Origin of the sequence: Bradyrhizobium sp. HKCCYLRH3059 (genome assembly GCF_051168035.1) — a bacterium.
Lineage (GTDB): Bacteria > Pseudomonadota > Alphaproteobacteria > Rhizobiales > Xanthobacteraceae > Bradyrhizobium.
On sequence record NZ_JBNPUF010000005.1, the window covers coordinates 395,832 to 575,681 of the forward strand.

Sequence of the window (179,850 nt, forward strand, 5' to 3'; positions counted from 1 at the left end):
CCTGTGGTTATGGGTCCCTGCGTTCGCAGGGACGACACCGATGGTGGGGCAGTCGCGGGTGAATTGACCCGAGGACAGGAGGTGCCCGTCCTACTCCTCCTCGTCGTCCTGCTTCTTGCCGCCGATGGTCTTGAGCTTGGCGAACACGGCGTCGACGTTGAGATCGTCCTCATCGCGGCCCGCCGGCTCGTACTCGTCCTTGCGCGTGGTCTCGGAGGCCGGGAGCAGGGTGGCGCCGCTGAAATTGGCGTCGAGCGGCTTTTCCTTGGCGGCACGCTGGACCTCGAAGTCGAGCTCGATCTGCGAGCACAGGCCGAGCGTCACCGGATCCATCGGCGTCAGTGTCTGCGCGTTCCAATGGGTGCGGTCGCGCACGCTCGCGATCGTGGTCTTGGTGGTGCCGACCAGGCGCATGATCTGGGCGTCCTTGAGCTCGGGATGGTTCCGCACCAGCCAGAGAATGGCGCTCGGGCGCTCGTGGCGGCGCGAGACCGGGGTGTAGCGGGGGCCCTTGCGCTTGGGCTGCGGCGGCAGCACCACCTTGCTCTCCTGCAGCCGGAGCCGGTAATTCGGGTCGCGCTCGGCCTTCTCGATCTCCTCGCGGGTGAGCTGCCCGGTCGAGATCGGATCCATGCCCTTGATGCCCTGGGCGGCGTCCCCGTCGGCAATGGCGCGCACCTCCAGCGGGTGCATCTTGGTGAAATCGGCGACCTGGTCGAAGGTCAAGGCGGTATTGTCGACCAGCCACACGGCAGTTGCCTTCGGCATCAGCGGGGCGTTGCTCATGGCAAATCTCCTTTGTGCTCCGCCCCGGCCCTGGAGGCGAAACCTGCGGTCATCGGCGATGACGGGAATTGGCCCTATATAAGCCGTCCCGGGGGCAGGGCGCAATGGCCTGGAGAAAACGGCCTTGACAGCGCTCGAAAGCAGTCCCAAGTCCTACCCAAACGAGTGTCAGACCCAAGTTCTTCGCGTATCGACCGCCCCCGCTTGCCGGCCCGGGGGTCCGTGGTCGCCGAAACCAGCCCGCATAGATCAGCTCAGACCAGCCCCATGGCAGCCAAACCAGACCTCAAAATCGTGCTTTGCTCGCCGCGCGGCTTCTGCGCCGGCGTGGTGCGCGCCATCGACACCGTGGAACGGGCGCTCGCCATCTATGGCGCCCCGGTCTATGTCCGACACGAGATCGTGCACAACAAATACGTCGTCGACAGCCTGAAGACCAAGGGCGCCATCTTCGTCGAGGAACTGGCGGAGATTCCCGACAGTACCAATGCACCGGTGGTGTTCTCGGCCCATGGCGTGCCGAAATCGGTTCCGGCCGAGGCCCAGGCGCGCAACTTCTTCTCCCTGGACGCGACCTGCCCGCTGGTGACCAAGGTCCACCGCGAGGCGGCGATCCACTTCAAGCGCGGCCGCGAGATCCTGCTGATCGGCCATTCGCACCATCCGGAGGTGGTCGGCACCGTCGGCCAGCTTCCGGCCGGCGCCGTGACGCTGATCGAGACCGCCGAGGACGCGGCGACCTTCACCCCGAAAGACCCCAACAACCTCGCTTTCGTCACCCAGACCACGCTGTCGATCGACGACACCAAGGATATCGTCGCGATCCTCAAGGGCCGTTTCCCGAACATCTCGGGCCCGCACAAGGAAGACATCTGTTACGCCACCACCAACCGCCAGCTGGCGGTCAAGAAGGTGGCCCCGGTGGTCGATGCGCTGATCGTGGTCGGTGCGCCGAACTCGTCGAACTCGCAGCGCCTGCGCGAGGTCGCCGAGCGCGAGGGCTGCCCGATTGCCGTGCTGGCGCAGCGCGCCTCGGACATCGACTGGGCGCGCTTCGAGGGCATCAAGAGCCTCGGCATCACAGCCGGCGCCTCGGCGCCGGAGGTGATCGTCGAGGAGATCATGGGCGCCTTTGCCGAGCGCTACGTGCTCCATGTCGAGACGGTCTCTGCGGCGGAAGAGAACGAATTCTTCCCGCTGCCGCGCTCGCTCCGGCCGGAAGCGGCAGCCGAGTAAGTCGGCCGGTTCTTTTCCGCCCTCGGCGGCCTCTCGGCCTTGAACCCGGCGCCCGCATGCGCGATGAAGGGCGCTACGGGCCTGTTCGGTGACGAAGTTCGCATCGGAGAGGCGGGGGCAGGCGAACTTCGATAACTGGGATAGCGCATGGCGGTCTATACCGACGTCGCCGCCGACGAGCTTGCGGATTTCATCAAGACCTACGACATCGGCGAGCTGCTCTCTTACAAGGGCATCGCCGAAGGGGTCGAAAACTCCAACTTCCTGCTCCACACCACCAAGGGCTCCTTCATCCTCACGCTGTACGAGAAGCGCGTGGCGGTGGATGACCTGCCGTATTTTCTGGGCCTGATGGCCCACCTCGCCGAGCGCGGCGTGAGCTGTCCGCAGCCCGCCCGCAACCGCGACGGGGCGGTGTATTCGAGCCTGTCCGGCCGGCCCGCGGCGATCATCAACTTCCTGGAAGGCATGTGGCCGCGCAAGCCGAACGTCACCCACTGCGCCGGCGTCGGCGCGGCGCTGGCGCAGATGCATCTGGCCGGACGCGACTTCCCGCTGGTGCGCAAGAATCCGCTCTCGGTCGCCGGCTGGCGGTCGTTGTTCGCGCAGGCCGCCGACCGCGCCGACACGGTGCAGGCCGGCCTCTCCGCGCTGCTCTCCGCCGAGCTCGATCATCTCGGGCGCTCCTGGCCGACGCATCTGCCGGAAGGCGTCATCCACGCCGACCTGTTCCCGGACAACGTGTTCTTCCTCGGCGACAAGCTCTCGGGGCTGATCGACTTCCCGTTCTCCTGCAACGACATTCTGGCGTATGACGTCGCGATCTGCCTCAACGCCTGGTGCTTCGAGGCCGATCATTCGCTGAACGTCACCAAGGCGCGCGCCTTCTTCAACGCCTATGGCCGCGTCCGGCCGCTGTCGGACGCCGAGCTGGAGGCGCTGCCGCTGCTGGCGCGCGGCGCCGCGATCCGCTTCCTGCTGACGCGGCTGGTGGACTGGCTCAACGTGCCGGCGGGGGCGCTGGTCAGGCCCAAGGACCCGCTCGAATATGTCCGCAAGCTGCGCTTCCACCAGGCGGTGACCAGCGTGCGCGACTACGGCATCGGCGGAGCATTGGCGTGAGCGAGCATCCGGTCGTCAGCATCTACACCGACGGCGCCTGCTCGGGGAATCCGGGGCCGGGCGGCTGGGGCGCGATCCTGCGCTTCGGCGACAACGAAAAAGAGCTCAAGGGCGGCGAGCCACACACGACCAACAACCGCATGGAGCTGATGGCCGCGATCTCGGCGCTGGAGGCGCTGAAGAAGTCGTGTCAGGTCGAGCTCTACACTGACAGCCAATATGTCCGGCAGGGCATCACCGGATGGATCCACGGCTGGAAGCGCAACGGCTGGAAGACCGCCGACAAGAAGCCGGTCAAGAACGCCGAGCTGTGGCAGCGGCTCGACGCGGCGCTGAAGCCGCACAAGGTCAACTGGCACTGGGTCAAGGGCCACGCCGGGCACGCCGAAAACGAGCGCGCCGATCAGCTCGCTCGCGACGGCGTGGCTATGGCCAGGATGCAGAAGAACGTGCGGGGCTGACGGGTTGGTTAACCGAATCATCGCCCCACACTCGACTTTCGTCGCCCGGCTCGAGACCGGGCGATCCAGTACTCACCACCGGTCGTGTTCAATCGGCGTACTGGATATGAATCAGGGCGGGCCCCTAATTTGCACCGCGCCGATGCCAGGTCTCAACTGCCGCTGCGAAGAGCCGCTTATGTTCCTCCGAGTCGAATGCTCGGCGCGGAATCAAGAGGGCATTTCCGTTCTTCCCGGTGATTGTGACTAGCTCAGGCGTCTCTTCGATCGTGGATATCTCTCTCCAGCTCCATGCACGGCTCTTGTTGCCGATCTTGGTGTAAAGGCCATCTTCGCTGGCTGTGAGCTCTCGGTGCTGCGGCTTGAACATCAGCTGTGGGAAAGCGACGAGAAACACCACGAAAACGCCAGCGGCAAGCAGGCCATAAAGCAGTTTTGCGTAATCATGCGGTGGCCAATGGCCATCCCAAATGAGTGCGAGCGCAATGAAGAAAAGAGCGGAATATGCGTGCAGCACCCAGAGTTTCTTGCGCCAGGCGCGCCAATACCAATCCCAGACCTCAGCCCGAGTACTGGCGTATTTCAGCGTGACGGCCATCTGAACTTTCGACGCTGGCGAGAGGCGGGGCGGGCTGGCGCAGATGTTCGTCGGTGATATCGTCGATGAGCTGCACCGGCGCTCAATCCCACCCGTTAGTCTTATTATTCAACCGTCATCGCCCGGCTTGACCGGGCGATCCAGCACTCACCGGCCGTCGTGTTCTGGCGATAGGCCGAGGCTTACTGGATTCCCCGCTTTCGCGGGGAATGACACTGGTGAGTCGGGAGGCGGTGTGCCTCGTATCGGAGGCCGGCGCGGCTTTACAGCTGCCCGAGCAGCGTGTCGCCGCCGGAGACCTCGACCTTGCCCGGCGCGGCTTCGAGGTTCAGCTTCTTGACCACGCCGTCCTCGACCAGCATCGAATAGCGCTTGGAGCGGATGCCGAGGCCGGCGCCGGAGGCGTCGAGCTCCATGCCGATCGCCTTGGTGAACTCGGCATTGCCGTCGGCCAGGAACACGGCCTCGTCGCGCTGGTCGGTGTCGCGCTTCCAGGCGTTCATGACGAAGGCGTCGTTGACCGAGACGATCGCGATGGTGTCGACGCCCTTGTCCTTCAACGCATAGGCATTGAGGAAGATGCTGGGCAGATGCATCTTGTGGCACGTGCCGGTGTAGGCGCCGGGCACCGCGAACAGCGCGACCTTCTTGCCCTTGAAGATGTCGTCGGTGGTTTTGACCTGCGGGCCTTCGCCGGTCATGACGCGGAATTGGGCCTGCGGCAGCTTGTCGCCAACCTGGATGGTCATTCGAGTTACTCCTTCCCCTGGATGTGTCTTGCGCGGTGCGCGCTACACTATTCGGCGGGCCGGAAACGGCAACGGCCCGCCGTGATCACGTATCCGTCATCGCACGTCCCTCATCGCGCGCCGGGGCTTGCGGCGCCAATGGACTCAGGCCGCTGCTGCCGGCTTCTTCTTCTCGTCGCGCAGCTCGCGGCGCAGGATCTTGCCGACATTGGTCTTCGGCAGCTCGGTCCTGAACTCGATCTGCTTCGGCACCTTGTAGTTCGTGAGCTGCTCGTGGCAGTGCTTGATGATGTCCTCGGACGTGAGGTTGGGGTCCTTCTTCACCACGAACGCCTTGACGACCTCGCCGGTCTTCTCGTCCGGCAGCCCGATCACGGCGGTCTCCAGCACGCCCGGATGGGTCGCGATGACCTCTTCGACCTCGTTCGGATAGACGTTGAAGCCGGAAACCAGGATCATGTCCTTCTTGCGGTCCACGATCTTGACCGATCCGTCCGCGGCCATGACGCCGACGTCTCCGGTGCGGAAGAAGCCGTCCGCCGTCATCACCTTGGCGGTCTCGTCGGGACGATTCCAGTAGCCTGCCATCACCTGCGGGCCCTTGGCGCAGATCTCGCCGGGTTGTCCCAGCGGCACTTCGTTGCCGTCGTCGTCGCGGATCGAGAGCCAGGTCGATGGCAGCGGCAGGCCGATGGTGCCGGTGAATTCCGTCGAGGTCGGCACGTTGCATGTCAGCACCGGTGCGGTCTCCGACAGGCCGTAGCCTTCGGCGATGCTGCAGCCCGTCACCTGCTTCCACTGCTCGGCCACCGGGCGCTGCACGGCCATGCCGCCACCGTTGGAGACCTTCAGCTTGGAGAAATCGATCTTGCGGAAGTCAGGATGATGCAGCAGGCCGTTGTAGAGCGTGTTGACGGCCGGGAAGGTGGTGACCTGATACTTCATGAGCTCCTTGATGAAGCCGGGGATGTCGCGCGGATTGGGGATCAAGAGATTGGCGCCGCCCGCGCGCACCGCGAGCAGGAAGCAGCAGGTCAGCGCGAAGATGTGGTAGAGCGGCAGCGCGCAGACGATCAGCAGCTGATCGACATGCGGCGGCTTGTCCATCACCGGCTGCAGCCACGCATCGTTCTGCAGCACGTTGGCGACGACGTTGCGGTGGAGCAGCGTGGCGCCCTTGGAGACGCCGGTGGTGCCGCCGGTATATTGCAGGAAGGCGACGTCGTCCGGACCGATGGTGGGCTTCTGGAAGCGCTTGCCGCGTCCGGCGGCGAGCGCATCGTTGAAGGGGACCGCGCCCGGCAGCGAGAACGCCGGCACCATCTTCTTCAGGCGGCGGACGACGAGGTTGACGATCACGCCCTTGAAGCCGAGCAGGTCGCCCATGCTGGCGACGACGATGTGCTTGACCTGGGTGTGGCCGACCACCTGCTGCACCGTGTGGGCAAAGTTCTCCAGCACGATGATCGCCTCGGCGCCAGAATCCTTGAGCTGGTGCTCGAGCTCGCGCGGCGTGTAGAGCGGGTTGACGTTGACGACCGCGTAGCCCGCGCGCAGCACCGCGGAGATCGCGATCGGATATTGCAGCACGTTCGGCATCATCAGCGCGACGCGCGCGCCCTTTGCCAGCCCCAGGCCCTGCAGATAAGCGCCCATCGCGACCGACATATCGTCGAGCTCGCGATAGCTGATCGCCTTGTCCATGCAGATGAAGGCCCGGCGATCGGCGAATTTCCTGAAGCTCTCTTCCAACAGGTCGACGAGCGACGGGTATTTGCCCGGATCGATATCGGCGGGAACGCCGGCCGGATAGTGCTTGAGCCAGATGCGCTCCATGACCCTTCCTCTCTGATCGTCTCTTGTTCGTCTATCGGCAGCCGCCGGCCTCGCTCGGGCCGGCGGCGCCAATATCGAATTTCCGGCCGTTCAAGGCAAGCGGCCGGCGCGGCGACGAAAGGGGAGGGGACGGGCGATTCGGCCGGGGGTCCGTGCCAATTGCTGGCTGCGGCCGTATGCGCCGCGCGGGATCAGCCGTCCTTCGGCGCGGGCTTGCCGTCCGTCTTCGGCTTTGCGGCAGCCTTGGGTTTGGCGGGCTTGGGCGCGTCGGAGCCGGTTTTTTCCGCCGTTTTTCCGCCGGCTTCGTGCTTGGCGGCGACGTGGCGGGCCGCGCCCGGCTTGGCCTCAGCCGGCTTGGCCTGCGGCTTCGCAGCGGCCTTCGCATCCGCATCGGTCTTGGCGGCGGTCCGGGTCGCGGGCTTGGCATCCTTGTTGGCATCCTTGCGGGCGGCGGCATGCGCCTTCTTGCCGCGGTGCCTGGCCGGCGTCTGTGCGTCGGCATCGGCGGCGACGGCGGCGATCAGCGCCGCGCCGGTGCGCGTCGGGCCGGTGTAGACCAGCACCGGCTCGGACGGGGCGGGCGCCGCCGCCAGCAGCTCGGACGGCTTCATGGTCGGCGTCTGCAGGCCGGCGAGCAGGGTGCCGCCGGTCGCTTCGCCGTCCGCACCGGCAATGGTGTCCTCGTCGTCGTCGCTGGCTGGTCGGTGGCGGCGGCCGTTGCACATGTCGTCGCGCAGGTTGGGCGGCGTCGCGTCGACGGGGGCCAGCTGATCGACCGTGCCCAGCGGCGACTTCAGCCAGCTCAACTGGTTGCCGTTGAAGCCGCGGTCCAGCATCTGGATCGCGCGCACGGCGCGCATCTGTCCCGAGGAGGCGCCGAGCACCACCGCGATCAGGCGCTTGCCGTTGCGGGTCGCCGACGCCACGAGATTGTAGCCGGAGGCGCAGATGAAGCCGGTCTTGAAACCGTCGGCGCCGGGATAGCGCCCGATCAGCTTGTTGAAGTTCTGCACCACGCGGCGGCCGTAGCGGATCGACGGGATGTGGACGAAATATTCGTACTCCGGAAGATCGCGGATGATGGCGCGCGCCAGGATCGCGAGATCACGCGCCGAGGTGATCTGGCCGTCGGCAGGCAGTCCGTTCGGATTCACGTAGCTGGTCTGCGTCATGCCGAGCTTGCGGGCGGTGTCGTTCATCATCGCCGAGAAGCCGTCGATGGAGCCGCCGACGCCCTCGGCCAAGACCACCGCTATGTCATTGGCGGACTTCACCAGCATCATCTTCAGTGCGTTGTCGACGGTGACCTGCGTGCCGGGCCGATAGCCCATCTTCGACGGCGACTGTGATGCCGCGGTCGGTGAGACCGTGAACAGCGTGTCGAGCGTGATCCTGCCGTCCTTGACCGCCTTCAAGGTGACATAGGCCGTCATCAGCTTGGTGACCGATGCAGGATACCACGGATAGGTCGCGTTCTGCGCCTCCAGCACCTTGCCGGTGTCGGCTTCGACGAGCAGCAGCGCCTCGGCATGGGCCCAGCGCGGCGCGAGCACGAGAGCGGCAGCGAGAGCGATGATCTTGATCGGGGCGTAGCGGAACAACAGGCGAAGCGTCTGCACTGGTCTGGTCCGGTCCTTTGAGACCCGCCTCGCGCGGCGAGGTGGGCAAGCGGGCTTTCGGGTTTCAAGCGTGTCCGGCGCCGCTTTGGTTGCGGCAGGCCGCGAACCTATACCGGCTCGACGCTGGCGAACAGAGGCCAGCCATTCAATTCCACGATGAAAGCGTCCCGCGATCAGGTCTTGACGATGGTGCCGTCGCTGTCGGGCGCTGCGAGAGTCGCGCGCGCGCTCTCCTGCACCATGAACTGGGCCTTCGCGAGTTCCGCGAAGTGGCCGCCCTTGGCGACGAGTTCATCGAACGTTCCGCTTTCGATCACGCGTCCGTTCTCGAACACCAGGATTCGCGTCGCGTTGCGGATGGTCGAGAGCCGGTGTGCGATCACGAAGGTCGTGCGTCCCCTCATCACCTCGTCGAGCGCCGCGTTGAGCTTGGCCTCGGTGACGGCATCGAGCGCGGAGGTCGCCTCGTCGAGAATCAGGATCGGTGGATCCTTCAAGAGGGCACGCGCGATCGAGAGCCGCTGGCGCTCGCCACCGGACAGCATGCGGCCGCGCTCGCCCGCGTTGGTATCGAAACCCTGGTCGGCACGATCGATGAAGTCGAGCGCCTGGGCGCGCGCGGCGGCGGTGCGCAACTCCTCGTCGGTCGCGTCGGGCTTGCCGACCAAAAGGTTCTCGCGGATCGAGCGGTTGAACAGGAGCGCCTCCTGGAACACGACGCCGATGTTCCGGCGCAGCGCCGCGAGCTTCAATCCGCGCACATCCATGCCGTCGATCTTGATGAAGCCCGACTGCGGGTCGAAGGCGCGATGCAGGAGCGCGATCGCCGTCGACTTGCCGGCGCCGGTCGGGCCGACCAGCGCGATGGTTTGGCCGGGCAGCGCGGTGAAAGTGAGGTCCTCCACCGCCGGCCGCTTGCCGTCGTAGGAGAACGACACATCGTTGAATTCGACCAGGCCCGAGAGTCGGCCGACCTCGATCGCGTCGGGGCGGTCGCGCACGGCCGGCACGGCATCGAGCACGGTGAAGAACTCGGCCAGCCGGGGCGCCTCCATGAACACGTTGTTGATGAAGGACACGACCTGCTCCAGCTTCTGGATCAGCATGGTCGCGAACGACACGAACATCACGATCTCGCCCACCGACGTCAGCCCGGCCTGATGCAGGGCGATGCCGAGTGTGAAGATCGCGAGCACGGTGATGGTGGTCGAGGCACGCGTGATGACCGTCACCAGCGCCCACCAGCCGAGCACCGGCATCTGCACCGACAGCAATTGTCCGGCGACGGTGCGCAGGCCCTGCACCTCGGCATCGATGCGCACGAAGCTCTGCACCAGCGCGACGTTGCCGAGCGCGTCGGAGGCACGCGCCGACAGGTCGCTGTAATGCTCCTCGACCTCGCTCTGCATGCCGTAGGTCTTGCGCACGACCAGGGTCGTCAACACGGTGAACACGACGCACAGCACGAACAAGAGGATCGCGAGCCGCCAGTTCAGATAGAGCGACAGCGGCAGCAGCACCAGCACCGACATGATCGCGGCGAAGTGCTCGCGGAAGAACGACAGCCACAGCTTCCACAGCGCGTCGGTGCCGTTGATCATCACCTTCATCAGCCGGCCGGAATGGGTGCCGGAATGGAACGTCAGCGGCAGCTGCAAAATGTGCTCGAAATAGCTCGTCAGCACCGCATGGCGCTGCCGGTGCGCCAGCCGGTCGGCCTGCAGCGCGACCCAGGCGCTGGCCAGAATCGTGAACAGGCCGAATCCGGCCCAGGCCGCGAGCAGCGGCCAGGCGGTGCTGGCCGAGGCCTTGCCGGAGAGCGAGTCGACAATGCGTCCGAACAGCACCGGGTCGGCGAACTGCGCCACCGCCAGCGCCAGGTTGGCGATCGCGAGAAACCAGCCGAGCCGCGCCTCCTTTCCGAGCAGATGGAGCACGCGGGCATAGATGCGGAGCAGGGACATGGCGGGGCGCTTCGTGTCGGCAGTTGGAATCAGCGCTGGGCGCGCGGCACCATGTTAGCAAGGGAACGGCCGCCGCGGCGAGCGCTCAGTTGACGAGCCGGCTGTCGGCGGGCGGCAGGAAGCTGTCGTCGAAGATGTCGGCGGGTTGCGGACGCTTGTGGTGGAATTTGCCGTCCTCCGCGAGCTGGTCGAGGGCCCGCTCGAACCGGGCGGGCTCGATGCTGCCGATGCCATCGCGGCGGACGTCCGGCGTCAGCACGTTGTCGACGAGCACGCTCTGCAGTCGCTGCAGCTCGAGCTCGCGGGAGCCGTCATCCATCCGGCTCACCACGTCGGCGATCGCGCCGGCAGGGTCCTTGATGGCAAGCTGGAGCCCCGATGTCAGCGCGCGCAGGAAGCCCTTCACCGCCGCCGGCTGCTTGGCCGCAAAGCCGGGATTGACGATCACCGCATGGCCATAGGCCTCGCAGCCATAATCAGCGAAGCGCAGCACCGCGAGATCGGCGGCGGGCACGCCGCGGTCGCGCAGATTGATCGCCGAGAGATACGAGAAGCCGCTGACGGCATCGACCTGGCCGGCGGACAGGATCGGCTCGCGCACGGCCGCGCCAACGCGCGACAGCTTGATGGTCTCGGGCCTGAGATGGTTGTGCCTCACGACCGCCGGCCACAGCCGGATCGAGAGATCGCCCTCGGCGACGCCGAGCGTCTTGCCTTCGATGTCGCCGAGCCCGTTGATGCCGCGACTCCTGCGCGCGATGATCGCATAAGGCGCCCTGTTGAACAGCACGAACACGGCCTTGACCGGCTGGCTGTTCGACGCGTCGCGATAGCGGATCAGCTCGTTGATGTCGGCGAGCGCCATGTCGGTCTCGCCGGAGGCCACCCGCGCGATCGCATCGGGAGAGCCCTTGGCCGTGGTGATGGTGACGGTCACGCCCTCGGTGGCGAACAGCCCGCGGCTGGCGGCGAGGACCAGTGGCGCCATGCTGCCATCGAGCGGCCGATCCAGCGCGAACATGACGGCGACCGGACGTTTCGGCTCCTCCGCTGCGGCTTCCTCTCTCGACAGGCATGAGGGCACGACGAAGGCGGCGAGGAGCGCCAAGGCAAGCAGGGTGACGGGTCGTCGCATGCGCATCATGTCACGCCGGTATTCGCAGGCCGTACCGGTCTTGTCACGCCGGTATTCTAATCAGTTCGCCGGCCATCGCGGGATCGAGATGTCAATTTCGTGACAACGTCGCGGTGCCGCTGCCGCTCGGGGCCGGCGGTGCCTGATCATGTCGGATCGAATGTGAACGGTCCATGAGCAAGGCCTGCGGCGATTTGCGGCTTCGACTCCGGGTTTCGCGGGGGGAACTGTGGGCGCAGTTCGCGAGTTGGTACCCGAGATTAGATCGTACGGAGGATCCACATGATCGCACAGCGCGGAAGTTTTTCACGCTTTGGCCGTGCTACCGTCCTGGCGACGGTGGCCGCGGTGACTTTGACGGCCGTGCAGCCGACACTCGCCTTTGCCGGCTCCGCGCCGGCCGAGAAGGGCGTCGTCGCCAAGACGGCCAATGATGGCGGCCTGACCGATGTCAGCGCGCGCCGGCGCCACTATCGCGGCAACGGTGGCGCGGCGGCTGCGGCGGCGTTCGCCGGGATCGTCGGCACCGGACTTGCCATCGCGGCGACGCAGAACCGCCGCTCCTACTACGAGGACAACTATTACTATGGCCGGCCGGCCTATTATGGCTACGGACCGCGCTATCAGTATTACGGCGGCGGCCCCTATTACGGTGGCGGCTATTACCATCACCCGCATTGGTGATGTGAGATCGGACGAAACGATCCGCCGGCCGCCGTGCCGGCGGATTTTTTCTTGCCTGCCGCGAACGTTAATATGCGTACCATCGAATTTAACTATTGTGGCGAGATGACTGATTCGATCGATCGGCTCTATCGCGCTGTCCTGGCGGCCAGGGATCTCGACCCCGCGCGATCGCGCACGGCCAAGCTGATGCAGCAGGGCACGGCCAAGATGGCCAAGAAGCTCGCCGAGGAGGCGATCGAGGTTGCGATCGATGCCGTCGGCGGCGACGCCCAGGCCGTGGTGCGCGAAAGCGCCGACCTGATCTACAATCTGGCCGTGCTGTGGGCCGAGCTCGATGTCCAGCCCGAGGACGTCTGGCGCGAGATGGAACGGCGCGAGCTGATGCTCGGCATCGCCGAGAAGCTGCCGAAATCGCCGGTCAAGGTCGCCAAGGCCGCGCCCGGACGGGTGGCGGGGCGACCGATCGTCGCGGCCGAAAGCCGGACCATCCGCAAGCGGCACTAGTGTGGCGGTCCGATTCGGGCCGACATATGGGCCATGGACAAATCCTGCCCGGTTTGCTTCATCGCCAGCATGCTCAGACGGATCTACGACTGGTGTATCGACGCCGCCCACAAGCCGCATGCCATGTGGATCATGGCCGCGGTTGCCTTCGCCGAAAGCTCGTTCTTTCCGGTGCCACCGGATGTGATGCTGATCCCGATGTCGCTGGCGAAGCCGCAGCGGGCGTGGCTGTTCGCCGGCGTCTGCACCGCGGCCTCGGTGGCGGGCGGCCTGGTCGGTTATGCCATCGGCGCGCTGCTCTACGACTCCCTCGGCCATTGGCTGATCCAGCTCTACGGCCTCGGCGACAAGGTCGAGGCGTTCCGTGCCTCCTACGCCGAGTGGGGCGCCGTCATCATCCTGGTGAAGGGATTGACGCCGATCCCCTACAAGCTGGTCACGATCACGTCGGGCTTCGCCGGCTACAATCTCTTTCTGTTCGTCGTCTGCTCGATCATCGCGCGCGGCGGCCGCTTTTTCATCGCCGCGATATTGCTCAACCGCTATGGCGAATGGATCAGGGTGCGCATCGAGAAGCATCTCGGCCTGTGGGTGGCGATCGGCGCGGCCGTGCTGGTGGCCGGATTCGTCATCGCCGTGAAGCTGATCTGATGCGGCCGCTGCGCCCGGGGCTGGGGGCAGGCGCGGCGCTGCTCGCCGTCGTCTCGGTTCTCTCCGCCGCCGCGGCATGGGCGCAAACGACGCCTTCCTTGGGGCTGCGAGAAGCGCCGCAACAGCCACCGCAGCAGGCGCGTGCCGTCCAGCCTGCGCCGCCTTCCAGTCCGGGTCTGGTGGAGGAGCTCGGCAAGCTGTTCGAGAAGATGTCGATCATTCCGCTGAAGCCTTCGGGCGATGCCCGCGCCGAGCCGCCGGCGGCCGGCAGCGATCCCACCGGCGCTGCCGCGGATCAGCCCGCTGCGACACCGGTGCAGCCCGGTGGCCCGGTCGCGCCGAAGGGCGGCGCCGACGTGCTGAAGGAGACCGGCGAGACCTTGTCGCGCCTCGCCCAGCCCTCGAGCATGATCTCCGGCCGCTCGGTCTGCCCGATCGCCGCCAACGGCACGCCGGATTGCAAGCTCGGCGCCGACCGGTTGTGCCAGGGCAAGGGTTACAAGGAAGGCAAGAGCCTCAACACCGATTCTGCGGAGACCTGCTCGGCGCGGGTGCTGATCCCCGGTCGCGAGCGCAAGCCGGGCGATTGCCGGACGGACACCTACGTGACCTCGGCGCTCTGCCAATGACGCCGGCACGCCAGCGTCTCAACGCAAGACCCTGGTCCGGCTTTTCCGGTCCCTCTGCGAGCGAATTGCCATCACGGCATGATGTCGGGCATGCTCGCGATCACGAGTGTTTCCGCATTTCAACGCAAGAGGAATTCCCATCCATGTCCATGCCCGCCTTGTTCAAGGGCCGCCTGACGATCCCGGTGATCGGCTCGCCGCTGTTCATCATCTCCGTGCCCGACCTGGTGATCGCGCAGTGCAAGGCCGGCGTGGTCGGTTCGTTTCCGGCGCTCAACGCGCGGCCGGCCGCGCTGCTCGACGAATGGCTGGCGCGCATCACGGAGGAGCTCGCCGCCTATGACCGGGCGCATCCGGAACGCCCGTCGGCCCCGTTCGCCGTCAACCAGATCGTGCACCGTTCCAACAACCGGCTCGAGCAGGATCTCGCGCTGTGCGAGAAGTACAAGGTGCCGATGATGATCACCTCGCTCGGCGCGCGCGAGGAGCTGAACCGGGCGGCGCATGGCTGGGGCGGCATCGTCTTCCACGACGTCATCAACCAGACCTTCGCGCACAAGGCGATCGAGAAGGGCGCCGACGGCTTGATCCTGGTCGCGGCGGGCGCCGGTGGACATGCCGGCACGATCTCGCCGTTTGCCTTCGTGGCGGAGACGCGGAGCTGGTTCGATGGCCCGATCGCGCTGTCGGGCGCGATCGGGAACGGCCGCGCCATCCGTGCCGCGCGCGTGCTCGGCGCCGACTTCGCCTATATCGGCTCGGCCTTCATCGCCACCAAGGAGGCGAATGCGGTCGAAGGCTACAAGCAGATGATCACCAGCTCGGGCGCCGACGACATCGTCTATTCGAACCTGTTCACCGGCGTGCACGGCAACTATTTGAAGCCGTCGATCGTCGCCGCCGGCCTCGATCCGGACAATCTCCCGACCTCCGATCCGTCGAAGATGAGCTTCGGCACCGATGCCTCGGGCGAGCGCGCCAAGCCGAAGGCATGGAAGGAGATCTGGGGCTCAGGGCAGGGCATCGGCGCCATCAAGGACGTGCTGCCCGCCGCCGAGCTGATCGCGCGCTTCAAGAAGGAATATGACGAGGCAATCGATCCGCCGCTCTAAGCGGCTCCGCGACGGACAAAAGAAAAGCGCGGCAGCCAGGGCTGTCGCGCTTTTTTGTTGAGGTCGCAACAAGCGGGCGGGCTATTCCAGCTCGATCGCCTGGAACTTGCCGCGCTCGTCGAGCGCCGTGCCCCAGATCTTGTGCGAGGCCTGGTGTTCGGCGCGGCCGAAGCCGAGCTTGGCGCCGAGACCGAGATCGATGTCACGCATGTTCTCCAGCGTGTCGATCAGCGCCTCGGTGTCGAGCTGCGGGCCGACCCGGCGCAGCGCCTGGACCAGCACGTTGGCCGAGACGTAGCCTTCGAACGACACGTAGGACGGTGCCTCGCCCGGGAAGTACTTCTCGAGCGCGCTCTTGTATTCGAGCACGGCGCTCGAATAGCCGCCGACGGCCGGCACCACCTGGGTGACGATGACGCCGCTGGCATAGCGCGGGCCGAGCAGCATCAGCTCGTCCGAGAGCTCGGTCGAGCCCACGAAGGAGACGTTGGTGTAGATCATGTGCGGGAACAGATCGCGCGTCTTCTCGATGAACTTCGCGGCGGCGCGATAGGTTGCGACCATGACGATCGCCTTGGGCGGGTTCTTCAACGCCCGCAGCTGGTTGACCGCGTCGTCCACATCGACCGTGTTGCGCTTGTAGTTGAGGCGCAAGATGGACGTGTCGGCAAGGCCGAGCGAGCGGAAGGCCTTGGCCACACCGGAGAAGCCGGCATCACCATAGGCGTCCTGCTGCGCGAACACGGCGATGTCCTTGGCCGGCAGGCGGCGCAGCTTGACCAGATAGCGAACGACGGTGTCGGTCTCTTCGGCGTAGCTGGCGCGATAGTTGAACACGTACCGATCCGGCGGATCGTTGCGCAGGAGGTTGGCGCCGGTGAACGCGCCGTAGAACAGCACGCGGCGCTGCAGGGCGTAGGGCATCGCCACGGCAGACGTCGGGGTACCGACATTGCCGACGAAGCCGAACACCTTGTCCTTCTCGTAGAGCTGCTTCATCGCGTCCAGCGTCCGCGACGGCTCGTAGCCGTCGTCGGCCGAATAGAGCCGCAGCGAGCGCCCGGCGATGCCGCCGGCGTCGTTGGCGCGGTTGAAGGCGGCCTCGATGCCCATCTTCATCTGCCGGCCGAGCTCCTTGGCAGCGCCCGAGAACGGAGCGGCGATGCCGAAGCGGATCTCGTTGGCGGTGACGCCCTGGACGTTGGAGGTGGACGCCGGCGGCAGCGTCGCGGTTGGTGCCGTCGCAGCCACGGCCGCGGACGGGGCGATCACCCCGGCGAGGCTGGTGGCGGTCTGGCTCGGCGCGCTTTGCCCGAGCGAGCGCTCGAGCTCGGCGAGCTGGCGGCCCGCGGAGTTGCAGTCGGTCTGAGCCGCCCCGACACGGTTGCGTCCATCGGCGACGTAGCCGTTGAAGACGCGGGTGAGCTCGTCACGATCCGAGCCGCCGGTGGAGGCCTCCCGGATCACCTCGCGAAACTTGTCGACAATGGCCTGAACGCGGCCCTGGTCGATCGCCTGACAGGCGGATGCTGCTCCCACGATCGGCCCGACCCGGCTCGCAAGATTACGCACCACATCCGCATTGGTGCCCGCCGCGCTGGCGGGCGTTGCGAGCAATGCCGCAACCAAGAACACGCTACAACGAAAGTTCATTGCCACTATCCCACTTTGGACCCCATCCAGGTCTTCCGCCTGGTGAATTGACGCCGTGTCTGCGACGGAGAAGACATAAGACCGTCACCATGCACAGACCAGCCTTTCCTAAGAGCATGACCATTTCGGTAACCCGACACGCCTTTTTCCGATCATACTTTAGGACCTGCTAACGAAACGTCTTCACCAGTTCTTCCCCTTAGAAGCTAATTCTACTCAAGTTCGATTGCCTGATACGTGCCGGTTTCGTCGAGTGCGGTGCCCCAGATCTTGTGTGAGGCCTGGTGCTCCGCGCGTCCAAATGCGAGCGTCGTGCCGAGGCCGAGATCGAGGCTGCGCATCGATTCGAGCGTGTCGACCAGCCGCTCGGTGTCGAGCGGATTGGTCTGCTTCAGCGCCTGGATCAAAATCGTCGCCGCGATATAGCCTTCGAGAGACGTATAGTCCGGCGCCTCGCCGGGCGCGTATTTGGCCAGGGCGTTCTTGTAGTCGAGCACGAGGCTCGAATAGCCCGAAACCGCCGGCACGCCCTGCGTCACGATGACGCCGTTGGTGAAGCGCGGGCCGAGCAGCTTGAGCTCGGTCGCGAGCGAGGTCGAGCCGACGGCGGACACGTTGGCGTAGATCAGGCCCGGTACCGCGTCGCGCGTCTTCTCGATGAACTTCGCGGCGGCGCGATCGGTCGCTACCATGATGACCGCCTTGAGTCCCGGCTTGTGCGCCTTGACCTGATTGACCGCCTCTTCCACGTCCATCGTCGCGCGCGGATAGTTGATGCGCGTTACGGCATCGCCGATGTTCAACTGCCGGTAGGCCTTCGCGACACCGGCGAAACCGTCGTCGCCGAATGGGTCCTGCTGGGTGAACACGGCGATCTGCCTGGGCGAGACGCGCTTCATGTTGATCAGGTAGCGCACCAGCGCGGCCGTCTCCTCGGCGTAACTCGCCCGGTAGTTGAAGACGTAGCGATCCGGCGGATCGCGTCGCACCACTGCTGCGCCGGTGTTCGGTGCAAAGAACAGCGTGCGCCGCTCCAGCGCATAGGGGATCGCCACCTGCGAGTTGGCGGTGCCGACGTTGCCGATGAAGCCGAACACCTGCTCCCTGTCGTAGAGCTGCGTCATCGCCGCCAGCGTGCGGCCCGGATCGTAGCCGTCGTCCGCCGCCACGAGACGGAGCATGCGCCCGTTGACGCCGCCGGCGTCGTTGGTGCGGGCGAACGCGGCCTCGATGCCCTGGCGCATCTGACGCCCGGTCTCCTTGCGGATGCCGGAGAACGGCAGGACCATGCCGAAGCGGATCTCGCGGTCGGTGATGCCGCGCACGGGGCTCGCGGTGACGGCGCCAGTCGTCGTTTCGGCCTTGACCGGTGTGATCGGGGCCGTCGCCGCAGCCGGCTGGTCGAGCGAGCGTTCGAGCTCCGTCAGTTGCCGCTCCGCGGCGGCGCAGGTCGCCTGCGAGGCGCCCGTACGACTACGGCCCTCGGCGATGTAGCCATTGAAGCTGCGGGTCAGCTGATCGCGCTCGCCGTCATTGCTCGTCGCCTGGCGGATGGCTTCGCGGAATTTGTCGACGATGCTCTGGACGCGGCCCTGCGCGATGTCCGGGCAGGCGGACGCCTGTCCCACGATCGGTCCGACACGGCCGCCAAGCTCCCTGACGACGTCGGGAGCCGCCGCCAAAGCGGGGCTGAAGGGAGCTACGAAAACACTCCCGATGATCAACGCGGACCAACGCACGGCCATCGAACCTTCCACCTGCTCAGCTTGTTTCAAACCCTCTTCGTTCTACTATTCGTGGCATTTCGAATTAATGTCGGGTTTCTCTGTCGCTCTTTTGTCCTGGTAGTTGAGGCCGTCGCGCCTCTAACGGTATCCTATTCAAGTTCGACGGGTTGGTAGGTGCCGCTGTCGTCCAGTGCCGTGCCCCAGATCTTGTGCGAAGCCTGGTGTTCGGCGCGACCGAAGCCGAGCTGCGTGCCGAGGCCGAGATCGATGTTGCGCATGTTCTCGAGCGTTTCGACCAGTTGCTCGGTATCGAAGTTCGGACCGGCGCGCTTCAGTCCCTCGATCAGGATGCTCGCGGCGATGTAGCCCTCGAGCGAGGTGTAGTCGGCCGGCTCGCCCGGGGCATATCTCGCAAGTGCGGTCTTGTATTCGAGCACCAGGCTCGAATAGCCGGAGACGCCGGGCACGGTCTGGCTGACGATCACGCCCTCGGCGTAGCGCGGTCCGAGCAGCATCAGCTCGCTGGCGAGCGCCGAGCCGGCAACCGCCGAGATGTTGGCGAAGATGACGCCCGGAAATACGCCCTGGGCCTTCTCGATGAACTTGGCTGCGGCGCGCGTCGTCGCCAGCATCACCACCGCCTTGACCGGGGTCTTCAGCAGCTTCAGCTGATTGATGGCGTCGTCGACCTCGACCGTGTTGCGCGGATAGTTGACCCGCACGATCGAATTGTCGCTGACGCCGAGCGTGCGGAACGCCCTGGCCACCCCGGCGAAGCCGGCGTCGCCGAAGGCATCGTTCTGCGCGAACACGACGATCTGGCGCGGATGCAGCCTTCGCATCTTCACGAGATAATGGACCAGCGCGTCGGTCTCCTCGGCATAGCTCGGCCGGTAGTTGAAGACGTAGCGGTCGGGCGGATCGTGGCGCACGACGTTGGCGCCGGTATAGGGCGCGAAGAACAGCGTGCGGCGCTCGAGCGCGTAGGGGATGGCGACCGCGGCGGTGGCCGAGCCGAAATTGCTGATATAGCCGAACACCTGCTCCTTCTCGTAGAGCAGCTTCATCGCATCCAGCGTGCGCGCGGGATCGTAGCCGTCATCGGCGGTGACGAGCTTCAGCATGCGGCCGTTGACGCCGCCGGCCTCGTTGGCGCGATTGAACGCCGTCTCGACGCCGATCTTGAGCAGTCGCCCGCTCTCCTTCACCGGTCCGCTGTAGGGAATGACCATGCCGAGCTTGATCTCGCTCTGCGTCACCCCGCGCACGTTGCCGGCCGGCGGCAGCAGTTGCGCCGGTACAGTCGCGGCCTGCGCCGTCGCAGGTCCGATGCTCACGGCAGACAGGTTCGCGCGCGCCGGAGGCGGCGCTGCGATGGATTGTTCGAGATCGGCAAGCTGCCGATTGGCGCCGCCGCAATCCAGCCGGCCTGACGTGACGAGGCTGCGACCTTCGGCGACATAGCGGTCCAGCAGGCGCGTCAGCTCGTCACGGTCGGCCTCGCTGGCGGCGGCCTCGCGGATGACGAGCTGGAATTTCTCGATGATGGCCTGGATGCGCGGCCGGGCGATGTCGCGGCACGCGAGCGCGGCGCCAATGATCGGGCCGACGCGGCTGCCGAGCTGGCGCGCCACGCTCACACTCTCGCCGGGCGCAGCAGCGGCCTCGCCGGCCACGAGGGACGCGAGCAGGATGGCTGCCATGCGGGCGTGAGCCAGCGGACGGCGTGCTGCCGCTTTCTGCGGTAGGACGTCGATCATCGTCGCCTGTGATGTGTTGGAAGTCGGATCAGTCGTGCAGAGGGTTAGCGAACCCGCTCCATCTGACCCGTCTTCTGGTTCCACTGCATGAACTGCTGCAGCATGGGCTTTTCTGGAGTGTCGGTCTCTGCCGTCGGCGCCGGAGCGTCCGCGAGCAGCGATTTGAACTGCGACAGCGCCGGAGCCTGCGGCTCGACCCGCTCGGGCAGCGCGCTGGTCTGGTCCGCCTTGGCGTCCTGGACGTCGGCGGCGACCGGCGGCAGCGTCTTCATCGACTGCACGGCGGCGACGAAGGACGAGCTGGCGTCGGGCTGGCGCCACACCGGCACGATGTTGACGAAGAACAGCGCGACGACGGCGGCGACGCCGGTTGCGGCGGCGAAGCGGCCGGCCACCTTGAACACGACCGACCGGCGGTCGCGCTCGCGCTCCAGATCCGGCGGCTCGCGCATGACTTGCGGATTCAGCGACTGGCGAAGGGATTCGAACACGGCGGTCTCCAGGCGAGCATCGAGCGGTCCTTGCTGTCCCGAAGCGGGACGCTCGGCCGCCTCCGCTGCCTTGGCATTGTCACCGACGAGAGATAGACGCGCGGCTTCCGGACGTTCGCGCAGCCACCGCGGCGCATAGTGCAGCGGGTCCTGCGGGTTCATCGGATTCTGTTCACTCAACGAACTCATACGCTACTCCTCTGACGCTCGATTCCGGTAAACTGATACGCTTCTGCCACGGTCGTATGAGAGCTAGTTTCAAACGAAGAGCGGGAGCTGGTCTGCCACTTCAGAGTATACGGAATCACTTGCAGAATCAGACGTTTCGCGTCGATCAGCGATCGCACGCCAGCGGTCCCTTCCTGCAAGGCGCCGTGGCACGTTTGCCGTGCCTTGGGCGCCTCTATCGATCCCATGCCCCGCCCCCTGACGAGTGTCAATCGATCGGAACCTCTTAAAGTCGTCGGTTCCGAATTATATGTACGTTAAAGTTATCATCATGATGTGATTAAAATGAGGCGTGACAGGTCTTGACGCAGATGCTCATGAATTGCGTCTCATTGATGCCAAGATTGCGCCTTGATTCGATCATCATCGAACTATGTCGGGCAGGCCGCTGTCGATTTTTGAGCGGCTTAGCGTCGATTTAACCATCCGTTAACCATCTGGCGCCGACAGTTAACCAATCACTAAGAAGGGTTGGGTCGGATGGTCATGAGTGCCAGCGCTGAAACGGTGCGTCCTGTTATTCGTCTGCGCGGGCGCTCCTACGTCGCCTTCGTGTTTTCGCCGGTTGTGCCGATTGCCGATTGGCTGGCTGAGCTCGACGCAACGCTCGCGGGCTCGCCCGGCTTCTTCGTCGGCAAGCCGATCGTGCTCGATCTCTCAGCGCTGGATCTGAGCCCGCTCGCCATCACCCATCTCATCAAGAGCATCGAGTCGCGCAACATCCGCGTGCTCGGACTCGAAGGCGTCGAGCAGGGGCGGCTGTCGCTCGGCATGCCTCCCTTGTTGTCGGGCGGCCGTCACTGCGCCGTGCAGGAGATCGAGCCGGAGAAGCCGTCGCTGCAGCAGCCGACCTCGCTGCTGCTCGACCAGCCCGTACGCTCGGGCCAGTCGATCGTGTTTCCCGACGGCGACGTCACCGTGCTCGGCGCGGTGTCGTCGGGCGCCGAGATCGTCGCCGGCGGCTCGATCCACGTCTACGGCGCGCTGCGCGGCCGCGCGATGGCCGGCATCAACGGCAACGCGGCGGCGCGCATCTATTGCCAGAAGATCGAGGCCGAGCTGGTCGCGATCGACGGCTACTACCAGACCGCCGAGCAGATCGACGCCGCGTTGCGCGGCCGGGCCGTGCAGGCGCGGCTCGAAGGTCATTCCATGAAGATCGTTGCATTGAACTGAGTAGCAGGAGGATCCGTGACATGTCGAAAGTACTCGTAGTGACGTCGGGCAAGGGTGGCGTCGGCAAGACCACCACGACGGCGGCGATGGGCGCGGCGCTGGCGCAGGCCGGCGAGAAGGTCGTCGTCGTCGATTTCGACGTCGGCCTGCGCAACCTCGATCTGGTGATGGGCGCGGAACGCCGCGTGGTGTTCGATCTCATCAACGTGGTCCATGGCGTCGCCAAGCTGCCGCAGGCTCTGATCCGCGACAAGCGGCTGGAGAATCTCTGGCTGCTGCCGGCGTCGCAGACCAAGGACAAGGACGCGCTGACCGAGGACGGCGTCGGCCGCGTCATCGCTGAGCTGCGCAAGACCTTCGACTGGGTGATCTGCGACAGCCCGGCCGGCATCGAGCGCGGCGCCATGCTGGCGATGCGCTATGCCGACGAGGCTCTCATCGTCACCAATCCGGAAGTGTCGTCGGTGCGCGATTCCGACCGCATCATCGGCATGCTCGACTCCAAGACCGTGCGCGCCGAGAACGGCGAGCGCGTCGAGAAGCACATTCTCATCACCCGGTACGATGCCGGCCGCGCCGCGCGCGGCGAGATGCTGTCGATCGATGACGTGCTGGAAATCCTGGCGACGCCGTTGCTCGGCATCGTGCCGGAGAGCCAGGACGTGTTGCGCGCCTCCAATGTCGGCTGCCCGGTGACGCTCAACAGCCCGGCGAGCGCCCCCGCACGCGCCTATCACGATGCGATGCGCCGGCTGCTCGGCGAGGAGGTCGAGATGCAGATCCCGACCGAGCGCAAGGGCCTGATGAACCTGCTCTTGGGACGGAGGGCTGCATGAGTGTGCTGCGGCTCTTTACGGGGCGTGCAGCCTCCGCGCCCGTCGCGCGGGAACGGCTGCAGATCCTGCTCGCGCACGAGCGCAGTCTGCGTGGACAGCCCGATCTCCTGATGCAGCTGCGCGAGGAAATCCTCGCCGTGGTTTCGCGCCATGTGGTACTTGATCCGGACAAGGTCATCGTTCGCATGGACCGGGGAAAGCATGTCTCGACGCTCGAGGTCGACATCGAACTGCCCAATGGCGCCGACCGCGCCTTTGCCAGCGCCGGCTGAGACGTGGCGAGGCGCGCGCTGATGCGGCCGATCTTCCGCATCGCGGACAATCGGGTCGCCGTCGGCTCCGATGCTGCGGGACCCTGGGATCCGACCATGCAACATGGGTCTGCGCCATCGGCGCTGGCCGTCTGGGCGGCCGAGCGCATTCCGACGAAGTCGCCGATGCGCATCGCCCGCGTCACCATCGACCTGATGCGCCCGGTGCCGCTCGCAGAGCTCCTCATCGAGACCGAGGTGCTGCGCGAGGGGCGCAAGATCCAGCTCTGCGCCGTGCGCTTGCGCGCCGGCGACACGGTGGTCGTCACGGCGACGGTGCTCAAGATCAGGCAGGACGCGGTGCCGCTGCCGGACGATGTCCGCGAGCTGCCGGTCGATCTGGTCGGCCCTGACGATGCGCTGCCGGAGCCGGCTGATTTCTCGACCAGCCCGTTCGTGCGTGGCATGACGCTGCGCGCCGCGCGCGGCCGGTTCGGCGTCAAGGGTCCCGGCGCGATCTGGTACCGCGTCGACTGGCCGCTGGTCGAAGGCCACGCCGTGTCGCAGGCGATGCGCGCCGTGGTCGCGAGCGACTTCTGCAACGGCACCTCCGCCGCGCTCGACTTCCACAGCTATACGTTCCTCAATGCCGACCTCACCGTGAACATGGCCCGCGAGCCGGTCGGCGACTGGATCCTGCTCGACGCCGAAAGCTGGATCGGCCCGGACGGCGCGGGTCTGGCGATGGCGCGGCTGGGCGATGTCAGGGGCTATTTCGGCCGGGTGGTGCAGAGCCTGGTGATCGAAAAGCGGTGAGGGGGCGGTCAGCCGTCCGGATTGCGTTCACGGCGAGTTGGCGAACTGATCACCGCACCGGCGCTGCCTCGTTTCCAACGGCGTGCTGCGGCGAGGTGTTATTAAGTTGGGCCGGTGATCGGCAGTTGCCTGCTTCGTTTCCGGTGAACCGATCAACCCCGCGCCAAGCTCCGCTGTGCCCTCTCCCCCGCTTGCGGGGGAGAGTGGAGAGGGGGCGCCACGCACACCGCCGCTGGAGCGGCCCCCTCCCTAGCCCTCCCCCGCAAGCGGGAGAGGGAACAAACTGCCGTTGTCGCGAGTGAACGAGTTCAACGACGAACGATTTCGCTCTTGAGCCGCCCGCACCGTGTTCAAGAATCGTCCCACCTCCAGCTTCAGCCGGTTGCTGTCCTGTGACAGCGACTGCGCCGCCGACAGCACCTGGGACGAGGCCGAGCCGGTTTCGCTGGCGTCGTGCTGCACCTCGGTGATGTTGGACGACACCTCGTTGGTGCACTGTGCCGCTTGGCCGTGGAGTTATCAATATTGCTATAAACTTGAGCAGGCCAAGATGGTCGTATAACTACGACGCGGACTACACGCAGGTGAAACGACAAGCAGGTGGATGGGAATAAGCGTCATGGCGAAACCAACGAAGGCTACGAGCGTCGGCGAGGGGAACCAGTCTCCGTCGGAGCTGATCGACGCCCGGATCAAGGAGCTCGGGGATTGGCGCGGCGTCATGCTCAGCTACGTCCGCGATCTCATCAAACGGGCCGATCCCGATATCGTCGAAGAGTGGAAGTGGCGTGGCGTTCCCGTATGGTCGCATGCCGGCATCGTCTGCACCGGCGAGACCTACAAGGCCGCGGTGAAGCTGACCTTCGCCAAGGGTGCATCGCTGCCGGACCCTTCCGGCCTGTTCAACGCCAGCCTCGACGGCAATACCCGCCGGGCGATCGACCTTCATGAAGGCGACGTGATCGATGAGACTGCGTTCATGGCGCTGATCCGCGCCGCGGTGGCGCTGAACATGACGAAGGGGAAGCGGTAGGGCTGGTGCATCGCTCCGCGCAGTCAGTATCAACGATCCAGGTCGCTGCTCACTCACCACGTCGTCGCGAGCGCAGCGAAGCAATCCAGGGCCAAGTCGAATCATCTGTCTGGAAGGCCTGGATCGCCTCGTCGTTTCGGGGGCTCGCGCCGGCGGTGTGCCGGTCGCCGACAACCTTTCGCAAGGATGACCCGTGTGCATCGAGGTGGGAGGAGGCGGCGGCCATGGTTGCGCTCTGCCGAGAAACACGCTAGTTCAGCGCATCCCAACTTCAACGCAGGAGGCGACGATGTTCAGACTCACGCGCTTCCCGGGCTCGCTGCGCGATCATTGACGCGGCCGACCGGGATGATTGTCCCGGCCATGATTTGACCCTTTCGCATCTCATCGAAAAGCCCGCGGCCCTCGTGGCCTGCGCTTGAACCGTCGTGTCATGACATCAAATCTCTTGCTGACTCCCAGCCGGGAGCCGGAGCGTTCCGACCTGCGCGAACGCCGGCTGCGGCGCTATTCGTCTCGTCTGCAATCCCGCGTGCGCGCATGCGCGATGCGACATCCTAATCTCGCCGACCTCGCGTTGAGCTTTCCGGCGCTGCTGTTCGCGCTGGCAGTGCCGCGCCCGGATGTCGATCCGGAGCGGGCGATCGCGTGCGTGATCGCGGGGCGTCCGCTGGCCGAGGCGGCGGCCGCGGCCGGTCTGCCGCTCTGGCTGCGCAAGCTGCCACCGGAGGCATTCGTCCGTCCGATCCCACCATTGCCGGACGGCGAGCTGTTCCGGCGGCAGATCGGCAACCATTTGCCGCGCTCGCCGAAGCTGATGCCGACCTGGCTGCAGCTCGTGGCGGAGATGGCGGCGCTGGCGCATGAGCCGGCCGCGGTGTGGATCGCCCGTGAGTATCTGCGGGCGCGGCTGGTGCTGAAGCGCGACCGCATGCATCTGCTCGGTCTGTGGATCTGGTTCTCGGGGCAGCCCGCCGGCTTCGGCCGCGAGCTCGTCGAAAGGCCGTGGACGCCAGCCATGAAGCTCGATGCCGCAATGACGGCTGCCCTCGCTTGGCGAGGGAAAGTCTCGCTGCATCTCAATCTCGGTCAACGGCCAATCCGCGACATGTGGCTCCATCCCGGTCGCGTCGGGGACTATGAGTTTCGGCCGCTGGATGACATCCCGGATCTGGTCGACGAAGCGATGACTATGCGCAATTGTGTCCGCACCTATGGCTCCGACATCGCCCACAATCGCTCTCGGCTGTGGAGCGTCCGGCACCTGGGCGAACGCGTCGCGACGCTGGAGGTCGCCGTCCGTTTTCCTGATCCGTTGTTGGGCATCGTCCAGCTCAAGGGACGGGGGAATGCTGACGTCGCCCGCGAGCTCTGGTGGATCGCGCGGCGCTGGCTGCACCTGCACGATCTGTCGCAGATCGAGACCGGTCGAATGAAATGGCGCCAGGCCCCTGTGGATCTCACCACATGGCGAATGCTGTGGCGGCCGTATTGGCTCGCCAAGCGCCGCATCCCGGACTGGTTGCCGCTCGAACCGTCGCGCGCTGCGTTCGCGGCGTTGTGAGATGGTTGTCGTGTCTGGACGCTCGTCCGACAAAATCAATGTCGTCCCGGCGAACGCCGGGACCCCATAACCCAGGGCCATATTCGAGGCACGCGCATTGATGCATCCGGGCTCGCCACGTCCTGGGGTCTCGGTCCTGGGTCGCGCGAACGCGACGATGCCTGCACATCGTCCGGCTTCGCTTGTTCGGCACGACAGCGGGTCGGAGTGCAGACCGGCTTTTCGTTGGGCCCTCTGTCGCGCGTCGCCTGGGATTTGTTGTGCCGCAGCGAGGTTGATTTGGCCGACGAGCAGGCTTGCTTCCCCATCGATACTTTCCGGCGCAGGTCGGGCGTCCGCAGCGGCGCGCGCAAAGACGAAATTCGCTCGCGCGATCAAGCTGATTTGGGCTGTCCAGATGCGGAGCGAAAAATATTCGACTTTGCATTTTCAGAAATCCATGGTCTCTTCTCCGCATCCCGCTTCACTGACGAGGGGCGCTTCGCGAACGTCACGATGCGTTGGGGTGGGATGCGGTGGCCGCGATGGGGCGCAGCATGCTTTGGGCATGCCGACGTACGCCACGTCGCGGACGGTGAAGTCGCAGGGTCCTGGCCTCCCGAAGCTGAGGTCCGCGCAACGCGTGAAACGCGTTGTCGCCACGGTGGCAAACAAGCCGGTCACCGAGGAGACTGCGTATAAATCGTAAAGCCATCGCGCAGGGAAGGCCGGGTCTATCCGGCCGAACCTGTGGTTCTGCCGCGTGCTTTTTTGCTGCACGCGGACCGCAGGCCTCGGTCGAGGCCTGGCCTTCCCTGCACCCTCCGTGAGTTGGAGGGGAACGACACCAGCAAGACTCGGACGCAGATGCGCCGCGAGGCAGCAATGTCATGTCTGCAATGGGGGCAGCGCATTCAGTGTTGTTTGGATACAGCGGATCGCGTGGCGAGTATCGCGCCACACAAAGGCTGTCGTCCCGGCGAACGCCGGGACCCATGATCATAAGACGATGGTCGAGGCACGCGGGTCGCTACGTCAGCGCTTACGACGCTGCCCTGTGGTTATGGATCCCGGGTCGCGCTTCGCTTGCCCGGGACGACAGCGGAGCGCGGCGGCTACGGGCGAGAGCTTCCATCGGCATTGCAAAGCCGCGAGTCTGGATTGCCGTCGTTGCGAGCGGAGCGAAGCAATCCAGGGCCTCATCCGCGGCCCTGGATTGCTTCGGCGCAAGAGCAATGACGGTGGCGATCGAGGGAGCTGATGATGCCGCTACCCCACCATCCGCCCGCGGCCCTCCCAGAACCGTGCGCGCAGCACCTTCTTGTCGACCTTGCCGACGCCGGTCATCGGCAGCTCCTTGACGAACGAGATGCTCTTGGGCGCATGGGCCGAGCCCTTGCGCGCCTTCACGAGCTCGATCAGCTCGGCAGCGTCGATCTGCGCGCCGGCGCGCGGCACCACGATCGCGGTGACCGCCTCGCCCCATTTGTCGTCGGGCACGCCCACCACCGCGCACATCGCCACGTCGGCGTGCTGCGTCAGCACGTCCTCGATCTCGCGCGGGAAGATGTTGAAGCCGCCGGAGACGATCATGTCCTTCTTGCGGTCGAGGATGTACATGTAGCCGCGCTCGTCGCGGCGGGCGATGTCGCCGGTGTGCAGCCAGCCGTTCTTCAAGGTCTCGGCGGTGATGTCCGGCCGCTGCCAATACTCCGCCATCACATGCGGTGCGCGCACGCAGATCTCGCCGGCCTCGCCCAGCGCGACCTCCTGATCATGGTCATCGAGAATCTTGACCTCGCAGGCCGCGATCGGGAAGCCGCAGGACAGGAAAAGCTCCGGCTGCTTCGGATCATGATCGGCCTTCCGCAGCACCGAGACGGGATAGCATTCGGTCTGGCCATAGAGCTGCGAGAACACCGGGCCGATGCGCTCGATGCCTTCGACCAGCCGCGTCGGCGACATCGCCGAGGCGCCGTACAGCACGAGCTCGAGCGAGGAGAGATCTGTCTTAGCTAACGCGGGATGATCGAGCAGCACGTAGATCATCGTCGGCACGAACAGCGTGAAGTTGATGCGCTCGCGCGCGATGGTCGCGAGCACGGCCTCAGGATCAAATCCCTTCAGCATGTGCACGGTGCCGCCCCGCATCAGGGTCGGCAGCACCTTGGTGCCGGCGACATGGCTGATCGGGGCGACCGTCAGATAGCGGGCGCGCTCCGGGATCTCGAAATCGGCGAGGATCGCGGTGGCGAAGCCGCCATATTCCCGGTGATGGCGCAGCGCGCCCTTCGACTTTCCGGTGGTGCCGCCGGTGTAGTTCAAGGTCGCGATGTCCTCGGGCGTGGCGAAGTTGCGCGCGCTGGCGTGGCCTGACTGCTCGATCGCGGCGAGGAGGTCGACGCCATAGCCGGCTGCGCCCAGCGTCAACACGTGGCGCAGGCCGCCCGAGCGCGCGGCCAGTTCGCCGCCGCGGTCGTGGAACGCGGCGGCATCGATCACCAGCACCTGCGATTCGGAATCGGCGAGCTGGAACAGCTGATCGTCGAGCGAGCCCAGCGGATGCAGCCAGGTGATGGCGAGCCGCGACAGCTGCGCCGCCGTGCCGGCGCACCAGGCATCGGCGCGGTTCGCGCTGAGGAACGCGACGCGTGTTCCCGGCGGCAGGCCGAGCCGCATGAACACGGACTGCATGCGGCCGATCAGGTCGATCGCGCCCTGATAGGTCAGCGATCCGTCCGGCCAGCTGAAGGCGGTGCGCGACGGATGACGCGACAGCGTGAGCAGGGTCTGCTCGCAGACGACCGGAAACGAATGAAGCTGTGGGCTCATGGACGATCCTCCCGAGATGCCGCGATCGTTATGGCGTCGCGGGGCTTGTTGCCGACGCTATCAGAAAGCCCATCGCGCTCAAGGCGCGCTTGTCGTCCTCGGAACATCGCTGCGCGCGCCGCGTTGCCCGGCCGAACAATAGCGGAGCAAGGCCATGCGCACCTCGACAGCTTTTTTTGCGGGAGCCGGAACGGTCGCCATCGCCGTCGCGGCCGGTCTCGGCGGCGGGCTCATGATCGCGGAGGGCATGCATCCGAGTTCGCAGGTGTTCGAGCAGGCCAAGCTCGCGCGTTCCGTGCCGGAGACGCCGTCGCCAAGTCCGACGACCACCTCGTATCTTGCGGCAACGCAGGCGGCCGCGACCACGCCGATCAAGGTGGCGCCCGCAGCAGCGGAGACGGGGCCGGCGACGCCGGTATCGCCCAATCCCTCGCCCTCGCCGCAGGCTGCCGTGCCGGACGCGACGGCTGTGCCCGCCGCCTCTTCGGCGCCGGCCAGCACGCAGGCCGGTACCGCCGAGGACGTTCAGGAGAAGGGACAGGACAAGGCCGCAGCGAAGGCCGAGGACGCGGATCTCAAGGCGCGCGGGGCGGAGCGCAAGCGCGTCGCGGAGCAGCGCCGCACCGAGCGGCACCGGCAATATGTCGAGCGCCGGCGCCAGCGCCGCGAGCAGGATCTGCGCGCGGTCGAGCAGGCCGTGCGTGAGGATACGACGCCGCGTGCCTATGCGGCGCAGCCGGTCGGCATGGAGGGGCCGCGCTTCAGCTTCTTCGGCGACGATTGATCGCACGCGGCGGCGCCGTTATCCCTGAGCCCAACAAGGATCGGGGAGGGACGCGCCGTGCAGGACACTCGATGGGACGGGCTGCGGGCGCGGCTGCGCCTGCCGCTGATCGCAGCGCCGATGTTCCTGGTGTCGGGAATCGAGCTGGTGAGCACGGCCTGCACCAACGGCGTGATCGGCGCGTTCCCGACGGTCAATTGTCGAACCCCCGACGAGCTCGACGCCTGGCTGCTCCAGATTGCCGATCGGCTTGCGCGCAGCAGCGATGCGAGCGGGGCGGCGGCCGCGCCGGTCTGCCCGAATCTGATCGTGCATCACTCCAACGCGCGGCTGCAGGACGATCTCGCGGTGCTGTTGCGGCGCCGCCCGGAGATCGTGATTACCTCGGTCGGCTCGCCGGCAAAGGTTGTTGCGCCCTTGCATGATGCGGGCGCGCTGGTGTTCGCTGACGTCGCCTCGATCCGTCATGCAGAGCGCGCGGTCGAGGCCGGCGCAGATGGCCTGGTGCTGCTCACGGCCGGGGCGGGCGGCCAGACCGGCTGGCTCAATCCATTCGCCTTCGTGCGCGCGATCAGGGCGTTCTTCGCCGGGCCGATCGTGCTCGCCGGCGGCATCAGCGACGGCGTGGCGTTGCGGGCGGCCGAGGTGCTCGGCTGCGATCTCGCCTACATGGGCACGAAGTTCATCGCCACGCGCGAAAGCCTTGCCGATGACCGGTACAAGTCGATGCTGGTCGCGAGCTCGGCCGACGACGTGCTGCTCACCTCGGCCTTCACCGGCCTGCCGACCAGCATGCTCCGGCCGTCGATCGTCGCGGCCGGGCTCGATCCCGAAGCCTTGCCGGCGCGCGGCGCGATCGAGATCGGCAGTGACATCGACATCGCTGCGCGCGAGGCGCGGCCGAAACGCTGGCGCGACATCTGGAGCGCCGGGCACGCGACCTCGGGGGTCACCGACATCCCGTCGGTCGCCGTGCTGGTGGCGCGCACGGCTGATGAGTACGGCGGCGCGGGTGGCCTCCGGCCATGAGAAAACGTGATGTGTGTCCTTAAGGCACCATTAACCATCGGGTCCCACAATCCGCGGAGCTTGAACTTGGCGGAATCGTGCGATGGGCATCGGGCTACGGCAGGACAAAGAGCGGGTGACGCTCGAGGAGATCCGGATCCGCGTCGGGCATGCTCTGCAGCGGCATCCGCTATGCCGCAACGTCCAGTTCGACATCATGAGCGTTCCCCGCACCGCCCGCGGCGGGAACTGGACCATCAGCTTGCATTCGGTGGAACCGGCCGCGCTTTGGGAAGCCTCCGACATCGTTGCCGACATCCAGGCCGCGTACGATCTGCTGATGCCGGCCGAGCTGTCTTCGGCGGCGTGAAAAAAAATGTCCGTCATGTTCACAGGGCAGAATGGTGGCCTCTGTGTTTCTGTGGCATCGTAAAGCCTTAATTAACTCCCACTTTTCGGCAAAGTGCGGCTTTCCGCCGGGATACGGAGAATTGCGTGACGAAGTCGATCGCTTTTGTCGCTTTGCTGGGCGTGCTGATTGCAGGCGCGGCCGTGACGAGCGTCCTGATGCAGGACAGCGTGCCTTCGGCCGGTGCGATGATGCCGCCGGTGGTGGCGAAGAGCCCGCTCTCCAATCGTGAAGCCAAGGGCGACCGCCTGGCGATGGTCACACTTGCGACCCCCGAGGTGCAGCAGCCGAGTGCCCCGTCGAAGGCGACGCTGCGTCAGGCCTATGCCTATGCGCCGTCCGAGCCGGAGATGGCAAAGGCGTCGGCTGCCGCGGTCGTCGCTGCCGAGCCGATGGTGCCGAAGTCCAAGATTCTCGCCAGGAGCGAGCCGGCCCCGGCGCCGCTGAAGCCGGAGGTGCAGAAGGCCTATTCGTTGCTGTCGGACGGCCAGATCGCAGGCATCAAGGAGCGGCTGCGGCTCTCGTCGAGCCAGGAATATTATTGGCCGGCGGTCGAGACGGCGCTGCGCGCCGTCGCCCGCAAGATCCACGCCGGACGCCAGGGCGCGGCGAAGCCGGGCGCGGTGGCGCTCGATCCGGATTCGGATGAGGTGCAACAGCTGAAGTCAGCCGCGATGCCGCTGCTATGGCAGTTGCGCGAGGATCAGAAGGACGAAGTGCGGCGGCTTGCGCGCACCATCGGCCTCGACAAGGTCGCAGCCGCGATCTGATCGGGGGGGGGGGATCCTCCCGGCGTGAACATCAAACTTGGAGTGAACATCAAGAAGGCCGCGCATTGCGCGGCCTTCTTGCTTTCGAGAGGCGCTTTTTCACCTCGCCGGGGGATTGGCCTCCGGATGCCCGCCGCTCTCGGGGCCGGCTCCCGTCGGCGACGATGCGGGCGCGGTACGCAGGTCCGGGCCGGGCCGTGCCGGCTGGGTCATGGTCGGGGCTTCCGGCGGGGTGATCGCGGCGCCGGCGCCGACCGTGGTGCCGCGGTCGGTGTTGGTCGGCGCTGACGGCACTGGCGTCGGCTTGTCGCCGCCGGCGAAGCGCGTCGCGCCGCCGCTCTGATAGCCGGCAACCAGCAGGCCGGCGACCACCAGCGCGAGCACGAACAGGCCGCCGAGCTCGGGCAGGGCGCCTGACGGGGCCACGCCGCGGCCCCGGCCGTCTCCCTCGAGCGCCACCGCCGCGATCTCTCGGTTGTGCCGCGACCGCAGGAAGGCCAGGAACGCGCCGGCGGCGATGATGATCGCGGCCGCGAGCGTGAAGAACATCAGCCAGCTGATGGGTTGATCGCCTTGCATGTCGAACATCCTTTGATCCGTGAGGGCTGCGCGACGTGCAGCCGCGTCAAACCCGCATGACAATCTCTGTTCGCTGCAATCGTCAGTGGCGTGAAAGGTTTCCCGCCCGGCGGCGGAAATCTCGCGTCAGCGCCCTTCGCCGGCGGCCCATAGCGCCTCGAGCCCGGCGCGATAGGTCGGGTAGGCGAAGCCGACGCCGAGCTCCTGCCTGGCGCGGATATTCCGGATGCGCCGGTTGCTGGCATAGAAGCTGCGCGCCATCGGCGACAGCTCGGCGCGGTCGAACGGAAGTTCCGGCGGCGGGGCGATGCCCATCAACGCAGCGGCATAGGCGATGACGTCCTGCGGCGGCGCAGGCTCGTCGTCGACGATGTTCCAGGCGCCGCCTGACCCGCGCTGGATCGCGCCCATGATCGCGCTGGCCGCGTCATCGACATGGATACGGTTGAACACCTGTCCCGGCTTGACGATGCGCCGCGCCCGCCCGGCCCGCAGCTCGACCAGCGCGTTGCGGCCCGGCCCGTAGATGCCGCCGAGCCGGAGCACCGCGAGCCGGTCACCGATCCGCGCGCGCCAGTCCTGCTCGACGCGGACCCGGGCCTGCACCCGGTCGTGCTCGGGCGCCAGCGGCGTGTCCTCATCGATCCAGCCGCCCTGATGGTCGCCATAGACGCCGACGGTCGAGAGGTAGACCACGTGCCGCGCGCGCCCCGCCGTGATGGCGTCGCCGAATGCGGCCAGCGCCGGGTCGCCGCCTCCTCCAGGCGGCACCGAGATCAGCACGACGTCGGCCTGCGCCGCCTTCGCCAGCGTCGCGGCCGCGGGGGCCGTGCCGTCGAACAGGTCGATGTCATCATGCGCCAGTCGCGCGCGCTTGTCGGCGCTGCGGACCGTGCCGCCGATGCGGGCGAACGCGCCACGGTGCAGCTCGACGAAGCGCTGGGCGGTGTAGCCGAAGCCGATGATGAAGAGGTTCATGGATGCCGTTCACCTGGACTTGCGCGAAGGAGCGAGCCTTCGAGTTACCCGGCACCGGGTGGCCCGCGCAATTCAAATGACGCGCGCGGAGTCACCCTGCGGACGGGGCGGTGCTGACCTGCCGCGCTTGTTATGGCTCCCGTCATGGTCCATGTCGTATGATCAGGCGACAGGAGATGGACTGCCACGATGAATTTCCATTCGATCTACCGCCACGGCTTTGCCCGCGTCGCTGCCTGCGTCACCGCCTCGAGCGTCGCCAACCCGACCGCCAATGCGGCGGCGATCCTGGCCGCGGCGCGCGCCTGCCATGACCAGGGCGCGGCGGTCGCGGTGTTTCCGGAGCTCTGTCTGTCCGGCTACGCGATCGAGGACCTCGTCAAGCAGGACCCGCTGCTCGACGCCGTCCAGCGCGGGCTGCTCACCCTCGTCGAAGCCTCGCACGACCTGATGCCCGTCCTGATCGTCGGTGCGCCGCTGCGCTTTGCGCATCGTGTCTATAATTGCGCCGTCGTGATCCACCGCGGCGAGGTGCTCGGCGTTATTCCCAAGAGCTACCTGCCGACCTATCGCGAATTCTACGAAGGCCGCCACTTCGCCTCCGGCGCCGGCATCCGCGGCGAGATGATCGAGGTCGCCGAGACCATGGCGCCGTTCGGCACCGACCTTCTGTTCGCCGCCGCGGATGTCGCCGGCCTCGTCATCGGCGTCGAGATCTGCGAGGACATGTGGATCCCGGTGACGCCGGCGTCCGAGCTCGCGCTCGCCGGCGCCACCGTGCTCGCCAATCTCTCGGGCAGCCCGATCACGGTCGGCCGTGCCGAGTCCCGCTCACTGTTGTGCCGCTCGACCTCGGCGCGCTGCCTCGCGGCCTATGTCTATGCGGCGGCGGGCGTCGGCGAATCCACCACGGATCTTGCCTGGGACGGCCAGACCTCGATCTTCGAGAATGGCGTGCTGCTCGCCGAGAGCGAGCGCTTCCGCCAGACCGGACAGACCATCTTCGCCGACGTCGATCTCGATCTGCTGCGCCAGGAGCGGGCGCTGATGGGCACGTTCGACGACAATGCGCGCGCGCAAGGCGCCGGCATGCACTGGCGCCGCATCGGCTTCGAGCTGCAGCCGGCCGAGGGCGACATCGGCTTCATGCGCAGCATCGAGCGCTTTCCGTTCGTGCCGAGCGATGCCGCGCGGCTCGATCAGGACTGCTACGAGGCCTACAACATCCAGGTCGCCGGCCTGACGCAGCGGCTGCGCGCCACCGGCACCAAGCGCATCGTGATGGGCGTCTCCGGCGGGCTCGATTCCACGCATGCGCTGATCGTCGCGGCGAAGGCGATCGACCTGCTCGGCCTTCCCCGCACCAACATCCTGGCCTATACGATGCCCGGCTTCGCCACGGGCGCGCAGAGCAAGTCCTACGCGCATGCGCTGATGTCGTCGCTTCAAGTCAGCGCCGCCGAACTCGACATCCGCCCCGCGGCGACGCAGATGCTGAAGGACATCGGCCATCCCTTCGGCCGCGGCGAACAGGTCTACGACGTCACCTTCGAGAACGTGCAGGCCGGGCTGCGCACCGACTATCTGTTCCGCCTCGCCAACGACCGCGGCGGCCTCGTGCTCGGCACCGGCGATCTCTCCGAGCTGGCGCTGGGCTGGTGCACCTATGGCGTCGGCGATCAGATGGCGCACTACAACGTCAATGCCGGCGTGCCGAAGACCCTGATCCAGCATCTCATCCGCTGGGTCATCGCCTCGCATCAGTTCTCGGCCGATGTCGACCGCACGCTCGAGGCAGTGCTGTCGGCCGAGATTTCGCCGGAGCTGGTCCCGGTGAAGGAGGGCGAGACGCCGCAGAGCACCCAGGCCACGATCGGCCCCTATGAGCTGCAGGACTTCAATTTGTTCTACACGCTGCGCTACGGCATGCGCCCGTCGAAGATCGCCTTCATGGCGCATCACGCCTGGAAGAATGTCGGCGACGGCGCCTGGCCGCCGCATTTCCCTGCCGACAAGCGCCACGCCTATACACTTCCCGAGATCAGGAAGTGGCTGGAGGTGTTCCTCAAGCGCTTCTTCGCTTTCAGCCAGTTCAAGCGTTCGGCGATGCCGAACGGCCCGAAGGTGGTGGCCGGCGGCGCCCTGTCGCCGCGCGGCGACTGGCGCGCCCCGTCCGACGGCAACGCCACCGCGTGGCTGGAGGACCTGGAGCGCAACGTGCCGAAGTGACGACCATCTTGCTCCGCCGCCGCGCTTGCCATATCCGAGACGTGCGCGTCCGCCTTTGCGGCGTCGTCATCGACATCGTTGAACGGAGCAGATCATGAGCGTGACCGCCGCCGGCATTTCCTCGATGGCGACGAGGCAGATCCTCGCTGAGCTCGCCGCCGCCTATGAGGAGGCGACCGGCGAGGTGATCACGATCGAATCCGTCGGCGGCGTCGATGCCGCCAAGCGCATCCGCGCCGGCGAAGCGTTCGACTTCGCCGTGCTCGCCTCCGATGCGCTGCAGAAGCTTGAAAGCGACGGCCATCTCGTTCCCGGCAGCATCATCGAAATCGCGGAATCGCCGATGGCGATGGCGGTGCGCGCCGGCAGCCCCAAGCCCGATCCGCTCGACGAGGCCGCCGTGCGCAGGGTGATAGAGAACGCCAGGGCGATCGGCATCTCCACCGGCCCGAGCGGCACGTATGTGCAGAAGCTCGCCCGCGACTGGGGCCTGGAGAGCGAGGGCACTTCGCGCCTGGTCCAGGCCAAGCCCGGCATTCCCGTCGCCAGGCTGCTCGCCGATGGCGAGGTCGACGTCGGCTTCCAGCAGCTCAGCGAGATGCTCGGCGCGCCCGGCATCGATATCGTCGGCCTGCTGCCCGCGTCGCTGCAGCCCGGCACCGTGTTCGCGGCGGCGTTGTGCAAGGCCGGCGCGCATACCGAGGCGGCGCGGGCCTTCATCGAATATCTGGTCTCGGAGGAGACCGCCGAGACCAAGCGCCAGCACGGCATGACGCCGGTGTGAGGCGCCGGCTCCACAGCCCGCGAAAAATCCGATCGCCGCGTGTCGTCTCGGCCTTGTCCCGATCGTCTTCCAACCGAACAATCGGGAAGGAGACGGCGGATGAGCACATCGTACTATCGCTGGGTGATCGTGGCGGCCGGGGGCGTGCTCGGCTGCGTCGCCGTCGGCGGCCTGTTCTCGCTGCCGGTGTTCCTCAAGCCGATGGCCGCCGAGACCGGATGGTCGGTCGCGGGGATCTCCACCGCGATGACGATCGGCTTCCTGGCGATGGCCGTCACCAGCATGGGCTGGGGCACGCTGTCCGACCGCATCGGCCCGCGTCCCGTGCTGCTGATCGGATCGATCCTGCTCGCCGTCAGCCTGCTGCTGGCAAGCCTGACATCCTCGCTGTTGGCGTTCCAACTGCTGTTCGGCCTGATCGCAGGCATCGCGACGGCGGCGATCTTCCCGCCGGTCATGGCGACCGTCACCGGCTGGTTCGACACCCATCGCAGCCTCGCGGTGTCGCTGGTCTCGGCCGGCATGGGCGTGGCGCCGATGACGATGTCGCCGCTCGCGGCCTGGCTCGTCTCCAGCTACGACTGGCGGACCGCGATGCAGTGCATCGCCGCGATCGTGGCCGCCATCATGATTCCCACGTCGCTGCTCGTGGGCCGTCCGCCATCGTCCGCGCCCGGCGACGCCGTCGCGTCGGGTCCCGCCGCCGGGCCGGCCGAGATGACGCGATCGGCAGCGCTGCGCTCGCCGCAGTTCCTGATCCTGCTCGCCACCAACTTCTTCTGCTGCGCCACGCATTCCGGCCCCATCATCCACACCGTGAGCTACGCCGTCACCTGCGGCATCCCGCTGATGGCGGCGGTGACGATCTACAGCATCGAGGGGCTCGCCGGGCTCGGCGGCCGCATCGCCTTCGGCCTGCTCGGCGACCGCTTCGGCGCCAAGCGCGTGCTCGTTCTCGGCCTGCTCGCGCAGGCGTTCGGCGCGCTCTCCTACGTGGTCGTGCGCGACCTCGCCGCGTTCTATGCGGTTGCGGCCACCTTCGGCTTCCTCTATGCCGGCACCATGCCGCTCTACGCCGCGATCGCGCGTGACAATTTTCCGCAAGGCATCATGGGCACGGTGATCGGCGGCACGGCGATGGCCGGCAGCCTCGGCATGGCGACCGGCCCGCTGGCCGGCGGCCTGATCTACGACAGCTTTGCGAGCTACACTTGGCTCTATGTCGGCTCGTGGGTGATGGGCCTCGGCGCTGTCATGATGATGATGACCTTCCGGCCGTTTCCCAAGCCTGTGTCGCAGCCTGGCGCCGTGCCCATGCAAGCGCCGGCCTGACGCTGCTGCATCGCACCTTCACGCGCGCCGTCGGAATCGAACAACAACGCTTGATCCCCCGGCAGGAACTGTGATGTCGCAGCCGGGTTGGGCGGCGTGGAGTTCAACCGGATGGAGATCGGATCCATGAAGAAGACCCAGCTTGCCATTGCCACCCTCGTCGCCGCCACCCTCGCCGCCGTCCCGCTCGCCGCGCAAGCGAAGCACCACAAGAAGCACAACGCCGCGACGTCGACCACCTCGTCGCAGACCACCGGCAGCAACATGAAGTCCGGCCGCGATTCCACCTCGTCGAGCCAGGGCAATGTCGGCCCGGGCACGAACCAGGCGGGAAGCATGGGGAAGTAACAAGCCGGGCACTTTCGTTCAGCGACGGGAAAGCAGCGCTGGCCTTCCCGTCGCCGCTGGACAGCATTCTTTTCCAGACGGCGTGTTGCAGACCTTGCTGCCATCGTTGGCGCTTGATGCTAAACGAACGTTCAGTGACGTCAGCGATCGCCGTGTTGCGAATTCGTGCGGTGGAGGTGCATCGTCGATGTTGGCGAGGGGGCGAGATTATTATCTCGGGCTGAGACGCCGCTATGAGCCGGACGTCGCCAAGCTTGTCATCGTCGCGGAATCGCCGCCGGCCTCAGGAAAATACTTCTATGACTCGGCCGGCTCGATCAGCGAGCCGTTGTTCACGGCCCTCATGCGCCAGATGGGAGCCACCCCTGCGACGAAAGAAGAGGGGCTGCGACAATTTCAGCGCAAGGGATGGGTGCTGGTCGATGCGACCTACCAGCAAGTGGACAAGCTGCCGAAAGACGCGAGTCAGGATAGGAATGCGTTGATCGAAGACGATTACCCGCTGCTCGTCGCGGACCTATCCAGCCTTGTGTCGGATCGCGGCGTTCCCCTGATCTTGATCAAGGCAAACGTCTGCCGGATTCTGGAGCCTCGACTGACAAAGGACGGCTTCAACGTGATCAACGCCGGCCGCCCGGTCTATTTTCCGAGCACGGGACAGCAGAAAAGGTTCGAGCAGCAGTTCGCCGACGTCCTGAGGTCGGCTGACTGAGGTTTGACGGTCAAGGGCGAGGCACTGGTCGGCGATGTGCCGTCAGTCTCGGTCAGCATCCCCCATCTTGCGTGGGTCCAGCAGGTGACGGCAACGTGCGATGCACGCTGCCGATCATTTCGACGCCTCCTTGATCTTGTGCTCCAGATGCCCGGTGCCGTGATCCCTACGCAGCTGGCTCAGCGAGGTCTCGTTGAGCTGCAGCAGCACGTCGCTGAGTTTGGTCGAATCCGGATAACCGGCCGCGAACGACTTTCCGTAGATCTTGCGCAACGTGCCGACCAGCGTGTTGCCATGCTTCCTGCTGATCTCGCCATCCTTGTCGCGGTGGCGGCCGTCGAGGCCCGGTTCCTTCATGCGTCTCTCCCCTGATGCGGCTGGTGCCGTAATGCGACTTGCGCGCTTAGGAAGGGGAGCCTGCGCTCAATCGATGAGATTGGCAATGCTGCGGCGTGATACACGGGGTTCACGCGCGGTGCACCAAGAGAATCTGCGAATGAGTTGCTTGTCATACCGGGCTCCGTCCTTCCTGCGCGGCCGCAACCGCCTCGACTCGGCGAAGGCTCGGGCATGCACGTCGTTCAATCATGTTGGTCGAAGTGAATGGCCGGGACGGAGCCAGGCTATGACGGTGGAAAGATATCTGGGCGGAAACCCGGGTTCTTGGATGCGATCGCCGGGCCGCTCGACGCTGGCCAAAAATCCCTCGTTCTTTTTATCGGAAATCATGCTTTACTCCGTTCATCCCGCCTCATGCAGAGGGCGTACGCGTCGTCACGATACGTGGAGGTGGGCTGCGATGGACGTGGATGCTGCGCCAGACGAGCGCTTGCGTCGCGGACGGCGAAGTCGTGTGGTCCCGGCCTCCCGATGCTGAGGTCAAGCCTGCTGTTGATGCGCAAGCGTCACGCGGGCGATGGGGGCAAGAAAGCCCGGTCCCCAAGGAGAGCACGAAGGACACCGTTAAAACTGATCGCGCAGGGAGGGCCGGGTCGTCCGGCTGGACCTGTGGTACCTGCCGCCTGCATTTTTTTTCGCAGGCGGGCCACGGGCCTCAGTCGAGGTCCGGTTCTCCCTGCGCCTCTCGTGTTTCGAGACGCGCGCGACCAACGCATTCCTCGGACTCATCGAGCCGCGAGACCGCGCGCGCACGCCTGAACCGACCGCAAGTGGCTGTTTGACATCTGAGTGACGTGACGATGCCTGTCGGCGCCCGTGACAACGCCGAGCAGCGTCGGGCCGAACCCATGGATAGGAGACGCGGTCAGTCGCAGTGCGTCTCAAGAGGCGTGACGCGGTCAGAAACCGGGTCACGCATCGGTCTCGTACCCCCGCGGGGACAGCGACGAACCCAGCGCCTTCCAATCGCTTCTCATCGGAAACCACGGAGCGTTCGTGTTCATCTGTGAACGATGACAACGAGATGCTCTACGCCGCCGGCATATGCAGCAGGATTGGCCCCAGTGATGGAGAGCTCCACTCGGCAAACGACGATTGCAGAAGGATATCGAAACAGTATCACGTTGAGGTTGTATTGAGAAGGCTTGGGTGTACAATCTTCGTGATGCCAGATTTCCGATGGGAACGACGGGCTTCCCAATAGTTCTGCTGGCTGAGAGAGGGTTGTGCCGGCATGCCTCTCATCGTCTATCCGCATTGCGACATGCACGTCGCGCTGAAGAAGCCCGCGACCAAGGTGCTGCCGTTCCGCGTGTTCGACCAGGATCTGCCGAACGGCTCGACGACCTACACGCTGACCGACGTCACCGCGGACTGCAATTTTCGAATCCTGGCGCCGTACAACCCGGTCGGGTCCCGGCTGACCAGCTTCGTGACGATCGATCCTGCGGCGCGCACCATCACCGGCGACGACGTCGGCACCAACCTCGTGGTGATCGAATACGGCCCCGGCTACATCGTCGCGCGTATCCAGGTGCACGACGATGTGCTCGGCTGGTGGTTCGGCAACTCCTCGATCACCACGGCGCTGCATCCGACGGTCGCCCACAGCCAGCCGACGCTGTGCGCGCTGTTCAGCGACGATCCGACCGGGACCGATCTCGTCGGCGACATCACCGGGCACGGCTTCGTCACGCTCAACTCGGCAAGTCCCGGCACCTTCGTGGTGGCAAATACGAACAATGAGGGACGGTTGAGGGGCGTGAGCGAGGGGGCAGCCCAGCTCGACGGCAGCTTCCTCGGTGTCAACCAGAGCCTGCCGGTGAAGGTGGTCGACTACGCCAAGATCCGCGACAACATCTCAACGGTGCGCGCCGGCGACCTCGCCAATGCCGCCGAGATGCACAACATCCTGTTCCTCGCCGAAGGCTTTCGCGCGTCCGAGAAGGACAAGTTCGACAAGATCGTGCAGGAAGCGGCGGACGGTCTGTTCTCGCAGAAGCGCCACGAGCCCTACGGCACGCTCGCGGGCAGTTTCAACGTATTCAAGGCGTTCCAGGCGTCGGAAGAGCAGGCGGTGACCTGCGGCTGGCGCGTCAACGACGAGGAGACCTCGGAGCTTAGCAGGGGCGGACCGATTCCGTGGAATTACAGCGTTTCGGACGACAAGAGCATCTACGAGGTCGACGAGCTCGTGGCCCGCGTCGGCCTGCCGCTCCGCAACGAGACTGCGACGCCGGCGCAATTGAAGGCGCGCTGGGCGGGTCAGTCGCTGCCCAACTACGATGCGGCGAAGGTCAACGACACCCTGATCGAAGCGTGGAGGAAGCAGAAATCGCTCGGCATCCTGGAGGCACGTGACACTTTCTACGGCCTGATGCTCGGCTCCCGCTGGGGCGACCGGTCGGCGAAGTCCGGGGCCGCTTTGACGATGCCGGCGGCGGATGCGGCGGGCGATGCCAACCTCGCGCCACTGATCGCCCGCGCCTATCAGTTCTTCAAGCCGGCCAGCGTCACCCGGCACCTTGCCCCGGATCCGCGCCGGCATCCGCCGGAGCTCGCTCGGAACGGCCGCGCGAACGTTGCGGCGCCGATCATGGCCTACCTGTCCGGACTGCGGCTCGGGTCGTCGCCGCATACCGCGCTCGGCGCCGAGTGGATACCGGACGGCACCTTCAAGCGCAGCCGCGGCCTGATCGCCATGATCACCAACGAGGACATGATCGGCGGCACCAATTTCAACCAGTCGACCGTGACCGCCAATTCGTTGCAGAGCCTGAAGACGCTCGACTTCGAATATCCGGCGACCAACACGGCGACGAAGAAGGTGATGCGGCGCAAGCCTGCCAGCGACATCGACGCCGACCTCACCGATATCATCGACACGGTCGCGCACGAATTCGGCCATTCCTTCAATCTCGGCGACGAATACGAGACGAGCGCCGAAGACAATGCGACCGCTTCGAGCGAGCAGGACAACATCGTCGCGCTCGCCGACATCTTTCAGGATCCGAGCTACGCCGCCAATCACTCCCGTCTGGTCGATCCGTCCAAGGTGAAATGGTTCGAACTTCTCAGGGTCCAGCTTTCGGCCAGGCTGACCCAGGCTTCGACCCAGCAGGGTGGCTCGATCGAGGTCAGGATCGACCCGCGCCAGATCCCGCGCTGGGTGCAGGCGAAGGCGGCCGGCCGCCAGGCGTTTCTCCGCCGCATCCAGATCACGGCGATCGGCCGGCAACTGCCGCTCACGTTCACCGATTCCGATTATCTCGTCAGACTCGACATCGGCGACATCGACCAGAACCTCGGCTCGATCCGGCTCGGCGGGCTGGAATTGCCGCCGGCGCCGTTTCCCGTGTTTCCGAAAGGCTCGCTGCTGTTCGTGCCGCGCCGCGACGATGCGGACGCGCTGGTCTATGTGGTGGAAAAGAAGGTGCGCGACTTCATCGCAGGCAACCATCTGCCGCTCAACAAGGATCCCGACTTCGCTCATGTGAACGACGAGGGCGACGACCCGAAGGACATCCCGAATTTCAAGCCGCCATGCAAGGCGCAGCGGCTGGTCGGCCTGTACGAAGGCGCATACAACTTCACCGGGCTGGTCTATCGTCCGGCTGGCGACTGCAAGATGCGGAACAACAGCGGCACCTTTTGCCATGTCTGCAAATGGCTGATCACCAACCGCGTCGATCCCGCGCTGCACGACGTCGTCGACCGCGAATTCTATCCGGAGGCCAAGAAAAATGGCTGAACCGGGTGCCCTCGAAACGATCGTCGCCGAGATCGGCAAGCTGCTGCTGCCGCTGCGGGCGGCGGTGGAGTCGCCGGCCGCGTTCCAGGGCCTGCTGCTCAAGCTGGGCTGGGATTCCGACGTGATTCCGAAGCCGATCGCCGATCTCGCGGTCGACTTGCAGCTGCTGTTCGATCGGCTCCAGGCGCTGGTCGGCGGCGGGCTGTCGCTCGACGGCGAAGTGGCGTCCGACGGCGAGGCGACGGTCGTGTCCGGCTCGCTCGAAGACGCCTTCAAGACCATCGAGGCGATCGCCGGCGTCGTGCAGGCGATCGACGACCTCGTCTCGGCGCCCGGCGGTGCATTTTCGGCGACGCTGAACGCCGATAATTTCAAGGGCGAGTTTCCGGGGCAGCTCGTCGGCTATCTCTTCATCACCTATCTGCGCAACCATCATCCGGGCATCGGTTTCGCGCTGCAGGCGCTCGGCGTCATCCGCACCCGCTATACCGCGCCCGCCGGTAACCGCCCGGACTACATCGACTACAGGTTCAGCTTCCCGGACCTGCCGAAGATCGTCTCCGACCCGGTGACACTGTTCGAGAACGCCTTCGGCTGGGGCACCGACAGCTTCGACTTCTCCAGCTTCGCGCGGCAGATCGACAGCCTCGCGGCCGGGCTCGGGCTCGACGTCCGGATGGTGGAGGTGCCGGATCGGGTCGCGCGCGCGCTCGAAGGCGGCCCTCCGATCGGGCGTGCCGCCGTGCGCAAGCGGCTCCGCTTGGTGTTCTTCGAGCGGGCGCGCGACGCGGGACGGCTATCGGCCGAGCTCGGACTGTTCCCGCTGCCAAAGTCCGGGAGCAAGAAGCCGGGCTTCGCGCTGCTGCCGTCGTTCAGCGGGCTGCTGTCGGTGCGGATGCAGCTCGGTCCGACGATCGCGGTGACGATCTCGAGCGACCTCGATCTCACCGGCGGTGTCGGCCTGATGGTGCGGCCGGGCAGCGGCATCGACATGGTGATCGGCTTCGCAGGCAGCGGCGCGCCGACGTCGGCCAAGGGCACCGCGCGCGTCGAAGTGGAATACTCCGCCATCTCCGGCAGCCCGACCATCGTTCTTGGCACCGGCGAGGGCACGCGGCTCGAATACCAATCGGTGAGCGGTGCCGGCGGTTTCACACTGGTGGCGGGCAAGGACGTCGAGGTGTTCGCCGAGGCGGACCTCAAGGGCCTCGCTTTCGTCCTCGACGCGTCCGGCTCGGACGGCTTCATCTCGACCATCCTGTCGGGCATCTCGACGCGGTTCGAGTTCGATCTCGGCCTCGGCGTCGCCTATCCGCGCGGCGTGTATTTCCGCGGCACCTCGCATCTCGAGATCCAGATCCCAGCGCATATCGACCTCGGTCCGATCCAGGTGCAGGGACTGACGCTCGCGGTGACACCGTCGGCTGACGGCCTCCCGATCGATATCGGCGCGACGCTGAAGGCGGCGCTCGGTCCGCTGGTCGCGGTGGTGGAAAACATCGGGCTGCGGACCGATCTCGCTTTTCCGGGGAGCGGCGGCAACCTCGGCCCGATCGATCTATCCTTCGGCTTCAAGCCACCGAACGGCGTCGGGCTGTCGATCGATGCCGGGGCGGTGAAGGGCGGCGGCTATCTCTTCATCGATCCGGACCGCGGCGAATATGCCGGCGCGCTGGAACTGAAGATCCTCGACTTCCTCTCGGTGACGGCAATCGGCGTCATCACCACCAAGATGCCGGACGGGTCAAAGGGCTTTTCCTTCATCGCCATCATCACGGTCGAGTTCAATCCCGGATTGCAGCTCGGTTTCGGCTTCACCCTGCTGGGAGTCGGCGGACTGGTCGGGCTCAACCGCTCGATGGACCTCGACGCGCTAGTCAACGGCGTGCGCGCCGGCTCGCTGGACTCGGTGCTGTTCCCGCACGACGTCGTCGCCAACGCGCACCGGATCATCTCCGACCTCCGCACCTTCTTCCCGCCAGAGCAGGGGACATTCCTCATCGGCCCGATGGCAAAGTTCGGCTGGGGCACGCCGACGCTGATCAGTCTGTCGCTCGGGATCATCATCGAGATTCCCGGCAACATAGCCATCATCGGCAAGCTGACGGTGGCGATCCCGGACGAGCGGCTGCCGCTCATCATCATCCAGGTCGCCTTCATGGGCGCCATCGAATTCGACAAGAAGCGCGGCTGGTTCTTCGCCATCCTGTACGAATCCCGCGTGATCTTCATGCCGCTCGACGGCGGAATGGGCGTGCTCGCGTCGTTCGGCGGCGACGCCACTTTCATCGTCTCCGTCGGCGGCTTCCACCCGGCCTACAATCCACCGGCGCTGCCGTTCCCGCCGATCCCCCGGATCGCGATCAACATTCTCAACACGCCGGTGGCCCGCATCCGGGTCGACGCCTATTTCGCGGTGACGTCGAACACCGTGCAGTTCGGCGCACATGCGGAGCTGTATTTCGGCGTCTCGATCGCCAACATCGAGGGCCATCTCGCCTTCGACGCGCTGTTCCAGTTCTCGCCGTTCTATTTCATCATCACGATCTCTGCCTCGCTGTCGGTGAAGCTGTTCGGCGCGGGGCTGTTCAGTATCCGCTTCCGCGGCTCGCTCGAAGGCACATCGCCCTGGCACGTCGAGGGCACCGGGAGCATCTCGCTGCTGTTCTGGGACGTCGACGTCGACTTCTCCCACACCTGGGGCGACAAGGAGGACACCAGCCTGCCGCCGGTCTCCGTGCTGCCCCTGCTGGTGGCGGAATACTCGAAGGCGGAGAATTGGACTGCCGCGCTGCAGAACAGCAGCAGGCTGTTGGTGACGCTCAAGACCGTGGACGCGGGCTCCGATCTTGTCCTGCATCCGGTCGGTTCGCTCAAGATCACCCAGCGTGCGATCCCGCTCGGCATCACCCTCGACAAGATCGGCGCGCAGCGCCCGGACGACGCCAATTACTTCTCGGTCGCGACCGCGACGTCGGGCATCGAGAAGCGCGCCACCATCCGGGAGTCGTTCGCGATCGCCCAGTTCAAGGACCTCAAGGACGGCGAGAAGCTCAGCGCTTCCGACTACGAGGCCGAGGAGGCGGGGCTGGAGCTGTCGGTCACTGGCAACCAGGCAAAGACCAGCTATGTCACCAAGCGCATTGCCCGCTACGAAGAGATCATCGTCGACAACAATTTCAAGCGGGCACGCCGGCGCTTCGTCACGCTCATCTCCGGGCTGTTCACGCACTTCCTGGCCAACAACGCCGTGGCGCGGTCCGAGATCTCGGCGAAGTCGCGCGATCTGAAGCACGTATTCGACGACAAGATCGCGGTCGATCAGGCGTCCTATGTGGTGGTGAGCCTGGCCGACAATTCGCCGATCGCCGGCGCGCCTGCGTCGTTCCAATCGCGCGCCAGCGCCGGCGAATTCATGGCGGCGGAGACGCGGCGCAATCCGAACTTCGCAAGCGAGGTCCATATCGTGCGCCCGCACGAGATGAAGCGCGCAGCGTAGCGGAGGCACGATGATGGCGGGCGATCCGGCGAGGCGGCGGGGAGGAGCGGGATGAGCGACACGATCGGCACCTATTCCTTCCTGCCCTGGCTGCGGCTCGGCGTGGCGAACAGCATCACGGCGTCCGACAACGACCACTCGGTGGCGCTGCGCGCGACGATCAAGGTCGACTTGTCGCTGGCCGGGCGACCGGTCCAGGGCGACACGGATCTGACGGCGACGATTTCGCGCGATGTCGCGCTCTATGGTCCCGGGGACATCGTCGGCATCGATCCGATGGCGGTGGTGAAGGTGGAGCCGCGCGACTGGATCACCAATTTCGAGCCGAACTACCTGCCCTTCGTTGAGTTCTACGACGAGGATTTTCCGTGGCGCTACACGCCAGCGGCGCCGGACGAGTCGCGCCACCGGCTGCGCCCGTGGCTCGCACTCCTGGTGCTCGAGGTGGAGGAGTTCAAGGAAGTCGCGGTGTCGTCGGCGCGGCCGCTGCCGGCGATCGAGGTGACGGGCGATCCGGTCTCGGTATTTCCGCCCGCCGACCAGCTTTGGGCCTGGGCGCACGTCCACGTCAACCGCGACCTGATCCAGCAGGACGGCGTGGTGGAATCGACCAATGCGGACCAGGCGAGGGCGCGACTGGAGAGCCTGCTGGCCAGCAATCCGGACTACGCCTATTCGCGCGTCCTGTCGCCACGTCAGTTGAAGCCGAATACGTCCTACCATGCGTTCGTGGTGCCGACCTTCGAGAGCGGCCGTCTCGCCGGCCTCGGAATCGCGCCGGCGGCGAATCCCGCACTCTTCGCCACCCTGTCGGCCTGGGTGGACTATACCGACCGGCCGTTCCCGACGCTGCATCCGGTGTACAAGCGGTGGTACTTCAAGACTGGGACGGTGGGCGATTTCGAGTACCTCGTCCGCCTGTTGAAGCCGCGTCCGCCGGACTCGCGGCTCGGCCGCCGCGACATGGACACGCAGACGCCCGGCTCCGGGATGCCCCCCATCGCGGTCGCCGGGCTCCACGGGGTGCTGCGGCTCGGCGGCGCGCTCAAGGTACCGGACGAGGCGCTGATCGGCGCGCAGGAGGCGGAAGCTTCGGCCTACGAGGGCTGGGACGAACCCTACGCGCACGAATTCGAGAAGGCGCTGGCGGGCTTCGTCAACCTGACCGACGACTATGCCCGCGAAGGCGCGCCCGACCCGGTGATCACGCCGCCGCTGTACGGCCGCTGGCACGCGCTCACCGAACGGCTGCTTGAGGAGGCGGACGGCAGCGACGCGCCGCAGCCGCGCAACTGGGTGCACGAGCTCAATCTGGACCCGCGGTTTCGCGTTCCCGCCGCGTTCGGCACGGCGGTCGTGCAGAAGAATCAGGAGGCCTATATGGACGCCGCCTGGGACCAGGTCGGCGACATCCTTGCGGCGAACCGGCGGATCAGGCTGGCGCAATTCGCCAAGGCCGCGGCCGCGATCTGGCATGCGCGCCATCTCGGGCCGCTGAAGGATCTCAGTGCGGAACGCGGGCTGACAATGATGGCGCCGGTGCAGCGCCGGGTGATCGCCGACGGCTTCACGCTGCGCCATCGGCTCAAGGAAAGCACGGTGCCCCGCGTGGCGCTGTCCGCGCCGTTCCGGCGCGCGGTCCGGCCGCGCGACCAGCTCGCGGCGACGCTCGGCTTCGACTCGCCGAAAGGCGCCGAAGAGCTGCTGGAGAAGATCAATCGCGGCGAGGTCAGCGCGGCGCCGCCGCGGGTCACCCCGGAAGCCTTGCCGGTGGTGGAGGATGTCGCCGCGCAGCTTCAGCCGAAGTCGCTGCCCGCGGAGCTGACCAACTGGCTCACCAAGCACCGCTGGGCGAAGTGGGTCCTACTGGTCGTTCTGCTGCTGCTCGCCGTGCTGCTGCTGGCCGTCGCCGTCCCGCTCGCGATCGTGGTCGCGGCAGCGGCGCTGGCGCTGTTCCGATGGCTGGTGCGGCTGGAGAAGCAGGCCGGCATCGCGACCGGCGTGTTGCCGCAAGGGGCTTCGCCCGAGATCATCGACGCGCTGCCGGGCTTTCCGTCGTTCACCATCCGCGATCCCGATCCCGCCGCGCCTGAGCCTGTCGGCGGCGCTTCGTCCGCCGACAGCCCGGAGGCGGCGCGCTTCAAACTGGCCCTCAAGGATCTCAACCGGCTGCTCACGGTCAGCGCCGATCTCGGCAAGCCGCCGTTGCGCAAGCCGATCGACATCGCCGCGCTCGGAGCGTCGACCTTCGCTGCGATTGATCCCGACAAGACGGTGCCCGCCTTCACCTTCTCCTCGATCACCATTCCGCCGCGAGTGCTGGCCATCAACGGGATCGCGACGCTGCTGCAGCCGGAAGTGTTCAAGCCTGTGATGGCATATCCGGAAATCGACCTGCCGATGTACAAGCCGCTTCTCGGTCTGTCCGACGAGCACTTCCTGCCGAACATCGACAAGATTCCGCAGAACACGATCACGCTGCTCGAGACCAATCAGCGTTTCATCGAGGCCTACATGGTCGGCCTCAACCATGAATTCGCCCGCGAGCTGCTGTGGCGCGAATATCCCACCGACCAGCGCGGCAGCTGCTTCCGCCAGTTCTGGGACCCGAGCGGCGTGATCGACCGGGAGGGCCTGTCGAAGGACGAACTGCGCGAAAAGCTCCGCGATATTCCGCCGCTCCACACCTGGTCGCTGTTCTCCAAGCTCGGCGATCACGACCATCGCGAGAAGCCGGGCGAGAACGAGGAGGAAGTCGTCCTCGTCATCCGCGGCGAGCTGCTGAAGAAATATCCCACCGCGGTGATCTACGCCCAGAAGGCGCGCTGGCAGCGCGACGACGGCGGCGCGATCAATCCCCGCGTCGAGCGGGTGCTGGAGACCGACGGTCCGGTGGAAGACCGCCTGCGCACACCGCTCTACGAAGCCAAGGTCGATCCCGACATCACCTTCATTGGCTTCGACCTGACCTCGAAGGAGGCAAAGGGAGGCACCGGCCGCGGCAATTCGACGGCGCCGGGCTGGTTCTTCGTCATCAAGGAGCGGCCCGGCGAGCCGCGCTTCGGCCTCGATATTTCTCGCGACGGGCCGCTCAACGTCTGGAACGACCTCGCCTGGCCTGACGTGCTGTCCGACGCCGACAAGGGCTTTCTGCAGATCAGGCCGGGCGGGCCGACCCTCACCCTGGACGATCCGGTGGCGCCGGAGCTGCAGGAGAAGAAACAACAGTACGACGAGGACAAGGCGCTACGCTGGCATCCGGACAGCAACTCCGCGGAGCTCGCCTACATCCTCTACCAGGTTCCCGTGCTGGTCGCGGTGCACGGCAGCGAGATGCTGCCGAACTGATCGCGCAGCGGACACGACAGGGGGCGGCGGAGGCGAAATGTCCGAGTTCGATGATATCCGCAAGGAGCTGGAAGCGTCGCGCGCCGCGGCCGATGCGACGTCGCGCGAGATCGGCCGACTTCGCCACACCCGCGCGCGGCTGATCCGCGACCGCGCACGGGCCGCGCGCGTCAGCAAGGGCGCCGATGATCCGGCGCTGGCGGCGATCGACAAGGAGACCAAGGCGGCGGCCTCCGAGATCGAGCGGCTGGGCGGCGCGCTGAAGGCGGCGAAGGACGAAGTGGTCCGCAATATCGGGCTGTTTGCGAACTTCACCGACCCACGCCGCAACATCGGCCTGCTGTCCGATCAGACGCCGATCCTGCTGATGCCGCTGCGGATCGAAACGCGCTTCAAGCAGGTGGCGGAATTCGGCGGCGACCGCGACGAGCTGTGGGTCCGGGTTTATCCGGACGACATCGCCGTCGACAGCTTCGAGGAAGCGTTGTCGGAAGACGAGGTGAAGCGCGTCCAGGCCTATTGGGCCGACGTCTGGCGGGCGAACCACGACACCGCCGGGGAGCGGGCCGCCTGGCGAACGCTCGTGAGCGGACAGGGCTCGGGGCGGTCCTACTACGTGACCCAGACTCATCGTCCGCTCAACGAGGCGGCGCGACCGGCCAGGGTGGAAGGCGTGCCGACCGTGATCCTGACGGTGGTGACCAGCGCGCCGCTGGCCGATCCCGAGCGAGGTACGGTCAGCGCATTCTGGATCGCGCTGTGGCGCGCCGGCACGGACGTGGCCGCGCAGACGGACGCGATCGCCGCGCTCGACAACGCGCTCGGGGCCGAGCGCGCCGCGGCGGTCCGTGAGGCGTACCGGCCGCGGAATCTCGCCGACGCGCCGCCCGAGGGCGCGGACCGCGCGACCACCACGGTCATCGCCGCGTATCTGGAGTTTCCCGCCGCGGACGCCACGCCGATGCGCGAGACCGGCTGGTCGCAGCCGGCGACCGCGCGGACCTTGCCTGATCGTCTCGTCCTGCTCGGCTACAACGGCGGAACGCTCGAACTCGAGCAACTCGGAAAACCGATTCCGTCGCCGCTGCCGGTCACGCCGTCGCCGACCGGAACGGACGACGCGTCGGTCGCGCACGACGGCGACGACATCACGTTCGGTCCGGAGCTCGAATGGGTGCGCAACTTCGACCGCGCCGTCGAGATCGGCATGGGATTCCGGGTGCCGCTAACGCCGCTCGCCTTCCGCCGCGGCTTCGATCAGTTGATGGTGCTCGGTGTACGGCTCGGGGCCGATGCAGACGCCGGCCGGGTCGCGCTGGAGCAGTTGTTCGCCCATCATCATCAGTCGAAGGCCGGGTTCTCGATCCTGCCGCAGGGCCAGCCGACCAACAACGTCGAGGGCGAGGGCGCCGCCTACAGCTGGCGCGAGGAGTCCGACGTCAGCTTCGATCACTACTTCGGCACTCCGCCCCTGGACCCCGACGGATGGTTCGAGCGGACAGACGGACGCTGCCTCGCCGCCACGCTCGGTCTCGATCCGGCCGCGCTGGCGGTGATCCCCTTCTACCATCGCCACGACGTCAACGACGCCCGCGCCATGAACACGGCGCTGTGGCCGGCCACGCTCGGTTATTTCATGGAGAGCATGCTCCATCCGGTCTTCGACGATTCGACGGTGGAGCGGACCCGCGACTTCTTCGTCCGGCACGTGTCGGCACGCGGGCCGATGCCCACGATCCGCGTCGGTCGTCAGCCCTACGGCATCCTGCCGGCGACGCCGCGCTCGCGCATCCAGTGGATCTTCGCGGGGTCGAACGTCGCAGTCGGGGCCGCGCACGCGCCGGACGATCCGGAATTGCGGTTCCTGACGCGGTTGTATCAGTTGCTGCGCAAGGTCGAGGCCGACCTCGAGCCGCTGATGTCGCGGGTGTCCTACATCGGCAAGCCGGGCGGCGACCGTCATCAGATATTGCTCGATGTCCTCGGTCTGCACGCCGGATCGGTGGAATTCCAGCAGCGCTTCGCCGAAAGCTTCAAGGAACTGTACAACCGCCTCGCGATGCAGGGGGCGGGCGGCGCCTTGGTCGCGCTCCTGCTCGCCGCGGGCTATGTCGGAAGCGGGCTCGATCTGCTGAAGCAGCTCGGCTACACGCCGCCCGAGGGGATCGAGGTGCCGGACATCCTCGAGAAACTCTTTCTCAAGGCGCCCAACCAGCTCAAGGGCCCGCTGATCGACGACCGTCCGTTGTCGGAGACCGAGCAGATCCGCGCCTACACCGCCGGCGGCGACAACTACATCGGCTGGCTGATCAAGGCTGCGGCGACCTCACACGATGCGCTGCGGCTGCAGCAGGGCTTCACCCAGCGCCCGAACGCGCTGCTGTATCTCATGCTGCATCACGCGCTCGACCTGAGCTTCGTCGAGACCAGCATCCGCCTGTTCTTCAATGCCGGGCTGATCGGCGAGACCGAGTTGAAGGCGGCGCGGCGCGAGCCGAAGTTCTTTCAGGTCGAGGAGGCGAGCCTCGCCGTGCCGGCTGCGGCCGGCGGCAGCCGCTGGCGCTACCTCCACCGCAGCGACGCCGCGGTCACCGGAACGGGACTGAGGACGGTCGGCGAGTTCATCCCGACGGTGCTGACCTCGATGGTCGCCACCGCGTATCTCAAGCGCCAGCTCGATGCGCTCGAATGGCTGAAGAGGTCCCCGACGGCGGTTCTTGAACGGGTGTTCGTCGAGCATCTCGACCTCTGCACCTACCGGTTCGACGCCTGGTACGGCGGCATCATGAGCCGCCAACTGGAACGGATGCGCTATCCGCACGGTGCCGGCCGGGGGACCGCTCAGCCGGGCGCACCGGCCGGCGAGGCGAAGACCGGGATCTATCTCGGCGCCTATGGCTGGCTCGAGAACGTCAAGCCGGAGTTCAAGAAGCTGACGGCGGTCGAACTGCCGGCAAACCTCGCGGCGATCTTCGCCGATCCGGATGCGCCGCCGCTGATGCGCGACCGCAGCAACCAGGGCTACATCCACGCGCCGTCGCTGAACCAAGCGGTGACCGCCGCGGTGCTGCGCAACGGCTATCTGTCCAACGCCACGCCCGACAATCCCGGCAGCCTCGCCGTCAATCTCAGCTCGGAACGAGTCCGCATCGCGCTGTCGATCATCGAGGGAATGAAGGGCGAGCAGAGCCTCGGCGCGCTGCTCGGCTACCAGTTCGAGCGCGGCCTGCACGACCGCCACGACGTCGAAGTGGACGGGTTCATCTACGACCTCCGCAAGGCGTTCCCGCTGGTCGGCGACCGGCTGACTCCGACGCGTACCGGCCGGCTCGACGCGTTCGGTCGGCGACTGCGGATCAACCGGGTGGAGGCGCGCAACGTCATCGACGGCCTTGCTTTGGTCGAGCACATCAAGACCAGCGGCGTGAGCAGCTACCCGTTCGGCCACGATGCCGACCTGCCGGCGGCGAGCCCGCAGCAGGCCGCGGCGATCACCGCCGAGGCCGCGCGGATTGCCGACATCGCCGACGCGGTCGCCGACCTCGCGATGGCAGAGAGCGTGCATCAGGTGGTGCAGGGCAATTACGACCGCGCCGGCGCCGTGCTCGACACCTACTCCAAGGGAAAATTCCCGGCGACCCCCGACGTGGTGCGCACGCCGCGGTCGGGGGTGACGCTGACCCATCGGGTGACGCTGCATCTCAAGGCCGGGCTCGACCCGAACGACGGCGCGCTGACATCGCCGCGGGCGAAGGCGGAGCCCGCGCTCAACGCCTGGCTCGCGGGCATTCTGCCGCCGCCGGCAGCGGTCGCCTGCTCGGTGACGGTCACCGACCCGCTCGATCTCTCCTCCGTCACCTACAACGTGACGCAGGCCGATCTCGGCCTGCTGCCGATCGACCTGCTGTATCTGCTCGATCCGGACAACGATCCAGCCGCCAAGGCGCTCGACGATCTGATCGAAGCGCATGTGATCGCCGTCCATGCACCGCGCCCGGACGCAATGCTGACGATCGCCTACCGCGAGAGGATTGCGGCGATCGCCGGGCATGTGCCGCTGTTCGAACTGTCGGCGTTGGTGCGGCATCTCAGAAGCCTGCTACTGCGTTCACGTCCGCTCAAGGCGAGCGACATGGCGATGGCCGGCGAGGCGAACGAGGCGGTCGATCTCGACGCGGCGCTCGCGCGCGAGCGGGCAACGCTGCCGCGCGATCTGCTCGCCGCGCGGCTTGCGGATCTCGACGCCTTCCGTACGGCGCTGCAGGCCCGCCTCGACGCCAAGCAGGAGGCCCAGATCGCCACGGAGATCGAGCAGACGATCACCGGCTTCGTATCGGTGATGCAGGGTCTCGGTCCATTCGCGGCGTTGCAGACCGGTACCGGTGCCGTCTACGCCGATCGGCGGCGGATCTTCTCCCAGTTGCACGCCGTACTCGCCGGCTACATCGCTCGATGGACCAGGCAACTCGCCGAGTTCGACGCACGCATACTCGCCTACGACGCTGATTCCGGCGCGCCGGACGCGGCGAAGTTCCTGGCGCTGCGGGTGGCCGAAAAGCTGATCGCGACCACGGCGACCGACCCTCTACCGGCGCAGCCGGACGATTTCCGCGACGATCTCATGAGCGGCAAGCGCGCCGCCTTCGTTGGACAGCGCGCCGTTCTTATCATGCTCTACGACAATGCGTCCGATCTCGCCGCCTTGCATGACGGCATCGAGGCGTCGAAGGCTGCGAACGCCGCGTTCGACGCGGCGGCGATCGACATCGCGGCACAGCGCACGGCGATCGTCGCCCTCGCAGAGGACATGGCGAAGCGCACCGCCGCGCTCGCGCTCGAACTGACGACGCGGCTGCCGGCGATCCAGGCCCGGCTCGATCAATACGATGCCGCGGCGGAGGCGAAGAACAAGATCGAGGCGTTGACCGCGGCGGCGAAGCTGCTGTTCGGCGACGATTTCAAGATCGTTCCGGATTTCGGTCTGCCAGCGGCGCAGGCCGGTGAATGGAGCAACGCCTGGGGCGCGGGGGCGCAGGCGGACGAGGCCATTCTCGGGTTCCTCAAGACGACGATCGGACGCCGCTTTCCGCTCGACGACTGGTTCACGGGCGTCGCGCGGGTGCGGTCGAAGCTGCACGATCTGGAAGCTTCGCAGCACCTCGCCGACGCGTTCACGGGGGCGGGCGTCGCGCTGCAGGCGCTGCAATTTCCGCATCGCCCCGAGTTGCCGTGGCTCGGACTCGAATTCCCGGAGACCGATGCCGACGGAAAGCCGTTCGTGATCGACGAGGACAAGCTGCTCTATACCGCGCATTTCGCCGAAAGCTTCGATCCGGCGCGGCGGCAACTCGGGCTGTTGCTCGACGAGTGGACCGAAGTGATCCCGCGCCCGACCGAGGATACCGGTCTGGCGTTCCACTTCGACCGGCCAAACGCCGAACCGCCGCAGACTCTGCTGCTGGCGCTGCCGCCGAAATTTGTCGGCTCGTGGCAGTGGCAGGATCTCGTCGACACGGTACGCGAGACGATGGACCTCGCCAAGAAGCGCGCGATCGAGCCCGACCACGTCGACACGACCGCCTATGCCCGCTTCCTGCCGGCGCTGGTGTCCGCCGTGGCCTTCCATCCGATCACGGCCTCGCTCAACTTCGCTTTCAACAACAACCTCGCCGCGGTGCTGGCCGAGACGGAGACGGGCAATGGCTGACTATGTCGCGGTTCAGAACCTCTCCGCCGTGTTCTCCGGCAAGGTGAAGCTGCCCACCATCACGTTGTGGAACAGGCTCGAGGGCCGTCCACGCACGCACGATTTCGACCGCGCGCTCAAGGCCGAGGTCCGTGATCCGCTGTGGCTGCTGACGAAGCAGTGGCAGATGGGCGAGTTTCAGGGCGACGACGCCGGCTCGCCCGTCGTCGCCAAGGTGCACATCGAGACCACCGAACTGACGAAATACCGCGCGGCCGGCAATCCGCCGGAAGCGTTTGCGGACGACGTACCGCTCGAAGCCAAGGTCGAGCGGCGGCCGATCCCGTTCCGTCTCGCCGGCCAGAAGATCGCGTTCGATCTCCGCATCGCCCTGGGCCGGCGCTGGCTGAAGCTCGTCGCCGGCATCGAGCCGGGGCTTGCCCAGCAATTCATCGCGGCGCTGCCGGTCGCCATGCCAGATCCGGCGCTCAAGGCCGATGCGCCGGTCGCCGCCCATCGCGAAGCCTGGCAGACGATGGCGGCGCTGGCCGGCCGGTCGATGGACGGCTACGACCTCGTCGAGCATCTGACGGCCGCGCCCGGCAATCACGCGCACGACCTCGTCGTGCTCGGCAATCCGGCCAGCGCCGCTGCGATCGAGACGGCGGAGGCGGAATTCCTTGGGTGGTACCGGGAGGCGTTCTACCAGCCCGCCGCGGGTGCCGCCGATGCCTGGCTGCCCGATCGCCTCGAATACGCCTTTGCAGCGTCGGCGCCCAAGGCGGGCGGCGAGAAGCTCGTGGTCGCCGACGAATACTTCCAGGGGCATCTCGACTGGTACAACTTCGACGTCGACGCCTCCGGCGCAGGACTCGGTGACCTCGCGGACGCGCCGCCGCCGGCCGCCGTCGAGACGACCTTTACGGCGTCGTTCATCCCGGCGCCGATCCAGTTCGACGGGATGCCGAACACACGCTGGTGGACCTTTGAGGAGGGACGAACGAATTTCGGCGACATCGATCCGGAGACGACGGACGTCAACAAGCTGCTGCTGATCGAATTCGGCCTCGTCTACGCCAACGATTGGTTCCTGATGCCGTTCACCGTGCCGGCCGGGGCGATCACCCGGGTCGCCGGCATGAGCGTGACCAACGTCTTCGGCGAGCGGATCTGGGTCGAAGCCGCGGGCAAGGGCACGGACGCCGATTGGCAACGCTGGTCGATGTTTACGCTGGCGACGAAGGGGAGCGACGACATTCCCGCCGATCTCAGCCTGTTCATCGTGCCCAGCGTGCCGAAGATCCAGGAGAGCGAGCCGCTGGAGTCGGTGGAACTGTTCCGCGACGAGATGGCCAACATGGTGTGGGGTGTCGAGTCGCGGGTGATGTTGGCTTCGGGCGACAGCAAGAGCGGGCGCAGCGCCGCGCTCGACACCCGCCGCTATTTCCGTCGCCTGGTGGAGGAGAGCCTGCCGCCGGACCCACCACCTGCGCCGCCGATCGAGAACGACGCCGCGATCCGCTATCGGCTGATGAGCGAGATGCCGGAGAACTGGATCCCATTCATCCCGGTGCACATCGACAACGACAGCCGCGAGATCCAACTGCGTCGCGCTGCAATGTTGCGGGTCATCGACCGTGACCCGGATCCGCCGGTGCGCGTCGAACCTCGCACCGATCTGCTGCGCCACGGTCTCGACCTCCCGCAGCAGCAGGGCTACAATCTTCATGAGGAGGAGGTGCCGCGCGCGGGCATTCGTGTCACCCAGAGCTTCCAGCGCACGCGCTGGTACAACGGCCGCACTTTCGTCTGGCTCGGCATCCGCAAGGAGACCGATCGCGGCGAGCGGTCGAGCAAGCTCGCTTTCGACGCGATCCTTCCGAAGCGGAAGGCATGAACGCATGAAACGTCACCGTCGAAATATAGCGGTGGCGCGGCCGCCGGAGATTGAGGGTTGAACGGGCGCGCGTCATTGCCAAGTCGGGAATTTCTCGCGCGACGGCAGACGCCCGGCGCCCCAAGATTACGTAGCGGCCAGCAAGTGTGAATATCCGAAGATCCGTTCTCAACCTCAGCGCTTCCTTCACGACATAGGAGCAACGGAGAGCGAGCACGAGGAACGCCGTTCAAGATTGAGCGCGAAGAAGTTCGCCTTGATTGTGCCGAATCGAGGGTCACTGCGTTATCGTACGTTGCGGCTTGAGCATCTTCGGCAGAGGCCCATATCCATAAGGGCAGAGATCACGCGGGATCGCTCATAGCACGGCAACCGCCGGCTCTGCTCAAACCTGGTGATGGGTAGTCCCACCGCAGCCCGTCTCAGCCGGGCTCATGAATTCTGTGCAGCCCAGTCACCAAGGCGGTAATCACGCTTATCACGGCGCTCGTACCATGGTCATTCAAGAACGAATCTCTGCGTCATGGTTGTCATGCACCTCAGTCTGCCACGTGGAGCGCGACGATGGTGCTGGTTGGTGACACCGTCGCACTTAAGGGGAGAACGGTGATCGACACTCCGAAGTTTGGATCCCTTGAAGCCGTCGAATCCGCTAAAGCTCGACAAAGATTCGCAGGCTTGCCTCGCATTCGTCAATTCAGCACGAGAATTCAGTGACCACTGCTCTTCGTACGCCCCGTGGCTCAACGCCGCGCAAGAACACATCAGCAAAGCGCTCCGCGTCACCAAAGGCCGCCCCGCGGAAGAAGACATCTGTTGCGGCAACGACGAAGGCTCCGATTCGGACTGGCATTTCCTCCTCGTCGCCGCTGGGCATGTTGGCGCTGTATCTTACCGCGCGATGGCGTGCTTCGGGCCGGGGCGGACTTGTGTTTCTCGCCGAAAATGAGAGCCGAGCCGAGCTGTTGGGTTCGATCATCCCAGTTATCGAGCCGGCCTGTGATGTGCTCGTCTATCCCCGTTTGAACACGCTTCCGTTCGATCAGCTTGAGCCTTCACGTGATATCGCGGGCCGGCGGAGCTCCGTCTTGAGACGCCTTGCCAGGGCAAAAAAGCCGATCCTGCTGATCGCGACGGCGGAGGCCATAATGGAGCTCCTGCCGTTGCCTGCGAACTGGTCTCGTATCGGATTTCCCCTTCGGACCGGGGCCGTCTTTTCCGAGGAAGACCTTGAGGCCCGTCTGAAGGCTCTCGGGTACGACCTGGACGACAGTCCGGATTATCCCGGTGGAGTTTTGTTTCACGGCAACACCTTCGAGATCTTCCCGGCCGGCGCGTTCGGACCTTTTAGGATAGAGCATTCCGGAGGGAGAATCCGGCGTATTGCAGCGATCAATCCGATAGACCAGGAGGTGATTTCCGAAACGAAGGAACTCCTGATTGACCCGATGTCCGAGCGGCTGGCGTTCACGGGCCGGGCTCGAAGAAGGTCCAGCCTATTGGACTATTGTGCACGCGCCAAATGGATCGCCGACAGCACCGTGCCCAGGCACGCCGACACCTGGTTGAGCACGATCGAGGATGCGGCCGCCCGCAGTGAGCGTGACCGTGCCTATCTCAGCCGACGCGAATGGGAGCTGGCGGCCAGGAAGATCACTGTGTTGCCGCCAACCACTCCGTATCGTGCGACGCCAGAGTTCTACAAGGCAGCCTCTCCGCGGAAGGCGCTCCGTGCATTTATCGAGGAAGCCCAGCGCGGAAGCGCACGTGTGCTTTTCGTCGCTGCCGTCGAAGCGGATTTGCGTGTGATGGCCCGGATGAGCGCTATCAAGGCCGAATGCGTGCCCGATTGGACGCAGGCGACCGCAAGGGGCAGGCAGCAGGCCGCATTGTTGGCAGGCTTCGATGCGGGCTTTGTCGTTCCTGGAAAGAAGCCCCTCGTGGTCATCACTGCTGCCGACGTGCTCGGCAGCAGGGCACACCAACCGCAACCGATGAACTGGGCATGGACGCCCGGCTTCGATTCGGGAGATCTCCCCGAACTCGGATCCGTGGTCGTTCATCTGCAACGTGGACTCGCACGCCTTGGCGGCCTGAGATCCATGGGCACGGGAGATCTTTCGGCGCGCGAGATGGTCAGGTTGGTATTTGCCGGAAACGACGCCGTTCTCGTCCCTCTCGCAGAATTGGCGCTGATCTGGCCCTACGCCGCTGAGCTCGGAGACACCTCGCTGGACAAGGCCGACGGCAGCTCGTGGCGGCCGCGGCGAGCTGCTGCCGAGACGGAGATTCACGTGGTCGCAAAGGAGCTGGCCAAGCAGATGAGTCAGCGCCGGCGGCGCCCGGCTCCGAAGCTCGTGCCGCGCCCTGCTGTCTATGAGAAGTTCGTCGCGCGGTTTCCCTATTTCACCACCTCCGATCAGGCGAAGGCCATCCGCGACGTTCTGGATGATCTTGCATCGGGGCACCCGATGGACCGGATCGTCTGTGGAGACGTCGGCTTTGGCAAAACCGAGGTGGCGCTGCGCGCAGCGGCAGCCGCCGTGCTGGCCGGAAAGCAGGTCGCTATCGTCGTGCCGACGACAGTGCTGGCACGACAGCATGTCGAAACCTTCCGCAAGCGCTTTGCGCCTCTTGGCATCGATGTTGGAAACCTGTCGCGGGTTGCCTCGACCGCCGAAGCGCGAGAGGTAAGGGAGCGCCTCAAGAGCGGAGAACTCAGGGTCGTCGTCGGGACCCTCGCGCTCGCATCCAAGGAAGTGAGATTTGCCGAACTTGGCCTGATCATCATTGACGAGGAGCAGCATTTCGGCGCTGCCGAGAAAGCCATGCTGTCGGGCCTCAATAAGAACGGCCACCGGCTCTGGATGAGTGCGACACCGATCCCCCGCACACTTGCGGCCGGCTTGACGGGCTTGAGGGATCTCAGCGTGATCGCAACCCCGCCGGTCCATCGTGTTCCGGTTGCCACCAAGGTCGCACCGCTTTCGGACATAGCTATCGCCGCTGCGCTGGTTCGTGAGCACAGACGTAACGGTCAGAGTTTTGTCGTTTGTCCGCGGATCCAGGATCTCGATCCCATGCTCGCCAGGATCCATGCGCTGGCGCCGGAACTACGTATCATTGCCATTCACGGCAAGATGCCGACGGACGAGATTGACGAGAGGTTGATGGGGTTCGTCGAAGGCCGTGCCGATGTACTACTTGCGACCAACATCGTGGAAAGTGGCCTCGATATCCCACGTGCGAACACCATCGTTGTGTGCTGGCCCGAAAAATTCGGCCTGGCACAATTGCATCAGCTCAGGGGGCGAGTAGGACGGGGCGGCATCCGGGCGTTTGCACATTTCCTGACGGAAGGCGGCTCCGAACGCTCGGAAAAGCGGCTTTCCGTTCTCGAGGAATTGAGCCGTCCGGGCGCTGGCTTCGCGATCAGCGCTCGCGACCTCGATCTCCGCGGCGGCGGCGACCTGCGCTCCGATCGACAATCCGGCCACATGCAGGTGTTCGGACCGACGCTCTACGGCCACCTTCTTACGCTTGCCCTGGAGGGAGACCGCGATGGAATGTCCGCCCTCTGGATCCCCGAGTTGAATCTTCCCATTCCTGAGCTGCTTCCTTCGAGCTATGTGCAATCGGAGGCGGTCAGGCTGGAGATCTACGCTCGAGCCGCCCGGTGCCGGAGTGATGACGAACTGGAGGAGCTCGAGGATGAAACGCACCGCCGATTCGGCAAGCTGCCATCCGAGGCCAGCAATTTCTTTGCTGTCGCCAAGCTCAGGATAAGTTGCAGGCAACGGGGGATCATGCGTCTCGATGTCGGCCCGGATGCGATTGCTGCAACGATGCTCGCAGGGAGGATCGGTAAATTACGCTCGCGGTCACTGCAGCGCGAGGGCGATCGCGTCGTCTATCCCGGGCGCAGCGATGAACCTGCTTTACGACGGGTCGAACAGTTCTTGGATCTGCTGGACGAATGACGAGGGATGCGCCACTCAACTTGAAGCGGTCTTGTGTGATCTCCTCAGGCCCCGAAATGAAAGCGATGGCGCTTGACCCTTGGCAAGGACGATTGAGAGAACCCGTGTTGCGCTGACGCAGAGACGATCGTTCGAGGCTGTTCTGAAGCAGCTCGTCGGATGCCGTGGATCGTTCGAGTTCAGAGCTGCGCTGGCGGCCGACCCAGCCCGGACCCAACAAACGAATGCGCCAGTGATAGAACCAGCTTCACCTTCTGCGGCTTTGATGGTCACCAACTCATACTATGCAAAAGAACGCTATTTTGGTTTTGATCCAATCAGCCCCATCTGAGCGGATGTCGCCGGCTCATCTGTTCGAGTCCCTGTTGCTGAACGGGTGCACGCGTCGACTCGCGCCTTAGCGCGTCCGCGGCGAAACCGGAGACGTGCGCCGGGCGGATAGGCTCGCGCCAACTGATTGTGCTCGATCCGGTGTTGCATCATGTCCCGTCGGGTCTGGCGCTCGTCGAGCATCAGGACCAGATCCGAGCAGGGCTTGGTCGAACACAGCAGCAGAAAGCCGGCTTCAGCGTCCTGAGGGTAGACCGTCAGCGCATCGGAGCGGTCCACGTTGCCCGATACCAAGCGCGCGGCGCATGCGAGGCACCAGCCCTGCTCGCAGATGTAGGGCGTCTCGATGCCGGCGTCGATCATGCTGTACAGCAGATATTCGTCGGATATGGCGTCGAATGTGAACGTCCCCTCCGGACGTTCCAGCCGTATGCGAAACCGCCTGGTGCCGCCTTCATTGGTCATGGCCGAGAGCTCCCTCATCGCTCACCACCGGCTGTCGGGCAATGCGACGTCGCCGATGCGGCCGCTCGCGTAGCAGTGCGCGGCCGCGATGATCCGCGCCGCAACCGCCAGCTCGCTTTGATCGCGCGGCGCGTAGACCACGAGGCTCTGCGGCGGCACGGCGCCCGCCATGTAGCGTGCGAACGGATGCACCGTGCCCCAGCCCTTGGCCGCCACCTTCTGCGCCCATTCCGGCCGCAAGGTCAGGTGCAGCGACCCGTCGGGGCGAACGATGAGCCACACCGGCGCGAACACGAAGGCCTCCGGCTGGCCCATGGCATGGATGTCATCGAGCGCGAAGGCGCGGCCTGCGGCGTTCATCGGCGCCGGTACCTCTTCGACGCCAGCCAGCGCGCAGGCGCAGGACACGAGCTGTGCGGCGTATCCGGCGGGCGAGGTGTCGCCGAGCTGGTGGCAGGGCCATGTTGGTGCGAGCCGCGGCGCGCTGCCGGGACGTGTGGCGAGACGGCGCAGTCCAGGCGCCATCGCCCAGATGGGTGCAGCACCGCGCACGCCTGCTCTAGCCGAAGCTGTCATAATGAACCTGCGTGATCGGAACATCGGCGGCGCGCAGCAGCGACCTGACCGCGTTCACCATGACCGGCGGGCCGGCGACGTAGAACTCGGCCGCCGCGGGATCCAGGACTGCGCCCTGGATGACATCGGTGACCAAGCCGGCCGCATGCGGCCAGCCGGACGGCGCGTGCTCGACCACGGGCAGGTAGCGCGCCCGGGGAGTTTGCGTGATCGCCGCCGCCAGCATGTCATCAGCGGCGAGATCCGCCGGCGTGCGGGCGCCGTAGATGACGTCCGCGGGCGATCCGAAATCGAGGTGCGCAGCCGCGGCCTCGCGCAGCATCGCCAGGATCGGCGCGATGCCGGTGCCCCCCGCCACGAACACCTTGCGGCCCGGCTGTCGACGCAGCGTGCAGACGCCGAACGGCGCCTCGATGGTGATGCGCGTCCCCGGAGCCAACGCCGCGAGCGCGTTGCTGCCTGTGCCGCCATCGTAGCGCTTCGCAATGAACTGCAGGATGGTGCTGCCCGGCAGGTTGCACATCGAGTAGCAGCGCCGCAGCCCGTTGCCGAGATGCAGGATCGCATACTGCCCCGGCCGGAAGTCGATCGGCTCGGCCGTCTCGAAGCTGAATTGGCGGATCTCCGGCGCGAGATCGTCGATGCCGCGCAGGGTCGCCTGTTGCTCGACGCATCGCGGCGTCGGCGCGGACCAGTCGCCGGGACCGCGGGCGATCGTGACGTCCGAGATCGCGCGGGACTGACAGGCCAGGATGCGGTTGCGTCGTGCGTCGCGCGGATTGACCGCCGGCGCGCCGGGAAAGATCAGATCGACCTGCCCATCGATGAGCGTCACCTTGCAGGCACCGCAACTGCCCCAGCCGCATTCGTAAGGCAGCGCGACGCCCCCGCGTCGCGCTGCCTGAAGGATGGTGTCATGGCCGGCCGCGTCGATCGCGACACCGTCGGGCTCGATGCGGAGTTGCCGGGTCATCCACGCCATCCTTTCGGCTTGGGCGGTCGGCGCAGCACGCCGACCGCGTCTGCCAGACTACAAGCCGCAATCCGCGATCAGCCTCGCCTGGGCCGTCATGGTCCGCTCCAGGATCGCCCGTGCATCGTCGGCACCGGGCGCGGCCGAAAGTGCCTCGCTGAGGCCGCGCGCGGCGCGCTCGCCGAGCGGCATCCACTTCGCGACCCACTCCCGCAGCAGAACCGCATGCTCCGGGACCTTGCCGGTGGCGTAGCGCACCAGGGCCTTGGTGGTCTCGACGGCATAGGCTTCGTCGTAGTTGCGGAAGTCGTCGTGCAGCAGCGCCAGCAGGTCATCGTCGTTCGTGCGCGCCAGATCGGCGATCTCGCGGTTGAAGGCGTGATCGAAGATCGGCCGCAGCACCAGATTGCGGGAGACGAACGCTTCGCCCCAATCGTAGGCGATCAGCTGCTTCTCGATCAGCTCGCGCAGGCCCTGCCATTGCGGCGCCTGCGTCCAGACGGTACGGGCAATGTTGCTGTCGGCGAGCTCCGGGCGGCCGGTGTCGAGCGCGAGCGCCTTGGCCAGATAGGCCTGGCGCTGCACCCGCCGCATCTCGTTGCCCATCTGGAAGTAGAAGGTGTTGGTCACGAACGCCGACGGCGCCATCTGCGCGACATAGGCCGCGCTCATCTGCATCGCGTGTCCCGGGAAACGCACCGGCAGATAGGCCTGGCCGAGGAAGTCGAGCCACGGCGCAGACAGCTTGCGATAGCTGTCCTGGCGCTCGAACTCGTCGATCAGGTTGTCGCAATAGACCTCGCGATCCTTCTGGTCAGTGACATAGCGGCGATAGGTGTAGGTGAGGGGATCGCGATAGCCCTCCCAATCGTCCAGCGTGAGCCTCGAGCCTTCGCGATTCCTGAGATAGAACTGGTTGATCGACCAGTTCTCGGACAGCTCGAACGGTGCCGGCGCGCGGCGGAAGTGGCTGTGGAACTTGTAGGTGACGGCCTCGTATTCCGACGGCAGCCGGCGCTCGGTCCACAGGCTCCAAGTCTTCTTCTGCTTGCGCGCAGCCGACTTCGCGGTCATCGCGGTCATGACGTATCCTCCCGGAATTTGTTATGTGTGGATGGTCCAGACCCATTCGTCGTCCATCGACTCGAGCCGTCCGCCGAACGACACCAGGCTCGGCTCGATCTCGGCAAGCCGGAATGGCCGCCCCAGCGCCGCCTGCATGCTCTTCTGCGTCAGGCGGAAATTCCGGTCGGCCTGGACGCGGACATAGCCGCCGCGGTCCTCGATGACGATCTCGACGTCCGGATTGTCCTGCTCGCTCGCCGCGATCACGGCGTCGATGATGTCCTCGTCGACGCCCCTGATGACGGGGCCGACCAGTTTCGGTGCTGCTGTCGTGGTCATGGGCTTGTCCTATGCGTCCTGCTCGGTCTTGTGGCGGAGGCGGCGCAGCCGTCCGTCGTTGGGCACGCCGACCAGAATCGCTTCGCCGTCCTTCTTCACCGCGTAGCGGAAGAGGCGGCAGTCGCGCGGGTTGAGGCCGCGGCCGTCATCCATGCTGAACTCCCACTCATGGGCCGAGCAGGTGATGGTGCCGGCTTCGAAATCGACCTTGCCGTCCGCCAGCAGGATCTCCTGGTGCGGGCACATGCCCTGGAAGCAACGCAACTCGCCGCCAGGAAGGTGCATCACGATCACTTCCTCGCCGTCGACCTCGACGCCGATGAAATCACCTTCCCAAAGGTCGTCCAAGGTCGCGACCTGCCTCCACGTCACGTCGGCGTCGTCAGACATAGGCCACCTCGATCCAATCCATCGGCTGGATTCCGGACTGCGCCACCGTCATCGCGGACGGCAGCTCGCGACCGTTGTGGTAGACGCATTTCGACGCGTTCTTCTCGGCGACGCGCAGTCCGACCGCGTGCTGGGCGACCTTGTCGGCCACGATGCTCATGCTATCGCCGTCGTCGACGGGGATCAGCAGGACGACGAAGTCGCCGCGGAAGTTGGCTTGGAGCGGGAACAGGGCCACGCTTACCTCCCAGATTTGTTGTTATATCTGTGGTCGTGTCGGGTGGTGCGTCGCTCGTAAGCGGCGCCTGTCAATTCATGCTGGGCGGATCATTCGGCCGCGAGGCGAGACGCGCCATTCCAGGCGTAGCTCTGCGCGTCATTGCCGGCGACATCGGGCGTGATGCCCATATATTGCAGCGCGCCTTCCAGGGTCGGCGGCTGGATGTGTCCGGCCAGGAAACGGTCCACGATCGAGAGATGGGTGTCGTAGCGCTCGGGCTGGCTCTTCCACACCCATTCGCAGACTTCGCAGCAGAAGTTCAGCTTGCGACCGTTGTGCGTGGTGATCCGCGGCGCCTGGCCGATGCTCGGGCTGCAGATCGGAATGTGGCAGCAGTTGCAGACGACCGGCAGCGTCGCCGGATAGGTCTTTTCGATCTGGCCCGTGCGGACATTGTCGCCGATCACGTCCCACAGCTTGCCGAACCGGTCGTTCCAGCCGGGATATTTCTGCTCGAGCCAGTCGCGCTCGGCCGCGGACACGCCCGCATCGGGATTCCACCACACGGTCGGCCGCCAGAACCAGACGCCCATGTGATAGGCGTGATGGACCCAGTCGAGCTCGGGCAGGAAGTGCTTTTCCCAGTACCATGGCACGTTCATGCCGAGGTCCTTGAACTGGTCCATGAACTGCCGGCAGATCCAGTCCTGCATGAACTCCTTGAACGACATCGTCCGGCTTTCCAGCGGCGTGTAGTAGTCCATGGAGATGCCGGTCAGCAGCGCGAACAGCTTCCACGACCGCCAGAACATCTGGTCGACCATCTTCTGCGCCTCGGCCTTCTTGCCGTTGTTGATCATGATCTTCAAGGTCGGCTCGCCCTGCTGCGAATGCCGCGCCTCGTCGGTCTGGATCGAGGAAATCAGCGCACCGAACTCGATGTCGCCGACATGCAGCGCATCCGAGGCCATGCCGAGGAACTGCAGGTTGGTGAAGCCGGTCTCGAAGGTGAAGGTCAGCTGGATCGCCGTCGACACCGCATCATTGGCGGTGAACATGTCGTCGAACAGGCTGCGCGCCGCGATCACGCCCCACTCGTTGGTGTGCATCGCCTTGTGGGCCCAGTCGAATTGCGGGTCCTTTCCGAGCAGGCAATAGGGGAAGTAGATCTGCGCCTGGCCGTGGCGGCATTCGTCGAGGGTGCCGAAGGTGGCCATGTTGCGCCAGGCAGCAGCGCGGCCGAACCGGGCCATGCGCGCCTCGCCGATCGAGGCGAAATATTCCGGAACCGGAATGGCGCCGTAATGCGCCTTGATCGCCGACTTCCAGCCGGCATCGAGATTGTCATACAAATTGGAGCGCGCAATCGTCGAGCGGATCGAGTAGATGCCGTCGTCCTTGCCGGCCTGGTTATGGACGTACTCGCGATAGGTCAGCTTGTACGGCTCGTCCCAGCCCCACCACTGCTCGCCATGGATGCCGAAGCTCTTGGACAGCTCCTCGGGAAAGACCTCCTCCTCGCTGACATAGGAGAAGGCCCAGTTCATGTCGCGGGCCGTGTCGTAATAGTCCCGCCGCTGCAGCTTCGGCATGCGTTGCTCCTCCCGAGCTCTGTGATCGCGTTCGTTGCTCTTCGTTGCGGTCCGCTGCCGCCCTTGAACGGGCGAACGTTGTGCGGCGCGTGGCGATGGCGTACGAGTCAGGCGGTTAGACCTGATAGATCGTCGCGCGATGTTGTAGGATCCAGTGTAGGCCGCATTCTTTGGTTTTTCTTTAGGCCGCGGGTGCGCATGAACATCGGGCGTATTCGGGCGCGATTGTGAGCGTAGTCGACCGCATTCCTGCTGCTGCGCAAGCGACGAGATGATGCGATGCGAAGGGAAAGCGGCGGCGAGGATCGGCGCGGCCGTATCGACCAAGCGGGTCGATCTGTTCAAGCGAGCAGCTCGATGCCCGTCATCGTCCCACCGCCGATGATGCGTGCGGCGTGATCAAAGACCGGTGCAACCCTCCGGCCGTTCAGCGGCTGAGGCCGACGACCTGCAGCACCAGACCGTCGAGCGCGTCGGTGATCGAGATCTGGCACGCGAGGCGGCTCTCCGGGCGCACGTCGGCGGCCTCGAATTCGAGCAGGTCGACCTCGATGTCGCCGGCGGGGCCGACGCGCTCCAGCCATGCCTTGTCGACGTGGCAATGGCACGTGGCGCAGATGCAGGACCCGCCGCATTCGCCGATGATGCCATCGACACCATTGCGCTTCGCCGCCTGCATGGCGCTCTCGCCGGGCTCGGCCTCGACAAGGCGCACGGTGCCGTCCGTCTCGATGAAGGTGATTCTGGGCATGGGTCGTTGCGTGTCCCTAGATGAACTGCCGGCCGCCGTCGATGATCAGGGTCTGACCGGTGATGAAGGCCGCGGCCGCCGACGCGAAGAACAGCGCGCCGCCGACCATGTCGTCGACGTCGGCCGCGCGCTTCAGGGCTCCGCGGGACACGCCATATTCGGCGGCGTTCTCCATCAGGCCGAGGCTGGCCTCGGTGAGCGTGAAGCCGGGCGCGATGACGTTGACCGTGATCTTGTCGTCGCCGAGCTCGCGCGCCAGCGCACGCGTCATCGCAATGACGGCGCCTTTCGACGAGACGTAGTGCAGCCACATCGGCGAGCCGCTCATGACGGTGGCCGACGAGACGTTGACGATCGCGCCACCGCCGGCGCGTCGCAGCAGTGGCGCGGCCGCCTTGCTCATCATCCACACGCCCTTGATGTTGACGCGCATCACCCGGTCCCACTCGGCCTCCGGGATTGCCTCGAAGCCGCGGCGTTCGAGCCCGGCATAGATCGCGGCATTGTTGACCAGCACGTCGAGGCCGCTCATGCGCGCCAGCGCGAATTGCGCCAGCGCCGCGGTGGACGTCTCGTTCGCGACGTCGACCTCCGCCGCGTGCGCCTTGCCGCCGCGGTCGCGGATCAGCCGCGCGGTGTCGTCGGCGCCGCCGAGACGGATGTCGGCGGCGACGACCTCGGCACCGGCCGCAGCAAAGGCGAGCGCGAATCCGCGGCCCAGCCCGCCGGCCGCGCCGGTGACGATGACGCGCTTGCCTTGCAGTTGGATCGGACTCATGTGGCAACCTCGATGTGCAGCAGATCCGCCATGAACGCAGACGCCGTGCCCTCGGCGATCAGCGCCCGGGCCATGGTGGTGCCGGCCTCGGTCAGCATCGACGGCAGCACGAAGCTTTCCAGCATCGCGAGCGTCTCCTTCGGCGGCGTATCGAACCAGCCGCCGATCGTCGCGACCCCATGGCCGGTGAAGCGCCATAGCTTGTCGGCGTCCTTCATCAGCGCATCCTCATGCGAGATCGCCGTCTTTCGGGTGTCGTGGCCGTCGATGATCGCCAGGATGGTCTCGACTCTTAGCCCGGGGATCGCCAGCCGTGCGAACGCCTCGGCTGCGATCTTCACGCCTTCGATCTCGTGGGCACGTTGCAGCTCGGGATATCTGGGATTGGGGCCGACGGCGGCGGCGAGCTGCTCGGGCGGGAACTTCTTCCAGCCGACGTCGTGCATGAGGATCGCCGGCAGCACCACGGCGGCGTCCGCGTCGGGATGGATCCGCAGCAGCGCCTGGCCGAGACGATAGGAGATCAGCGTATGCTCGTCGTTGGAGCGGACGTCCAGCCACGGCCGCGCCGCGAGCCAGATCGGCAGATCCTGTTCGCGCAGAAAATGCATCAGCGCAGCTCCGCGTCGTAGCTCAGATAGATGGTCTTGTATTCGAGATAGTCCTCGATGCCGTAGCGGCCCTTCTCGCGGCCGATTCCGCTCTGCTTCATGCCGCCGAACGGCGCGCGCTGGTTCGAGCGCTGGATGTCGTTGACCCACACGGAGCCCGCTTCGAGGCGCTCGGCCAGGGTCAGTCCTGTCGCCAGGTTGCGCGAGAACACGAAGGCGGCCAGTCCATAGACCGTCGCATTCGCGAGCCGCAGCGCCTCGGTGCGATCGTCGAACGGGGCGACACCAAGCACGGGGCCGAACGTTTCCTCGGTCATGACGAGCGCGGAGGGGGGCGCATCGGCGATCACGGTCGGCGGCAGGAACCAGCCCTTGTCGTAGAGCCCGCCCGTCAACCGGACGCCGCCGGTCAGCACGGTTGCGCCATTGGCACGGGCATCGGCGATCTGCCGCTCGCTGTTGCGGTAGATCTTCTCGTTGATGAGCGGTCCCAGCGCGCAATTCGAGGTCAGGCCGTTGCCGACGTCGAGCTGCGCGACCTTGTCGGCGAGCGCAGCGAGAAAGGCCGCGTAGATGGGGCGCTCGACATAGACGCGATTGACGCGGTAGCAGAACTGGCCGGAATTGGCGAAGGCGTGACGGGCGATCGCAGCCGCGGCGGCGCCGATATCGGCGTCGGCGCAGACGATGGCCGGGCACTGGCCGCCGAGCTCGAGGGTGATCCGCTTCATCGTTCCCGCGGCTGCGGCGGCAATCGCCTTTCCGGCCCGGGTGCCGCCGGTAAACGCAATCTTGCGTGGTGTCGGATGCGCGATCATCTGCATGCCGAGGTCGGGGCCGCGGCCGGTGACGACATTGAAGCAGCCCTGGGCAAAGCCGGCGGCATGGAAGATCTCGGCGAGCCGCAGTGTCGACAGCGGCGTGTCCTCGGCGGGCTTGGCGACGACGGTGCAACCGGCCATCAGCGCGGCGCCGAGCTTGAAGCAGAGCAGCGTCACCGGATAGTTGAAGGGCGTGATCGCGACGACGACGCCGACCGGCTCGCGGGTGATGACGATCTTTTCGCCGGCCACACCCGTCAGCGGCATCTCGGCGTGCAGGCGCAGGCCTTCCTCGGCATAGACGTCGAGCAGTTCGGCCGAGCGCTGAATTTCGCTGACGGATCCCGCCAGCGGACGGCCGAGCTCCCTGGTCAGCAGGCGACCGAGCTCACCGGCACTCTCGCGCATCAGCCGCGCCGCGTTCCTCTGCAGGCGGGCGCGCTCTGCCACGGGCGTCGTTTTCCACGATTGGAATGCGATGTCGGCTGCGTTGATGGCGGCATCGACATCCGCGCGCCCAGCCTCCGGGACGCTGTCGACCGTCTCGCCCGTTGCCGGATCGACAACGTCGAAGGTCGCTCCGCTTTGGGCTGCAACCCAGCGGCCATCGATGAACATGTCCATGTCCGCGACCTCTCGTTCAGATCAGGTCGAGCATCAGCGCGGCTCGGGTCTCGCCCAGCGCCTCCTCAGCCATGAGTCGTCCGGCTTCAGTCTCGAGCACGGCGAGCTGCGCCGTCAGGCGCGACGCATAGTGGCGCGGCGTCATCTTGAACCAGTCGCAGGCCACCGCAACGCCGGTGGTCGTGTAGCGCCACAGCTTGTCGGCGTCGCGCACGATCCGGTCGTTCAGCGAGCGCGGGTAGGGGCGAGTGTCGTGGCCGTCGATGATCTCGCCGACCGCGACGATGATGTCCTCCGGCCAATCGGCCTGTTCGAGGACTTCGCGTGACATGCGGACGCCTTCGCTTTCGTGGAGAAAGCGCACATCGGACTGCATCATGTTGGGACCGAATCCCTTCTCGATGATGTCCTTCATGTCGATCGTGTACCAGCCGATGTCGTGCAGGATGATTGCGAGCGAAACGATGTCCTCGTCTGCGTCCGGATATTGAGCGAGCAGCTTGCGCGCATAGGCATAGGACAGGGGAATGTGGACGTCGTTCTTGCGCGCGCGCATGTACGGCTCGCTGATGCGCCAGACTTCGTCATAGCGGTTGCCGACATCGGACCTATCGAGCATTGCAATGTTCCATATGCGGAGAGAGGCCGGCGCCGCCGGCCTCTCTCGATTGGGTCAGGACAGGATGGTCACTTCGCCGGTCGAGCCGTTGACGCGCAGCATCTGTCCGTTCTTGATCGAGGAGCTGGCGCGTCCCGTGCCGGTGACGGCGGGCAGCCCGTATTCGCGGCACACGATCGCGGCGTGGGACATCATGCCGCCGATGTCCGTGACGATCGCGTTGATCTTGCCGAAGATCGGTGCCCAGCTCGGCGCTGTGACCGGCGCAACCAGAATCTCGCCCTGCTGGATCTGGCCGAGCTCATCGGCGGAGCGCACCACGCGAGCGCGGCCCTCGACGATGCCGGGGGAAGCGGCCATGCCGGACAGCTTGGTGGTGTTGGCGGCGCCATCGAGCCAGCGGCCGATGCTCTCCGTGGTGATGCCCCACAGCATGATCGTGAACGGCTCGGTGATGACATCGGGCGGATTGTTGAGCGCGGGCTGCGGCGGCGTCGTCGCGAGCGCAGCCAGGATCTTTTTCCGCCGCTCGATCTCGGGCGGCCAATAGGTCGGACCGATCGCCGGTGCGCCAACGGCCCAGCCGTTGCCGTAGTCGAACAGCGCGTCGCGGACTTCCTGACGGTTCAGATAGAACAGGTCGTCGGCGTCCTTCCAGAAGCCGGCATCGCGGAAGATGGCGCCGAGCTCACGCATCTTGCGCCAGAATACGCTCATCGACCAATGCTCGATGTAGAAATTGTGGTTCTCGACATAGGGGAACACGGTCCGGGCGAGCCCGAGCTTGCCCTCGAAGGCTGCGCGGGCGTCGGCATCGAGCATCTCGGCATATTCGGACGTGATGCGGTCGCGCTCTTTGGCAATGGCCTCCGTCGGCCGTTCGATCTCCTCTCCCCGCTGCACGCGGACGACGTAGTCCCTGACATAGCCGAGCGGGATGTCGAGATGCTCGATCCAGTACTTGTCGGTCGAGTAGAAGCCGTTGCCGGAGGTGAAGTTGAACCAGGGATCCTGCGCCTCGTTCCAGGCCGTCAGCCATTCGGCGCCGTTCGGCGCACGGCCGACCGCAGCCAGCGCCTCGTCGACCGATCCGCTCTTCAGGGCATCGGCGACACCGAGCTTCACGGCGAGCTTGGCGAGCTTCTTCAACTCGTCGTCCGGACGGAACAGGTCGACTTCCACGCCCTGCACCATCTTGGCGATCGCCTGATCGGGAATGGTGGGGAATTGCCCCTTCATGAAGCTGAAGAAGTCGAGATAGGCCGCGTAGCCGAGATTCAGGAACTCGAAATGGTACTGCCAGGTCTTGTAGAGCAGCTGGATCGCCCGGTCGTAGGTCTCCATCAGCGCGTAGGTGTTGTCGAGGCCGACACCGGCCGTGATCCACTCCAGCGGCACGGCTTCGGGCAGCGGCTCGAAATTGAGCGCCTCGAGATCGGCGATGTTGGCGCGGACCTTCTTGTCCCAGTTCGCCAGCAGGCGGTCCCAGTTCTGGAAGTAGTAGCCGGCGCGCTCCATGAAATGCGGTACGCGACCAGCGATCAGCTCGGGCGCCACCGCCACCGGGCTCATGTAGCAATAGCCATTGTGGATGCGGTACTCGACGCCGTTCGCCGGCGGGATCAGATAGTGCCGCGTGTTGTACTGGCCGAGACACTTGACCGCGAACTCCACGGTGACGGCGTCGAACGGCTTGAACGGGCTCGGCCAGTGCTGCGAGTCGCAGAACCAGAACTTGCCGTCCTCCTTGTCGCGCAGGCTGTTCTGGAACTGGAGATAATAGGGATAGAGCTTCTCCCAGCCCTCGGCGCCGACCGGCGTCTTCAGGTCATAGGGACTTGGGAATTTCGCATGCGCCGTCATTGTCGTTTCCCCTCGGTTTCTCTGTTGCTTGTTGTCGTGATGCTCACCGCTTGGCCTGGACCGGGGCCAGCAGCGTTCCAAGTACACCCGCAATCCCGGTCTCGTAGATCGCGGTCGACTGCTTCTTCTTCTGGCTCCAGACGGTCTCCGGCCGGCTCTGCAGCGCCACGAGGTTCTCGTCTTCAGGGAGATCGGCGTCGATCGCCCATTCGACGTCCTGCGGACAGCCCATGCTGCGCTCGAGCGACTTGGCGAGCCTGGCGACGGCGAGCACCTGGGCATTGGTCAGGGAGGGCAGGGTGCGGCGCTCCGGCGCGATTACGCGCTCGACGGTCCGGCGCTCGGCGCGATCGGCGACGAGTTCGAAATCCTTCTCGGCGATGCGGTGCTTGATGACATGCAGAAGCACCTTCTCGACGACGAAATTGTCGGGCGTGATTTCGCCGGAGACCACCGGCTCACCGAGCCCGAAGGCGGAATCGATCACGATCTTGGTGCGGTCGCCGTTGATCGGATCCAGCGTCATCGCCACGCCCGCGGCGGCGGCGTTGACCATCTTCTGGACGCCGACCGACATCAGCACGTCGATCTGGCCGAGCCCGTTCTCGGCACGGTAGGAGATCGCGCGCGCGTTGAAGAGGCTGGCCCAGCACGCCTTGACCTTCTCGACCACGGCGTCCTCGCCGACCACCCAGAGATAGGTATCCTGCTGGCCGGCGAAGCTGGCGTCGGGCAGATCCTCGGCGGTTGCCGACGAGCGCACCGCCACCGGCAACTGACCGTCGGGCGACATCCGGCGATACGCCTCGCGGATCGCCTGCTCGACCGCGCCCGGCATCGGCTGCGCCATGATTGCGTCGCGGATCTCGTGCGACAACTTCTCTTCGTCATCGACATCGTCAAGCACGATCCGCGACAGGCGCTCGCTGATCGTCGCCTCGAGTCCGTTGCTTCGAAGATGAAGGGCGTAGGCGTCGGTCGCGACCGCAAATCCCGCAGGAACGCGCACGCCCTGTGCGATCATGCGCGCCAGGCTCGCGCATTTGCCGCCGATGCGCGGGAAGTCGTCCTCGCGTGCGTCTTCGAACGGCACGATGAAGGATGCGGCTGCGTTGGCGCCCATGCGTCTGTTCCCCACCTTATGGCCCGGATCGGCTCCGGACTTGTTGTTGCTTGTGAAACGCGGTCCAATGACGATCGTCGTGTCAGGCCACGTCCCATTCGATCCGAAGCGCCGTCGGCACGCGGAACGAGATGTTGTGAACGAAGTCGATGGTCTGGTCGGCAGCGAGCCGGAGGCCAGGAAGCCTGCGGGTCAGCTCGCCGAGCGCGATCGCGAACTCGATGCGGGCCAGCTGCTGGCCGACGCAGGTGTGAATGCCGTAGCCGAAGGCCAGATGGCTTCTCGCGTCGGTGCGCCGGACGTCGAAACGGGTCGGCGCGGAGAACACCGCCTCGTCGCGATTGGCGGAGCCGATGAGCAGCAGGATATTGGAATCCTTCGGCACCGGCACGCCGCCGATCTGGGTGTCCTTCAGGGCGCGCCGGCGCCAGGCCACGATCGACGGGCTGAAGCGCAAGCACTCCTCGACCGCATTCGGAATGAGCTGCGGCTCGGCGATGATGGCTTCCCAGTTGTCGCGCCGCTGCAGCAGCTCGCGCATGCCGTTGGCCATCAAGGTCGTCGTGGTCTCGTGGCCGGCGAACAGTGCGCTGTAGAGCACGCCGGCGATCTCCTCGTCGCTGATCTCGGCGCCGTCCTTCTGCAGTCGGACCAGATCGCCGGGCAGATCGTCGGTCGGATCATCGTGGCGCTGACGCACCAGCGCGCGGCAGTAGGTCCAGTATTCGACCATGTTGCGCGCATGCACGATCTGCTCGTCGTCGCTGAGGTCGCCCCAGGTCAGCAGCGCGCGGCTCACCGCCCAGGACTTCACGCGCGGCACGTCCATATTGGGAATGCCGACCAGCTTGAACAGCACCAGCGCCGGCACATCATAGGCGAACTCGCGGAAGAAGTCGGCATGTCCGCGATCGGCGAAGGCATCGATCGCCTGGTTGACGATCGCCTTGATCTCCGGCTCGATCGCCCTGAACCGACGCGGCCCGAAGCAGCCCTGGACCAGCTTGCGGATGCGGGTGTGATCGGGCGGTACCCGCGCCGACAGGCCGGAATAGGCGGTGAAGCCGCCCTCGCGCATGATGCGCTTGCCTTCCTCGCACATCGGGCGAAGCGGGGCCTGGGCGTTCTCCGAGGAGAATGTGCGCCAGTCGTCGAACACGGCCTTGATGTCGGCGTGGCGCGCGACGACGTAGTATTTCAGCTCGTCGGAGAAGAAGACCGGCGCCTCGGCGCGGGCCCATTCATAGAACGGGAACGGATCGCGCATCTCGAAGGGATCGAAGTCTTTGGCGGCGTCGCTATAGGGGCACCGCGCCAGCTGAGCTGCCGAACCTGGCATGTCGTCCTCCCATTCGCCGCCTTTGCCGGCGACGTTGTCATGGGCTCACTCTAAGCGGCGGCCTTTGGGTTTTCTTTAGCCCCTAACTCTATGGCAAATTGAGATAAATCGTCAATTCTGCTGGCGGCGGCAACCCCCATGGCGCATGGCTTGGCCGGCAAAGGTCGCGTGACCGAGCCGGTCGCGAACGAGCGGCCTCACGCCGTGAGCTTGCGGTGCAGCTCCTGAAGCGAGGCGCTCTTCGGCCGGTTGTCGAAATGCTTGAGCGAGTCGAGGTACAGCTTGAACTGGCGGTCGATCGCCTCGCGTCGGCCTTGCGCCTTGAACACCTGCATTGCCTCGGCATGCGCCATCTCGCACAAGGGGTCGATCGCCAGCGCCTTCTGGCAATGCGCGAGCGCGGCCGAGTGGTCGTTGCGTTCGAGATAGATCCGTGCCGCGTCGCGTTGCACCTTGAAGAACATGTCGCGCAGCCAATAGCGCTTGCTCCAGCACCAGTCGCGCTCGCCATCGTCGGCGTACTCGACCGGAATGTCCTCGAACAGGTCTCCGGTGTACAGACGGTCCGCCGCCTGCAGACAGATCAGCGCCTCGTCGCTCGCGCCGGCCTTGATGTGACCCTGGGACTGGCGGCAGAGCTGTTCGAAGGTCGAGATGTCGAGCCAGCTGCGCTCCGGGGGCACCAGCACGTAGCGCGATCCCTCGCGCCGGACATAGTTGCGCGTCTCGTCGCGTCCGTTGGGCTGGCCGAGCGCCAGCCGCAGATAGCGCACGGTGTGATAGAGGCGGTTGCGCGCAGCCTCAATGTCCTCGGCGTTGGGCCAGAGCAGATCCGCAAGCTCGTCGGTGGCTGCGCCATGGCCGCCTTTCTGCAGCAGATAGGCGAACAGGGTCTTAGTCTTGCGGGTCGCTCCGCCGGGCGGGTCCCAGTTCACCTGGCTGCCGTCGTTGCGATAGATCCGCAAGCGTCCGAAGCAGCGGATCTTCCAGCGGTCGCGGCTGTCGAGATGAACTGTACTGGGCTCTTCCGCCGATCGCCGCAACAGCCACATGGGGTCGGCGCCTTCGGCTGCGTGCAGCGCGGCCACCGATGTCCCGATCCGCAACTCCGGCGCGATCGCGCCGAGCCAGAAATCGACCTGCTCGCGCAATGCGCCGCGCGTCTGCAGCCGCGACGGCAGCCAATGCGGATTGTCCACGAGTCCGGCGCTGGTGAGGATCTGCGGATGGCCGCGCAGCGCGACGAGCAACTGCTCGTCGATCAGCACCCGGCGGTTATAGAGAGAGGCGATCGAGACCTCGGACTGCTGGGTGAGCGTTTCCGCAAGTGCGGGCCAACCCTCGAAATTGGCCGTCGCCGAGTTGGTCTCGAGGCCCCAGCTCATGTCGACGACGAGCAGGGCAGGACCTTGTTTGCGGGTTGGTGCCACCCACCTCTCGATTCGGCCTGCGACATCTCGAAACGAGATCGGCACCCGCAGCAGCGCCATCTCGACAAAGCTCTTGCCCTCGACGAATCCGGTCTTGTTGATGCGCTTTGCGAGCTTCTCGACCCGCGCGACCGCGTTGACGTCCGCCGCGATCACGAAGATCCGGCAGGGCTGTGCGACAGTCTGGTAAAGCTTGAAGAAGTCCGCAAAAAGAAGCTTTTGCTGCGTCGCGAATAGCGCGAGGTTGGCACAACTATTCTTGGTCATGGGTACTCACCCGCGGCAACCCCATTGCAGTCAGCCAGACTGGAGGTAGTCTAAGAGCGGCCGCCGGAGGGTTTCAAGGCCCTGTTTCGCAAGCATTCCTGCAAGCTGGCGAGATCCAAAAGCCGTGAAATGCGGCAGCGAAATGAATCGCTTTCAGCGACGATGCATGTTCGGGTTTGCGGGAACGGGATGCGGATTGAGCACGCCAGCGGAGCTGATTGCCTCAACGCGAGGCTCCTCTAGACCGTCAGGCGCTCGTGGATTGCCGCTCCCTGACCTCTCGGATGAAGTGTGACGCCGCTAGAACTGTCGGGCTGGCAACGAGTTGATGATTGATGTTCGATGGAGGCCAGCCGCGGGGTAGGCTTTATCCCTCAGCTTGTCGTATGAGAAGTCCGGCTCCGTTGTCTGCAGCTTGCGAACCATCTCGAAAGAAAGCTCCCGGTGCCCATTATGGGCATAGAGAGCGGACAAATATCGCAAGGGTGGAGCAAAGGTCGGAGCAAGAGCATGGCTGGCTTCTGCAAGATGGACGGCCTTGTCGAGTTCTCCCGCCATGGTCCCCGCAATGCAGCTCAGGGCATCGAGCTGAAAACGGAAAGGCGCCGCACCAGCGATCGTACGGGCAAGCAATGTGTGCTGGAAGCCGTCCTCTGGTTTGCCGAGATAGCTCTTTGCGATTCCCAGGCAGGCCCAGGCGATCGGGTTGGCGTGGTTCAGTTGAATGGCTCGCTCGGCCAGCTCATAGGCGGCAACGTACGAGCGTCGCATCATGGAATGGACATGCGCGCTCAGGCCAGCAACATAGGAGTTGTAGGGTTCGAGCTCCAGCGCCCGGTACATCAGATCGAAAGCCTCCGCCTCAAGCGTCTGGCGGCAGTTGAATTGACGCTCGGCGAGCATGAAGGTGCGCAAATAGGCGCGCCACGCGAGATAGATGCCGCGGGGCTCGGCCGCGAAAGCAGCCGCGAACAGCTTGTCGGCGGACTCGAAGTTGGCTCTGCCAAGTCGAAACAGGCGCAGGATACCAGCATAGCATAGATGGGAGGCAGACCTCGGAGCGCCATCCTTGATATGAGCGAGTTGATCGACGGCGAAGTTGACCACCAGGTTGATGGTTCTCATCACATTGGTGTCGTTCAGGTCGAGCGTACCCTCGCCGTTGATCTGCAATGTCGACGACCATGCCAGCGTGTTGGCAGGGCGCTGCAACAGCGCGAGCCGAACGATCTTGCTCGTGTCAGATCCGAACACATCAGAACGCAGGGAGAGCGTGCCGGCCGAGGAGCCATCGTCACCAATCGAGCCATCGCCAGGCAAAGTGTCCGCCGGCCAGGCCGCCGACGCGCTCATGTCGCGCCGGTCTTGGATCGTGGCTACGCCCAGTTCCTTGATCGTCTTGGCGATGGAATCGACGAGGCTGTCCGTCACGACCGCAGTATCCGACGGGCCTGTCCGGCAGCCGGGGATCAGGACGATTCGGTTTCGCGAGGGCCGCTCATCGGCGGGCTGCAGGTGCGCCGCGAGGTCGGTCGCGAGATTGGCAGCGTGGCGGAGATCAGGCGACGGCGCGACGTGCATCTGGAATCGCGCACGCTCCTCGCGCAGCCAATCCTCGAACTCCTCCTCTGCAATGTCAAAGCCTTCAAGAAGCTCACCTTGGGGAGGCGCCATCTCCTGCTGCGGTGACGCGGTAGCGTAACGGGCGATGTCGGTCTCAAATAGCTTTGGATCGAGCGAAATGACGAAGCTGTCGGCGCACAGCAGGGAGCGGCAGTCGGCCAGCGCCTTGCGGATTTCGGTCAGGCTTTGGCGAAGGCTAGCCGCGCCCTGCTCCTTGCCGCGGCTCCCCCAGAGCCTGTCCTGGATCCAGACCCGCGATCGCTTGTGCTCCCGCGCCAGCGCCAACATCGCAATGAGGGCGCAAGCCTTGCGTCCTCTAGGCGTGCAATCCTCGCCAGAAGCCTTGACCACGCGAAACGGACCAAGAAGCTTGATCAGCAATTTTGGATCTGAGCTCACATTCGTCGCCCACAACCATGATGTAATCAGTCGTGAAAATACGGAAACCAATGATTGAGTAGTGAAGTCTCCAACACCCTTGCTGTCAACGTGAAAAATCCGTGAAACGCCGTCATTTCGAAGGCGGGCGGCTTGACCGCGCGTGCCGTCAAAACGACCATTCAGTGGTAACGGGCGGAGCAAGTCCGCCGGGCCAGGCAGGGAGGCGGCAGATGGCATGGCTAAGCGGTGAGAGCGGAGAAAGCGGCGAAAGTGGTGAGAGCGGCGAAAGCGGCGAAAGCGGTGAGAGCGGCGAGGGCCGCCGTGTCCGCGCCTCATCGCGCGCACGCGCGCTGATTACCAGCCGGGAGGGCGTCGTCGGCTACTGGAACCAGCCGTCACACACGCCTGATCACTATACTGCCGGGCCAGAGGCGCTCGATCGCTGGTCGCGCGACGTGCGACTGCGCATCTTCGCTGGCGAGCTGTTGTCGGGCCTTGTCTATGACGAAGGCGAGACCTCGATCTCGCTTCAGTACCGTGGCCGCAGCGATGAGACGTTCACGCCGATCGTGCACATGATCCGTCCCAATGCCTCGGACTTCGCCGAACAAGCGGCTTGGGTGTTCAACTATGCCGCGCTGCGGATGGAACGCAGCAGCGAGATCCTGGCCGAGCTGCACGATTTCACCAGCTTCTTGGGCCTGGTCGGATACTGGAATCCGAGCCGCAGCCCGCACACCGCCGAGCTGCTGGCGCTGATCCTGCAGGTGACGACCACGATCGAAATGCGGGTCAAGCATGCGCTCACCTGCCGGCGCCCAATCGAATACTCACCGCAGATACAGCCGATGATCCAGACGCCGGGGCATGGGTCGCTGCCGAGCGGCCATGCCACGGAATCCTTTGCTGCGGCCTTCGTGATCAATGCCCTCATGCGCAAGGCGAGGACGGGGCGGGACGATGTCGATGCGACCGATCCAGTGTTCGTGCAGCTGATGCGCCACGCCGAGCGCATTGCCATCAACCGGACGGTCGCCGGCGTGCATTTTCCGGTCGACAGCGTGGCCGGTATGGTGCTGGGCTGGACCTTGGCGGAGCTGTTCATTGCGCGCTGCTCTGGCTGCGGCCAGGTCACGATGCGCAAGTTCGACGGGCGGGGGTTCAACGACGATTTCCGCTACGACGATGTGCTGGCGATGTCCTACAGGCGATCGGCTGCTGCGAACGTCGCCAGCGAGCAGGGTGGCGGCGGCGCGATCATCGAGGCCGGCACGCCATCGACCGTTCCAGCCTCGCCGATCTTGCAGCATCTCTGGACGCAGGCGCTCGCCGAGTGCCGCCTGATCGTCGGCTGACACGAAAGGACAGGCGCATGAGAGACTGGCGAGGAGATCGGGCCGAACGAGCCAATCCCTATCTGGACTGGGAGTTGCGCAACAGGCCACTCGGCAAGAGGCTGGACTGGTGCAGCGTGCAGATCCAACTGCTGCCGGAGGCCAACGGCAGCTATGTGGCCCATCTCGGCCAGTTGGCCGCCATCGTGGCCGCCGGCCACGAGCCGGACGAGCCTGCTGACGCGCTGACCATCCGCATGTCGGCCGACGAATTCGATCTGCTGACGAAGCTGATCGACGACATCCGCATCGGTCGCGTCCCGCCGCCGGACGATCCGCGCGATGTGCAGTTCTTCATCTACCGGCCCGAAGACATCGCCAATCGCACTGCCGCCAACGGTCTCTTCACCGCGATCCATGTCGGCCCGCCGATTCCAGGCCTGCGCTTCGACTCTGTCATCGCCGCGCCGACCGATCTCGGCAAGCCGTTGACGGATTTGACGCGGCAGGTCGCTATCGGCGTCATCGATGACGGCATCGCCTTTGCCAACCGCCGTTTTCGCAGCAGGGGCGGCAGATCGCGCATCCGGGCGATCTGGCTACAGGATGTCGAGCGCCGGACCAAGGATTTCGGCGTCGCCGCCGGGCAGCGGCTCACCGGCGAGGAGCTCGACGTGCTGTTTGCGGCGAATGCGAGCGAGGCCGACATCTATCGCGCGTTCGGCATGACCGATTTCGGCAATGAGCAACGCAAGCCGCTGGCGCAACGCGTCTCGCACGGCACACACATTCTCGATCTCTCCGGCGGCTACGATCCGACCGCGGAAGATATCGCCAGCAAGCGGCCTCTGTTGGCGGTGCAGCTGCCGTCGCCGGTGTCCGGCGATACGACCGGCGTTACCATGGCGAGCTACGTGCTGCAGGGGGCGCGCCAGATCATGCTGTGGGCCGACCGGATCAACCCGAAGCTGCCGCTCGTCATCAATTTCAGCTATGGCATCGCGGCCGGCCCCAAGAACGGCAGCCACGAGATCGAGCAGGCTCTGTCGCGGATGATCGAGCGTCGCAACCAACGCGGCGGCCCGACCTATCTGGTGCTGCCGGCCGGCAACAGCTATCGCGAGCGGACGACGGGCCGGATGGTTGTGCAGCCCGGCGCCTCCGATCAGATCGATTGGATCATGCTGCCGGATGACGGTACGTCCAATCATCTCGAGATCTGGCTCGACGGCGAAGCGATCGCGCAGCAATGGCCGCGCGTCGGCGTCAGCCTGACGCCGCCCGGCGATGTGCCGCGCATGATCGATGGATTCGGTGATGGCGATGTGCAGGTGCTGGAGGATGACGGCAAGCCGATCGCCGCCATCAATGGCCACCTGGCCAAGGTGGCCGGCCAGCCCGACCGCGTCCGCTTTCATCTGTCGGTCAATCCGACCACCGCGCGCTGGAGCGTGAGGCATCCAGCGCCGGCCGGACGCTGGCGGCTTTCCGTCACCAACGGATCGGAGGCGCCGCTGACCGCACATCTCTACATCCAGCGCGACGATACCCCGCTGGGCTACGTGCAGCATGGACGTCAGTCCTATTTCGATCATGCAGGGGGCTATCAGCGTGCGGCGCTGGATGGCAGCTACAGCGATCCGGACAGCAGCGGCTGCCCCATGACTCGCGAGGACACACTGTCGGCGCTCGCGACCGGTGCGGGCGCGCTCGTGGTCGGAGCCGTCGATGCCGCGGGCCAGCCGACGGATTATACGGCGAGCGGTCCGACGCCGGGGCGCGCCGAGCCCGATTGTGCTGCCATCGCCGACCAGGGGCCCGCGCATTGGGGCGTGCTCGCGGCCGGTACCCGGAGCGGTTCGGTGGTGGCGATGCGCGGCACCAGCGTGGCAGCGCCGCAACTCGTGCGTCGGCTCGCAGATTATCTCGCATCGCTGCAACCGGGCCCGGTGCTTGCGTCGCTTGCGGTGACCGACGGTCCCGTGGCCAGCTCCGACGTCCCGCCGCCGGGCGCCGCCGTGCTCGAGCCGATCAAGCAGGACGCGGTGGCCGCTTCGCCGTGTGACCATGCCCGTATCGGCAGTTTCATCCTGCGTGCGAGCGGCCACCCCGGCCTGCCGCCGCGGACCTATCCGCGCAGCCCAAACTTGCGCTGAGCCCGACTCCCTGGTTCGCCGCCGCGCAATTGCAGCATGCTGGCAGACAGTGAGCCAGCACAGGCGCGCGCCTCGACTCCCAGCCCGGATCCGATGCCTCTTGCGCTGCGCCCTTGCCGACGCGGCGATAGCGCAAGTGCGTGAGTGCAGATGGCGTCGTTCCGATGCATTTTTGACGATGCTCTTGCGATGTCCTGACGATCGTCTCACACCGCCTCGGCATAGTTCCTCCCGTGCAAACGAGACACAGGAGGATTCAATGCGCAGATCCAATATCCGTATCGTGATGGGCTTGATCATCTCGCCCTTGCTGATGTCCCAGGCCTCCGGTCAGAACCTCAAGGACCTGGTGCCGACCTATCAGCCGCATCAACAGACCGACAGCGAGCGGTTGCAGAACTTCCACGCTCCAGCCCCGCCTCCGACCAACTATCCGAACATCAGCCGTGATCCTTCCACCAACGAGCCGCGGCTCAACGTTAACCGCGATGTCTCGCTCGGCGGCAACGTGACCCGGAACAGCGCCGAGGGAAACGTCCGCTTCCCGATTCCGGGATCTCGCTAGGCGCTGTTCGGCGACATGGATGACTGCTCGCCGTCCAGGCGCGACGTCTCGAAAGCGGGCCGCTGGTTCAAACAATCCATGATGACGTGAGGAGATTGCAGATGAAGAGTCTTCGACTGATGGCCTGCTCCGCCATGCTGTTGCCCAGCGTCGCTCTGGCGCAACAGCAGATTCCGACAGGCTCACTGCCGCCCGACATCGCGGCCGCGATCAAGGCGGCTCCGCTGACGCAGACGCTGATTCCGATCAGCGGCGAGGAGAAATTCGCGCAGCAGATCATCAAGGCGGATGAGATTTCCTTCGCGGCGGGGGCAAAGCTGACGCTGACCGGATTGAACTATCCCTACATCGTGGTGGCCGCGCAACGCATCAAGTTCGCCAACCCGGACACCTACAGCATCATCCAGCGCGATCCGCAGGCCGTGGCCGCCGTCGGCAGTGACGGCCCCGCAGGTCCCAATGGCGCCGACAATCCCGGCGAGACCAACCGGACTGGCAATCCCGGTTACCCCGGCGGCCCTGGCGGGCCTGCCGTGGCCGGACAGACCCGGCAACTGCCCGACGTCTATCTGGTCGCCGGAGAACTCTCCGATCCGAAAGGGCCGATCCCGGCTGGTCTTCTCAACCTCGTCCTTCTCTTCCGCGGCATTGACGGCGGCGATGGTGGGACCGGGGGGAAAGGCGGCAACGGCGGCCGGGCCGGAAACGGCAAGGAGGGCGCTACGAGCCTGTTCGACTGCAAGGAGGGTGGCGGCCCCGGCGGGACGGGAGGCGCCGCCGGTCCCGGAGGACGCGGCGGTGACGCCGGCGCTGGGGGACAAGGCGCCGATCTCATCTTCGTCACGACCAGACCTGCCTACGAAGTCCTGAGCTATTCGCGGATCAACAATGTCGGCGGGAGGGCCGGACTCCCAGGTCGGGGCGGCAGCCCGGGCAATCCGGGCCCCGGAGGCCAGGGCGCGCCGGCCAATGGCTGGTGCAAGGGCACAGGCGGAGGGTCGCCAGGCAATTTCCCGTCGCCTGCAAACCTCGGCTTCGGCAATACGTCTGCGGACGGCGCGAAGGGAACGGTCACGGCGGTCATCCTTCCGTCCGTCGGTCCTCTGTTCGGCAAGTGATGCGGCGAGCGGCAGATGAAACCTGCAGGCCGCGTCCTGCAGGTTTCGTCCGCCGGCGCGCGGTCCCAATTCCTCAATCCCGGAGCAATCCATGACGACGACGCGCGACAGAGTGGAGCAATACGTCCTCGACTATTTCCATCGCCAGTGGCCCTCGGCGACCGAGGCGACCTCGCTCGCCGGCGATCTCGGCCTGGATGCCTACGACATCTACGACATCGGCCGGCATCTGCGGGGTTGGCGCCGCGCCAGCTACACGCCGAGTGAGTTCGCCGGCTGCGAACTGGTGAAGGATATCGTGACGCTGATCTACCAGAAGGTCCGCGCCGCCGGAAACTGAGGCGGGCACCGGCGGGATCCAGTCCACCACATGAAGGAAGGTACCGATGAAGCGCATGAGCCTCGCCAGTCTCACCGTCGCCGTCGCGGGCGGCATCCTTGCGGCGCAGGCCGCAGCCGAGACGGCAGCTGCTGACGACATCTTCGCGTGCTACAAGAGCGCCCCCGCGGCCGAGCCGGACTGGACGGCGATCGCGCGCGACTATGCGCACAAGCGCCTGAAACAAGGCTGCGGGCAGCAGTGGCCCGTCGCCGCCACGCCGCGCCCGCAGCGGGCGTCGGCCGCAGCCGCAGCGCTGGCGGTGAAGACGGCGCCCGGGCCCGCGCCGGTCAGCGACTTCATCTGGTTCGTGCGCAAGGACTTCGCCGATGTCGACATGTTCGGCAAGCCGCAGTCCAATGAGAAGGCGACGGGTGCGGAATTGTCCTGGGCGCGCAACAACACGGCCGCCGACACGATCTGGCAGGTCAATGGACTGGTCGGTCTCGCCTACAGCTATCTCAACGAAGACTACTCGCGCTTCATAGGTGCCAGCCTGGCGTCCCATGTGAAGGTCGATAAGGAAGCGCATTCCGCCGCGGCAAGCGACGACAGCCGGGATGCGATCACCGTCGGCGGCAGCGCCGAGGTCGGATTGATCAACCCGATCGGTGGCGCCGACTATGTCCGCGGCAGCTGGCTCGAAACCCGCGATGGTATCCTGAACCGAACCACTGGGCAGGCCATGCTCGAATGGATGCCGATGTATCTGCGCGTGAACCGGCAGATTCCGGGCACCTTCGTGACCACCAATTTCCGTCCCGACCTCAAGGTTCAATATGACGAGCGCCAGGGCGGTGTCGTACCGATCGGCTTCTCCGGTCTCGGCCGCTCGCTACGCATCGGCCCCGAAGCGACGTTTCTGTTCCGCGTTGCCGATTTCGGCACAACGCTGCCGGCCTGGGCTGAGCCGCTCGCCGGCCTGAGCGGCGCCGTCACCTATCACTGGTGGCGCGAGGTCTATTCCGGGCAGAGCGGCAGCTGGCTCGACAGCACGATCAAATACGACATCAACCCGAACGTCGCGCTCGCCCTCTCCTATCAGAAGGGGCGCAACGAGGAGACGGCCAAGCGAACGGACCTGTACAAGCTCTCGCTCAATTTCAAGACCTGTGCCGCCTTCGCTGGCTTCTCGGGCGGACGCTGCACCGCCGACAAGGACTGAGCTGGCAGTCATGACCGGGTTCTGGAAGCTCTACGGCTTCACGACGGAGGGAGATGATATGGACAAGGCCATCGATGGTTTCGTTCAGGTGCTGAGCTTCGTGCTCGCCTCATCCTCGACTGCAGCGCTGCTGGCGGTCGGACTGATCCTGCTGCTCATCACCACGGTGTTCGCCTGCATCGCGCTCAGGTCAAAACCGGAAGAGGTCACCTCTTTCTTCAAGGCGGCGTTCTTCCTTTGCCTGGTTGGTGGCATCCTGTTCTCCGCGGCCGGTCCGTCGCTGGCGCTGTTCTACGTGTCGCAGGATCCGATTCGCAGGAAGTCGGTCAATGAAGCGATCGACGATCTCGCCAGCAACAGACGTGTGCGCTATGTCATCCGCATGATCTCGCGCAGCCCCTCCGATGCCGCCCTCGGCATCGACGCGCTGACCCAGCTCGGTCCGCCCCGGCAGAAGTATTCCTTCGTCGCCGACTACGAGGAGTTGAAGGGTCATACGGTCAAGGAAGCGCTCGACCTGTTCGGCATCGGCTACGTCGCCGGCTACCGTGTATCAGTCGTGATCTTTCCCTTGCAGATCGATCTCTATCCGGCCAATGCGCGGGGTCTGTTGCAGGTCGTCAGCAATGTCGAGGCCGGCGTTGCGCCGGAGGATCGCTTTCTCAAGCCCGGCAAGCTTCACGACGCGGAGCTCAAGGAGTTCGGCGACACCGGCATTCAGACCTACCGTATCGACAACTTCAAGCCGTTCTACCCGCATTATTGCGAGCTGGCGCAGACCTTCTTCTGCGGGCACTACGCCGCCAAGGAGCTCGTCGGCGGCCTCTACCGCGATTGGCATCCCCTCGGCTTCTCGCAGAAGAATCCACCGACCCAACCCTGCACGATTCCCAAGGAGAAGTTCTGCGCCTTCTCGGACTGGGACAAGGTGCGGCAGGACTTCAAGGGCCACTTCGGTGTTCGCGCGTTCCTCATCGAAAATCTCGAGATTGGCAAGATCCCTGGCCGCATGCTGTTCGACTTCCAGGATCCGCAGCGCGACAGGATTCCCGAGTTGGGGCTTCCACCAGCGTCTGACTGACCCACGCTTGCCAGCGAAGGAAGCCTATGGAGGTTAGTTTCCGAGCGGTTTCTGCTTGTCGTCGTAGCAATAGGCGAAGCGCCAAAGTTACGATCCGGTCGCGGTGACGAGCATGAAGAGCCCGCCTTCATTTGAGCGCTTGTAGTCTTTCCTTGCCGGCTTCAGGTGCCGGAAATAGGGGGGCGGATTTGGTCGGCATAGGTTCGATTCCACCCAAAGCTCGCGATACCATGACCCCGCGCACTCCCATCAAGGATACCAGCAAGACGGGGCGAACGCCGGCGAAGGGCAAACGGCGGCTTATCTTTAGATTTTGAGGGGGAAACGAACGTCGGCGGATGCGGGCGAACGCCCAATTGGTGCCCCTGGCCGGAATCGAACCAGCACTCCTTGCGGAACTCGATTTTGAGTCGAGCGCGTCTACCAGTTCCGCCACAGGGGCATTCGCCGGGCCTGTGCAGGAACCATAGCGAAGCGGGCGGACTATAGCGGGCGGCCGGGCCGGGTCAACCCGCACGGACGTGATGGGCGCGCATCTCGACAGCTTTCGCGGGCCGGAGTAGGAGCCGGAACGGCCCGGCATGGGACCGGATGCAGCCCCGTTCGGGAGGACCGATGACCAATACTTCTGTGATGGCGCGCCCTGCGGCGGGAGCCATGAGCCCGGCGGTGGCGGCGGCGCTACTCGCGGCCGGCATCGCCGCGGCGGCTTTGGCCGGCGCCTGGTACATGCAGCTGGTCTGGGGCCTGCAGCCCTGCGAGCTCTGCCTGAAGCAGCGCTGGGCCTACTATGCGATCGTGCCGCTCGGGCTGCTGATCGTGCTCGCCGCCAAAGGCGGCGCGCCGCGCGGGCTGGTTCTCGCGGGGCTCGGCGTGGTCGCGCTGGCCGCGCTCGGCAATGCCGGGCTCGGCGTCTATCACTCCGGCGTCGAATGGGGCTTCTGGCCGGGGCCGACCGAATGCACCGGGCCGATCGGCAATCTCGGCAGCGCCGGCAGCCTCTTGGAGCGGCTCGACAGCGTCAAGGTCGTACGCTGCGACGAGGTGCAATTCCGCTTCCTGGGCCTGTCGCTCGCCGGCTACAGCGTGCTGATCTCGCTCGCCATCGCCGCCATCGCCGGCTGGGGCATCACCCGGAAGCGCGCCTAGTCGTCGACATCCTCCTGCGGCCGTCCGAACAGATGGACGATGCCGGGGGTGGCGATCGTGACGAACACGAAGCGCGACAGGTGATGGGCGCCGACGAAGATCGGGTCGATGTGCAGCGTCAGCGCCAGGGCCATCATCGCGTCCATGGCGCCGGGCGCGAACGCGACAATGGTGTCGGAAAAGCGCACATGCGTCACCAGCACGATCACGGTGACGAACAGCGCCGAGATCGCCACCGCGATCGCGAACGAGCCGAGCGCGGCCCTGATATGGCCGACCAGGGTCTTCACCCGCATCCGCGCGAAGCGGCTGCCGATCAGGGCACCGATGCCGACCAGCGCCACGCCGCGCATCCATTCCGGCAGGCCGCCCTCGACGAGGCCGGTGCCGTGCAGGACGCCGCTGGCGACCATCGCGCCGAACAGCCAGCTCGCCGGAAACCTGATCAGCTGCATCAGCATCGCCGCGACCAGCGAGGCCACCAGCAGTGCGAGCAGGCCGAGCGGCGAGGCGACGCTCTGGCCGAGCGAGATCGGCGCCGCCGGTGCGACGCCGGCCACTGCCAGCACCAGCGGCAGCGCCGCCGTCAGGATGATCACCCGCAGCGTCTGCACCACGGCGATCGCCGGCAGGTCCGCACCGCGCTCCACCGCGAGCATCGTGATCTGCGACAGCGCACCGGGACTGCCGGCGAGCAGCGCCGAGGTGCGGTCCCAGCCATGGACGCGCTGCAGATAGAGGCTGGAGCCGAAGGTCGAGCAGAACGTCGCGAGCGCCAGGAGGCCGATGGTCACCGGATAGGCGCTGACATGGTTGATCAGCTCGCGCGAGACGACGGCGCCGATCGAGATGCCGAGCAGCAGCAGCACGGTCTGGGTCAGGATCGGCGGCATCGCCAGCGGGCGGCCGGCGATCGCGGCGATCGCGGTCGCGATCATCGCGCCGGAGATCAGCCCGCCCGGCAGATGGGCGACGAGGAAAATCAGGCCGCCGGCCGTGCCGAGCACGAGGGTCTCGATCGCGCTCAGGGTCTTGGCGCGGCTCGGCAGGTCAAAGGGAAGGGAGGAGATGATCTGGCGCACGGCGCCTTATGCCAAAACCTGCCTGCGCGAACAATTCCCGCCGCTGCGCAGGCGCCATGCGCGCATGCGCCCGCAGGGGCCGGTCATTTCGGCTTGTCGGGCGTCGGCAAGGGAGCGGGCACGGGTGTGGTCGCTGCGGCCGCCGCCTTGTTGCGCTTGCAGGCCGAGCGGAATTTGCCGCGTGCCTTGCCCTTCAGCCCCTGCTCGTCGGCCTCCTTGGAGCAGGCGATGGAAATCGTCCGCCGCGTCGCCTTGTCGAGGGTGGCGAACTTGTCGGTGGCGGCATCGGGCCGCGACGGCAGCGTCAATCCGGGTTGCGAGCGGGCGGGGCCCGCGGCCGATAGGGTGGCCATTGCGATGGCCGCGATCGCCGCCCGGGCAGTGAATCTCATGCTGGAGTCCTCGAACGAAAGGCACGCTGCGATGTCCGGCGATGCTGAACCCGCAGTGAATGGAATGAGCCGGATCGCCGCGCGACGCAAATTATATTTTCGCGCGGCCATGCTCCCGCCTGCTTTGTCGGTCGCGGGGGTCTCGCTAGAATTACCGTCCCATTCCACCATGCTCCACAGGGAGATCGAGGATGAGTTTTCACGCAAAATCATTGGTTGCTTCGTCACTCGCTACGCTGGCCGTGATCGGGCTCGCGACGTTCGCCGCCGCGCCGGCGAAGGCGCTGACCGCGCAGGAATGCAGCGCCAAGTACAAGCAGGCGAAGGAGGCCGGCACGCTGGGCGGCCAGAAGTGGAACGACTTCCGCAAGGCCCAGTGCGGCAGCGATGCCACCGCTGCCGCGGCACCGGCGGCTCCGGCCGCGCCTGCGGCGGAGGCCAAGCCGGCCAAGGCGGCGAAATCCGACGCCAAGGAGGCCGCTCCCGCGCCGACCGGTCCCGCCGTGTTCCCCAACGCGGTGGACCCGAAATACGCCAAGGAGAAGCCCGGCAAGGCGCGGCTGCAGACCTGCGTCGATCAGTACAATGCCAACAAGGCGACCAACGCCAATGGCGGCCTGAAGTGGATCCAGAAGGGCGGCGGCTACTACAGCGAATGCACCAAGAAGCTGAAGGGCGCTGCCTGATCCGGGTTGACGAGACGATGCCGGCGGCCGGAGGCATCATGCGTTCGGCCGCCGCTCTCGACGCCGCGCATCGCCGCGAGACCGCCGGCCCGACTCGGCTCGGCGCCGGTCGCGCGGCGGTTCGCGCCGGTGGCGGCGGAATTGCTGCTCCGGTGATTTTGGGGCTTGCCTTCCTGTGCGGGAAATGACCCTGCTCTCGCCATGATCTCTGCTGTCCAAGGTGTGCTCAGCCTGTTTTGCGGCGCGATGGTCGGGTTCTCGCTCGGCCTCGTCGGCGGCGGCGGCTCGGTGCTGGCGGTGCCGCTGATGGTCTATGTCGTCGGCGTGCCCGAGCCGCACATCGCGATCGGCTCGAGCGCCATCGCGGTTGCCACCAACGCGGCCATCAATCTCGCCAATCATGCGCGCGGCGGCACCGTGATCTGGCCGATCGCGGCGCTGTTCGCAACGGCGGGCATCGTCGGCGCCTTCACCGGCTCGCTGCTCGGCAAGATGGTCGACGGCCAGAAGCTGCTGGCGCTGTTCGCGCTGGTGATGATGGTCATCGCCATGCTGATGCTGAAGACGCGCGCCCGCATCGGCACCCCCGATGTGAAGATGAGCATGGCCAACGTCCCGGCGATCGTCGGCTTCGGCCTCGCCACCGGCACGCTGTCCGGTTTCTTCGGCATCGGCGGCGGCTTCCTGATCGTGCCGGCGCTGATGGCTGCGACGGGCATGCCGATCATGAATGCGGTCAGCTCGTCGCTGGTCGCGGTGACGACCTTCGGGCTCACCACCGCGGCGAGCTATGCCTGGTCCGGGCTCGTCGCCTGGGATCTCGCCGGACTGTTCATCGCCGGCGGGATCGCGGGTGGCCTTGCCGGCACGCGCCTGGCGCGCCATCTCTCCGGACGGCGCGGCGCATTGAACGTGGTGTTTTCCGTCGTGATCGCGGTGGTGGCGCTGTATATGCTGACACGCAGCCTGCTGCATATCTGGAGCTGACCTCAATGAAGCGCGTCCCCTCGACTGCGATCACCTCCGCCAGCAGCCGGCGTGACGTGTTGACGCTTTTTGGCGCAGGCGCGGCGCTTTCCTTGTGGCCCCGCGACAGTCGCGCCGAGGACGCCGACGAGCCCGACGAGGGCGCGGTGCTGCGCGACCCCGATGCGCCGGTGCTCGGCAATCCTTCGGGCGACATCGCGATCGTCGAATGGTTCGACTACAATTGTCCGTATTGCCGCAAGCTCGATCCCGAGCTGCAGCAGGTCATCCATGATGATGGCAAGGTGCGCTGGGTTCTCAAGGAGTGGCCGATTCTCGGGCCGACTTCCGTGGTTGCCGCGCGGATGGCGCTGGCCTGCAAATATCAGGACAAATATGCCAAGGCGCATGAGGCGTTGATCGGCGTCAGCTCGAAACTCACCGAACCGCGCATCGACGAGCTGCTCGCGGGAGCAGGAGTCGACGTCGACCGCGCCAAGCGCGACCTCGCCGCAAACGCCAAGGCCATCGATGACATGCTGGCGCGCAACGACAAGCAGGCGCGGGGATTGCGTTTCCGCGGTACGCCGTCCTTCATCGTCGGCAAGTTCAGGGTACCCGGCGTGCTGACCATGGCGCAGTTCGAGCAGGTCATCGCCGACGCGCGCAAGGCCAGGGCGGCCAACTGATTGGCAAAGCAAAGGCGCCCCGACCAACGGCCGAGGCGCCCTGAAAACAGCAGCGTCGTGCGCGTTACTTCGACGAGATGCGAACCCAGTCGTCATGTGCGCGGGTCTTGAGTGAATTCCAGCTGTCCGCCGCGACGTCCCAGTTCACGATCGTCCGGCGCGTCTGCGCGGTCGGCCCGTTGGCGACCTCGGAGGTCTGCATCGAATCATGGATGTAGACGCCGAACCCCAGAATGAGAGCCCCCAGGATCATTCCCACGAATGTCCGCATGTCATGTTCTCCAGTGTGACGGCCAATAACGCCGCGGTCGAAACTTGGTTCCACGCCCGCCGCGGTCCCGGTCCACCGCGATCAGAACATCCTAACTGCGCGATTTTTCAGGCCGCGATTCCGGCAGCGAGGTGACGAGATTGAGTGTTTTCATCTCGTCGGGCTTGAACGTGAACAGCTGGTCATGCGGCGTCTCCATCGCATGCACCCAGACCTTCAGATCGATGCCCATCTCGGCGAGATGGCGCTGGCATCGCGCCGAGATGTTCTGCGCAAGGCTCATGTCGTCGCCGGACCTCACGGCGGTCCCGGACGTGGGGACTGCGGCGATCTGATGCACGCCGATGATCGCCCGCTCGCCGGCCCGGCGCTCGAGACCGCCGGCGAACACCAGCGGGCACGACGAGGCGCAATATTTTCCCGCCTCCACTTCGGTTGCGAATTTCCGCGCGCGGATCAGTCGCCCCATCGCCAGCGCGTCGGCGACGGAGCCGCCGGGCGAGTTCAGCACGATCGTCCTAATATATTCGCCATGACGTTCGACTGCGTCCGCAAAGCTGCGCGCGCTGCCGGGCGTGATCGTGCCGGTCGCGAACAGCCGGCCGCCGCCGCGCAGCTCGAACTGAATCGGCCGCTGCAAGGCACGATCGCCCTGCGGCAGCGGCATCAGCCGCTTCATCAGGGGCGCCAGCACGGATGGTGATTCCTCCGGCAAGTCCGGCGCGTCGCGCCGAATGTCGAGCTGAGGCGGGGCCGCATCCGATGGCACCTGCGGAGCATTCAACTCGAGCAGGTCCGCCACGAGAACTGCGACGGTGACGACGAGGATGCTGCGGAAGACCCAACGCAGAATGCTCTCATCGGGATTGTCCGCGAGCCAGGCATGGACGCGTCGGTTCAGCGCCGAAGCCACGGGACTACTTTCCGATTCGAGCCGATGACAGCGACGTCACGTTCTCATCCGCCGCGGCCGGCGCCGGCTCAACGGCCGGTGCAGAAGGCTCCTCCGTTGGCGTTTCGGCTGGCCGTCGCTCGGCCGCCCGCCTGGCGTCCTCGACCTCGCGCGCAATCTGCAATGCGGTGACGAGATCGGCGGCGGTCAGGCTGGAGGCGCTCACGGCGGGCAGGCCCTCGCGGCGGATGGCGGCATGGACGACGCAGAGGATCAGCACCAGCACCGCCGGCATCAGGTCGATCGAGATTGCGCCGGCCCAGCTCGGTATGAAGTCGCCGGCGTAGCGCAGCACGGCTTCAGCGGGCGACAGCGTCTGGAACCGGGTCGGCTCGATGCGCGGCAGCGCCAGGATCTTGTCGGCGGCGTCGGCGAGCGAGGCGGCCTGCGTGGCGATCGCGCTCTCCACCTTGCCGACGACGGCGGTCTGGCGCTCGGCCAGGTCGCCGCTGCGTCCGCCTGCGGCAGGCGCGATGAATCCGGCCGAAAGCGACGTCGCGGCGCGCCTCACCGCAGGTGCCACCGAGGTCTGCTGCAGATTGGCGATCACGCCCATCAGGTTCAACGACTCCGTGGCGAAGGCATCGCTACGCGTTGCGATCGGCCCGCGGTCGGAGATCAGCTCGCGCATCTTGGCGAGGCTCTTGCCGCCCTGCTCGTAGAGAGCAGAGACGCGCTTGCCGGACTCCTGGACCTGTTGTCCCAGTCCGTCGAGCTGCGTCGACATCTGCGCGAGGAGCTGGACCACGGTGCCCGATCCGGAGGTGCCGGTGAGCGAGCCCGCGCGTTCGGCGTCCGCCAGCTTGGCGAAGCGGGAGGAGGCGAGCTGGATGTCCGGCAGCAGGCTTTGCGCAGCGATGGCCTGGCTGTTGGCCCTGTCGAGGTCGCGCGTGTAGTTCTGCACGGTGATGGCGAGATGCTGCTGGATCGCTGCGGCGCCGGCCAGGGCCGACGCATTCAGCCAGGACGACATCGCGACGATCATCAGCGAGCCCAGCAGCATGCAGCCGGCCATCATCAAGCGCCCGATCGCGCTGGTGACGTGCGGCATGAACTGCATCATGAACACCCAGAAGGCGTAGATGCCGACCGAGACCGCGACTGAGTAGATGACCGCCGCAAAGAACACCGTGGTCGGACTGCCGTTGAGCAGCTCGCGGACGCCAAGATAGGTGTAGACGCCGGCGGCCAGCGCCAGGATCGCGGTCGTGAGCTTCAGCGTCACCTCGAGACGGTTGACGCCATTGGCGAGCACGACGGAGGTGGAGGAGCGGGCGGACGAGACTTGCGCGACGGACGCGGCAGGCGAGGGCATCAGCGGCGAGGGCATGAGCAGACCTTCGGCGGCGTCATGGCCGCCCGTGTGCAGCGCCCCCGCTGTATGACCGAGCAGAACCAATGCGGACAAAATCCGCCGACATTGTGTCGGCGGCATTGCCGATCAGCCATGTCGTAGCAAGGGAATCAAGCTCAGCGCATCAGCCAGCGCAGCAGCTCGACATTCGCCTCGCGCGGATAGCAGTGGCTGAGATCGTCGATCTCGCGATAGGCGACGTTAGCGCCGGCCTTGGCCAGGGCGTCCGCCGTATGCCGCGCGATCTCGACCGGAAACATCCAGTCGAGCCGGCCGTGCACGATCTGGATCGGCAGGCCGCGCAGACGGTCCCGGTCGGCGATCTCGGCCATCAGCGGATGGAACGTCGCGGCCACCGGCGCAAGATGCGTGAACGGCGAGCCTGCGGCCAGTCCGCTGACGTAGCAGAACGTGCCGCCGTCGCTCATCCCGGTCAGGAGCATGCGGGCGGGATCGATCGCGACGCGACTGCGGACGAGGTCGAGAATGCGCAGGAGGTTCGGCGTATCGGCGTCGTCGCCCATCAGCGCCCAGGTCGGTCCTGCCGCGGTGGGGGCAACCAGGATCGCGCCGAGGCTGCGCGCGGCGCGCAGCCAGCTCCAGAGAAAGTCGCGGCCGTTGCCGCTGCCGCCATGCAGCGCCATGACCAGCGGCCAGTCTCGGTCCGCCGTGTAGTATTCCGGCACATACAGCGAAAAGCCGCCGCGATTGCCGATCTCGTTATGGTCGTGAAACACGGTGTCCTTGCCTGCAGAGGACGCGGCCAGGAGCTGGCGCAGCCCGTCGTCACCGTCGACGGCGGGATCGAGGAAGAATTCGCTCAGCGGCGGCAGCGTCGCGGCCAATGGAAACAGCGCCTCGAGTGCGCGGGGCAATTGACGGAGGGCCCTGAACACGTCGACCAGGTCGCCCTCGCCGCGCTGAACGGCGCGCAGGCCGGCAAACGACATCAGCGCTGCGTCCGCTGCGGTGTCGAAGGCGATACGGATATGGGCGAAGTCCGCCGGCCACGACGTGAGATGAATCCGCGCCGTGTGCAGCACCTGCTCGGGATCGCCGACGTCAGCCATCACGCGATCGAAATCCGGCGGGTTCAGGTAGCGTGCAACGTGGGACAGGGCTTCGAGCGTCTGCAGCAGTGGCGGCAACACGATGAGAATGTCATCCACCACGGCATCCGTCATGCAGGTCTCCTTGATACGCGATACGCGGGGCTGGCCGTCTCGTCTGCTTGCCGGTCATGCAACGCAAAATCGGGCGTCCGGGCAATGACCATTTTCCGAACGCGTGTTCGCTCCGCGAAGCCGCAATCTCGCGATGCGGCTCCTGCAAGTCAACACGGTCCGGACGCTGCCGTCGCGCGCGGCAGGTGAGTCGCGCGCGAATACACGCGCAGACGATAGTTGATTGACAAAATTCGGGCGCGATGTCGCACTTGGTGAGAGCCGGCGGCGCGGCGGAGGGTTCCTCGTGGATCACCGCCCTGGGTCAAAACTGCCGATCGGTTGCCGAGGGGGGATTCGCATCATGACCAAATCGCCGTCGGCCGCGTTGATCAACGCGGTGCTCGCCATGGACGTCTACAACAGGGGCGTCAACCCGACGCTCGTGGTCAATTTCAACCGTATCGGGAGCTATGAGCTGGTGGCGGCGAGCGTGACCTCGACCGCCGACAATTTCGAGGCCGCGACCTATCAGCTCGCGGGCGATCCATCGACACGGATCATTTCGTTTCGCGGCACCGACAGTCTCGCCGACGTGCCATCGTGGCTTGGCGGTGCCGGTCTGGCCGGCTGGCCGACGCAGTTCCCGGATGCGGAGTCCTACTACAAGACATGGGCGACATCGAACGTCTCGCTGACCGGACATTCGCTCGGCGGCGGACTTGCCGGCTACATCGCGGCGCTCAACGACAAGGTGGCCTATGCGTATGACGCGATGCCGTTCGAATTCGCGGCTGAGGTCCGCTACGACCAGTTGCACGGCTTCTGGGGCGCGCTGATGTCGCACCCGGTCGACCGCTATTCCGACATTCACATGGTCTCCCTGTCCGGCGAGATCCTGCAATATGTGCGGGCTGCGGCGCCGGTGCTGGAAGCGCCGCTGGCGCTGCTGCAGCTCGGACCGGTCGCCGGCGCGCTCGCCATCGCCCATGCTGCGATCGGCATCTCGTCAGAGCAGAAGACCGTGCTCGGCGCGGGCACGGATCTCGGTCAGGATCCGGTCAGCCTGCACTCGATCGCGCTGCTGACGATGATGCAGTGGGCGAGCGACAACGGTGCCCAGGATTGGAAGAAGGCGGCCGCTGTGCTGCTGGCGCCGCTGGAGGATGACGCCATTGCTTCGGCCGTCGGCATTCCCGCGGCCGGTGTGAGCGGCGAAGGCGCGCCGTCCGACAAGATGAAGGACATGATCGCCTATTCGACGGTGACCGACGCCAGTGGCTACGGCAACAGCGCCGTGCAGGCCCTGTTCAACGGCGGTGGCGTGCTCGGCAACAGCGTCAGCGCCGACACTGCGGCGACCTACCTGAAGAACGGCGGGGTCGAGAAGGCGCTGGCCGAGATCGTGGTGGAATATTCGGCACTGCTGGCGCAGAACCACGACGAGGTCGCGGCGACGCCGGGCGTGATCGGCCATGAGCACGGCATCCTTTATCAGGACACGGCCAACAACCTGCTGGTCGCGGATCTGTCGTCCGACCTGTGGTCGCGCGCCGACACCGGATCGGCTGTCGACGTCCTGGGCAAGCTCGCGCTGATCGATGCTGTCGCGAGTTTCGACAGTGAGGACGCTGGCCTGATCGACCTGGCGATCGGCGTGCTCTGGGGCGGCAAGACCGACAATCTCGACTGGCTCAGCGCAGCCTTGAGCGACGCGGCGACCACGGTCGCGGTCGATCCGGTGCCGGGCGCGATCATCGCTGCGTCCGACGGTGCGCTGCTGATCGCGGGCGGCGGCAACGACACGCTGTTCGGCACCGCCAATGACGACCTGCTGATCGGCGGCGGCGGCAGCGACGTGCTCAAGGGCGGGGCCGGCGACAACATCCTGGTCGGCGGCGTCGGCGCCACCTACGTCTATGCGCAAGGCGACGGCAACGACGTCATCATCAACGGCGTAGCGTCGCTGTCGAAGCCGACCGGCACGCTCGATTTCGGAACGACCTACACGGCCGACAATTTCTGGTTCGTCAAATCGGGCAACGATCTGGAGATCGACATTCTCGGCACCCATCAGCAGGTCACCGTCGCCGACTGGTTCCTTGGCGGCTCCTATCAGCTGCAGGAGATCAAGGCCGGCGGTCTCGAGATCGATACCCAGGTTTCGCAACTCGTGCAGGCCATGGCGACCTACGCCCAGGCGCATCCGGGTTTCGATCCCACGGTGGCATCACAGTTGCCGACGGATGCGCAACTGCACGACCAGATCGCTGCGGCCTGGCACGTCAACGCGTGAACGCAGGCCCGCGGCCGCCTCAGTGCAGCCGCGGCGCCTTGAGCAGCTTGGCGCGGTCGGTCGAGGCGATGGTGACGTCGAAGGTGACGCCCTCATGGTGCACCGTCAGCGGCACGTCGACGCCGGCTGCGCCGAGCGCCCAGAGCTTGCGATAGAACTCGCTCTGGCTCGTCACCTTGTCGCCGTTGATGCCGAGGATCACGTCGCCCGCCTTGAGCTCGGCGCGGGCCGCCGGGCCGTTGTCGGAGACGCCGATCACGACGACGCGATCGTCGACCTCCGTCGCGTACATGCCGAGCCAGGGGCGTGCCGGCTTGTTGACACGGCCGAAGCGCCTGAGATCATCGATGATCGGCTTCAACAGGTCGATCGGCACGATCATGTTGACGTGCTCGTCCTTGCTGTCGCGCTCGCGCTCCAACTGCAGCGACCCGATGCCGATCAGTTCGCCCTTGGCCGAGAGCAGGCCGGTGCCGCCCCAATTCGGATGGGCGGGGTGGGTGAAGATCGCCTCGTCCAGCAGATATTCCCAATAGCCGGCGAATTCCTGCTTGGCGATGATCTGGCTCGCGACCGATCGCGTGCGTCCGCCGGCGCCGCCGAGCACGACATGATCGCCGACCTTGGTTGCCGCCGACGAGCCGAGCGGCAGCGCCGGCAGGTCGAGCGATCCGAGCGCCTGCACCAGGCCGAAGCCGGTCGTGAAGTCGAACCCGAGCACATGGCCCTCGACCACGCGTCCGTCATTGGGGTGCAGCCAGACGGATTCGGCCTCGGTGATCAGGTAGCCGATGGTCAGCACCAGCCCGTCGTCGATGACGACGGCATTGCCGGCACGTTCGGTCCCCAGCGTTTCCGCGCTGAAGGCGTCGGACGGAATGATGGCATGCAGGCCCACGATCGAGGACAGGGCTTGATCGAGATCATATTGATAGTCTTCGGCGCGAGGCTGGAAGGCGGACGGCACTTTCCATTCGGTCAAAGAAGGCATTTCGTTCTCCTGCTCTGTCGATACCCCCGGGTGCATCGACCAAGCTTCTGCTTCGTGTCGCGTGACGGCCACAGCGTGAACGCGAGCTTAACATCTTTGGGCGGCTGCGCCAGTTCCGCCGGCTCCGCATCGGCGTCGGGAGGAACTGGCTTCCCAACTACCCGCGGCCGCAGCCCCTGCCGATCACGGGCCAGACCAGCCACGCTCCGGCAGCATACAGGCTGCCGACAGTCGTGGCTCCGGTTTTGGCCGCGATGTGGAAACGTCCGGCATCGAGCAAGGCTCCGTCGGAGGCGACGATCGCCGAGATCATACGGTCGGACGGGCCGAACACGACCACCGCATCCGGCTTGATCACCAGGGCCATGGCAGCCATGCCCGCAAACCAGACGAGGGCAACGGCCAGCACGCCCTTCAAGGGAAGGGCGTGGGACGGGGGATGCCGGTCAATAGTCGTAGGCATGCTCGAACGTATATCCCGCGGCTTCGAAACGGCCGATGTCCTGAACCAAAGACCGGACCGGTACGTCGACGCCGATGCGACGGGCACCGGGGCGCGACTGGATCGGGACACTGAATATAGGCAGCCCATCGAAAGCTGCCAGCCGTCCGTCGCCCGGAGGGACCACGATCGTGACCAGGATACGATGATTGCCTGCGATTTCGCCGAACGCGGCGCCGTCATGACGGCCGAGCTCCTTGGCGAAGGAATCAAACTTGGCGTAGCGCTCGGTCTCCACCAGCACGCCCTTCACGCCTTTGGAGTCCGTGACCTCGCGGATCACCTTCACGCCCGGAATGACTGCAAGCTCGGCGGCAGGCAGGCCGGTGACGACGCTCTGGATGGTCAGCACGGCCGGATCGTAGCCCGCCACATAGCCGATGACGGCCGCATAGGCGGCGCGCCCGGCATATTGCAGGCTGAGCGAGACGCGCCGCTCCACGGCGCGGAACGATGGCACGAAGGGCGTCTCGCGCCAGAACTGATCGAGCTTGGCGACGAAGGGATACCGATACCAGGGTGTCTGATACAGGAACGCAGCGTAGTCCTTCAGCAGGGCAAGGTTGAAGGCGTCCTCCGCGGTCTTGACGCCGTCCGTGGTCTCCCAGCTGATCGCCCCGATGCTCTTCTCGTAAGCGCCCTGGAGCGCCATCTCGGCGGTGAAGCTGAAGCCGATGATGTAGTTCGTCAGCTTCTGCTCCGAGGTAGCGGGACCGGAGCCTGCGGCCTGGCGCGTGGCCCGGCACAGGCTGCGCCAGAAGCCGGAGACGCTCGATAGATAGTGGAAGTCGGACTCCGAGGCCTGCCCGGTCACCGCAGCGAGGTCGGCATAGGCGTGGACGATGTACCATTCAGGAAAGGTCAGGAAGCTGTCACCCTGTGATCGCGCATATGCGGGATCGGTGATGCCGAAGTAGGAGGTCACCATCGGGGTCGGGACGTCGGCCACGCAGACCGTCTCGACGCTGATCACGGTGGCGGCAACGCCGATCGCCGCGGCTGCCAAAACGACGCCGAGAAGATACAGCGCTTTACGACGCAGGCTCATGCGAGGGCAGCCTGTCTACGCCACGGCGACCAGCCGACCGCGATGCCGATCGCGCCGAGTGCGAGATGCGGCAGGCTGGAGAGGACCTTCACCAGCCACGAGGTGTCGCGGATGCCGTCGATGACGATCGAGAGGTCGAGATAGCCCGAGCCGGTGAACACGCCCATCACGCCGTCGAGGAAATACAGCGAGCCGAACACGCGCAGGAAGAACACCGCGCTGCGGCGGGTCAGCATCGCCGCCAGCGCCCACAGGCCGGAGGCGACATGCAGCGCATCCTTGTAGATGTCGAGCTGGAACAGGCCGAACACGCGGCCTTGCGCATCGATAAAGGTCGGGATGTAGTCGGTCGCGGCGGCGAACAGGAGCGCCATGGCGAGCGCCAGCGCGGCGATGCGATAGCGGTCCAATGCGAAGCCATCTGCTGCTGATGTATTCATGCGAAATAGGCGTCCCACATCGCGTTGCGGAACAGGAGGTTCGGATCATACTGCCGCTTGGCGGCGACGAAACGCGCGGCCGCCGGATAGGCCTTCTCGACCTGGTCGCGGCGCGCGTGCAGACGATAGGGCAGATAGAACGCGCCGCCAATCGCCGTGATGCGGTCGATCAGCGCTTCCGTCGTCCGCAGCATGTCGATCTCGCCTTCGGGCGAGGTCGCCTGCGAGAACGACATGACGGCCGCGATCCGGCGCACCGGTGCGATCGTGAGCGCGGGTGTCTTGTCCTCGGCGACGTAGCGCAGGGTGACGTTGAGGAATTCGGCGCGCGCCTTGGGAATGATCTCGCGGCAGGCGGTGAGGAACTCGCCGAACCGCTCCGGCGCGACGAAATATTCGTGCAGGATGTCGGTGCGGTGCATGTCCTTCTGCGCCAGATTGGCGACCGGCTCGGCCATCAGCGAGTTGCGGGTGTAGCGGCTGTCGGAGATGGCGGGGCCGAGCCGGGTCTCCATGAACCAGCGCAGGCCCTTGGCGACCTCCCATCCGGTCTGGGCGCGATAGATCGTGTTGGCGACGCCGGTGAGCTTGCCGGAGCTGACTGCCGCGGGCAGGGTCGCCGGAGCATCGGGGGCGGGGCGGAAGGTGACGAGCAGGGCGTCGTCGAAGAACGCCTTGCGGGACACCGACATCCGGCCATAGGCCATCTTCACATTGGCGTCGCCGTCGATGTTGCGTGTGAACTGCTCGGCGAATTTCTCCGGCGCCATGCGCTCGAAGCGCGGCTCGAGCAGCAGGTTCGGCACCATCTCGACCTCGAGATCGACGACGATGCCGAACAGGCCGTAGCCACCCATCGCGAGCCCGAACAGCTCGGCATTCTCGTTGCGCGAGCACTGCACCAAGGTGCCGTCGGCGAGCAGCATGCGGATCGATTTCACCGTGGAGCCGAACGGGCCATACGGCACCGGCCAGCCATGGGCATTGACGCAGAACGTGCTGCCGACGCCGAAATCGCTGTTGGACTGCATCACGGCCGGCGAGAAGCCTTTGGGATCGAGCGCGGCGATCACGTCCCACCAGCGGTTGCCGGCCGCGGTGCGATAGGTCTTCGCCGCCGTGTCGAGCTCGATCGCGCCGCCGTCGAGCGTGATCGCCGTGCCGTCGCGCGGCAGGCTCTGGCCGCCCATCGAATGCCGGGCCACGGCCGCGGTCACCGGGCGTTTCGCCGCGGCCGCCTCCTTGAGCTCGGCGCGCAGCCGCGCGATCAGGTCGTCGGTCGTGGGCTTGCTGATCACCACATGCCTGGCGACCGGCGTCGGGTTGAGCCGGCTGGCGTCGTTGAGGATGGTGCGCAGCTCGGCCCGCGCCCGCGGCATCCGCGCCAAGGGCAGCGCCGCGGCCGTACCCGCGGCGCGCAGAAACCGTCGTCTCGACATCATGGCGCGGACTCTCCTTCCCTTCACGGAGTCTACGCCAGCATCGTAAACGTTCGAAAAATTTCCGTGCCGTCAGTCTGCCGCCGGGCGCGCCCGCGTGGGCACGAGACGGAAGTCGCGGCCATCCTTCACCCACTCCGCGCGCTCGTCGCGCAGCAAGGTGCGGCGGACCTTGCCGGAATCGTCGCGCAGCATGACGTCGACCAGCTCGTAGCTTTCGGGGTGCTTGTAGCGGCTGAGCCGGTCGGCAAGGAACGCGCTCATGCCGTCGACGATTCCCTGCGCATTCCTGGAGCGGTCGATCTCCACGATCGCATGCACGCGCTGGCCAAGCTCTGGATCGGGCAGGCCGACCACGACGCAGGAGCGGATGTCGGGATGCGCCATCAGCGCCGCCTCGACCTCGGCCGGATAGATGTTGGCGCCGCCGCGCAGGATCATGTCGGCGAGGCGATCGCCGAGATAGAGATAGCCGTCGGCATCGAGCCGGCCGATGTCACCGAGCGACTCCCAGCCGTCGGCGCGGCGCTTCGGCTCGGCGCCGAGATAGTGATAGGTGCTGCCGGGACCATCCGCAGGCAGGAAGTAGATCTCGCCACTTTCGCCCGGCGCGACGTCATTGCCTTGGGGATCGAGGATGCGCAGTTTGCAGGACTCGTCGATCTTGCCGACCGAGCCCTTGTGCTGCAGCCATTCGGTGCCGGAGATGATGGTGCGGCCCTGGCGCTCGGTGCCGCCATAGAGCTCGTAGACGCGCTCGGGCCCGAGCCACTCGATCCATCTTTCCTTGAGCCATGGCGGCATCGGCGCGGCCATGTGGAACACCATCTTCAGGCTCGACAGATCGTAGCTGTTGCGGACCGCCTCCGGCAGCGCCCAGATCCGGTGCATCATCGTCGGCACGAAGTTGACCCACTGAATGTGCTGCGCCTGGATCAGCCGCAGCGTCTCTTCGGCGTCGAACTTCACCATCCCGGTCAGGCTGCCGCCGGCGAACAGCGCGTAATGCGACACGATGAAGGGCGCGTTGTGATAGAGTGGGCCGGGATTGAGCAGCGATGCGCCCTTCGGAATGCCAAGCGGGGGCTCGGCGGCGGTGTCGGTCACCGCAGGCTGGTGATCGAGGATCACCTTCGGCCGTCCGGTCGAGCCGCCCGAGGTCATTGCTTTCCAATAGCGCGACACCGGCGCGGCGAGCGGCGCGTCGGAAAAGCCCTCGGGCGTGAAATCGGCCGGCAGCGCGTTCGGCGCGTTCCAGTCGGCCTCGCCGCCGACCACCAGTGACGGCTTGAGGATATCGAGCACCGCGGCGGCCTCGCCGCGCGGCAGCCGCCACGACAGCGACGTCGGCGTCGCGCCGCATTTCCACACCGCGAAGCTGGTCTCGAACAGCGCATTGCCGTTGGGCAGGCCGATCGCGACGAAGTCGCCGGGCTTGACGCCCTTGGCCGCGAAGGCGCGCGCACGCGCATTGGCGCGGCGCTCGAGCTGCTCCCAGGTCAGGACATCGGTGCCATGCCGGAGCGCGACGCTGTCCCCGGGTTTGCGCTCCGCATACCAGCGCGGCACGTCGGCCATCGGAATCAGCATCCATTCCTCCGCATCGTCGGCTGCCTCGTACGGGCGCCCATTCTTGGTCTGCGGCTTCGGCCGCCGACGTCAGTGACGAGAGGTGTTGTGCCTCAACCGAACCGGGTCGTCCATACGCGCGCGCCGCCAGGTTTCGGATGGCAGTTCTGCGAAATGGCGCTGATGAGCCCGAGGCAGGACTGAAAGGCTGGAAGCCGTGACGCTAGGCGGACTGATAATTCCGTCACGCGGATCGTAAGACGATCGGGGGCGCGCCACGGGAACAGGTCAGGCACCGAACGGCGCGGCGATAAGAACCTTTGCAGCCGATCTTTATTGTCGCTCGCGGGGGCCAACGGACAGGAGCTCCCATGCACGCTCAACAGATGATCGAAACCCACCCGCACGTCCGCGGTCGAGTTGACGACGCACTCGTCCGCTGCATCGAGGAGTGCTACTCCTGCGCTCAGATCTGCACCTCCTGCGCCGATGCGTGTCTCGGAGAGAATAGCGTCGCCAGGCTGACGCAGTGCATCCGGCTCAATCTCGATTGCGCCGACGTCTGCAACGTCACCGGCCGTCTTGCCACGCGGCGCACGGGCTCCGACCAGGAGATGATCAGCCGCATGCTCGAGGCCTGCGCGGCGGCGTGCCGGCTATGTGCCGAGGAGTGCGATAAGCACGCCAAGATGCATGCCCATTGCCGGATCTGCGCCGAGTCCTGCCGGCGCTGCATGAACGCGTGCGAGGAGGCTGGACGCAGCACGACCCATTGATAGGTCGGTTGCGGCGCCGCTCCATCGAAGAATGGAGCTCATCAAGAGACAAAGGCCGGGCGCGAGGCCCGGCCAGTCCGACCATGGCGACCGGATTGCTCCGGTCCTGAGAACGCCATCGCAGACAATCGATCGATCAGCCGCCGTTCAGCTTCGTGGTCAGGGTCGTGAAGATGCCTTCCAGGGTGAGTCCGAGCTTGTTGAGTATGGTGATGATCGCAAGCGCGATGCCGGCCGCAATCAGGCCGTACTCGATCGCGGTTGCGCCCGATTCATCCTCGTAAAATTTGAGAAGCAATTTCTTCATCAATTCCCTCCGCCGCCCGGCGATATGACCGCCGAACGATGCCCGCGAAACTACGGAATGGAACCTAAGGTAGTATGAACGAGGTCTAGCCAAGTTTCGCAACTTTGCCGTTTATGTCGAAAATCTCAGTTGCAACACGGTCCACTGCACGCGAACGGGTTCATGGCGGCACACCGGCTGCGCGCAGCGCCTCCGCGTAGGTTGTGGCGAGCGTCCCGGTCGGAAATGGGATCCGTTCGAGGAACTCGGACACGGTGAGATGCGGCTCGAGGCTCAGAAGCTGGCGCGCGACCTCGCCGGCGCGCGACATCTCTCCGGTCCTGACCAGGGCCACGATCAGGACGCGGAGCGCGACGGCGAAACGCCGGTTCTGCGCCAGCGCGATCTCCGCCCATTGAACGGCGCCAGCGAGATCGTCCTCCGCCACCGCACAGATCGCCAGCGCTCCGGCTGCGAACCAGCCCCGCGGATCGCGCGGGTTCAGCCGCCGCGCCCGTTCGATCATCGCGCGTCCCGCAGCCGTGTGTCCGGCCATGATCTCGATCCAGCCGCTCAAGGTCAGCGCCATCGCCGAGTTCGGGTTGATGGCAAGCGAGCGGCGGAATAGCTCCCGTGCTGGGGCGATGTCCTCGGCCATGTTCCAGATCGCGAAGGCCGCCATCCACAGCACCTGCGCGTCACCGGGCGCATGCTCGCACGCCTGCCACGCCCGCGCCACGGCGGCCGTGCGATAGGTCTCGTCCGGCGCGCTCCAGCCCTGGAAGTGGCGCAGCGCCTGGCAATAGGCCCAAGCCGCCATCGCGGGCGCGCAGGCGGGATCGATCGCCAGCGCCTGGTCCAGACACGCGGTCGCCGCCGCGAGGCTGTCGGACGTGAAGGCGTCGCGCAGGCTGGCGGCGCGCAGCAGCAGATCGTAGGCGTCCGGAAGCGGCGGCGTGGCGCGGCGGCGCTCGCCTTCCGCCAGCTCGAGCGTCGGCTCGATCGCCGCCACGATGCTCTCGGTGATGCGGTCCTGCAGCGCGAACACATCGTCCAGCTGGCCGTCGAAGCGCTCCGCCCACAGATGCGCGCCGGACGCCGCATCGATCAGCTGCCCGTTGATGCGCAGGCGGGACCCAGCGCGGCGCACGCTGCCTTCGAGAACGTAGCCGACGCCGAGCTCGCGTCCGACCGTGCGGATATCGACGGCCTTGCCCTTGTAGATGAAGGAGGAGTTGCGGGCGATCACAGCGAGGCCGCTGCAACGGGATAGCGCGGTGATGATGTCCTCGGCCATCCCATCGGCGAAATAGTCCTGCTCGGGATCGCCGCTCATGTTGGTGAAGGGCAGCACGGCGATGGCGGGGCCGTCGAAGGCGGGTGCGGCTGATACGGCCGGCGTCTGCACCGCGTCGGCCTGCTCACGGACCGCCCCGACGAAGCGGACGCCCTTGCGCGGAATGGTGCGGATCAGCCGCTGCGCCTCGCCGCTGTCGCCGATCGCGCTCCGCGCCGCGCTGATGCGGCTCGCCAGCGTCGCCTCGGAGACGATGCGGCCGCCCCACACCTCGGCGAGGATGTCGTCGCGGCTGACGACGCGGTCGCGCGTCCTGATCAGGAACGCGAGCAGGTCGAACACCTGCGGCTCCATCGCGACCAGGTCGTCGCCGCGGCGCAGCTCGCGGCGGCCGGGATCGAGCACGAAATCGTCGAAGCAATATACCACAGGCACCGTCCTGGCCGCCGGTTTCACCTTCGCGTCACGCGATCCGCAAAATCAAGCCGGCCTCAAGGAAAAATCAATGCCTCCTCCAAGCGCCGCGCGGGCGCAAGGCGCACAACGACCGCACCTCGGAACCAGGAGCCTCCGCCATGCCGACCATCCTTCACCCCAGCCGCCGCCGCTTCCTCACCCTTGCCGGAACCGCCGTGGCGGCCTTTCAATTCGGCTCCAGCGCCGGGCAGGCGCAGAGCTTCAAGTCGGCGTCGAAGCTGCCGGCGATCCGGCCGGGGGCGGGGACGTCGCTCGGACCGATCAAGCAGGTCAAGGCCGGCGAGATCAGCATCGGCTATGCCGAGACAGGTCCGGCCGACGGCCCCGTCGTCATCCTGCTGCACGGCTGGCCGTACGACATCCACAGCTTCGCCGACGTCGCGCCGGCGCTGGCCGCGTCCGGCCATCGCGTCATCATTCCGCATCTGCGCGGCTACGGCACGACGCGGCTGCTGTCGCCGACCGCGTTGCGCAGCGGCCAGCCGGTCGCCGTCGCCGCCGACATCGTCGCGCTGATGGACGCGCTCGCGATCAGGACCGCGACCCTCGCCGGCTATGACTGGGGCGCGCGCACCGCCAACATCATCGCGGCGCTGTGGCCGGAGCGGTGCAAGGCGATGGTCTCGGTCAGCGGCTATTTGATCGGCAGCCAGCAGGCCGGCCGCATGCCGCTGCCGCCGGCCGCCGAGCTGCAATGGTGGTACCAGTTCTACTTCGCGACCGAGCGCGGTCGCGAGGGCTACGACAAGAACCGGCGCGACTTCGCCAGGCTGATCTGGCAGACGGCCTCGCCGAAATGGGCGTTCGACGACGCCACGTTCGCGCGCAGCGCCGCCGCCTTCGACAATCCCGATCACGTCGACATCGTCGTGCACAACTATCGCTGGCGGCTCGGCCTCGCGCAGGGTGAGGCGAAATACGATGCGCTGGAGGCGAGGCTCGCGACCTTTCCCGACATCACCGTGCCCACCATCACGATGGAGGGCGATGCCAACGGCGCGCCGCATCCGGCGCCCGAGGCCTACGCCAGGAAGTTCACCGGCCGCTACGAGCACCGGCTGATCACCGGCGGCATCGGCCACAACCTGCCGCAGGAGGCGCCGCAGGCGTTTGCGCAGGCGGTGCTCGACGTGACGACGAGCGCGTAGCGCCGACGATCTCAGGCGGGAGCGCGTTGCTTTTCTCGGCGTTGCAGCCACGTCTCCCGCCGCACGATCCATTGCTCGGAGCGGGTCTCGCCATTGTGGTGCGCGACCTCGATGAAGCCGACGAACTCGGCGCCCGTCTTCTGCTTGACCCGCCGTGATGCGATGTTGCTCGCGACGTTGCAGACGGTGAACTGATCGAGCCCGAGCGGACCGAAGGCGAAGTCGTTCACGGCGGCGATCGCCTCGCTCATCAGCCCTCGATTCCAATAGGGCTCAGCGAGCCAGAAGCCGCGATGGCCCTTGATCGACTCCATGCGCGGCCGGAAGTGAATATTGCCGATGGCCTCGCCGTCACCGTCGCGCAGCGCCAGCACCCATTGATACAGCTCCTCGCCGGCCGCGATCCTGTCGAGCTGCAGCCTGACGAAGGTCTCGGCGCCGTCGGGAGGATAGGGCCACGGAACGACGGCTGCGAGGTTGCGGACAACGTTCCAGTTGTCGAACTGACGCTGGATCGCCGGCGCATCGGCGAGGGCCAGCGGCCGCAGGATCAGACGGGCGGTATGCAACGTGGGCGTGAGCATGACGCCATGCTGTCGTTTACCAAGCTCGTTTGCAAGCCGGGGTTGCTGCGCCGTCTAACTCGCATGTCATTGATAATTCGCATCGCGCTCCGCCATTAAGGTTGCCAGGAACTTTCACGCCCGGACTGGAGCCCGATACTTCCACAACGTTGCATTGCAGTGCATGAATCGAGCACACGCAGCCTGCACGAATGCAGCGCGCGTACAACCGTCGCAGGAAACTGCGCCGGCTCGGGCTCAGGGTTGCGCCCGAACGTCAACCATTCGTCTGCCGCGAGATCATCACGCAGATCTTGGGCGGGCGCGATTCGGGGTGTCGTGGATATGAACCGCAAAGCGGCGGATCGTCAGTTACGTCGTCTGCAGGCAGAGCAGAGCTTCGATCCGCGCACATGGCGCGATCGGCAGCTCGGCCGGGCCGCGCCGTTCTACGGCTCGGAGCTGTTCCAGCTCGGCTGCCCGCCGCTCGCGTCGTTCATCGCCGCGTTCCTCGGCTGTCTGATGACCCTGCATCTGAGTGCAACCGGGCTGTCGCCGCTGATTGCCTCGGCCGCGGCGGCTTTGCTGCTGTGCGCCTCACTGATCCTGACACGGACCGCGGATCTGGTGCCGAGCACGTTCTTCTCGTCGGCCTATGGCGGCAGCTTCGTCGGCATGACTCCCGTGGCGCTGTTGAACGCAAGCGTCATTCGCGCCGGCCTGCCGCTCGACGCCGCCTTCGTTCTGCTCTCGCTGTTCTGTGGACTGGTGTTCTGTCTGGGCTGTGCGCTCGACATGTGGCTGCGCGGGGGGCTCGCGCGTGGCTATGGCGGACGACTGGGCGCGCTGGCGGCGGTCGCTTCGTTCCTGTTCGTCGGTCTCGCGCCGCTGCTTGGCGCCGAGGGCGAGCTGTTTCCGATCGCGCGCCGCGGCGCGCTGGAGCAGGGGCTCGGTGGCACTGCGCTCACCTTCGCGTTGTGCACGGTCGGCATGCTGGCGACGATGGCCGCCTTGCGCTGGGCGCCCGTGGCCGGGTCGCGCCGCGCGGTACGCATCTTCGTTGCGGCGACGGTGGCCTTTGCCGGCCTCGTGGTGCTGCAGCTTCTGCCCAGCAAGGCCCCTGATCTCGACGCCTATTCCGCCGGTTGCTTCGTCGGCATGTCGTCGTTGCGGCGGCTCCGCAGCCTGCCGCAGGCGATGGCCGCGGTGGTGCTGCTGACGTGCCTGCTGATCCTCACCGGTCCCATCCTGCCGAGCGTCGGCGGCAGCCTCGGATACATCGCCTTCGTCTCGGTCATCTTCGTGGATGCTGCGGTTCGTCTGTTCGTCGAGGCAGGGGAATCGCCGTGGCAGACCGTCCTCGCCTGGACGCGGGGACTCGTCGCCACACTCGCTATCTTCGCGGTGCTGCTCACCAGCGAGCTGATGTTTCAGCCGCCGGTGGCGGAGCCCAACGGTCCGTTGGTGAACGCGGACAAAGCCGCTGCGCCGGCGCGGACGACAATGCCCTCACACGACGAGGATCGGCGCGACGGCACGGCGCCCGGCGAGCCGGCCTTCGCCGCTGACACAGCGCCCGATCTGCCGCTTCAGATCCTGAATCCGGAGGGCGCCAATCCGCTCGCCCCGCGGCCCTCGAGTGAGCCGGTCCAGCAGTCCGCGTCGCCCGCGTCCGCAGAGCCGTCCCGGCGGATCGGTCGCGATGGTCGGCCAGCGGGCGTGCTGGCTGCCCGGCTGAAGCGCCAACAGGCACGGGTGGTGCCGCACGCGACGGCGCGACCGCGCATCGTGGCCCGCCATGAGGTGCAGCCCGCGCCGGAGTGGCGGCCGGACCCATCGACGTTGGCGGGGCCGTGACAGCGGACCGCGATGGCGCGCTCGACCGGCCGTCCGAGCCCGGCTCTCACCGCTGGCCGCGCCGGTCGCTGAATGTCGTGCCGCTGGCCTCGTTCGCCGGCGCTTTTCTCGGTTGTCTGGCGACGCTGCACCTGTGCACGTCGGGCCTGTCCCCGGCGCTCGCGTCGGTCACCGCCACCCTGCTGCTCTGCGCTGGCCTGATCACGGCAAGAACCAGAGATCTGCTGCCGACGACCTTCTCCTCCTCGGTCTATGGCGGCAGCTTCAGCGGGATGACGCCGATCGTTGCGTTGAGCGAGAGCGTGGCGCGGTCGGGGCTTCCGGTCGATAGGTCCTTCCTGCTGCTGTCGCTGTTTTGCGGCCTCGTGTTCTGCAGCGTCTGCGCGATCGAAATGCGGCTGCGCGTCGTGCTGTTGCGCGGCTATGGCGGCCGCTTCGGCGCGCTCGCGGCGATCGGCTCGTTTCTGTTCCTCAGCTTCGCGCCGCTGCTCGGCGCCGACGGCGCACCGGTGCGCGTCGCCAGCCTTCAGGGCTTCGACAGGGGTCTCAATCATTCGGTGCTCATGCTGGCGCTGTGCGGCGTCGGAATGGTCGCAACGATGGTGGCGCTGAGGCTGCCGCGGGTTGCGGCCGCAGGGCGGCCGGCGCGCATCTTCGTCTCGGCAGCACTGGCCTGTGCCGGTCTCGTCATCCTGCAGCAGCTCGCGCCGGACGATGCCCGCCTGTCCGACGCGTATTTTGCCGGTTGTTTCGTCGGCATGTCGTCGCCGCAGCGTTTGCGGGGTGTCGTCCAGCCGCTGGCCGCCGCGGTGGCGCTGACCGCGTTGCTGGTCCAGGCGGCGGCGGTTCTGCCAAGCGTCGGCGGCAGCCTCGGCTTCGCGGCCTTCGTCGCGGTGGTCGGCGTCGATGCTGGCCGCCGGATCATCAGCCGCGCCGCGCTGCCGCCCGAGCGTCCTGCGCGGATCTCGCTCGGCAGAAGCCTCGCCGCCGCACTCGCGATTGCGGGCGTGCTGCTGCCGAATGACTTGTTCCAGTCGGGGCCGGTCGAGGAGACCACGGGATCGATCGTGCAGGCGGAGAGGCCGCCTCAACCTGAGCCCGCCGTTCCAGCCGAGCCTGTTGCGGCCGAGCCGGCCGTGGCGGCAGTCCCGATCGAATTGCCCGCCGATGCGTCGCCGGCCGCCGAGACGACATCCGACGTAGTCCGTCCGGTCGCGCGGCCGGCGCCAAGCGAGCCGCCGCGGCGGCGCCGCGCCAGCCGGCCCGCGGTCGTTGCTCCGCAATCGCGTCCGATCGATCCCGAACCCTGGCGCATCATCCGCGACGGACAGCAGGCGGGTGCAGGAACGGCGGCGACCGGCTCGCCGCCGGCTCGGGCCAAGCGCAGCCAAGCCCGCGTTCCCGGATCAGCACCGGCCGCGCCGCGCGCCGCGCCACGGCCGCGGACGCCCCGGGTGCAGGATCCGCAGCCCTCGGCGTCGGAACCGCGCTGAGCAGGCTCAGCCGAACTTGCGCCGCGCGTCGAGCGCGAGCCCGATGCCGACGCTGCCGAGCAGGTCGGTCTCGGCGATGCGCGCCGCCGGAAACAGCGCCAGGATTGCCTGACGCAGCGCCGGCACCATGCTCGAGCCGCCGGTGAGGAAGATGGTGTTGATGGCAGCGGCCCCGACGCCGGCATCGTCGAGCAGCTTGGTCACCGTGCCGACGACGCGCTCGACGGAATCGCCGATGGCGCGGTCGAAATCCTTGCGCGTGAAGCGGATGCGCGCCCAGTCGTCCTTCTCCGACAGCACCGAGGTCAGCGACTTGGCCGCGGTCAGCGCGATTTTTGCCTGCTCGACGCCGATCGCGAGCGTATGGCCGCGATGCTCCTCCACCACCTTGATGAAGCGGTCGACCAGATCGCGCCGCTCGGCCTCGTAGCGGATCTGGCGCAGCTCGCCGATCACGCCCCTCTTGTAGAGCTGGTTGATGCGGTGCCAGGTGGCGAGCTCGTGATAGTACAGCGTCGGCAGGTTGCGCTTGCCGTCGGCGGTCAGGCTGCCGTAGCCGAGATGCGGCATCACGCTTTTCAGGCTGAGAAGCCGGTCGAAATCGGTGCCGCCGATGTGGATGCCGCCATTGGCGAGGATGTCGTCCTCGCGCTGCGTCTTGCTGCGCCGCTCGGGCGAGACGCGCACGATCGAGAAGTCCGAGGTGCCGCCGCCGATGTCGACGATCAGCACCAGCTCCTCGCGGGCGACCTGCTGCTCGTAGTCGAGCGCGGCGGCGATCGGCTCGTATTGGAACGCGATGTGCTTGAAACCCTGGTCCCGCGCGATGCCCTCCAGCGCGCTCTGCGCCTCCGCGTCGGCCGCATCATCCTTGTCGACGAAGCGGACGGGACGGCCGAGCACGACTTGATTGATCTCCCTGCCGAGCCGCGTCTCGATCCGCGTCTTCAGATGCGCGAAGAAGAAGCCGAGGATACCTGCAAACGGCACCGCCTTCTGCCGGATATAGGTCTTCTCGTGGATCAGCGCGGTGCCGAGGATGCTCTTCAGCGCGCGCATGAAGCGGCCGTCATGGCCGGTCAGATAGCGCTCGATCGCGCTGCGCCCGAACTGGGTGCCGTGATCCTCGAAATCGAAGAACATCGCACTCGGCAAGGTCCGCTGCTCGCCCTCCAGGGGGATGAGCTCTGCGGAGGCGGAATTGCTGAGGCCGACCGTGGTGTTCGAAGTGCCGAAGTCGATGCCACAATGGGCCGCTGCCGCCATGCTCGTCTCGTTTCCGTCCGGGGGGGCGGTCCGCTTAGCCGTTCGGCGGCGCGATGTCATCCGCCAATGTGCGGAGCGGCGTGCATGGCAGTCGTCTGGCGGAGAGATGACTGTGCATCCTGCCTGTCGAAGGTGCAGCCGGGGGCGCTGACGCCCCCGCTGTCCGGTGATCATCCCGCCGGCCTGAACGCAGGTCCCTCGAAGCGCAGCCCGGCTGCGCCGCGTTCGATGCGGTCATGCGCCGCGTGGATGAGGCGCGCCTCGCCGGCGTCCGCCAGGCGCCCGCGGCCGTCCAGCAATGCGGCGAGACGCGCGAGCGCAAGCGCCTTGTTGCGATGCTGGGAGCGGCCGTCGCGCGCGACCGCGACCAGCCCCGTCGGCATGTGAACCGCGCGCACCGCGCTCTCGGTCTTGTTCTGGTGCTGGCCGCCGGGACCGCCGGCACGAAAGCTCTCGAACCGGACGTCGGTGGCCGCCAACGCCGCCACCTGCTCCGACAGGGGCAGATCGACGATGCCGACGAACCAGTTCTTGCGGCCGTGATGCGGCCGCAGCGGACTGCGGCACACCCAGAGCAGCGAGCCCTGCGTCCAGCGCCGCGCGAGGTCGGCCGCCGTCGGCCCGTCCAGCACGACGATCGCGCTGGCCGGCCCATGCCGGTCGGTCTGCTCTCGCGCGATCGCGCATTCGCAGTCCGCCGCCTCGGCCTCGTCGGCGAGCCGCCGCAGCGCATGCGCGACCGCGAGCCGGCATTCGGCCGGACCGCGCCCCGCCGTGAGGAGCAGTCGTCTCATCGCCGGTCCTCCCTGCGCGGCCGCTGGACGGCGATCTTCTTCACCGTCACCAGCGGGCGGAAGCTGGCGACGACGCGCGCCAGCCCGAATGCTTCGAGATCGGCGATCACGCCGGCGATCGGCTTGTAGGCCTCCGGCGCCTCCTCGGCGAGCAGCGCGCGGTCCTCGCAGATCACGCGGCCGCCGAACGGATTGCGCGCGAGACGCTCGCGATCCGATCGCGTGGCGCCGACACGGCCGATCATCGAGCTCCGGTCGAACTTGCGACCGGCGCCATGCGCGATCGACCACAACGCCTCCTTTGGCGCTGACGCGAGCGGCGCGACCAGATAGGACAGCGCGCCGCGCGAGCCCGGCACGACGACGAGACCCTGGTCGGACGGCGCAGCCCCCTTTCGGTGCAACACGCCGTCTGCACGATGCTCGATGCAATTGTGCGAGCACGCGCAGACCGGATCGGCCTCACAGCGCAGGGCCGTCGCGGCCCGCTGCGCGATGACCTGCCGGTTCAGCGACGCCCAGCGCAGCGCGTGATCATGTGCTGCGAGATAGGCGTGGCCAGCCCCACTGTCCGGCGCGAGCGGCTTGAGGCCGTCGGCGATCTGCCGTTCGAGCAGCGCATGGCCGAGGCCGCGCGAGCCCGAATGCACCAGCAGATGGGCGCGGTCGCGATCGATGCCGCAGGACGGATCGAACACCTCCTCGACCGCCTGCAGCTCACAGAAGTGATTGCCTCCGCCGATCGTGCCGAGCGACGCATCGAAGTCGGACGGCGCAAGCTGATGAGCTGCGAGCTCGCTCACGATGTCGCCGTCATAGGGTGTGGCGACGTCGCGCAGCCGGTCGGCCGCCTTGTCGACGCGAATCCGGCGCGAAGCGAGGTCGAGCTGATACAGCGCCATGCCGCAGCCCGCATCGGAGCCGACGAAGGCCGGGTGGATATGGTCGGCGAGGATGGCGCAGCCGACGGGACCGAACTTGCCGGGATGCAGATCCGGCATGCCGGCGACAGCACGCACGCCACAGATGTCAGCCACGGTTTCGAGCTGGCGCGCAGCGGCGCCCTCGATCCAGGAGCTGGACGAGTAGAAGCCGTGGACCGGCGCACAGCCGTCCACGCGATGGGAATTGCCCATGTAAATACCTTGGAGAAAGATAGGGAGAACTGGTCAGGGACTATCTGCGCGCGCGGACGCACGCATGCCAGACCAAACCTCGCCTCACGCGAGGATCAGTCCCGGCGGCTCCTGGCGGAGCAACGGATGATCGCAGTCATCGTCTCTCTCCTGTGCGGCGGAGCCGAATGCTCAACGCCGGAGCGCGTAGTAATCACATCCCGATCATATTGGCAATGTGCGTCATTCAACCGATGTCCCGCTGTGACGTACAGGACACGGATGCCCCGTCGTTTTCGAGCAGCTCGCTTTCTCTCCGTCATTGCGAGGAGCGCAGCGACGAAGCAATCCAGGGCCCCGCGCACCACACTGGATTCATCGCCGCGCTCGCACAGAATGGGTGGCATCGAAGATGGACGACGGCGCATCTGCCCGCAGCCGGCAGATCCAGGCACGTGCATCCTCGCGATCAGAACAGCGCGAGGAAATCGCCGAGGAAATAGATGATGGCCACCACGATCAGCGCGCCCATCAGCAAGAAGGAAAGCTGCACGGCGATCGCGCAGCCGCCCAGGGTCGTCGCCATCGCCGCGACGTGCCGCTCCTCGCGACGCAACTGACCCACGACGCCGAGAATGATCGCAAGCAAACCGAGCGAGACCGCGGCCACCGGCAATTGCTGGTGCAGGCGGTCGGTCCAGGACGTCTCGCGCGCCGGCGCCTGGTCGTCGACGCCCTTGATGCGCGCCATCAGGCGCTCCTTCACGCGATGTCCGACATCGACGATGACCTGGTCGATCGGCGGCGGCGGATCGATCACCGGCAGCACCCAATGCGGCAGAACCGCCGCGACCAGAGCAACAAGCCCGATCACGCAACCGATGATGCCCAGCCGACGTGACTGAACGATCGTGTCTGTCATGGCTCAAAATCTCCGATGCGGGCGTGCTGCGTCTGCTTCGGTCGCGGCGGAAGGATTGCGAAACGTTAATCTCGTCATCGTCACCGCGGAAAGGACCCAACCCCCGCAAGCCTGAACGCCTGGATCATGCGTCGGCCGCCGGAGCTCTCCGGTTCAATCCCTCCGATCCGCCCAAGCTCATAGCAAGCGCGTCGCAAGCTGCTGCGCCTCCCAGCCTTCGAGAAATTCCCGCTGCTGCGTGACCCAGCGGACATTCTCGCTACCCCATTCGCGCGAACGGCTGGCCTGCTCGCCCATCAGCCAGAAGTGCCTGACGATCACGAAGGCATGCGCGGCCTCGAAATCAGCGGCCGAGATCGGGCGGACCGAGCGGTAGCCGTCGACGAAGGCGTGCCACGCCGCATGGAAGCGCCGGCCGAACGACAGCTTGGTCCACAGGAACACGGCCAGGTCATAGGCCAGATAGCCGGGACCGCCGTCGTCGAAGTCGAAGAACACGGCCTCGCCGCCGGCGCCGATGCGCGCATTGAAGCCGTGGCAGTCGCCGTGACAATGCGTCCATGTCAGGCCCTCCATCGCCTTGATCCGTGCGGCGGTTCGCTCCGCGATGTCCTGGAGAAAGCGGCCATCATCGGCATCGATCAGACTGCAGAGCTGTTGAACGCGCGCGAGCGGCCGGTGCAGCAGATGGTCGAGGTCCAGAAGATAGAGCGGCGCTTCGGGCCGATAGGACATCGCCGCCGCGTGCACTCGGGCAAGCGTCACGCCATTGGCGCGCGCGTCGCTCTGCGATGCGACCTCCGGGGTCCGTCCCTCGATGGCGTGAAACAGCACGCCTTCGCGGCCGCCTTCCGCCGCCTCGCCGCGTACGAACAGCGCGCCGTCGCGCGCCGGAACCGCCGCGGCCACCGGCACGCCGCAGCGCGCGAGATGTGCGAGGAAGTCGGTCTCGGTGCGGACATCGGCCGGGCCGCGGGCGCGGTGATGCGACAGACGGAAGACGTAGCGTGCGCCCGTTGCGGATGTAATCAGATAGACGTCGTTGAAGCCGCGGTTCATCAGGCGGCACGCGAGCGGCTCTGATAGCGCGTAGTGTGTTGCCACGAAGCGGCCCACGCTCTCGGCGCCGGTCGTGGTGTAGATCGGCTCGAAGTCGGGCACGTCGCGTGTTCCGGATTGTGGAGACGATGGCATCCTAAGCTGCTGCCGTCCGCGGTGAAAGGCGGGACGGGCACGAGCAATCCATCGCATTGGCGTAGGCAGGTTGTACCGGGCTGCCCGTCGGGCAAATCGATCGAGGTGGCGAACGCAATCTGCCGCTCGTGTCCAGCCCGCCTGCGAAAAATATTCCTGTTTCGCTTTTCCGGAAATCATGCTTATCTCCCGCGCATCCCGCCTCATGCAGAGAGGGGCGTACGCGTCGTCACGATACGCGGGGGCGGGGAGTGGTGGCCGTCGCGAGGTCGGGCGCGTTCGCGCGCAAGACGACTGATGTCGTGGCGGACGGTCAAGCCGTGTGGTCCTGGCGCCCCGAAGCTGGCGCCAAGCTTGCGATCACGTTCGTGCGTGGTTGCGAGCGACGGGGGCAAACAAGCCGGTCCCCGGGGAGAGCGCGGAGCAGCCGTGAAAACCATCGCGCAGGGAAGGCCGGGTCGCTCCGGCTGAACCTGTGGTTCCTGCCCCGTGCATTTTCTCCGCACGGGGGCCACGGGCCTCGGCCGAGGCTCGGTCTTCCCTGCGCCCTCTCGTTTCGAGAGGAGATCGATCAGCACAGCTCGGGCCCATCGCGCCGCGAGAGCGCGAAGTCATGTCTCGACGCGGCGCATCTCAAGTTGGCCGATGGCCGTGAAGGCGAACGCGCCTCGCGAAGAAGGCCCGGCGGCCGAATGCCGCAGCAGCCGGCCGCGGGCGCGCGCTCCGGATTGACCGGGATCAAGAGCGCTCGCGCTTGCTCCCTTAAGCCCCTACAACTCTGTTGTTCGTTGTGATCAAGAATGGACGTCGTGGTGCCGCAAGATCCAATCGTGCCTCCATCTGGCTTGCGGCGGCGGCTCGGACTGCCGCTGCTGGTCCTCTACGGCACGGGTGTGACCGTCGGGGCCGGCATCTATGTCCTGATCGGCGCGGTCGCCGGTCATGCAGGAGTCCATTCCTCCTGGGCCTTTGCGCTGGCGGCCTTCGTGATGGCGTTCACCGCCGCCTCCTATGCCGAGCTTGCGACCCGCTATCCCGTGAGCGCCGGCGAGGCCGCCTATGTCCGCGCGGCCTTCAAGTCGCGGCTGCTCTCGACGGCGGTCGGCTCGCTGCGGCTCGCCACCGGCATCATCGCGGCGGCCGCGGTGACGCTCGGCGGCGCCGGCTACATCCGGCAACTGATCGATCTGCCGACGCCGCTGATCGCGACGGCCATCGTGGTCGCGCTCGGCATTGTGGCGTCCTGGGGCATTCTCGAATCGGTGATGCTCGCCGGACTGCTGACCTTGATCGAGACCGGCGGACTGGTGTGGATCGTCGTCTCGGCCGTTCACTCCGGCGTCGCGTTCGGCCCTGCCTTGCTGACGCCGCCGCCGCTCGATCTCGGCGTTCTCTCCGGCATCACCTTCGCCGGCCTGCTCGCGTTCTTCGCCTTCGTCGGCTTTGAGGACCTCGCCAACGTCGTGGAGGAGGCCAAGAGCCCGCAGCGAAGCATTCCGTGGGCGATGGCGCTCACGCTGCTGATCACCTCCGTGCTGTATGTGCTGATTGCTGCGATCGCGGTGACCGCCGTGGCGCCGGGCGTGCTGTCGGCCTCTCCGGCGCCGCTCAGCCTGGTGTTCAATGCCGTCGCAGGCATCAGCCCCGCCACCTTCACCGCGATTGCGATCGTGTCCACGCTCAACACCGTTCTCGCCCAGATGACGATGACGGCGCGCGTCGTCTATGGCATGGCGGGGCAGGGCGACCTGCCGCGCATCGCCGGCCGCGTCGATCCGCGCACCGGAACGCCGCTGATCGCAACCGGCCTCGTCATGCTGGCGGTCGCGATCCTCGCGCTGGCCTTCCCGCTGGAGCGGCTGGCGGAAGGCACCTCGCTCGCGACGCTGACGATCTTCGCCATCGTCAATCTGTGCCTGCTCCGTATCCGCATCCGGCGCATCGGATCGGATGCCGCCCATGTGCGGGTGCCGCTATGGGTCCCCGCACTTGGTCTCATCACGTGTATGCTGATGATCGTCAGCGCGTTCGTCGCGGCCTGAGCGGACCGATGGGAAACCTTGCGGCGATGTACCGGGTTGCCCGATGTCCCCCGGCGCAGACCTGGCGGTTTGACGTAGGACCATGTCGATGCCGGATCTCATGAGCCTCAGTCCCGCGATCATCGCGATCGTCGTCGCGCTCGGCATCGGGTTGCTGATCGGCTTGGAGCGCGAGCGCCGCAAGGGCGAGGGGCCCGGGCGCTCGCCCGCGGGCTTGCGGACCTTTGCGGTCGCGTCGCTGGCCGGCGCGGTGAGCATGCTGATCGGCGGCAAGCTGCTGCTGGCCGTCGTCACCGCTGGAATCATGGTCCTCACGGCGATCGCCTATTGGCGTTCGCGCAGCGACGATCCGGGACTGACCTCGGAGGCGGCGCTGATCCTGACCGTCCTGCTCGGCGGCCTCGCCACCGAGCAACCTGCTCTGGCGGCGGGCGTCGCCGTCGTGCTGGCGGTGCTGTTGGCGGCCCGGCCGGTGCTGCACGACTTCGTCCGTTCGGTGCTCAGCGAGAGCGAGCTCAAGGACGGCCTGATCTTTGCCGCGGCCACGCTGGTCGTGCTGCCTCTGCTCCCGGATCAGCCGATCGGTCCGTACGGCGCGCTCAACCTGCGCAGCATCTGGACGCTCGTCGTCCTGATGATGGCGATCGGTGCCGCCGGACATGCCTCGATGCGTCTGCTCGGCGCACGCGGCGGGCTCGCCGTGTCCGGCTTCGCCTCGGGCTTCGTCTCCAGCACGGCCACGATCGGCGCGATGGGCGCACGGGCGCGCAAGGCGCCGGAGCTTGGCGGCGCCGCGGCCGCCGGCGCGGCATTGTCGACCGTCGCGACCATCGCCCAGCTCGCCGCGGTGCTGGCCGTCACCAGCCTTCCCGCGCTGCAGGCGCTGCTGGTCCCGCTGCTCTGTGCCGGCGCGGCGGCGGCGATCTACGGCGCGATCTTCACGATCGTCGGCTTGCGGCAGAGCGGTTCCGCCGACCTGCCGCCCGGACACGCCTTCAGCCTGCCGGGCGCGCTGTTGCTGGCGCTGACGATCTCTGCGGTGCTGGTGCTCTCGGCCGCGTTGCGCGAGGCGTTCGGCGAAGCCGGCCTGGTGGCGAGCGCTGCCGTCGCCGGTCTCGTCGATACCCATGCGCCGGCGGTGGCCGCGGCTGCGCTTGCCGCGTCGGGCAAGATCGGCGCCGCCGATGCCGTGGCTCCGGTGCTCGCGGCGCTGTCGGCGAACACGATCAGCAAGATCGTGGTGGCGTGGACCAGCGGCGGGTCGTCCTTCGCCCTGCGCCTCGTCCCCGGCCTCGTCCTCGTCATCGCAGCCGCCTGGGCCGGCGCCTTCGGACCGAGCCTTGCCCATGGTCTTGCCGATGTGCTGGTCCATCCGTGAGCGCGACGTCCGCGCAGCACCTACGCGCTGCGCGGCAAGCGCTCGACCGCGGCAGCAGCACCGCTGCGATGCTGGACGAGCCACGCGATGGCGTCGTCCTCCTTCATCGGCTTGCCATACAGCCAGCCCTGTCCGTAGGAGCAGCCGAGCATGCGAAGGCACTCGGCGTCCGCCTCGCTCTCGACGCCCTCGGCGATCATGCGGTGGCCGAGCGGCAGCGCCACCGCGGTGATGGCGGCGACGAGCTGCTGATCCCGTCGGTTGCCGGCGATGCCGTGGATGAAGGAGCGGTCGATCTTGATGGTGTCGATCTCGACCGCCATCAGGTTCGCGATCGAGGAATGGCCGACGCCGAAATCGTCGATCGCAAGACCAAAGCCGTATTGGTCGATCAGCTTCAATTCGTCGGCGCAGCGCTTGGGATCGAACATCGCCTCTTCGGTCACCTCGATCTCGATCCGGTGGGGATCGACGCCGTAGCGCTCGGAGACGGTCTTGAGGGTCTGCGCCGGCGAGTGAAGCGGGAATTCCCGCGGCGAGACGTTGATCGATACCCGGATGCCGTGCGCCTTCTTGCGGTCGAGCGCGCGCAGGAACGCGCAGACGCGCTCGCCCACGAACTCCGTGAGCTGGCCGGACAGGCGCAACCGGATCGCCGCGGACACGATGTCCGGCGGCGGGATCAGTCCGGCGCTCGGGTGCTTCCAGCGCAGCAGCGCCTCGAAGCCGATGACCTCCTGCGTGGCCATCGCGACCTGGGGCTGGAATTCGACGTGGAGCTCGCGGCGGGCCAGCGCGGCGGGCAGTTCGGCGTCGAGCCGGCGCTGCAGCGTCAGCTCGGACTGCATCTTGGCGTCGAACACGCGCATGCAGGCGCGGCCGTCGTCCTTGGCGCGATAGAGCGCGACGTCGGCGCGGGCGGAGAGCTCTTCCAGATCGATCGGGCCTTCCGCATGCGCCGCGATGCCGATCGAGCAGCTGACGGGCAGCACCTGGCCCGCGATCGCGAGCGGCTGCGCGAGGGCGGCCATCAGCCATTCGGCGAGTGCGACGGACCGGCTCGCCACGTCGTCGCCCTGCATGACGACGACGAACTCATCGCCGCCCAGGCGGACCGGCAGATCGTCGCCGCGGCAGGCGGATTGCAGCAGCGCGGCGATGGCCTGAATGACCCGGTCGCCGGCATCGTGGCCGCGCGCGTCGTTGATGGTCTTGAAGTTGTCGACGTCGATCAGGAGGAATGCGACCCCGCGTCCGGAACGGCACGCCGCGGCGGCCACGGTGCGGAAATGGCTGCGGTTGGCGAGCCCGGTGAGCGAGTCCGTGCGAACCAGACGCTCCAAAGCGTGGTTGGCCTCGGCGACGGATTCCGCCAGCACGGTCGCCTCGATGGCGGTCTTCTGGCTCGCGATGAAGTTGCGCTCGCCGAGCCGCGCTGCGCGGAACAGCATGAAGGTCAGGAAGGCGACGTCGACCGCGACGATGTAGTCGACGTCGCTGCCCGAGATCAGCATCCGCAGCACGGTCGCGCCCATCAGCGGCGCGCCGAACGCGATCGCCATCCTCGAATAGGCGAGACTCTGGATGATGGCCCCGGTGGTGGTGCCGGCCATGATGAAGACGACGTCGTTGACGTTGTGCGCGTGGGAGAAGGCCGGCAGTGCGATCGGGACGATCGCCCACAGCACGCCGCTGGCGAAAGCCATGATGGTGAGATTGCGCAGCACGCGCTGTGGATCGCGCTCGATCCGTCCGGACGATTTCAGGTACGACACCCATCCGGCGCGGAACGCGGCGAAGACGATGGCTGCGCCCAGCCACCAGAAGATGAGGGTGCCGCCCTCCCTGAGATACAGCAGCAGCGCCAGCGACGTTGCGATCGCCACATTGGCGAACATCGTGAGGGAAATGTTCTGCAGCGAGCTGGCTGCCTGGGCTTTCGCGAGCGCCGCCGCTTTGCACTCGGTGGTTGCGGTCTGCATGCGCGGAACGGACGGCCCTGCTGGATCGGTGACGGAAGCGGGCAGCCATGGCGGCGGCCCATGCGGCAACGCGCGAGCATGCTGAACAGGGACCTAAAGTGGAGTTAATCCAGTCCGATATATGGCCGGACGGCCGGGCCGTTCGGGCCTGCGGATCTGGCGGCCGGGCGTTCGCAGACTCCAGCGAGAGCAGCATGTCGCCGCCGCCGGGGCGATGTCCAGCATCAACACCGACAACGGGCCGATCCGCTACGGATCGAGCTCGGTGTCCCAATAGAGATAGTCGAGCCAGCTGTCGTGCAGGTAGTTCGGCGGGAACAGCCGGCCGTTGCGATGGAGCTGGTGGACGGTTGGCGCATAGGGCGCCTGCTTGGGGAACATCTTGGCCTGCTGTGGCGTCAGATTGCCCTTCTTCAGATTGCAGGGCGAGCAGGCGGCGACGACGTTCTCCCAGGTGGTCTGGCCACCCTTGCTGCGGGGGATGACGTGATCGAAGGTCAGGTCGTCGCCGGAGTGGCAGTACTGGCAGGCGAAACGGTCGCGGAGGAAGACGTTGAAGCGGGTGAAGGCCGGATGCGTCGACGGCTTTACGAAGGATTTCAGCGAAACCACGCTGGGCAGCTGGATTTCGAAGGACGGACTTCGGATCGCGCGGTCGTAGTATTCGACAATGTTGACGCGATCGAGAAACACTGCCTTGATCGCGTCTTGCCACGACCAGAGAGACAGCGGGTAGTAACTCAGCGGCCGGAAGTCCGCGTTCAGCACCAACACCGGCCAACCGCCTTGCGAGACATGTGCGTTCAAGTAACGCTCCTGGCCTCCATAACGGCTGCGAAGCAGCATGCCCTGACATACTACATGCAGCGTGACGGGATTGTGAAGCCCCAAGAATGGCTTGACATGGCTTCTCCCGCCTTTGGAGCTGCCGTCCAAAGCGCGTCAGAACCGTGGCAGAGCGCCCGATCGCCGCACTGCAAATCAGTTGCATCTCTTCCGGCGCGACGACGACCAGCAGGACGACCAAGGTCAGCCCGGGACCCGCTCCAGCTTCTGCAGGCAGCGGTGGATCCTGACCTCGTCCGGCATCGGCCGGTCCGGGAAGCTCGTGCTCCAGTTGGAGACGCCGACCTCGCCGACATAGATGTCGCCGCGGCTGTCAATGGCGAGGCCGTGCGGGGCCAGGAAGCGGCCGGTTTCCAGGCCCGGACCGTGCTCGCCGCCGAGCCGGGCGATGCGCTGGCCGGTGGCGTCGGTGATGGTCAGCCGCGGTCCGAGATTGGGAACGTTGAGGTTGACCGGCATGCCGGGGCCGAGCTCGCCGATGATGAAGGTCTTGCGCCCCGCGCCGCAGGCGCACAGCGCGCAGGGCCGATGCAGATTGTTCCACTGCGTCTCGTAGCGGCCGTCGCCGTCGAAGATCTGGATGCGGTGGTTCTCGCGATCGGCGACATAGACAAAACCGTCGGCATCGGTCGCGATGTTGTGAACGATGTTGAACTGGCCGGGATCGGAGCCAGGCTCGCCCCAGCTGCGGATCAGCCGGCCGTCGGGTGTGTATTTGTGGACCCGCGCATTGCCGTAGCCGTCGGAAACGTAGATCTCGCCCGAGGGCGACAGCGCGGTGTGGGTGCAGCGGTTGAACGGCTCGCCGCTCATGAATGGCGCCGGACGCTCCGGCAGGCCGATGGTCAGCAGCACCTTGCCGTCATCCGTGCATTTGCGCACGGTGTGGTCGCCATCGTCGGTGCAGTAGAGATTGTCCTCGCTGTCGATCGACAAGCCGTGGGCGCGACTGAACAGGCCCTCGCCCCAGCTCTTGATGAAATTGCCGTCGCGGTCGAACACGATCATCGGATGGGCGCCGCGATTGAAGGCGTAGACGCGATCCTTGCTGTCAACGGCAACCGAGGCGACGTCGGTGAGCGCCCAGCCCTCGGGCAGCTTGGCCCAGTCCTTGACGACGCGATAGCTGTAATTGCCCGTTCCGAGAATGGACATCGCCTCGCCTCCCTGCCTCTGCGCAACCTCGGTCCGGACAACGCTACACGGGTTTGGTCGCGGGTGAAAACCTGCTTACGTCGCCATCGTCAGCATGTGGCCCTCATGCGGCGGAATATGACCTTGCAAGGTGTCGAGATAGACGCGCTGTACGGCCTCCGGTCCGCGTCCTTCCGTGATCGTGAGCCAGCCGTCGAGCCGCGGAGCGAAGTCCCGCCACGCCGCGCCGAGCCGGCCTTCGATGCCGCCGGGTCCCCATTCCCTGGCACGCTTCCTGATCTGGTCGGGTGCGAAGAACCAGGTGGGCGGGGCACCGGGAAGCACCTCTGCGTCATCGCTGCCGTCCTGATGCGTCAGCCCGACGCGGCCGGAATAGACGAGGTTGTCGCCGTAGTGCCGATGCAGCGCGGCGCGGAGGCTGGCGTTGCCGGCCATGTCGACGAACGCCGCGCGCGACCTCGCGTCGAGCATGTCGACCGCGTCGTAGGTCACGACCTCGTCGTAGCAGCCGAGCGAGCGGACGAAGGCGGCATTCGATGGCGAGGTCAGCCCGATCACGCGGATGCCCTTGCGCCGCGTATGCAGGAGGTGGGCGAGTCCGAACGCGGTCTTGCTCGAGGCCGAGGACAGGATGACGGTTGTGGCGCCGAAATGGGCCTGTTCGGCGAGAAAGTCGTCGACCAGGAACGACAGCATGAACAGCGGGCGCAGCAGCGCCTGATCATCGCCTTGCCGTCCGGCAAAGGCGGGATCGTCGCCCACCCGCGCATAGGCGTTGTAGACCGGCGCGACGCCCTGGCGGTGCGCGGCCGCGTCGCGCAGGCCGCGCTTGCCGACGTCGGCGGCCTCGATGACGAGATGCGTCGCCATCGGGAAGTAGCCGAACAGGCGCTGGCCTTCGGCGACGGCAGGATGGCGGGACGCGATCACGTTGCCGAAGCCCCATACGGGAATGATGCCGAAGCCGTCGGGCGCGGGAAACAGTTGCCAATATTTCAACTGCTCGCCGAGCAGCGCGTAGGTGATGTTGTTGGCGGTGAAGGCGAAGCGGTCGACCTTCACCAGCAGCGCCTCGGCAGGAAGCGCGTCGCCATCGGGAAGCTCGGTGGCGATCGTCTTGCACTGCTGCAGATCGCCGCGCGCGACGATGAAATCGGACGATTGCATGATGAAGACCTCGGCCGTTCGTTTGCTGTGCGTCGTGGCGCGATCCTGGCCGACATCGATGACCGTTTTGCAACCCCAACTTTGTTTGAAACGGCGTTCGCCGGAGTTGTTAGTTCGCCGGCGTGATCACGCCCTCGCGCTTCTTGACGACGCGGTAATAGCTCCACCACAGGTGCGCCGCCGCGCCGCGCAGCGGGCGCCACGCTTCGGCCAGCGGCATCATCTGCTTGGCCGTAGGCCGCGTCGCAAGCCCGAGCCCGACCTTGACCGCCTCCTGCACGGCGAGGTCGCCGGACGGCCAGGCGTCGCCATGGCCGAGGCAGAACAGCAGGTAGACGTCGGCGGTCCACGGCCCGATGCCGGGCAGGGCGGTCAGGGTGGCGTGCGCGGCGTCGGCGTCCTCATTGGCGAGCACGTCGAGGTTCAGCCGCCCGGCGCCGAGCTCGCGCGCGATGTGCTTCAGCGTCTTGATCTTGGCGGCAGAGAGGCCGAGCCGTCCCAGCCGGTCGGCGCGGGCGCGGCGGACGGCGTCGGCATCGAACGGATCGAATGCCGCCTGCAGCCGGCCCCAGATCGCGGCCGCGCTCGCGGTCGAGAGCTGCTGGCCGCAGACGATGTGGGCGATCCCGGCGAAGCCCGGCTCACGCCTCCGGAGCGCCGGCATGCCGGTCGCTTCGAGGACGGGCGCCAGCCGCGCGTCCTGCTTCACCAGGTCGCGGATCGCGTCCTCGAGAACGGCTTGGCTGTCGAGGTGAAGGGTCATGGCGTCGCCGAACGCAAGGCTGGGCCATGTCGCGCCGGGTGGACGGCAGGAAGGCCCAGGGCTAAGGCAGCATCAGTCACGGCTGGAACTCTCATGAGCTTGCGTAGCATCCCCTCCGACATGGCCCGCCACAAGGTCGCCGGGATCGACTCCCTGCTGGATCGCGTCGTTGCCGAGTACGGCGTGTTTCTGCCGCTCGCCATCGAGAGCGGCAGCCGCGCCTGGGGCTTTGCCTCGCCCGACAGCGACTATGATTGCCGTTTCGTCTATGTGCGGCGCGCCGCCGATCATATCAAGCCATGGCCGGTGCGCGACGTCATCGAGTTTCCGCTCGAAGATGATTACGACGCCAACGGCTGGGACCTGGCCAAGGCGGTACAGCTGCTGCTGAAGGGCAATGCGGTCATCATCGAATGGCTGCGGTCGCCGGTGGTGTATCGTGGCTCCGCTTGGTTTCGTGATGACTTTCTCGCCTTCGCCAGGAGCGTGGCGAGCCGCGATGCCGTGGCGCGGCACTATCTGCATCTCGGTGAACGGCAACGCCGCGCGTATTTCGGCGACGGCACGGAGGTTGCGCAGAAGAAGATCTTCTACGCGCTGCGGCCAGCCGCGACGCTGCGCTGGCTGCGCCTGCACCCAAGGGAAGCGGTGGCGCCGATGCATTTTCCGACCTTGATGGCGGAGTGCGATCCGCCCGCGGCCTTGCAGGCGGAGGTGGCCGAGCTGATGCAGCGGAAAGCCTCGACCCGCGAGCTCGGCATCGCACCGCTGCCGCCCGTGGTGGCCGCGTTCGTCGATGCCGAGTTCGAGCTGGCCCGGTCGGCCTTCAGCGAATGCCGCAGCAGTACGGCCGAGATGATGCAGCAGGCAGAGCACTTCTATCGGACCGTGGTCGAGCGTCTGGAACGCGAAACGCAGGCAGGAGAGGCGCAGGGCTCTGTGGCGTCGAACTCATCATGATGCCACCCGTTTTCCGATTTGCCCCCAGCCCCAACGGCTATCTGCATCTCGGCCACGCTTTTTCGGCGCTGTTGAACTTCCAATGCGCGCAGCGGAGCGGCGGCCGCTTGCTGCTGCGCATCGAGGACATCGATCCGACCCGCTGCCGCCCCGAGTTCGAGCAGGCGATCTATGAGGACCTCGCCTGGCTCGGCATCGCCTGGGAGCAGCCGGTGCGGCGGCAATCGGAGCACCTTGCCGAGTACCGCGCTGCGCTGGACCGGCTGCGGGGCATGGGGCTGGTCTATCCGAGCTTCGAGAGCCGGGCCGAGGCCGCGCGGATGGTCGCGCAACGGGATGCAGAGGGGGCTTGGCCGCGCGATCCGGATGGCGCGCCGCTCTATCCGGGGACGGCGACCTCGCTCTCCGAGGCGCGCCGTGCGGCACTGATGGCCAGCGGCGCGCCCTATGCCTTGCGGCTCGACATGGCCGCCGCGGTCGCGCGCGCCGGCCGGCCGGCCTGGGACGAGCATGGCGCCGGGCCTTCGGGCGAGAGTGGCAGGGTCGAAGCAAGGCCGGAGGCCTGGGGGGATGTGGTTCTGGCGCGCAAGGAGACGCCGACCAGTTATCACCTCTCCGTCGTGCTCGACGATGCCCTGCAGGGGGTGACCGAGGTGGTGCGTGGGCAGGACCTGTTTCATGCCACCAGCGTGCACCGGCTGCTGCAGGTCCTGCTCGGCCTGCCGGCTCCGGCCTATCGGCATCACCAACTGATTCGCGACGAGCAGGGCCACAAGCTGTCCAAGTCCTCCCGGGCGACGGGATTGCGCGCCTTGCGTGCGGAAGGCGTCTCGCCGGCGGAAATCCGACACAGGGTCGGCATGGTCTAGCCGCGTCCTGCCGCAAGCCCTGATGTCTCCCCACGTTTCCGGCGGGGACAACCTCCGGGGCATCGTGACACCCGGAAACGACCGTGCCATGCTGCTCAATGGCGCGGGTAATCGGGAGCTTCAATCGAAAGCGGCACGACGAGACATGACAGTACAAGTGCCCCTTCGTTTTTCGGAGTTCATGTCACAGGGGCCATGATGAAGCGCGTTCGGAAGATGAGTACGGGGCGTCGGGCCCGACCGGCCAAGCCGGCTGCGCCCAGGTCCGCCGGCGCGTCCAGAGCGCCCGCGGAAAAGGCGCCCTCCAGGACGACATCCCCGAGGATGCCGTCGTCCGCAGCACAAGCGCCGAAGACACAAACGCAGAAGACCAGGGCCGCGAAGGCGGCGCCGGCCAAGGAGCGCACCAAGGCGCGACCGCTCAAGAAGCACGTTCCTCAGGTCACGGCGATGGCGGGGAGCCGGCGAAGCGCGGCCAAGTCCGGAGTGAGGAAGCCCGAGACCGCGAAGTCCGCGCCCAAGGCTGCCGCTGGATCACCAGGAGTCGTCGAAGCCGCGCTGGCGGTGTTCGCCCATGAAGTGCGCACGCCGCTGACTGGCATTCTCGCCATCAGCGACCTGCTCGCCACCTCCGAGCTTGGCGAGCGCGAGCGGCGCTGGGTCGATACGATCAAGGCCGGCGCGGAGCATCTGTCGAGCCTCGCCACCCTGTTCGTCGATGCCGCCAAGGACGAGACCACCGGCGCGCTGCCGCGTGAGGATCTGTTCGATCTGCGCGTGCTGGCGCGGGCCGCCGGAGACTCGCTGTCGGGCCGCGCCGCCGCCAAGGGGCTGGATGTCAAGGTCCACGTTTCCGACGACTTGCCGGGACTCGTGATCGGCGACCCCGTGCGGCTGCGCGCTGCGCTCGAGAACCTGATCGACAATGCGGTGAAGTTCACCGAGCAGGGGGGCGTGGCGCTGGAGGTCGTTCCGGCACGCCGCGGCGGTCGCGGCAAGCCGAGCAGGGGCGCAGGCCGAGGCGCGGGCAGGGGCAGCGCCGCGATCGCCTTCCACGTCTCGGATTCGGGCATCGGCCTGACCCTGAAGGAGATCAAGCGGCTGTTCCGGCCGTTCAGCCAAGCCAATGTTTCGATTGCCTCGCGCTTCGGCGGGGCCGGACTCGGACTGTCCTCGGTCCGGCAACTGGCGCGCGCCATGGGCGGCGATGTCGCAGTGGCGCCGCATGAAGGCGGCGGCACGACCTTCACCCTGACGGTGACGCTGACCGTTGCGGCTACACCGCACGCCACCGCCGGCGGATCGGAAGATGGTGTCGCCCTCGCGCCGACGCGGCCCCTGCGGATCCTCGGGGTGGAGGACAATCCGTTCGGCCGCGTGGTGCTCAACACCATCCTCAATGAACTCGGCCACCAGGCCGAGTTCATTGGCCGCGGCGAGGCGGCGCCGGAGCGGATCGCGGCCGGCAATTACGATGCGGTGCTGATGGACATGGTGCTGCCCGGCATCAACGGCGTCGAGGCGATTGCTCGCATTCGCAAGCTGGACGCGCCCCACGGGACCATCCCGATCATCGGCGTGTCCGGACGCGGCGAGGACGAGGCGGCCTCGCGGGCTGCCGGCGCGGACGCGTTCCTGCTCAAGCCCGTTTCGCCGCGGGCTCTAGCGACTGCGCTTCTTGGAGCGACACGCCGCGCGGCAGCCGCGACTTGATGATCGAAGCGTTCAATTCGCCGCCATACACGAAGATCGCGGCGATGAAATACAGGAACACCAGTGCGATGATCACCGATGCGAGCCCTGCATACATCGTGACGTAGTTGTTGGCGAAGCGCGCCAGGTACTGGCCGAACACGATCCCTGACACCAGCGAGGCGATGAAGGTGAAGACGATGCCGGGCAGGATCTGCATGAAGCTGCGCCGCCCCGCCGGCAGCCAGGCGTGCAGGATGAACAGCGCGACGACCAGCGCGCTGATGGTGATGCCGTAGCGCGTCAGGTTGACGAAGCGCTCGTTGGCTTCGACCGCCAGCGGCAGGTAGCGCCGGGCGGTGGCGAGCATCAGCGGGCCGAGCACGATCAGGAACGACATCGCCAGCGCCGTGAACGCGGCGACCAGGGTATAGCCGATCGATTCCAGCCGCAGCCAGTACCAGCGGCGCTGTTCGATCACGCCGTAGGCGCGGTTGAGCGCGACCCGCAGCGCCTCGACGCCGTTCGAGGCGAAGTAGACCGCGAGCACGGCGCCGATGGTCAGCGCATCGGTCCGGGTCGTGGTCAGCACGTCGTGGATCTCGCCGGTCAGCGCATCCGCCACCTGCGCCGGCCAAGTCTCGAGCATCAAGGTGGCGGCCTGGTCGGCCAGGTCCTTGGAGCCGAGAAAGCCGGCGAGCGAGGTCAGGACGATCAGGAAGGGAAACAGCGCCATCAGGGTCGACAGCGCGATATGGCTGGCGATCGCCCAGCCGTCGTCGGCGAGGAAGGTGTAGAACGCGTCCATGACGACGTGGAAGATGTAGCGAAGCGCCTTCACCTGTCCCTGCACTCCGCGAAAGAACGTGATTTGTACAATCCGATATTACGGGTCCAAAAGCCAGAAGTTGCAGCGCCGGCTGCGCGGATCCGCCATGGCGCTCTTGCGTTTGCGGTGTTATCTAGCACCGATGGCTTCACTTCTTGGTAAATTCATCCTTCCCATCGCCGTTGGCGCGGTCGCCCTGGTGCTGTTTCTCGGCCTCGTCAACATGACGCGCGGCGGCTCGCCGAACCTGTCGCAGAAGCTGATGCGCTGGCGGGTGATCCTGCAGTTCGTCGCGATCGTCGTTGCCATGGCGGCGATCTGGGCAATGGGGCGCTGAGACCGAGACGCCGAGGCGTCGAGAAACGGACGTTGAGAACGCAGCATGGTGGTCCTGAATCGCATCTACACACGGACAGGTGACGACGGTACGACCGCGCTCGGCAATGGCGAGCGGCGTCCCAAGTACGATCTGCGCGTCTCCGCCTATGGAACCGTTGACGAGACCAACGCTGCGATCGGCGTGGTCCGGCTGCATCTGGCCGATGCGCCCGAGATCGATGCGATGCTCGGCCTGATCCAGAACGATCTGTTCGACCTCGGCGCCGATCTCGCCGTGCCGCAGCGCGAGGGCAAGGCGGAGCGGCTGCGCGTCGTCGCGAGCCAGGTCGACCGCCTGGAGCGCGACATCGATACGCTGAACGAGCGGCTCTCGCCGCTGACGTCGTTCGTGCTGCCCGGAGGGACTGCGGCGGCGGCGCATCTGCATGTGGCGCGTACCATTTGCCGCAGGGCGGAACGGATCATGACGGAACTCGCCGGCAAGCCTGACGAGCCGGTCAGCGAGGCCGCTATTCGTTATATGAACCGGTTGTCGGATTTCCTGTTCGTGGCCAGCCGGGCGGCAAACCGGAACGGCGCCGGCGACGTGTTGTGGGTGCCGGGCCAAAACCGTTAACCCGCAAAACCGTTAACGCGGGGGCGTGCGGGCCTGCGTTTTTTCCCCCTCGCGCGTTGACCGGGGGGTACGGGGGCTTTAGGTTCCGCGCCCGAAAGGTCAACCCCGGACAATTTAGAGCGAAAGAGGATCGATGAAGGTTCTGGTGCCGGTCAAGCGGGTGGTCGATTACAACGTCAAGGTCCGCGTCAAGAGCGACGGATCGGGCGTTGAGCTCGCCAACGTCAAGATGTCGATGAATCCGTTCGACGAGATCGCCGTCGAGGAAGCGCTGCGGCTGAAGGAAGCCGGCAAGGCGACCGAGGTGGTGGTGGTCTCGATCGGGCCCGCGCAGGCGTCCGAGACGATCCGCACCGCGCTCGCGATGGGCGCCGACCGCGGCATCCTGGTCAAGGCCGAGGGCAACGTGGAACCGCTGGCGGTCGCGAAGATCCTCAAAGCCGTGGCGCAGGACGAGCAGCCGGGTCTGATCATCCTCGGCAAGCAGGCGATCGACGACGATTCCAACCAGACCGGCCAGATGCTGGCCGCGCTGCTGGGCTGGGCGCAGGCGACCTTCGCCTCCAAGCTCGAGGTCGAGGGCTCCGATTTCAAGGTCACCCGCGAGGTCGACGGCGGCCTGCAGACCGTGAAGCTCAAGGGGCCGGCGATCGTCACCACCGACCTTCGCCTCAACGAGCCGCGCTACGCGTCGCTGCCGAACATCATGAAGGCGAAGAAGAAGCCGATCGCCGAGAAGACGGCGGCCGACACCGGTGTCGATCTCACGCCGCGGCTCGAAGTGCTCAAGACCACCGAGCCGGCGGGCCGCAAGGCCGGCGTCAAGGTCAAGGACGTCGCCGAGCTCGTCAACAAACTCAAGACCGAGGCGGGGGTGCTCTGATGGCCACGCTGCTGATTGCCGAACACGACAATGCATCCATCAAGGACGCGACCAACAAGGCGCTGACGGCGGCGACAGCCCTCGGCGCCGATGTCGACGTGCTGGTCGCGGGCCAGGGCGCCAAGGCTGCGGCCGAAGCCGCCGCCAAGCTCGCCGGTGTCAAGAAGGTGCTGCTCGCCGATGATGCGGCCTACGCGCATGATCTCGCCGAGCCGCTCGCCGACCTCGTCGTCAAGCTCGCCGCGAACTACGACGCGATCGTCGCGCCCGCGACCTCGCGCTTCAAGAACGTGATGCCGCGCATCGCCGCTTTGCTCGACGTGATGCAGGTGTCGGAAATCATCAAGGTCGTCGCGCCCGACACGTTCGAGCGGCCGATCTATGCCGGCAACGCGATCCAGACCGTGAAGTCGAAGGACGCCAAGAAGGTCATCACCGTGCGCACCTCGACCTTCGCCGCCGCAGGCGAGGGCGGCAGCGCGTCGGTCGAGACCGTGGCGGCCGCCGGCGATCCGGCGCTGTCGACCTTCGTCGGCGAGGAGGTCGCCAAGAGCGATCGTCCCGAGCTGACCTCGGCCAAGATCATCGTCTCCGGCGGCCGCGCGATGCAGAGCCGCGAGAACTTCGCCAAGTACATCGAGCCGCTCGCCGACAAGCTCGGCGCCGGCGTCGGCGCCTCGCGCGCCGCGGTCGATGCCGGCTATGCGCCGAACGACTGGCAGGTCGGCCAGACCGGCAAGGTGGTCGCGCCGGAACTGTATGTCGCGGTCGGCATTTCAGGCGCCATTCAGCATCTGGCCGGCATGAAGGACTCCAAGGTGATCGTCGCGATCAACAAGGACGAGGACGCGCCGATCTTCCAGGTGGCCGATTACGGTTTGGTGGCCGATCTCTACCAGGCGGTTCCGGAGCTGACCGAGGCGCTCGGCAAGCTCGGCAAATAACGCTGCTGGCACCGGCCGCGTGGGACCGCGGCGGCCGGTGTTCTCACTTCCAAGGGCATGGGCGGGCGCAGCAGGCGTGCCGTTCGGGTGGATGACAACATGGCTCAGATCAACAAGCTCGGAGTGATCGGCGCAGGACAGATGGGCAACGGCATCGCGCACGTTGCCGCGCTGGCCGGCCTCGACGTGGTGCTCAACGACGTCACTGCCGACCGGTTGAAATCGGGCATGGCGACCATCAACGGCAATCTGACCCGCCAGGTCGCGAAGAAGGTGATCTCCGAGGACGCCCGCAACCAGGCGCTCGGCCATATCTCGATCAGCGAAACCCTCGATGGCCTCGCCGATTGCGATCTCGTCATCGAGACCGCGATCGAGAAGGAGGACGTCAAGCGCAAGATCTTCCACGATCTCTGCGCGGTGCTGAAGCCGGAGGCGATCATCGCCTCCAACACCTCGTCGATCTCGATCACCCGGCTCGCCGCCTGCACCGATCGCCCCGAGCGCTTCATCGGCATTCATTTCATGAACCCGGTTCCGCTGATGGAGCTGGTCGAGCTGATCCGCGGCATCGCCACCGACGACGCCACCTTCGAGGCGGCCAAGGAGTTCGTCGGCCGGCTCGGCAAGCAGGTCGCCGTTTCCGAGGACTTCCCGGCCTTCATCGTCAACCGCGTGCTGCTGCCGATGATCAACGAGGCGATCTACACGCTCTACGAGGGCGTGGGTAATGTCGAGGCGATCGATGCGGCGATGAAGCTCGGCGCGCATCACCCGATGGGGCCGCTCGAGCTGGCCGATTTCATCGGTCTGGATACCTGTCTGTCCATCATGCAGGTGCTGCACGAGGGGCTGGCGGATTCCAAATACCGGCCGTGCCCGCTGCTGGTGAAATATGTCGAGGCCGGCTGGCTCGGTCGCAAGACGCAGCGCGGCTTCTACGACTATCGTGGCCCCAAGCCGGTGCCGACCCGCTGATTTTACCGCCGCCGGGCTCGACCGATACGCTTCGTTAAGGCTCCTCGGTTAGCGTGCCGCTAGCGAGGTAAGCGCGTATGGACATGAGCTTGGTGGCTGCGGTCATGGCGCAGCAGGCGAGTGCGACACAGCAGCAGGTCGCCACGTCGGTGCTGAAGCAGAACCTGAACGCCCAGAAGGATGCGGTGCTGACGCTGCTCGGCGGCGCGCAGCAGACATTGTCGCTCGCCAATGCCGGCCCCGGCGTCGGCGGCAACCTCAACATCGCCGCCTGAGTTCTCCCGATTAGATTCCCGCGGCGGCCTTCGATGTCGCCGCCTGGATCAGCTTGACCGCGTCGGCGCTGTCCCACTCGGCGGGACCCGCGATGGTCGCGATCTCGCAGCCATTGCCGTCGACCAGCACCGAGGTCGGCATCCCCAGCGCGCGGCCGACCGCCTTCAGATCCTGGAACACCTTGGCCTTCGGGTCACTGAAATAGGTGAGCTGCGTCAGCTTGGCGTCGGCGAGGAACGTCTTCGGCTTCTCCGGGTCGCGGGTGTCGATGTTGACCGCGACCACCTGGAAGGCGTCGCTGCCGAGCTTGGCCTGCAGCCCGTCCAGCGCCGGCATCTCCTTGCGGCAGGGCACGCACCAGGTCGCCCACAGGTTCAATAGCACCGTCTTGCCGCGGAAATCCGACAGCTTCTTCGCTGCCCCCGTGCCGTCCTCGAAGGCGAGATCCGGCAGCCGCAGCGGCACTGTTGCCGCCGTCAGCGCCGCCACCTCGCCCTTGATCAGCGGTGCGATCCGCTTGGCGGTGTCGACCGCCGCCTGACAGGCCTGGTCGCCCGCCGGCCGTCCCTTCAGCAATCCGCCAAGGGTCACCGCCGCGATGCCGGCCACGGCGACCACCGCCACGGCACCGGCCGCGAGCAGCGTCCGCCGCGAGGATGCGGGGCGGGCAGGGGACGGGTCAGGCTTATCGTTTGTCATCTCGGGTCGGTTGCGGCTATCAGAGGCGCGAATTTCGGGATACCGGACGGTGTGTCCCATCCAGCGGCGGTCAGCAAGGTCTTGGAAGCGGTTCAGGCATGAGCAACACGATGTGGGGCGGACGGTTCTCGGAGCGTCCCGACGAGATCATGGAGGACATCAACGTCTCGATCGACGTCGATCGCCACCTTTACGCGCAGGATATCGCCGCTTCCAAGGCGCACGCCGCCATGCTCGCCGCCCAGGGCATCATCACCGCGGGTGATGCGAAAAATATGGCTAAGGGTCTAGACACGATTTTGTCAGAGATCACCAAGGGTTCGTTCGAGTTCAAGCGGGCCCTGGAAGACATCCATATGAATGTCGAGAGCCGGCTCTCCGAGCTGATCGGCCCCGCCGCCGGCCGCCTGCACACCGCGCGCTCGCGCAACGACCAGGTCGCGACCGACTTCCGCCTGTTCGTCCGCGACACCATCGACGACATCGACGCGGCGCTCGCCGCCTACCAGCACGCGCTCGCCACCCGCGCGCTCGAATACGCCGGCACGGTCATGCCCGGCTTCACCCATCTGCAGACCGCCCAGCCCGTCACCTTCGGCCACCATCTGCTCGCCTATGTCGAGATGGCCGGGCGCGACCGCGGCCGCTTCATCGATGCCCGCAAGCGGCTCAATGAATCGCCGCTGGGCGCCGCCGCGCTCGCCGGCACCTCGTTCCCGATCGACCGCCACGCCACCGCCGAGGCACTCGGCTTCGAGCGCCCGATGGCCAATTCGCTGGACGCCGTGTCCGACCGCGATTTCGTGCTGGAGACGTTGTCCGCCGCCTCGATCTGCGCCGTGCACCTGTCGCGCTTCGCCGAGGAGATCGTGATCTGGACCTCGCCGCTGGTCGGCCTGATCAAGCTGTCGGACAAGTTCACCACCGGCTCCTCGATCATGCCGCAGAAGCGCAACCCGGACGCCGCCGAGCTGGTGCGCGCCAAGACCGGCCGCGTCATCGGCGCGCTGAACGGGCTCTTGATCGTCATGAAGGGCCTGCCGCTCGCCTATCAGAAGGACATGCAGGAGGATAAGCAGGGCGCGATGGAGGCGTTCGCGGCGCTGTCGCTCGCCATCCGCGCCATGACCGGCATGGCGCTCGACCTCGTGCCGGACGAGGCCCGCATGAAGGCCGCAGCCGGCGAGGGCTACGCCACCGCGACCGACCTCGCCGACTGGCTGGTGCGCACCCTCAAGATGCCGTTCCGCGAGGCCCACCACGTCACGGGCCGGATCGTGGCCTTGGCCGCCAAGCAGGGCGTCGCCCTGCACGAGCTGCCGCTGAAGGCGATGCAGGAGGTCGAGCCGAAGATATCAGCCGAGGTGCTCGGCGTGCTCTCGGTCGAGTCCTCGGTGAAGAGCCGCACCAGCTACGGCGGCACCGCGCCGAAGAACGTGGCCGCGCAGGCCAAAGCCTGGCTGAAGCGGCTGGAAAAACAGCGAAAGTAGGGCTCCCGTTCGAAATTTGATCGGCCCGGCGTGGCACTCCCGCACTCGTCAGGCCGGTGCATTCTCTGTATGGTGCCGCCCGCATGGGGATTTCACACGTGAATCGCGCTCGCCGTCCAACCTCCGCCGCCCGGGTCCTGCTCGTCCTGGGCGCTTCAGCCCTTCTGCTGGCCGCCTGCGGCCGCAAGGGTCCGTTGGACCTGCCGGCCAACTCCCCGCCGGCGCCGCAGATGTCGGCCGCTCCCGCCGACACCGCGACGGATGCCGCCAACAAGCCCGGCCTGTTCAACTCCGGCTACGGCGCCGACGCCGCCCCCGCCGCCACCCGCGGCCAGAAGAAACCCTTCATCCTCGACCCGCTGCTCGACAGCAAATAGAGCTCGAACTCCCTCTCGATCAGCGGTCGGTGCCACCCTCCCCTGGAGGGGGAGGGTCCCCTCACGTTGAGCGCAGCGAAACGCGAGGCGGGGTGGGGTGATCTCTCCACGCGCACCGTCCTCGCGGCTTCACCCCACCCCGCTCGCCCGCTTCGCGTGCGATCGACCCTCCCCCTCCAGGGGAGGGTGGCAGCGCGGGTTTGACAATCCACCCCATTTCCCGGCAATTCGCCGCCACAATCAACCTTCTCGCAGCCCGTGCGCGGACCAGACCTATGAATCATTTCGACTACCGCGACGGCGTGCTGCACGCCGAGGCCGTCAATCTCGCCGAGCTCGCCGCCACCGTCGGCACCCCGTTCTACTGCTACTCCACCGCCACGCTGGAGCGGCACTACCGCGTGTTCGCGGACGCCTTCGCCGGCCAGGACGTGCTGATCTGCTACGCGATGAAGGCCAACTCCAACCAGTCGGTGCTGCGGACGCTCGCCAAGCTCGGCGCCGGCGCCGACGTCGTCTCCGGCGGCGAATTGAAGCGCGCGCTGGCGGCTGGCATCCCCTCGCGCAAGATCGTGTTCTCCGGCGTCGGCAAGACCGAGGCCGAGCTGCGCGCCGCGCTCGCAGCCGACATCCACTGCCTCAACATCGAATCCGAGCCCGAGCTCGATCTGCTGGCGCGGCTCGCGGTCGAGACCGGCCACACCGCCCGCATCTCCGTGCGCGTCAACCCCGATGTCGACGCCGGCACGCACGCCAAGATCTCGACCGGCAAGTCGGAGAACAAGTTCGGCATTCCGCTGGAGCACGCCCGCCGCGTCTACGCCCGCGCGGCGAAGATGCCGGGCATCAAGGTCACCGGCGTCGACGTCCATATCGGCAGCCAGATCACCGATCTCGGTCCGATGGAGACCGCCTTCCGCATCCTCACCGAGTTCGTGCAGACCCTGCGCGCCGACGGCCACGACATCTCCCATGTCGATTTCGGCGGCGGCCTCGGCATCCCCTATCACATGGACCGTGCGGTGCCGCCGGAGCCCGCCGCCTACGCCGCGATGGTCAAGCGCGTCTCGCACAATCTCGGCTGCACCCTGATGTTCGAGCCGGGCCGCATGATCGTCGGCAATGCCGGCATCCTCGTCGCCAAGGTGATCTACGTGAAGCACGGCGAGGCCAAGAACTTCGTCATCATCGACGCCGCGATGAACGACCTGATCCGCCCAACGCTCTATGAGGCCCATCACGACATCCTGCCGGTGGTCCAGCCGGCGCCGGGTGCGCCGTCGTTCGTCGCCGACGTCGTCGGCCCGGTCTGCGAAAGCGGCGACTACCTCGCGCTCGACCGCACGCTGCCCGAGCCTGCGCCCGGCGACCTCCTCGCCATCATGACATCAGGCGCCTACGGCGCCGTCCAGGCCTGCACCTACAACACCCGCGCTTTGGTGCCCGAGGTGCTGGTCAAGGGCGACCAGTCCGCGGTGATCCGCCCGCGCATCGAGGTCGAGCAGCTGATCGCGATGGACACGCCGGCGCCGTGGCTGTGAGGCGGCGCTGCCGCGCAAGCCGCTCGCGCTGTTGCGCCCATCTGTCCCCACATCGTCATGCCCGGGCTTGTCCCGGGCATCCACGTCGTTCGGCATGCTGGCTGCGCTCCGGGTAAGGCGGCCAGTCGACCGCAGGCGGTGCCGAGTTCGTCTGCCGTGAGCTTTGTGAAGCGTGTGGCTGACGGATGTCCGCGGCCCGCCAGACAGCAGGGCCATAGCAGACATTTGGCGTCAAAATGTTAGGATATGGTTCCTGCGCGACGAGGTCACCGGAGCAGATGTGCCCAAGTATTTTCCGATAGATGCGGGCGTGGCCTTTGCTTGTGATGAGAGCGACCTGATCGCAATCAACTGGCGTCCGGGCAGTCTTTCGGCAGACTTCATTCTTCCCGGCATCTCGGGCCATGTTGTCCGCGTTCGCTTCAACGACGCCACCATCGTTCGTCTTGTGGACGAATTTCCGCTCAGTACCGAGCAGGATACTGAGACGGAAGGTCTGGTCTCGCGTCATTTCGCCTATCGGGTGGAGGGGGCCGTGTTTGCGGCGACGCAATCCGAGGCTTGGAAAGTGAATTTCCATCCCGCTCGTCACTACCGTTTCATCACCGGATGGGGATGCATGGACGTGCTCTCCAAAGCCGCGCCCAGCTTTGAAATCGTTGCTATCGACAATTGATGAACATGTAGACCCTCGCGGGCATCGTCCGCGAAAGCAGACGATCCAGTACGCTGTGACGTCTCGGTTCAATATCTTCCGCCGCGGAGTACTGGATGCTTCGCCTGCTGGCCGACAAGCTGATTTCGCCCGACAACATCGTGATCGACGCCAAGACCGGCATCTCCGGCGCCGGCCGCGGCGGCGGCACAGGCTTCGGCTACGCCGAGAGCAACGAGAACCTGATCCCCTACGGCCTGCTCAAACACGTCCACATGCCCGAGATCATCAGCACGATCGCGCGGATCGGCGGCGGCAGCGCCGCCGGCCTCGTGTTCACGCCGCATCTGGTGCCGATGACCCGCGGCATCCTCGCCACCATTTACGCCCGCGGCCGCGCCACCACCGCGCAGTGCCTCGACGCCGCCCGCCGCTTCTACGCCGACAGCGCCTTCGTCCGCGTCACCGACAAGCCGCCGCAGACCAAATGGGCCACCGGCTCCAACCTCGCCTTCGTCAGCTACGCCGCCGACCCCGAGCGCAACCTGGTGATCGCGCTCGGCGTCGTCGACAATCTCGGCAAGGGCGCAGCCGGGCAGGCAGTGCAGAATGCGAACCTGATGTGCGGGCTGCCGGAGACCGCGGGGCTGGAGGGGGCGCCGGTCTGGCCGTGAGGTCGGCCGCGATTGTCACAGCAGCGGGAGACGGCACGGGTGATCAAATGGCGTCTCTCCTCAGCGTTTGATCCGGTGCACCGTCACCGTGGTCCCCACTCAGAAGCCCGTCGAGAGCGCGACCTCGCGCCATCGGGCGATGATGGCGGCGTCGGAGGCGTGCTTCGCCTCGATCGCCGCGACGGTGTCGGCCCCCAGTGGTAACCGCACCGGCGGATCGGGCTCGCCGGCGAAGTCGACGAGCACCCGCGCGAGCTTGTCGGGATCGCCGGGCTGGGCGCCGTTGACGGTGCCGGCGTTCGCGCGGACCCGACCTGCCGTCGCGCTGTAATCGGGGATCACGATGCGGCTGACCTTCAGCGACGAGGCGTCCATGAAGTCGGTCCGGAAGTAGCCCGGCTCGATCGCCGTCACATGGATGCCGAGCGGATTGAGCTCGGCGCGCATCGCCTCCGACAACGCCTCGACGGCGAACTTGGTCGCGCCATAGACGCCGAAGCCGGCCGAGCCGCGATAGCCGCCGATCGACGAGATGTTGAGGATGCGGCCGGACCGCGCCTTGCGCATGTGGGGCAGAATGGCGCGGGTGACGGCCAGGAGCCCGAACACGTTGGTGCGGAAGACGGCCTCGATCTCCTCTCGGCTGGCTTCCTCGACCGCGCCCATCAGGCCGAAGCCGGCGTTGTTGAGGAGCACGTCGATCCTGCCGAAGCGGTCGATCGCCGCCTGCGCCGCCGCGACCGCCTCGCTCTCCCTGGTCACGTCGAGCGCGAGGGCCAGGAGGTCGGGATGCGCCCCGATGCGATCGACGATCGCCTTCGGATTGCGGGCGGTCGCCACGACGGCGTCGCCTCTGTCCAGCGCCCGCTGCGCGACCAGCGCGCCGAAGCCGCGCGAGGCCCCTGTGATGAACCAGACTCTCATCGGACTATTCCTCGATATTGCCGTTGCGTGTGAGGCTCGTGGGTCGCGCCGGCTCATGCCGCCGCGATGTCGATGGCGATCTTGCCGGTGCCGCCCGTCTTGAGCGCGTCATAGGCCGCACCGACGTCCTCGAGGGCGAACCGGCGCGAGTCGAGCAGCGGCGTGAGCTTGCCGGATTCCACCAGCTGTGCGGCCTGGGCGAGGATCTCGCCGTGATGCCGCCGTCCCTTGCCGTCGAGCAGCGGCAGCAGCGTGAAGACGCCGGAATAGGTGCCGCCCTTGAACGACAGCGGCGCCAGCGGATGGGTGCCCCAGCCCAGCGACGAGGTGACATGGCCGAACCGCGCGACCGCGGCGAAGGCGGTGTCGAGCGCGCCGACCGTGTCGTAGACGATGTCGAAGCCGCGGCCCGCCGTGATGCGCTCGACGGCGTCGGCGATCGGTTCGTTGCGGTCGATGAAAACAGCGCCCAGGCGCTCGATCACCGGCCGGCTCTCTGGACTCCCCGTTGCGAAAACCGTTGCGCCGAAGGCGAGGCCGAGCTGGACGACGATGTGACCGACACCGCCGGCGCCGCCCAGGACGAGCAGCGTCTGTCCCGGCCGGATGCCGACGCGATCGACCAGACCTTCCCAGGCCGTGATCGTCACCAGCGGCAGGACGGCCGCCTCGCGCATGCTGAGGTTCGCCGGCTTGGCCGCGAGCAGATCCGCGTCGGCGCTGACATATTCGGCCAGCGTTCCCGGGTGGCCGCCGACCCCGCCGACCATGCCGTAGACCTCGTCGCCCGGACGAAACCGGGTGACGCCTTCGCCTGTGGCCTCGACCGTGCCGGCCATGTCCAGGCCGAGGATGGCCGGAGCCGGTTGCCTGGCATGCGCGGCCTGGCCGGCATGGATCTTGGTATCGAGCGGGTTGGTGCCGGCCGCGGCGATGCGGACGAGGACCTCGCCGGGTCCCGGCGCGGGGCGGCTGATCGGGGTGACGCGCAGCGGCGCGCCGGTTTCGTGGAGAATGGCAGCCTTCATCGAGATGGTCATGGCGACCTCCTGTTGTGATGGAGGCATCATCGGCCGTCGTGCCATGAATGGACATCATCGAGTTCGTATGTAATCCATTCAGTTTTGAATGGGCGTCTCGTGTCCGTCGCCCCCGTCGTCGAAAGGCCTCGCATGGAGTGGAGCGACCTGCGGATCTTCCTCGCCATCGCGCGCGAGGGCACGCTCGGCGCGGCCGCGCGCCGGCTCGGCCTGTCTCAGCCGACCATGGGACGCCGCCTGGCGGCGCTCGAAGCGGCCGTGAGCCAGACGCTGTTTCAGCGCACGGCCGAAGGCTTCGTGCTGACCCACGAGGGCACGGCGGTGTTGGCCCACGCCGAGCGGATGGAGGAGGAGGCGCTCGCGTTCGAGCGGCGCCTGGCGGGCGCGCAGGCGCAGCTCGACGGTTTTCTCAGGATCTCGTCGTCGGATTGGTTCGGCCGCCTGATGCTGACGCCGGTTCTGGCCGAATTCGGCCGGCTGCACCCGCGCGTCTGTGTCGAGCTCTTGACCGACGCGCGGCTCTACAGTCTTCCCCGCCGCGAGGCCGATCTCGTGTTTCGCATCCGCGCGTTCGACGAGCCGGAGGTGATCTCGCGCCGGCTCCTGCACATCCCCTATGCCGTGTACGGCCCCCTCGACGGCCCGCAGGCCGTCGAGGGCGATGGCCGGGGGATCAGGGTCGTCACCATGGACACGGCCTTCGCCGACATGCCCGATGCGCGCTGGCTGGCGAAGCGACTGCCGAAGGCCGAGGTCGCGATGCGCAGCAACAACCGCGACGTTCAGGCCATGCTATCAGCGCAAGGCGCGGGGCTCGCCGTGCTGCCCCGGCCGCTCGGCGACGCGACGCCGGGCCTGCGGCCCGTCGACATCGGCGAGCAGCCGCCGGGGCGGGACACCTATGTCGGCTATCACCGCGATCTGCGCCGGCTCGCCCGGCTGCGGGCGCTGCTCGACCTCGTCATCTCGCAACTGGCGTCCGCGTGAGATGCGTTTGATACTGCGTCGCTCTCGATCTCGTCGGCGCTCCGGATCTCGTCCCCCGCGTGCCTCGAGTTTTGTGCAGTGTCACCGTAATCCAGCAGCGTGCTTGTGCGGTTCGCGAGCACGTCACTCGTAGCGCGGCTGGGCTGGATATGAATTTCCTGCCGTCGCGCTGAAATGAGGACTATGCATTGCTAACAAACTAGAAAAATCGTTTGGACAAGTCGTACAAAAAGCTGGCGACGACTGAGGCCGCCACCCCAAGGAAAAATGACAAGACGCGCTCAGTCCAAATACTGACTTGCGTAGGAACTCTAAGTACCTTGCGAACAGCGTCCGTGTCGAGCGCGGCCATATCTTTTAGCGTTTTCAGCTCGCCGCTTAGATTGGCTTTATCGATCTCTGCACGCTCGACTTGCTGCGTCAAAAATGCGAGTTCGTGCTTATGCTCTTCTGCGCGCTCCTTGAGTTCGTCCATTGCGGCAAGCGCTTCTGAGAGACTCTGACGAGCTGTGTCGATTTTGGCTATGCGCGCATCCAACGTGTCCGTGCCGTCGTCTACTGAAATGCTCACACCGAGGCGCGTGGATCGTACTTTGATCGTGGCTAGACCGAGGGTGCGCAATATCTGGTTTAGTGCCTCAATATTCGAGTCGGCGATGACGCGAGCGATGTTTGCGGCAACCCTACTCGCGAATTTTATCATTTCAATGAGCGCTTCAGAACCTTGCTTGCTCACCTGGCCTCTCATAATTCCGAAAGTTCGACAGTAAACTGAATCCACTTCGGCGGTTGTGCAGGAAGAGCAACGATAACCACAGTGCTGTTGTCGTCTTGCCCCAGACGATATCGATGCCTCGGAGCATTACCCGCAGCGGGTGGGACATCACTCGGCCGATTCTTCAGGCCAACTCGCGACTATTTTGTCGAGTAGCGCTCCGTACACCCCGCCAGTTCCGTGGCACGTCAAGATGTGTCCCCCGTCGTCCTCCTTCGTTTGATAGTAAGGCACGCCCCATAGCCGAACGGCCGCGATGTTTGGCTTCTCGCCGTCGATCTTAAGGTAGATTCGCCAAATCGCGCCCCCGCTGGTTCCCCCGTAGTCGCCCGGAAGCTGGAAATCGGGATAGTCCGTGGGGACGAAATCGAACAGCTCATAGCCGCCTACGGTACAGGAGCTCGAGATCGTACCGTTCGAGAACAGCGCTTCGAAACCCTTCCTGCGCTCGCGAGGCCGCTCGGCCGGCAAATCCCTCGTGCGCTCGTCGATCATACCGATGACAGCATCTATGTACTCCAGCGATGGCTCAGCTTCAGAGGCGTCGGAGCGATGTTTGAGAAGATTGTAGAATGAGCCGATTGCCTCGAACCAACCGACAGTATCGGGTGCCAGCCGCAGGAATCCCAGATCGGGACCATCAAGACCGAAGGCGTCGCTGCGCAGCACGATCTTAGTGGCATTCGCCATATCGATGGTGCGCTTGCGATAATGAACGGTTTGACCGCTGTACTCTACTATTCCCACCGCACCCTCATCGGGAAGATTGGCTAGAACGTGCGCGGCCGTCAGGATTCCTCGAACCCTGCCGACGGAGACAAGCGTTCCGGACCCAGCGCCGACCGCGTCCTCGACGCGGTCGCGGATCTCAAGTTTGGCAAAACCGATCGTATAGGCTGCTATCGCATCGCTGATGGCCGTAGTTGGGATGGTCACGATGAGTGCCATGAAGGCTGCTCCCGTCTCACATATAGAACCGATACCTCGGATCGGGGATCGTACCGTCCGGAACGTATTTCAGTATGTCGCCGACCTGGCGCGCCGCCTTGAGCGTGATAGGTAGGGCCCCGTCGAACTGCGTTCCGTTCCAGTTCATCTTCGTCAGCGCCAGCGTCTCCTTGAGCAAGAGATTCCAGTCAGGCGTGTCGCGGCGCTGCGCATTCAGCACCAGCGGATTCGGGACATATAAGCCGGGATAGGTTCGGAAGAAGTCGACGCTTCCGCGGGTATAGAGGATGGTATGCTCGTCGTCGAGACGCATGGCGGTCCCGCGCAGCGGCGGGTAGACGCCGTTACGAAAGAGGCGGACCGGAGACCGCCGCGGCATCCATATAAAGTCCGCAATCTCGATTTCGGACAACTCGATGGCTCTCTGGAAACCCTCACGTTCTTCGGGATGGAAGCGCGAAGTCTTGTGAATGACGAGGCGCGCTGGATAATTACCGTGCTCCTTCTTATAGCTCTGCAGCGCTGTGCGAGTTAGGCTGAAGGCGTCCGTCGCGGAAAGGTAGGGTTGCCGATCAGCCTTGTCTCTGAGGCCCGGTCCCCCCTTAAGGATCAGTCCTTCACCGCGCTCATCAAATAGTTGTGCCGAACTGGTCTGCAGCGAGGTGCCATCAAGTCCTTCGAAGAAGCTGACGCCCATGAATGTGGCCGAGTATTCTCGTTGGTCGCGGACCATGCGCCACGGCGTGCCTCCTGCCTTGTAGTACAGCGCACAAAAGAAGTTCCAAGCGCGCGTCGCCTCGTCCTGAACTTTCCGAGTAGAAAATTCAGCGAGCTTGCGTTTCACGACGGCATCATTGTCGTAAGTTGTCGGCCACACGATTTGGATAGGGATTCGCAGTGCGAGCGTTGCGGCTTTCAGCGCTCCGCGGAAGTTATCGATCTCCCGGTCAATCACCGGCGCGTCCTCAGGCTCGCTCTCGTCGGCAGCAACTTCCACCGGGTCGTCATCGGACGGCCGGCTCCTCATGTTGCTGACCCGCTCGATCATCTCCACAGGGAGCGCGCAGATGACAACCTGGGGCGGCTGGTCCTGCTCGGCGAGGCTTTTCACCTCGTTCGTGAAAGCCTCAACCGCAAGCAACACGGCCATGTCGTCGTTTTTCTCCGACACGATGCGCGTGATGAGCGACGGAGAGAGCGTCCGGACGTGTCGAGTACCGATTTCGAAGCTGCAGCGAAACGGTCCGAGGATCGTGCTGCCGGGGAATGCCGGGAAGAGGTTCGGTTGACGGCTTTTCTTTGCGGGAATGCCTCCCTCGCAACGGTGCAGCCAGTCACTAAGCTTTCCGACGGTTTGGGAGGAGCCAACGACGCCAAGGCGGATTTCCTTGGTGCGATCGGTCGAAAAATCGACGGGGCCGTAGTCCATAAGGCCAAAGCGCACGTCAATATGCCGGCCATTTGCGGCGAACTCAAGCAGGGGTTCGGCAAGATGGGAGAGATCAAAGGAGTTCAAGCTGTGCTTTCTCCATTCGCGTCTTCTCCTCATCGTCCTCGTTCTCCCGCCACAGATCGTCAGCAACACCGAATGGTAGCCCAAGTGCTGGGATTGTGGCGAAGGAGAGCTGGTCCTTGCGCAAGAGGTCTGGCTGACGGACCAAGAATGCGGTCCACATGCCGATGTGGCCGCGAACGCTCTGGTTGGTCTCAAGCCGTTTGATTCCGCTCATCCTGTCGGCAGAGTAGCGGAATTCGTTATATCCGTCGGAAGTGAAGTGGTAGGTCGGTTCGATCGCCATGTACCACTCGCCTGCGATGCGGACAAAGTTGGCGTGGAAAGCGTCGTGGCGGAAGTAGGACGGCTTGGTTTCTCCCTCGCGCCTGTAGGACTTCACTACCTTGCGCTGCGTTTTGTTTTCGAACGAACGATAGGACCAGGCTCTCGTTTCCTTTCCCTTGCCGATTTTCCAAAACAGGTAGCGGCGATCCCGCCAGAACGCCAAGGTATCGTGTACCATTTCGCCAAGTGCTCGATGCAGCAACTGCACGAACAGGCGCCGCGTCACCTCGCCGTCCGATTCGCACCACTGCAACGTATCGACAGTCCTTTCGCTGCCCTCCTCGATGACGTCGCGAAACGGCGGGACCGAGATGTCGCGGAAGCTGTAGATGTTCTTGCCGTGGAGAATCCAGTCGACCGGGGGGCTGCCATACCGCTCGACCAGCGCCTCTCGGACTTCAGAGTAGCTCGATGTGGTTTCCGCTACATGCGTCTTGGCCGGGAACGAGACCTTCAGCAAGTTGGTGTTGAGCGTCTCGGCAATGCGGGTCGAAGGGACGATCCGTCCCGGAGCGGAGAAGCTGGTGACCGTGGCGGCTAGTCCCGGGAGCGCTGCCTCGTCAAGAGCGTCTTTGGACTTGTCGAAGACGACCTTGCGAGTCCGCCGGTGGTCGGCGTCTGCGAACCATGTGTGGAGCGCCTTCCAGTATATTTGCTCGTCGTTTAGCCTAGCGACAAATAGCACGACCGGCACGTTTGAGTTCATCCAATAGTCGAGATCTGCCTGCCTAGCGAGGTAGCTGAAGCTCTCGTCGGTCTCTTCGGTCAGCCGCCCTTCCTTCTGAGTCTTTAGCTGTGCGGTTATCCACTGGGCACGGACCTCGCCGGTCTGGGGGTCCCTCAATTCGAGGAACCCGTCGATGCCCGCATCTAACGGGCCGTTAGGATGGAAACTTAGGCCAACCGAAAGAAGCCGTGCGCCCAAAAGATGGACGCCCTGCTGACCAATCCTCTGTGGTTCCGAAATCTTCTTCACTTCGCCGATTCGCCTTCTCCGATCTCGTAGCCGGCCTGCAACGGGAGGGTGAGTCCATGCTAAAAACTCGCCTTCCACAAGGAATTCTTTCGGTGGAAGGCTTCTCTACCGCACACGCGGGGCACCGTCGGTTACCGCCCGCTTAGGCTGTTCGGTAGCTAAGAAAGATTCGCCTTGCGCTTTATCCGAAATCATGCTCTACTCCGCGCATCCCGTCCCGCTGAGGGGGCGCTTCGCGGTCGTCACGGACGTCGGGTGCGGGATGCGGTGGGCGCATTGGGACGCAGCGTGGGCTTGCTCGCGCGGACGAACGATCCCGGTGCGACGATGAAGTCGCGTGGTTCTGGCATCCCGGTGCTGATGCCAAGTTGGCGGTGACGAATCGCTGGCGACGGGGGCAAGACAGCCGTTCCCCGGGAAGATCGCGTATAATTCGTAACACCATCGCGCAGGGAAGGCCGGGTGATCTCGGCTGAGCCTGTGGTTCTGCCGCGTGCTTTTTGTTGCACGCGGACCATGGGCGCCGGCCGGCGCCCGGTCTTCCCTGCGCCCTCTGTTTGATGAGGGTGAGATGTCAGGCATCACTCGGGCGCCGCCTGCGTCGCGAGAAGGACGGTGCTCGTCTCGCCGATGATTTCTCCGCGGAGTGTTTGATCACGTGCATCGTGACGTTCGCCACGACGTCATTGCGAGGAGCGCAGCGACGAAGCAATCCAGAGTCCCACCCGGAGCCCTGGATTGCTTCCGCCTTCGCCCGAAGGGCTTCGGCGGACACGTCGCTGCGCTCGCAATGACGGAGTTTGGGGTGTGCGGCGTGGATCTCTCCGTTGTCACCGGGTGCCCTGCTGTCATCGGAGAGCCCCGTAGCTTTCCGGGAACCCGGCCGGTCACACTCCCGTGTGAACCGCGGCTGGCGGCGGGAAAGCCCGCGCAGAGCGGGTGCCTCACGGCTGCCTTTGTGCTAGGGTGAACATCCGGGCAACTTGGAGAGATTGTTGAGCGGCATCACCCCCGAGCCGGCCGGGCCGGCAAGCAGCACGCCCGATGGCCTGACGCATGATGGCTTGGCGCGGCTCAAGCTGGCGCAGGCGCTGAAGCGGGCGCGTCTCGCCATCGCCTGGGAGCGCGGCTGGCCGCATCTCGCCCGGCTGCTCACGGTGGTCGGTCTGTTCCTGATTGTCTCCTGGGCCGGCCTCTGGCTCGGCCTGCCGTTCGCGGTCCGCATGATCGGCGTCGGGCTGTTTCTGCTGCTCCTGCTCGGCGCCGCCGTGCCGATGCTGAGATATCGCTGGCCGACCCGCGACGAGGGCCTGGCGCGGCTCGATCGCGGCTCGGGCATCGCCCATCGCCCCGCCACCGCTCTCACCGACACGCTGACCACCAAGGATCCGATCGCGCACGCGCTGTGGCAGGCGCAGCGCGAGCGCACCTTGGCCTCGATCAAGCGCATCCGCGCCGGGACGCCGCGGCCGCGGCTGTCGCTGCACGACCCCTGGGCGGTGCGCGCGCTGGTCATCGTGCTCCTGGTCGCGACCTCTATCGCGGCCGGCGACGAGCGGGCACTGCGCGTGGCCTCGGCGTTCGACTGGAACGGCGTGCTGACGCCGGTCACGGTCCGGGTCGATGCCTGGGTCAAGCCGCCGCTCTACACGGCGAAGCCGCCGATCATCCTGTCCGCCGCCAACAAGGAAGGCGCGGTGCCGGCGAGCGGCCCGATCGTGGTGCCCCAGGGCTCGACGCTGATCGTGCGTTCCAGCGGCGGCAATCTCGACATCATCACGTCAGGCGGCATTGCCGAGGCGGCGCCCGGCGAGGTCGCGGCCGGCGAGGCCGCGCCGAAGGGCACCACCGAGAAGCACTACACGATCAAGACCGACGGCACCGTTCACGTCCGCGCGCCGTCGGGGCAGCCGCAATGGGTGTTCGCCGCGACGCCGGACAAGCCGCCGGTCATCAGCATGGCCAAGGACCCCGAGCGGCAGGCGCGCGGCTCGCTGAAGCTGTCCTACAAGCTCGAGGATGATTACGGCGTCACCGAAGCCCGCGCCAAGGTCGCCGCGCGGCCTGCCGAAAGCAAGGCTGCCGAAAGCAACGAGAGCAAGACCGCCGACGCGCCCGCCGCACGGCCGCTGTTCCAGCCGCCGGAGTTTCCGCTGGTGCTGCCGAACGCGCGCACCCGCAACGGTGTCGGCCAGACCGTCAAGGATCTGAGCGAAGACCCCTACGCCGGCGCCGACGTCACGCTCACGCTGACGGCCAAGGACGAGGCCGGCAACGAGGGCACCAGCGAGCCGTTCGAGACCAGGCTGCCGGAGCGGCTGTTCACCAAGCCGCTGGCGCGGGCGCTGATCGAGCAGCGGCGTCTGCTGGCGCTCGACGGCAACCGCAACGGCGACGTGTTCACCGCGCTCGATGCGCTGGCGATCGCGCCGGAACTGTTCACGCCGGAGCCCGGCCAGTATCTCGGCCTGCGCTCGGTGACGCGCCAGCTCGAGGCCGCGCGCACCGACGATGCGCTGCGCGAGGTGGTGGCGAGCCTGTGGGCGCTCGCGGTCACCATCGAGGACGGCAACATATCCGACGTCGACAAGGCGCTGCGCGCGGCCCAGGACGCGCTGAAGCAGGCGCTGGAGCGCGGCGCCAGCGACGAGGAGATCAAGAAGCTCGCCGAGGATCTGCGCAAGGCGATGGACAACTACATGCGCCAGCTCGCCGAGCAATTGCGCAACAACCCGCAGATGGCGCAGCGTCCGCTCGATCAGAACACCAAGGTGCTGCGCCAGCAGGACCTGCAGAACATGATCGACCGCATGGAGCGGCTGTCGCGGCAGGGCGACAAGGAGGGCGCGCGCGAGCTGCTCGAGCAGTTGCAGCAGATGCTGGAGAATTTGCAGATGGCGCAGCCCAACCAGGGCGGCGACAACGACATGGAGCAGGCGCTCAACGAGCTCGGCGACATGATCCGCAAGCAGCAGCAGCTCCGCGACAAGACCTTCAAGCAGGGCCAGGACTCGCGCCGCAACCGCAACAAGCAGCAGGGCGACCAGGACCAGGGCATGGGCGACCTGCAGCAGGACCAGCAGGCGCTGCGCGACCGCCTGAAGCAGTTGCAGGACCAGCTCGCCAAGCGTGGCATGGGCCAGCAGGGCGAAAAGGGACAGAAGGGTCAGAAAGGCCAGAAGGGGCAGCCCGGCCAGCAAGGCGAGCAGGGGGATCAAGGCGACCAGGGCGATTCCGGCGACGGGCTCGACGACGCCGACAGCGCGATGGGCGATGCCGGCAGTCAGCTCGGCGACAACAATGCCGACGGCGCCGTGGAATCGCAGGGCAAGGCGCTGGACGCGCTGCGCAAGGGCGCACAGAGCCTCGCCGAGGCGATGCAGCAGGGCGACGGCGACCAGCCCGGCGACGGCCCCGGCCAGCGCGCCGGCCGCCAGCAGGGCGCGCAGCAGACCGATCCGCTCGGACGTCCGATGCATCCGGGGCGCGACATCGACGATTTCTCGCAGAAGATTCCCGGCGAGATCGACGTGCAGCGCGTCCGCCGCATCCTCGAGGAGCTGCGCCGCCGGCTCGGCGATCAGTCGCGGCCGCAGCTCGAGCTCGACTACATCGAGCGGCTGCTGAAGGACTATTGAGGATGGATCGGCCACGGGAGATCATCCCCGTGGCTCATCGTTGTTTTGACCGGAGGCCGCGCAGTTCAGTAGCGCTTCTCGGACAGGATGCGCGCCGCGTGCTGCAGCCGGTCGACGGAGCGCTCGGTGTCGGTCAGCGCGCAGCAGCTGACCAGCGTGTCGATGATCGCGAGCTGCGCGACACGGCTGCTCATCGCCTCCGGGCGATAGCGCGTCTCGTTGGCGACGGTGTAGAGCAGCACCTCGCAATGCGCCGCCAGCGGCGACTTGCCGAGCCGGGTGATGCCGATGGTGCGCGCACCCGCGGCCTGCGCCAGCCGCGTCGCCAGCACGGTCTCGACCGTGCTGCCCGAATGCGACACCGTGACGGTCGCGACGTCGGGCCCGGTCATCCCGGCGCTGACCGCCTGGACATGCGAATCCACGATCGCATTGGCCGCCAGCCCGAGCTGCAGCAGCCGGTACGACAGGTCCTGCGCGATCGGCGCCGAACTCCCGATGCCGTAGATCTCGACCCGCCGCGCCTCGCGCAGCAGCTTCGCCGCCTGCGCCAGCGCGTCCATCGACAGCAGCCGCCGCGTCTCCTGCAGCGAGGCGGCATGCGCCGCGAAGATGTGGTCCGTCACCGTCGCCGGATCATCGCCGCGGTGCAGGTCCTCCTGGATCAGCCGGACCGGCTCGATCAGGTCCCGCGCCAGCATGATCTTGAGCTCCTGGAAGCCGCGTACTCCCACCCGCCGGCAGAACGACACGATCGTCCCCTCGCTCACGCCGCAGGCTTCCGCGACCTCGGTGATCGACATGTGGATGAACGGCTCCGGCCGGGCGATCACCAGCTCCGCGATCTGCCGCGCTTTTGGCGGCAGCTCGTTCTGCAGCTCCCGAATACGAAACAAGATGCCGTTCACGCCCGGCCCAGAACGAAAGGTCGATCCCGTCACGCTGTGCCCCGATACTGAGGAAATCTCATTCAGTTTCATTTCGTAAATAAAAATTTCACAGCGCTGTCAAGTCGCGCTGATACGCCAGGGACGTTCGCAGGAGCAGGTCGGGCTCGCCCCGCCAACCCTGAATACGTTCTTCAAGATTTCAAAAGGTCGTATCAGCATGACAACACGTCGCGATTTCTTGGCAGGCGCCACGGCGGCGGCTGCCTTCGCCAGCATCCGCCAGGCGCTGGCCATTCCGGCACGGCGCCGGACCGGCACCATTCAGGACGTCAAGCACATCGTCATCCTGATGCAGGAGAACCGCTCCTTCGATCACTACTTCGGCACGCTGCGCGGCGTCCGCGGCTTCGGCGACCGCTTCCCGATCCCGCTGGAGAGCGGCAAGCCGGTCTGGTTCCAGTCCGACGGCAGCCGCGAGATTCCGCCCTATCACCGCGACTCCACGACCTCGAACGCGCTGGTCGGCTACGGCACGCCGCACGCCTTCGGCGACAGCCAGGCGGCGTGGAATCAGGGCAAGATGGGCTATTGGGCGAAGTACAAGACGCCCTATGCGATGGGCTATTTCGGCCGCGACGACATTCCGTTCCAGTTCGCGCTCGCCGAGGCGTTCACGATCTGCGACGCCTACCACGCCTCGATCACCACCGGCACCGATCCCAACCGCATCGTGTTCTGGTCGGGCTCCAACTTCAATCCGGCGCTGCGCGCGCAGGGCATCAACTCCACCACCAACGATTCCGAGCCCAACAACCTGCGCTGCTGGCCGAACCCGCACAATTGGGTGGCTGGCCAGGCGCAACCGCAGGCGACCTACAAATATGTCGGCAGCGACTTCGCCTGGGACACGCTGCCCGATCTGCTGAACAAGGCCGGCGTCAGCTGGCACATCTATCAGGACATGAACGACAACTGGACCGGCGCGATGCACGGCTGCCTGGCGTTCTCCAGCTTCCGTCATGCGCAGCCGAACGATCCGAACTACGTGCACGGCCTGACCGGCGGCCCGGATTATCTCGACCGGCTGAAGGCCGACGTGATGGCCGGCACCTTGCCGCAGGTGTCGTGGATCCTGCCGACGCAGGCCAACTCCGAGCATCCCGGCGGCGGCAGCCCGACCCGCGCCGGCAATTTCACCGACCAGGTGCTGGAAGCCCTGACCGCCAATCCCGAGGTCTGGAGCCAGACCGTCTTCTTCCTGACCTTCGACGAGAATGACGGCTTCTTCGATCATCTGCCGGCGCCCGCAGTGCCGTCCTACGACATCAACGGCAAGCTGATGGGCAAGGCGACCTTGCCGCTCGACGGCGAGTATTTCTCCAATACCGTCGGCAACGTGCTGACTGCGACCGACACCATCAGCGGCAACATCCGTCCCTGGGGCCTCTCCGCGCGGGTGCCGATGTATGTCGTTTCACCTTGGAGCAAGGGCGGCTGGGTCAACTCGCAGGTGTTCGACCACACCTCGATCGGTCGCTTCCTCGAGAAGCGCTTTGCGATCAAGGTCGACGCCATCAGCCCCTGGCACCGCGCCGTCTCCGGCGATCTCACCTCGGCGTTCGATTTCGCCAGCCCGAACGATCCGCGCTTCCCGGAATTGCCCGATCAGAGCAACTGGCAGGCGTCGGACGCGCACCAGAAGACGTTGCCGGCGCCGGTTGCGCCCGCGACGCCGCAGCCGCTGTTCCAGGAGAGCGGCGCGCGCTATTCGCGTCCGCTGCCCTATATCCTGCACGCCACCGCGAAGGTCGACGCCGCCGCGGGCAAGGTGAAACTGCTGTTCGCCAACACCGGCTTTGCCGGCGCGGTGTTCCACGTCTACGACAAGCAGCATCTCGATCTCATTCCGCGCCGATACACCGTCGAGGCCGGCAAGATGATCGACGATGAATGGAGCGTCGGCAGCGATGGCCTGTATGATCTCTGGGTGATCGGCCCGAACGGCTTCCATCGTCATTTCAAGGGCGACCTCGACAAGGTCAGGTTGTCGAATGCCGCCAACCCGGAGATCTTCGTCGGCTACAACGTCTTCGAGGGCGGCCTGCACATGCAGCTGCGCAACGACGGCCATGCCCGCGTGAGCTTCACGGTGAAGTCCAACGAGATCTATGGCCCGTTGCAGGCCGTCACCGCCTCAGTCTCGGCCGCGCTGGAGCCGCAATGTCCCGGCTTCGGTCCGCGCCCGGGCTTCCATCCGGTGGGTTTTGGCGTGGTGCCGGGCTTCCGTTCGGCGCCCGACTTCGATGCTCCCGGCTTCGGTTTTGGCGCACCGACCTTCTTCCCCGGACCGAGCCATGGCGGCCCATCGACGTCGTGGACCGTCAAGGTGTCTGCGCCCGGCCGTCACGGCGAGCTCTACTGGCATCTGCGCAAGTCCGGCCTGTGGTACGACTTCGTCGTCACCAGCGACACCGACGACAGCTTCTACCGGCGCGTCGCCGGACATGTCGAGACCGGCCGTCCCTCGTTCAGCGATCCCGGCATGGCGCTGGCCGATCGCTTCTGATCGATGCATCCACGAGATTTGCGGAGGGCGCCCATGGGCGCCCTTTCGCTTTGCCTCAGGCGCTGCCGAGATCGTGGATCGCGGGTGACAGTTGGCCCGAGGAGATGTTCAGCGTCGCCAGGGTGATCGGCAGCCTGAAGCGGCGCGGCCCTGCGCTGCCCGGATTCAGGTAGAGCACGCCGTCGCGTGTCTCGACGCCTGCGCGATGCGAATGACCGGACACGACGATGTCGATACCCGCCGTTGCAGGGTCGATCGCGAGGTCGTGGACGTCGTGCACGACATGGACGGCACGCGTGCCAAGCCTGACGGTCTCGGTTGCAGGATATGCATTCGCCCAGTCTGCCGTGTCGATGTTGCCGCGGATCGCAGTCACCGGTGCGATCAGGCGAAGCCGCTCGACGATCTCGTGCCGGCCGATATCGCCGGCGTGGATGATGTGGTGGACGCCCGACAGACATCGCACTGCCTCCGGCCGCAGCAGCCCATGAGTGTCGGAGATGATTCCAACTTTGAGCATCGTTTCCTGCCGGCGTGATGGGCATCGCCTCAGGCGATCGTGAGAATCTCCAGCTCTTGTCCGGTGACCTCGACCATGTCGCCGGCCGATTTGCCCATCAGCAGGCGAGCCACAGGGGAGACATAGGAGATCATGCCGCGCTTCGGATCGGCCTCGTCCTCGCCGACGATGGTGTAGGTCTGGACGCGGCCGTCGCCGCGCTTGAACGTCACCGTGCTGCCGAACGCGATCTGCTCCGTCGATGTCGGCGCCGGCATCACCTGCGCGGTCCGCACCCGCGCTGCAAAGTAGCGCGCGTCGCGCAGCGGCAGCGCCGACTCCCGTCGCCGCTCGTTGACGTCCTCGATTCCCTGGGCCGCTTCAAACGCCGCCTGGGCTTCGCGCAACTGCTCCTCGAGCGCCTTGAGTCCGGCCGCGGTCACGAGGTTCGGATGCGGCGAGACCGGCCGGTCGGGCAGTTGCGTTTCGGCCGCCGTCTCGGCGCTCTCTTCCTTGGTGAATGCGACGCTCACGCCGGACTCCTGAAAAGGGCCGCGAGATGTCGCGGCCCTCAGGGAGAGATCATGCCGGCTGTGCGGATTTCAAGCCGTGCCGCATGCCGCGCGTGAGCGTGCTTGACAGCAGCGGCGACGCGCATTCTAATATACGAACTATAGTTCGCAATCCGAACCTTGGTCAATCCAAATGCCGGTCGTCAAGGCCGGCGTCAAGCAGGAAACGTCGGAGCCTCCACGTGGACGAGGACAGCAACGCTGGCAAAAGCGTCGTGCTGTCGCTGGCCAAGGGCTTTCAGGTGCTGAATGCCTTCACCAGCGAGGAGCCGGAGCTGGTGCTCGCCGACGTTGCGCGCCGCGCCGCGCTCGACAAGGGCACCACGTTCCGCCTGCTCAACACGCTCGTGATGCTCGGCTATGTCGAGAAGGTCGGCGACTCCAGGCGCTTCCGCCTGACGCTGAAATGCCTCGATCTGGGCTTCAACGCGATCGCGCGCTCGGAGCTACGCACACAGGCGCGCCCGATCCTGCGCAGCCTGGTCGGCGAGATGAACGAGGCTGCCTCGCTCGCGGTGCTCGACGGCAGCGACATCGTCTATGTCGAGCGCATCCAGGCGGGCCTCGTCCGGCTCGGCGTCGACGTCCGCATCGGCAGCCGCGCGCCGGTCTATTCGACCGCCGTCGGCCAGGCGATCCTGTCATTGCTGCCGGTCGAGACGCAGATCGAGGTGCTCGAGGCGCAGCCGCGCATCAAGCGCACCGAAACCACGATCACCGATCTCGACGCGCTGCTGCAGCGCCTGTGCGAAGTGAAGGCTGCCGGCTACGCGCTGTCAAATCAGGAAAATGCGCCGGGGCTGTGCGTGCTCGCCGCGCCCGTCATCGACCGCGACGGCATTCCGCTCGCGGCGATCAGTATCGCTGCGCCCACCATGCGCATCACCGCGGACGACTTCGAGCGGCTTGGCGTGGCGCCGCTGCTCAGAGCGGCAGCCCAGCTGTCCCGGGCTCTGGAGGCCATGGGCGGGGCGACTGCGACGGTCGCGAAACGATGAACGTCGATGTGACGAAACAGGAGCAAGCATGAGCGTCATGACCAATTTCAAGGGGATCATCCCGGCGATCGCCGTCCCCTTCAACGCCGACCATTCGATCGACGAGGCCGAGCTGACGCGCTATGCGGCGTGGCTCAGCAAACGACGCGGCATCGTCGGCATCATGACCAATGGCCACACCGGCGAGGTGTTCAGCCTCACGGCGAAGGAGCGCGCGGAGGTGACGCGCATCGTCGCCAAGGCGCTCACCGGCATCTGCCCGACCATCTCCTCCGTCGTGTGCGAAGGCATCAAGGACGGCATCGAGCATGCGCTGATGGCGAAGGAAGCGGGCGCGACTGCTCTCGACATCATGCCGCCCCATCACTGGCTGCGCTTCGGCTTCAAGCGCGAGCACTGCCTGGATTATTTCAGCGCCATCGGCGAAGCCACCAGGCTGCCGCTGATCGTGCATGTCTATCCCGCCTGGACCCGCGCCTCGTTCTCCTCGGAGCTGCTCGCCGAGCTCGCCCGCCTCGACCACGTGCAGGCGTTCAAGATCGGCACCCGCGAGATGAACAAATACGCCCGCGACCTCAAGGCGATCCGCGCCGCGGCGCCGCACAAGGCGCTGCTGACCTGTCATGACGAATATCTGCTGGCCTCGATGGTGCAGGGCGTCGATGGTGCGCTGGTCGGCTTCGCCTCGCTGATTCCGGATCTGATCTACGATCTGTTCGCTGCCGTCACCGCCGGTGACCTCAAGCTTGCGATGAAGCTGCAGGCCATGATCGATCCGCTCAAGGACGCGGTGTATGGCGGCGGCGAGCCGACCGGGGAGGCGCATGGCCGCATGAAGGCGGCGATGCAGGTCGCCGGCGTGATCCGCGATGCCACCGTGCGGCCGCCGACGCATGCGCCGAGCGCCGAGGAGATGGCCGCGATCCGCGCCGCGGTGGCCGCGGCCGGGTTGACGGTGAAGGCTGCGGCCTGAGCTTGCGAGAGGCGACGGCCGGTGCCGGCCGTTGCCCCGTGATCACAACAAAAAGACACCGGGTGGACGCTGATGCTGACGATGGATGTCGACGATGCAACCCGGCGCGCTGCGGCTGTGCCCGAGGCTGTGCTCATCGCGATCGATCAACTGTCGAAGACCTACGTCTCGGCCTCCGGCGCGGCGGTCCATGCGCTGAGCCGGATCTCGCTGGATATCAAGCCGGGCGAGTTCGTCTGTGTCGTCGGTCCCTCCGGCTGCGGCAAGAGCACCTTGCTGCGTCTGCTCGCGGGGCTTGATAGTTACAGCGACGGCCGGCTGCTGCTCGATGGCGAGGCCGTCGCCGGTCCCTCGCGCAAGGTCGGCGTCGTGTTCCAGGCGGCCAACCTGCTGCCGTGGATGACGGTGCGCGACAATGTCGGGCTGCCCTTGCGCGTCGGCGGCAAACATGCGCCGGCCGGCGATCGCATCGAGCAGCTGCTCGCCGTTACCGGTCTCGGCGATTTCGGCGACAAATATCCCTATGAGCTGTCCGGCGGCATGCAGCAGCGCGCCGGGATCTGCCGCGCGCTGGCGCGCGATCCCGAGATCCTGCTGATGGACGAGCCGTTCGGCGCGCTCGACGCACTGACGCGCGAGCGGCTGAACCTCGAGCTGCAGCGAATCTGGCAGGAGAACCGCAAGACCGTCCTGCTGATTACGCACTCGATCTCGGAAGCCATCTTCCTGGCCGACCGCGTCATCGTGATGTCGGCGCGTCCCGGCCGCATCCTTGCCGATCTCCACGTGCCGATCCCGCGGCAGCGCAGCTTCGACGACATCGTGCTGCATCCGGACTATGCGCGGCTTGCCAGGGAAGTTCGCGGGCTGCTCAATGCACAGGAGCACGGCCATGACTGATCTCGCCAACGTCGCCGTTTCAGCCCTGTCGCAGAAGCCCGCAAGCCCCCGGCGCCGCGTCAGCCTGGGCTCGCCGATCGCCTGGATCGGCCTCGCGGTGCTGATCCCGAGCTGGATCGCCGCGGTCAACCTGCTGAACATCCCGTCCTACATCCTGCCGAAGCCCGAAGCGGTCGTTCGTGCGTTGTGGTCCGGGCTCGCGGTCAGCCCGGCCAGCCCGCTCGGCTATTACCTGCCGCTGTGGAGCACGCTGAGCAACGCCGCCGCCGGCTGCGCCATCGGCGTCGGGCTCGGCCTCGTCATCGGCTCCTTGATGGCCGAGGTCGAAGCCATCGAGCGCCTGGTGATGCCCTATGCGTTCGCGCTGCAGAGCCTGCCCAAGGTGGCGATCGCGCCGCTGATCGTGATCTGGTTCGGCTTCGGTGACGGCTCGAAGGTCGCGATCTCGGCGCTGCTGTCGTTCTTCCCGGTGCTGATCAACAGCTTCACGGGGCTGCGCGCCGTCGAGCCCGAGCGTATCGACCTGATGCGCTCGCTGTCGGCCTCGCGCTTCGAGACCTACCGCATCGTCAAGCTGCCCAACGCCGCGCCCTTCATTTTCGCGGGCCTCGACATGGCGGTGGTCTATGCACTGCTCGGCGCGATCGTGGCCGAATTCCTCGGCGCCCAGCGTGGCATGGGGGTCGTCATCACGCAGGCGCAGGCGGTGTCGGACGTCGCCGGCGTGTTCGCCGCGCTGATCATTCTCGGCGTGCTCGGCATCGTGCTGCATGGGATCGTGCGCTGGTGCGAGGCCAAGGTCGTGCACTGGGGCGCCAACCGGAAAAAATAGGACCACAGGGAGGAACGAAGGATGGTTTCGCGCAGGTCATTCCTGAAGAGCAGTGCCGGCGCGGCGCTGCTGATGAGCGGCGCGCCGGCCGGCCTGATGGCGGCGGACGCGAAGAAGCTTCGCTTCGGCGTCGGGCTCAAGGCGCTCAACGCCACTATCATCAATTGCGTGATCGGCGAGGCGCTCGGCTACAACGCGCAGGAAGGGTTCTCGCTCGACGTCCAGGCGCTCGGCACCAATGCCAACGTCCAGGTCGCGACTGACCGGGGCTCCGTCTTCGTCGGCGTCGGCGTGCCGTCGACAGCGCTGCCGCTGCTCGCCAAGGGCGAATGGAGTGGCGCGAAACTGTTCTATCAATATACCTATCCGTACAAATGGGACATCGCCGTCCCGCCCGGCTCGGGGCTCAAGAGCTACACGGACCTCAAAGGCAAGAAGATCGGCGTGTCCGACTTCGGTGCCACCGAATATCCCGTCACCAAGAACGTGCTGAAGGCGCTGGGCCTGGATCCCGAGAAGGATGTGAGCTGGGTCGCGGTCGGCAACGGCACGCCGGCGGGCGTCGCCCTGCAGCGCGGCGTGATCGATGCGCTCGCTTATTTCGATACTGGCTTCGGCCAGATCGAGGCGGCCGGCATCGAGCTGGCCTATTTGCCGCGTCCGACCACGATCCCGATGGTCGGCGGCCAGTTCCTGATGGCGATGCCGCAGACGTTCGAGAAGGACAGGGATCTCCTGGTCGGCTTTGGCCGCTCGGTGTGCAAGGCGTCGCAATTCCTGCTCGCCAATCCGACCGCCGGCGCCAGGGCCTTTCTCAAGATGTACCCGGAGACGGCGCCGCGCGGTGCCAGCGAGGACGCGGCGGTCAAGGCCGTGCTGCAGTCGATCAGCCGCCGCATCAAGCTCTACGCGCCGCCCTATGCCGATACGAAGATGGGCGGGATCAACGAGCAAGAGTTCCGCACCGAGGCCGCGATGAACGGGCTGGACATCACGGACTATGCTGCGCTCTACACCAATGAGCTGATCGACAAGATCAACAATTTCGATGCAGTGAAGGTCAGGGCCGAGGCGGCTGCGTACAAGGGATGACGGCACAGGACCACGACAGCAGCTCGGGCCTTCGCCATGCGGTGGTGACCGGAACCAGCTCGGGCATCGGCCGCGCCATCGCCGAGCGTCTGCTGGCGGACGGCTGGCGCGTGACCGGCATCGACCGCGCGGCCTCGGTGCTGTCGCACGAACACTTCGGTGGCTTCGAGGCCGATCTCGCCGAACCGCAGACGCTGATCGCGCGCCTTGCTGACGTCGGCGCCGTGACCGCGCTGGTCCACGCCGCCGGCTACATGCGTGTCGGCCGTCTCGGCGAGTTGCAGGCCGAGAGCAGCGAAGGGATGTGGCGCGTCCATGTCGGCGCCGCGGAGGCGCTGGCCAATGCGCTGGCGCCGCGCCTGCGCGAAGGCGGGCGCATCGTACTGATCGGCAGCCGCACCGCCAATGGCGCGGCCGGCCGCAGCCAATACGCCGCGACCAAGGCGGCACTCACCGGCCTCGCGCGCTCCTGGGCGATCGAGCTGGCGCCGCGACTGATCACCGTCAACGTCGTCGCACCGGCTGCGACCGACACGCCGTTTCTGCGCGATCCCAGCCGCGCCGGCATCGCCCCGGTGCTGCCGCCGATGGGGCGCTACGTCGATCCGGTCGAGGTGGCTGCGCTCACCGCCTTCCTGCTGTTGCCGGAAGCGGGCGCCATCACCGGCCAGACCATCACCATCTGCGCAGGCGCCTCGCTCTGAAACGGCGCGTGCGACCCCGACCAGGAGAATGACCATGACCGTTCGTATCGTCGACGTCCGCGAGGTGACGAAGCCGATCTCGTCGCCGATCCGCAATGCCTATATCGACTTCACCAAGATGACGTCGAGCCTGGTCGCGGTCATCACCAATGTCGAGCGCAATGGCCGGCCCGTGGTCGGCTACGGCTTCAACTCCAACGGCCGCTACGGGCAGGGCGGCCTGATCCGCGAGCGTTTTCGCACGCGACTTCTGGAAGCTGATCCCACATCGTTGCTCGATGCCACCAAGGACAACATCGACCCGGACAAGGCCTGGGCGGCGATGATGATCAACGAGAAGCCCGGCGGCCACGGCGAGCGCTCGGTCGCGGTCGGCACGTTGGACATGGCGATCTGGGATGCGGTCGCCAAGATCGCCGACAAGCCGCTGTTCCGTCTGCTCGCGGAGCGGCACGGCCGCAAGGCCGAACCGCGCGTCTTCGTCTACGCTGCCGGCGGCTACTACTATCCCGGCAAGGATCTCTCGGCGCTGCGCCGCGAGATGTGCGGCTATCTCGAGCGTGGCTACACTGTCGTGAAGATGAAGATCGGCGGCGCGCCGATCGACGAGGACCGCCAGCGCATCGAGGCCGTGCTCGCCGAGATCGGCCCCAACAATCAGCTCGCGGTCGACGCCAATGGCCGCTTCGACCTGGAGACTGCGATCGCCTACGCCAAGATGCTGCGCGACTATCCGCTGTTCTGGTACGAGGAGGCGGGCGATCCGCTCGACTATCACCTGCAGGCGACGCTGGCCGATTTATATCCCGGCCCGATGGCCACCGGCGAGAACCTGTTCAGCCACCAGGACGCGCGCAACCTCATCCGCTACGGCGGCATGCGCCCCGATCGCGACTGGCTGCAGTTCGACTGCGCGCTGTCCTACGGCCTGTGCGAGTATCTGCGCACGCTCGACGTGCTCAGGACCTATGGCTGGTCGCCGTCGCGCTGCATCCCGCATGGCGGTCACCAGATGTCGCTCAACATTGCCGCCGGCCTCGGCCTCGGCGGCAATGAGAGCTATCCCGACCTGTTCCAGCCCTATGGCGGCTTCCCCGACGGCGTGAAGGTGACCGACGGCCACATCACGATGCCCGACCTTCCCGGCATCGGTTTCGAGGGCAAATCCGATCTCTATGCCGAGATGCGCGCGCTCAGCGCGTGAAGCTGAGCGGGGCGTCCGACGGCCGCCCCAGCGTCATTGCGAGCGCAGCGAAGCAATCCAGATGGTCTCCGCAGAGGGATTCTGGATTGCTTCGCTGCGCTCGCAATGACGGAGGAGAGAGGATCAGTTCCTTCAGCGACCTTTACGCAGGCGCGAGCCCATCAGGCACGTCCGCGCTCCATCGCACCCATCGCTGTCGTCCCGGGCAAGCCGCGATGGCGCGAAGCGACGGCGTGGCGCCGACCCGGGACCCATACCCCCAGGGAGATGTGATGGCGCGAGATGTGGGACCAGTCTTGTCCCTCAACGGCGGCGGTGGCTATGGATCCCTGCGTTTGCAGGGATGACAGCGCGGACTGCAGCAACGTCGAGGATCATCGTTGGCGCCCTACGCCTTCGCAGCCTTTGACGCCAGCGCGTCGGCGACCGCGGTGCGGATGTCGGCGATCGAGAACGGCTTGGTGATGACGTCGTGAGCGATCGCGCTGAGATTCGACGCCCGCTCGCGCTGATGGGCAAAGCCGGTCATCAGCAGGATGGTCAGGTCGGGAAAATCGCGTGCTGCCGACAGCGCCAGCGCGATGCCGTCCATGATGGGCATTTGGATGTCGGTCAGCAGCAGGTCGAAGGCGCCGGCCTCGCGCGTCAGGATGTCGAGCGCCTCGGCACCGTCCTGCGCCGTCACGATCTCATGTCCATCCATGGCAATGGCGCGCGCGACCAAGGTCCGCATCGAATCTTCGTCGTCGGCGATCAGCACGCGCGACATGTCGTTTCGTCTCCGTCTCGTGGGCCCCGCGGGCGACCCACGAGACCGGAACCATCATGCACTGCCGGCGGCGAGATCGCGCCGGTTGAAGAACCGTATATCGATATTGCGGCCTTCGGGAGGGGGCGAGGCGAGCCGCGACTTGAACGTCGTGCGCTCGCCGGGCTTGAGCGCGGTCTGCTCGAGCAGCGTGTTCCAGGCGTAGATCTCGGTGCCCTGCGCGTCACGGACGCTGAAGCGCAGCCGCGGCAGGTCGACCGATTTCTTCGTCAGGCTGACGATCGTCCCCTCGATCACCAGCACCGGCTTGCCGTCGACGGTTTCGGTCGCCACCTTCAGGTCCTTGAAGGTCAGGCCGCGCAGGTTCACCTCGAGCCCGACCAGCTTGTAGAACGAGGCCGTCTGCGGCAGCAGCCTGACGACGTCGGCGCGCCACACCACCAGCGCAATTGTGAGCGCCGCCATGGCGGCCGTCAGCACCGGCAGGTTCAACACCTTGTTGCCTGGGAAATCCGGCAACGTCGGGCGCCTGATGAGCTTGCGGAGACCGGCGAGGCGCGAAGCCCCGCTCTGCAACGGCTGCTCGGCATCGGCCGTGTCGTCGTCGGGCTCGGCGAGGGCATCCTCGGGCCAGCCGGCAGCCAGCGGCGGACTTTCCACGTCGGGCGTCCGTTCGTCGTCGTCTTCCTGGCGCGCGAGGGCTTCCCACTCGTCGGCCGCGTCACGGGGCGCGGCCGCCGCGCCGGCCTCCGCCATGGCAGGCATGGGGGCGGGCGCCTCGACCGCATCCTCCGGTCGCGCCAGCCAGACCTCCTTGCAACGGGAACAGCGTACGCTGCGTCCAGCCATACCCAGGGTTGCCACGTCGATGGCATAAGATGTCGTACAATGAGGGCAAACGATGAACATCGCGCCTGTCTCCAACGGCCATTGCCGCTTTGTTTCCGACAGTTCGTGCTACAAGGACCGCCATGTCGACGAACTTCGGAACTCAATCGCGCGAATGGTACACGGCGACCGTTAACGAACCGGAAACCATAACGGGCGCTCAATCGGGCCATCGTACCGCTGAGCTTGGAGCGTGCGGGTCTGCCGCGCACGCGGTCGAACGGAGCTGACGCTTTGGTTCGGTTCGAAAATGTTGGGCTGCGCTATGGATTGGGGCCGGAGATCCTCCGCGACCTCAGTTTCCAGATTCCGGCCCATTCCTTCCAGTTCCTCACCGGCCCGTCGGGCGCGGGCAAGACCTCGCTGCTCAAGCTGTTGTTTCTATCGCTGCGGCCGACCCGCGGCCTGGTCAATCTGTTCGGCTACGATATCTCGCTGCTCAGCAAAGAGGAGATCGCCGATCTGCGCAAGCGCATCGGCATCGTGCTGCAGGACTTCCGGCTGCTCGATCACATGACGACCTATGAGAACGTGGCGCTGCCGTTTCGCGTCATGGGGCGGGATGAATCGAGCTACCGCAAGGAGGTCATCGACCTCCTGAAATGGGTCGGCCTTGGCGAGCGCATGGACGCGCTGCCGCCGATCCTGTCGGGTGGTGAGAAGCAGCGCGCGGCGATCGCGCGCGCCGTGATCTCGCGGCCGCAACTGCTGCTCGCGGACGAGCCGACCGGCAACGTCGATCCGACGCTCGGGCGCCGCCTGCTGCGGCTGTTCATCGAATTGAACCGCTCGGGGACGGCGGTCATCATCGCAACCCATGACATCACGCTGATGGACCAATACGAGGCCCGCCGGCTGGTGCTGCATCAGGGACGATTGCACATCTATGAGTAGCGTAGACGATCGCGGCCTCCTGGTCGATCTCGGCGACGACCGCCCGCAACTGCCGGCGCAGGCCCGCATCGTGTCGCCGATCGTGCCGCGGGCCTCGATCGCCGGCCGCGCGCTGGTCGCCGTGGTGGCGATCATGACCTTCCTGGCCTCGATCACGACCGGCGGCGTGCTGCTGGTCAGCGAGTCCGCGGCCGAGTGGCAGTCGGAGGTGTCGAGCGAGATCACCGTCCAGGTTCGCCCCAAGACCGGACGGGACATCGAGCGCGACATTGCCCTGGTGACGGAGGCGATGCGGGCGCAGCCCGGAATCGTGGAGGTCCGGCCGTTCACCAAGGAGGAATCCAGCAAGCTGCTGGAGCCGTGGCTCGGCAGCGGCCTGTCGTTCGACGAGCTTCCGGTGCCGCGCGTCATCATCGCGCGCGTCCAGCCCGGCACCAGCTTCGATCTCAACGCCCTGCGCAGCCGCGTGACCCAGGTTGCGCCGACCGCCAGCGTGGATGACCACCGCGCCTGGATCGAGCGCATGCGCTCGATGACCGGCGCGACGCTTTTCGCAGGCTTCGGCATTCTGCTGCTGGTGATCGCGGCCACCATCATCTCGGTGTCGTTCGCGACCCGCGGCGCGATGGCCGCGAACCGGCCGATCGTCGAGGTGCTGCATTTCGTCGGCGCCGGCGATCGCTACATCGCCAACCACTTCCTGCGGCACTTTCTGCAGCTCGGACTGGAGGGGGGCGTGATCGGCGGCGGCCTTGCGATGCTCGGATTCGGGTTCTCGGAGTCGATCGCCAACTGGTTCTCCGGCACTCCCGTCGGCGATCAGTTCGCGGCGTTGCTGGGGACATTCTCGCTGCGCCCGCTCGGCTATGTCGCGATCGCGCTGCAGGCCGTGGTGATCGCCGCGGTGACCGGCTGGGCCGCACGCCGGACCCTGTTTACGACGCTGGCGAGCATCGACTGATGGCGGCTTCTATCCCCAGCCGTCTCGTTGCGGATTTCACTTGGCCCGAAAACCGCCTAAAATCGTCTGCGCCGGGGTGAGGCAGGACGGGGTGAGCTGGGTCACGAACACGGCGGAGGTCGCGCGCCAGGATCGGCGGCGAGCGAACGTGATCGGGAGGCCGGCGAAACCTGCCTGCGTTCCCGGACTTGAACGACGGGATCGCGCGACGGCATGGCGCCGCGCGCAGGCAGGCAAGGACAAGCCAGGCGTTGCATGGAGCCGGAGACTGACCATAGCAGGCGAAAGCTGCCGCTCACCGTGGCGGTGTGGCGGACGCTCGCGGGCGCCGTGGCGACGCTCGGGGTCGGCTTCTTCGTCGCGGCGGTCGGCTTCGTCGGCTTCCTCTCGCAATTGCGGGGCGCCGAGATCCAGCCCGAGCGCAAGGCGGACGGAATCGTGGTCCTGACCGGCGGCTCGTCACGCGTGTCGGACGCGGTGGAACTCCTGGCGGGAGGCTATGGCCGGCGGCTGCTGATCTCCGGTGTGCACCCGACCAACGAGGCCAGCGACATCACCCGGTCACTGCCCGAGGCGCGATCATTCATCAACTGCTGCGTCGATCTGGATTATTCGGCGATCAACACCCGCAGCAACGCTGCGCAGACGCGGCGATGGGCGAGCGAGCGCGGCTTCAAGTCGCTGATCGTCGTGACGTCGAACTATCACATGCCGCGGGCCATCGTCGAACTGTCGCATGCGATGCCGAGCATGGATCTCATTCCCTATGCGGTCGTTGGCGAGAAATGGCGCGACGAGCCGTGGTGGACCAGCGCGCCGACGGTGCGGCTTCTGCTGTCCGAATATGCCAAATATGTCGCCGCCGAGATGCGGCTGCGGCTGGCCGATCTCGGCCTCGATCTCGCGCCTGAGTTCGATCCGCCAACCGGCTCGGTGTCGCGCCGACCGACGACGGCGCAAGCCAATTGAACTGGGTTTCTGATGGTCTCGATCTTCCTGCGTTCGCTGCTGTTCAACATCCTATTCTACCCGAACTTCGTGCTCTGGGCGTTGATCGCGTTGCCGACCCTGGCTATGCCCCGCAAGGCGCTGCTGCGCGTCGCCAACTGGTGGGCGCAGAGCAACATCTTGTTGATGCGCGTCGTCTGCAACATCCGCGTCGAATATCGCGGCGTCGAGAAGATCCCGAAGGGGCCGCTGATCGTCGCCGCCAAGCATCAGTCGATGTGGGAGACGATCTCGCTGCTGCATTTCTTCGATGCGCCGTTCTTCGTTCTCAAGCGCGAGCTGCTGCGGATTCCCTTGTTCGGACAGTATCTCGTCAAGGCGGACATGATCGCGATCGACCGCAGCTCCGGCGCCCGCGCGTTGAAGCAGGTGATGCGGCGGGCGGCAGAGGAGGTGAAGCACGGCCGTCAGTTTGTGATCTTCCCGGAAGGCACCCGGCGTCCGGCGGGCGCACCGCCGGACTACAAAGGCGGCGTCGGCTTGATCTACACGGATTGCGGCGTACCCTGCCTGCCGGTGGCCCTGAATTCGGGTCTGTTTTGGCCACGCCGCACATTTCTGCGCTATCCGGGCACGCTCGTCGTGGAGTTTCTCGATCCGCTGCCGCCTGGCCTGCCGCGCGATGAGTTCATGGCGCGGATTCAGAGCGTCATCGAAGAGGCGACCGGCCGGCTCGTCGCCGCGGGGCAGGCGGAACAGGCGCAGTTGTTTGGCCGGGTGCCGGCGCCGGTGAAGGCTTGAGGGCTATGTCTTGCTTGGCGCAGGATGCAGCGAGTGGCCGTCATCGTGCAGCATCGTCGCCAGCCGATGCAACTGCGCGTCGCGAAAGCCCTGCGCCTCGATCGCCTTCACGGTCGAGATCACGTAGTCGCGATTGGCGCCGGACTGGCCGTGACCCTGGCGTACATGGCGCAACTGCTCCTGCGGCGACAGCCGGCCTGCATATTGCACATGGCCGCGATCGACCACGTAGACCAGCGCGCTCACCCGCTCGCGCGCGTCGTTTTCAAGCCAAACCGAGCGCGTCACTTCGCGATATACCGAGGTCACCTGCTCACGCGCCCGCAAATAGGCGATGGTCTCGTCGCGCTTGTCTGCTGCCACCCGGAACGCAATGCCGCGACACGCGCCGCCGCGATCGAGACCGAGCACGAGGCCCGGCTTCTCCGGCGTTCCGCGGTGGACGAACGAATACACACAGAGCGCGCGATGCTCGCCGATCAGCCGCGCCGGCACCTGCTCGAGAAAAGCGAATCCGGGCCGCCACATCAGCGAGCCGTAGCCGAAGACCCAGAGGTCGCCGTGGGGAAGGTCGCGTTCGGAGAGGGTCATTGCGGACATCAATGCGGAAGCCTAAGTGTGATGCTCGCGAATTGTTAATTTAGATACACAATCCGTGATCGCCGAATTGCCAAAATTGCTGCCCAAAGGGTGTCCTGCATGTCTCGTTTGCCGCAAGCGCGCCGCAGGCGCTCTCGTTGGGGGCTCTTCATAGCTCCCGTTCTGCTCCTGATCGCCGCTGTTGCGTGGAGCGCATTCTGGTTCTTCGCCGCTTCGCAAGTGGATGTCCAGGCCGACGCTTGGCGTGCGCGCGAAGCAAAATCGGGACGCGTCTATGACTGCGCGAAGCGCTCGGTCGCCGGCTTCCCGTTCCGGCTCGAGGTCCGCTGTACGGATCCGAGCGTGGCCCTCTTCTCCCAGGCCGCGGGCACGCCTTTGATGAATGCCAGGCTCGACGAGATCCTCGTCGTCGCCCAGGTGTGGGACCCGAAGCGGCTCATCGCGGAGTTCAAGGGACCCGCGACGATTGCTGATGGGCGCGGACCGACCTCGTTCTCCGCGAACTGGCGCGTCGGCGAAGCCAGTGTCCGCGGCCTGCCAGGGCCGCCACAGCGCGCCGACCTCGTGTTCGAACAACCGACCATCGACCGCATCGAGGGCAACACTGCCGTGCCCGCCGCGCGCGCCGATCACGTCGAGTTGCACGGCCGCTTCGCCGACGGCACGCCGTCCGATCATCCGGTGCTGGAGACTGCGCTGCAGATCGAAAGCGGCAGCATCCAAGGCAGCCATCCTCTGCTCGCCGAACCGTTCAATACCGACATCCAGACCCGCGTCACGGGTCTCAAGGACTTCCGGCCCAAACCCTGGCCGGAGCGGTTTCGCGAGATCCAGGCGGCGGGCGGTCATGTCGAGATCGTCCAGTCGCGCATCCAGCAGGGCGAGCTGCTGGCCGTTGCGTCGGGCACGCTCAGCCTGACCGCCAATGGCGGCATTGATGGCGAAGTGCAAATGACGGTGGCCGGGATCGAAAAGGTCATTCCGGCGCTCGGTCTCGACAAGATGCTCGAAAACGGCGTGCCGCAGGGGACGCTCGATCGCGTAGCGCCGGGTGTGAAGTCGCAGGACGTCAACAACCTGCTCGGTGCGCTCGACCGCGCCATTCCCGGCCTCGGCAAGGTCGTCAAGCAGAACGCCAATGTCGGCGTCGCGCTCGGTATCAATGCGCTCGGCAAGGAGGCCACCCTCGAAGGGCGCAAGGCGCGGACCTTCCCGTTGCGCTTCTCCGATGGCGTCGTCGTGCTCGGTCCGTTCAAGGTCGCCCGCGTCCCGCCGCTGTTCTGACCTCAGCTCTTCTTCAACTGCGGCAGCGGCCGGCCGAAGTCCGGCGCCGCCGAATCCTGGCCGATATCGACGATGCCGCGGCGGATCGCACGGGTGCGGGTGAAGTGATCGAACAGCGCATCGCCGTCGCCGCGGCGGATCGCCCGCGTCAGCTTGGAGAGGTCCTCGGTGAAGGTGCCGAGCATGTCGAGCACCGCATCCTTGTTGCTCAGGAAGATGTCGCGCCACATCGTCGGGTCGGAGGCGGCGATGCGGGTGAAATCGCGAAAGCCGCCGGCGGAGAACTTGATCACCTCGGACTCCGTCACCTGCGCCAGCTCGTCGGCGGTGCCGACGATGGTGTAGGCGATCAGATGCGGCAGATGGCTGGTGATCGCGAGCACGCGGTCGTGGTGATCCGGCGTCATGATCTCGACCTTGGCGCCGAGCGCCGCCCAGAACGCGCGGAGACGATCGATCGCGTCGGCATCTACACCGTCGGGTGGCGTCAGGATGCACCAGCGGTTGATGAACAGCTCGGCGAAACCAGAATCCGGTCCCGAATTCTCGGTGCCGGCGACCGGATGCGCCGGCACGAAATGAACATGCGCTGGCAGATGTGGCGCCATGTCGCGAACGATGGCGCCCTTCACGGAGCCGACGTCGGAGACGATGGCTCCGGGCTTCAGATGCGGCGCGATCTCGGCCGCGACCGGACCGCACGCGCCGACGGGAATGCAGAGGATGACGAGGTCGGCATCCTTGACCGCCTCCGCATTACTCGCCACGACGCGGTCGACGAGGCCGAGTTCGGCGACGCGCGCGCGCGTCTTTTCCGAGCGCGCGGTGGTGACGATCTCGCCGGCCACGCCCTGCAGCCGCGCCGCCCGCGCGATCGAGCCGCCGATCAGGCCGAAGCCGATCAGCGCGATGCGTTCGAACCGCCCCGCGACGCTCATTTCGCCCTCATGAATTCGCTGAGAGCCTCCACGACCAGACGATTGGCTTCCTCGGTGCCGATCGTCATGCGCAGCGCGTTCGGCAGCTTGTAGTTGGCGAGCGCGCGCAGCACGAGGCCGCGCCGGGTCAGGAATGCGTCGGCCTCGACCGCGGTCTTGCCCTTGTCGGTCGGGAAGTGGATCAGGATGAAATTGGTGACGCTCGGCGTCACCTTCAGCCCGAGCTTGCCGATCTCCTCGGTCAGCCAGTTGCGCCACGTTTCCGTGTGCGTCTTCGACATCTGCTGATGCGCGGTGTCCTCGATCGCGGCGACCGCGGCGAGCATCGCCGGCGAGGAGACGTTGAACGGCCCACGGATTCGGTTGATCGCATCGACGATGTGCGCCGGGCCGAACATCCAGCCGACACGGAGCGCCGCGAGGCCGTGGATCTTGGAAAAGGTATGAGTGACGACCGTGTTCTCGGTCGTCGCCACCAGCTCGAGCCCGAACTCGTAGTCATTGCGCGAAACGTAGTCGGCATAGGCGGCGTCGAGCACCAGCACGACATGCGACGGCAGGCCGGCACGCAGCCGCTTGACCTCGTCGAACGGGATGTAGGTGCCGGTCGGGTTGTTCGGGTTGGCGAGCCAGACCAGCTTGGTGCGCGGCGTCACCGCGGCAAGGATGGCGTCGACATCGGTGCGATACTCCGTCTCCGCGGCAACCACGTTCCTGGCGCCGCAGGCCATGGTCGCGATCGGATAGACCAGGAAGCCGTGCGCGGTGGAGATCGCCTCGTCGCCTTGGCCGAGAAAGGTGTGTGCCAGCAGATTGAGGATCTCGTCGGAGCCGGCGCCGCAGACGATGCGGTCGGGATCGAGGCCGTAGGTGCGGCCGATCGCCTCGCGCAGCACCCGGGAGGTCCCTTCCGGATAATCTTCCAGATGCGTGGCCGCGCTCTTGAACGCCTCGATCGCCCTCGGCGAGGGACCAAACGGGGTCTCATTGGCCGACAGCTTGAAAACCTTGCGGCCAGGCTCCGGCTTGGGACTCTTGCCCGGCGTGTAGGGCGCGATGTCGAGGATGCCGGGGTTCGGCACGGGGCGGTTCATCATCAACTCCGGAAAATCATCACTGGCGCGAGGCGTCTCAGCTCGGAACCGTATAGCGTTTCGCATGGCCGCCGACGAGGGCCGTCGAGCGGACCGAGGCGCCCGCCGCGATTAGGGCAGCCTTGATCTTGTCGAGGTTCGACGGCGCCTCGATCGACACCAGCAGCGCGGCGCCGTCGAAGGCGGTATCGGGCACCGCGACCACGTCGGCCAGCGGCGACAGCGCGCGCGACACCTGCGCATTCCAGCCGGAGACGCGGATGCTCCAGGTCTCGACCTCCAGCACGAGCGCGTCGTCGGCGACCCGCGACACCGCGAACACCGGCAGCGCCGCCGGATGGTCGGCACGCTCGATGAACGGCATCCGGGCGATGATCTTCGGCGCGCCCACGGGCTCGAGCGTGATCCACCACGGCGTATGCCCCGATGTCGTCGACACCAGCGCAAGATCGCCCTTCGAGCGCGCCACGGCTTCGACGGCGGCCTGGGCGCTGAAATGGGCGACATAAGGCACCACGAAGCCGAAATGGAACCTGGCGGAATCGCGCATCGCGGATTCGCCGACCGACACGTCGGCGTGCACCGAGAACGGCGCCTGCACGTAAGTGAACGTCGAGACGATCACGCGCCAGATGCCCTCGACGGTGTCGAGCGGCAGGATGCCGCGATGGCGCTGCACCAGGCGCCGCATCATGTCGGCCTCTCGCGCCGGCCGGAATGCCGAGCCGACCTCCTGGGTCTTCTTGACCTTGATCAGCCGGTCGATGATGTCGGCCCTGTTCATCAGGAGCTGATGGACCTGCTCGTCGATCGCGTCGATCTCCTTGCGCAAATCGGCAAGCGAAGGCGGGGCAGGCGGCGGGTTGGACATGGGCTGGTCACTCTTCGCAGGCCACCGGTTAACGTGCGGCCGACTGGAACGGATGTCGTTCTCTCCGATGCGGGAGACGCGCGCAACAGCAAGTTTACCTTGTGCCGCCTAGGCTTGGCTGGTTTGCAGCCGTGGGGCGCCCGATCGGCGGTCAACCCCAGCTTGCCTTGACGCGGAGCGCCCGCGGGACTAGTTTCTGCCTGTTCCGTGGTCATTTGAGCCGGCCGGCTTGCAGCCACGTTAAAAAACTCGCTAAACAGGCCGGGGACGTTATCGATCCCGGCCGAACCCCAGTTCAGGCCGGGTTTTTCATGGCCTGATATGTCACGTGGTTCGGGAGCCCTTGCCGGATGGCCGGGGTGAGAGACATGACAGGCCTGACGCCGAAACCCACCTCCGCGCTGCGCACGATTGCGCCCGAAGAGCGCTCGCACGAGGTCGATCATCCGAGCTCGCTGGTCGCGCAGTTCGGCGCTGACAAGCCGCTCAGGCTCGATTGCGGCGTCGACCTGTCGCCGTTCCAGATCGCCTACCAGACCTATGGCGAACTCAACGCCGACAGGTCCAACGCGGTCCTGGTCTGCCACGCCCTGACCGGCGACCAGCACGTCGCCAACCGCCATCCCGTCACCGGCAAGCCCGGCTGGTGGGAGACGCTGGTCGGCCCTGGCCGCCCGCTCGACCCGAGCCGTTATTTCATCATCTGCTCGAACGTGATCGGCGGCTGCATGGGCTCGACCGGCCCGGCCTCGCTGAATCCCGCCACCGGCAAGGTGTGGGGGCTCGATTTCCCGATCATCACCATCCCCGACATGGTGCGCGCTCAGGCCATGCTGATCGATCATCTCGGCATCGACACGTTGTTCGCCGTGGTCGGCGGCTCGATGGGCGGCATGCAGGCGCTGCAATGGACGGTGGCCTATCCCACCCGCGTGTTCGCGAATCTCGCGATCGCCTGCGCGACGCGGCATTCGGCGCAGAACATCGCCTTCCACGAGCTCGGCCGCCAGGCCGTGATGGCCGATCCCGACTGGGACCACGGCCGCTACGGCGACAAGGGCACTCATCCGCATCGCGGCCTCGCGGTGGCACGGATGGCCGCGCATATCACTTATCTGTCGGATGCCGCCCTGCATCGCAAGTTCGGCCGCCGCATGCAGGACCGCGAACTGCCGACGTTCTCGTTCGACGCCGATTTCCAGGTCGAGAGCTATCTGCGCTATCAGGGCTCGTCCTTCGTCGAGCGCTTCGACGCCAACTCCTATCTCTATCTGACGCGGGCGATGGACTATTTCGACATCGCCGCCGATCATGACGGCGTGCTGGCGGCGGCGTTCCGCGGCATCAAGACCCGCTTCTGCGTGGTGTCCTTCACCAGCGACTGGCTGTTTCCGACCGCGGAATCGCGGGCGCTGGTGCATGCGCTCAATGCCTCCAGCGCGCGGGTGTCGTTCGCGGAGATCGAGACCGACAAGGGGCACGACGCGTTCCTGCTCGACGTCCCCGAGTTCTTCGAGATCGCCAGCGCCTTTCTCGATTCCGCCGGCAAGGCGCGCGGCCTCAACGCCGCGAACGGAGGCTGAGCCATGAGCATGCAGGGCGTGTTGCCGCTGAACGGCTTTTCCGGCGGCGAGGTGCTGGCCTATCGGCCGGATCATCTGCTGGTCGCCGGCATGGTCGAGCGCGACTCCAAGGTGCTCGACATCGGCTGCGGCGACGGCGATCTCTTGCAGCTGCTGGAGAGCCGCGGCATCGACGGCCGCGGCATCGAGCTGTCGCGCGAGGGCGTCAATCATTGCGTCGCCAAGGGGCTCGCGGTGGTGCAGGGCGACGCCGACACCGATCTCGTCGACTATCCCGACGATGCGTTCGACTATGTGATCCTGTCGCAGACCTTGCAGGCGACGCGGCAGCCCAAGGTCGTGCTGGAGAATCTGCTGCGCATCGGCCGTCGCGCCATCGTCACCTTTCCGAATTTCGGCTTCTGGCGGCTGCGCCTGCAACTGCTCGTCGGCGGCCACATGCCGCGAACCGACAATCTGCCCTTCACCTGGTACGACACGCCGAACATCCATTTCTGCACCATCAAGGACTTCGTGCAGCTCTGCGATGAGATCGGCGTCAAGATGGAGCGCGCCGTCGCGCTTGATAGTTACGGCCGTCCCTTGCGCGTCGCGATGCCCTGGTGGTTCTGGAACATGTTCGGCGAGCAGGGCGTGTTCCTGCTGAGCAGGGCGGAGAAGGGGCGGTAGAGCGCGCTCGCTGCTGCAGCGGGGCGCGGTCTAAGTTGATGGCTCGCTCTCTCCACGTCATGGCCGGGACAAGCCCGGCCATGACGAGCTTGGGGTTGGCGGTTTTTACTTTTCAAAGAGCCGAGAGCGGTTGATACAAAGTGCTGCGTTCCCGCGGTGCGTCTACACCCGAGCTTTGCATTAGTCCTGCCTCCGATAACGAAGAGGCGCAGGGAAGGCCGGATGCTGGCCGCACCCATGGCCCGCCTGCGGAAAAAATGCAGGCGGCAGGAACCACAGGTACGAGCCGGAACACCCGGCCTTCCCTGCGCGATGGTTGAACGGCTGCTTCGCGTTCTCCCCGGTGCGCCGGGCTTTCTGGCCACCGTCGTCCGAGTGATGCAGAACACCACAACAAACTTGGCATCAGCGTCGGGATGCCAGGACCGCGCGACTTGACCGTGCGCATCGGAATTGTTCGTCCGCGCGAGGCAAGCCCCACGCGCAATCCGACACGCCCATCGCATCCCACACTCAGCGTTCGTGACGACCGCGATACGCCCCTCTTGCTGCGAGGCGGGACGCGCGGAAATCTGCGCCTGATTTGCCCGACGGCGCAAGTGCCAAACGTGCGACGAACTAACACGACGGGCAATTCGCGCATGACGCTCATGCGCAAACTGCCCGTCGTGCAACGACGCCGCTTCGTCGCTGTGGCTGGGCCGGCAATCTACAGCAAGCCGACCTTGTGCATGATGTCGCGGATTTGCGCCGGACTGGGATCACCGACCGCCGGGCTGGACCACTCGCCGGTGGTCGTTGCCGGGCCCCGGGCAACCGAACCGGATCCGTTGAGCTTGCCATTCGGCGCCTGCGGCGCCAGCGTCGGAGACGTCGCGGCGTTCGGCGCGCCGCGCGCCAGTCCCAACAGGCGACGGAGCACGTCGAGCGAGGGATCGGACGCGGGCGCGGAGGCCACGCTCGCCTCCAGGCCGAGGGCGCGCATCGCATTCGGCAGCCCGGCTCCCGCGCGATTGGGATCGCCGAATTGCAGCGGCGTCGATGTCTCCTTCAGGATCTGGAACAGCCGCTCGACACGCCGCGCGTCGCGCGTCGCGAACTGGCCCTTGAAGTCGGGATGATGCGCCAGCACGAGCGCGGCGAGACCGGTGACGTGCGGCGTCGCCATCGAGGTGCCGTCCCAGGCGCCGAAGCCATCCGCCGGCAGCGAGGACACGATGCCGACGCCCGGCGCGCAGACGTCGATCTCCGGCCCGAAGCAACTGAACTTGGCCGGAAAATATCCGTCGCTGCTGCGGAAGCCATCCAGCGCCTGCTGGGCGTGGAAGCTGTCCTCGGGAAACTCGCCCCATTTGCCCATCGCGGCGACCGACAGGCAATGCGGCGTCGAGCCGGGAAACTGGACCGGCCCCGACGAATTTCCCGCGGCGACGATACAGGCGAGGCCCATCTGCTTGGCCCGCAGAATCCGCTCCTCGATGATCTGCGACGGCTCGCCGCCGCCCAGGCTCATGTTGGCGACGTCGATGCCGTTCTCCATGCAGTAGTCGAGCGCCGAGACGAGATCGCTGAACCGGCCCCCCGGGAAGATCCGGCAGACATGGATTTCGGCCGCCGGAGCGAAGCCGCGAATGCCTCCGCCGCTGCCGACAGGCCCGCCGGCGATGATCCCGGCGCAATGCGAGCCGTGGCCAATCGTATCGATGGTCCAGCTCGCGGGATCATTGCCGACGATGCTCTTGCCGATCGTGACGCCGTGCAGATTGCGATGGGTTGGTGCTGCGCCGGAATCGATCACCGCGATCTTCACGCCTGCGCCATTGTAGGCGAGGGGAACGCGGTCGAGGCCCATCGCGCGCTGGCCCCATCCCAGCAATTGCTGGCCGGGAAAGCCGCGCAGGTAGGCGCCCAGCGTCTTCGCGGCGATGCGGTTCACGCTGTCGGGGGTCAGTTGCGGACGATCGAGCCAGAAGGTCCAGTAATCGACCCGCGGCTTGATCAGGATCGAGCGGATGGTGTCGGGCGTCTCGCCCTGAATCTTGAGCGTGACGCGGCCGCTGGCGTCGGTGACGCCCTGAACCGGCCATACGCTGCCGAACACGTACACTTCCACCTCCGGCAGCGGGCCGCTCTCGCCGACCACTTCGATCGTCGTCGAGAACCCGTCGGCCAAGGGAATGAGAACGCCGGGATTGGGCAGCTGATGCGGCGCCGGCACCTGCGGGACGGTCGGATCGAGCATGTAGGTGAGCGGCGCATCGCGCTCGACCGCGAGCCGTGCGCCGGCCTGGGCCTTCAGCAATTCGGCCTTGTCGGGCGCCATGCGGGCCAGCACCATCGGGCCGAGCGGGGCTTGCCCCGGGTCGGCGCTCTGGAATCCGAGCAGCCGTGGCGGCTGAATGGTCTTCACCACGTCGATGTCGGGAGTGTTTGTCAGTTGCTGGACGATGAAGTCGGCGCTGAAGGTCGCAAGCCCCGTCTGCTGGCGCGGGGCCAGGATGTACTGCGCCCGTCGCTGCGAGATCGTTGCGACGGGTTGGCCCGCTGCCGGCGGCGCCTTGCCGCCGTCGCTGCGGCCCGTGCCTTGCGCGGCAGGGGCTGCAGCGGCGGCTGCCGGCGTTGTAGCCCGCGGTGCGGCAACGGCCTCGGCTGGTGGCTGCTCCGCTCCGGGCCGTGCTCCGGTGCCGTTGACGGCTGTGCCGGCCGCATCCTTCTTCGGATCCGAGATTTCAGGTTTGCTTCGTGCGGCCATTTGCGGGCTCCTTCATCCTCGCTCGTGACATCGTCGGGGGGGCGCGGCTGAAGTCAGCCGGCGCCAAAGGGTTTCAGCGGAGCATTCGGCTCCACCACGATCGTGCTGAAAGTCGATCGGAGGCGGTCGGCCTGGCTCTTCGTCATCGACAGGATGACGACGTCGGGCGCGACCTGACCGACGCGTTTCACGCCGGGCTCGCGGCTCAAATGATCAGCAAGCTGGCCGGACTTGACCGGCTCGCCTTGCACGATGAATTCCTGCTCTGAGTTCGGATCCGCCATGCGTCGCTCCCTCCATGTCAGGTCGGCGGTGGGCGGACTGTTCGTGCGCCCACCGCCTTGCTTGCTTGGACCCGCGTTGCGAATGGCGCGGGTCGCTGCTTCAGATCCGCCGTCCTAGTGCATCGTGCCTGCGGGCTGGCCGGTGCTGAAGATGCCGAGCGTGTGCCCGATGTTGAGGCCGGTCTGCGCGCCCTGTCCGATCTTCTTGAGCACGCTCCAGAAGCCCTGCAGCTCCATGTCGGTCGGCTGCGCGGCCGCCGCCTGCTGGCCCGGCTGGCCGGCGCTGAAGATGCCGAGGTCGTGGCCGACGTTGAGGCCGGTCTGGACGCCCTGACCGATCTTCTTGAGCACGCTCCAGAAGCTCTGCAGCTCCATGTCGGTGGGCTGCGCGGCCGCCGCCTGCTGGCCCGGCTGGCCAGCGCTGAAGATGCCGAGGTTGTGGCCGACGTCGAGGCCGGTCTGGACGCCCTGACCGATCTTCTTGAGCACGCTCCAGAAGCCCTGCAGCTCCATGTCGGTCGGCTGCGCCGCTGCGGGTGCCGCTTGCGGACCGGTGCTGAAGATGCCGAGGTTGTGGCCGACGTTGAGGCCGGTCTGGACGCCCTGACCGATCTTCTTGAGCACGCTCCAGAAGCCCTGCAGCTCCATGTCGGTCGGCTGCGCCGCTGCGGGTGCCGCTTGCGGACCGGTGCTGAAGATGCCGAGGTTGTGGCCGACGTTGAGGCCGGTCTGGACGCCCTGACCGATCTTCTTGAGCACGCTCCAGAAGCCCTGCAGCTCCATGTCGGTCGGCTGCGCCGTGGCTGCCGCGGCTTGCGGATCGACGTTGAAGATGCCGAGGTTGTGGCCGACGTTGAGGCCGGTCTGGACGCCCTGACCGATCTTCTTGAGCACGCTCCAGAAGCCCTGCAGCTCCAT

The 179,850-nt window shown here is 66.2% G+C and carries 157 protein-coding genes, 1 tRNA gene, 1 pseudogene and 1 riboswitch; of the genes and pseudogenes, 79 read left to right on the forward strand and 80 right to left on the reverse strand.

Translation table 11 applies throughout. The features are described 5' to 3' along the window. Window positions 1–90 precede the first annotated feature (90 nt). Window positions 91–786, reverse strand: a complete 696-nt coding sequence (locus ACQR13_RS18340) for a DUF1013 domain-containing protein (RefSeq protein ID WP_434863065.1) — start codon at window positions 784–786, stop codon at window positions 91–93. Between the two features lie 267 nt (window positions 787–1,053). On the opposite strand from ACQR13_RS18340, the gene ispH reads away from it, so the two are divergent. The 3 genes from ispH to rnhA all read left to right on the forward strand — a co-directional run bounded on the left by ispH (window position 1,054) and on the right by rnhA (window position 3,605). Beyond that, window positions 1,054–2,022, forward strand: a complete 969-nt coding sequence (ispH, locus tag ACQR13_RS18345; protein ID WP_315716301.1) for a 4-hydroxy-3-methylbut-2-enyl diphosphate reductase — start codon at window positions 1,054–1,056, stop codon at window positions 2,020–2,022. Window positions 2,023–2,169: 147 nt separating this feature from the next. Beyond that, window positions 2,170–3,144, forward strand: coding sequence for a homoserine kinase (locus ACQR13_RS18350; RefSeq protein WP_316165536.1), 975 nt, complete (start codon window positions 2,170–2,172; stop codon window positions 3,142–3,144). Further along, window positions 3,141–3,605 carry a ribonuclease HI gene (rnhA, locus tag ACQR13_RS18355; protein WP_316165535.1) on the forward strand — a complete coding sequence of 155 codons (465 nt, stop codon included), beginning with the start codon at window positions 3,141–3,143 and terminating at the stop codon, window positions 3,603–3,605. The genes ACQR13_RS18350 and rnhA overlap by 4 nt, the downstream gene beginning before the upstream one ends. 124 nt (window positions 3,606–3,729) lie before the next feature. Here rnhA and ACQR13_RS18360 read toward each other — a convergent pair whose 3' ends face one another. The 6 genes from ACQR13_RS18360 to ACQR13_RS18385 all read right to left on the reverse strand — a co-directional run bounded on the left by ACQR13_RS18360 (window position 3,730) and on the right by ACQR13_RS18385 (window position 11,512). Beyond that, a complete protein-coding gene (locus ACQR13_RS18360; protein WP_434863066.1) occupies window positions 3,730–4,203 on the reverse strand; it encodes a YcxB family protein in 474 nt (157 codons plus the stop codon). A gap of 263 nt (window positions 4,204–4,466) precedes the next feature. After that, window positions 4,467–4,952 carry a peroxiredoxin gene (locus ACQR13_RS18365; RefSeq protein WP_315716297.1) on the reverse strand — a complete coding sequence of 162 codons (486 nt, stop codon included), beginning with the start codon at window positions 4,950–4,952 and terminating at the stop codon, window positions 4,467–4,469. 144 nt (window positions 4,953–5,096) lie between these two features. Continuing rightward, window positions 5,097–6,788: a long-chain fatty acid--CoA ligase gene (locus ACQR13_RS18370; RefSeq protein WP_316170782.1), complete on the reverse strand. Its 1,692-nt coding sequence runs from the start codon at window positions 6,786–6,788 to the stop codon at window positions 5,097–5,099. 191 nt (window positions 6,789–6,979) lie between these two features. Beyond that, window positions 6,980–8,407: a D-alanyl-D-alanine carboxypeptidase family protein gene (locus tag ACQR13_RS18375; protein ID WP_434863067.1), complete on the reverse strand. Its 1,428-nt coding sequence runs from the start codon at window positions 8,405–8,407 to the stop codon at window positions 6,980–6,982. Window positions 8,408–8,580: 173 nt separating this feature from the next. After that, a complete protein-coding gene (locus ACQR13_RS18380; RefSeq protein WP_316170784.1) occupies window positions 8,581–10,371 on the reverse strand; it encodes a glucan ABC transporter ATP-binding protein/ permease in 1,791 nt (596 codons plus the stop codon). 85 nt (window positions 10,372–10,456) lie between these two features. Continuing rightward, a complete protein-coding gene (locus ACQR13_RS18385; protein ID WP_315751428.1) occupies window positions 10,457–11,512 on the reverse strand; it encodes an ABC transporter substrate-binding protein in 1,056 nt (351 codons plus the stop codon). Window positions 11,513–11,788: 276 nt separating this feature from the next. On the opposite strand from ACQR13_RS18385, the gene ACQR13_RS18390 reads away from it, so the two are divergent. The 5 genes from ACQR13_RS18390 (at window position 11,789) to ACQR13_RS18410 (ending at window position 15,089) form a co-directional block, all read left to right on the forward strand. Continuing rightward, on the forward strand, window positions 11,789–12,190 hold the full coding sequence (locus tag ACQR13_RS18390; protein WP_315716292.1) for a hypothetical protein: 402 nt from the start codon (window positions 11,789–11,791) through the stop codon (window positions 12,188–12,190). A gap of 105 nt (window positions 12,191–12,295) precedes the next feature. Further along, entirely contained in the window at window positions 12,296–12,697 is a 402-nt protein-coding gene (gene hisE / locus ACQR13_RS18395) for a phosphoribosyl-ATP diphosphatase (RefSeq protein WP_315716291.1), read from the forward strand. A 69-nt stretch (window positions 12,698–12,766) separates the two neighbouring features. Beyond that, window positions 12,767–13,348 (forward strand): YqaA family protein, encoded by a 582-nt coding sequence (locus tag ACQR13_RS18400; protein ID WP_315716459.1) that lies wholly within the window; start codon window positions 12,767–12,769, stop codon window positions 13,346–13,348. Then, window positions 13,348–13,977 (forward strand): hypothetical protein, encoded by a 630-nt coding sequence (locus ACQR13_RS18405; RefSeq protein ID WP_316170785.1) that lies wholly within the window; start codon window positions 13,348–13,350, stop codon window positions 13,975–13,977. The genes ACQR13_RS18400 and ACQR13_RS18405 overlap by 1 nt, the downstream gene beginning before the upstream one ends. Window positions 13,978–14,120: 143 nt before the next feature. Beyond that, complete coding sequence (locus ACQR13_RS18410; protein ID WP_315716289.1) at window positions 14,121–15,089, forward strand: NAD(P)H-dependent flavin oxidoreductase; 969 nt, start codon at window positions 14,121–14,123, stop codon at window positions 15,087–15,089. Window positions 15,090–15,170: 81 nt separating this feature from the next. Here the strand turns inward: ACQR13_RS18410 and ACQR13_RS18415 are convergent, their stop codons facing one another. The 4 genes from ACQR13_RS18415 to ACQR13_RS18430 form a co-directional block, all read right to left on the reverse strand. Continuing rightward, on the reverse strand, window positions 15,171–16,742 hold the full coding sequence (locus tag ACQR13_RS18415) for an ABC transporter substrate-binding protein (RefSeq protein ID WP_315716288.1): 1,572 nt from the start codon (window positions 16,740–16,742) through the stop codon (window positions 15,171–15,173). A gap of 212 nt (window positions 16,743–16,954) precedes the next feature. Next, window positions 16,955–18,487 (reverse strand): ABC transporter substrate-binding protein, encoded by a 1,533-nt coding sequence (locus tag ACQR13_RS18420; RefSeq protein WP_434863068.1) that lies wholly within the window; start codon window positions 18,485–18,487, stop codon window positions 16,955–16,957. A gap of 131 nt (window positions 18,488–18,618) precedes the next feature. Beyond that, window positions 18,619–20,229, reverse strand: a complete 1,611-nt coding sequence (locus tag ACQR13_RS18425) for an ABC transporter substrate-binding protein (protein ID WP_434863069.1) — start codon at window positions 20,227–20,229, stop codon at window positions 18,619–18,621. Window positions 20,230–20,273: 44 nt separating this feature from the next. Next, on the reverse strand, window positions 20,274–20,909 hold the full coding sequence (locus ACQR13_RS18430; protein ID WP_315716285.1) for a hypothetical protein: 636 nt from the start codon (window positions 20,907–20,909) through the stop codon (window positions 20,274–20,276). 519 nt (window positions 20,910–21,428) lie between these two features. Here ACQR13_RS18430 and minC point away from each other — a divergent pair. From minC to ACQR13_RS18450, 4 genes are read left to right on the forward strand one after another with little or no spacing between them, the layout of a single operon-like run. Further along, window positions 21,429–22,124, forward strand: coding sequence for a septum site-determining protein MinC (gene minC, locus ACQR13_RS18435; protein WP_315716284.1), 696 nt, complete (start codon window positions 21,429–21,431; stop codon window positions 22,122–22,124). Between the two features lie 20 nt (window positions 22,125–22,144). Next, window positions 22,145–22,960: a septum site-determining protein MinD gene (minD, locus tag ACQR13_RS18440; protein WP_315716283.1), complete on the forward strand. Its 816-nt coding sequence runs from the start codon at window positions 22,145–22,147 to the stop codon at window positions 22,958–22,960. Beyond that, window positions 22,957–23,232 (forward strand): cell division topological specificity factor MinE, encoded by a 276-nt coding sequence (minE, locus tag ACQR13_RS18445; RefSeq protein WP_315716282.1) that lies wholly within the window; start codon window positions 22,957–22,959, stop codon window positions 23,230–23,232. Before minD ends, minE begins: the two co-directional genes overlap by 4 nt. 21 nt (window positions 23,233–23,253) lie before the next feature. After that, complete coding sequence (locus ACQR13_RS18450) at window positions 23,254–24,027, forward strand: thioesterase family protein (protein ID WP_315826564.1); 774 nt, start codon at window positions 23,254–23,256, stop codon at window positions 24,025–24,027. Between the two features lie 333 nt (window positions 24,028–24,360). Here the strand turns inward: ACQR13_RS18450 and ACQR13_RS18455 are convergent. After that, window positions 24,361–24,534 (reverse strand): annotated as a pseudogene (locus ACQR13_RS18455) (methyl-accepting chemotaxis protein); the annotation flags it as partial. A gap of 112 nt (window positions 24,535–24,646) precedes the next feature. On the opposite strand from ACQR13_RS18455, the gene ACQR13_RS18460 reads away from it, so the two are divergent. Then, a complete protein-coding gene (locus tag ACQR13_RS18460; protein WP_316185446.1) occupies window positions 24,647–25,060 on the forward strand; it encodes a DUF1801 domain-containing protein in 414 nt (137 codons plus the stop codon). Window positions 25,061–25,607: 547 nt separating this feature from the next. Then, window positions 25,608–26,624: a hypothetical protein gene (locus ACQR13_RS18465; RefSeq protein WP_434863070.1), complete on the forward strand. Its 1,017-nt coding sequence runs from the start codon at window positions 25,608–25,610 to the stop codon at window positions 26,622–26,624. Between the two features lie 1,248 nt (window positions 26,625–27,872). On the opposite strand, the gene ACQR13_RS18470 is transcribed toward ACQR13_RS18465, so the two are convergent. After that, entirely contained in the window at window positions 27,873–29,435 is a 1,563-nt protein-coding gene (locus tag ACQR13_RS18470) for an AMP-binding protein (protein ID WP_316185444.1), read from the reverse strand. A 154-nt stretch (window positions 29,436–29,589) separates the two neighbouring features. Here ACQR13_RS18470 and ACQR13_RS18475 point away from each other — a divergent pair, with 154 nt between their 5' ends. From ACQR13_RS18475 to ACQR13_RS18490, 4 genes are all read left to right on the forward strand, one after another. Next, a complete protein-coding gene (locus ACQR13_RS18475) occupies window positions 29,590–30,219 on the forward strand; it encodes a hypothetical protein (protein ID WP_315751442.1) in 630 nt (209 codons plus the stop codon). 57 nt (window positions 30,220–30,276) lie between these two features. Then, a complete protein-coding gene (locus ACQR13_RS18480) occupies window positions 30,277–31,248 on the forward strand; it encodes an NAD(P)H-dependent flavin oxidoreductase (RefSeq protein ID WP_315716275.1) in 972 nt (323 codons plus the stop codon). A gap of 82 nt (window positions 31,249–31,330) precedes the next feature. Continuing rightward, a complete protein-coding gene (locus ACQR13_RS18485) occupies window positions 31,331–31,597 on the forward strand; it encodes a hypothetical protein (RefSeq protein ID WP_315716274.1) in 267 nt (88 codons plus the stop codon). Window positions 31,598–31,779: 182 nt separating this feature from the next. Continuing rightward, window positions 31,780–32,406, forward strand: a complete 627-nt coding sequence (locus ACQR13_RS18490) for a hypothetical protein (RefSeq protein WP_315716458.1) — start codon at window positions 31,780–31,782, stop codon at window positions 32,404–32,406. A gap of 99 nt (window positions 32,407–32,505) precedes the next feature. On the opposite strand, the gene ACQR13_RS18495 is transcribed toward ACQR13_RS18490, so the two are convergent. Both ACQR13_RS18495 and ACQR13_RS18500 read right to left on the reverse strand, forming a co-directional pair. Further along, window positions 32,506–32,985 (reverse strand): hypothetical protein, encoded by a 480-nt coding sequence (locus ACQR13_RS18495; protein WP_315716457.1) that lies wholly within the window; start codon window positions 32,983–32,985, stop codon window positions 32,506–32,508. Window positions 32,986–33,111: 126 nt separating this feature from the next. After that, window positions 33,112–33,963 (reverse strand): NAD-dependent epimerase/dehydratase family protein, encoded by an 852-nt coding sequence (locus ACQR13_RS18500; RefSeq protein ID WP_315716273.1) that lies wholly within the window; start codon window positions 33,961–33,963, stop codon window positions 33,112–33,114. Window positions 33,964–34,152: 189 nt separating this feature from the next. Here ACQR13_RS18500 and ACQR13_RS18505 point away from each other — a divergent pair, with 189 nt between their 5' ends. From ACQR13_RS18505 to ACQR13_RS18525, 5 genes are all read left to right on the forward strand, one after another. Beyond that, on the forward strand, window positions 34,153–36,192 hold the full coding sequence (locus ACQR13_RS18505; RefSeq protein WP_315751448.1) for an NAD(+) synthase: 2,040 nt from the start codon (window positions 34,153–34,155) through the stop codon (window positions 36,190–36,192). Between the two features lie 94 nt (window positions 36,193–36,286). Then, entirely contained in the window at window positions 36,287–36,976 is a 690-nt protein-coding gene (locus ACQR13_RS18510) for a substrate-binding domain-containing protein (protein WP_434863071.1), read from the forward strand. Between the two features lie 99 nt (window positions 36,977–37,075). Continuing rightward, entirely contained in the window at window positions 37,076–38,308 is a 1,233-nt protein-coding gene (locus tag ACQR13_RS18515) for an MFS transporter (protein WP_315716270.1), read from the forward strand. 126 nt (window positions 38,309–38,434) lie between these two features. Then, window positions 38,435–38,656, forward strand: a complete 222-nt coding sequence (locus ACQR13_RS18520; RefSeq protein ID WP_315716269.1) for a hypothetical protein — start codon at window positions 38,435–38,437, stop codon at window positions 38,654–38,656. Window positions 38,657–38,741: 85 nt separating this feature from the next. Beyond that, window positions 38,742–39,368: a hypothetical protein gene (locus ACQR13_RS18525; protein WP_315716268.1), complete on the forward strand. Its 627-nt coding sequence runs from the start codon at window positions 38,742–38,744 to the stop codon at window positions 39,366–39,368. Window positions 39,369–39,482: 114 nt separating this feature from the next. On the opposite strand, the gene ACQR13_RS18530 is transcribed toward ACQR13_RS18525, so the two are convergent. Beyond that, window positions 39,483–39,725 carry a hypothetical protein gene (locus ACQR13_RS18530; RefSeq protein ID WP_315716267.1) on the reverse strand — a complete coding sequence of 81 codons (243 nt, stop codon included), beginning with the start codon at window positions 39,723–39,725 and terminating at the stop codon, window positions 39,483–39,485. A 1,276-nt stretch (window positions 39,726–41,001) separates the two neighbouring features. Between ACQR13_RS18530 and ACQR13_RS18535 the strand changes: the two genes are divergently transcribed. The 6 genes from ACQR13_RS18535 (at window position 41,002) to ACQR13_RS18560 (ending at window position 61,928) form a co-directional block, all read left to right on the forward strand. After that, on the forward strand, window positions 41,002–43,518 hold the full coding sequence (locus tag ACQR13_RS18535) for a M64 family metallopeptidase (protein WP_315751450.1): 2,517 nt from the start codon (window positions 41,002–41,004) through the stop codon (window positions 43,516–43,518). Further along, on the forward strand, window positions 43,511–47,017 hold the full coding sequence (locus tag ACQR13_RS18540) for a DUF6603 domain-containing protein (protein WP_315751452.1): 3,507 nt from the start codon (window positions 43,511–43,513) through the stop codon (window positions 47,015–47,017). Before ACQR13_RS18535 ends, ACQR13_RS18540 begins: the two co-directional genes overlap by 8 nt. Window positions 47,018–47,068: 51 nt before the next feature. Beyond that, a complete protein-coding gene (locus tag ACQR13_RS18545; RefSeq protein ID WP_434863072.1) occupies window positions 47,069–50,365 on the forward strand; it encodes a hypothetical protein in 3,297 nt (1,098 codons plus the stop codon). Window positions 50,366–50,402: 37 nt separating this feature from the next. Then, window positions 50,403–56,072 carry a hypothetical protein gene (locus tag ACQR13_RS18550; RefSeq protein ID WP_434863073.1) on the forward strand — a complete coding sequence of 1,890 codons (5,670 nt, stop codon included), beginning with the start codon at window positions 50,403–50,405 and terminating at the stop codon, window positions 56,070–56,072. Then, window positions 56,065–57,948, forward strand: coding sequence for a hypothetical protein (locus tag ACQR13_RS18555; RefSeq protein ID WP_315826574.1), 1,884 nt, complete (start codon window positions 56,065–56,067; stop codon window positions 57,946–57,948). The genes ACQR13_RS18550 and ACQR13_RS18555 overlap by 8 nt, the downstream gene beginning before the upstream one ends. Before the next feature lie 875 nt (window positions 57,949–58,823). Next, window positions 58,824–61,928, forward strand: a complete 3,105-nt coding sequence (locus ACQR13_RS18560; protein WP_315826743.1) for a DEAD/DEAH box helicase — start codon at window positions 58,824–58,826, stop codon at window positions 61,926–61,928. 297 nt (window positions 61,929–62,225) lie between these two features. On the opposite strand, the gene ACQR13_RS18565 is transcribed toward ACQR13_RS18560, so the two are convergent. The 18 genes from ACQR13_RS18565 to ACQR13_RS18650 form a co-directional block, all read right to left on the reverse strand. Then, entirely contained in the window at window positions 62,226–62,723 is a 498-nt protein-coding gene (locus ACQR13_RS18565) for a 2Fe-2S iron-sulfur cluster binding domain-containing protein (RefSeq protein ID WP_315716258.1), read from the reverse strand. A gap of 21 nt (window positions 62,724–62,744) precedes the next feature. Next, a complete protein-coding gene (locus ACQR13_RS18570) occupies window positions 62,745–63,275 on the reverse strand; it encodes a luciferase family protein (RefSeq protein ID WP_315826575.1) in 531 nt (176 codons plus the stop codon). A gap of 7 nt (window positions 63,276–63,282) precedes the next feature. Next, window positions 63,283–64,272, reverse strand: coding sequence for a 2Fe-2S iron-sulfur cluster-binding protein (locus ACQR13_RS18575; protein WP_434863074.1), 990 nt, complete (start codon window positions 64,270–64,272; stop codon window positions 63,283–63,285). 57 nt (window positions 64,273–64,329) lie between these two features. Beyond that, entirely contained in the window at window positions 64,330–65,355 is a 1,026-nt protein-coding gene (locus tag ACQR13_RS18580) for an aromatic/alkene monooxygenase hydroxylase subunit beta (protein WP_315826577.1), read from the reverse strand. A 21-nt stretch (window positions 65,356–65,376) separates the two neighbouring features. Continuing rightward, on the reverse strand, window positions 65,377–65,676 hold the full coding sequence (locus tag ACQR13_RS18585) for an MmoB/DmpM family protein (RefSeq protein WP_315716254.1): 300 nt from the start codon (window positions 65,674–65,676) through the stop codon (window positions 65,377–65,379). A 9-nt stretch (window positions 65,677–65,685) separates the two neighbouring features. Further along, the gene (locus tag ACQR13_RS18590) at window positions 65,686–66,066 is read right to left on the reverse strand and encodes a Rieske 2Fe-2S domain-containing protein (RefSeq protein ID WP_315826578.1); all 381 of its coding nucleotides are present in this window, start codon (window positions 66,064–66,066) and stop codon (window positions 65,686–65,688) included. Then, a complete protein-coding gene (locus tag ACQR13_RS18595) occupies window positions 66,059–66,304 on the reverse strand; it encodes a toluene-4-monooxygenase system B family protein (RefSeq protein ID WP_315826579.1) in 246 nt (81 codons plus the stop codon). The genes ACQR13_RS18590 and ACQR13_RS18595 overlap by 8 nt, the downstream gene beginning before the upstream one ends. An 89-nt stretch (window positions 66,305–66,393) precedes the next feature. Beyond that, window positions 66,394–67,878, reverse strand: coding sequence for an aromatic/alkene/methane monooxygenase hydroxylase/oxygenase subunit alpha (locus ACQR13_RS18600; RefSeq protein ID WP_434843252.1), 1,485 nt, complete (start codon window positions 67,876–67,878; stop codon window positions 66,394–66,396). Between the two features lie 427 nt (window positions 67,879–68,305). Then, on the reverse strand, window positions 68,306–68,629 hold the full coding sequence (locus tag ACQR13_RS18605) for a 2Fe-2S iron-sulfur cluster-binding protein (protein WP_315826581.1): 324 nt from the start codon (window positions 68,627–68,629) through the stop codon (window positions 68,306–68,308). Between the two features lie 16 nt (window positions 68,630–68,645). Further along, the gene (locus ACQR13_RS18610; protein WP_315826582.1) at window positions 68,646–69,407 is read right to left on the reverse strand and encodes an SDR family NAD(P)-dependent oxidoreductase; all 762 of its coding nucleotides are present in this window, start codon (window positions 69,405–69,407) and stop codon (window positions 68,646–68,648) included. After that, window positions 69,404–70,018 (reverse strand): HD domain-containing protein, encoded by a 615-nt coding sequence (locus tag ACQR13_RS18615; RefSeq protein WP_315826583.1) that lies wholly within the window; start codon window positions 70,016–70,018, stop codon window positions 69,404–69,406. Before ACQR13_RS18615 ends, ACQR13_RS18610 begins: the two co-directional genes overlap by 4 nt. Then, window positions 70,018–71,463, reverse strand: coding sequence for an aldehyde dehydrogenase family protein (locus tag ACQR13_RS18620; protein ID WP_434863075.1), 1,446 nt, complete (start codon window positions 71,461–71,463; stop codon window positions 70,018–70,020). The genes ACQR13_RS18615 and ACQR13_RS18620 overlap by 1 nt, the downstream gene beginning before the upstream one ends. A gap of 16 nt (window positions 71,464–71,479) precedes the next feature. Next, window positions 71,480–72,082, reverse strand: coding sequence for an HD domain-containing protein (locus ACQR13_RS18625; protein WP_434863076.1), 603 nt, complete (start codon window positions 72,080–72,082; stop codon window positions 71,480–71,482). Between the two features lie 54 nt (window positions 72,083–72,136). Continuing rightward, a complete protein-coding gene (locus ACQR13_RS18630) occupies window positions 72,137–73,945 on the reverse strand; it encodes a PEP-utilizing enzyme (RefSeq protein WP_434863077.1) in 1,809 nt (602 codons plus the stop codon). Between the two features lie 43 nt (window positions 73,946–73,988). After that, a complete protein-coding gene (locus tag ACQR13_RS18635) occupies window positions 73,989–75,068 on the reverse strand; it encodes a PEP/pyruvate-binding domain-containing protein (protein ID WP_434845113.1) in 1,080 nt (359 codons plus the stop codon). A gap of 82 nt (window positions 75,069–75,150) precedes the next feature. Then, window positions 75,151–76,407 carry a cytochrome P450 gene (locus tag ACQR13_RS18640; protein WP_316226887.1) on the reverse strand — a complete coding sequence of 419 codons (1,257 nt, stop codon included), beginning with the start codon at window positions 76,405–76,407 and terminating at the stop codon, window positions 75,151–75,153. A 197-nt stretch (window positions 76,408–76,604) separates the two neighbouring features. Next, on the reverse strand, window positions 76,605–78,104 hold the full coding sequence (locus tag ACQR13_RS18645; protein WP_434863078.1) for an AfsR/SARP family transcriptional regulator: 1,500 nt from the start codon (window positions 78,102–78,104) through the stop codon (window positions 76,605–76,607). 300 nt (window positions 78,105–78,404) lie between these two features. Next, entirely contained in the window at window positions 78,405–80,108 is a 1,704-nt protein-coding gene (locus tag ACQR13_RS18650) for a hypothetical protein (protein WP_434863079.1), read from the reverse strand. 119 nt (window positions 80,109–80,227) lie between these two features. On the opposite strand from ACQR13_RS18650, the gene ACQR13_RS18655 reads away from it, so the two are divergent. The 7 genes from ACQR13_RS18655 to ACQR13_RS18685 all read left to right on the forward strand — a co-directional run bounded on the left by ACQR13_RS18655 (window position 80,228) and on the right by ACQR13_RS18685 (window position 87,906). Then, window positions 80,228–81,463 carry a phosphatase PAP2 family protein gene (locus ACQR13_RS18655; protein WP_434863080.1) on the forward strand — a complete coding sequence of 412 codons (1,236 nt, stop codon included), beginning with the start codon at window positions 80,228–80,230 and terminating at the stop codon, window positions 81,461–81,463. 17 nt (window positions 81,464–81,480) lie between these two features. Then, entirely contained in the window at window positions 81,481–83,598 is a 2,118-nt protein-coding gene (locus ACQR13_RS18660; RefSeq protein WP_315716238.1) for a S8 family serine peptidase, read from the forward strand. 259 nt (window positions 83,599–83,857) lie between these two features. Further along, window positions 83,858–84,163, forward strand: coding sequence for a hypothetical protein (locus ACQR13_RS18665; protein ID WP_315736163.1), 306 nt, complete (start codon window positions 83,858–83,860; stop codon window positions 84,161–84,163). A 101-nt stretch (window positions 84,164–84,264) separates the two neighbouring features. After that, a complete protein-coding gene (locus ACQR13_RS18670; RefSeq protein ID WP_315751496.1) occupies window positions 84,265–85,281 on the forward strand; it encodes a hypothetical protein in 1,017 nt (338 codons plus the stop codon). A gap of 91 nt (window positions 85,282–85,372) precedes the next feature. After that, window positions 85,373–85,621 carry a hypothetical protein gene (locus ACQR13_RS18675; RefSeq protein WP_315716235.1) on the forward strand — a complete coding sequence of 83 codons (249 nt, stop codon included), beginning with the start codon at window positions 85,373–85,375 and terminating at the stop codon, window positions 85,619–85,621. Between the two features lie 46 nt (window positions 85,622–85,667). Beyond that, window positions 85,668–86,825, forward strand: coding sequence for a hypothetical protein (locus ACQR13_RS18680; protein WP_434863081.1), 1,158 nt, complete (start codon window positions 85,668–85,670; stop codon window positions 86,823–86,825). A 10-nt stretch (window positions 86,826–86,835) separates the two neighbouring features. Then, the gene (locus ACQR13_RS18685) at window positions 86,836–87,906 is read left to right on the forward strand and encodes a hypothetical protein (protein WP_434863082.1); all 1,071 of its coding nucleotides are present in this window, start codon (window positions 86,836–86,838) and stop codon (window positions 87,904–87,906) included. Between the two features lie 357 nt (window positions 87,907–88,263). On the opposite strand, the gene ACQR13_RS18690 is transcribed toward ACQR13_RS18685, so the two are convergent. Then, window positions 88,264–88,348, reverse strand: a tRNA-Leu gene (locus tag ACQR13_RS18690). A gap of 173 nt (window positions 88,349–88,521) precedes the next feature. Here ACQR13_RS18690 and ACQR13_RS18695 point away from each other — a divergent pair. After that, entirely contained in the window at window positions 88,522–89,055 is a 534-nt protein-coding gene (locus ACQR13_RS18695) for a disulfide bond formation protein B (protein WP_315716227.1), read from the forward strand. Here the strand turns inward: ACQR13_RS18695 and ACQR13_RS18700 are convergent. Together ACQR13_RS18700 and ACQR13_RS18705 are read right to left on the reverse strand one after the other, a co-directional pair. After that, window positions 89,052–90,137, reverse strand: a complete 1,086-nt coding sequence (locus tag ACQR13_RS18700) for an AbrB family transcriptional regulator (protein ID WP_315716226.1) — start codon at window positions 90,135–90,137, stop codon at window positions 89,052–89,054. The two genes, ACQR13_RS18695 and ACQR13_RS18700, sit on opposite strands and share 4 nt — an antisense overlap. Window positions 90,138–90,220: 83 nt before the next feature. Then, the gene (locus ACQR13_RS18705; protein ID WP_434863083.1) at window positions 90,221–90,529 is read right to left on the reverse strand and encodes a hypothetical protein; all 309 of its coding nucleotides are present in this window, start codon (window positions 90,527–90,529) and stop codon (window positions 90,221–90,223) included. Between the two features lie 191 nt (window positions 90,530–90,720). On the opposite strand from ACQR13_RS18705, the gene ACQR13_RS18710 reads away from it, so the two are divergent. From ACQR13_RS18710 to ACQR13_RS18725, 4 genes are read left to right on the forward strand one after another with little or no spacing between them, the layout of a single operon-like run. After that, window positions 90,721–91,215 carry a hypothetical protein gene (locus ACQR13_RS18710; RefSeq protein ID WP_315716224.1) on the forward strand — a complete coding sequence of 165 codons (495 nt, stop codon included), beginning with the start codon at window positions 90,721–90,723 and terminating at the stop codon, window positions 91,213–91,215. A 38-nt stretch (window positions 91,216–91,253) separates the two neighbouring features. Then, window positions 91,254–91,403, forward strand: a complete 150-nt coding sequence (locus ACQR13_RS18715) for a hypothetical protein (RefSeq protein WP_315754328.1) — start codon at window positions 91,254–91,256, stop codon at window positions 91,401–91,403. A 13-nt stretch (window positions 91,404–91,416) separates the two neighbouring features. Then, on the forward strand, window positions 91,417–92,202 hold the full coding sequence (locus ACQR13_RS18720) for a sulfite exporter TauE/SafE family protein (protein ID WP_315716223.1): 786 nt from the start codon (window positions 91,417–91,419) through the stop codon (window positions 92,200–92,202). A 5-nt stretch (window positions 92,203–92,207) separates the two neighbouring features. After that, window positions 92,208–92,870, forward strand: coding sequence for a DsbA family protein (locus tag ACQR13_RS18725; RefSeq protein ID WP_315716222.1), 663 nt, complete (start codon window positions 92,208–92,210; stop codon window positions 92,868–92,870). Between the two features lie 64 nt (window positions 92,871–92,934). On the opposite strand, the gene ACQR13_RS18730 is transcribed toward ACQR13_RS18725, so the two are convergent. The 4 genes from ACQR13_RS18730 to ACQR13_RS18745 form a co-directional block, all read right to left on the reverse strand. Continuing rightward, the gene (locus tag ACQR13_RS18730; RefSeq protein ID WP_172111383.1) at window positions 92,935–93,141 is read right to left on the reverse strand and encodes a hypothetical protein; all 207 of its coding nucleotides are present in this window, start codon (window positions 93,139–93,141) and stop codon (window positions 92,935–92,937) included. A gap of 91 nt (window positions 93,142–93,232) precedes the next feature. Continuing rightward, on the reverse strand, window positions 93,233–94,054 hold the full coding sequence (locus ACQR13_RS18735; RefSeq protein ID WP_434863084.1) for a hypothetical protein: 822 nt from the start codon (window positions 94,052–94,054) through the stop codon (window positions 93,233–93,235). 4 nt (window positions 94,055–94,058) lie between these two features. After that, window positions 94,059–95,423, reverse strand: a complete 1,365-nt coding sequence (locus ACQR13_RS18740; RefSeq protein ID WP_409998693.1) for a hypothetical protein — start codon at window positions 95,421–95,423, stop codon at window positions 94,059–94,061. A gap of 140 nt (window positions 95,424–95,563) precedes the next feature. After that, complete coding sequence (locus tag ACQR13_RS18745; protein ID WP_315716219.1) at window positions 95,564–96,631, reverse strand: phospholipase; 1,068 nt, start codon at window positions 96,629–96,631, stop codon at window positions 95,564–95,566. A gap of 343 nt (window positions 96,632–96,974) precedes the next feature. On the opposite strand from ACQR13_RS18745, the gene ACQR13_RS18750 reads away from it, so the two are divergent. After that, window positions 96,975–98,906, forward strand: a complete 1,932-nt coding sequence (locus ACQR13_RS18750; protein ID WP_434863085.1) for a calcium-binding protein — start codon at window positions 96,975–96,977, stop codon at window positions 98,904–98,906. 19 nt (window positions 98,907–98,925) lie between these two features. On the opposite strand, the gene ACQR13_RS18755 is transcribed toward ACQR13_RS18750, so the two are convergent. From ACQR13_RS18755 to ACQR13_RS18780, 6 genes are all read right to left on the reverse strand, one after another. Continuing rightward, a complete protein-coding gene (locus tag ACQR13_RS18755; RefSeq protein WP_315716217.1) occupies window positions 98,926–99,897 on the reverse strand; it encodes a S1C family serine protease in 972 nt (323 codons plus the stop codon). A gap of 157 nt (window positions 99,898–100,054) precedes the next feature. Beyond that, window positions 100,055–100,360 (reverse strand): hypothetical protein, encoded by a 306-nt coding sequence (locus ACQR13_RS18760; protein WP_315716216.1) that lies wholly within the window; start codon window positions 100,358–100,360, stop codon window positions 100,055–100,057. Then, the gene (locus ACQR13_RS18765; RefSeq protein ID WP_434863086.1) at window positions 100,344–101,447 is read right to left on the reverse strand and encodes a hypothetical protein; all 1,104 of its coding nucleotides are present in this window, start codon (window positions 101,445–101,447) and stop codon (window positions 100,344–100,346) included. Before ACQR13_RS18765 ends, ACQR13_RS18760 begins: the two co-directional genes overlap by 17 nt. Next, on the reverse strand, window positions 101,444–101,887 hold the full coding sequence (locus ACQR13_RS18770) for a DUF4383 domain-containing protein (protein WP_315716214.1): 444 nt from the start codon (window positions 101,885–101,887) through the stop codon (window positions 101,444–101,446). The genes ACQR13_RS18765 and ACQR13_RS18770 overlap by 4 nt, the downstream gene beginning before the upstream one ends. Then, the gene (locus ACQR13_RS18775) at window positions 101,884–103,329 is read right to left on the reverse strand and encodes an FAD-binding oxidoreductase (RefSeq protein ID WP_315754340.1); all 1,446 of its coding nucleotides are present in this window, start codon (window positions 103,327–103,329) and stop codon (window positions 101,884–101,886) included. Before ACQR13_RS18775 ends, ACQR13_RS18770 begins: the two co-directional genes overlap by 4 nt. A gap of 69 nt (window positions 103,330–103,398) precedes the next feature. Beyond that, the gene (locus ACQR13_RS18780) at window positions 103,399–104,916 is read right to left on the reverse strand and encodes an AMP-binding protein (protein ID WP_434863087.1); all 1,518 of its coding nucleotides are present in this window, start codon (window positions 104,914–104,916) and stop codon (window positions 103,399–103,401) included. 350 nt (window positions 104,917–105,266) lie between these two features. Between ACQR13_RS18780 and ACQR13_RS18785 the strand changes: the two genes are divergently transcribed. Further along, window positions 105,267–105,671, forward strand: coding sequence for a four-helix bundle copper-binding protein (locus tag ACQR13_RS18785; RefSeq protein ID WP_316166730.1), 405 nt, complete (start codon window positions 105,267–105,269; stop codon window positions 105,669–105,671). A gap of 136 nt (window positions 105,672–105,807) precedes the next feature. Here ACQR13_RS18785 and ACQR13_RS18790 read toward each other — a convergent pair whose 3' ends face one another. Together ACQR13_RS18790 and ACQR13_RS18795 are read right to left on the reverse strand one after the other, a co-directional pair. After that, window positions 105,808–105,978 carry a Flp family type IVb pilin gene (locus tag ACQR13_RS18790; protein WP_284418181.1) on the reverse strand — a complete coding sequence of 57 codons (171 nt, stop codon included), beginning with the start codon at window positions 105,976–105,978 and terminating at the stop codon, window positions 105,808–105,810. A gap of 160 nt (window positions 105,979–106,138) precedes the next feature. Further along, complete coding sequence (locus ACQR13_RS18795; RefSeq protein WP_434863111.1) at window positions 106,139–107,683, reverse strand: winged helix-turn-helix domain-containing protein; 1,545 nt, start codon at window positions 107,681–107,683, stop codon at window positions 106,139–106,141. 146 nt (window positions 107,684–107,829) lie between these two features. Between ACQR13_RS18795 and ACQR13_RS18800 the strand changes: the two genes are divergently transcribed. Further along, window positions 107,830–108,879 carry an alpha/beta fold hydrolase gene (locus ACQR13_RS18800; RefSeq protein ID WP_434845244.1) on the forward strand — a complete coding sequence of 350 codons (1,050 nt, stop codon included), beginning with the start codon at window positions 107,830–107,832 and terminating at the stop codon, window positions 108,877–108,879. 11 nt (window positions 108,880–108,890) lie between these two features. Here ACQR13_RS18800 and ACQR13_RS18805 read toward each other — a convergent pair whose 3' ends face one another. Continuing rightward, window positions 108,891–109,463, reverse strand: a complete 573-nt coding sequence (locus ACQR13_RS18805) for a GNAT family N-acetyltransferase (protein ID WP_434863088.1) — start codon at window positions 109,461–109,463, stop codon at window positions 108,891–108,893. Between the two features lie 324 nt (window positions 109,464–109,787). On the opposite strand from ACQR13_RS18805, the gene ACQR13_RS18810 reads away from it, so the two are divergent. Next, entirely contained in the window at window positions 109,788–111,299 is a 1,512-nt protein-coding gene (locus ACQR13_RS18810; protein WP_434845242.1) for a hypothetical protein, read from the forward strand. Next, window positions 111,296–112,792 (forward strand): hypothetical protein, encoded by a 1,497-nt coding sequence (locus ACQR13_RS18815; RefSeq protein ID WP_434863089.1) that lies wholly within the window; start codon window positions 111,296–111,298, stop codon window positions 112,790–112,792. The genes ACQR13_RS18810 and ACQR13_RS18815 overlap by 4 nt, the downstream gene beginning before the upstream one ends. 6 nt (window positions 112,793–112,798) lie before the next feature. On the opposite strand, the gene ACQR13_RS18820 is transcribed toward ACQR13_RS18815, so the two are convergent. The 5 genes from ACQR13_RS18820 to ACQR13_RS18840 all read right to left on the reverse strand — a co-directional run bounded on the left by ACQR13_RS18820 (window position 112,799) and on the right by ACQR13_RS18840 (window position 118,050). Then, complete coding sequence (locus ACQR13_RS18820) at window positions 112,799–114,058, reverse strand: Hsp70 family protein (protein WP_315754355.1); 1,260 nt, start codon at window positions 114,056–114,058, stop codon at window positions 112,799–112,801. 170 nt (window positions 114,059–114,228) lie between these two features. Continuing rightward, a complete protein-coding gene (prfH, locus tag ACQR13_RS18825; RefSeq protein WP_316226874.1) occupies window positions 114,229–114,852 on the reverse strand; it encodes a peptide chain release factor H in 624 nt (207 codons plus the stop codon). Then, window positions 114,849–115,988: an RNA ligase RtcB family protein gene (locus ACQR13_RS18830; RefSeq protein ID WP_316202567.1), complete on the reverse strand. Its 1,140-nt coding sequence runs from the start codon at window positions 115,986–115,988 to the stop codon at window positions 114,849–114,851. The genes prfH and ACQR13_RS18830 overlap by 4 nt, the downstream gene beginning before the upstream one ends. Before the next feature lie 448 nt (window positions 115,989–116,436). Further along, complete coding sequence (locus tag ACQR13_RS18835; protein ID WP_315826610.1) at window positions 116,437–116,889, reverse strand: hypothetical protein; 453 nt, start codon at window positions 116,887–116,889, stop codon at window positions 116,437–116,439. A gap of 177 nt (window positions 116,890–117,066) precedes the next feature. Then, window positions 117,067–118,050 (reverse strand): phosphotransferase enzyme family protein, encoded by a 984-nt coding sequence (locus tag ACQR13_RS18840; RefSeq protein ID WP_315826611.1) that lies wholly within the window; start codon window positions 118,048–118,050, stop codon window positions 117,067–117,069. Window positions 118,051–118,913: 863 nt separating this feature from the next. Here ACQR13_RS18840 and ACQR13_RS18845 point away from each other — a divergent pair. Both ACQR13_RS18845 and ACQR13_RS18850 read left to right on the forward strand, forming a co-directional pair. Further along, complete coding sequence (locus ACQR13_RS18845) at window positions 118,914–120,125, forward strand: APC family permease (protein WP_316202568.1); 1,212 nt, start codon at window positions 118,914–118,916, stop codon at window positions 120,123–120,125. A gap of 82 nt (window positions 120,126–120,207) precedes the next feature. Next, window positions 120,208–121,503: an MgtC/SapB family protein gene (locus ACQR13_RS18850; protein WP_316202569.1), complete on the forward strand. Its 1,296-nt coding sequence runs from the start codon at window positions 120,208–120,210 to the stop codon at window positions 121,501–121,503. Between the two features lie 20 nt (window positions 121,504–121,523). On the opposite strand, the gene ACQR13_RS18855 is transcribed toward ACQR13_RS18850, so the two are convergent. The 5 genes from ACQR13_RS18855 to ACQR13_RS18875 all read right to left on the reverse strand — a co-directional run bounded on the left by ACQR13_RS18855 (window position 121,524) and on the right by ACQR13_RS18875 (window position 127,416). Beyond that, window positions 121,524–123,485 (reverse strand): putative bifunctional diguanylate cyclase/phosphodiesterase, encoded by a 1,962-nt coding sequence (locus ACQR13_RS18855; protein WP_434863090.1) that lies wholly within the window; start codon window positions 123,483–123,485, stop codon window positions 121,524–121,526. Window positions 123,486–123,734: 249 nt separating this feature from the next. Then, a complete protein-coding gene (locus ACQR13_RS18860; RefSeq protein ID WP_006610584.1) occupies window positions 123,735–124,292 on the reverse strand; it encodes an HNH endonuclease in 558 nt (185 codons plus the stop codon). A gap of 222 nt (window positions 124,293–124,514) precedes the next feature. Continuing rightward, window positions 124,515–125,486 (reverse strand): peptidyl-alpha-hydroxyglycine alpha-amidating lyase family protein, encoded by a 972-nt coding sequence (locus ACQR13_RS18865; RefSeq protein WP_315753879.1) that lies wholly within the window; start codon window positions 125,484–125,486, stop codon window positions 124,515–124,517. A gap of 75 nt (window positions 125,487–125,561) precedes the next feature. Further along, window positions 125,562–126,653, reverse strand: coding sequence for a DUF2855 family protein (locus ACQR13_RS18870; protein WP_315753877.1), 1,092 nt, complete (start codon window positions 126,651–126,653; stop codon window positions 125,562–125,564). Between the two features lie 109 nt (window positions 126,654–126,762). Further along, window positions 126,763–127,416 (reverse strand): DNA-3-methyladenine glycosylase family protein, encoded by a 654-nt coding sequence (locus tag ACQR13_RS18875; RefSeq protein WP_316193849.1) that lies wholly within the window; start codon window positions 127,414–127,416, stop codon window positions 126,763–126,765. A 93-nt stretch (window positions 127,417–127,509) separates the two neighbouring features. Here ACQR13_RS18875 and ACQR13_RS18880 point away from each other — a divergent pair, with 93 nt between their 5' ends. From ACQR13_RS18880 to ACQR13_RS18890, 3 genes are all read left to right on the forward strand, one after another. Further along, window positions 127,510–128,376, forward strand: coding sequence for a nucleotidyltransferase domain-containing protein (locus ACQR13_RS18880; protein WP_316186177.1), 867 nt, complete (start codon window positions 127,510–127,512; stop codon window positions 128,374–128,376). After that, the gene (gene gluQRS / locus ACQR13_RS18885; protein ID WP_434863112.1) at window positions 128,376–129,245 is read left to right on the forward strand and encodes a tRNA glutamyl-Q(34) synthetase GluQRS; all 870 of its coding nucleotides are present in this window, start codon (window positions 128,376–128,378) and stop codon (window positions 129,243–129,245) included. Before ACQR13_RS18880 ends, gluQRS begins: the two co-directional genes overlap by 1 nt. A gap of 558 nt (window positions 129,246–129,803) precedes the next feature. Continuing rightward, the gene (locus ACQR13_RS18890; protein WP_409999241.1) at window positions 129,804–130,958 is read left to right on the forward strand and encodes an ATP-binding protein; all 1,155 of its coding nucleotides are present in this window, start codon (window positions 129,804–129,806) and stop codon (window positions 130,956–130,958) included. Here ACQR13_RS18890 and ACQR13_RS18895 read toward each other — a convergent pair. Then, window positions 130,885–131,778: a YihY/virulence factor BrkB family protein gene (locus tag ACQR13_RS18895; RefSeq protein WP_315718152.1), complete on the reverse strand. Its 894-nt coding sequence runs from the start codon at window positions 131,776–131,778 to the stop codon at window positions 130,885–130,887. The two genes, ACQR13_RS18890 and ACQR13_RS18895, sit on opposite strands and share 74 nt — an antisense overlap. Before the next feature lie 130 nt (window positions 131,779–131,908). On the opposite strand from ACQR13_RS18895, the gene ACQR13_RS18900 reads away from it, so the two are divergent. The 6 genes from ACQR13_RS18900 (at window position 131,909) to ACQR13_RS18925 (ending at window position 135,801) form a co-directional block, all read left to right on the forward strand. Further along, window positions 131,909–132,103: a twin transmembrane helix small protein gene (locus tag ACQR13_RS18900; RefSeq protein WP_315718162.1), complete on the forward strand. Its 195-nt coding sequence runs from the start codon at window positions 131,909–131,911 to the stop codon at window positions 132,101–132,103. Window positions 132,104–132,148: 45 nt separating this feature from the next. Continuing rightward, entirely contained in the window at window positions 132,149–132,721 is a 573-nt protein-coding gene (locus ACQR13_RS18905) for a cob(I)yrinic acid a,c-diamide adenosyltransferase (protein ID WP_315736202.1), read from the forward strand. Window positions 132,722–132,854: 133 nt separating this feature from the next. Beyond that, on the forward strand, window positions 132,855–133,604 hold the full coding sequence (locus tag ACQR13_RS18910; RefSeq protein ID WP_315718150.1) for an electron transfer flavoprotein subunit beta/FixA family protein: 750 nt from the start codon (window positions 132,855–132,857) through the stop codon (window positions 133,602–133,604). Continuing rightward, window positions 133,604–134,548 carry an electron transfer flavoprotein subunit alpha/FixB family protein gene (locus ACQR13_RS18915; RefSeq protein WP_315718148.1) on the forward strand — a complete coding sequence of 315 codons (945 nt, stop codon included), beginning with the start codon at window positions 133,604–133,606 and terminating at the stop codon, window positions 134,546–134,548. The genes ACQR13_RS18910 and ACQR13_RS18915 overlap by 1 nt, the downstream gene beginning before the upstream one ends. A gap of 99 nt (window positions 134,549–134,647) precedes the next feature. After that, window positions 134,648–135,526 carry a 3-hydroxybutyryl-CoA dehydrogenase gene (locus ACQR13_RS18920; protein ID WP_315718147.1) on the forward strand — a complete coding sequence of 293 codons (879 nt, stop codon included), beginning with the start codon at window positions 134,648–134,650 and terminating at the stop codon, window positions 135,524–135,526. Window positions 135,527–135,603: 77 nt separating this feature from the next. Then, window positions 135,604–135,801, forward strand: coding sequence for a putative motility protein (locus ACQR13_RS18925; protein ID WP_315718145.1), 198 nt, complete (start codon window positions 135,604–135,606; stop codon window positions 135,799–135,801). A 10-nt stretch (window positions 135,802–135,811) separates the two neighbouring features. On the opposite strand, the gene tlpA is transcribed toward ACQR13_RS18925, so the two are convergent. Next, window positions 135,812–136,501, reverse strand: coding sequence for a thiol:disulfide interchange protein TlpA (gene tlpA, locus ACQR13_RS18930; protein ID WP_434842352.1), 690 nt, complete (start codon window positions 136,499–136,501; stop codon window positions 135,812–135,814). Window positions 136,502–136,599: 98 nt separating this feature from the next. On the opposite strand from tlpA, the gene argH reads away from it, so the two are divergent. From argH to ACQR13_RS18955, 5 genes are all read left to right on the forward strand, one after another. Continuing rightward, a complete protein-coding gene (argH, locus tag ACQR13_RS18935) occupies window positions 136,600–137,991 on the forward strand; it encodes an argininosuccinate lyase (RefSeq protein WP_316202570.1) in 1,392 nt (463 codons plus the stop codon). Between the two features lie 83 nt (window positions 137,992–138,074). Next, window positions 138,075–138,368, forward strand: coding sequence for an LPS translocon maturation chaperone LptM (lptM, locus tag ACQR13_RS18940; protein ID WP_315718142.1), 294 nt, complete (start codon window positions 138,075–138,077; stop codon window positions 138,366–138,368). 275 nt (window positions 138,369–138,643) lie between these two features. Beyond that, window positions 138,644–139,909 (forward strand): diaminopimelate decarboxylase, encoded by a 1,266-nt coding sequence (gene lysA / locus ACQR13_RS18945; protein ID WP_434863091.1) that lies wholly within the window; start codon window positions 138,644–138,646, stop codon window positions 139,907–139,909. 280 nt (window positions 139,910–140,189) lie between these two features. After that, the gene (locus ACQR13_RS18950; RefSeq protein WP_316176010.1) at window positions 140,190–140,585 is read left to right on the forward strand and encodes a hypothetical protein; all 396 of its coding nucleotides are present in this window, start codon (window positions 140,190–140,192) and stop codon (window positions 140,583–140,585) included. 71 nt (window positions 140,586–140,656) lie between these two features. Next, complete coding sequence (locus tag ACQR13_RS18955; protein WP_434863113.1) at window positions 140,657–141,238, forward strand: Asd/ArgC dimerization domain-containing protein; 582 nt, start codon at window positions 140,657–140,659, stop codon at window positions 141,236–141,238. Window positions 141,239–141,337: 99 nt separating this feature from the next. Here the strand turns inward: ACQR13_RS18955 and ACQR13_RS18960 are convergent, their stop codons facing one another. Together ACQR13_RS18960 and ACQR13_RS18965 are read right to left on the reverse strand one after the other, a co-directional pair. Then, on the reverse strand, window positions 141,338–142,162 hold the full coding sequence (locus ACQR13_RS18960; protein ID WP_434863092.1) for an SDR family NAD(P)-dependent oxidoreductase: 825 nt from the start codon (window positions 142,160–142,162) through the stop codon (window positions 141,338–141,340). Between the two features lie 53 nt (window positions 142,163–142,215). Further along, window positions 142,216–143,202, reverse strand: coding sequence for a zinc-dependent alcohol dehydrogenase family protein (locus tag ACQR13_RS18965; RefSeq protein ID WP_434863093.1), 987 nt, complete (start codon window positions 143,200–143,202; stop codon window positions 142,216–142,218). 132 nt (window positions 143,203–143,334) lie between these two features. Here ACQR13_RS18965 and ACQR13_RS18970 point away from each other — a divergent pair, with 132 nt between their 5' ends. After that, complete coding sequence (locus tag ACQR13_RS18970) at window positions 143,335–144,189, forward strand: LysR family transcriptional regulator (RefSeq protein WP_315826627.1); 855 nt, start codon at window positions 143,335–143,337, stop codon at window positions 144,187–144,189. Between the two features lie 199 nt (window positions 144,190–144,388). Here ACQR13_RS18970 and ACQR13_RS18975 read toward each other — a convergent pair whose 3' ends face one another. From ACQR13_RS18975 to ACQR13_RS18990, 4 genes are all read right to left on the reverse strand, one after another. Beyond that, window positions 144,389–144,925, reverse strand: coding sequence for a hypothetical protein (locus ACQR13_RS18975; RefSeq protein ID WP_434863094.1), 537 nt, complete (start codon window positions 144,923–144,925; stop codon window positions 144,389–144,391). A gap of 147 nt (window positions 144,926–145,072) precedes the next feature. Beyond that, window positions 145,073–145,912 carry a hypothetical protein gene (locus tag ACQR13_RS18980; protein ID WP_434863095.1) on the reverse strand — a complete coding sequence of 280 codons (840 nt, stop codon included), beginning with the start codon at window positions 145,910–145,912 and terminating at the stop codon, window positions 145,073–145,075. Window positions 145,913–145,928: 16 nt separating this feature from the next. Beyond that, a complete protein-coding gene (locus ACQR13_RS18985) occupies window positions 145,929–147,428 on the reverse strand; it encodes an argonaute/piwi family protein (RefSeq protein ID WP_434863096.1) in 1,500 nt (499 codons plus the stop codon). Beyond that, window positions 147,415–148,728: a DUF4365 domain-containing protein gene (locus tag ACQR13_RS18990; protein ID WP_434863097.1), complete on the reverse strand. Its 1,314-nt coding sequence runs from the start codon at window positions 148,726–148,728 to the stop codon at window positions 147,415–147,417. Before ACQR13_RS18990 ends, ACQR13_RS18985 begins: the two co-directional genes overlap by 14 nt. Before the next feature lie 995 nt (window positions 148,729–149,723). Between ACQR13_RS18990 and ACQR13_RS18995 the strand changes: the two genes are divergently transcribed. Then, a complete protein-coding gene (locus tag ACQR13_RS18995; RefSeq protein WP_434863098.1) occupies window positions 149,724–152,366 on the forward strand; it encodes a TIGR02302 family protein in 2,643 nt (880 codons plus the stop codon). A 65-nt stretch (window positions 152,367–152,431) separates the two neighbouring features. Here ACQR13_RS18995 and ACQR13_RS19000 read toward each other — a convergent pair whose 3' ends face one another. Continuing rightward, complete coding sequence (locus tag ACQR13_RS19000) at window positions 152,432–153,262, reverse strand: MurR/RpiR family transcriptional regulator (RefSeq protein ID WP_316171800.1); 831 nt, start codon at window positions 153,260–153,262, stop codon at window positions 152,432–152,434. Window positions 153,263–153,473: 211 nt separating this feature from the next. On the opposite strand from ACQR13_RS19000, the gene ACQR13_RS19005 reads away from it, so the two are divergent. Then, on the forward strand, window positions 153,474–155,822 hold the full coding sequence (locus ACQR13_RS19005; protein WP_434863099.1) for a phosphocholine-specific phospholipase C: 2,349 nt from the start codon (window positions 153,474–153,476) through the stop codon (window positions 155,820–155,822). 55 nt (window positions 155,823–155,877) lie between these two features. On the opposite strand, the gene ACQR13_RS19010 is transcribed toward ACQR13_RS19005, so the two are convergent. Both ACQR13_RS19010 and greA read right to left on the reverse strand, forming a co-directional pair. Further along, window positions 155,878–156,342, reverse strand: coding sequence for a metallophosphoesterase family protein (locus tag ACQR13_RS19010; protein WP_434863100.1), 465 nt, complete (start codon window positions 156,340–156,342; stop codon window positions 155,878–155,880). 29 nt (window positions 156,343–156,371) lie between these two features. Continuing rightward, window positions 156,372–156,854 carry a transcription elongation factor GreA gene (greA, locus tag ACQR13_RS19015; RefSeq protein ID WP_315753843.1) on the reverse strand — a complete coding sequence of 161 codons (483 nt, stop codon included), beginning with the start codon at window positions 156,852–156,854 and terminating at the stop codon, window positions 156,372–156,374. An 83-nt stretch (window positions 156,855–156,937) separates the two neighbouring features. Between greA and ACQR13_RS19020 the strand changes: the two genes are divergently transcribed. The 7 genes from ACQR13_RS19020 (at window position 156,938) to ACQR13_RS19050 (ending at window position 163,596) form a co-directional block, all read left to right on the forward strand. After that, window positions 156,938–157,891, forward strand: coding sequence for an IclR family transcriptional regulator (locus ACQR13_RS19020; RefSeq protein ID WP_434863101.1), 954 nt, complete (start codon window positions 156,938–156,940; stop codon window positions 157,889–157,891). Between the two features lie 28 nt (window positions 157,892–157,919). Continuing rightward, window positions 157,920–158,864, forward strand: a complete 945-nt coding sequence (locus ACQR13_RS19025; protein WP_315718119.1) for a dihydrodipicolinate synthase family protein — start codon at window positions 157,920–157,922, stop codon at window positions 158,862–158,864. 72 nt (window positions 158,865–158,936) lie between these two features. Next, complete coding sequence (locus ACQR13_RS19030) at window positions 158,937–159,764, forward strand: ABC transporter ATP-binding protein (protein ID WP_315718118.1); 828 nt, start codon at window positions 158,937–158,939, stop codon at window positions 159,762–159,764. After that, on the forward strand, window positions 159,757–160,596 hold the full coding sequence (locus tag ACQR13_RS19035) for an ABC transporter permease (protein WP_434863102.1): 840 nt from the start codon (window positions 159,757–159,759) through the stop codon (window positions 160,594–160,596). Before ACQR13_RS19030 ends, ACQR13_RS19035 begins: the two co-directional genes overlap by 8 nt. A gap of 21 nt (window positions 160,597–160,617) precedes the next feature. Next, window positions 160,618–161,688, forward strand: a complete 1,071-nt coding sequence (locus ACQR13_RS19040) for an ABC transporter substrate-binding protein (protein WP_315718116.1) — start codon at window positions 160,618–160,620, stop codon at window positions 161,686–161,688. Continuing rightward, window positions 161,685–162,392 carry an SDR family NAD(P)-dependent oxidoreductase gene (locus ACQR13_RS19045; protein ID WP_315718115.1) on the forward strand — a complete coding sequence of 236 codons (708 nt, stop codon included), beginning with the start codon at window positions 161,685–161,687 and terminating at the stop codon, window positions 162,390–162,392. The genes ACQR13_RS19040 and ACQR13_RS19045 overlap by 4 nt, the downstream gene beginning before the upstream one ends. Before the next feature lie 34 nt (window positions 162,393–162,426). Further along, a complete protein-coding gene (locus ACQR13_RS19050) occupies window positions 162,427–163,596 on the forward strand; it encodes a mandelate racemase/muconate lactonizing enzyme family protein (protein WP_316187397.1) in 1,170 nt (389 codons plus the stop codon). Window positions 163,597–163,984: 388 nt separating this feature from the next. Here the strand turns inward: ACQR13_RS19050 and ACQR13_RS19055 are convergent, their stop codons facing one another. Together ACQR13_RS19055 and ACQR13_RS19060 are read right to left on the reverse strand one after the other, a co-directional pair. After that, window positions 163,985–164,365: a response regulator gene (locus tag ACQR13_RS19055; RefSeq protein WP_315718112.1), complete on the reverse strand. Its 381-nt coding sequence runs from the start codon at window positions 164,363–164,365 to the stop codon at window positions 163,985–163,987. 54 nt (window positions 164,366–164,419) lie between these two features. Next, window positions 164,420–165,274 (reverse strand): MJ0042-type zinc finger domain-containing protein, encoded by an 855-nt coding sequence (locus ACQR13_RS19060; RefSeq protein ID WP_316187402.1) that lies wholly within the window; start codon window positions 165,272–165,274, stop codon window positions 164,420–164,422. A gap of 213 nt (window positions 165,275–165,487) precedes the next feature. Between ACQR13_RS19060 and ftsE the strand changes: the two genes are divergently transcribed. The 4 genes from ftsE to ACQR13_RS19080 all read left to right on the forward strand — a co-directional run bounded on the left by ftsE (window position 165,488) and on the right by ACQR13_RS19080 (window position 168,857). Beyond that, complete coding sequence (gene ftsE / locus ACQR13_RS19065) at window positions 165,488–166,147, forward strand: cell division ATP-binding protein FtsE (protein ID WP_006615648.1); 660 nt, start codon at window positions 165,488–165,490, stop codon at window positions 166,145–166,147. Continuing rightward, window positions 166,140–167,108 (forward strand): cell division protein FtsX, encoded by a 969-nt coding sequence (locus tag ACQR13_RS19070; protein WP_316204226.1) that lies wholly within the window; start codon window positions 166,140–166,142, stop codon window positions 167,106–167,108. Before ftsE ends, ACQR13_RS19070 begins: the two co-directional genes overlap by 8 nt. Window positions 167,109–167,363: 255 nt before the next feature. After that, window positions 167,364–168,077 carry a YdcF family protein gene (locus tag ACQR13_RS19075; RefSeq protein ID WP_315718108.1) on the forward strand — a complete coding sequence of 238 codons (714 nt, stop codon included), beginning with the start codon at window positions 167,364–167,366 and terminating at the stop codon, window positions 168,075–168,077. Between the two features lie 12 nt (window positions 168,078–168,089). Next, window positions 168,090–168,857, forward strand: coding sequence for a lysophospholipid acyltransferase family protein (locus tag ACQR13_RS19080; RefSeq protein ID WP_315718107.1), 768 nt, complete (start codon window positions 168,090–168,092; stop codon window positions 168,855–168,857). 3 nt (window positions 168,858–168,860) lie between these two features. Here ACQR13_RS19080 and ACQR13_RS19085 read toward each other — a convergent pair whose 3' ends face one another. Further along, window positions 168,861–169,457, reverse strand: coding sequence for a gamma-glutamylcyclotransferase (locus ACQR13_RS19085; RefSeq protein ID WP_409977989.1), 597 nt, complete (start codon window positions 169,455–169,457; stop codon window positions 168,861–168,863). Between the two features lie 99 nt (window positions 169,458–169,556). Between ACQR13_RS19085 and ACQR13_RS19090 the strand changes: the two genes are divergently transcribed. Then, entirely contained in the window at window positions 169,557–170,741 is a 1,185-nt protein-coding gene (locus tag ACQR13_RS19090; RefSeq protein WP_316195505.1) for a DUF2125 domain-containing protein, read from the forward strand. A gap of 2 nt (window positions 170,742–170,743) precedes the next feature. Here ACQR13_RS19090 and ACQR13_RS19095 read toward each other — a convergent pair whose 3' ends face one another. Genes ACQR13_RS19095 through ACQR13_RS19105 form a run of 3 tightly spaced genes read right to left on the reverse strand, consistent with a single transcriptional unit; the run spans window position 170,744 to window position 173,644 of the window. Continuing rightward, window positions 170,744–171,679, reverse strand: a complete 936-nt coding sequence (locus ACQR13_RS19095; RefSeq protein WP_315753824.1) for a prephenate/arogenate dehydrogenase family protein — start codon at window positions 171,677–171,679, stop codon at window positions 170,744–170,746. Beyond that, entirely contained in the window at window positions 171,676–172,773 is a 1,098-nt protein-coding gene (gene hisC / locus ACQR13_RS19100) for a histidinol-phosphate transaminase (RefSeq protein ID WP_315753822.1), read from the reverse strand. The genes ACQR13_RS19095 and hisC overlap by 4 nt, the downstream gene beginning before the upstream one ends. A 37-nt stretch (window positions 172,774–172,810) precedes the next feature. Then, entirely contained in the window at window positions 172,811–173,644 is an 834-nt protein-coding gene (locus ACQR13_RS19105) for a chorismate mutase (protein ID WP_315718102.1), read from the reverse strand. A gap of 197 nt (window positions 173,645–173,841) precedes the next feature. Next, window positions 173,842–173,921: riboswitch (SAM riboswitch) on the forward strand. 91 nt (window positions 173,922–174,012) lie between these two features. Between ACQR13_RS19105 and metX the strand changes: the two genes are divergently transcribed. Beyond that, window positions 174,013–175,227, forward strand: coding sequence for a homoserine O-acetyltransferase MetX (gene metX / locus ACQR13_RS19110; RefSeq protein ID WP_315753818.1), 1,215 nt, complete (start codon window positions 174,013–174,015; stop codon window positions 175,225–175,227). A gap of 3 nt (window positions 175,228–175,230) precedes the next feature. Beyond that, a complete protein-coding gene (gene metW, locus ACQR13_RS19115) occupies window positions 175,231–175,896 on the forward strand; it encodes a methionine biosynthesis protein MetW (RefSeq protein WP_315718100.1) in 666 nt (221 codons plus the stop codon). Window positions 175,897–176,605: 709 nt separating this feature from the next. Here metW and ACQR13_RS19120 read toward each other — a convergent pair. The 3 genes from ACQR13_RS19120 to ACQR13_RS19130 all read right to left on the reverse strand — a co-directional run. Further along, entirely contained in the window at window positions 176,606–178,648 is a 2,043-nt protein-coding gene (locus tag ACQR13_RS19120; protein ID WP_316176005.1) for a S8 family serine peptidase, read from the reverse strand. A gap of 53 nt (window positions 178,649–178,701) precedes the next feature. Beyond that, window positions 178,702–178,932, reverse strand: coding sequence for a hypothetical protein (locus tag ACQR13_RS19125; protein ID WP_315718098.1), 231 nt, complete (start codon window positions 178,930–178,932; stop codon window positions 178,702–178,704). Between the two features lie 114 nt (window positions 178,933–179,046). Beyond that, a partial coding sequence (locus ACQR13_RS19130; RefSeq protein ID WP_434863103.1) for a hypothetical protein occupies window positions 179,047–179,850 on the reverse strand: 804 nt, incomplete at its 5' end.

Excerpts from the sequence above, each read along its gene's own strand:
- ACQR13_RS19125 (WP_315718098.1), bottom strand. The coding sequence starts at position 178,932 with ATGGCGGATCCGAACTCAGAGCAGGAATTCATCGTGCAAGGCGAGCCG.
- ACQR13_RS18790 (WP_284418181.1), bottom strand. The coding sequence starts at position 105,978 with ATGAAGAAATTGCTTCTCAAATTTTACGAGGATGAATCGGGCGCAACC.
- ACQR13_RS18450 (WP_315826564.1), top strand. The coding sequence starts at position 23,254 with ATGCGGCCGATCTTCCGCATCGCGGACAATCGGGTCGCCGTCGGCTCC.
- ACQR13_RS19005 (WP_434863099.1), top strand. The coding sequence starts at position 153,474 with ATGACAACACGTCGCGATTTCTTGGCAGGCGCCACGGCGGCGGCTGCC.
- ACQR13_RS18750 (WP_434863085.1), top strand. The coding sequence starts at position 96,975 with ATGACCAAATCGCCGTCGGCCGCGTTGATCAACGCGGTGCTCGCCATG.
- ACQR13_RS18370 (WP_316170782.1), bottom strand. The coding sequence starts at position 6,788 with ATGGAGCGCATCTGGCTCAAGCACTATCCGGCCGGCGTTCCCGCCGAT.
- metW (WP_315718100.1), top strand. The coding sequence starts at position 175,231 with ATGAGCATGCAGGGCGTGTTGCCGCTGAACGGCTTTTCCGGCGGCGAG.
- ACQR13_RS18960 (WP_434863092.1), bottom strand. The coding sequence starts at position 142,162 with ATGAGAGTCTGGTTCATCACAGGGGCCTCGCGCGGCTTCGGCGCGCTG.
- ACQR13_RS18465 (WP_434863070.1), top strand. The coding sequence starts at position 25,608 with ATGCGACATCCTAATCTCGCCGACCTCGCGTTGAGCTTTCCGGCGCTG.
- ACQR13_RS18670 (WP_315751496.1), top strand. The coding sequence starts at position 84,265 with ATGAAGAGTCTTCGACTGATGGCCTGCTCCGCCATGCTGTTGCCCAGC.
- ACQR13_RS18910 (WP_315718150.1), top strand. The coding sequence starts at position 132,855 with ATGAAGGTTCTGGTGCCGGTCAAGCGGGTGGTCGATTACAACGTCAAG.
- ACQR13_RS18400 (WP_315716459.1), top strand. The coding sequence starts at position 12,767 with ATGCTCAGACGGATCTACGACTGGTGTATCGACGCCGCCCACAAGCCG.
- ACQR13_RS19035 (WP_434863102.1), top strand. The coding sequence starts at position 159,757 with ATGACTGATCTCGCCAACGTCGCCGTTTCAGCCCTGTCGCAGAAGCCC.
- ACQR13_RS18915 (WP_315718148.1), top strand. The coding sequence starts at position 133,604 with ATGGCCACGCTGCTGATTGCCGAACACGACAATGCATCCATCAAGGAC.
- ACQR13_RS18425 (WP_434863069.1), bottom strand. The coding sequence starts at position 20,229 with ATGATCGACGTCCTACCGCAGAAAGCGGCAGCACGCCGTCCGCTGGCT.
- ACQR13_RS18660 (WP_315716238.1), top strand. The coding sequence starts at position 81,481 with ATGAGAGACTGGCGAGGAGATCGGGCCGAACGAGCCAATCCCTATCTG.
- ACQR13_RS18340 (WP_434863065.1), bottom strand. The coding sequence starts at position 786 with ATGAGCAACGCCCCGCTGATGCCGAAGGCAACTGCCGTGTGGCTGGTC.
- ACQR13_RS18580 (WP_315826577.1), bottom strand. The coding sequence starts at position 65,355 with ATGACCGCGATGACCGCGAAGTCGGCTGCGCGCAAGCAGAAGAAGACT.
- ACQR13_RS18520 (WP_315716269.1), top strand. The coding sequence starts at position 38,435 with ATGAAGAAGACCCAGCTTGCCATTGCCACCCTCGTCGCCGCCACCCTC.
- ACQR13_RS18590 (WP_315826578.1), bottom strand. The coding sequence starts at position 66,066 with ATGTCTGACGACGCCGACGTGACGTGGAGGCAGGTCGCGACCTTGGAC.
- ACQR13_RS18665 (WP_315736163.1), top strand. The coding sequence starts at position 83,858 with ATGCGCAGATCCAATATCCGTATCGTGATGGGCTTGATCATCTCGCCC.
- ACQR13_RS18385 (WP_315751428.1), bottom strand. The coding sequence starts at position 11,512 with ATGCGCATGCGACGACCCGTCACCCTGCTTGCCTTGGCGCTCCTCGCC.
- ACQR13_RS18415 (WP_315716288.1), bottom strand. The coding sequence starts at position 16,742 with ATGAACTTTCGTTGTAGCGTGTTCTTGGTTGCGGCATTGCTCGCAACG.
- ACQR13_RS18880 (WP_316186177.1), top strand. The coding sequence starts at position 127,510 with ATGAGCTTGCGTAGCATCCCCTCCGACATGGCCCGCCACAAGGTCGCC.
- ACQR13_RS19080 (WP_315718107.1), top strand. The coding sequence starts at position 168,090 with ATGGTCTCGATCTTCCTGCGTTCGCTGCTGTTCAACATCCTATTCTAC.
- ACQR13_RS18430 (WP_315716285.1), bottom strand. The coding sequence starts at position 20,909 with ATGAGTTCGTTGAGTGAACAGAATCCGATGAACCCGCAGGACCCGCTG.
- ACQR13_RS19055 (WP_315718112.1), bottom strand. The coding sequence starts at position 164,365 with ATGTCGCGCGTGCTGATCGCCGACGACGAAGATTCGATGCGGACCTTG.
- ACQR13_RS18925 (WP_315718145.1), top strand. The coding sequence starts at position 135,604 with ATGGACATGAGCTTGGTGGCTGCGGTCATGGCGCAGCAGGCGAGTGCG.
- ACQR13_RS18725 (WP_315716222.1), top strand. The coding sequence starts at position 92,208 with ATGAAGCGCGTCCCCTCGACTGCGATCACCTCCGCCAGCAGCCGGCGT.
- ACQR13_RS18755 (WP_315716217.1), bottom strand. The coding sequence starts at position 99,897 with ATGCCTTCTTTGACCGAATGGAAAGTGCCGTCCGCCTTCCAGCCTCGC.
- ACQR13_RS18500 (WP_315716273.1), bottom strand. The coding sequence starts at position 33,963 with ATGAACCTCTTCATCATCGGCTTCGGCTACACCGCCCAGCGCTTCGTC.
- ACQR13_RS18615 (WP_315826583.1), bottom strand. The coding sequence starts at position 70,018 with ATGCATTTTCTGCGCGAACAGGATCTGCCGATCTGGCTCGCGGCGCGG.
- ACQR13_RS18530 (WP_315716267.1), bottom strand. The coding sequence starts at position 39,725 with ATGAAGGAACCGGGCCTCGACGGCCGCCACCGCGACAAGGATGGCGAG.
- ACQR13_RS19020 (WP_434863101.1), top strand. The coding sequence starts at position 156,938 with ATGCCGCGCGTGAGCGTGCTTGACAGCAGCGGCGACGCGCATTCTAAT.
- minC (WP_315716284.1), top strand. The coding sequence starts at position 21,429 with ATGGTCATGAGTGCCAGCGCTGAAACGGTGCGTCCTGTTATTCGTCTG.
- ACQR13_RS18775 (WP_315754340.1), bottom strand. The coding sequence starts at position 103,329 with ATGATGTCGAGACGACGGTTTCTGCGCGCCGCGGGTACGGCCGCGGCG.
- ACQR13_RS18620 (WP_434863075.1), bottom strand. The coding sequence starts at position 71,463 with ATGGACATGTTCATCGATGGCCGCTGGGTTGCAGCCCAAAGCGGAGCG.
- ACQR13_RS18600 (WP_434843252.1), bottom strand. The coding sequence starts at position 67,878 with ATGCCGAAGCTGCAGCGGCGGGACTATTACGACACGGCCCGCGACATG.
- ACQR13_RS18730 (WP_172111383.1), bottom strand. The coding sequence starts at position 93,141 with ATGCGGACATTCGTGGGAATGATCCTGGGGGCTCTCATTCTGGGGTTC.
- ACQR13_RS19025 (WP_315718119.1), top strand. The coding sequence starts at position 157,920 with ATGAGCGTCATGACCAATTTCAAGGGGATCATCCCGGCGATCGCCGTC.
- ACQR13_RS18920 (WP_315718147.1), top strand. The coding sequence starts at position 134,648 with ATGGCTCAGATCAACAAGCTCGGAGTGATCGGCGCAGGACAGATGGGC.
- ACQR13_RS18805 (WP_434863088.1), bottom strand. The coding sequence starts at position 109,463 with ATGCTCACGCCCACGTTGCATACCGCCCGTCTGATCCTGCGGCCGCTG.
- ACQR13_RS18850 (WP_316202569.1), top strand. The coding sequence starts at position 120,208 with ATGTCGATGCCGGATCTCATGAGCCTCAGTCCCGCGATCATCGCGATC.
- lysA (WP_434863091.1), top strand. The coding sequence starts at position 138,644 with ATGAATCATTTCGACTACCGCGACGGCGTGCTGCACGCCGAGGCCGTC.
- ACQR13_RS18640 (WP_316226887.1), bottom strand. The coding sequence starts at position 76,407 with ATGCCAGGTTCGGCAGCTCAGCTGGCGCGGTGCCCCTATAGCGACGCC.
- ACQR13_RS18610 (WP_315826582.1), bottom strand. The coding sequence starts at position 69,407 with ATGAGTCCGATCCAACTGCAAGGCAAGCGCGTCATCGTCACCGGCGCG.
- ACQR13_RS18545 (WP_434863072.1), top strand. The coding sequence starts at position 47,069 with ATGAGCGACACGATCGGCACCTATTCCTTCCTGCCCTGGCTGCGGCTC.
- ACQR13_RS18695 (WP_315716227.1), top strand. The coding sequence starts at position 88,522 with ATGACCAATACTTCTGTGATGGCGCGCCCTGCGGCGGGAGCCATGAGC.
- ACQR13_RS18710 (WP_315716224.1), top strand. The coding sequence starts at position 90,721 with ATGAGTTTTCACGCAAAATCATTGGTTGCTTCGTCACTCGCTACGCTG.
- ACQR13_RS19075 (WP_315718108.1), top strand. The coding sequence starts at position 167,364 with ATGGAGCCGGAGACTGACCATAGCAGGCGAAAGCTGCCGCTCACCGTG.
- ACQR13_RS18745 (WP_315716219.1), bottom strand. The coding sequence starts at position 96,631 with ATGACGGATGCCGTGGTGGATGACATTCTCATCGTGTTGCCGCCACTG.
- ACQR13_RS19095 (WP_315753824.1), bottom strand. The coding sequence starts at position 171,679 with ATGAGCGTCGCGGGGCGGTTCGAACGCATCGCGCTGATCGGCTTCGGC.
- ACQR13_RS18875 (WP_316193849.1), bottom strand. The coding sequence starts at position 127,416 with ATGACCCTTCACCTCGACAGCCAAGCCGTTCTCGAGGACGCGATCCGC.
- ACQR13_RS18470 (WP_316185444.1), bottom strand. The coding sequence starts at position 29,435 with ATGAGCCCACAGCTTCATTCGTTTCCGGTCGTCTGCGAGCAGACCCTG.
- hisE (WP_315716291.1), top strand. The coding sequence starts at position 12,296 with ATGACTGATTCGATCGATCGGCTCTATCGCGCTGTCCTGGCGGCCAGG.
- ACQR13_RS18350 (WP_316165536.1), top strand. The coding sequence starts at position 2,170 with ATGGCGGTCTATACCGACGTCGCCGCCGACGAGCTTGCGGATTTCATC.
- ACQR13_RS18505 (WP_315751448.1), top strand. The coding sequence starts at position 34,153 with ATGAATTTCCATTCGATCTACCGCCACGGCTTTGCCCGCGTCGCTGCC.
- ACQR13_RS18865 (WP_315753879.1), bottom strand. The coding sequence starts at position 125,486 with ATGTCCATTCTCGGAACGGGCAATTACAGCTATCGCGTCGTCAAGGAC.
- ACQR13_RS18970 (WP_315826627.1), top strand. The coding sequence starts at position 143,335 with ATGGAGTGGAGCGACCTGCGGATCTTCCTCGCCATCGCGCGCGAGGGC.
- ACQR13_RS19060 (WP_316187402.1), bottom strand. The coding sequence starts at position 165,274 with ATGTTCATCGTTTGCCCTCATTGTACGACATCTTATGCCATCGACGTG.
- ACQR13_RS18965 (WP_434863093.1), bottom strand. The coding sequence starts at position 143,202 with ATGACCATCTCGATGAAGGCTGCCATTCTCCACGAAACCGGCGCGCCG.
- ACQR13_RS19120 (WP_316176005.1), bottom strand. The coding sequence starts at position 178,648 with ATGGCCGCACGAAGCAAACCTGAAATCTCGGATCCGAAGAAGGATGCG.
- ACQR13_RS18560 (WP_315826743.1), top strand. The coding sequence starts at position 58,824 with ATGTTGGCGCTGTATCTTACCGCGCGATGGCGTGCTTCGGGCCGGGGC.
- ACQR13_RS18540 (WP_315751452.1), top strand. The coding sequence starts at position 43,511 with ATGGCTGAACCGGGTGCCCTCGAAACGATCGTCGCCGAGATCGGCAAG.
- ACQR13_RS18605 (WP_315826581.1), bottom strand. The coding sequence starts at position 68,629 with ATGCCCAGAATCACCTTCATCGAGACGGACGGCACCGTGCGCCTTGTC.
- ACQR13_RS18780 (WP_434863087.1), bottom strand. The coding sequence starts at position 104,916 with ATGCTGATTCCGATGGCCGACGTGCCGCGCTGGTATGCGGAGCGCAAA.
- ACQR13_RS18365 (WP_315716297.1), bottom strand. The coding sequence starts at position 4,952 with ATGACCATCCAGGTTGGCGACAAGCTGCCGCAGGCCCAATTCCGCGTC.
- ACQR13_RS19010 (WP_434863100.1), bottom strand. The coding sequence starts at position 156,342 with ATGCTCAAAGTTGGAATCATCTCCGACACTCATGGGCTGCTGCGGCCG.
- ACQR13_RS19040 (WP_315718116.1), top strand. The coding sequence starts at position 160,618 with ATGGTTTCGCGCAGGTCATTCCTGAAGAGCAGTGCCGGCGCGGCGCTG.
- ACQR13_RS18485 (WP_315716274.1), top strand. The coding sequence starts at position 31,331 with ATGGGCATCGGGCTACGGCAGGACAAAGAGCGGGTGACGCTCGAGGAG.
- ispH (WP_315716301.1), top strand. The coding sequence starts at position 1,054 with ATGGCAGCCAAACCAGACCTCAAAATCGTGCTTTGCTCGCCGCGCGGC.
- ACQR13_RS18905 (WP_315736202.1), top strand. The coding sequence starts at position 132,149 with ATGGTGGTCCTGAATCGCATCTACACACGGACAGGTGACGACGGTACG.
- ACQR13_RS18410 (WP_315716289.1), top strand. The coding sequence starts at position 14,121 with ATGTCCATGCCCGCCTTGTTCAAGGGCCGCCTGACGATCCCGGTGATC.
- prfH (WP_316226874.1), bottom strand. The coding sequence starts at position 114,852 with ATGAGACGACTGCTCCTCACGGCGGGGCGCGGTCCGGCCGAATGCCGG.
- ACQR13_RS18980 (WP_434863095.1), bottom strand. The coding sequence starts at position 145,912 with ATGGCACTCATCGTGACCATCCCAACTACGGCCATCAGCGATGCGATA.
- ACQR13_RS18835 (WP_315826610.1), bottom strand. The coding sequence starts at position 116,889 with ATGACAGACACGATCGTTCAGTCACGTCGGCTGGGCATCATCGGTTGC.
- ACQR13_RS18475 (WP_315751442.1), top strand. The coding sequence starts at position 29,590 with ATGCGCACCTCGACAGCTTTTTTTGCGGGAGCCGGAACGGTCGCCATC.
- ACQR13_RS18685 (WP_434863082.1), top strand. The coding sequence starts at position 86,836 with ATGACCGGGTTCTGGAAGCTCTACGGCTTCACGACGGAGGGAGATGAT.
- ACQR13_RS18460 (WP_316185446.1), top strand. The coding sequence starts at position 24,647 with ATGGCGAAACCAACGAAGGCTACGAGCGTCGGCGAGGGGAACCAGTCT.
- hisC (WP_315753822.1), bottom strand. The coding sequence starts at position 172,773 with ATGAACCGCCCCGTGCCGAACCCCGGCATCCTCGACATCGCGCCCTAC.
- ACQR13_RS18625 (WP_434863076.1), bottom strand. The coding sequence starts at position 72,082 with ATGCTCGATAGGTCCGATGTCGGCAACCGCTATGACGAAGTCTGGCGC.
- ACQR13_RS19085 (WP_409977989.1), bottom strand. The coding sequence starts at position 169,457 with ATGTCCGCAATGACCCTCTCCGAACGCGACCTTCCCCACGGCGACCTC.
- ACQR13_RS18555 (WP_315826574.1), top strand. The coding sequence starts at position 56,065 with ATGGCTGACTATGTCGCGGTTCAGAACCTCTCCGCCGTGTTCTCCGGC.
- ACQR13_RS18705 (WP_434863083.1), bottom strand. The coding sequence starts at position 90,529 with ATGAGATTCACTGCCCGGGCGGCGATCGCGGCCATCGCAATGGCCACC.
- ACQR13_RS18585 (WP_315716254.1), bottom strand. The coding sequence starts at position 65,676 with ATGACCACGACAGCAGCACCGAAACTGGTCGGCCCCGTCATCAGGGGC.
- ACQR13_RS18800 (WP_434845244.1), top strand. The coding sequence starts at position 107,830 with ATGCCGACCATCCTTCACCCCAGCCGCCGCCGCTTCCTCACCCTTGCC.
- ACQR13_RS18550 (WP_434863073.1), top strand. The coding sequence starts at position 50,403 with ATGTCCGAGTTCGATGATATCCGCAAGGAGCTGGAAGCGTCGCGCGCC.
- ACQR13_RS18760 (WP_315716216.1), bottom strand. The coding sequence starts at position 100,360 with ATGCCTACGACTATTGACCGGCATCCCCCGTCCCACGCCCTTCCCTTG.
- ACQR13_RS18635 (WP_434845113.1), bottom strand. The coding sequence starts at position 75,068 with ATGGGCGCCAACGCAGCCGCATCCTTCATCGTGCCGTTCGAAGACGCA.
- tlpA (WP_434842352.1), bottom strand. The coding sequence starts at position 136,501 with ATGACAAACGATAAGCCTGACCCGTCCCCTGCCCGCCCCGCATCCTCG.
- ACQR13_RS18740 (WP_409998693.1), bottom strand. The coding sequence starts at position 95,423 with ATGCCCTCGCCGCTGATGCCCTCGCCTGCCGCGTCCGTCGCGCAAGTC.
- ACQR13_RS18645 (WP_434863078.1), bottom strand. The coding sequence starts at position 78,104 with ATGACCAAGAATAGTTGTGCCAACCTCGCGCTATTCGCGACGCAGCAA.
- ACQR13_RS18810 (WP_434845242.1), top strand. The coding sequence starts at position 109,788 with ATGAACCGCAAAGCGGCGGATCGTCAGTTACGTCGTCTGCAGGCAGAG.
- ACQR13_RS18720 (WP_315716223.1), top strand. The coding sequence starts at position 91,417 with ATGATCTCTGCTGTCCAAGGTGTGCTCAGCCTGTTTTGCGGCGCGATG.
- metX (WP_315753818.1), top strand. The coding sequence starts at position 174,013 with ATGACAGGCCTGACGCCGAAACCCACCTCCGCGCTGCGCACGATTGCG.
- minE (WP_315716282.1), top strand. The coding sequence starts at position 22,957 with ATGAGTGTGCTGCGGCTCTTTACGGGGCGTGCAGCCTCCGCGCCCGTC.
- ACQR13_RS18820 (WP_315754355.1), bottom strand. The coding sequence starts at position 114,058 with ATGGCGGCAGCGGCCCATTGTGGCATCGACTTCGGCACTTCGAACACC.
- ACQR13_RS18535 (WP_315751450.1), top strand. The coding sequence starts at position 41,002 with ATGCCTCTCATCGTCTATCCGCATTGCGACATGCACGTCGCGCTGAAG.
- ACQR13_RS18380 (WP_316170784.1), bottom strand. The coding sequence starts at position 10,371 with ATGTCCCTGCTCCGCATCTATGCCCGCGTGCTCCATCTGCTCGGAAAG.
- ACQR13_RS19105 (WP_315718102.1), bottom strand. The coding sequence starts at position 173,644 with ATGTCCAACCCGCCGCCTGCCCCGCCTTCGCTTGCCGATTTGCGCAAG.
- ACQR13_RS19070 (WP_316204226.1), top strand. The coding sequence starts at position 166,140 with ATGAGTAGCGTAGACGATCGCGGCCTCCTGGTCGATCTCGGCGACGAC.
- lptM (WP_315718142.1), top strand. The coding sequence starts at position 138,075 with ATGGGGATTTCACACGTGAATCGCGCTCGCCGTCCAACCTCCGCCGCC.
- ACQR13_RS18495 (WP_315716457.1), bottom strand. The coding sequence starts at position 32,985 with ATGCAAGGCGATCAACCCATCAGCTGGCTGATGTTCTTCACGCTCGCG.
- ACQR13_RS18765 (WP_434863086.1), bottom strand. The coding sequence starts at position 101,447 with ATGAGCCTGCGTCGTAAAGCGCTGTATCTTCTCGGCGTCGTTTTGGCA.
- ACQR13_RS18770 (WP_315716214.1), bottom strand. The coding sequence starts at position 101,887 with ATGAATACATCAGCAGCAGATGGCTTCGCATTGGACCGCTATCGCATC.
- ACQR13_RS19090 (WP_316195505.1), top strand. The coding sequence starts at position 169,557 with ATGTCTCGTTTGCCGCAAGCGCGCCGCAGGCGCTCTCGTTGGGGGCTC.
- ACQR13_RS18565 (WP_315716258.1), bottom strand. The coding sequence starts at position 62,723 with ATGACCAATGAAGGCGGCACCAGGCGGTTTCGCATACGGCTGGAACGT.
- ACQR13_RS19045 (WP_315718115.1), top strand. The coding sequence starts at position 161,685 with ATGACGGCACAGGACCACGACAGCAGCTCGGGCCTTCGCCATGCGGTG.
- ACQR13_RS18830 (WP_316202567.1), bottom strand. The coding sequence starts at position 115,988 with ATGGGCAATTCCCATCGCGTGGACGGCTGTGCGCCGGTCCACGGCTTC.
- gluQRS (WP_434863112.1), top strand. The coding sequence starts at position 128,376 with ATGCCACCCGTTTTCCGATTTGCCCCCAGCCCCAACGGCTATCTGCAT.
- ACQR13_RS18715 (WP_315754328.1), top strand. The coding sequence starts at position 91,254 with ATGCGTTCGGCCGCCGCTCTCGACGCCGCGCATCGCCGCGAGACCGCC.
- ACQR13_RS18510 (WP_434863071.1), top strand. The coding sequence starts at position 36,287 with ATGAGCGTGACCGCCGCCGGCATTTCCTCGATGGCGACGAGGCAGATC.
- ACQR13_RS18900 (WP_315718162.1), top strand. The coding sequence starts at position 131,909 with ATGGCTTCACTTCTTGGTAAATTCATCCTTCCCATCGCCGTTGGCGCG.
- minD (WP_315716283.1), top strand. The coding sequence starts at position 22,145 with ATGTCGAAAGTACTCGTAGTGACGTCGGGCAAGGGTGGCGTCGGCAAG.
- ACQR13_RS18680 (WP_434863081.1), top strand. The coding sequence starts at position 85,668 with ATGAAGCGCATGAGCCTCGCCAGTCTCACCGTCGCCGTCGCGGGCGGC.
- ACQR13_RS18785 (WP_316166730.1), top strand. The coding sequence starts at position 105,267 with ATGCACGCTCAACAGATGATCGAAACCCACCCGCACGTCCGCGGTCGA.
- argH (WP_316202570.1), top strand. The coding sequence starts at position 136,600 with ATGAGCAACACGATGTGGGGCGGACGGTTCTCGGAGCGTCCCGACGAG.
- ACQR13_RS18515 (WP_315716270.1), top strand. The coding sequence starts at position 37,076 with ATGAGCACATCGTACTATCGCTGGGTGATCGTGGCGGCCGGGGGCGTG.
- ACQR13_RS18855 (WP_434863090.1), bottom strand. The coding sequence starts at position 123,485 with ATGCAGACCGCAACCACCGAGTGCAAAGCGGCGGCGCTCGCGAAAGCC.
- ACQR13_RS18405 (WP_316170785.1), top strand. The coding sequence starts at position 13,348 with ATGCGGCCGCTGCGCCCGGGGCTGGGGGCAGGCGCGGCGCTGCTCGCC.
- ACQR13_RS18360 (WP_434863066.1), bottom strand. The coding sequence starts at position 4,203 with ATGGCCGTCACGCTGAAATACGCCAGTACTCGGGCTGAGGTCTGGGAT.
- ACQR13_RS18390 (WP_315716292.1), top strand. The coding sequence starts at position 11,789 with ATGATCGCACAGCGCGGAAGTTTTTCACGCTTTGGCCGTGCTACCGTC.
- ACQR13_RS18420 (WP_434863068.1), bottom strand. The coding sequence starts at position 18,487 with ATGGCCGTGCGTTGGTCCGCGTTGATCATCGGGAGTGTTTTCGTAGCT.
- ACQR13_RS19050 (WP_316187397.1), top strand. The coding sequence starts at position 162,427 with ATGACCGTTCGTATCGTCGACGTCCGCGAGGTGACGAAGCCGATCTCG.
- ACQR13_RS18675 (WP_315716235.1), top strand. The coding sequence starts at position 85,373 with ATGACGACGACGCGCGACAGAGTGGAGCAATACGTCCTCGACTATTTC.
- ACQR13_RS18630 (WP_434863077.1), bottom strand. The coding sequence starts at position 73,945 with ATGACGGCGCATGCGAAATTCCCAAGTCCCTATGACCTGAAGACGCCG.
- ACQR13_RS18575 (WP_434863074.1), bottom strand. The coding sequence starts at position 64,272 with ATGACCCGGCAACTCCGCATCGAGCCCGACGGTGTCGCGATCGACGCG.
- ACQR13_RS18870 (WP_315753877.1), bottom strand. The coding sequence starts at position 126,653 with ATGCAATCGTCCGATTTCATCGTCGCGCGCGGCGATCTGCAGCAGTGC.
- ACQR13_RS19030 (WP_315718118.1), top strand. The coding sequence starts at position 158,937 with ATGCTGACGATGGATGTCGACGATGCAACCCGGCGCGCTGCGGCTGTG.